We start from the raw sequence: 230,686 nt of genomic DNA on the forward strand, positions 1-230,686 counted from the left end.
TTTCAACGGCCAAATCGATGATCGAGGATTCGCGAGAGATACCTTCACCGTACATAATGTCGAATTCAGCAATCTTGAACGGAGGCGAGACCTTGTTCTTAACCACCTTCAGGCGCGTCCGGTTACCGATAGCATCTTGGCCGTCTTTCAAAGTTTGGATGCGACGGACATCGCAGCGCACCGAGGCATAGAACTTCAACGCTTTACCACCGGTGGTGGTTTCTGGCGAACCGAACATCACGCCAATCTTTTCACGCAGCTGGTTGATAAAGATCGCTGTCGTACCGGAGTTGTAGAGAGCACCGGTCATCTTGCGAAGCGCTTGGGACATGAGGCGAGCTTGGAGGCCGACGTGGGAATCGCCCATTTCGCCTTCGATTTCGGCCTTCGGAGTCAGCGCAGCCACAGAGTCGATAACGATAATATCGATAGCGCCAGAACGAACGAGCATGTCGGCAATTTCTAGGGCTTGTTCACCGGTGTCGGGCTGCGACACGAGCAGCTGATCAGTATCAACACCCAACTTGCGCGCATAATCAGGGTCGAGAGCGTGCTCGGCGTCGATAAATGCAGCGATACCCCCGGCACGCTGCGCTTGTGCAATTGCATGCAGGGCGACCGTGGTCTTACCGGAAGATTCAGGGCCGTAAACCTCGACAATACGTCCCCTTGGGAAACCGCCAATGCCGAGAGCAATGTCGATCGCGGTGTTTCCCGAAGAAATAGCCTGGATTGGCGGGCGATTTTCATCGCCAAGACGCATCACTGCGCCTTTGCCAAAGTCCTTTTCGATTAATGCCATCGCGGCGTCGAGTGCTTTTTGCTTGTCGCCGCCGGTCGCTGCTGTCGTCTTGGTCTTCTTCGTTGCCATGTCTTCGTCCTTTAATGGTTGCAGAAATTTTTCAGTCACACTTAGTTAGACTGTTTGAGCCCAGCGAAACGATCCATCCTTGCCGGAAATTCTTCGCGAGCGCACTGAGGACTAACCTAGCGCGCAGGGTCGACACCTCGAAAGTATACACGCACAGTTGTTCGAAAGCACTTCGAAGCGCTGGGCGTGTCCGCCTGGCAGATGTGGCTAGATATCTTCGCCTAACCAGCGCTCTTTAGGCACTTCAAAGTCACGACATAGCGCCCACCAAATCTCGCGTAGGTCGACGCCATTTTCGATCATTTCCAACGGAGTTTGATCGCCCCCGCTCACGATGTGCGAGCTGAGATAAAACTTGCCCGTATCCGCACCAAACTCATCCGCCACCAAACGATGAAACTCCGCCAAACGCATACCTGCACAATAGCCCAGCACTTTCTCCCACACCGTCAACGTCGCCGTATCCCCGCCACATTATCGCCCGCGAATGAACCACAACCGTTGACACAGCCCAGGAGCGGAGCAGCCGCTATATCCAAAGCTTCGGCAGCAGGATGCTAAAGTTACCATCGTAAAACGACTTATTGAACAGTGTTTAGACCAGGTAAGCAAGGTCTGGCCCGCTGCAACCTCCTCCGAAAGGCTCCCATGGCTGCTTCCAGCGCAAACCAAGTACGCGACATCGCATATGTCGCTGTATTTGCCGCCCTGATTATCGTTTTCGCATTCGTTTCTTTGCCGACGGCATCGGGCGTACCCATCGTGCTGCAAAACGCCGTCATCATCCTGGCTGGATTGGTGCTGGGCGGTCGACGGGGTTTCCTCGCCGTGTTGCTCTTCCTGATCTTGGGGTTGATTGGCCTTCCCGTGCTCGCCGGTGGCCGAAATGTTTTGACGGCCCTTGCAGGTCCAGCGGCCGGCTACCTCATCGGCTATCCAATTTCCGCTGCAGTGGCCGGCTCGTTCGCTGCAAAGGCACCCCGCGCCAAAGTGGGCCAGATCGTCACCCTGAGTGTGGGTGCAATCCTGGCTCTCTTCGTCCAATACGGCTGTGGCGTGTGTGGTCTGATCCTGCGCGCACATATGGATGCTAAGGCTGCAATCGTGGCCCAGTCGCCATTCATCATTCCCGACCTCATCAAGGTTATCGTTATGGTCATTATCGCTGTTGCTCTCATCAACGCCCTGCCGGGGCTGCGCACCTCCCGATCCACGAGCGCACACTAGCTAACCATGCCCACGATCACATTTGATCATGTTTCCGTACAGTTCGGCGATCGCACCGTACTGCGCGACATTAACCTCACACTCTCGGAGCGACGCATCGGCATCATCGGTGCCAACGGAGGAGGCAAATCGAGCCTCGTTCGGCTCATCAACGGACTCGCCGAGCCTACCTCCGGGTCCGTGCTTGTCGACGATCTCTCCGTAGCCTCTCACGGCAAAGAAGTACGAAAGCGGGTTGGGTTCGTGTTTTCCGACGCAGATAATCAAATCATCATGCCCACCGTGATCGAAGACATCGAGTTTTCACTGCGCAGAAAGGGTTTGAGCAAGTCGGAGCGTCGAGAAGCAGCGCTGGCAATGCTCGAACGGTTTGGACTAGCCGACCATGCGTCAGACTCGCCGCACACGCTATCCGGCGGACAAAAACAGCTCCTGGCCTTGGCTGCAGTGCTTATTTTGTCACCGGAGCTAGTTATTGCCGACGAACCGACCACGCTTCTTGATCTGCGCAACCGCAACGGGCTTCAAGAGACATTTCACGCGTTGACGCAGCAGCTCATCGTGGTGAGCCACGACCTCGACTTCCTCGGAGATTTCGACCGCGTCGTCTGCATCGACGACCAGCAGGTTGCCGCCGATGGGCATCCAAACGAGGTTATCGCCTTCTACCGGCGTTTGATGGGACAAGGCTGATGCTGAATGTCCCGTTGGGCGTGTATGTGCCAGGTGACACATTCTTCCACCGCATGCGTGCCGGGTGGAAGTTCCTTGGACTTGTTACGTTTATCATCGCCACATCAATCTGGGCGCAGTCCGCGCTCCCCGGACTAGCTTGCTTCCTAGTGACACTGACTTGCTACGGAATCGCACACATCCCAATGCGTATCGCTCGAGGTCAACTATTGCCACCCCTACCAATCTTGGTTGTCATCGTGGTCTTTCAGTGGTGGCAACTTGGATGGGATGCAGCCCTGGGGCTTTTCTTCACCCTGTACGCAGCAATTACCGCCGCAACCTTGCTGACGCTCACCACACACATGTCCGAACTCATGGATGCATTCGAGCACCTACTGGCACCCCTAGCGCGCTTCGGCGTGCCGGTACCGGCAATCAGCCTGGCGATGAGCCTCACAATCCGACTCATCCCTCTGCAAGCCCAGGCACTTGCCGACGCCATATCGGCCCGCAAAGCCCGCGGAGCCGACCATTCTATTCGCGCCGTAATTCTGCCTGTGTTGGTGCGCTCAATTCGCCGAGCTGAAGCCATCGGCGATGCACTCCTTGCGCGTGGCGCCGCTGACTAGTTAGCCGACCTTTCGGGTGCCGCTTGGCTCCGGGCGGACTCGGGCGCCGAGTGCCGATCGCTTTTCAAATGGCACAAAACTCGAAAAGTGTGCAAATATCAACGGCACTCAACGATCTCCTCGTAAACGAGCCTCAAGGAACACCCCTACCCACGTAACCCTGTGGAAACGATCGTCACCAACTGAGCCGCCTAAACGGTGTCAAACAAACCAAGCCTCACAAACAAATCCCCCGCTGGCAACCCTCAAGACTTGGGTGCTGCCAGCGGGGTGTTCTTAAAGGAGTTTCGTGTCCTAAGCTTGATTACTCGCCACGGAGTTCGCGCAGTTTCTGCTCCACGGCTGGGTCTGCTACGGCACCAGTGCCACCTTCAATGGCACTTTGTGGTTTCGAGGACTCAATTCCTTGCATTTCTGCGCGAATCTGCTCGAGACGAGAATGCCCAGCCATCTGGATACCTGCCTGCTCGACCTCAGCCATCCGGCCTTCGACGGAGTTCTGCGCCAATTCTGCCTGGCCTAGCGCGTTCGCGTAGCGACGCTCAATCTTTTCGCGAACCTGATCCAGGTTAGGTGTATTGCCGGATGCGGTCAGTGAGTTCATCGACTTGATAGACTCGGAAACCTTCTCCTGCATCTTCGCCTGCTCCAACTGGGACAGCAGTTTGGTGCGCTCGGACACCTTCTGCTGTAGTTGCATCGCGTTGCGTTCAACGGCTTGCTTCGCTTGTGCCGCCTGCTGAAGCGCCTGGTCGTGCAGTTGTTTGGTGTCTTCGATGGACTGTTCCGCGGTAACGAGCTGAGCTGCGAACGCCTCGGCAGCGTTTTCGTATTCGACAGCTTTGGTGGCATTACCAGCCGCGCGTTCCTTTTCCGCGAGCTGCAACGCCTGGCGGGTGTTTGCCTGAAGCTTTTCAATCTCCGCGAGGCGACGGTTTAGCTGCATTTCCAGCTGGCGCTGATTGCCAATAACAGCCGCTGCCTGCTGCGAAAGCTCCTGGTGTTGCCGTTGTGCGTCTTCGATCGCCTGTTGGATCTGTACCTTAGGATCAGCGTTTTCCTCGATTTTGTTGTCGAACAACGCCATCAAGTACTTCCAAGCCTTTACAAATGGATTCGCCATAGTGTGAGAGTTTACCTTCCTAAGAAAACAGTCCGTGTGCTGCCATCGACGCCAAAGCTGCGATGACCTGATATCGCTAAGTGTACTGAGGCTCGTTGTTCAGTGTTGGGTGAGAGCTAAATTGTTGCCAAATCTGGATTAGCGTCACGCATGGCCATAGAGCCGGCGGCCTCGATCAAAACATCCGAAACGCTAGCGCCCAATGCGTGGCACACCGAAGCTAACAGCTCAGAAGATACTTCTTTACGGCCCCGCTCCAGTTCAGAGAGATACCCCGGCGATACCGAGGAAGCTTCTGCAAGTTCACGCAGTGTAACTCCCCTATCCGCTCGAAATGCTCGCAAGGCAGCACCAAGAGCCTCTCGGAGCAGAGGCTCCGGTTGGCGCACGACACCATGCGCCGGAACACGAAGGTAACCAGGTTTTTCCAAAAGTGCAGTTTGAGTAGCCATCACACCTCTTAACGTCTCGCGATTAGGTTTTGTTCCCAAGCTCGACGACTCGTCCCAGCGCATACTCAACACAACAGCAGCGAATCTCATTTCGTGAGCCGTCGACGACTTGTTCGGGCTCTGCAGCACCTGGACGAATAGCCCACCGCAGGTGTTGGGTCGGCAACACACGCTCACTAGAAACTCCACCAGGTCCTGCAATTCCCAGGAACACCACTCCCGGCGGATGCCCTTCTTGATCATCAGGACCAGCGACGCCGGTCAGCCCAACTGCCCAATCGACGCCCAGTCGCTGTTGAGCACCAGCCGCCATCGCTGCCGCGACAGGCGCAGAGACCACCCCATACTCGTCGATAAGCTCGGCGGGGACATCCGCCAAGCTGGACTTCAAATCAGTGGCATAAGTGACGATGCCACCGCGGAGGACCTCGCTAGCTCCGGGCACCTGCGCGATTGTCGCGGCGAGTAGACCCGCAGTTAATGACTCGCAGGTGCCAATGGTTTCCCCACGTTCGCGCAAAAAATTAACCAGTAGCTCCGCCGAATTTTCAGACATTGTTGGCCTTTCTAGAATCCCACACGTATTGAACGCCGGTGACAACAGTTACCAAAACCGCTGCGTACATCACTGCATAGATCGGCCAATGAGCCCAGCTGGGAGCCGGAATCAGGAACAACGCAATCGCCAAGGACTGCAAAGCTGTCTTTAGTTTGCCGCCCTTCGATGCCGGAACCACCCGGCCACTTCGCAATTGGACCATGCGCCATAAAGTGATGCCCAATTCGCGCACGACCACAACGACTGTAATCCATACCGGCAGGTCAACCACAATATTCAACGATACGAAGGCCGAAATCATCAGCGCTTTGTCCGCGATCGGATCTGCGATCTTGCCGAAGTTGGTCACCAAGTTGTGCTTGCGGGCGATGTCACCGTCAAGTTTGTCCGTGATCATGAGCCCGACGAAACAAACGAATGACCACCACATCCAGCGGTGATCGACATGATTGCCTTTAAGAACCAGCCATACGAAAAGTGGCACGGCAATAATGCGCATGCTCGTCAAGGCATTCGGCACATTCCAAGCCGAAGGGACAGAAGCTCCGCTTTGTTGGTCACCAGTCACAATCAACTACCCTACCCGCTACAGGTTCAACGGTGGACGAGACCCGACCTGTAAGAGAATTTTGGGAAGTCGCCAATTGGGGGCCGATCGATCCTGTTCACAATTCAAGACTTCATATGATCCTGAGCCGCCGAATGGGCAATCTACAGGCCAGATTCGACTAGACTTTGCGCCATGAGTTTCTTCGCTATTTTCTACGACTACCCTGCTGATTCGCACCTGATTGCCGAGAACCGACCCGTGCACCGTGAGTTTTTGGCAAAGCTTAAAGAGGAAGGAATCCTCGTCGGCTCGGGCCCATTTCTAGACGAAAACGGTGGCGCTCTCATCATTATTCGTCTGAATGAGAACGCCACCGTAGCCGATGCCGAGCAGCTGATGAACGCGGATCCATTCCACCGGCTCGGCATTCTTGCAGGCCGGGTTATCCGCAAATGGAACCCCGTGCTGAATATCTTTAGTTAGCGGTTTCGTTTTCCTGCTCGGTGATGTCCTTGGCGGGATTCCACTTTGGTGCGATCGCGCCTTGGGCCTCATCACGCTTTGTCTTAATCACCGAAGCCAGAGTGGTGATCGCCAAAACACCGACGATGACGAGCAGGGACACAACTGTCGGGATCTCAAGCACGTGCACGTTTTCCCCGCCGTTAATGAACGGCAGGTTGTTCTCATGCAACGCATGCAGCACCAGTTTGACGCCGATGAAGCCAAGGATGACTGCCAATCCGTATGGCAGGTAGACCAAGCGGTCAATGAGACCATCGAGAAGGAAGTACATTTGGCGAAGGCCCAGCAGGGCAAAGGCGTTCGCGGTGAACACGATGTATGGTTCCTGCGTGATGCCGTAAATAGCAGGGATGGAATCGAGGGCAAACATCACGTCGATCATGCCGATCGCAACCAAGCACACGAACAGCGGCGTCAACGCCTTCTTGCCTGCTTTGCGGACCCAGAGCTTATCGCCCTCATACGTCGGCGTCACGTGAATGACCTTGCGTAACGTCTTGATGATCCACATATCCGAAGGATCTTGCTCGGGCTGGTCCGACATCTCGTCGATAATCAGCTTGACCGCCGTGTAGAGGATGAACAGGCCGAAGAGGTAGAACACGTCCGACCAGGCGTTGATAACCGCCGCACCCAGCAAAATGAAGACCAATCGGAAGATCAGCGCGAGCACAATGCCGATCAACAAAACCTTTTGCTGATACTTGCGTGGGACCTTAAACGAGCCCATGATCAGGGCAAACATGAACAGGTTGTCCACGCTCAAGGCCAACTCGGTGACATAGCCCGTAAAGAACTCCATGCCGTGCTGATGTGGGCTGCCCGGTTCACTCCACGTCATCCAGAGAAATCCGCCAAAAACAACGGATAAACCCATGTAGAACAGCATCCAATACGCGGATTCTTTCATGGAGGGCTCGTGTGGCTTACGAACGTGGGAGTAGAAGTCGAAAATGAACAACGCCAATACGACGGCACCCGTCACGAGCCACGTCATAAGATTTACTTCCATAGCAAAAGACCTCCGGTCTGATCGGTTCACGAAATGACCGGAGGTCTCCCCCGCCCGTTGCGCGAAGAAACGGGCTGGCATGACCGGGGGTCACTCACAACGCAACCACCGTGTTGACGATCAATGCCAAAAGACTGGGGTACTCCCCTCCAAGACAACTGCCTACTGTAGCCGATGAATAGGCTCCGCGTCACATTCCTGCGACCATCGGCGCGTCGATAAGCTGGCTAGAACGCGCCGGCACTGGGGTTTGCCTGGGCCTTGACGACGTGCACGTCCTCACCCGTCTCGTCGACAGAGGCAGCGTCTTCTTTGGGGGCCTCGGCAGGGTCAGCGCCCTTGATCATCCATAGGATAGTTTCGAGTTCCTCCGGCTTGACCAGGACCTCGCGAGCCTTCGAGCCCTCCGACGGCCCAACCACGCCACGGGTTTCCATCAAGTCCATCAATCGACCAGCTTTGGCGAAGCCAATGCGCAGCTTGCGCTGCAACATAGATGTCGAACCCAGCTGCGAAGTCACCACCAGCTCGACCGCCTGCAGCAGATCTTCCAGATCATTTCCGATGTCGGCGTCGATGTTCTTCTTCGCTTCGGCGGCCTTGTCCTCGGTCACACCCTCGGTGTAGTTTGGTTCGGCTTGATCCTTCGCGGCATCCACGACAGCTTGGACCTCTTCGTCGGTAACGAATGCGCCCTGCATACGTACCGGACGCCCACCCTGTGGAATGAACAAGCCATCGCCCATGCCGATCAACTTTTCCGCGCCACCCTGGTCCAAAATGACGCGGGAGTCGGTGAGCGAGGACGTCGCGAAAGCGAGGCGAGAAGGCACGTTTGTCTTGATCAGACCCGTAACAACGTCGACAGACGGGCGCTGAGTGGCCAGCACCAAGTGAATACCTGCGGCGCGCGCCTTTTGGGTGATGCGCACGATGGAATCTTCGATTTCCTTCGGAGCGGTCATCATCAGGTCGGCGAGCTCGTCGACGATACAAACGATGTAAGGGTAGGCGCGATACTCACGCTGCGATCCCGGCGGAGCTGTCAACTCTCCAGACTGGATCTTGCGGTTGTAATCCTTGATGTGACGCACCCGAGCGGACTTCATGTCCATGTAGCGCTGCTCCATCTCCTCAACCAGCCAGTTCAACGCAGCTGCTGCCTTCTTCGGCTGTGTGATGATAGGCGTGATCAGGTGCGGAATGCCCTCGTAAGGCGTAAGTTCCACCATCTTCGGGTCGACCAGGATCAACCGAACTTCCTCCGGGGTGGCGCGCGTCAGCAAAGACACCAGCATGGAGTTAACAAACGCGGATTTACCCGAGCCGGTTGAACCAGCCACCAGCAGGTGTGGCATCGTTTGAATCGAATGCGAAATAAAGTCACCTTCGATATCTTTACCGAGGCCAATCAGCATCGGGTCATGATTGCTCACCGTCTGTGGCGCATTCAAAACATCCGCTAGACGCACCATCTCTCGGTCCGCATTAGGCACCTCGATGCCCACCGCAGACTTCCCTGGGATTGGCGCCAGAATACGCACGTTGTCGGTTGCCACAGCGTAGGCAATGTTGGACTGCAAGTTCGTAATCTTAGAGACTTTCACGCCAGGGCCCAGCTCTACCTCGTAACGGGTCACTGTCGGTCCACGAGAAAAGCCGGTAACCATCGCATCCACGTTGAATTCGCGGAAGACTTCCGTGATCGCGTCGATCATCCGATCATTTGCGGCGCTGCGCTGCTTGGGTGGCTCGCCCGGGATCAGCAGGTCCGCACTTGGCAACACATAATCAGCGCTTCCCACTTTCGGCGCTTCGGATGTCTTCTCTTCCACTGCGCCAGCAGAGCTAACCGCGGTGGGGTCGATTCCGGATCGCGCAATGATTGCCTCACGCATCGCTGCCCGGCTGGCGGCAACTGCATCGTTGCTGCTGCTTGGCGACGGCCGTTCCACCACCACCGTCGGTTCTGCGGTATCAGCGGCTTGAGGCGACGCCGGAAATTCATCGGTATCAGGTCCCGATCCGGATTCAAAAAGCCTACCGGCGGCAGACGCAGCGGTTCGAGCTGTCTCGCTAGCCAGCTGCGCCTTTGCCTCAGTGGTAGCCGCGGTAGCTCTTGAGGCAGCCCAGGCTGCTGAAGCGGCGGCTCCTGCCAAAGAAGATGCTGTTCCTGCAGCAGAGGCAGGCTTTCGCCCTTCAGCCTGGGTCACCGCTTCGTCGCTATCTGCACCTCGAGGATCGGTTTTGGCAGCCTTTTGTACTCGATTCTTCAGGCCAGAAAACAGCGAGGGTTGCTCATCGTCGACCTCGTCCAGTGGATAGGCTTCCATCGGGGTTGGACGAGCAATGGCTCGGGTTCGCTCAGGAGTTGCCGGGGCTGGTCGTCGCTCACGCGAACGAGGCCGATCGGCCGCAATGTCTTCGATTTCCTGATCGACATCATGATACAAATCGTCTTCAGCGGAAGAGTCTGTCTCGTCCAGCCGACGAGCATCGTGGAAACCCAGGACTTCCACGAGGTAGGAAACCAAGTCGCGGGTCGCAACACCGGTGACCTTGAGCGCGCCATAGACGATGACCAGAATCAAAATCGGTACCGCGAGATAAGCGCTAAAGCCGGCTGCCAACGGCCCGCCGACGAGGTAGCCAAGCACGCCACCGGCTTGCTTACGCCCGCCCCAATCAACTGGATTACCTGCGAAAATGTGGACCATACCCAACATGGCCAACACAATGAGCGCGGTGCCCAACGTAACCGGACCGCTGCGCTCTGGTCGGGGCGCGTATCCCAACATCAGGGCCAACGCAAGGGCAAACAGAGCCAACGGCAGCACCAAAGCGCCCGCCCCGACTACCCAATGGGCACCGTCTGCGATCGCAGCACCAATTGGACCGGCAATGTCAAACCACACGGTGGCGCCAAGAACTACGCTCAGGCCGATGAGCAGCAAGCCAATCCCGTCCGCATGCTCCTGCATGCCAAAAGACGTCGACCTGGCAGGCTTCGTCGGCTCGGCTGAGTCATCCCAATCCTGGTCGAAGTCGTTGATGACGCCATCGGTGTCTTCCGGGTCCGCTTTGCTACGCGAAAGCCCCCGGGTGGCACCGCCGACGGCTCGCGCTGTACCTCTAAACATCGCGCCCAGGCCGCCACCGACAGCACGGAAAGCGCTGCCAGTCCGTTCACTCGAAGTCTCCGCAGCGCGCGTCGACGGCCGGCTTACTACTGAAGAGCTGGTCGAGGCACGTCTGGTGGTGCGAGCTGAGGGCCGCGTTTTACTGCGGTTCGTTCTCGACTGGGGCGACCGGGTGCTATTGGAGGCAGACATGCACCCAACCCTAATCGCCCACACCCCTCTAGTCACATCTGCCACACCGGAAACAGCGAACTTTTTTCGCAACTGTGCTAGGTCGGGTTTCCGCACAGCTTTCTGGTCGTGCGACCCAATCGGAAATTGAACCTTAGGGTGAGAGCCGCAGCGGCCAGATCAGCCTGATTACAACTGGATTAGTCGCAACGCAGCGGGATCCCCGGTGAACTCCACATCTTTAGCCGGGCGGCCAAATACCCACAATAGAAGCTCGGCAACGGGACCGCTGACCTCGACTGTTTCAGCAGCACGGCGATTGCCGGCAAACAGTTGTGGAAAGGCAACCTCCCCGGACGGGTTCAAGACAACCCGCTGGGTCGAACCTTTGAGCATCGACTTCGCCATCTTCAACGCACTGTATAGCTCACGCTGGGTCGCGACATCGAATTGCCGTGGGGTGTAGTTAGTGGCACGGCGGACATCCTCGTGATGAACGAAATTCTCCGCTCGATTCATCAGTTGGTCTACTGGCTTAATCCCCCGTGGTGGCCCACTCCCCCATCGATTAACGAAGTCCGAGAACTCCCATTGGGCCACTTCGTTAGAAACTGCTTCGAGGCGGCTCGCCAATGGCGGGAAGAACATTCCAGCCGCTGCCAGCGGCCTGTGTTCGCGTACGAACAAATGGACGGCCAAGTCCCTGGTGTTCCATCCTTCGCAGCAGGTGGGAGCATCGGGACCGACGTCGAGAAGCAGACGGGTTAGCTGGATACGTTCTTGCTTGGAAAATGACATGAGCCCCAGTGTAGTTACTGGGGCTCATCGTCGAATCAGACGAAGTTTTCCTACAGGCTCGGGCGAGCGTTATGCAGGTCGGCATCGTCGACGACCGCGGTGTCCGATGCCATAGGCACGACGGTTGGCATGACGAACGGCTTACGACGCCACTTCTGCTCAACGAAGCGGGCGACCTTGCGTCGTACCTGCTGGGCGATGCGGTAAGGATCGTTTTCGCCTTCGCCCGCTTGCTCGATCATGATGGTCTCGACCAAGTCGGCGATCTCCGGCATCATTGCCACTGCGTCTTCGGAGAAGCCGAGGGCGCGGGCGGTTGGACGTTCCAGCAATCGGCCGGTGCGGTTGTCGATAACGGCAGTGATGTCGATAACACCACCTTCGCCCATCGACGTGCGGTCTTCGAGCACCTTCGCGTCAATATCGCCCATGGTGACGCCGTCGACGTAAAGGTTACCGACTGGAATCTGGCCCACTACCTGGGCACGTCCACCAACCAGGTCAACAACAACGCCGTTTTGCGCCAAGACGACGCGATCACGCTGCACACCAGTGGAAATTGCCAATTCCTTGTTGGCACGCAGGTGGCGCCATTCGCCATGCACCGGCATGGCATTGCGCGGACGAACCGCATTGTAGAGGAACAGCAGCTCACCAGAGTAGCCATGGCCGGAGGTGTGCACCTTAGCATCGCGACCCGTGATCACAGTGGCGCCGATTTGGGCGAGCATGTTGATCACACCGAAAACGGCTTCCTCATTGCCTGGCACCAGCGAGGAAGACAGGATGATGAGGTCGCCATCACGAACCGTGATTTGGCGGTGCTCACGACGAGCCATGCGCGAAAGAGCAGCCATCGGCTCACCTTGGGTACCAGTGGTGACCAGCAGCACCTTATGTGGAGCGAGCTTGGCAGCTTCGTCCATTTGAATGATGGTGCCACGTGGGGCTTTTAGCAGGCCCATCTTCTCAGCGATCTCCATGTTGCGAATCATGGAACGACCGTTGAAGGCAACCTTGCGACCAGAAGCGACAGCGGCGTCGATGGCGGCTTGCACCCGGTACACGTTGGATGCGAAGCAGGCGATGATCACGCGTTGCTTGGCGTCAACGACCAGGCGCTTGAGGGTAGGTCCGATTTCGGACTCCGAACCTGATACGCCAGGAGTGGTGGCGTTGGTGGAGTCACAGAGGAAGAGGTCCACGCCCTCGTCACCAAGGCGAGACATTGCTGGGAGGTCGGTTGGCCGGCCATCAGTTGGGGTCTGGTCGAGCTTGATATCACCGGTGTGAACCACCAGGCCAGCACCCGTCTTGATGGCAATGCCGAGGCACTCTGGGATTGAGTGGTTGACCGCGAAAAAGCGCAGGTTGAATGGGCCACGGTTCACGTTAGACTGCTCGTTGACCTCGATGAGCTTTGGTCGCTGGCGGTGTTCCTTAGTTTTCGCAGCAATCAACGCGAGGGTGAAACGCGAAGCCAGGATCGGGATGTCATGGCGTTGCTTGAGCAGCCATGGGATGGCGCCGATGTGATCTTCATGCCCGTGGGTAACCACAAGAGCTTCCACCTTGTCCCACTTGCCCTCCATGTAGGAGAAGTCGGGAAGGATCAAGTCCACACCAGGTTCACCAGAAGATGGGAACAAGACGCCACAGTCGACGATCAGCAGTCGGCCTTTGTACTCAAAGACCGTCATGTTGCGGCCAATCTCCGAGATACCACCCAGAGCGACAATCCGAAGGCCATCCTTCGGAGCCTGCGGCGGCTCGGGGAGGCGCTCGGTCAGGTCAGCGCCCTGCATCGACTTCACCACGTTACGACGCCCACGGTTGTTCCCACCACCGTTGTTTCCTGCGTTGCCGTTGCCGCCGTTGCCGTTGCCGTTTCGGCCGCGTCCTCGGCCACCGCGACGGTTGCCGGAGTTGTTGCCAGCAGAATTGCCTGCTCCTCGGCCACGACCGTTGCCGGCGCTTTCCGACGCCTGTTCCCCATCTTGAGTTGCAGGCTCAGCACTTTGTACTGCTGCCTCAGGGGCTTGGAAAACTACAGCCTCTACCTCAGGTGGTCCGGCTTTCCGGGTTACCTTCCGGGCGCGATTACGAGATTCAGTCATGTTTAAAGGGCTCCAGCCATTATTAAGTCTTCACGGAGCTGCGCCAGTTCCGCCTCGGTAGCTGGTACCTGTGGCAGTCGTGGGTCTCCTACTTCAATGCCCTGCAGTCGCAGAGCAGCCTTACTCATGCTGACCCCACCGAGTCGCGCTTGCGCTTGAAACAGCGGGAACAGCTTGGCGTTGACTTCCCGCGCACGGGCGAGGTCGCCTTCCTCGAAACTTGTGTAGAGCTCACGCAATGCCTGCGGAGCTGCATGGCCTACCACTGAGATGAAGCCCGTTGCGCCAAGGCTGAGCCAAGGCAGGTTCAGCGGGTCATCTCCCGAATACCAGGCCAGACCAGTCGACTGAATGAGCTCGGTGGCGGCGCACAAATTGCCTTTGGCGTCCTTCATGCCCTGAATATTCTGGTGTTCGGCTAGACGTCGAATCGTATCCGTAGCGATTTCGATTGACGACCTACCAGGAATATCGTACAGGCATATAGGTAGATCTGTCGCATTAGCAATAGAAATGAAGTGCTGAAAAACACCTTCTTGGCTAGGTTTCGAGTAATAAGGAGTCACGGCAAGCAGCGCATCTGCGCCGGCTTCAGCGTTGAGTTTGGCCAGCTCAACCGAATTTCGGGTGCAATTGGTGCTCGTCCCGGCGATAATTTTCGCTCGATCTCCCACCGCTGAGCGCACAATCTTAATTAGTTCCGTTTTTTCTGCCACCGTGGTAGTTGGGGACTCGCCAGTCGTCCCGGATAGGACTAGGGAATCTACCCCCCTGTCTACGAGATGAACCGCCAAAGCCTCGGTTGCACCTCGGTCGAGATCGCCATTGGTATCAAAAGGAGTTACCATCGCCACTGAGACGGTACCGAAAGTTTCTTTGCCAGTGATGTTGACTTGGTTGCTAGACATATCCGCGAAATTACCTTTGCTAATGTGGGTTCAATTCTTCTTAATTAAGCGTTACTGCCGACTCTAGTTCAAAATCTAGAAATCTGTCACATAGGGGCTCGTCGCCATTTCGCTCCCGTCGCTTAACGTGGCAATCTCGAAGTCCCCGAATACGACTGGCGCCAAGGGCTGCAAAACCTTCAAGCACTTCACAGCCACTGTTCGGATCTCTGCGTCGGCATGCTCCGTTGCGCGCATCGCTAGGAAGTGCCGCCATGTGCGGAAATTGCCGGTGACCACTATGCGCGTCTCGGTGGAATTGGGCAGTACTGAACGCGCCGCTTGCCGAGCCTGCTTGTTGCGCAAAATCCCATTGGCTTGCGCGCCCAGCTTTTCTTCCAGCGCAGCCAGAAGCTCGTCAAACGCGAACCGCGATTCATCCATTGCGCGATGGTATAGCCGAAGTAACGCCTCGTCATCGGCGATGAGCCGCGGAATCACCACGTTGAGTTCCTCGGGATCAACGTAGCGTTGGGAAAGCTCCGAGAAGGAAAAGTGACGATGGCGAACAAACTCGTGGCTGGCCGCCCGGGAAAGGCCCCGCAGGTACAAGGTTGCCGTGGCATGTTCTAGCAGCGCGGTATGGCCCACTTCCATTACATGCCGCAGATACGAAGCGTTATCCGCAGTGTGGGGGTTTGGCTTATCAAAGCTCTCATAGCAGGCCCGGCCTGCGAATTCGATTAATGCTTGACCGCCGGTAGCATCCGTCGTCCACGCGACATCGCTGGGCTGCGTGAAGTGCGTGCACGCGATGAGATCAACGGATAACTCTACATTTCTTGCCACTGCGGGTTCCTGCCAACTTTCCTAAAGCTCGAGGTAATTCTCTAGACCAATAGTAAGCCCCGAATGCTGTGAAATTTCGCGGACGCCGAGCAACACGCCGGGAACAAACGACGTCCGGTCGTAAGAATCCTGGCGGATGGTCAAGGTCTGGCCCAAAGTGCCGAAGATGACGGTTTCGTGCGCGACGGTCCCCTGCATGCGGACCGCGTGGACCGGGATGTCGTCGACAAGCGCGCCCCGCGAACCGTCGAGGGCAGTCTCGGTGGCGTCGGGCTGGGCACCCAACTGTGCTTGTCGACGCCCCTCGGCAATAGCTTTCGCCGTGTGGATCGCGGTTCCCGAAGGAGCATCTAGTTTATTTGGATGGTGCATCTCGATCACTTCGGCGGATTCGAAGAAACGCGCCGCGAGCTGAGAGAAATGCATGGTGAGTACTGCGGAGATCGCGAAGTTTGGTGCAATGAGAACACCCACTCCAGGGTTCGCTTCGAGCCACTGTTTGACCTGCGCGATTCGATCTTCAGTAAAACCGGTGGTGCCCACCACACAGTGAATACCGTGGTTGATGCAGAACTCCAGGTTGTCCATCACCACGTTGGGGTTGGTGAAGTCCACGATGACCTCGGCGCCTTGGTCTACGAGATTCTGCAGCGGATCAGTGCGGTCGATCGTGGCTACCAAGTCCATATCTGCTGCTTCGGATACTCCGGCGCAGACTGCTTGGCCAACTCGTCCGCGGGCACCAATCACGCCCACCTTGAATGTTGTCATGGTTTTCTCCTTGTTATCGGTTCTGGCTACCAGGCTACTCGCCAAGAAAAAGGGCCCCACAAGTTATGGAGCCCTTCTTAGTCTTGCTCATGCACGCGGCATGTTCTTTAGGCGTCTGCTTCCGAATCGTCCGCACCGTCGACTGGGACGAGGGAAATCTTGCCGCGGTTATCGATGTCGGCAATTTCTACCTGGATCTTGTCGCCAACGTTGACCACGTCTTCGACCTTTTCTACGCGGGTGGAACCGCCCAGCTTGGAGATGTGCACCAAACCGTCACGGCCTGGGAGCAAGGAGACGAAAGCACCGAACGCCGTGGTCTTGACCACGGTGCCCAGGTAGCGCTCGCCGACCTTGGGCAGCTGTGGGTTGGCGATAGAGTTGATCTTCTCAATCGCAGCTTCAGCAGCTTCACCCGAGGTTGCGGACACGTACACCGTGCCGTCATCCTCGATGGAGATATCTGCGCCGGTCTCCTCGGTAATGGCGTTGATGTTCTTGCCCTTCGGTCCGATCAGTTCACCGATCTTGGAGGCCGGAATGGACACCGACGTGATGCGTGGCGCGTAGTTGCTCATCTCGTCTGGGGCGTCGATGACCTCGGCCATCGTGTCTAGAATCGCGATGCGCGCCTCCCGGGCCTGCGCTAGAGCGTCTGCCAGCACCTGTGACGGGATGCCGTCGAGCTTGGTGTCTAGCTGCAGTGCGGTGATGAACTGTCGGGTGCCGGCCACCTTGAAGTCCATATCGCCGAACGCATCCTCGGCGCCCAGGATGTCCGTCAGGGCAACGTAGCGGGTTTCGCCATCAACCTCGTCGGAGACCAAACCCATGGCGATGCCTGCAACCGGGGACTTCAGTGGAACACCAGCGTTGTACAGCGACAGCGTCGACGCACATACCGAACCCATCGAGGTCGAACCGTTGGAGCCCAGCGCCTCGGAAACCTGGCGGATCGCGTATGGGAATTCCTCACGAGTTGGGATCACCGGCAGAAGCGCACGCTCTGCGAGTGCTCCGTGGCCGATTTCACGTCGCTTTGGCGAGCCAACCCGACCGGTCTCGCCGGTGGAGTATGGCGGGAAGTTGTAGTGGTGGATGTAGCGCTTGGACTTCTCCGGCGCGAGGGAGTCAATCTGCTGTTCCATCTTGAGCATGTCCAGTGTGGTCACACCCATGATTTGGGTTTCACCACGCTCGAACAGAGAGGAACCATGCGCACGCGGGATGAGGTCAACTTCGACGCCGAGGTCGCGGATATCGGTGATGCCACGGCCGTCGATGCGGAAGTGGTCGGTCAGGATCCGACGACGCACCACAGACTTCATCACGGAGTTGTACGCTGCTCGAATTTCCTTGGCTGCCTTCTCCTCATCCTCAAAGTCGCCCTTCAGCTTCTCGACGACCTGCTCCATATGAGAGTTAGTGGCATCTTCACGCTCATGCTTGCCCGCAATCTGCATGAACTTCTCGATGTTCTTGCCAGCAACGCGCTCGACCTTTTCCAAAACCTCGTCGGTGTATGGCGGGAAGAGTGGGAACTGTTGCGTTTCTTTCGCCGCTTCGTCGGCAAGCTTTTGCTGCGCACGGCAGAGGATCTCAATGAATGGCTTCGCAGCTTCAAGCCCCTCGGCAACGACTTCTTCCGTTGGTGCTGGCGCGCCGGCCTTGATGCGTGGCACGACGGTCTCAGTGGCGCCCGCTTCAACCATCATGATCGCGACGTCTTCCTTCTTGCCCTTGCGCACGATGCGGCCGGCGACGACGATCTCAAAGAGCGCCTGCTCGTGCTGCTCGTGGGTCGGGAACGCGATCCATTGACCCTTCGGGTGCTTCTCGTCCGCGATCAACGCCATGCGCACGCCACCGACGGCACCGGAAACCGGCAGCCCCGACAGCTGAGTGGCAGCAGACGCGCCGTTAATGGCGAGGACATCGTACATATCCTGCGGGTTCATCGACAGCACAGTGATGACAACCTGGACCTCGTTGCGTAGCCCCTTCACGAAGGTCGGGCGCAGCGGGCGGTCAATCAGGCGACACGCCAAAATTGCTTCAGTGGAAGGACGGCCTTCACGACGGAAGAATGACCCCGGAATGCGTCCAGCAGCATACATCCGCTCCTCCACGTCCACGGTCAGTGGGAAGAAGTCAAAACCTTCGCGTGGCTGATTGGACGCGGTGGTCGTGGCCAGCAGCATCGTGTCTTCGTCCAGGTAGGCGGTAACGGCGCCGTCGGCCTGGCGGGCGAGTTGGCCGGTTTCCAGGCGGATCGTGCGCTTGCCGAAATCCCCATTATCGATTGTTGCGGTGACACCATAGGTGCCGAATTCTTCATCGTGATAGTACGCGACATCGCTCATTAGGCGAGTTCTCCTCTTTACAACTTCTTCATTACTGCTGCGGGCGGTCATCGGTGCCGACCCTGTTGTCTTGTCGATGCAAATGCAATCCTCACTAGCCTAGCAGGGTTTTCCTGCCTGTCGTGGCGCAGCGGCAGCGTGCTGGCTGGCTACGGGTGAATGTTTTGCCTGACGAGTACAGGTGCTGCTGGAACTGAGGCGAAGACTTTTCCCGCCCGCTGCGCGTAAGTAAACGCAAACGTGACCACACCGAAACGGACTAAAACGCCAGTTTTCGAGCGCTACCGTGTGGTGAAGTTTGCCAACCCGATGCGGCAGCTAGTCGGTAGCCGCAAAAAGTGAGCAATCTCGAAGGCAAAGAACAACCGCCCCAAGGCAACAAAAGCCCGGGTTAAGTAAAGAAAAGTGTGTCTCTGATGCGTGTTTTCCGCAGCGTTGTGGGCCTGAAGCCAGTATTTGTTGTTTGGGTGCTTTAGCTCGCTCGATGTCGTCCCTTCGGTGTAGTCGGACTACCGCTGTGGGATTTTATTCATTAAAAAACGCTGCTCTACGTAGTCGGACTACGCCGAAGCGACGACATAGCACTTATGCAGCACACCCGCACCGCCGACGACACACCGACCGGACACACTTTTCTCTACTTAACCCAAAAGCCCCTTCCCAGGTCACAAGACCATGGGAAGGGGCCAAAGTTGTAAGTCTCAGCGACTTGCAGTCGGCTACCGATTATCGGCGCAGACCCAAACGAGCGATCAGGTCACGGTAACGCTCAATGTTGTTGTCAGCCAGGTACTGCAGCAGGCCCTTACGACGACCAACGAGTAGCAACAGGCCACGACGGGAGTGGTGATCGTGCTTGTGGAACTTCAGGTGCTCCGTCAGGGTACGAATACGGGAGGTCAGAAGGGCAACCTGTGCCTCTGGCGAACCGGTGTCCGTCTCGTGCAGACCGTACTCGGCCAGGATTTCTTTCTTCTGCTCAGTGGTAAGAGCCATGGGATTTCTCCTCAAATTATTATTTCAGTCCGCATGAAAAAGCCCGCTGGTTTATTAGCGGGTGGCCCACTGCTGCGAACCGCAGTAAGACCTCGAAGAAGATTACCACACCAGCTGGTTAGGCCAAAATTTCCCGTATCTTTTTCACGTCTCGTTCCATGGCCACCAGGAGTTCGTCAACCGAGTGGAATTTTTCCATTCCTCTCACAAAATCAACGAATTCCACCTCGCACGCATGCCCATACAGGTCAGCATGACGATCGAGGACGAATGTCTCCACGCTTCGGCGCGTATCTCCAAAGGTCGGGTTCGTTCCAACGGAAATTGCTGCTGGATAACGTACATCGCGCTCCATGTCGCCAACGATCGGAGATGCCGAGCGAACGATGAACCACCCGGCATAAACACCGTCGGCCGGCAGCGCGTACTTTTCCGAAATATACATATTCGCGGTCGGGTATCCCAGTTCAGCCCCACCCCGCCCGGCACCACGGGTGACGATCTCAAACACCGAAAACGGACGCCCAAGGATCGTGGCGGCCTCGGCAACCTTGCCTTCGCTGAGCAGGGCGCGCACCCGAGTTGAGGAGCAGCGGTCGTCGCCAAGCTCAAATAGGTCATGGACGATGACTTCGACCCTATACTTCTCGCCGAGTTCGCGCATCAAGTCCGTGGTTCCGGCCGCGCGGTGCCCAAAGCGGAAGTTCTTGCCGACGACTATCGTGCGCGCGTGCAACGTGTCCAAGAGCACCTCGCGGAAGAACTGCTCCGGTTCGAGCGCCGCCAGGTCACGGGTGAATTTGAGCGCCAACAAATGATCGATGCCAAGCTTAGACACCAGTGAGGCACGGCCAACCATGCTGCTAAGTAGCGGCGGCATGGCTTCCGGGCGAATCACCGCGGCTGGGTGGGGATCGAAGGTCAATAAGATTGCTGGCAGGGTCTGGGAGTGCGCGCGATCGACTGCGGTTTTGATGAGTTGTTGGTGTCCGCGGTGAACGCCGTCAAAAACACCGATTGTCACTACGCTGCCGGTGAGGTCCTGTGGGACCTCGGAAAGTCCATGCCAAATATCCACCGGTTCATGGTACGTCATAGACTTGGTAAGCATGACTGATGTGCTCGCTAATTCTGGCCTCGTGATCGTTGATAAGCCTGCGGGCATGTCCTCTCATGATGTCGTCGCCAAGCTGCGACGTGCTTTTCATACCCGGAAGGTTGGGCACGCGGGCACCTTGGACCCCATGGCCACTGGTGTGTTGGTGGTGGGCATCGAACGCGGGACGAAATTTCTCGCGCACCTGATCGCTGAGACCAAAACCTATCAGGCCACGATTCGGCTCGGCGCAAGTACCACCACCGACGACGCAGAGGGCGAAACCCTGCAGGTCACCGCAGCAGGTCACCTCGCCGACGAAGACATCGACGCTGAGATCACAAAGCTAACCGGTGAAATCATGCAAAAGCCTTCCTCGGTGTCTGCGATCAAGATCAATGGCAAGCGCGCGCATGAGTTAGTGCGAGCTGGCGAGACCGTCGACATCCCAGCCCGGCCTGTCACCGTCCATCGATTCGATGTGCTCGCCCGACGAAGAACCCCAGAATTCATCGACCTCGACGTCGAGGTCTTCTGCTCCTCAGGCACCTATATCCGCTCGCTCGCGCGCGACCTTGGGGCCAGCTTGGGTGTGGGTGGTCATCTCACCGCATTACGACGCACCACCGTCGGCCCCTTCACCCTTGAGCATGCCCGCACCCTCGAGGAACTAAACACGAACCCGACTTTTTCGCTCACCCTCGACCAAGCGCTGGCTGCGAGTTTCCCAACCCTTAACGTCAACGACGAAGACGCAGCCGCCTTGGCGATGGGCAAATGGCTCGAACCCCGCGGCCTCAAAGGGGTGCACGCGGCCGTCACGGCTGATGGCACAGCCGTGGCTCTGGTCAAAGAGAAAGGCAAGCGCTTAGCGACGGTCTTCGTGGCCCGCCCCTCAACTCTCTAACTACTCCGAGCGCTACGTAATAGCCGTGGCTGCGAAAATATAACCGTCGCTCAACTGCCATTTACCGCTGATGAACGGCACCGGGGTCGGGCGCACCAACAGGTAGGAAACGAAGGTGCCGTCGTCCCGCAAATCGATTTCTGCCTGGTCAAAACCAAGGAAACGATGCGTCAACGGGAACCACGCCTTGTATGTAGCTTCCTTGGCGCAAAAGAGCAGGCGATCCGCGCAATCCACGCTGTTGCCTTTCAGGCGATCGAGCTGCGCCAATTCGCCTTCACGCGCTACCGAGCTCAACACATCTCCCGGCAACGGAAGCGCAGGCTCCGCGTCAAGGCCCATGGACCGCACTAAAAGACGTGGCGCGACTACCGCGGCGCGCAGGCCGTCGGTATGCGTCAAGGAGCCAGACACGGAGGCCGGCCACAACGGCATACCCCGCTCGCCGCGAAGAATGGGCTGGCCGGCGTCTCGGCCCAGTTGTTTCAGCGCTTGATGCGCGCACCAGCGGGCATCGCCAAACTCGGCTTTACGTACGGGCACCGAGTGCGCAACCAAAGCCTGCTCCAACGGGTGCAGCGCGTGAAAATTGGTCAGGTCATCGTTGGAGGACGTAGTGAAAAAACTGAACTTTGCGCTGGGTGGAAATAGCTCACTATTCAGCATGTTCCACCTCCAGCACTGCATATGGCCAGGGCCGATCACTCGGGTACGACTGCCATTCCCGGGGATACCCCAGCGAAACCTCGATGTGAGGCACTCCCCCAACCTTCACGATGCCGGGGGTATGCAGATGCCCATAAATGACCGCTTGGGCATCATAACGCTGTGCCCACGTGCGAGTATGCCGAGTGCCACACCACAACCCCAACTCGGGCCAGCGCAGCTTTTCGACGGGCTCGTACACCAACGGCCAATGGTTAATCAAAACTGTTGGCCCCTCCACCTTGCCTAGGCGTTTAATGGAATACGCCAAGCGATCCCAGCACCAGGCACGGATATCCACAAACGGAGCGATGGCGAACTCATCAGTCATGACCACCTGGGCGTCGTGAGCGGCCTGCACTGCCTGTTCGACCGTAGTGCCCGGGCGTCGGAAACTGTAGTCATAGAGGGTAAAAAGCGGGATGATGGTTACGTCGCCGAACTTGGGGAAAGGATCTTCTGGGGTCAACACGTCGATACGGCGACAGCTTTCCACCAGGTCCTCGTACTTCGCGCGTCCTTTGTAGAAATCCGCGGACCGAGAGAAGAGTTCGTGGTTGCCTGGGACCCAGATCACGCAGGCGAAACGTCGTCGTAAAGCAGCCAAGACTTCGATGACGAGCTCGCTACGCTCGGCCACATCGCCGGCCACGATTAGCCAGTCGGACGGGTGGCGCGGACGAATCGTGTCGATCACCGCGCCGTTAGCCTTCACAGCCGCATGTAGGTCAGACACGGCCCACAAGGTTTGCGTGTAGCTACCCATTGCACCGCTCCTTAATCCTCATCGCTCAGCATTTCCCGGCTGGACGACACAGTCATCCCAATACCGTTAAAGATTATGCCTTATGTGCCTGCCGAGGTTCCAAGCCACGCCATGGATTTGAATCGCCACACCACCGCGATCATGCGCAAAAAGATGAACAGCGCTAGTCCGCACCACACTCCCGTTAACGACCAATCACATAACAGCGACAACCAAATAGCAGGCAAAAAGCCCACCAGAGCTGACAATGCGGTGGCGTTGCGCAGGAATTTCATATCGGACGCTCCCATGAGTACGCCGTCGAAAGCAAACACCACGCCGCCCATAGCCACCATGCCTACGAGCAGCCACCAAAGCGGTGCCATGGTGGCGAGCACGGTCGCGTCCTGGGTGAAGATACGCGGGATCGCTTGGTAGCCGCACGCCAGGATCACGCACAGCCCGACAGCGAGCAGAACTGAAATCCGAACAATTTTCGATCCGGCACGCCGCGCTTGGTCACCGGTCGCAGTACCAGCCCGCGTGCCACCAACGATCGCGCCGATAAGTGCCTGTGCGGCAATAGCCAACGAATCCAACACTAAGGTGAGGAAGCTCCATAGCTGCAGCATGACCTGGTGGGCCGCCAGCGAGGATGCCCCGAACCTGCCAGCCACCGCGGCAGCGGACACGAAAGACACCTGGAAAAGCAATGAGCGCGCGATGAGGTTCTTGCCCAGCTGCAGCTGCGCGACCATCACTTTTCGTTGTGGCATCCAGGATCCTCGATGCATAGCCACCAACGCCCCAATAAAGCACAAAGAAGTAATGGTTTCCCCGATCAGGTTCGCCCAGGCTGAGCCGACGATACCGTAACGGCCGACGAGCACGGGAACCAATGCAGCGCTCGGGCCGACACCAAGTAGCGTAAAAATTAACGGTAGTCGGGTATTTTGGATTCCTCGAAGCCAGCCATTTCCGGCCATTGTGAGCAAAATGAGTGGGATGCCACAGGCAGCTACACGCAGCCATTGGGTGGCTTCGCCTGCGACGGTTGCGTCGCCGGCGAGCCACCGCGTGAGGGTCGGCGCGGCGGTTATGATCAGAGTCATCAGGAGCAGACCGACGCCTAGCGCGAGCCAGGAGGCTTGTACCCCTTCACCGACGGCGTCGTCGTGGCGCCCTGCTCCGTGGTGCTGGGCTGAGCGCGCTGTCGTGCCATACGACAAGAAAGTGAGCTGCGTGGTGACTTGGGCTTGGATTGTGGTCGCCGCCCCCAAGGCTGCGAGATCGGTGGCACCCAGCCGTCCCACCACCGCCGTATCAAGCAGCAAATACAGTGGCGCGGCGGCCAGAACGCCCAGTGCGGGCAGTGCCAACCTCAACACCTTGGCAGTACTTACTTCTACGGGGTGGCTTGGGCTGGAAAAACTTGTGCTCATGGAGTGCGCGGGTTCCTGCTACAGCTTCTCAATCTCAGCTTCCAGTGCTGCCAAGTTGTCCGCGAAGCTGCCCGCAGTGGTGTAACCAGCGGCGCGAAGGTGTCCGCCACCACCCATCTTGGTGGCCAGTGCGGAAACGTTTACATCGGTGATCGCCCGCAATGAAACCGCGTACCAATTCGGGTGGTAGCCCTTGAACACCGCGCCAACATCAGCGCCGTGTACACCGCGGACGAAATCCACCAGTGACTCGACTTCAGAAGTCTCCAGGCCCTGGACTGCTTCGTTCTTCGCATGCAGCACCGCGAGCTTGAGTCTCCCGACCTGGCGCACCTCGATAGCTGCCAGCGCTTGGCCCACCATGCGCAGGCCTTCAATCGAGGTGTTGTCGATCAGGTCAGCTGCGATCTCGCGAGTATTGATCCCGAAGGTGAGCAATTGAGCAGCCATGTCATGCATCAACGGTCGGCCCCAGCGGAAGCTACCAGTGTCGGTAACGAGCCCGGAGTATAAGGATTGGGCTAGCGGTTGATCCAGGTCAACATCGAGATATTCTAACCACTGCCACACAATCGTGGTGGTGGATTCCGCCGCGAAGTCAAGCAAATTCACGGTGCCGAACCCTGGGTTGGAATCGTGATGGTCGATGAGCAGCACCGGAGCGTCGGTCACTGCTAGATCCTCGGCAAAGGCACCAGTGCGGTCGATAGATCCGCAGTCGCACACGATGTACGCATCTGCCAGGGGGAATTCAGTACTCACCAGGACTTTTTCGCCTCCCGGAATCGTGGTGAGATTAGGTGCGAATGTCTCTGGCTGCCCGATCCAACCTTGCGCCGTCTTGCCGAGCTTCTCCAGAATCTGCACCACGGCAGTCACTGAGCCAATGGCGTCGGCATCAGGGCGGATATGTCCGATTACTGCGAAGGCGCTGGGCTTTTCCAGGAGTGTGGCCGCAGCGCGATACTCGGAAACACTGGGCATTCTAGTCCTCCTTGTATGGGTTCGCGTCACCGGCGGGCTGGGCATTTTCTGCCAGCGCGCGCAATTCCTCATCTCGTTTCCTGGCCCGAGCGAGTAGCTCCTCCATGTGTGCCGACGTCTCCGGCACCGTATCTAGCTGGAACGACAGGGTTGGGGTGAATCGGACGCCAAGCTGGTCGCCTACGATCTTGCGTAGCTGACCACGAGCGCGGTGGAGTGCCTCAGCGGCGGCGTCGGTGTCCGGGTCCTTATCTATCGTTGCCCCACGGACGGTGTAGTAAACGACGGCGTCGTGCAGGTCTCCGCTGACCTTGCAGTCGGTGATGGTGACGAGTTCCAGGCGGCGATCTTTGACTTCGCGTTCAATCGCGGTGGCAACTATCGTAAGTATCCGTTTTGCTAACCGGGCGGCGCGTGCGTGATCAACCATTGTTTTCAATCCTCAACTTCGTCGTCGTTTTCTTCGTTTACAGCATATCCGACTCCCCTGCAGTGAAAGCAGGCAGGCTTATCGACGCCCACCTGGAATCCATTTCATGGGAGAAAAACACGCAGCCCTTCCACCCAGACGGGCTTCGGGGCTGCGTGTTGAGCTAACTCAGTGTGGTACTAGTCGCGTGGGACTTCTACCATCTCGTAGCATTCGATGATGTCGCCCACCTGGATGTCTGGGTAGGACAGCACCATACCGCATTCGTAACCTGCGGTGACTTCCACAACGTCGTCCTTTTCACGACGCAGCGAGTCGATGTTGGTCTTTTCCACCACGACGTTACCGTCACGGATAAGGCGAGCCTGAGCGTTGCGACGCACCTTACCGGATTCGACCATACAACCTGCGATGAGGCCGACAGCGGATGCCTTGAAGATCGCACGGATCTCGGCCTTGCCCACTTCGCGCTCTTCGTAGATCGGCTTGAGCATGCCCTTGAGAGCCTGCTCGATTTCCTCGATCACGCGGTAGATGATCGAGTAGTAGCGGATCTCGACGCCCTCGGCGTTAGCTTCTTCCGTCGCCTTGCCTTCAGCGCGAACGTTGAAGCCGATAATGACAGCGTCGGAGGCTGCAGCCAGCGAGACGTTGGTCTGCGTCACAGCACCGACACCACGGTCGATGATGTTGAGCTGAACTTCGTCGTCAACCTCGATCTTGAGCAACGCTTCTTCCAGCGCTTCGACCGAACCGGCATTGTCGCCCTTGATGATGAGGTTGAGGGTCGAGGTTTCCTTGAGCACTGCATCGAGATCTTCCAGGGACACGCGCTTGCGTGCCTTAGCCGCCATTGCGTTGCGCTTACGAGCATTGCGTTGGTTGGCGATCTGTCGTGCCACGCGGTCGTCTTCGACCACCAGGATGTTGTCGCCGGCGCCAGGCACCGAGTTGAGACCCTGAACCTGCACGGGGCGGGATGGTCCTGCTTCTTCAACGTCCTCGCCGTACTCGTCGACCATACGACGAACGCGACCATAAGCATCGCCAACGACGATCGAATCGCCGACGCGCAGGGTGCCGCGCTGAACCAGGATGGTGGCAACTGGACCGCGTCCACGGTCCAGGTGAGCTTCGATAGCTACACCCTGTGCGTCCATTTCTGGGTTTGCGCGCAGATCGAGAGAGGCATCCGCGGTCAACAGCACGGCTTCCAGCAGGGCGTCGATATTCGTGCCTTGCTTTGCCGAGATGTCAACGAACATGGTTTCGCCACCATATTCTTCCGGAACAAGTCCGTATTCGGTCAGCTGGCCACGGATCTTGTCCGGGGCGGCGCCTTCCTTATCGATCTTGTTCACGGCAACCACGATCGGCACGTCAGCGGCCTGCGCGTGGTTGATTGCTTCCACGGTCTGTGGCATGACGCCGTCGTCAGCTGCGACCACCAAGATGGCGATGTCCGTAGACTTCGCGCCACGGGCACGCATAGCGGTGAAGGCTTCGTGGCCTGGGGTATCCAGGAAGGTGATCGTGCGATCCTGGTCTTCGAGGTGCACCTCGACCTGGTATGCACCAATGCCCTGGGTGATGCCACCGGCTTCGCCCTTGCCGACGTTTGCCTTACGGATCGTGTCGAGCAAGCGGGTCTTACCGTGGTCAACGTGACCCATGACGGTGACAACTGGTGGGCGCTGGGCGAGGTCTTCTTCGCCACCCTCGTCTTCGCCGAAGGTGAGGTCGAAGCTTTCCAGAAGTTCACGGTCTTCGTCCTCTGGGGAGACGACCTGAACCTTGTAGTTCATTTCTTCACCGAGCAGCATCAAGGTTTCTTCGGAAACCGATGCCGTAGCAGTGACCATTTCACCCAGGTTGAACAGTGCCTGCACGAGTGCAGCTGCGTCTGCGCCGATCTTCTCGGCGAAATCGGAAAGGGATGCGCCACGGGCGAGACGCAGCGTTGCGCCACCGCCGTCAGGCAGCCGCACGCCACCAATGACGTTTGGCGCCTGCATTGCTTCGTATTCACTGCGCTTCTGACGCTTCGACTTACGTCCCTTGCGTGGCGCGCCACCAGGACGCCCGAATGCACCTGCCGTGCCACCGCGACGTCCGCCGCGACCAGCACCGCCGCCTCCGCCACCAGGACGGTTGAATCCACCTGGTGCGCCACCTGGGCCACCTGAACCCCCACGACCACGTCCACCACCGGCAGCGCGCGATGGCATCTGACCTGGTGTCGGAGCGTTATTTGGCATCATGGCTGGAGACGGACGACGTCCACCGCCTTGACGCTCTGGAGATCCGCCCTGCGCTGGACGTGGGGCACCTTGCCCCGGGCGTCCACCCGGACGAGGCGCACCTTGACCTGGGCGTCCACCTGGACGAGGGCCACCTTGGCCTGGACGAGGGGCGCCGCCACCCGGGCGTGGTCCACCCTGACCTGGTCGAGGTGCTCCCCCACCTGGGCGCGGAGCTGGGCGCTCCGAAGATCCAGTGGAAAACGGGTTGTTCGCTACGCGTGGAGCGCGTGCGCCTGGCTTAGGACCTGGCTTTGCCATGGGCCGTGGGATGCGGTTCTCGCCCTCAGCTGGCTTGTCTGCAGCTGGTGTGGCAGCGCTAGCTTGACCTGGCTTTGGAGCTCCTGGCTTTGCTGCCCCAGGTTTTGCACCAGGGGTCGGTGCACGAAACTCTGGCTGTGCCGAGGTCGCAGGCTGTGCCGGGGTTGGCTTCGCAGCAGCTGGCTTCGCGGCAGGTTGTGCTGGCTTCGCAGCAGCGGCAGCTGGCTTAGGAGCAGCTGGAGCGGCTGGCTTGGCACCTGGCTTCGGCGCTCCTGGTTTTGCACCGGACGTCGAGGCAGGCTTAGCGGCTGGCTTGGAGGCGGCAGGCTGTGCAGCGGCGTCACTACCACCGTTTTGTGATGCGTAAAATTCGGTCATCTTCTTCACCACTGGTGGTTCGATGGTGGAAGATGCAGTTTTGACGAACTCGCCCTGATCTTTCAGGGTGCCGAGCAGTTCCTTGCTGGTAATACCGAGCTGCTTTGCGAGCTCATGTACACGTAGCTTTCCGGGCACTTTTCTCCTTGTGTTGTTGCTAGAAGCCCACAAGGAGTGCGCCGGCGGGCGTGCTCGTTGTTTCAGCTTCTAGCGATGTTCGTTGACGTTCATCGCTGATGCTTCATCGTGTGCTCATCAGTGTTTAATGTCTTTCTTCTTCGGTGGCGGGCCCAGCATGTAATGCGGACACATATGCCCGCACTGGACCGGTATCTAGGTTTCCAGACACCCGCAACGCTCGGCCAAAGGCTTTGCGTTGCTCAGCAATGTCCAACGCGTCGAGCGTCGGTGTGATCCATGCGCCCCGGCCGCCAAGCTTGCGCTTCGGGTCCGGCACCACGATTACGGGGTTTTCTCCTTGAGCTACTACCCGCAACAAGGTGGACTCTGGTTGGGGACGCTTTGTTGCTATGCAGGTGCGAATTCGGTGGTGCCCGCCGGAGCGAGGTGCCGAAGTCAACTGCATGTACGTCCTAACAAATATCGAGACCACTAGTGGCAAAAGGCAATAAAAAATCGCCAGCTCGCGCAGGAGCCGTATTTGAGTGTACGCCTATTTGGGCAAAAAGTTAACCTGGGGTTTACCGCGTGGCGTACCCCAGGTTGTATTCCGCTTCGTCGTTTGGTTTTGCGACAGCCTATTCGGCAGGTTCAGCGTCCGAGCGGATGTCGATCTTCCAGCCGGTCAAACGTGCTGCCAGACGCGCGTTTTGACCTTCCTTACCGATGGCCAGGGACAGCTGGTAATCAGGTACTACGACTTGAGCGTGCTGCGTTTCATGATCAATTACCTCAACGCTCACAACCTTGGAAGGAGCGAGTGCATTACCGACGAATTTTGCTGGATCTTCGTCGTAGTCGATGATGTCGATCTTTTCTCCGCCGAGATCGTTCATGATGTTGGTTACGCGCTGTCCTCGCGGACCAATACAGGCGCCCTTGGCGTTGAGGCCCTTAATTTTCGCTCGCACTGCCACCTTAGAGCGGTGTCCGGCTTCACGGGCGATACCCATGATTTCCACTGAGCCGTCAGCAACCTCAGGGATTTCCAGTTCAAAGAGTCGTCGGACCAACTCGGGGTGGGTGCGGGAAACGTTGATGACAACGTTTCGTGGCTGCCGGTTTACCTCAACGACGTAGACCTTAACGCGGTCACCATGCGCGAGCTTTTCGCCTGGGATTTGCTCAGCCGGCAGCAACAGACCGTCCTGGCCTGCTACTTCGGTGCCCAGGTTTACAACGACAATGCCGCGTTCGTTCAGCCGGGAATCGGCTTCGACGATACCCGACACGACGCGTCCTTCAACGCCTTGGTACTGGTCATAGGTCTGCGCAGCTTCGGCTTCGCGCATGCGCTGGATGATTGCGTCGCGTACCGCCAAAGCGCCCACGCGTCCGAAATCTTTGGGGGTGTCGTCGTACTCGGAAATGACATTGCCATCTTCGTCGCGTTCAGTCACGACGACAGAAACGGCACCGGTCAGGGTGTCAATATCAACCCGAGCTGTGGAGCTTTCCAGCTTGTTTGCGGAAAGGTAGGTCTCGCGCAGCGCTCCAGCAATGGTGAGGAGTAGTTCCCGAACCTCAATACCCTTGTCTTTTTCGATCGCTTCCAGCGCTTTTAGGTCAATATTCACTTGTTTTCCTCTCGCCATGTAATGGCTTCGTCATAGGTCAATTCCGCCAAGGCTTGCTCATCGGCTGGCACATTGGCGAATTCAATTTCTACCACTGCCTTGGCCTCGGAAGCCAATTCGTGCTCGACGACCTGCAGTTTCTTTCCCTCTCGGGTGATAAGAATGGCGGAAGTCTCTGCGTCGTTAAGCGCGCCGATGCGGTAGAAGCTGGTGCGGTCAGCTACGGTCACGGCGACCTTGCGGCCACGGTTGCGTCGCCAGTGGCGCGTGGCGGTCAGCGGGGTGTCCACGCCTGGAGTGCTGAGTTCGAGGGTATAACCTGCGCCAAAGTTGACTTCGCCGTTTGCTTCGGCGGCGTCGAGGGCGTCGGAGATGTCGCCGGAAACTACCTCGAGTTTGTCCAAGTCTGGCCGATCATCGGCGTCAACAGCGATGATGACCGCGGATTTCGCCCCAGCGCGGTTGACTTTGATGGACTCTTCGTCGAGGTGGTGGGAGTCCAGGATGTGCGCGATGAGCTCGGAAATTTTCTCAGAACTTGGAAATGCCATGCCGATCAGCATAGCGCCAGTGCGTACACTATTTCGTTGTGAACCGCTGCAGCCTCATTCTTCTCCCCGTTTTCTTCCTCGGTGCTTGCTCGCTGACCCCAGCGCCCACCCCCAACCCGACGCTGAATAATTTAGGGCACAGCGCGCTTAACGACGCCGCGAACCGAACCTCCACCTCTTCAAACATCGCGGACCTGCGCGCGCAACAAGCCGAACAGTTGTTCGCCGAGGTCCGGCGTCTGTGCGGCACCACGAAAGAGGGGCAGACCCCGGAGTCATGCCTCGTGCCTACGGCGGATGCTCAACCGAGCACTGACCCCGCGAACACACCACAGCGTGCCGCGGAGCAAATACTGGCCACTGTGGGTGATATTCCCGCGGAGTCGATGCCCCTGATAGCGCGAATCCATACCCAGTTGGCGGTTCTTGGGGCACACCCATCGATCACTGATTCCGCTCCAGGCAATGGTGGTGAACCCGCTCGGAAGCTCTTAGAATGGGAAAACTCTGTAGTCTACGGTCTACACGTGGCATTGGCCTACGCTGGTTCCGCTACCCCGGACATCGAATCTGCAATCGAACGTCACGAAGCTCGAGTTGAGGCGCTGCGCGCCAGCATCCCGAATGCCCCCGCAGCCGCACCCGCTTATTCTCTCCGGGATTACCCGCAGCCGAAAGATGCGGCCTCGGTGAAAGTGTTACTCACAGCTTTGGAATCCGACACCGTCTCGCAGTGGAATATTGCGGCCTCCCAGTCTGCCGATGCCGCGTGGCGGGCGTACGGGTTGTCGGTCTCGGCGGAGTCAGCGCGGATTGCTGCCGAGATGCTTACCGCGCAGGGCAAAGATCCGCTTCAAGCTGAGTTTGCGCAGTAGAAGCAGCAAAAAGGGTGAGCCTGGAAACTACAGCGAGGCTCACCCTTTCTTCACATCTTCGGTTTTAACCGAGGAGTTCTTGGACCTTGGCGACCACGGACTCAAATGGCAGCTCAAGGGTTTCGCCGCCGCGAATGCGCAGCTCGACGTTTCCGTCGGCGAAGGAACGGCCCAGGATTACCGCTAGTGGCATACCCAGCAGTTCGGCGTCCTTGAACTTCACGCCTGGGGAGACCTTAGGGCGGTCGTCGAAAAGCACTTCGATGCCGGCCGCGGAAAGCTCCTGGACGAGGGATTCGGCAGCATCGGTAACGGCGGCGTCCTTGTTAGCGACCGCGACATGTACCTGGAACGGCGCGACCTCGATGGGCCAGTTCAGACCCTTGTCGTCGTGGCGCTGCTCCGCGAGCACGGCGATGAGGCGGGATACGCCGATGCCGTAGGACCCCATGGTAGGGACGGCAGTTTTGCCATTTTGGTCGAGGATTTGCACGTCGAAGGCCTTGGTGTACTTGCGTCCCAGCTGGAAGATGTGGCCGATCTCGATGCCACGTTCCAAGGTCAGCGTACCCATGCCCTCGGGAGCTGGGTCGCCCTCGCGGATTTCAGCGACCTCGATGAAGCCGTCAGGGGTGAAGTCGCGGCCGCAGACCATACCGACGACATGCTGGTTCTTGTGGTCAGCGCCCGTGATCCACGAAGTGCCCGAGACGACGCGTGGATCCGCGAGTACGCGCACGCCATTTTCAGCCAGCCCGCGCGGGCCGATGTAGCCCTTGACCAGGAATGGGTACTTCTTGAAGTCCTCGTCAGAAATGAGTTCGACTTCCGCTGGCTCGAACGAGGCCTCGAGGCGCTTCATATCCGCTTCGCGGTCACCTGGAAGCAAGATTCCTGTGAGCTCCCACTCCCCGCCCGGCTGGCGAACCTTCACCGCCAGGCACTTCAGAGTGTCTGCGGCTTGGACTTCGCGACCGTCAACGGTGATACCGATACTGCGAGCCCACTCCACGAGCGCGTCGATGGTGACGGCATCCGGGGTGTCATGGACTTCGGCGGCTGGCTGGCCCTCGATTGGCTTTTCGACGCCCGGCTGCGTCACCACAGCTTCCACATTGGCGGCGTAGTCACCATCGGTCGCCCGCACGAAGGCGTCTTCGCCATTTGGCGAGATAGCCAGGAATTCCTCGGAAGCAGACCCGCCCATCGCGCCTGAGGTAGCGGCACAGATGGCGTATTCAACTCCGAGGCGATCAAAAACGGCCTGGTAGGCGCGACGGTGCGCCTGGTAGGACTCTTCCAGGCCTGCGTCGTCCATGTCGAAGGAGTAGGAGTCCTTCATCACGAACTCGCGGCCGCGCAGAATGCCTGCTCGTGGTCGCTCTTCGTCGCGGTACTTGGTCTGGATTTGGTACAGGGTGACCGGGAAGTCCTTGTAGGAGCTGTAGAGGTCCTTGACGGCCCCCGTGAACATTTCTTCGTGGGTTGGGCCGAGCAGCATGTCCGCGTCTTTGCGGTCTTTGAGGCGGAAGAGGGAGTCACCGTACTCGGTCCAACGGTTCGTCGTCTCGTAAGGTTCGCGTGGCAGCAGCGCTGGGAACGCCAGCTCCTGCGCGCCGATCGCGTTCATTTCTTCACGCACGACGCGCTCAATGTTGCGCAGCACCTTCAAACCCAGTGGCAGCCAGGAGTACACACCTGGGGCGACGCGTCGGATGTAACCTGCCCGGACCAGCAATTTATGACTTGGGACTTCGGCGTCAGCCGGGTCTTCGCGCAAGGTGCGAAGAAACAGTGAGGACATGCGAGTGATCATGGTTGATTAGTATATCTACCGCACCCGCACGCTTCTCGACGACCATAGCTTCCCACACGCGACTCAAAGCCGAGCACTTCTGAACTAGCAGTATCCTAAACAGCATGCTGATCGTGCTGCCACCGTCCGAAACCAAAGCCTGGGGAGGCACCGGAGCCCCGCTTGACCTCTCATCTTTAAGCTTCCCAGCCCTGGGTCAGGTCCGGCTGAAGAACGCCCGCGACCTCGCACGTTTGTCTGAGAAGCGCGCGATGGAAGTGCTCGGCTTGTCTGACAAACAGCGCGAGGAAGCCGTCGCCAATCGCGCGCTTTTTGAAGCTCCCACCATGCCCGCGCTCGAGCGCTACACTGGCGTGCTGTACGATGCCCTATCCGCAGGATCCCTTCCTGTTCTTGCTTTGGAACGCTTGGTGGTGTGCTCGGCTTTGTTTGGTCTGGTCAGTGCGTCGGACTGGATCCCGCATTACCGGCTCTCCGGGGGCACGAAGCTGCCCCGATCGCGTGGCGAGGTGCCAACCATGAAAGCCCGCTGGGGATCGTTGATTTCTTCTGAGTTGGCTTCTGTTGATTTTGTCGTTGACCTCCGCTCCGGCACGTACCAGCAGCTCGGTCGTGTTCCGGGCGCTGTCACCGTGCGGGTGGAAAAAGACGGCAAAGTGGTTAGCCACTTCAACAAGCACTACCGCGGGCTGGTGGCTCGGGAATTGGCTCTTTCGGAGGTTTCTTGTGCCTCTGTGTCCGAGGTCTTGGACGTGCTCCGTGAAGCGGGAATGACAGTGGAACAACGGAGCGAGACGGAGATTTGCTTAGTGGTTTAGGGGGTCCCAGCCTGCCATGGCGTACGGGGGTGGTGCCAAACTTCACCACACCGAAATGCCAAAAACATCCCCACAAACTCCCACACGGTGTGGCCAACCCGCGCCCACAAGACCCCCAACTCCATGCTTACGGCCACACGAACGCGGTGTCTCCTCGTCGCCTCAGCTCGATCAGGGCTGCCCGCACTCCAGCTGCCGTCCCGGACGACGGCTGGTTCATGTGTCCGATGCAAATTGCCCCATTGGGCGCGTTCAACAGTTCGCGGGTGACGGTTCCGGCAGGCGCTGTTGCCCCGGCATCGACATTGGTGGTGAAGCCAATTACTTGGTATCCACCCTGCGTCAGCATGTCGACGCAGACGTCGTCGTAATGTGCGGTGCCGGAGCGAAACTTCGTCATTTCTGTTCCGAATTTGTCCCGCACATGCTGCATGTTGGTCTCAACTTCGGCGGCGGCCTCAGCAAGCGAAGCAGTACCTCCGATCTCGTAGGCCGACCTGCCGGTGCTGCTGAGTGGCACATGGGCGGTTCCGTGGTTGTGGACGCGGAAGAGGGAGTCTTCGATGAGTTCCCTGGTGAGGTCGGGGTGGGTGTCGATCCAGCGCCGATTCAAAAATAAGGTAGCGGGGGCGCCGAACTCACGCAACATGTCCAGCAAGGCCCGATCCACCCCGGATCCCTTTTGGTCCGCCACAGGCATCGAAAGTCAACGCGAGGGTGCGCTTGCCTGGAAGTGGTGGCACCGTTGACACGATGCCGGGAAAGCTCAGCCCCCAGTTTTGAGGTTGCCGACCAGCGAAATCTTGTGGCCGCAACGGTCGCAACAAAGACTCCACAGGGGCGGCCACCTGAACGGCCTGGGCCTCCTCGAACAACGGGCCAGTAGGTGCGGGGACGGATCTTCCTCGCGTGGAAACCTCGTAGGCTCCCACCCCCATGGCAGCAACCGCAAGCGAGAGAACGCCACGCCTACTGAGGCTGCCTTTGGTTGGAGTGGGGGCGCAACGATGGCACATTGGGGGCACTCCAATTTCAGCGAAGTTTTCAACGGTTGAATAACAGTTGAAAACTTAGCTTGTTGAATCCAGGCCCGCCACTTCACCGATAACAATCACAGCAGGTGGCTTTACCTCGTGCCGAATCAGCTCATCCCCCAATGTGCCCAAAGTTGCTCGAAAACCTGCTTGAGCTGCGGTGGTTCCTTCCTGGATCACGGCGACGGGCGTGGTGGCAGGGCGGCCGGCGTCGATAAGCGCGGCGGCGATTGCGGGGCCGTTCTTAACTCCCATGATGACTACCAGGGTGCCACCCGTGTGGGCAAGCGCAGACCAATCGTTGAGCGAACCTGGGTGCTCGGGTGGGAGGTGCCCCGAGATGACTGAAAACGAGTGCACCATCCCCCGCTGGGTGACCGGAACCCCGAAGACGGCGGGCACCGAAATAGCAGAGGTTACTCCCGGCACAACATCCACAGGGATACCAGCGGCAGTGCAGGCTTGCAGCTCCTCGAAACCACGTCCAAACACATAAGGATCCCCACCCTTAAGACGCACCACCATGCGCCCGGCCTGCGCATACTCGACCAACATCTCGTTGATCCGCTCTTGCGCCACCTGCTTACCATAGGGCAACTTAGAGCAATCGACGACTTCCTTCGCCGAAAGGTCGCACAGCTTCTCAAGCTCTGCCGTCGGGCCCAGGTGATCGGCCAAAATGACATCGGATGCCTGCAACGCGTGCATGCCACGGACAGTTATGAGATCCCATGCGCCTGGTCCGCCACCTACTAATACAACTTTGCCCAATGTCATGGTCACTTAGTTTAGTCGCCTACTCCGCAGGTCATTGCCGTGGGCTGAGTGCATAAAACCAGCCACAAGCTACACCTCAATGCGCCCGGGCGCATGCTTCCACAAATCTCGCTACCGCACCCGGAACCGCGGCCGGGTGAACATGCAGGTAAGAGGCATGTACCGAGCCTCCAACGAAACCTTCGGTCACGGCCGAGCCATCCCAAGCTCGCCACGCCCACGCCTCGTCCCATCCGGAAACTTCTTCTAAAGCCAAAGCCGTGTGATGGAACTCGTGCCCCATCACCCGCTCCCCCGCGCGGTACAGCACGCTATCTGTAAGCGAGACTGCCTCGCGATACCCCAGCGTCAACCGCCGACGCATCGCCGCATGAGTCGGGATGAGACCAAGCATCGGGTGGGCATCCAGCGTCTCGACCAACCACAGTAAACCAGCACATTCCGCGTGCACGGGCTTCCCGGCCGCCACGTGAGCGCGTACCGCGTCCCGGAGGTCGACGCGTCCGCTGAGCTTTTCGACGTGTTCCTCTGGGAACCCACCCGGGATGATCAGGCCATCGCATTCCGGGAAGTCGTCGACAAGCGGATCGAAGTAAATTACCTCGGCTCCACAGGCCTCCAGAAGCTCGCGATGCTCAGCGTAAGCGAAAGTAAACGCCGGGCCCCCAGCGAATGCGACGCGCACATGAGGCCCGTGGCTCACGAGAGGCTGCCAGGCCGGGCCGTCATACCCACAGCTCGCAAGCTCCGCGATCAACGACAGGTCACAGTATTCGGTGACCAGATCTGCCATCCGTTCAACAGCATCCCGGGCTGCGCCACCATGCTCCTCCGCAGTCACCAACCCGAGGTGCCGCGATGGGACCGAGACTTTTTCCACCCGAGGGATCGCGCCGACAACAGGCACCCCAATCGCTTCGACCGCTTCCCGGCATACGGCGCTATGCCGCTCAGACCCAACCTGGTTCAAGATCACGCCACGAATCGCAATGTCAGGGCGCTCTAAGACAAACCCTCGGACGAGTGCACCAACAGACTGGCTCATGCCCCGAACATCTACGATCAGCAACACCGGCAATCTAAGCTCGGCAGCGATATCCGCTGATGATCCGGTGGGCTGTCCACCGATCCGGCCGTCGAAAAGCCCCATGACACCTTCGACGATGGCGATGTCCGCACCAGCAGAGCCATGGGCATACAGCGGCCCAATGAGCCCCGGACACATCACCGCATCCAAATTCCGGCCGGGCATTCCAGTAGCCAGCGCGTGATAACTCGGATCAATGTAATCCGGGCCCACTTTGAATGGTGCCACCGTACGACTGCGCGCAAATGCAGCCATTAGGCCCGTGGCAATCGTGGTTTTCCCCGTCCCCGACCCGGTAGCGGCGATGAGGATGCCCGGAGTTACCACTCGATACCCTTCTGCCCCTTGCGGCCGACATCCATCGGATGCTTGACTTTCGTCATCTCGGTGACCAGGTCCGCCACTTCGATGAGTCGTGGATCGGCGTCCCTACCAGTAATCACGACATGTTGTGTTCCAGGGCGCTCGACCAAAGTCTCCACCACGTCCTCGACATCAACCCAACCCCACTTGATTGGGTAGGTGAATTCATCAAGCACGTAGAAATCGTGTTCCTCGGCCAACAGTCGACGCTTGACTTCTTCCCAGCCATCGCGGGCGTCCTGGGCGTGATCTTCTTCCGATCCTTGCTTTTTGGCCCACGACCAGCCTTCGCCCATCTTGTGCCATTCGACGGATCCTGGCTCGAGCTCACCCAAGCGCTTGAACACAGCCTCCTCCCCGACCTTCCACTTTGCCGACTTCACAAACTGAAACACGCCGACGCGCATCCCCTGATTCCAGGCGCGCAATGCCATCCCGAATGCCGCCGTGGACTTCCCCTTCCCCGGACCGGTATGCACCGCGGTGATCGGCAGAAGACGGCGCTGTTTCGTGGTCAAACCATCATCGGGGATGTTCTTGGGGTCTACCTGGCCTTGAGGCATGGTCGGCTTCCTTTCGAAATCAAACTCAATTGCTTCTAGACTAGCTGCCCCGCGTTTTCTGCTGCCCACAGCTAGACTCATCTGCATGGAAAACCGGATTCGCGCTACCGATACTGAACGCTCCCAAGCCCTCGAAATTGTCAGCCAAGCATTGTCTCGAGGTCAGCTCAACTTCGTCGAGTTCGATGAACGATCCCAGGCGGTCACCGCCGCCGTCTATCGTGACGAGCTCGTGGCACCACTCGCCGATCTCGTAGTGAATCCGCACCAGGCAGTGGTCCCAGTGGACGCCCCTTCGAACTCAGCGATCAGTCAAGTAGTCCCTGGTGCTGATGGGGAATCAATGAGCATCGGCATTCTTTCCGAGCACAAGCGCGAAGGCATCTGGACGATCGCCAAGTCCCACACCTCCATTGCAGTCCTTGGCGACAACGTGCTTGACCTCACCGCCGCACGGTTCGCGGACCGCGACCTAACAATCAACGTCTGCGCAGTGCTTGGCGAAGTAAAAATAATCGTGCCGGATGATGTTCACCTCACTGCCCCAGGCTTCGCCCTGCTGGGAGAATTCACCGCCAAGAATGCCGGAGTCGCCCCGGCCGGAGCTCCTACCATCCGAGTGCAAGGACTCGCATTGCTGGGAGCCGTCACCGTCGAACGTCGCGCGGTGCGCCGCGCCTAAAACTTATCAATCTCGATCTTGGTCATGGTCAGCATCGTTTCATAAGAGCCAGGGCGACTCATCAGCTCACCGAAGTTATCGGGGATGATCTGCCACACCGCACCGAATTGATCCAAGCACCAGCCACACGGTTGCTCCGTGTCCGCGAGTTTTTCCCAAAGGTAATCAACTTCGTCCTGCTCGTGCGCCGAAATGACGAAGGAAACCCCTCCATCGAAAGTGAAATCTTGGGGCACTGCCGAGTCCATAGCGGTAAACCACTGGCCGCCTAATTGGAACTCGGAAAACATCACGCTGCCTGGCTTGTTCGGATATTCCACCCGCCGGCCAACCTGTGAATTGTCAATAACATCACACCAGTAGTCCACAGCTTCGGCGCACCGGTCTTGGGCTTTGCCGCAAAACATGAAGCTCGGGATGACGTGCGGGCGCGGATCGTTTTCCGGACGAGTGACAATGAGTTGCCAGTTCACGCCGAAGCGGTCTTCAACCCAGCCATACCTTTGCGAAAATGGATACTCACCGAGTTCCATGCGGATCTGACCGCCGTCGATAAGCCGCGCCCACACACTGTCCAGATAATCAACTGCATCGGGGTGAGCAGCTGGATCGAAATTCACCATGAAGTTCACCGCGCCATTGGGGTGATAATGACCATCGGCGTTAATAAGTGAAATGCGCAGGCCTGCGATCTCGAGATCAATCATCAGCTCTTTCCCGGCCATGTCCTGCTGCCAATCAGGAAGCCCTGACTCAGGATAGGTCTGGTTCCCGACAATCTGCGCGTCGCGAAAAGTTGATACATAGAAGTCAGCTACTTCACGAGCGTTCTGATTGCACCAAATGCTTGGGGTTATTTTTTGCACACCTTACAAACTACCCCAGCCAGACCGCGACAACTACATATTATTCGCTCATTTGCATAGCTTGTCGACGGGGAGTTGACGAAAGTAACTAATCAAAACACCTGTATCGAGCTCACCACAGACTCGGCGTTGAGCTCGGTCAACTGCAAGCAGGTGCCACCAAGCTGCTGCGCTAAGCTGACCGCTAGACCCAAGCGCGTCCGGCCGGACTCGCAATCTATGACCACGGAAGTCATCACACCTCGAAGCGCAATCGCGTTCGCTGCCTGTTGTACCCCGGCCAATCCGCTCGATGAGGTCGCTCGGCCGTCGGAAAGTACGACGAGCAACGGGCGTCGACCGGGCTCGCGCCGGAGTTCGCGATCCACCAGTTCTTGGGCCATGAGCAACCCCTCTCCCAATGGCGTGCGACCGCCGGTGCGCACATCAGCGAGCCGTTTCATGGCGATGTCGATCGAACCAGTCGGAGGCAAGATGAGTTCCGGCTGCGTGCCCCGAACGGAGATGACTGTCACTTTGTCGCGGCGCTGGTAGGCGTCGACAAGCAGGGATTGCACGGCGCCGGTCACGGCAGAAAGCCGATCGCGCGCGGACATGGATCCGGATGCGTCGACGACAAAGACGATGAGATTTGCTTCTTTACCGCGACGCAACTGCCCTCGCAGGTCGCTGGGTTCAAAGGCAAGAATGTTGTTTTCGATACGGGCGCCACGGTCTGCAGCCGCCAGAATCGACCCCATGAGGTGCAGCCCGTGGCCATCACGAATCCCACGCACGCTCGCGCCATGCCTAGCAAAGGTAGCCGAACGACGCCCAGGCACACCATCGTTACCAGTTTTGAGAAGCTGAAGCTTCCTAGCTGCGAAACTGCGCGCCGTTGTCGGCGCTACCTACTTTCTCAGATCCTGCGTTCCCAGCTCCAGGCTCCGGAGCCACTGGGGATTCCGCTTCTTCAGTGGCAGCGTCACCGGAGTCCTGCGATGGGTTGTCATCAGGAATATCGTCCCGAGCGTTCTCCATCGCATCATCAAGTTCGCCTTCGTCCAGGCCTGTGTCATCGAAGGGATTGCGTCGCTTACGGTGTGGCAGCGCGAGCGCGGCAGCCGCGCGAATATCCTCATCAGTAACTTTAGTAACTCCGCGCCATGCTGCGTGTGCGGTGGCGGCGCGGGCAATGACCAGGTCAGCTCGCATGCCATCAACGTCGAACGCCGCACATAAATGCGCAATGCGCTGCAGCGCGATGTCATCGAGTGTGACTTCGGCAAGCAGGCTACGAGCGTCGCGAATCTGCTGAGCTACCGACGCCGTTTGTTCAGCCCACGCCTCAACAAAGGCCCTGGGATCAGCCTCAAAAGCTAATCGACGCCGCATGATTTCCGCACGGACCTCAACATCGCGCGACGCCACTACTTCCACCGCCAGACCGAAACGATCCAGCAGCTGTGGACGAAGCTCTCCCTCTTCGGGATTCATCGTTCCTACCAGCACGAACGACGCAGGTGACGAGTGGGAGATACCATCGCGTTCTACCGTGACCGAACCGGTGGCAGCAGCATCTAACAGCGCATCAATGAGGTGGTCCGCCAAGAGGTTGACTTCATCGACATACAGCACGCCACCATCAGCTTGGGAAAGCAGCCCAGGGCGGAACTCTGCCCGTCCGGTGGTCAGCACCGTCTCCACGTCCAGCGAGCCCACGACTCGGTCTTCCGTGGCGCCAATTGGTAAATTAACCAACGGTGCGCCGTCGATAAGCTGCGCAAATGCCCGCACCGTGGTGGTCTTGGCCGTGCCCTTTTCCCCACGAATAACAACACCCCCGATCCTAGGGTTGATGGCGTTGAGGATGAGCGCCAACTGCAACTGCTCATGGCCGACAATGGCCGCGAACGGAAAACTAGGAGCGGGGGCTGTCAAGGGTTCTTACTTCTCCAGCTTGAGGGTCTTTTGGGTGTGGTTCCAGACTTCGTCAAACAGGCCAGGGTTAACGGCGAGCTTTTGTCCGTACGAAGGGACCATTTCCTTCAGCTTTGGTCCCCACTCGATCATTCGGTGGCCGAAGCAGCGCTCAAGCACCTCAATCATGGCGGCCGGAGCAATCGAAGCGCCAGGGGATGCGCCAAGCAGACCAGCGATGGTGCCCTCTGGGTTGTTAATCAGTGCGGTGCCGAACTCCAAGGAACCGAAGCGTGGAGCTGCGGTCGGCTTGATCACCTGGACGCGCTGGCCAGCGATGACCAGCTCCCAGTCTTCGGCCTTCGCGGTAGGCATGTAGGAACGCAGCGCTTCGAGGCGTGCGCCTTCATCCTTGAGCACCTCAGTGACCAGGTACTTGGTCAAGCCCATTTCCTGGGCAGCGACGCCGAGGTAAGAAGGAATGTTACCTACGCGGATGGACTTGAACAGGTCCAGCATCGAACCCTGCTTGAGGAACTTAGGGGTCCAACCGGCATAAGGGCCGAACAGCAGGCCCTTCTTGCCATCAATAACACGAGTGTCCAGGTGAGGCACGGACATCGGTGGGGTGCCCACAGATGCTTGGCCATAGACCTTTGCCGCGTGCTGCCCGATGAGTTCATCATTGGTGCAGCGCAGCCAAGCGCCGGAGACCGGGAAACCGCCGAAGCCCTTCACCTCAGCGATGCCGGACTTTTGCAGCAGTGGCAAGGCCATGCCACCTGCGCCAACGAAGACGAACTTGGCACGGTAGGTCTGCAGGTCACCAGTGTGAACGTTCTTGACTACCACCTTCCACTTAGCGCCATCCTTTTTGATGTCCTTAACTTCGTGGCCGTACTTGACCTCAGTGCCACCCTTTTCGGCAGCGTTAAGGAACTGGCGGGCCTGAGCGCCATAGTTAATGTCGGTGCCAGATTCGAACCAAGAGATTGCTACCTTCTCTGCATCGAAGTCACGGCCCTTGGCCATGAGTGGCAGGAATTCTGCAAACTTGGCTTCATCATCGGAGAACTGCATCCCCGGGAAAAGCGGGTGCTTCGAGAGCTTTTCGTAGCGCATCTGGATGTAGTTGACCTGCTCATCGCCACGGCCGAATGATACGTGAGGCACTGGCTGAATGAACTCTTCCGGATTCGTCAGAACGCCGTGCTCTACCTGGTGTGCCCAGAATTGACGAGATACCTGGAACTTTTCATTGATGCTGATGGCCTTGGAAATATCGACCTGGCCGTCGCGCAGTGGCGTGTAGTTCAACTCGCACAGAGCGGAGTGCCCGGTGCCCGCATTGTTCCACGGGGAAGACGATTCGGCGGCGGGAACGTCGAGACGCTCAAAAACTACTTGCGACCACTGTGGCTCCAATTGCCGAAGCATCGCACCAAGGGTTGCGCTCATGATGCCGGCGCCGACGAGTACTACATCGGCTTCCTCAGTCACGGATTGTGCTTTTACCTTTGCGTCGGACACAGCTAACTCAACTTCTTTCGTATTTTATGTCTCTGCTCTTAGCCGGATGCACTAACACTCTGGCTCATTTCTGACTGTGGACAGGTAATGTCCGTTGCCCATCCACCTTACGCCCAACTTTTGTGACATGGCCAATACTCCCCCCACAATTGCGCTAAAGTTTCTGCCGAAAATGCACTCTGCACGTGCTGACTACCTGGGCTTTCCACCACCCGCCCCGGTTGCGATCGTCGCAGCACACGACGTCCTTGCTGCGGTGATCTTAGCCATGTCGCGACCCGCTTCTGCATCTGAATGTCAGCACGCCTGTTTGTTGCTACACAATTTTACTAAAGCAACTTAAGAAATTATTCGGTAAACCTTGCAATGAATTAAGTTTAGTGAAAATCGCCGGGGACTTTTCCACGAACTCTTAAAGCCCCGCTTCAAACAATGACGCTTTCTTAAGACTTTCTAACACCTAGCCACATCGGAAGGAAAGGCATGGAAGACCTTCCATTTTCCGAGGACTGGGATGAGGATGTCCTCGGCGACGGATTTCAGCGTCGCACCTTCGAGCTTGGACCAGACCCTGACGTGGAGCCACCTATCGTGGCTACCGTCGTGCGCTACTTCCCTTCCTCCGCACTCAACTTCAATAGTGGGAATCCGAGTACCCTACAACAATTAAAAGAACAACACGCCGGGAAATCTGAGTTTCATAGTCGCCCGGCAATCATGTATGTACCCGGAACCAGGGATTACTTCTTCCACCGCCATGTCGCCGAGTACCTCCACCAGCAAGGCTTTGCCGTGTATGTAGTGGACCTCAGAAAATGTGGCAGATCCCACCGCAAAGGCCAGCTGCGGCATTACGTCTCCGATGCTGTCTTATACTTCAAAGACCTAAAAATCGTCTCGGAATTCATCTTGGCGCAAGGTCATCCCCAACTCATCGCGATGGGTTATTCTTTCAGTGGCCAGGTGCTGGCTCACTGGCTTGATCACCTGCGACGCACCGATGACCAACACATCCGTCCCGCAATCTCTGGCTCCAGTTTCAACAACCCGTGGATCGAACTCACCTACCCCGATTGGTGCGTACGTATAGCTCGAGTGGTGGCCCCGATTCTGGCAACCTGGTCTCCTGAGATGCGACTGTATCAAAAGAAGCTCGCCACATATGTCGAGTCCTTACACAAGGACTATCACGGCGAATGGGACTTCGACCTTACTTACAAGCCCCGCGGAGGGCACACAAAGTATTGGGGATGGGTCAATGAAGCTATCAAACTCATCGATCGCGTCCAGAGTGGCGCGGTCAACTGTGGTGTTCCCGTCCTCGTGATGTGCTCGCTACGGTCCAGCAGCGCCCGAGTCTTCGGCGATGACACCCACACCACCGACTTGGTTCTCAATGTTGACAGAATCATCAACTACGCCAGCCTGCTTGGTAGCGACGTCACCTATATCCCCATCAAGGATGCCACGCACGATGTCTTTCTCTCCCAGCAGCGGCCTCGCGCTCAAGCGTTGCACACGTGCATCGACTGGCTCCGCGACACTGCCAAACTGCCGTCCGGCACAACCCCTAAACCTAAGTTCGGTAATCTCTATAGGATAGTGGCTTTTAACCAACTTTAAGGCGAAGGAGACGCACGGCCGTGACCAAGCATTACGATCTCATCATCATTGGAACCGGCTCAGGAAACTCCATTCCGGGTCCTGAATTTGATGATAAGTCCATCGCCATCATCGAAGAAGGCACATTCGGCGGCACCTGCTTGAATGTCGGCTGCATCCCCACGAAGATGTACGTTTACGCCGCCGACATCGCACGCGCGATCGACCATGCCCACACCTATGGCATTGCTGCGCAGCGCACCGGCATTGATTGGCCGTCCATCGTCGATCGAGTCTTTGCCCAGCGCATTGACCTCATCGCCCAAGGCGGCGAGGCTTATCGACGTGGCCCCGAGACCCCAAACATCGACGTCTACGACCATCACGCGGTGTTTACCGGACCCAAAACCATTAAAACAGGTAAAGGTGGCGTTGAGTGCGAAATCACTGGTGATCAAATCGTCATCGCCGCCGGTTCGCGTCCGATGATCCCGCAGGTCATCGCCGATTCCGGCGTGCGCTACTACACCAATAACGACATCATGCGAATGCCAGAACTTCCGGCTTCGATGATCATTGTGGGCGGTGGCTACATCGCGAGCGAGTTTGCCCACGTTTTCTCTGGGTTAGGCGTTGAGGTCACCCAACTCAACCGCAGCCAGCGTCTCCTGCGAGGCCAAGACAATGACATCGCAGCACGCTTCACCGAGATCGCCGCCCGCAATTGGAATCTGGTGCTCGACGCGGACGTCGAAAAGCTCAGCCAGGATGGCCGCGAGATCACCGTAACAACCACAGCCGGCGAGGAGTATTCTGCCGAGATCCTTCTGGTTGCCACCGGACGAACCCCGAACGGTGATCTGCTCCAGCTGGACCGAGCGGGAATCGAAATGGATGGCGAATCAATCAAGGTCGACGAATTCGGGCGTACCAACGTTGACGGCGTGTGGGCTTTGGGCGATGTTTCCTCTCCATACCTGCTCAAGCACGTGGCCAACGCCGAGATGCGCGCGGTGCGACACAACCTTTTGCACCCGAACGACCTGCAAAAGATGCCTCATGACCATGTTCCGGCAGCGGTGTTCACCCACCCCCAGATTGCAGCAGTGGGTCTCACAGAACAGCAGGCCCGCGAGGCCGGCTATGACCTCACGATCAAGATCCAAAACTACGGTGATGTCGCCTACGGCTGGGCAATGGAAGACAAAGACCACTTCGTTAAGCTCATCGCCGACCGCCAAACCGGCAAGCTGCTGGGCGCCCACTTGATCGGGCCAGAGGCTGCCACCCTGATCCAGCAGCTCATCACGGTGATGGCTTTTGATCTGGACTGCCGCGAGGTAGCTACCAAGCAGTACTGGATTCACCCGGCGCTGCCTGAGGTGATCGAAAATGCACTCCTAGGCCTAGATTTTTCCTAGTAAAGTCTTGCTTTCACGAATTACCTCCGCCACCGCCAGCTTGGCGGTGTCCACCACGTTACTGCTGGTACTGCTCGGTTCTCGGTTTGTGCGAGCTACTTCATACACTGCGACTCTGGCGGCACTAATGATTGCAGCGGCCAGCGGGATTACTCTCCTGGCCCTCATGGGTAACAGGACAGGCCAAGGCAATTGGCGGATTCGGTCTGCTCCGATACTTTCGGCAGTCGGCGGAACAATGTGCCTCATCACCGGACTAGCACATGCCACGGCGTACGCCGTGGCACTCGATCGAGGCTTCAAGATCGTCCTGACGGGTTCGCGTTACGCCGTCGGATTGGCGTTGATCAGCTGTCTCATCGGTGGAATCATGCAGTTGCCCGCGCGCTGGACCGCTGCGACCAGTACGCTCATCCTCGGGCCGAGTGCCGTGGGTTGGCTCAGCGTACAGACCAACGATCTGCCCACTCGTATCGCGGCGGGCCTCGTAGCCCTGTGTACAGCTATCGTCGCTGCAGTTGTGTGCCGACGCACCGCCACGCAGCCACTTTCCATCAGCGTGGTCTGCGCGCTGATTGCCCTCACATCTATCGGATCCATCATGGTCTACGGCACGTTTGTGGCCTTCACACCCACCGATTGGTGGCGAGACTTCGCCTCCCCGCACATCCTCGCCTACGGCTATGCCATCGCTGCGGCAAGTGGCATCCTCGCCGGTTTTACTTTTGCACCCTCAGCTGCCCCAGCAACTGTGAAAGATCCCAATGAGCCTCAATAACATCAGCGATCACATCGAGCTGCCCAAGCCGTACTTGGTGAAAATCCGTATCCGGTGAAGTAATGAATCCGGTCTTGCCAACGGTGCCAGCCGCCCAGTCAAGGAAGCTGCGTCGGAACGCATTATCTTCCAGTTGACCGTGCCGGTGCGTGCCCCGGAACACACCACGAGCTGCGCCTTCCTCACCGATCCACGGCACCTCGGCACTGCGAGTAATCACGCCATGATGGATTTCATAGGCGCCGTTGTCGTGGCGGAGCAACGTCTTGGTCGGGGCAAATTCCACATCGGCATCAAATAGGCCGAGCCCCGCCACCGTTTCCCCAGACTCGACTGGATCATTGATGTGCGAGCACAGCATCTGAAAGCCACCACAGATCCCGAGGGTCGGGGCGGTGCGCTGCTTGATGGCGTCGGCAAGCCCTGTACGGCGCAGCCAATTCAAGTCGTGGACGGTCGCCTTGGACCCTGGCAGCACCACGAGATCGGCTTCAGCTACGAAATCCGGGTCTACTGTCCAGGTCACGCTTACTCCCGGTTCGCAGGCCAGCGCCTCGACATCTGTTGCATTCGAAATTCGCGGCAGCCGCACCGCAGCCACCCGAAGGCGTTGGGTACCTAGAGCTGCCGTGGCCGGGCCCACCGCCGAGCCTATCGACGACTGCAGCGAATCCTCCGCGTCCACCCAAAGCCCCTCAATGAAGGGCAGCACGGCTACCGTCGGGACTCCAGTAAGTCGTTCCAATTCCGTGAGTCCTGGACCCAAAATGCTCTGATCACCTCGGAACTTGTTAATGATAAAGCCCTTGATGCGAGCCCGGTCCGCATCGGAGACAATCTGGTGAGTGCCAAAGAGATGCGCCAGCACACCGCCACGGTCGATGTCTCCGACCACATAAACCGGCAAGTCGGCTGCCTCGGCCAGTCCAAAATTGGCCACATCGGTTTCGCGTAAATTAATTTCCGCTGGTGAACCCGCCCCCTCACATACGACAATGTCATAGTCGGCGCGCAGACGAGCCAAAGACTCAGCCGCTACCTGGCGCAGGTGCTGGCGATGCGCCACGTAGTTTTTTGCTGACACCGTGCCGGTGACCTGGCCGTTGACGACCAACTGGGAGCTACGGTCCGAACCCGGTTTGAGCAGGATGGGATTGAACTCTACCCGGGGCTCTAATCCGCAAGCTACTGCCTGCAGCGCTTGCGCCCGGCCGATTTCGCCACCATCGGCACACACCGCCGAATTGTTCGACATATTTTGCGCCTTGAAAGGCGCCACCGACCAGCCCCTACGCGCTAGGGCGCGACAAAGACCAGCGACAATGATCGACTTTCCGGCATCGGACGTCGTCCCGGCAAGGAGGACTGCATTCATGGCGGGTCAGTTATTGTTCGGTTGGGATGGTGAGGATTTCGTTGCCGTCGTCGGTGATGACGATGGTGTGCTCGAACTGGGCGGTGAACTTGCCGTCGCGGTTCTGCACGGTCCAGCCATCGTCCCAGATGTCATAATCCAAAGAGCCAAGGTTGATCATCGGCTCGATCGTTAGCGTCATGCCGGGCTCCAGTATGTCCCGGTAGACGTCGGAATCATAATGCAGGACTATCAGCCCATTATGGAATGTAGGCCCCACGCCATGGCCGGTAAAGTCGCGGACCACGTTGTACCCAAAACGCTTGGCGTAGGACTCGATGACCCGGCCGATCACATTGATCTCGCGACCAGGCTTTGCAGCCTTGATGCCACGCATGGTCGCTTCCTTCGTCCGCTCGACCAGGAGGCGGTGTTCTTCGGAAACATTGCCAGCGAGGAAAGTGGCGTTGGTATCCCCGTGGACACCGTTCTTAAAGGCCGTGACGTCGATGTTGACGATATCGCCATCTTCGATCACGGTGGTATCCGGAATGCCGTGGCACACGATCTCGTTCAAAGAAACACAGCAAGACTTAGCAAAGCCACGGTAGCCCAACGTCGATGGGTAGGCGCCGTGATCACACATGTACTCGTGCGCAATGCGGTCGATCTCGTCAGTGGTCACACCTGGCTGAACCGCCCGTCCGGCGACAACTAGGGCGTTCGCCGCAATCTGCGATGCCTCGCGCATCGCTTCAATGACTTCCGGGGTTTGCACTAGCGGCTCCCCCATGCCCTCTTGTACGTCTTCTTTCCATGCATACTCTGGGCGGGCGATGTGTGCTGGGACGGTTCGGATAGGAGTTGGAGTGCCTGGGGTTAGCTTTGCGCGTGAACTCATAACAACATGCTAGCGCCCTAGCCAGCCTCGCTTGCTTCGGGGTGGCGCGCGGCATCAAGCTGCACAAAGAAGTAATCCGTAATCGCCACGGCGGATTCCGAGCCGCCGCCACCGACGATCAAGGTCGCGAAAGCGATGTCATCTTCCCGGAAGCCCGCAAACCACGCGTGGGAACCACCCGAAAATTCAGCTTCACCGGTCTTACCGGACACCGCACCCCCTTTCTGGCGCATTCCCCTAGCGGTACCACTGGTGACCACTGAACGCATCATGGTGCGCAATTGATTAACGACTTCGGCAGGTGGCGGGGAGACGTGCTGGTCAGCAGTCCCAGGGTGCCCGGAGACCAACACGGGAGTGGGTGTTTTCCCCGCTGCTGCGGTGGCAGCTACGAGCGCAAGCCCGAAAGGGCTGGCAAGGTCCCGTCCCTGTCCATAGCCTTCGTCGACGCGTTCCATGAACTCGTCACCATGCGGCACTTGGCCGGTCATCGTGTCGAGTCCTGGGATGGCATAGTCAACACCTAAGCCGAAGCTTTTGGCCATGTCCTGGAGTTGTCCTGGGGCTAACCGTGCGGAAATATCCGCGAAGGTGGTGTTGCACGATTGCGCGAAGGCATCGTCAAGTGAGGTGTTGCCGCGTGAAAAGGAGTTGTAGTTGGTGACGATACGGGGTCCAACTTCCATCGTTCCTGGGCACGGCACCGTGGATCCCGTGTTGAGCCCTTGATGCGCTAACCCAGCTGCGGCTGTGATCATCTTGAACGTCGATCCCGGCGGGTACTGTCCCATCAAGGCAGGATCACCGTCTTCATCGGCACGCTTGGTCTGCGCCACGGCTAGGATTTCGCCTGTGGACGGTCGGATAGCCACCATCATGGCCTTCATTTCTTTCCTGAGGTCTACCGCTTGCTGAGCGGCGTTTTGCATCTGGTGATCGAGACTGACCTGCACTGCAGGGCGTAGTTCGGGCTCCTTACGGTACAGGGAGGCCATTTCTGCACCGTTGTTGTTGACCTTGGCTATTTGCCAGCCATTCGCACCATCAAGGTCGTCGCGCACAATCTTTTCCACCCGCGACATGATCTCCGGCGCAAAGGTGGGATCGGTGCGCACCATGGCAGCTTCTTCGTTGACAATCACCCCCGGAACACCCCGGAGTTCGTCAGCAACGATCTTTCCGTTCGGGCCGGAGACCACTGTGACGGAATAATTCCCAGTGCGACCGGCGAGTTCTTTCGCCAACGCTTGCTGATCGATCACGGGAACAGCTGCATCTCGCTCATGTGCCTGGCCAAGCGCCATCGCCACCCGTGCCGCAACTCCACTCGTGTTGCCAGCCTCAGCTGGGTTAATGAGAATGCGGTACACACTGCCCGGCGCGAGCACGTCCGCACCGTCTGCACTGATCACTCTTGATTTTTGGGCAGGAATCGCTCGGAGTTCTAGATGCTGATGGGCACCCAGTTGCGGGTGGACCATCGCGGGCGCGTACCGGACTTTCCATTGATCTTTAATTTTCGTTGCAGCGACTTGTGCTTCGTAATCAAAGTTTCGCTCTCGGGGTAGCCGCCAATCGAGCCGGTAGGTTGCCGTTGCCAACGTGTCTTGATTATCGACCCTTAATAGCTCAGCGCGCAGGCCCTCGGCTTGCATGCCGTCGATGCTTTCCTGCACGGCCGTGCGTGTCGCGTCCGGGTTGTCGGTGAGCTGCGCTGCCTTTTCGACGTCCCCTTGTTCCAAAGCCTGCAGAAATTCACGAATCACTGGGTCGGCTACATCAGGTTTCGGGGTGCAAGCGGTGACGGTCGCAGCCACGAATCCGACGGTGGCTAGAAAACCAGTGATGCGTCTCATGATTGCCAACACTAGCAACCAAGCTGCTGGTTTTAGAGGATTGCTCGCTTGCGTGCCTCAACTACCGCTGCCGTGCGGGAGGCTACCCCGAGTTTGCTAAAAACGTGGCCGAGGTGACTTTTTACGGTGGCTTCGGTGAGCACCAACTTCCGGGCGATCTCACGGTTGGACATGCCTTCCGCGACGAGAGTGAGCACTTCGTGTTCCCGGGCGGTGAGGTTGGTTTCCGGTTGCCGCATGCGTCCCATGAGCCGTGTGGCGACCTGGTTGGATAATACTGATTCTCCGCGGGAGGCGGCCCGCACGCCGTCGATAAGCACGTCGGGGTCGGAGTCTTTGAGGAGGTAACCCACGGCTCCGGCGCTTACGGCGCCGATGACTTCGGCATCGGAGGAATAGTTGGTGATGACGAGTACTTCGGGCGCCGGTTTCAGGGCGCGGATCTCGGCGGTCGCGCGGACACCTTCGGCTTGGGTGTTTGCGCCGGGGGTTTCATTGAAGCGAAGGTCCATCAGAACCAGGTCAATGGGGGTGCCTAAAATTGCGTGTTTCTTCACGAGGGCAACGGCGTCGTCGGCCGTGGCAGCTTCTGCAACTACCTCGAAGTCCGGCTCCGCTTCGAGCACAGCGGTGAGTCCCGCGCGAATAACGGGATGGTCGTCGGCGAGGAGGAGGCGAATCATTGCTGCTCTTTCGTGGGTAGTTCGATGCGGATTCCGGTGCCGGTGGTGCCTTCGGTCGTCGACTCGATGATGAGCTTTCCGCCAAGTTCAGCAACGCGTTGCGACGCGGCATGTAGCCCAAAGCTGTTTCCGATAGTAGCTGGGTCGAACCCTACGCCATTATCGACGACATCAAGAGCAACCTCATTGTCTCCGTAGGTGAGCGTCACAGCTGCTTGGGTAGCGTGCGCATGCCTGACGACGTTGGACAGCATTGATTGCGCTAGGCGCACGATGGAGGCTTCGGTGGCATCGTCGAGAGGTCGCGGGGTCCCATCGATATGAAAGTCCACCGCTGACCCCATTGGGGTGGTTGACGCTACCCGTGCGAGCGCCACAGGCAAGCTGGCGCCGGTGAGCGGTGCGGGTTGAAGAGCGGCGATGATCCGTCGGGTTTCTTGCAGATTGTCCTTGGCGGTTTGTCTCGCTAGATGCAGTGTGGCCTTAAGGTCAGGGTCCTGGGTGCGTTGCTCCGCAGAGTGCAATAAGAGCTGGATCGAGGATAGGCCTTGGGCGACGGTGTCATGAATGTCAGCGGCCAGCCTTGACCTCTCGCTAGCTTCTCCGGCTTGACGCGCCAGGCGGGTGGCTTCCGCCCGGGCTGCAATGAGGTCTGCCATCGCTTGTTCTCGGGCGCGAGTTTCTTCGATGAGCAATTGGAAACCCGAACCCAGCAGCCATACCACCACGCCAGCTATCACCGGTCCGATGACCGCGCCCAGTTGCAAGCCACCATGCCAGGCCTGCCCCATGACTGCGATAGCAATAAAGCAAGCGATCCAAGCTCCCGCTCGCCAGCCGCCGCAGACATGTAATACGACGAAGAACAATGGGAAGGCCAGGTAGGCCGCAGCTGGGTTTGCCAGCACGAAGATCAGGAAACTGGTGGCGAGAAAACCTAGCCAAATCAACGCCCACCGCCGTCCCCTTGTGCCAGCCAAGGCCCATTCACCAATCGCAAACACTGCGCAGAATGCAATCCCAGCGGCAAGTGCTATCAGCGTGTGCTTTTCGACGATCGCCAATACCCACAACGCGAAGACAAGCACGCCCAACACCAGGTGGAGCCACTGCCACATATTAGCAATGACCTGCGGATTCGGCGCGCGAGGCGTTTCGCGCTTGGGGTCTTCCCACGGCAAAAGTTCAGTCACAGCTCTCAAGCTTATGCCCAAAGCAGGAGGACCACCCTAGACAAAAGTATGAATCAAAGACTCAACTGGTGGCCGATGTTGCGGCGCATGAAGTCAACGACACTTGAATTATGTTTCAAGCATTCAAAGAACTTCGTACCGCACTTGGCCGCACATTGTTGATTACGGGCACGGTAGCGATGATCGCCGTGCTGGTGAGCTTTCTGACTGCCCTGACCGGTGGCCTGGCTCACCAATCAATTTCTGAGCTCGACCGGTTAGCCGAGCGCACCGGTGGTTTGAGCCATACTCAACTGGTTCTCTCGGACAATGGCACCACCAACTTGGCTGCATCCACGCTCACCGAACAGCAAGTACGCGATTTGGGGGGCGATGCGCTCTACACCGCCCGCACCAAAGTGGGCTCCACTCCGGCGATGGTCGTGTCCAACCCTGAGGTGCCACGCGGTTCTGCCCTGGTCAGCGACAAACTCGCCGGTGAAAACACGGTAACTTTAGGATCCGCCCAGCTCAACGTGACCGCCACCATGGGCGACGTATGGCTTGACCATCAACCCATCGTCGAAGCCAACCCAGCAGATATCAGCCCAGTAACCGGTGGTCCTTCCGCCGTGCTGCTCCCGTCGGAAACCAACTTCACAGCCAAGGACACCCAGGTGTTGACGGGCAAGGACATCTACAAAGTCTCCGCTTCCTACACCGGTGAAAACATGTCGCTTTCGACAATGACTTACCTGTTGTTCGTCATTTCGGCTCTGGTTGTGGGTGCCTTCTTCGCGGTGTGGACGATGCAACGCCTCCGCGGTGTGGCCATCACAGCCGCCCTCGGCGGCGCCCGGAAGGTGATCGTGGCCGATGCCCTCACCCAAGCCATCTTCCTTCTCCTACTCGGAGTGACCGTTGGTGTGGCTGTCACCGTGGGATTCAGTCAAGTTCTCGGCGACGCAATGCCGATCATCATCTCGCCGAGTACCACCATCTTCCCTGGACTTCTGATTATCGCCTTCGGTCTAGTTGGCGCAGCATTTTCCTTGCGACCAGTACTCACCATCGATCCACGCTCCGCGCTCAGCGTTGCCTAAACACTCCGAAAGGTTCCCCATGTCCCAGCAAGGCCTTAGCGTTAACAATCTCTCCATCACAATCCAAGACGGCACGGAGCAACGCAATCTTCTAGACAACGTCTCTCTCCACGTAGCGCCAGGCAGTGTCCTTGGAGTATCCGGCCCCTCCGGCTCCGGAAAATCCACCCTGTTGTCCGCAATCGGATGCCTCCAACCCCCCACCTCGGGCACCATCACCCTGCAGACAGCAAGCGGCGAACTCGACCTTGCCTCTGCCAAAGGTCCCGAAGCTGCCCGCATTCGACGCAACCACATCGGAATTGTCTTCCAGCAGCCCAACCTATTGCCGTCGCTCAGCGTGCGCGAACAACTGCTCCTCATGCCGCGCCTGGGCCGGGTGCTACCGCTGCCCCGCCAACAAAAAATCGCCGCCGAGCAGCGCGCGGCTTCTCTCCTCGAGGCCGTCGAGCTCTCCGGCATGGACAATCGTCGCATCTCAGAGCTCTCCGGCGGTCAGCAAGCCCGAGTCAACATTGCGCGCGCGCTCATGAACTCCCCCGAGCTGCTGCTTGTCGACGAACCGACGGCTGCCCTCGACCAAGCGACAGCGGCAACTGTGACCCGTCTGATCGTCGATATGGCACAAGAATTTGGCGCCGCGACCTTATATGTCAGTCACGACGCCAATCAACTAGCCGAGCTACCGGACACCATTGAGTTGGTAGACGGCGTGCTCGTTACTTCGTAATCGAGACCGTAGGCGCGCCGGTGACGGTGGTGTCTTCCATCGTCTCGGCGATCTTCATTGCTTCCTCGATGAGGGTTTCCACGATCTGGGATTCCGGCACCGTCTTGATGACTTCACCCTTGACGAAGATCTGGCCCTTGCCATTGCCGGACGCCACACCCAGGTCAGCATCTCGTGCTTCGCCTGGGCCGTTCACGACGCAGCCCATGACGGCCACGCGCAGTGGCACATCCATGCCTTCCAGGCCAGCGGTGACTTCTTCCGCCAGCTTGTAGACATCCACCTGAGCGCGTCCGCACGAAGGGCAAGAGACAATTTCCAGCTTGCGCGGACGAAGGTTCAGCGACTGCAGGATCTGATCGCCGACCTTGATTTCCTCCACCGGGTCTGCCGAAAGGGACACGCGGATGGTGTCGCCGATTCCTTCCGCCAGCAGAGCGCCGAAAGCCACCGCGGACTTAATCGTGCCTTGGAATGCCGGGCCCGCCTCGGTCACGCCAAGGTGCAGCGGGTAGTCCGATTGCGCTGCCAGCTGACGGTATGCCTCCACCATGATGACTGGGTCGTTGTGCTTCACCGAGATGGCAATATCACCGAAACCGTGCTCTTCAAACAGACCGGCCTCCCACAGCGCGGACTCAACCAAGGCCTCCGGCGTGGCCTTGCCGTACTTATCCATGATGCGCTTATCCAAGGAGCCGGCGTTAACGCCAATGCGGATCGGAATTCCAGCATCTCCAGCAGCTTTGGCTACTTCCTTCACACGGCCATCGAATTCCTTGATGTTTCCCGGGTTGACGCGCACTGCAGCGCAACCGGCGTCGATAGCTGCGAAAATGTACTTAGGCTGGAAATGGATGTCGGCGATCACCGGGATCGGAGACTTCTTCGCGATAATTGGCAGTGCTTCGGCATCTACCGTCTTCGGGCAGGCCACACGAATGATGTCGCAGCCTGACGCGGTCAGCTGGGCAATCTGCTGCAACGTGGCGTTGATGTCGTGGGTTTTGGTCGTCGTCATCGACTGAACTGAGATCGGGTGATCCGAGCCCACCCCGACCTTGCCCACCATCAACTGGCGTGTCTTACGACGCGGCGCCAGAGTTGGAACGGGAGCTTCTGGCATGCCAAGGCCGATTGAGGTTGTCACAGTAGGTTGCTCCTTTACAAAGCACAATCAAGACAGGATTCTTTGCTTTATTTACCCTACCACCGCCGGTTTCGCTGACCGTTGCCCTATAACACTCCGCGGTGCAGGGATTACCCTGCATGGCCCGCCGAAGTCGGCGGATCCAGGTACGCAACTGACAGAGCTTGACCTGACCGATTAGAACAATCGGATCGGGTTAACCACGTCCGCGATAATTACCAACACGCCTACGCTTAACAGCAATGCAGACATCGCATAGGTCAGCGGCATGAGCTTTTCGTAATCGGCAGGACCAGCCGGCGGCAATCCGCGACGCTTGCGGAAGAAGTCGCGAATCTTTTCCCACACAACGACTGCGATGTGGCCGCCGTCTAGGGGCGGCAGCGGAATCAGGTTGAACAGGGCTAGAAATAGGTTCAGGCTTGCCAGCATCATCATGAACATGGCCCACTGGCTGCGCTCGGCCATTTCACCACCGATCCGCGAGGCACCGACGACGCTCATTGGGCTTTCCTCATCGCGGGTATGTCCGAAAATCGAAGCGACTACCCCCGGAATTTTAGCGGGGAAAGATGCCAGTCCTTGCCAGGTAGCTTGGACCATGTTGCCGAAGAATTCGCCAGTTGCCGGAATCGCGGACACCGGATCGTACTTCTTGATCGCATCCTTAATCGGTGCAGCACCGACCCCGATCATGCCGACGGTGACTTCTTTGCCTTCGGCGGTGGTGCGCGTAACGGAAGTGACGTCGACACGCACATCCGAGCGCTCACTGCCCCGCTCCACCTGCAAGGTCACGGTTTGTCCGGGGCGCTTGGCAAGTTCCTCGCGCAGCTGCATAAACGATGCCACCGGCTGCCCATCTACGGCCAAAATCCGGTCTCCAGGCTTGATTCCGGCTGCCGCTGCTGGACCGTCCCCGGAGCATTGTTGGTTCGGATCAACCTTGACGCAGCCAGTTTGGCCGATTTCTGGGGTGTAATCGGCGTGGAGGTTGGGCAGTCCTGAGCTCACCGCAACGCCATACAAAACGATGAGGGTGACCAGAATGTTCATCGTCACCCCGCCGAGCAGCACCGCGATCCGCTGCCACCACGGCCGGTCGACCATCGCGTAAGGACGTTCCTCGGGAGTCACCTCATCCAAGGCAGTCATCCCGGCGATGTCGCAAAACCCGCCGAGGGGCACGGCCTTTAGTCCGTATACCGTGTGTCCTTTGGTGACTTGAAAAACGGTGGGTCCGAATCCGATGAAGAAACGGCGCACTCGCATGCCACACCAGCGAGCTACCTGCATGTGGCCGAGTTCGTGCAGTCCGATGGTCAGCGCAATGCCCACGGCGAACAGCACTACACCCAATAGATAGCTCACAGGCTTCTTCCCTCTTTTAGTTGGCAACCAGCCATTGCCGGTTTCAATTGCTAGCGGGCGATCTTATCAACAAACTCGTTGGCCCGAGCACGCGCAACTCGCTCCGTCTCGTATACGTCCTGAACATCGCGTGGAACTCCCGCGAAACTGTGCGCGAGCTCCAATGTTTCTGCCACCGTATCCACGATTTCAGGGAACCTAATCCGCCCCGCTAAGAAGGCCGCAGCAGCTTCCTCGTTTGCGGCATTGAAGACAGCAGGGAACGTGCCCCGCTTAGCGACGGCCTCCCGCGCCAACTCCACCGCTGGGAAAGCCACATTATCCACCGGCTCAAAGGTCCAGCTCATCTGCTGGCGGAAATCGAGCGCTGGCTGGGCTTCTGGTACCCGATTCGGCCAATCCAACGCCAAGGAGATGGGCAGCTTCATCGAAGGCGGCGATGCTTGCGCGATTGTTGCACCGTCGTGGAACGTAATCATGGAGTGCACGATCGACTGTGGGTGCACGCTCACATCGATGAGCTGCGGATCGACGTCGAAAAGCAGGCTGGCTTCAATGAGCTCGAGCCCCTTGTTCACAAGGGTCGCCGAATTCAAGGTATTCATCTGCCCCATCGACCAGGTCGGATGGTTGGCGGCCTGTTCTGGGGTCACCTCCAGCATCTGCTCGCGCGTCCACCCACGGAACGGCCCACCAGAGGCGGTCAGCACGAACCTAGCCACCTCTCCACGTCGACCGGACATCAAGCACTGCGCCATCGCCGAGTGCTCCGAATCGACCGGTACTAATTGCCCTGGCTTGGCAGCTCTCAGCACGATTTCACCACCGGCGACCAGGGACTCCTTGTTTGCCAGCGCCAAAGTCGCGCCGGACTCCAGCGAAGCCAAGGTCGCGCCAAGCCCCATAGACCCCACCAGGGCATTGAGCACCGTGTCCGCAGGCTGCATTTCCACGAGGCGCTCCGCAGCGTCCGCACCGGTGAGCACGGTGCCACCCAATGCCTGACCGACCTGCTCGGCAGCAACCGGATTTGCGACCGCTACCTGCTCCGCACTCAGACCAAACTGCTGCGCCTGCTTCACGACGAGCGCCGGATCACTACCGGCCGCTGCAATACCAACGAGCTTAAATCGCGCTGGTTGCGCAGCGATCACCTCCAACGCCTGCGTACCGATAGAACCAGTCGAGCCCAAAATGAGAATTCGTTGAGTCACGACGACCATTGTCGCACCTTTTCCCCGCCACCCCCGCACGTGACACCAGCCGGAGCTACCTCAAACGGGGTTAACTGCTCCGGCTTAACGACGAGTTCTTTCTGGTCAATGTCGTGTTTTGACTCTCCACGTAATAGAATGTGCGAAGATAATGACAACATCTGGGCGCAGTGAGCAATTCGTCTCACAGACGAGACAATCCTGCGAACAGCGTTTGCGACCACACTTTAAGGAGCTATAAACGTGGCTGGTTCTCACAAGATCGTGCCTGAAGTTCACAACGGTGTCTCCACACTTGATGAGCCATCAGCAGCTTGGGGTTGGCACGACATCGGACGCGGTCCTATCCAGATCGCCGGTTGGATCTCCGTTCTGTTCCTCCTCGGCTTCAACTTCGGTAACCACCACGGCCACGTTGAAACCATTTGGTTGCTCACTCTGGCAGCGCTGATCGCGATCGGCCTGCTGCTCCAGCTCTTCCAGCCAAAGCTTTCCCAGGTACGCACCGTGACCGCTCACAACAAGCCAGAAGGCCACGTAGAGCCACACTGGAACTACAACCAGCACACCCTGCAGGGAACCCACGCAAACCTCAGCGATTCCCAGCTGCGTGCGCTAAATGTTGACCCAGCTTCGGTCAAGGGCGAGCTGAACTAGCCTCCCCCCTTTTTTACGCAAGACCACCCGCTGCATTGAGCGGGTGGTCTTTTTGTGTCAAGCGCTGCTGAGTGCTGAGGGTTTAAGTAAGGAAAAGTGTGTCTCTGCTGTGCGTTTTCCGCAGTGTTGTGGTCCTAAAATCGGTTTTTATTGTTCGCTGGGAGCCGAAACCCGCTCGATGTCGTCACTTCGGTGTAGTCGGACTACCGCTGCGGGATTTTATTCATGAAAAAACGCTGCTCTACGTAGTCGGACTACGCCGAAGCGACGACATAGCACTTATGCAGCAAACCCGCACCGCCGGCGACACGCCCACGAGACACACTTATCTTTACTTAACCCGTGCTGAGTGCTGAGTGCTGAGTACGTTGGGGCTGCAAACATGCTAGGTCGTACTTCCGCGGAGGTACGACCTAGCACTTCTGAAGCACTTCCGCCCCACCAGCCAAGCGCAGTATCGGCCGTTTTCGTTTGAGCGTGCCGGCTTCTGACAGTTTCATCAGAGAAGGCCCGCACATTGCCACCTTGCGCCTGGTCGGACTAGACGTGTGATTTAACTTTCGCGAAGATTTGCAGCAGGTGGGCGTCGATATGCCTGGCAGCTATGTGGCGCGCAAGAACCCAACAGGCGGCGGGCAGGATGAACATCAAAGCCCAACCGGAAACGCTTGCCCACACGGCCCCGGAGTGGTGCGCCCAAGCGAGCAGTCCGACGCCGGGAACGAGCGGAATCCAACAGCAGAACATCGCGGCGAATACTGTGAGGAAAGCGCCAGCGGAATAGCCGGATTTGTCCTGCCATGGGTTCGTTCCAGGTTTCGCCGTAGGGTAAGCGTTAAAAACACTGGCGACTTGCGATAAAGCGGAAGCTACGACCAACATCAATACGCCAGCTGGGATAACGAAGACAGCGATTGACTTGTCGCGTGCGAGGAAGAAAGCCATGACTGCGTACAACAGTGTCATAACGGTCGGAATTGTCATGGATGCCCAATGCCTGGCCAGCGCAATCGTCCTGGGGCGCAGTCCGCTGGCGATATACATCCAGCAGGCGGGGCCGTCGAAGCCGAAGTCGTTTGAGGCGATTGTGCAGCTCAAGAAACTCAGCATCCACAGCGCCAGGTAAAGCTGGAAATCAGAATCTGTGGTGAAGGACTGATAGGTAAAGAACGTTACTATGAGAGGGGCACCAATCATGGAGTTCAGCAGTCTGGGATCACGTCGAAAGTATCGGAAGGCTCGGCTGTAGATGGCGCCGGCCGGGGTTTTCGGAACGAACCGAAGGAAGATTGATGCGCCGTCGGCCTGGATTTCGTCCTTTTCGTTGGTGCCGGAGCGTTCCAGTGGTGCCCGCAACCGCCTTGCCAAGCTCCGCTGCCAGGCCCAACACACCAGCCCCAGCGCGAGCACACTGATCACTATTTGTGCCACGACCTCGAGCCAAAGCCCACCTACTGCACCAGCAATCACCCCGCCAGCTGACGCCAGCGGTGTCCATTGCAGCACTCCGCCCATTGGCCACAACTCGGTCTGGTTGGTGCCCTGCGAGATCACCCGGTTGTAGATAATTAGCATCGCAAACACTGCCAACGAAGAGATAATCACATTTCGTTCTTTGCTCGTGCGCGACTTCTGGGTGGCGAACACACTGCCGAGCAGCTCACCCGACGCAAGCACCAACGCGAGCTGCAGCGCCATCATGACGAGCACCAAGGGTATCCACATCGGTGGGATCGCCAGCGAGATAAACACCGTCGTAATCACTGTTACCAGTAACGCTGTGAGACCTCGACTGGTCATGAGCGCAGTCAACGCGTGCGCGCGAAACAGCGTTCGTGGTGATATTGAATGGCCGATGAAGTCTTCGGGCTGTAGGTGGTTTTCGCCTGCCGGCACCATCACAACCATCATCAAATAGGCCACCAACCCGACGGTGAGCGCGCTGGCAATCGCTTCTGGATGGCCTGAACGAATTTCGCTCCACATCATCATGTCGAGAGCGACGGCTCCTCCCGCACCATAAATCAGGAACATCACCATCATGAACACGACAGAGACGTTTTCTTTGAGTCCTCGCAACCACAAGGTGCGTTGCACTCGGAGCATGGATTTAAGCATTCCCAGGCTCCCCCTGCAGCCAGCCGAGCGAACCTTCCGCCAGCTGTCCACCGCCGGCAATCTCCACGAAAATCTCGGTCAGGCTGCGTCCTGCACGAACGTCGTCGACATGCCCTGCGATGTGGATTCGCCCCTCGTTCATAATGGCCACATGGGTACACAACCCCTCAACCAATCCCATGACGTGGGAAGACAGCACCACTGTCCCGCCTCCGGCAGCGTATCGACGCAAGATTTGCTGAATCACCTGTCCTGAAGCGGGATCAACTGCTTCGAGAGGCTCATCGAGGACCACGAGTCGAGGGCTATGCAACAGCGCGTTAGCGAGGTAGATTTTCTTGGTCATACCTGCGGAATAGTCGACGATCCGCTTGTTCCCCGCGGAAGTCAAACCGAGGGCTTCGAGCAGTTCACGTGCGCGTTGATCAATTTCAGCGGCCGGCATGGAACGCAGAGCACCTGAAAACTGCAACAATTCCAGCCCGCTGAGCCGGTTGAAAGCAGCGTAGCCGTCGACGAGGAGCCCCATCGCATTCTTGGCCGCCGAATCATCGTGCCAGACGTCGTGCCCGCACACTTCCGACGTTCCATTATCAGGCTGGATTAGCCCAGTTGCCATAGAAAGCATCGTTGTTTTTCCAGCGCCGTTGGGGCCGACGATGCCATAGATGCTGCCAGGCTCAACATCCAGAGAGACGTTGTCAACGACGACCCGCGGGCCAAACCGTTTTGAAAGGTTTTTGATACTTAACGCGGGTACTGTCATTGAACGACTGGCTCCTTCTGTTTAGCGTTCCTCCGCGGCTAGCTGGCCACAAGCAGCTGCGATCTCCTGACCGCGAGTATCCCGCACGGTACACGGAACACCCTGCGCAATGACCCGGCGGACGAACTCATCTTGACGATCCTTAGGCGACGCATCCCACTTCGAACCCGGCGTCGGGTTAAGCGGAATGAGATTCACATGTACTTTCGAGCCTAGCGCCTTATGAAGCTTCTTGCCGAGCATGTCTGCCCGCCAGCCGTGATCGTTAATGTCCCGAATCAACGCATACTCGATCGACACGCGACGGCCAGTTTTATCCGCATAGTAGCGAGCAGCGTCCAGCACCTCTTCCACTTTCCAACGATTATTGACGGGCACGAGGGTATCGCGTAGCTCATCGTCGGGAGTGTGCAGGGAGACTGCCAGAGTGACCGAGAGGTCTTCGTCGGCAAGCTTGCGGATAGCTGGCGCCAAGCCGACGGTGGACACGGTGACATTGCGCATCGAAATGCCGAAACCCTGCGGAGCTGGAAGCGTGATCTGCTTCACTGCGCTTAAGACGCGCTTGTAGTTCGCGAGCGGCTCCCCCATCCCCATAAACACGATGTTCGACAGACGGCTGCCATCTGACTGCATGAGAGCAGCAGCCGCGCGCACCTGATCGACGATTTCGCCGATGGACAAATTACGGTCCAGGCCGCCCTGCCCGGTCGCACAGAACGGACAGGCCATGCCACAACCCGCCTGCGAAGAAATGCAGAGAGTCGCGCGGTCTGAATAACGCATCAGCACAGACTCGAGCAGCTTGCCGTCGTGAAGCCGCCAAAGCGTCTTGGTGGTTTCGCCATCGTCGGTAGCGTATTGCTTTATCGGGGTCAGCAGCGTAGGAAAGAGCGCGTCCTTAACTTTGATGCGCGCAGCCTCGGGCAGATCAGTCATTGTGAGCGGATCAGCCTCGAGGCGACCATAGTAATGACGCGCGATCTGGTCTACGCGGAACTTCGGCAGCCCGAGCTCACCGACTGCCTCGATGCGTTCTTCCTGGGTGAGATCCGCGAAGTGCAAGGGAGGCATGCCGTGCTTAGGCGCCTTGAAAACAAGAGGAAGTGCAGTCATAATACCCACCATCATTGCACGAATTGCGCACTCGTCACTAACTGACGTCGAGGCTCACAAGTTGGCAATACCTTAAATTTTCCCGTTGAATAGTAACTATGACTAATCCATACGAATCCACCGGCCCGATCGAGACGAACTCCCCCTCCCCTGCGCCTTCCTCCCCAGAAACCCGTGATTTAGCTGTTCCAGGCGAAACCACTGAGCCGGCCGCACCAAGTGACGACGTCCGCGAGGAACCAAAGCCAAAGGTCAAGGGCTCGCTGGCCGGAGGAACGTGGGTAGCTTTGATCTTCGGCACGTTGCTACTTATCCTGCTGTTGATCTTTATCATGCAAAATCAAACGAATGTCGAGCTCGATCTTTTTGCCTGGTCGTTCACCGTTCCGGTGGGTGTCGGTTTCTTGCTAGCAGCCATCACTGGCGCGCTGATCATGGCGATTGTCGGTGGTGTACGCATGTTGGAGCTGCGCCGCCAGGTTCGACGCGCTCGCAAGGCTCTACGATAAAGCTTTAGGCTGAAGCACAGAGCTGGCGCCCCGAGATCCCCGCTTTCGGATCGGGGCGCCGCTTTTTTGGGGTGGCTGGCATTGCGAAAGCTGCTTGGCGCCTGAAGCACTGCTTGGCAGCCTTGAATGCGCCCGCAAATCTGTACCACTGCAAAGGCAATCGGCGACCGCAAGACGAACCCCCAGTGAAGTAACTGTTAAGAACCAACCAAGCTCAAAATCAGCCAGGTGACCATCGCTGACGGCAGCATCCCGTCGAGGCGATCCATCAGGCCGCCATGTCCCGGCAGCATTCGCGACATGTCTTTGATGCCGATTTCGCGTTTGAACTGCGATTCGACGAGGTCTCCAAGAGTGGCGCAGACTACGAGCCCGACTCCCAGCAAGATCCCAACCCAGAACCGGTCACCAAGCAGGAAGTGCACGGCAAGAGCTCCAACGATGGATCCCAGAATTACTGATCCCGCGAATCCTTCCCAGGATTTCTTTGGGCTCACTGCGGGTGCCATGGGGTGCGAGCCGAACATCACCCCGAATATGTAGCCACCTACATCTGAAGCAATCACGCACACCATGAAGGTGACGATGAACATTCCATACGCCACCCCTTCCCGTTCGATGAGAGAAAGCATGGCGGCGAAACTACCGAACAGCGGGATCCACGTCAGCACGAAAATGCCAATGGACATGTCGCGCAGGTAGTTCTGGGGCGCGGTATGCCGTCCATGGTGGAAAAGCCGACCAAACATGAGCGCAAGCACACTGGTCACGAACGCGGCGACCAGTCCTTTCGTCCCGTATGGCCATGACAACCACACCATCGCCTGTCCGCCGATCAACAAGATCCAACGTGGTAGCACATAACCGTGCTCAATCAGTCGTCGGTGGACTTCCCAGGTAGCCAGGCCAATAGCGATGGCTACGAGCGGATACCAACCATGCGGTATTAAGAAAATGGCGACGAGCACCAGGGCTCCCAGACCAACGCCAACTCCAACTGCAGATTTGAGGTCTCGTCCGGCGGAGTTCTTCGGTCGGGGCAAATGGTGCTCGATGCGGGATTTCGGCTCAGGTTGATTCACTGTGGCCTAAACTTCCATCAGTTCCTTTTCTTTAGCGGCAACCAGTTCATCCATCTGCGCCACGTACTTCTGGGTAACCTTGTCCAGGTCCTTTTCTGCTGCTTGGACTTCGTCCTCACCGGCGTCGCCGTCTTTTTGCAGCTTCTTCAGCTGGTCCATGCCTTTACGACGCACGTTGCGGATCGCGATCTTGCCGTCCTCGCCCTTGGATTTGGCCATCTTCACCATGTCTTTACGACGCTCCTCAGTCAGCTGTGGGACGGTGACACGCAAGACCTGGCCGTCATTGGTTGGGTTCACACCCAAGTCGGAGTTGCGGATGGCGTTCTCGATGTCGTTCATGACCGACATCTCGTAAGGCTTGATGATGAGCATGCGAGGCTCGGGGACCGAGATGGTCGCCATCTGGGTGATTGGGGTGAGGGTGCCGTAGTACTCAGCCATAACGCCGTTGAACATCGCTGGGTTAGCCCGACCGGTACGGATTGTAGTCAGGTCTTCGCGGGTGTGTTCTACGGAGGCAGCCATGCGTTCTTCGGCTTCAAACAGGATCTCGTCAATCATGCGGATTCGTTTTCCCTTGTTGTTCGGTGGTGAATAGAAGTATCGGTACTCAATTTATCAGGACTTGACCAGCGTACCGATTGGCTCACCGGCTACGGCGCGCGCAATGTTTCCTTCGGTGAGCAGGTTGAAGACCAAAATTGGCATGTCGTTGTCTTTGCAGAGGGAAAACGCCGTGGAATCGGCCACTTTCAATCCCTTTTCAATGACCTCTTGCGGGGTGATCTCGTCGAAAAGCTTGGCATTGGGGTTGGTGCGGGGGTCGTCGTCGTAAACGCCGTCGACGGCCTTGGCCATGAGTAGCACTTCGCAGTCGATTTCGAGTGCGCGTTGGGCTGCGGTGGTGTCAGTGGAGAAGTAAGGCATGCCCATGCCTGCGCCGAAGATAACGACGCGTCCCTTCTCCAGGTGACGCTTTGCGCGCAGGGGCAGGTATGGTTCGGCGACCTGGGCCATGTTGATGGCGGTTTGGACGCGGGTCTCAACGCCTTGCTTTTCCAGGAAGTCCTGCAGCGCGAGGCAATTCATGACGGTGCCCAGCATGCCCATGTAGTCCGAGCGGTCACGGTCCATGCCGCGCTGCTGCAGCTGTGCGCCACGGAAGAAGTTGCCACCACCGATTACAACACACACCTCTGTCCCGTTTTGTGCGATCTCAGCGATCTGTCGGGCAACGTTTTGCACCACGTCCGGGTCGATCCCGACGTTGCCACCGCCGAACATTTCCCCGCCGAGCTTGAGCATGACTCGCTTGAAACCCTTGCGCTTGGTATTTGCCTGTTCCGTCTGTGGCGACATTCGGGTGACGCACCTTCCTCTGGTTTTCCACTGCTATTTCCGCACAACTCGGGCCTCGAGCGTGCCGACACATAAAAGTCCCTTACAGCTTACCCTTAATCCACCAATCAAAAATGCCCCCAGGGACCGTATGGTCCGTGGAGGCAGTTTTAGGCTTATCGACGCCCGATGGTAAACCATCAAGGGGCGTCGATAAGCAGGATGGCGGGCACTGAATTAGTGCTGGCCAACCTCGAAACGAGCGAAGGAAGTCAGCTTGACGCCAGCTTCGTCCATCATTTCCTTGACAGACTTCTTGTTGTCGGAAACGGAAGCCTGCTCAAGCAGCACAACATCCTTGTAGAAGCCATTCATGCGACCTTCGACGATCTTAGTGATAGCAGCCTCTGGCTTGCCCTCTTCGCGGGTGATCTTCTCCTGGGTTGCGCGCTCCTTTTCGACAGCCTCAGCAGGAACATCTTCGCGGGAGAGGTACTGAGCCTTCATAGCGGCAACCTGCATAGCAGCAGCCTTGGCAGCAGCTTCGTCGTCGCCTTCGTAAGCAACGAGAACGCCCACTGCTGGTGGCAGGTCAGCTGCACGGTGGTGCAGGTACACAGCAACCTTGTCACCGTCGAGGGTGACGGCGCGACGCAGCTCGAGCTTCTCGCCGATCTTTGCGGACAGCTCCTGGATAGCCTCAGCAGCAGTCTTGCCATCAACCTCAGCAGCTGCGAGCTCTTCTGGGGTGTTTGCCTTGACAGCAGCTGCAGCGTCAGCGATCTTGGCTGCGAAATCCTTGAACTCAGCGTTCTTAGCAACGAAGTCGGTCTCAGAGTTGATCTCAACCATCGTGTTGCCAGACACTGCGATCAGGCCTTCAGCAGCGGTGCGCTCAGCGCGCTTTCCGACGTCCTTAGCACCCTTAATACGCAAGATTTCGACGGCCTTCTCGAAGTCACCATTGGACTCTTCGAGAGCCTTCTTGCTGGCCATCATTCCGGCGCCGGTCATTTCACGCAGCTTTTTGACGTCTGCAGCAGTGTAGTTCGCCATAACGGGGCGATCCTCCTTGTATATAGAAAGAGTTTTCCTAGTGAAGCTTAGCTTAGAGTTTCGCAACGCGCGCGCAGCGGGTAGCGTTACCCAACTCGCGGCAAGAGTCCATCCTACATTCCCGACTTTCCGCATCGAAAAACAGTCTTTAAGACAGATCCACAAAGCAATCGTTGTCGTTTCCACAAAACGCTAGCCAAAGTATCGATCACATAGTTCTGCAAATTCATTATCGAAAAACCATGACTTTTAAATGTAATGCGTATCAAAGTCGTTTAGAATGGTTAACGTAGCACTGAAGGCTACGACTTCACCTCTTTCAACGAAGGGTATCTGATCCATGAGGAAACTCTGCACCATTGTTCTCACAATGGCATTGTCAGTTGCAATATCCCCCGTTGCCTCCGCTAGCCCTTTTGCCAAGGATTCAGCTAACAATCAGAACCAATCTGCTAAAGCGAATACCGATGCTCAAACCGAACACCTAAAGCTCCTTGACCCCTACGTCCATCCTGACGAAAAGGTATTCAATCTGAAAGATGCTATTGCAAAAGATCGCAGCCTTGAACATGACGCCATAGAACTCGCATCTGTGTATCACGGCTTTGGATGGAGCATCACTACCGCGAACGAAGAACAACTCAGCCGCGTCTCAACGCGAGCCGCAACACGCACAAGCACTATTCAGCCATTCTCAAATTGCAATGGTCGAAATGGTTTCCAACCTATGCCACCCGCGGCTCTATTAGACAGTTGCGCCTCCAGCGCATTGCAGAATTCGATCGCAGCGGGAGCCACGGTAGTCGAACTTGCCGGCTTGCTTTCGTCCTACACGGGAATCTCTCTTGCTGTTGCGACACCGATAGCTATCGGACTTGCCGCACAGGCGTCACTCATGGGGGTTTGCGGTTCTTGGGGAAATGGCATTCGGCTGTTCTCCAACGGAATGTGTTGGTCACAGTAAAAACCGAGAGGAAAAATGAGAATTAAGATCCTGGTACTACTTGGAATTGTTTCGCTTGGTCTATGCCTTTTTGCCATTGTCAATCCAAGCTCTCAAATTAGCCGAGTTGCAAGCGCCTTCGCAGTTGTTTATGTCATCGCAACAACAGCCTTTTTGCTCCCGACGTTAAAAGAAAAGCGGCGAAGATAGGACTGTGTAAAAGGTTGAGTCTCACCTTGAAACAGTTGGAGCCCCACAGTCAATCCTGTGGGGCTCCAGAGTTGCGAGAATTTACTCAGCAGCTGGAGCTTCGGTAGCCTCAGCAGCAACCTCTTCGGTTGCTTCAACCTTGGCCGCAACCTCGACCTTGTCAGCGTCAGCTGCAGGCTTCTCAGCATCGCCAGCAGCTTCCTTAGCTGCGGCGAGCTGACGCTCTTCGCGAGCCTTCTTGCCTTCTTCCACAGCGGTGGAGATGACGCGAGACAGCAGAGCGGTCGCGCGAATAGCGTCGTCGTTGCCTGGGATTGGGAAGTTCACGACGTCTGGGTCACAGTTGGTGTCCAGGATAGCCACGACCGGGATGTTCAGCTTGTGAGCTTCGGAGATCGCGATGTGCTCCTTGTTCGTGTCAATCACGAACATTGCAGAAGGAACCTTGTGCATGTCAGCGATACCACCCAAGACGCGCTCCAGCTTGGTTCGCTCACGGGTGAGCATGAGGATTTCCTTCTTGGTGCGACCTGCGTAGCCGTCCTCAGCTGCATCCATTGCCTGGAGTTCCTTCATGCGGGACAGACGCTTGGAAACGGTCTGGAAGTTGGTCAGCATACCGCCGAGCCAGCGGTGGTTAACGTATGGCATGCCAACGCGCTCTGCCTCAGTTGCCACTGCTTCCTGAGCCTGTTTCTTGGTGCCGACGAACAGGATGGAGCCACCGTGTGCAACGGTCTCCTTCACGAACTCGAAAGCTTCGTCAATGTAGGTCAGGGTCTGCTGCAGGTCAATGATGTAGATGCCGTTGCGATCGGTGAAGATGAAGCGACGCATCTTTGGGTTCCAACGACGGGTCTGGTGTCCGAAGTGGACGCCCGCGTCGAGAAGCTCGCGCATGGTTACGACTGCCATGGGTGCTCCCTTTCAAGTAGAAGTTTCGGTTTTTACAAGTTATGCAGGTTTTTCTCCTGCTCCTAGCAACCATTCCCGCACCAACACCCTGTACCTTTGTAGTGGAACTGGGACCGCGTTGGGCGCGAAAATTCTGGTCGCGCGTAGTCAGCCAACTCAGATCGAGACAGACTGCTAACCAAAATTCTAGTCCACAGCGGACCTCACTATCAAATCCACCTCCTTAGCTATACACAGGGTGCATTTGGGGGTGCGGTTATCCACAAGGTGGTTGACACAATTCCCTCGGCGAAGATTAACTTCGCCGACATGAGTTTCCGCATTTTTATTGCACTTCTCGTGGCATTCATGAGCTTTTCATTGAACCCGTCAGCCTGGGCATATGTCGACCCGGTTCGCGCGACCCCCTATGCTTCGCGGGTTACTGATGCTTTTGATAAACCAGCGAAGAATTGGCATCGGGGCCACCGTGGCGTGAACCTAGCGGCCGAGCCTGGGTCAGCAATACATGCCGCAGAGACAGGGAAAGTCGCATTTGTCGGGGTCATTGCAGGCGTTCCCGTGATCTCTATCGACCATCCCGATGGCATCCGGACAACGTACCAGCCGGTTCACGCTTACGTCTCGCAAGGTGACGATGTGCGCGAAGGTCAAATAATCGGCACGTTAGGCCATCCCACAGCCACCGATGTTGGGTTGCACTGGGGAGCGCTTGTCAGCAAGGACGACTACATCAATCCGTTGTCGTTACTCGACAGCCCTGTCATTCGGCTCAAGCCCGTGGATGAGCCTGATTGAAAGCTTGCTTCAGCCGTTCCGCCGACACGTGGGTATAAATCTGCGTGGTCTGCAAAGACGAATGCCCGAGAAGCTCTTGAACTATGCGCAGGTCAGCCCCACCTTCCAACATGTGGGTGGCAGCCGAATGACGCAAGTCGTGTGGCTTTGTATGAGGTAGACCGTTTTCTTGAGCTGCGCGGTCCACCACTCGTCGAACTTGTCGGGGGTCGATTCGCGCACCCCGCTTACCAACAAACAACGCCTTTTCCTGAGAATCAGCGAGGTGTCCTCTCCCCTCTGACAGCCAGGCACGCAACGCATCGGACGCCTTCGAGCCATAAGGCACAACCCGCTGCTTATTACCTTTACCAGTCACCACGAGCTGGCCGCGACCAGCATCCGAACCAACATCTGCAACATCGATCTTACAAAGCTCCGACACCCGAATCCCGGTGGCATACAACAACTCAAGCATCGCGACATCACGCAGAAACTCGGGCTCAGTGGCGGAAGCTGGTTGAGTGACCAATTGGGTGGCATCATCTTTGTTCAATACCCCAGGCAGTGGCCGATCAGTCTTGGGCGTGACCAATCTAGCCGCATAGTCCCGGGCCAGAAGTCCTCGCTTTTGTGCCCACCTTGAAAACGCTCTTACCGACGCCGTTCGCCGCGATAATGTGGCGCGACTCTTACCCTGCTGAACCCCTTCCGCTAACCAAAGACGCAGTTCAGCAAGAGTGAATTTGTCAAAGCTGGAGATCCTAGCGCTCAGCGTGCGCAAATCCGAAACATAGCCACGGACCGTCGCTTCCGATTTCCCTTCGACGAGCAGCAGGTGCTCCGCGAAGTCGTCGATAGCCTCGGCCAGTTGACTCACGTTTGGTCACTCACTTTCTTGCTGGTGGCACCGCCAAATAGAAGCAGTAACTAGGAAAACGTAAAGCAGGGGGCGGCACAATGTGCCGTCACCCTGCTTTACTCTACTCACCCATTAAAGCGAAACCCTATCGTGCAACGAATGCATTGAGTGCGGATCCAGCCCGAAACACACTCACGACTTAGGCTTGCCTAACTCACAGTAGCGAAACAAAGCAATTTACGCAATAGTTTTGTTTCAATATTTTCCGACTAGTCCTCCGCTTCCGACTCAATCCGCTTCCACCCATCGCCCTCTCGGCAAATCAGCTGCCGTTTTTGCAGTTCAACCAGCAAGTGCACGGTTAGCGCAACACTGAGACCAGCGTCGGCCGCAATGTCCGCGGTGAGCCGAGCTTGGGCTGAGGTCGCATCGTAGACCCGCATCTCGTTGCGCGATAGAGACTGTACTGGGGAAGGCGCGAAATCGAATTCATACTGCCCCGCGACATCTAGTTCGCCTATTGCACTGAGCAATTCGCGAATTTCATCAGCACTCACCACAAGTTGGGCGCGACCGGTGCGAATTCTTTCATGGCAACCCAATGACCCCACCCCAGTGATAGGACCGGGGACCGCCATCGCAACACGACCGAGTCCCTCCGCCCAGGTAAGCGTATTGAGCGCCCCCGAGCGCCACGCCGCCTCAACCACAACGGTGCCGGATGTGAGGGCTGCAACCAGCCGGTTTCGCGTGAGAAATCGATGTCTCGCCGGAGAAATTCCCGGCGGATACTCGGACACTAAAGCGCCGTGCTGGCTGATCTGTCGGAAAAGCCCTCGATGCGCAGCTGGGTACGTCTTATCCAATCCGCAAGCTGCCACTGCAATTGACCGCCCACCGGTTTCCAGCGCTACCGAATGAGCGACGGCATCAACGCCTAGCGCCCCACCGGAAACAATGGTCCATTGATGCGCCACCAGCTCCTGCACCAACTGGCGCGTCGCTTCCCGGCCGTAATTGCTGACCGCTCGAGTGCCCACGATCGCTACGGCCTGCGCCAACAACTCCGACAACGGTATACCCTTCACCCACAGCGCATGTGGCGCAACTGCGTCATCTTGCATCGAACGGATACAGTCCGATTGCCCCGATGCTGCGAAACCAAATGCGGCGTCGAATTGCTCCGTAGGCCATTCTGGCGAGTCCGGGGTGAGCAGTCGTCCGCCAATGGCTTTGATCGCTTCCAGATCTTCCCGGGCGTAATCAACGCTGGCCCGAGTCTGCGTGGTCTTCAGCAGCGGACCTAGCCAGGACTCACGGTTTTTGATCCCGTGCACGATCTTCTCAACGTCCTCCCCCGCACTCAACAGCCGCTGCAGCTCCCGGTCTGGGCCCTCTATGCAGCGGGACAAGTACGCCCACGCTAGCTGTCTGCTGTCACTCATACCGCCACCCCAAGCTGCTCGGAAGTCGCATGCAGGTCAATTGCCTGCGCGACGTGGTCAAGGGTTGGGATCTGGCTTCCCTGCAGGTCAGCAATAGTCCAGGCCACCTTCAGCGATCGATCGACGCCGCGCTGCGACAGGGCGCCGTCGGCAAGCAATGCGGCAAGATAGGCCATTGCTGCTTCGTCGGCAGGAAACTCGCGACGCAAGCGATGTGGATTCATCCGGGCGTTATTTGTCCCCTCAAGTCCGGCTCGTGCCCACCTCTGAGCAGCCCGCTCGCGAGCGACCGCCACCCGCTCGGCGATCTGCGGCGAACTCTCCGAGGATCCAACACCAAGTACTGCACCATGTGCATGGGTACGGACAAACAGGTCAACGCGATCGCGCAACGGACCTGAGACATTACCCAGAAAGCGCTGCCTCAAAGCTGCACTGCACGTACATTTCGAAGGTGTGTCCGCCCCACATCGGCAGGTGTTGGCCGCCATCACCAGCTGAAACTGCGCGGGGAAGGTGATTTCCTGCTGGCGGCGTACCATCCGGACCAAGCCATTTTCCAACGGGAGCCGCAAACTATCTAAGACCGCTGCTGGAATTTCGGATACTTCGTCAAGGAATAACACCCCATGATGCGCGAGACTTACCGCACCAGGAAGAGGGTGCCCCGAACCGCCGCCCAAGAGACCCGCTCGGGACACACTGTGGTGCGGAGCAACAAAAGGAGCGCTGACCACCGGCGAAGTAAAGCTCGTACCGACGACCGAATGAATAGAAGTAACAGCAACACATTCCTCGGCCTGCAAAGGTGGCAAGAGACCAGGAATCCGCGCTGCGATCATGGATTTGCCGGAACCTGGTGGTCCAACCATCATCATGTGATGTCCGCCGGCCGCGGCGATTTCGGCTGCATAACGAGCCTCGTCTTGTCCTGCAACATCAGCCATATCCAGCATCGGCGTTGTTGCATTCGGCAGTTGATGGCCCGCGTTGGGCAGGGGGTTTTCTCCCCTAGCCCAAGAGACAATGTCCAGAACGTGCCCGGCGGTCATCACATCCAGACCGTCCAAAAGAGCTGCTTCAGCAGCGTTTTGATTCGGAATGATGCATTGGGTCACCCCGAAGGCCTTGGCTGCCCGGAGCGCCGGCAACACGCCACGCACCGGTTTGATGCTGCCGTCCAGCCCGACTTCGCCAAGAAACATCGTGTCTTGCAAATGGGCGCGCACCATGTCCTCGCGAAGGGAACCGATGAGAATCGCACAAATGATACTCAAGTCGAAATGACTACCAGATTTCCGTAAGCCGGCCGGCGACAAGTTCACCACCACCTTAGTTTTCGGCCAAGGTAGCTGCGAGTTCAACATGGCTGTTTTCATCCGGTCGCGGGACTCACTAATCGACGCGTCCGCAAGCCCGACGATGTATACCCCAGGCAGTCCAGCTCCGATGTGCGCTTCGACCTCTACTAGCGTGGCGTCGACTCCGACGAGCGCCGCCGAGTATGTTTTAGCGAGCACCGGCCACAATCCCTTCATAGTGGAAGAATGGGTCATCGGCGCTGAAGTCCAACACCAGGGCGTCGAAACGCACTTCCCGGTAGGGTTGACCCTCAAGCCACAACGCAGCTGCCCGACGCATCCGGGCAAACTTAGCCCTGGTGATCGATTCCGCACCCCCGAAATCCAGAGTGCTCCGGGTCTTTACCTCGACGAATACGATTATTCCCCCAAGCTGGACGATCAGGTCCAACTCGCCACATGTGTAGCGAACATTGCGCCCCAGGATCACTCCGCCGCGGGACACAAAGTACTGCGCTGCCAATGCTTCCCCGCGTGCCCCCAATTCACGTTTCATTGCAAAACTCCCCAATCGTTGTCGTGTAGTTCTTGGCCGACTACACCACAGCACGAAAACGGAACCCCACGGGTAGCGAAAAGGCCTGTGGATAACCCAGTTATCCACAGGCCTCGAAAGCTTAACGCTTGACTTACTCCGGAATAATCATCTCTGGCTTGTCAAGCTCTTCAATATTGACGTCCTTAAAGGTGATCACACGCACGAAGCGCACGAAACGCGCCGAGCGGTACATGTCCCACACCCAGCAGTCAGACATACGGACTTCGTAGTACACATCTGCACCCGAGGTGTGTGGGATCAATTCGACCGCGTTGGCCAGATAAAATCGACGCTCCGTCTCCACCACATAGGAGAACTGGCTCACGACATCGCGATATTCCCGATACAGGGAAAGCTCGACCTCGGACTCGTAATTCTCCAGTTCTTCAGCGCTCACCGTTGCCCCTTATCTACTAACCATTGACCATGCGCAGCTGCCACATTGGCATAACTATATCGATGAATCGCACTGCCTCCATGACGACGCACCGCGTCCATATGCACCTTTGTGCCATAGCCCTTGTGCGCCGCAAAGCCATAATCCGGCCAGCGCGCATCCATAAACGCCATGACCTCATCTCGGTGGTGTTTTGCAAGAACGCTGGCAGCCGCGATGCATCGGGCGGCATCATCACCGCCAACAATAGGTAGTGACGGCACGGTCAGACCAGGCACCGCGAACCCGTCGATAAGTACGTAGCTCGGTTGCTGATCCAGTCCGGCAATCGCCCGGCGCATGCCCGCGATATTCGAATACTGAATACCAAGCGTGTCGATCTCCGCGGCGGAAAATTCCACAATTGACCAGCTCACTGCATACTTCTTTATAAGCGGAAAGAGCTGGGCTCGACGCGCGGGTGAAAGCTTTTTGGAGTCCTGAAGCTGATCAAGGGCTGGAATAGTGCGGTCCGGGAGGATGCACGCAGCGATAACGATGGGTCCGGCGCACGCGCCTCGGCCTGCCTCATCGACGCCCGCAACCGGACCCAAACCCGCTTTGCTCAAGCCAACCTCATATGTGCGAAGTTGCTTTAGCTTGCGCATGCCTTATTGAGCAGACTGAATGTCATAGTCCTCAACACCACCGATGCGGTTAAAAGGCAAAACGATGGCCTGCACCTTGCCGACGATATTTTCGCCAGGCACGGTGCCCTGGTTTTCATCACCCAGGTGGTATCGCGAGTCTGCAGAATTGGTGCGGTTGTCGCCCATCACGAAGTAATTTCCTTCCGGGACCTTAATCGGCCCGAAATAGGCGCCATCGCAGGCATCGGACCCGCGACTCTGATCAGCTACCGGATACGTTGGAGGCTGGAGCTTGTAGGAAGAATCAATCGGCTTGCCGTCCACCATGATGCCTGGGTCGCCAGCCTGACACTGAATCGTCTGCCCACCCGTAGCGACGATACGCTTGACCATGTCATTTTCGTCCGGAGAGGACAAACCGATGTAGGAGCCCAAGTTCTGTAGACCGGACAGCGGTCCCTTGGCTTCCTGCTGGGTGAACCGGTTATTCCACGACTCGGGAGCTTTGAACACCACAACGTCGCCAGGCTCCGGCTCGCCCATGCGGTAGGCAATCTTATCGACGTAAATCCGGTCCCCAGTACACCCAGGGCAACCGTGCAGCGTTGGCTCCATCGACGCACTTGGGATCACATAAAGTCGGCCAACAAACGTCTGCAGCACGAACATGATCGCAAAGGTCACGATGATGACCACCGGGATCTCGATGTACCACGGGGTTTCGCGCTTGTTTTCTTCAGCCTTCTTAGCGTTCTTACTCACGCCGGACTACATTACCAGGCTCTGAGTTAAAACCTCGCTGCGCTCGGAGCGGTTGGCCGGGAAACTGTTGGTGGACCCCACACCGACAGCCTGGTCGGGCTTCTTTTGCCTTCTCGAAACTTCACCACACCGAAACGCCTCCAAAGGGCCCCTTTTGTGCCATACGGTGTGGTGAATTTTGCACCACCCCGCACCAACAGCACCGGCCCAGCAACCACGCTGCACCCACAGCTCAGCCCCGCCCCGCACCCAGTCCCCGCCAACAGCCCACTTCGGCCCCAAAAAGGAAACCCCCGACAACCATTTTTGAAATGATTGCCGGGGTAGGACCGGAAAGCCGTTGCGACTAGCGCTTTTCCTTGATCTTGGCAGCCTTGCCACGCAGGTTGCGCAGGTAGTACAGCTTTGCACGACGGACGTCACCGCGGGTAACGACCTCGATCTTCTCCAGGTTTGGAGAGTGTACTGGGAAGGTACGCTCGACGCCGATACCGAAGGAAACCTTACGCACGGTAAAGGTCTCGCGGATGCCTGCACCCTGGCGACGGATAACAACACCCTTGAACAGCTGGGTACGGGTCTTGTTACCTTCGATAACCTTTACGTGAACGTTAAGGGTATCGCCTGGGCGGAATGCAGGGACGTCGTCACGCAGGGATGCTGCGTCAAACTTGTCGATGAGGTTCATTGAGAATCCTTCTTTTTTTAAGGAACAGAGGAACCGAGCGGCATTTTCCACCAGGTGGACGCTCGTGCTGGTTCATGCCCGAAACATAGAACTGAAACAGTATGCCACACGCCCGGTTTAGCGACCAAATCCCGCTTTCTTCAACGCATCCGCCATCGAACCACCCGCTGGGGCTTGTCGACGCCCACTTGGCTTCCCTCCCCTAACCTGCGGTTTCTTCGTGGCCTTTCGTGGCTGGCCAGGTTCATCATTGAGCCGCAAAGTGAGCGAAATCCGCTTCCGGTCGACGTCAACCTCCAGCACTTTCACCTTCACCACTTGACCTGATCGCACGACCTCATGCGGGTCGGATACGAACGTGTCAGAGAGGGCGGAGACGTGGACCAGACCGTCTTGGTGGACTCCGACGTCGACAAATGCCCCGAAAGCGGCGACGTTAGTGACCGTGCCCTCCAGAATCATGCCTGGTTTTAGGTCGGAAACCTTCTCCACCCCGTCTTTGAAGGTGGCGGTTTTGAATTCTGGGCGCGGGTCACGGCCCGGCTTGTCGAGCTCGGCAATGATGTCGGTAATGGTGGGGACGCCGAATTTTTCATCGGCGAAGTCGGAAGGCCGCAGCTTTGTGAGCACCGCGGTGTTGCCAATGAGTTCCTGCACCCCCAGCCCAGTTTGCTCTGAAATCCGCTTGACCACCGGGTATGCCTCTGGGTGTACGGCGGAGGCATCGAGTGGATCCTTGCCACCTTGGATACGCAGGAATCCAGCGCACTGTTCGAATGCCTTCGGACCGAGCCGGGGCACCTTCTTCAGCGCTGCGCGTGAGGCAAAGGCTCCGTTTTCGTCACGGAAGGCCACAATATTGTTCGCGATCGTTTCGTTGACGCCTGCCACGCGGGTCAGCAGTGGCACGGACGCCGAGTTGAGATCCACACCCACGGCGTTCACGGCATCTTCTACGACGTTATCCAGGGCCTTTGCCAGGGCCGTCTGGTTCACGTCGTGCTGGTACTGTCCCACGCCGATAGATTTCGGATCAACTTTAACCAGCTCCGCCAGCGGATCCTGCAAGCGCCGTGCGATGGACACGGCACCACGCAACGACACATCCATGTCGGGGAATTCCTCAGCGGCGAGCTTGGATGCCGAATAGACCGAGGCACCAGCTTCGGAGACAACCACCGGGGTTGGTTTCTTTCCACCCGCCTGTTTGATGAGGTCAGCGATCTCTCCCGCAAGTTTTTCGGTCTCACGCGAGGCAGTGCCGTTGCCAATAGCGAGCAGGTCGACGCCGTGTTGGGCCACCAGACCAGCAAGCGTCTGCACTGCCTGCGACCATTGGTTTTGTGGTTGGTGCGGGTACACGATCGCGGTGTCTAACACCTTGCCAGTCGGGTCCACCACGGCACATTTCACGCCGTTGCGGTATCCGGGGTCGAGCCCCAGGGTCGCGCGTTGTCCGGCCGGTGCTGCGAGAAGCACGTCACGAAGGTTCTTCTTAAAAACCTCGAGTGCGCCTTCTTCGGCCTTTTCCTTCAGACGCATGCGGGTATCGAGACCAGCGGAGATATAAAGCTTCGTTTTCCAGCCCCAGTGCACGGCGTCGTCGATCCATGGCGATTCCTTCAGCTCCATGCGGTGCTTGATCAGACCCTCAAAGAATTCATCGTCGGCGTCAAGATTGAGATGCAGCACACCCTCGTTCTCGCCGCGCAGCAGCGCGAGAATCCGGTGCGATGGCAGCGAGTGGAACCCTTCCGAGAATTCAAAGTAATCCTTGAATTTCGCGCCCACCTGCTCTTTGCCTTCCACGACAGCCGCAGTCATGGTGCCACGCTTGTACATCTCCTCGCGGACTTCGCCGACGAGGTCAGCGTCCGTTGCCATTCGGTCGACGAAGATTGCGCGGGCGCCTTCCAAGACGGCCTTGTCATCAGCGAAACCTTCAGTGTAAAAGGCGCTCAAATCTGGTTCTTCGGCCTCAAGCAGCAGATCTACCAGCGGCTCAAGCCCAGCTTCGCGGGCAATATCGGCCTTCGTCTTGCGTCGCTTCTTGAATGGCAAATAGAGATCCTCAAGACGCGCTTTCGTAGTCGTCTCCAGGATAAGGGCGCGAAGGTCGTCGCTAAGCTTGCCCTGCTCGTCAATTGCCTTGATGATGGCGGCTTTGCGATCTTCGAGTTCGCGCAGGTAGGTCAGGCGTTCTTCAATGGTACGCAGTTGGGTGTCGTCGAGGCCACCGGTGACTTCCTTGCGGTAGCGCGCGATGAAGGGGACGGTGTTGCCTTCATCGAGAAGTTTTTGGACGGCTAAGACTTGGTTTTCGGAGATTCCGAGTTCGCTTGCAATGACCTTGATCATTTGGGTTAGTTTAGCCGAGCTGCTTAGACGCACTTGAAAGAGTTCCCCGACATGACTGTTCTCTCAACTGCTTTCATAACGCCAATAAGCGGACTACACATGGAGGTAGTTTCCATTTATAGAGAGGACTTTTATGTCTACCCGCGGTTTTTCGCGTCGCAACTTCCTCGTCGGAGGCGCTGCCCTTGCGGCCAGTAGTGCTTTGGTTGCGTGTAATTCTGGATCTTCAAGCACCGCAGCGACCCCAGCAGCTACCACCGAAGCAAAGAAGGTCGATTACAAAGCGATCAGCGGCAAGTTAGTCATGCTGGCTACCGGCGGCACCATCGCTAGCCAAAAAGACGCTACCGGCGCGCTGGTACCAACTGTCACAGGCGAAGAGCTGCTGAAGAAAGTGTACGAGAAGTTCGACAAGACGAAGCTGTCCATTGAGGTACGCCAAGTCAGCCAGCTCGATTCCTCGGCCATGACGCTCAAGGACACCGACGGAATTCTGCAAAAGGTCCACGAAACGCTCAAAGAACCTGGTGTTACCGGCATCATCGTCTCCCACGGCACCGACTCGATGGAGGAAACTGCCATCGCTATTGATACTTTCCTCGATGCCGAGCAGCCTGTCGTTCTCACCGGCTCGATGTTCCCATTCGACGATCCTGACACCGACGGTCCAGATAACCTCACCCTCGCGGTCACCGCTGCCACCGACCCAGCCAACAAGGGCAAGGGCGCATTCATCGCCTTCGGTGGCAAGATCCTGCGTGCACGTGGCGCCTACAAGAAGGATGCTTCCAGCAAGGACGGCTTTGACACCAACGCCACGGAGGACATGAAGCGTCCAAAGCCATTGCCGCTGTCGAAACTCGACGGTACCCGCGTCGACATCATCGCCGCCTACCCTGGCGCGCCTGGCGAACTCGTCAAGGCCGCCGTCGATTCCGGGGCGAAGGGGCTCGTCATCGAGGGGATGGGCTCCGGCAATGTCGGTGGCGCTATTGCGGATGCCATCGTCGAGGTTGCCGGCAAGGGCATCCCGGTGGTCATGTCGACGCGCGTCGATAAGGGCCTGGTTGAAGGTACGTACGGCGGTGCTGGCGGCGGTGCCACGCTGGCCGAAAAAGGCGTGATTGGTTCAGGCATCCTCCGCCCTGGACAATCCCGAATTCTCGTTGTTGCTGCGCTCGCAACCGGCACCGACGTGAAGGAGCTTTTTCCTGAGGCATCGTGATTTAGTGATGTCTCCGGGACATTTGGAGCCCGCTACTCCTGCCTAAGAAGATCCGGCCGACGCTCACGCGTCCTCTGCAAAGACTGTTCTCGGCGCCACTCTTCCACCAACTTGTGGTTTCCGGACAGCAGCACGTCCGGGACCTCCAACCCGCGCCACTCGCGGGGCTTAGTGTAGGACGGGCCTTCCAGCAACCCATCGGAGAACGAGTCCTCCTCATGGGAGGACGCGTTGCCCAGCACACCAGGGATCAACCGAGTGATCGCTTCGGCCATGACGAGCACCGCAACTTCTCCCCCGATCAGCACGTAATCGCCAATGGAGACTTCCTCCACGCGGTAGCGATTCGCCGCGTCCTCCACGACGCGTTGGTCGATGCCCTCATAACGGCCACACGCGAAGACAATGTGATCTTCGTTGGACCAGCGCCGCGCCATCTCCTGGGTAAAGGGGCGCCCCGCCGGAGTAGGCACGATGAGCAGGGGCTTGTCACCAGCTTCGCCTTCATACCCCTCGAAGGAACGACCGGTCAGGTCGTCGCGCCGGGGCTTATCGACGTGCGGTTGCGCAGAATCTAGTTGCCAACCGACAGACTTGCCCTCGGCGACGTCGTCAAGCGCTGGCCCCCACACGGTGGGCTTCATGACCATGCCCGGACCGCCGCCGTACGGGGTGTCATCGACGGATTTGTGTACGTCGGTGGCCCAATCGCGCAGGTTATGCACGCCTACTTCGAGAATGCCCTTTTCGATAGCTTTACCGAGCAGCGCGTGGCGCAATGGTTCGAGATACTCGGGGAAGATGGTGATGACATCGAGGCGCATTAGAGTTCCAAGAGTCCTTCCGGCGGGGTGATGGTGCAGGTTCCCTCGTCCAGGTCGATGTCGGGGACAATTTCCTCTACGAATGGGATGAGGACTTCGCGGTCGTCGATACGCACTTCGAGTAGCGACTGCGCTGGACCGTGCGAAATGCCGGTGACAGTGCCGATCGGCGTGCCGTCGAGAAGCACGGTCAGGCCTTCAAGCTCGTGGTCGTAGTAGCCCTCGTCTTCGTCGTAGATGGGGGCGGCGAAGAACTTGGTGCCACGAAGTGAGTCAGCGGCGTTGCGATCCGGAACTTCCTCAAACTTGATCAACAATCGGCCTTGGTGGGCGCGCACCGCCGTGATAGTCAGCGAGTGTTCCTTCTTGCCCTGCGTGCCACGTAGCGTCTCGCCGACGGCATAACGCAACTCGGGATCATCAGTAGTGGGTTCGACCACGACTTCGCCTCGGATACCGTGGGATTTCACCACTCGCCCAATCATCACATCCATGCCGGTAAGTCTAGCGTAGGGAGCTAAACCGACAGTTTCAGCCCGGAACGGGAAGTTAGAATGCGTTCACACTCGCCTGTAAAACTGAGTAAACTGAGTAGAAATTCGCAAACTGAGTAAACTGAGTGACACGGAGAGTAATGAACTTTAATCCTTTTACACCAACGTTTGGCACCTCGCCATCTCATCCCGTTGGTCGTGAGGAAATCATCGCCGACTTCCGAACCTCCCTCCACCAAGGCCCCGGAGCACCCAGCCGCGCCATGCTGCTGGTGGGCACTCGCGGAGTCGGCAAAACCGTGCTACTCAATGAGCTAGAAGACACCGCCCGCGAAGAAGGCTGGCTCGTGGTCTCCGAAACCGCATTGCCCGGCTTAACCACCAGGCTTAACGACGAACACCTCCCCGCCCTCCTCGCGTCCCTGGACCCACACCCCACTACCCGGAGAATCACTGGCATCACCGCACCCGCGGGCCTTGGCGGGATTCGCTCCGAGGTGAGCCCCAAACACGAACCCAAGCGCGGCATACGCGGCCAATTGACTACAGCAGCCGGGCTCGTCAACCACGGCATCCTAATCACCGTGGATGAAATCGGACGTGCCACAGTCGAAGAACTTGCCGAACTCATGGCGGTGATCCAACACCTTTTCCGAGAACGCGCCAACGTCGCAATTGCCGCCGCTGGCCTGCCCGAGGAAGTCGCAGCGCTACTCGACCACCCCGGGATCACCTTCCTTCGACGCGCAAACCGACGCATCCTCGGTGCCGTACGCAGGGAAGATGCCGAACGTGGCCTCGCCGACCCCGTCACTACTGCCGGCGCACACTGGGAAGACAGCGCGCTGCGGGCCGCGGTCGAAGCCACCCACGGGTACCCTTTCCTCATCCAGCTCATTGGCTATCATGCTTGGAATGCTGCTGGTGGCGTTAGTGATGGTGACGCGGTTGCAATTGATGGAGCTGCCGCGGGCAACGCCATCGAAAGGGCCGCGGTCGAGCTCGGCAACCTTGTCATCGAACCTACCCTAGCTCGGTGCACCGCCCTCGAACGAGCATTCCTCGAGGCCATGGCGCTAGACGACGGCGATTCCCGCCTCGCAGACCTCATTACCCGGCTCGAAAAGAGCCCTGACACCGTCAGCCAATACCGAAGGCGGCTGCTTGACCGCTATATCATCGTCGCCACTGGCCACGGGCTAGTCCGCTTCGCGATCCCCGGTATGCGAGAATATCTGCGCAGGTCAAGCGAACACGGACCCCTCCCATTTTGGTGATCTTGACTCGGGTCTCCGCCCCCTAAACTTCACCACACCGCAACGCACATTCATACCCCAAAAACGACGCTACCGCGTGGTCAAGTGTGCATACACCCCCAAACCCCAAGCCACCGGGCACCGATTTATCCCCACCCCACACCCACCCCACAACCCCCACGCTAAACCCCACACCCCCTATTCACCTGCGCAAACAGCAAACTGGCGAAAATTTCTCTTCGCTGCCTAGAATTTTTTTCAAAATGACAGTATGTACCCTCACAATGTGATTAAGTTGTGTGTCAACACACACTCTTTGTTTGATTTTGGAAAGTAGACCATGATCAAGTTCCTGATCAAAAAGACTGCTGGCTGGGTAGTCATGATATTTGTCGCGGTGAACATCACTTACTTGCTGGCAAATGCTTTTCTCGATCCTCGATCTAATTACGAAGGTCGTCGGCCTCCGATCCCTGAGGAACGCGTCGATCAGATCCTGCAACCACTCAACCTCAACGACAAGGAACCCTTACTCGATCGTTGGTGGACCTGGCTCACTGACATTCTTCTCCACTGGAATTGGGGCACCTCCCCGATTGGTGACTCCGTCAACGAGCAAATTTCCTACCGCATCTGGGTCTCTGCACAGTTGCTGCTTCTGGCCACCATCTTGTCCGTTGTCATCGGCGTCGGGATCGGCGTGTACACCGCATCCCGTCAGTACAAGACGGGCGACCGCGTTTTCCAGACTCTCTCCATCTTTACGATGAACATCCACGTCGTCGTCGCAAGCATTGCCGTCGTGTGGGCTGCCATCGAAATCAACAAGGCCGCAGGAACCAACGTCTTCTACGTCACGGGCGCCTCAAGTTCGGGTGTGACGGGCTTCTTCCCACAGCTTGTCGACGCAGCCCAGCACCTCGTGTTGCCGACAGTTTCCCTGGTCATCATCTCCTATGCGGGTTACCACTTCATGCAGCGGTCGATTTTGCTCGACAACATCGACGCAGACTATGTTCGTACCGCCCGGGCCAAGGGGTTGACTCGCCAACAGGCAATTCGTCGACACGCGCTGCGCACGTCAATCATCCCGGTTGCTACCTCGGTTGCGTTCTCCATCCCCGGTATCTTTACGGGCGCGGTGATGACGGAAACCATCTTCGGCTGGCAGGGCATGGGTCAATACTTCATTCAGACCATCGCGAAAAATGACATCCATGGCGTCGTCGCAGTGGCTGCCTTCGGCGCCCTCATGACGGCCATCGGCGCGCTGCTCAGTGACATTTTCGTAGTGTTCCTCGACCCACGCGTCCGCGTGAACTAGGAGAATCACCATGCAAAAGGAATACCGCAACAGCGGCGATGACCGCGTTGAGAACCTCGCGGAAGGAATTTCCGCAACTGGTGACTACTCCGCCAGCGGCGCACCACTCGCTACCACGGGCTTGATCAATGCGCGCGAAGACGAGATCGTCCAAGCGCAAGAATTCGAAGAGCACAACCGGCTCAAGACCAAACGCCCCATGAAGAAGTACCAGCTGTACTTCAAGCGCTTCATGCGCAACAAGATGGCCGTCATCGGCGCGGTGATCTTCATTGTGTTGGTGTTCTTCGCGATTTTCGGCGGGTTCTTAGCCAAGTGGGACTACACTGACCCGGACTTCATGGCGTTGTCAGAACCACCGAGCAGCGAACACTGGTTCGGAACCAGCTCCTCTGGCACGGATCTCTTTGCCATGGTCGTCCACGGCTTGGGGCGATCCCTAGTTATCGCAATTTTGGTGTCTGCAGCAACCACAATAATCGCTGCGGTGGTCGGCTCGGCAGCTGCCTTGCTCGGTGGCCGCCCCGAACGAGTGATCCTCGGCATCATCCACTTCTTACTCGTGATCCCATCCTTCCTGTTGATCGCCCTGATGGTCTCGGGTTCGGGCGGTGACTGGAAGATGCTCACCGGCGTGCTCATCCTCTTCGGCTGGGTGTACTACGCCCGCGTGATTTGGTCGATGTCGATTTCCCTGCGCGAACGTGAGTACATCCGCGCGGCACGCTACATGGGTGTGTCCTCGTTTACCACCATCGTCCGCCACATGATCCCGAACATCGGTTCGTTGCTGATCATCAACCTCACCCTAGGCGTGGTTTCCACGGTGATGAGCGAGACTGGCCTGTCCTTCCTGGGGCTCGGCGTGAAAATCCCCGATGTCTCCCTCGGCACCCTTCTTTCCTCCGGAGCCAATTCCTTGCAGTCATCGCCGTGGGAGTTCTACTTCCCAGCCGGTGTGCTGACCTTGCTCACCGTCTCCATGGCATTCATCGCCGACGGTCTGCGCGATGCCCTTGATCCAAACTCCAACGCAGGAGGACGAGCCTAAATGCTGAGCATAACTGACCTTCGCGTCTCATTCCCTTCCGAGGCGGGCGTCGTTAATGCCGTGCGCGGAGTTAACTTCGAACTGCAGCCAGGCCGCACCCTCGCGATCGTGGGCGAGTCCGGATCGGGCAAGTCCGTAACCTCGATGGCAATCATGGGTTTGTTGCCCGGCTACGCCGACGTGACTGGCTCCGTCCAACTCAACGGTCGCGAGCTCATTGGGCTTTCCGACGCCGAGATGTCCAAAGTTCGTGGCCGCGAAATCGGCATGATCTTCCAGGACCCGCTGTCCGCACTGACCCCGGTATTTACGGTCGGTGACCAAATCGTGGAGGCGATCTTGGCTCACCAAAAGGTCTCGCGACAGCAGGCGTGGAAACAGGCAATAGAGCTGCTGGATCTGGTGGGAATTCCCGAGCCACAGCGCCGGGTCAAGTCTTTCCCCCACGAGTTCTCTGGCGGTATGCGCCAGCGTGTGGTGATCGCTATCGCAATTGCCAACAACCCGTCTGTCTTGATCGCCGACGAGCCGACCACGGCACTCGATGTGACGATCCAGGCTCAGATCCTCGACCTGATCAAAGTGGCGCAGAAAGAGACCAATGCTGCCACGATCATGATTACGCACGACATGGGGGTCGTGGCCGGCGTGGCCGACGACGTCATGGTGATGTATGCCGGCCGTCCCGTGGAGTACGCGCAGGTAGACAAACTTTTCGCCTCGCCTATGATGCCGTACACGATTGGTCTGCTGGAGTCGATCCCGAAGCTCGATCGACCATCTGAGGTGTTGACCACTATCAAGGGCAACCCACCGATTGTCGTTAATTTGCCCGATGAGTGCGCTTTCGCTCCGCGCTGCCCGATCGCCGGGCCAGAATGCCTCGCGAAAGAACCTGTGCTGCGCCCAGTACCAGGTACGAACGACCACCACATCGCCTGCGTCCACGATCTCACCGACCGCAATATCTACCCAGTCCCAGAGGTCGCCAGCTCCACCTTGGAAAAGCTCCCCCGAGACCAGCGCGAGACTGTGCTGGAAGTTCGGGACCTGAGCAAGCAATTCCCAGTGTTCAAGGGATCGCTGCTCAAGCGCCAAGTGGGCAACGTGCAGGCCGTAAACAAGGTGAGCTTTGACATCAAAGCCGGTGAGTGCTTCGCGATCGTCGGCGAATCCGGGTCCGGCAAGACCACCACGTTGTTGGAGATCATGGAGCTTGCCCCTTCCGACGGGTCAACGGTGATCCTCGGCGGGAAGAACACTGCGGAGTTTTCTCGTGCTGCCCGCAAAGCCGCCCGCAAGGACATCCAGATCGTCTTCCAGGATCCGATGGGCGCCCTCGACCCGCGCATGACGATCTCGGAAATCCTCAAGGAACCGCTAGTCGCGCTTGGCTATAAAGGCAACCACGACGACCGCGTCTCGGAACTTATGGAACTCGTAGGCCTCAACCCCGCGCACATCGACCGCTTCCCCGGCCACTTCTCCGGCGGTCAGCGGCAACGCATCAACGTCGCTCGCGCGCTTGCTGCCAAACCAAAACTCATTGTGCTCGACGAGCCGGTATCCGCCCTGGACGTCTCCATTCAGGCTGGCCTGCTTAACCTGCTGGCCGACCTGAAAGCAAAGCTCGGTGTCAGCTACCTTTTCGTGGCCCACGATCTTTCCGTCATCCGCCATATCTCTGACCGGGTCGCGGTCATGTACCGCGGAAGCTTCGTCGAACAGGGCACTACCCAAGCGCTTTTCGACGACCCCCGTCACCCATACACCCAGGCGCTGCTCTCCGCCATCCCGTTGGCTGACCCAGCACTGGAGCGGTCCCGGGAACGCATCATCTTGACCGAAACCACAGTTAAGGCAACCGGTGCGGCTACCGACACCGAGGCAGGTTGCCCGTTCATCTCCAGGTGCCCGCTGCATCAAACGCTGGCGCCTGATGAACAGGCAGTCTGCCAGCGCCCGGTGCCGATGCACCAAGTGCAAGATCAAGACCAGTTCGTGGCGTGCCACCACCGGTAATTTTTCAACCCTTAAGAAAGGAAGACGCACATGCGACGCTTATACACCCGCCCATTGGCGGCCCTCATCGCCGTAGGCGCCCTCACTCTCTCCGCCTGTGGCGGAGGAGGTGGTACCCAGAATGAGCCAAAGGTGGACATCTCCAAGTCCAACATCTCCGCAGTGGCCTACGAGGACCTAAAGGACGGTGGCACCGTCACCACCGCAATTGAAGAAATCTCGCCACAGCAAAACACTTTCCACGCCGACGGCACCCGCTACACCCGTGACCTCTGGGCTTGGTACAACCCACAGCTCGCGCTTTTCGACGAAAAGGGCAACTACTCCTTCAACAAGGAGTACCTGAAGGACGTCAAAGAAGAAAAGTCCGGTGAGAACACCAAGGTGACGTTTTCATTCAACGACAAGGCGACCTTCAATGATGGCACCCCGATTGACTGGCGCACCATCGAAGCCACCTGGAAGATCTCCAACGGCAAAGATCCTGCTTACTCTCCGGACTCCACCGACGGTTACGAGCAGATCAAGTCGGTGACCAAGGGCGCAACTGACCGCGACGCCGTCGTCGAGTTCGAAGGCACCTACCCATGGTGGCAAGGCCTGTTCAACCTCGTCGTCCACCCTGCAGTCACCGATCCGGCAAACTACAACGACTACCTGAAGAAGGTGCACCCAGAATGGGGCGCTGGTCCGTACAAGGTGGAAAATGTAGACTTCAACAAGGGTGAAGCGACCTTCGTCAAGAATGAAAAGTGGTGGGGCCGCCCAGGTAAGCTGGACAAGCGCGTCTTCCGCCAGATGGAATCCAGCGCATCTTTGAACGCCTTCAAGAACGGCGAAATCGATGTCACCCTCAATGGCAACAAGGAACGCTACTCCGCGACGAAGGACATGCCGAACACCCAGCAGATCACTGGCCCGATCCCATCGACCTCGCTGTTCACCCTCAACGGTAAGTCCCCAGTGCTCAGCGACATCAAGGTCCGCGAAGCTGTTGCCACCGCCATCGACCGCGAGCAGATCGGCAAGATCCGCTTCAATGGCATCCCATACGAGGAGAAGACCCCTGGTTCCCTGCAGATCTTCCAGTTCCAAACTGATGTGTACAAGGACAACTACGCCCAGGTAATCCCTAAGGCCGACCCGGAGAAGGCGAAGAAGCTGCTCGAAGAGGCTGGCTACACCAAGGGCGCCGATGGTGTCTACGAGAAGAATGGCCAGAAGCTGACCATCCGCTACGTTTTGCTGGGCGACGCCGAAGTCTCCCGCGCTATGGCGCAAGCCACCCAGAAGATGCTCAAGGACGTCGGAATTGACTGCCAGATCCAGCAGCGCCCATCTTCCGAGTTCTCCCAGGTGGCCAAGCAGCGCGACTTTGATCTCTTCCCAATGGGCTTCGCTGCTAGCGATCCCTACGGCATGGCGTACTTCGGTCAGACCTACCTTTCTGACTCTCAGCTGAACAAGTCGGACACCGGCACCCCAGAACTCGATGCCAAGATCCAGGAAATGCGCAAGCTGCCTACCCAAAAGGAGCAGATTGACCGCGGCAACGAGCTCGAAGTAGAAGCATTCAAGCGCTTCGGTGTTATCCCGATGTACAACGGCCCAACGATGGCTATCACTAAGAATGGCCTGGCCAATGCTGTATCCACCGGCTTCCAGGTTAACGCTGTTGAGACCGTAGGCTGGAAGAAGTAGCTTAAGAGCTGTGTCCCATCCGTCGCCCCACGATGAGAATGCTTTTGAAGAGTACTCTCATCGTGGGGTTTTGGTTTGCGATCGCTTTTTCGAACGGTGCTTTGAAACTTCACCACACGATAGCGCCCCAATCGTGGCAGTAATGAGCCATATGGTGTGGTGAAGTTTGGCCCTCACCTATCTGATGACACGCATGCTGGCGGAAGCGGACTCTTCGCCGAGCATCTTCCATAAATCAGGCGTCGATCCTGGCCGTGGTCTATCCGTGGCAAAACGATGCTGCGGATGTGGTGCTTCAATCAGTCCCGCGGAGCCCGGCCAGCAGAGACTTGACGCTCCCCCGGCAACGAACACGAGGCTATGGGATGTAACCGCAGTTGCGAACTGTAGCGTTGCCAAGGCAGGTGTGCAGCTCCATACGAACGAAACAAAATCCACCCAGCCAATTACACAACCATAAAGCGAGCTCTCAAAGAACCGCGGCCACGACCAAACCGGCCAAACACATCGCTGACATCAAAAGTCACCCATGCAAAAGGCCACCGGAGCGCATTCACATGCGCGTCCCGGTGGCCTAATGAGTAAGAAGAATTACTCTGCGGACTCTTCGGCAGCAGCTTCCTCGGCAGGAGCTTCTTCTGCAGCAGCCTTCTCAGCTTCCTCGGCAGCAGCCTTCTCAGCAGCGGCCTTCTCTGCAGCAGCCTTAGCTTCAGCTTCTTCCTTAGCCTTGCGCTTCTTCTCGGTGATTGCCTCAGCGGTCGGGGCGTCGGCAGCCTCAGCAAGAGCCTGGTTGAACAGGTCGAGCTTGGATGGCTTCTCTTCAGCGACCTTCAAGGTGCCTTCTGCACCTGGGAGGCCCTTGAACTTCTGCCAGTCACCGGTGACCTTCAGCAGAGCGAGAACTGCCTCGGTTGGCTGTGCACCAACGGACAGCCAGTACTGAGCGCGCTCGGAGTCGATCTTGATGACAGATGGCTCAGCCTTTGGCTCGTAGATACCGATGTTCTCGATAACCTTGCCGTCGCGCTTGGTGCGGGAGTCAGCGATAACTACGCGGTAGTGAGGCGTACGGATCTTGCCCATACGCTGCAGCTTGAACTTAACAGCCATGTGTTTTTCCTTCTAGTCACTGGGCAGTACAGTCACCTGCTCAGGGCGAGCAAGCCGGTTCAACCCTTGTTTTGGTCTGCGTGTGACGTCTTCGTTCGGCCGGAGCCGGAGGCGAAAATTACGCAGGACTCGACTAGTTTAGATCAGTCACTACGCTGAATCCAAATAGCCCCCTAGCTATCTCCCATCTAAAGTACTACGCACGACCGTCTTAGGTTGCAGCCTACGCTCGATCGAGAGCACCGCCCAGGTTGCAAGCGTGCAGAATAGGACGTCGATCAGGGCCTCCGGCACAGACACATCCACCGCATTAAGATCCATCAAGCCAATGGCACCGAACCAGAAGTAGCCGAGATTATTGGCAACGTGGAAGGCCATAGGTGCTGCCAACCCGCCGGTTCGATGGGCTAGATATCCGGCGCACAAGGCAAACCAGGCGATGGACATCAGCCCGGCCCACGAATAGTCATGGCCAAGGACAAAGAGTGGCATGGGAGCTATCAGCGCCACAATCCACGACCTTGTCCATTTCCCCACTGCCTGCGCCAGTACCCCGCGGAACACCAACTCTTCGGCTATTGACTGCAGCGGCACAAACAAAGAGCAGACCAGTAGCAGTGGCCAATTTACTGCCACGGAGCGCGGTGGACCTATCAGGTACATGGTACTCACGAAGCACAACGCCATTGGCAGCACTACGGCAATACCGAGTCCAAAGTGACGCCAACTAAATCCATGCACACCTAGGACGCTTCGCCAGTTCCGGCCCCTAACGATCCGCGCAGCCAGCAACACGGCGGGTACTCCTGCCGCCAACATCAGCAGCAGCGCCATGCTGCTTTCGACCTGGTTCATGTCCATCGGCTCCACTAAGCCACGGTCCACAAAACCGCCCTGCCCCACTGTCCACGCGACTAGCTCCACTCCACCGAGACTGAGCCCAACAAAGATCGGCCAGAATAAAAGCACGAGAAGGATTTCCAACAACGGTTGCCACCAACGCCGGTGGGCTTGAATGAAATATGACATGGGTTCAAGGCTCGCACCACGGGGAAGCAGCCACATCGGGCGAGCGGCCGGACCTTTTCATACTTTCGGCCGACACCGCACGAACACCACGACCGGCTAGAGTTAGGCCCTATGACCGCCCCTGCACTCCGCCCGTCGTGGGTGACGGCGACCCTAACGTGCGCTTTCTTCGGGTTCATCACCTACATCATGTTTTGGCCTCTGACCTTCGACTTTCAAGACATCGAAATGCTGCCTGATTCATATGTCCTCCCCCGCACGGCGTATCTGCTCATGCAGCTCCCCGCCGGGATTGTTAGCATCGCCGGCCTACCGTTTGTACTACGAGGCACTCGCAACGAACGCCCATCTCAATACGTCGTGGCAACAGTAACCATCTCCCTGGGCACCTTCGGCTGCCTGGGCGTCTACGCCGGTTTGCTTGCCATCATCGAGCTAGCTTCTCGACGTTCCATCCGGTGGGCCGCCCTCGCCTCGGCAGCAGGAATCTGCGGGACCGCTCTTAGCCTGTCCGCCGACCCGGATAAATCCAGCATCATTCCGGCTTTCGGGTTATCGTGCGTGGTGATCGTGATATGCCTATTAATTGGGATCAACAAGGGAAAGCGTCGAGAAGCAGCGGCCGCTGCTTGGCAAGAAGCACAACTGAGCGCACGTCACGACGAACGCCTGCGGGTGGCGCGGGACATGCATGACTCCCTCACCCACCGACTCAGCTTGATCTCGGTGCACGCGGGAGTCCTCGAGCTGAGGCAGGACCTGGATGCTGAAGCGCGGGCGAGAGAGGCAGCCACCATCAGGCAACAAGCCGCAGAAGCAGTGGCGGATTTGCAGGACGTGCTGTCTGTGCTGCGGACCGAGCCGGAGTCTGTGGATCCACGGCAAAGCGTGACTGAAATGGTGGCTCAGGCACGCAACGCGGGCATGGACCTCACGCTCGACATCGATCCCAAGGGCGCGGGAAAGTTGGCCAAGCTCAGCACCACTGCTCAACACACTGTGCATCGTATGCTGCAGGAAAGTCTCACCAACGCCCGCAAACACGCTCATGGTGCTCCGGTACACATTCGTGTTTCCGGGGCAGAAGGTCTCCGAGTCTCGGTGAGTAATCCCGGTCCAGCAGCGCCGGGCCCCAGCGGAGTCGGTCTCATCGGGCTCCGCGAGCGCGCCGAACTCAGCGGTGGCAGCCTCACCGTCACCACCGATCCCTTTACCGTGTCTTTGGATCTTCCATGATTCGAGTTGCCATCGCCGACGACGAAGCGCTCATGCGTCACGGCCTGCGCATGCTGGTGGATTCAGCGCCGGACCTGAAATGCATCGGGGAAGCTAGCAACGGAAAAGAAGCCCTCGCCTTGGCTCCTCAGTGCGACGTGCTACTACTCGACTTGCGCATGCCACTGATGGATGGCCTCGAAGCCCTCGAACGTATCAAGGCATTGGGTAGTGGGCCTGAAGTGTTGGTGCTCACGGCGTTCGACACCCAATCAAACGTCCTAGCAGCGCTGAATAACGGCGCAATCGGCTTCTTGCTCAAAACGACACCGCCCCTCCAACTCATCGCAGCGATCCGGGCCGCAGCTGCCAGCCAAACCCTTCTCTCACCTTCCGTGTTGCAAGAACTGCTTGACCGTGCTAGGCCGCGCGCCAGGGATCCACGCATGTCCGCGTTGAGCGAACGGGAACTGGAGGTTGGCCAACTGATCGCCTCTGGTAAGACCAACCAAGAGATTTCCGCGGAACTGTACCTATCGTTGTCAACCGTAAAGACACACATCGCACGAATAATGGAAAAGCTCGACTGCACTAATCGAGTGCAGGTAGCGATAAAGATCCTGGAGCACAACGCCGCCTAGCTTGTCGACGGCGCGTTCCTTCCAGCGCTAGCTATTTGTCAAACTTCAACTTGCTGAGGTCGATGTTCTCCATACCCTTTGGCATCTTGGGCATGCCTGGCATTCCTGGCATACCGCCACCTGCGCCGCCCATTTGTTCCTGGAGCTTCTGCAGCTCGGCCATGTCTGGCATACCACCAGGCATACCACTCATGCCCGGCATTCCGCCCGGCATCTTTGGGCCGCGGTTCTTGATCGGCTTCTTCTTACCGTTCTTGCCCTTGCGGGTCTTGCGCTGCTTCTTCGTGGCCGAGCCACCCATGCCACCCATACCCATCTGACCAGCCATCTTGCCCATCATCTTCTTCGCTTCGAAGAAGCGCTCGACAAGATTGTTTACGTCAGCCACGGCGACACCAGAACCGTTGGCGATGCGCTTGCGCCGGGACGCATTCAGAATGGATGGATCCTGTCGTTCTGCAGGGGTCATGCCCCGAATGATGGCCTGGATGCGGTCCAGATGCTTTTCATCGACCATGTCGGCCATTTGGGACATCTGTTTGCCACCAGGCAGCATTTTCAAGATGTTGCCGATGGGCCCCATGCGGCGGATCATCAGCATTTGATCGAGGAAGTCTTCCAGCGTCAGTTCGCCAGTGCCCATCTTCTGGGCCGCTTGCATGGCCTTTTCTTGATCCAGGTGGGCCTCTGCCTGTTCGATCAGGGTGAGCATATCGCCCATACCGAGGATCCGGCTGGCCATGCGTTCTGGGTGGAAGACGTCGAAGTCTTCAAGTTTTTCGCCCGTGGAGGCAAACATGATTGGCTTGCCAGTCACCTCACGGATCGATAGCGCGGCACCACCGCGGGCGTCGCCATCAAGCTTGGTCAAAACCACACCGGTGAAGTCCACGCCATCGCGGAACGCCTGAGCGGTCTGCACGGCGTCCTGACCGATCATCGCGTCGATGACGAACAGAACTTCATCAGGGTTCACGGCGTCGCGAATGTTGCGGGCCTGCTGCATTAGGGTTTCGTCGATACCCAAGCGACCGGCGGTGTCCACGATCACGACGTCGCGCTGCTGTCGCTTAGCTTCCTCAATGCCTTCGCGAGCCACCGCAACCGGGTCGCCGTGCGAAGTGCCCATCTCGTGTTCGAGGGTGTCAATGGCAGTGCCGGGATCAGGTGCGAACGTCGGTACGCCTGCGCGCTCACCGACGATCTGCAGCTGTTGGACTGCGCCGGGACGCTGCAAGTCACAAGCTACCAGCATAGGGGTGTGCCCCTGCTTGACCAGGTGCTTCGCGAGCTTACCAGCCAAAGTGGTCTTACCTGCACCCTGCAGACCCGCGAGCATGATGACCGTGGGTGGGTTCTTCGCATAAGAAAGCCGCCGGGTTTCACCGCCGAGGATTTCCACCAGTTCCTCGTTGACAATCTTGATGACCTGCTGCGCAGGGTTCAGCGCCTCGGAAACCTCCGCACCAGCGGCGCGCTCCTTGATGCGCTTGATGAAGCCACGGACGACGGTCAGCGAGACGTCGGCTTCCAAGAGAGCTAGGCGAATCTCACGCGCGGTGGCGTTGATGTCGGCCTCCGAAAGCTTGCCCTTGCCACGCAGACCGGTCAGGGCTGATTGGAGGCGGTCGGACAAAGATTCAAACACGTCTATTGCTCCCTAGTCTTGGATGGATTCGTACCTATGTTAGTAGACCGACCAAGCGAACCACTATTTCCTACGGATTGTTCGCTAACGGCCGTCGAAAAGCGGGAGCATGAGTTAAATGCATCACATTTTGAATTGCTGTCAAGCGCATCTACACGTTAAGGGTATTGTCATTGCATGGAAAACAGCTTACGAATACCTGGAAGCAACTTACGGTGCACAGCTCACATCTTCGCAAGTTCGCCCGCAAAAATACGCTGACTTTTCTGCTGGCTTTCGGAATTTTTCTTGGGACGGGACTTCTAGTTCTGCACCCAAGTTTTGGCGTCCTTTCGGCAGCTGGGCCATCGACTAGCGAATACGTGAGCGATTCAGGGTACCCAGACATCCAGACGAAGCATATAATCGACAAAACTGCCCAGATCGAAACCCAATACCCGGTCACCTCGAATGCCACACTAAACGCGGAGCTAGAAGCCTACATCGACGCCACTCCCGGGAATAAAAAAGGCTACGAACTGTCCTACCTCAATGACCAGTTACTTTCGGTGGTCGTGGTAGCAAAGCTAGACGACGGCAGCCCGCAGCGCACTCCCCCCAACGACCTTCTCGCGAGTGGACGGCAAAGCCCTAACAGTGGCAGGCCTCATGCATGACAGTGAATCGATCCAAGCCTTCCATGCGTACGCGCGGGGGCAGCTGCTGAATTGGGCACAATCTCAAAGGCCACTGTCAGAACAACAACGCCAGCTAATCCAGCACCATGAGTTCGACAACTTCGGGATCACAGATGGCAATAAGCTAGTTTTCCAAATTCCCGAGCCAATCGCAGGCACAACAACCGACTTCACCTTACCTGCGGAAAACCTGCGCCCCTACCTAACTGCAGAGAGCGCATTTGGGCTTTTGGGCTTGCCGGAACAGGCCCCTGCCCGCGACCTGAGTCAGTGCCCACACAACTGCGTGGCAATCACCTACGATGATGGTCCGGAAGACGCGACTCCCCGGGTCCTTGATGCCCTGCAGAAGCGAGGCGCCCACGCAACCTTCTTCACCATCGGTCAAAAGGTCGCGCTTCGCCCCGAAATGGTCCAACGCATCGTTGCCGAGGGCAACGAGGTTGGCAACCATTCCTGGAGCCACCCAAAACTAAACACGCTTACTGCCGGACAGATCTCTTATCAGCTCTCAGATACAAACAACGCCATCAACAAAGCAATCGGTACCACTCCCAAAGTAATGCGCCCACCTTATGGAGCAACCAATAGCACTGTCGCCGCCGTAGCCGAAAGCTTTGGCCAATCAGTAGTGATGTGGACCATCGACTCCAAGGACTGGTTGAACCGCGACCCACAAATAGTTTGTTCCCGCGCGGTCGACAGCGCTCAGCCCGGATCAATCATCCTGATGCACGACATGCACAACACCACTGCGGATGCCACTCCTTGCGTAATTGAGGGGCTCCAGCAGCGAGGCTTCACGCTGGTGACGGTGAGCGAACTCAAGCACAGTCAATCTTGGGACGGAAAGTAGCTCGGCTAGAGGGCTTGATCTCCTCGTTCACCAGTGCGGATTCGCACGGCATCTTCCACCCGGGTCACCCAGATTTTTCCATCGCCGACTTTGCCGGTCCGGGCTGATTTCACAATGGCATCGATGACCTGCTCGACGAACTGCTCGTGAATGAGCACCTCGATTTTGGATTTCGCCACATAGTCCGGCGTGTAGGTCGCCCCACGGTAGACCTCACTATGGCTCTTTTGCATTCCGAACCCCTGGACTTCGGAAACAGTCATGCCGTGGCACCCCAGGTCAGTGAGTGCCGCGCGGACGTCGTCAAGCATAAAGGGCTGGATTACAGCACTGATGAGGAGCATTACTTACCTTCCATTCCAAGGGCGTCGTAGGCGGTTTCGCCGTGCACGTGAGCATCAATACCGCCGTGTTCGATAGCCCGATCAACACGCCAGCCCATTACCTTTTCGAGGATCCAACCAATAATCGCGGTGAGTACACCCGTGTAGAGCATCGTCGCAGCTGCCACGACAATCTGCACGATTAACAGCTTGAGGCCGTACCAGCCGCCGCCCATAAACAGGCCGATGTGATCGGCGAGCAGCGCAAGGCCAATTGTGCCCCAGATACCGGCGACGAGGTGCACGCCGACAACATCGAGGGAGTCATCAAACTTAAACCGAAACTTCAAAGCAACGCCAAGTGCCGCGAGAATCCCACCGATGAATCCAAGCACCAGAGAGGTTACCGGGTTTAAGACGCCTGCCGCGGGTGTGATGGATACCAGTCCAGCAACAATGCCGGAGGCAGCGCCGAGTGATGTCGCGTGACCGTCTCGGAGCTTCTCAGCAAGCAACCAGCCGAGGATACCCGCTGCCGCCGCGCAGGTGGTGTTGAGTGTTGCTAGTCCTGCGAGCCAGCTCGCACTGTGCGCCGATCCGCCATTGAATCCGAACCAACCAAACCACAGCAACGCCGCACCCAACATCACGAAGGGAAGGTTGTGCGGTCGGTGCGCCGTCTTCAAGAAGGTGTGCCGGCGGCCTACACAAATAGCCAATAAAAGCGCTGCTGTACCGGCGGAAATGTGAATTGCAATACCACCTGCGAAATCAACCGGTGGCACCGCTGCTTCTTCACCATCACGCCCGAACATCCACCCCGAGAGAGATTCGGCCTTCTCCGATAGAAATCCACCTCCCCACACCATGTGTACAAGCGGGAAATACACAAAAGTGGACCACAAACCAGTGAAGACAAGCCAGGTACCGAACTTCACGCGGTCAGCCAACGCTCCAGAAATCAAGGCGCAGGCGATCACCGCGAAGGTGAGCTGGTAGCCCACCTCGATCACCTTTGGATAACCGAACGAGGACATGATCGGCGCATCGGCCGTACCAATAGTGTTGCGCAACCCAAAATATTCGAAGGGATTGCCAAAAATGCCCAATACTGATTGATCACCGTAGGACATTGACCAGCCCCACAACACGTACACCACAGTGACAACACCCAGCGAACCGAAAGACATCATCATCATGTTGAGCACCGATTTTTGGCGGGACATGCCACCATAAAACAGCGCGAGCGCCGGTGTCATGAAGAGCACCAACGCTGTCGAAATTAACATCCACGGGATGTTTGCTAGATTCTCCGCATTCACGACGGGCTCCCTTTTCTCTCTTAACCCACAAAGGGCCCATCGACTCTGAAACTAATACATCTAATTTAGGACTCCTGTTCCTGCATAAGAATTTCTAATCCGGGTTTTATTCACGGTCTTTCAATAGCAGCTGCTTACGCAAAGAACCTGCCTAGGGTTAAGTAAAGAAAAGTGTGTCTCTGATGTGCGTTTTCCGCAGTGTTGTTGGCCTGAAGCCAGTATTTACTGTGGTCTGGGAGCCGTAGCCCGCTCGATGTCGTCCCTTCGGTGTAGTCGGACTACCGCTGCGGGATTATATTCATGAAAAAACGCTGCTCTACGTAGTCGGACTACGCCGAAGCGACGACATAGCACTTATGCAGCACACCCGCACCGCCGGCGACACGCCGACCGGACACACGTTTCTTTACTTACCCCCCTGCCTACGGATTTCCGCAGGCAGGTTCTTCAGCTTTTCAATGCCTCATGGCTATGCCAACAGGGCGTCGACAAAGCTTTCTACCTCGAATGGAGCCAGGTGGTCTGCACCTTCACCGAGACCCACGAGCTTCACCGGCACACCCAGCTCTTCTTGGACCTGGAAGACAATGCCGCCCTTCGCGGTGCCGTCCAGCTTGGTCAACACCACGCCGGTAATGTCCACGACGTCGCGGAACGTGCGGGCCTGGATGAGGCCGTTCTGCCCGACGGTTGCGTCGAGGACCAGCAGAACCTCATCGACCTTGGCCTTTTTCTCCACCACGCGCTTGACCTTGCCCAGCTGATCCATCAGGCCAACCGAGGTGTGCAGGCGGCCGGCGGTATCAATCAGCACCACGTCGGCTTGGGTTTCCACGCCCTTCGCCACGGCATCGAACGCCACGGAAGCCGGATCTGCGCCCTCGGCGCCGCGGACAGTCTCCGCACCTACGCGACGCCCCCACGTCTCAAGCTGGTCAGCGGCAGCCGCACGGAAGGTATCAGCCGCGCCAAGAAGAACCTTATGCCCCATCGACACGAGCACACGGGCAAGCTTGCCGGTAGTAGTGGTCTTACCGGTGCCGTTCACACCGACCACCAAGACCACCGCAGGCTTGCCTTCATAAGGCATCGCCTTGATCGAACGATCCAGCTCTGGGCGCCCAATCTCAATCAGCGTCTCGCGCAGCATGGCCTTCGCCTCTGCCTCGGAAGACACGCCTCGCTCGGCGATCTTTTCGCGCAGCATCTCAACTGCTTTCACCGAGGTGTTAGCACCAAGGTCAGCCATGATGAGCTGATCTTCGATTTCTTCCCACGCATCCTCGTCAAGGTCACCTGCGGAAAGCATGCCCAGCACTGACTGCCCCAGGAAGTTGTTCGACTTAGCGAGCTTGCCACGCAGCTTACCCAGGCGCCCCGCTGCGGGTTCAATCTCGTCCAACGGCTGCGGTGCCGGCACAGGCTCGGTATCAGGGGCCGGGGTCTGTGCTAGCGCAGCCTCGGCACCCTCAGCGGTAGCGCTCGCAGCTACGGCGGCTTCCTCAGCCTCCGCTGCGATGTCCGCTTCCGCGGGCTTATCGACGGCCTCTTCCACATCTTCCTCAGGCATCAGAGACGCTGCAGCCGGTTCAGTATGCACCGGTTCGACCTCCGCCACAGCCTCGACCTCATCGGATTTATCTTCGCGTTCGACTTTGCGCAAGGTCATCGGCTCTGGTTCCACTGGTTGTGGCTGATGTGCAGGTTCGGCAGGCGCTGCTGGCCCGGAAGGAGCTACTGGTTGCACCGGATCCTTAACCTGCGGTGCCTGTTGAGCTTGAATTGGCGTCGTTTCTGCCAACTGCTGATTAGGAAGCAGTTCTTGTTTCTGCTTCGCGGGCGCAAAGTTGAACCCACTCTGAGCCGTGTAATTACCGCTCTTTTCTTGCTGGGTAAGTTCTTTTGTCTTCTCGTTGTCCTTGGAGAACGAAATTGTCTTTGCCTTTTTGCGTTGGTTTCCGAGCACCACGAGGAGCACAACCAAAAGCAGCAGGACAACAACCGCACCAATAATGAGATAAGTGGTATTCATGCTGTCCATACTGTCAGGTTGAGGCACCGTCCTGCCACTTGAACCGAGCCAACAGAGCTTGCGGTGCCCAATCGTGCATCACTTTCCCCAAAAATGGGGAGAATCGCGAGCGGAGCTAGATACCGGGGTACTTGACCGCCAACACCATCGCGTCGGCAGCAATCAGGTCGCCAGTCACCAGGTCCGGGACGATCTCGGCCAACTCCGCCCAATAAGACGAGGCCTTCATCAGCAGTTTCGGCTTACCCATCAAGCCGTGCGCATGCATGCGCGCAGCCAACGCGAAAACCAACGAGGCAACGGGAGCCAAAGCCCAGTGGTTTTCCCGAGCATTCGTGTCTACCCCATCGAGCTTGTCGAAACGCACGCGCGCCGAGGCATAGATCGAACGATTATTGCCTTTGAGCGCTCTCAAGGTGCTGACCATCGTCTGGATCACGGTCTCGTCGGAAAGCAGCCGGGTGAGTTCGGCCCGCTTGTGGAAGGCTTCCATCACCGCGAGCAGACGGGCCGAGTCATCCATGATCGCGCCTGGTACGATATCGCCCTGCGCAAAAAGAACTTCCAACAGTGCCTTTTGCTGGGCCTCGTCCATGAGTGCAAGTTGGACGGTGCCGCGGTCAATGCACGCAGTATCCAGGGTGTTGTCTCGACCTGTTGCCAGTGCCTCCACCAATCTTTTACCTGCGATAGCCTCAAGCGCTTTGACTACATCTCGGGTGCTTTCCTCGGCTTCGATCAAGGCAGGCAGCTGCCCCATGAGCTCTAAGGCTCCCATCCACGGGCTTCGGTGTGTCTCCGAAGTACCCACGGATGCGAACTGGCCTAGAATCAATCCGGAGGCGATAATACGACCAGGCTGCTTTTCTGCAGGAACGAGCGAGGCTGACAAGCCATCAAGCGCTGCAGCCGGGTTCGAAGACAGCGCCGCCAACACTGCTTCCCGGTTGTGGTGTTCGCCCTTCCAGCTGGCCAAATAGTCCCACAGCACCGGCATGACGGCGGCGTCATCCGGGGCCACTTCGCTCTCCCCAGCTAGGAAAGCCGACAACTGGGAAAAAACTTCCTCTTGATCTGCGAAGAATCCCGGCTGTACCACTCGCTGAGCGGCCGCAGTTGGCGCGTACGGAGCTCGCAACACATTAAACGGGTCCGAGGAATGCACATCAATGATGAGGTCGCCTGCCGCAACCAAATTCGCTGGCAGCGGTGTGCGCACACCCGCAATGTCAAGGGAAACCGCAGGCATCCACGGCGCTGTTGCCGACCACAGCCAAGCGGCCAGCGGCCGATCCGTGGCGAGACCAGTCAGGACGAGGTCACCGTCCTCGATGCTCATCGCCTCAAAATGCTGCAGCGTGTCAATATCAGCGAGGTTTACCGACGCCCGCTTTTTGCTACGCGGATCCGTCCATTCCAACTCGAGGCGCCCAGTCATCATCGTCGTGGCCAACTGAGCCATCGGTGCTGTGTACGTCACCCCATCCTGCGTGGTGAGCTTCACCGTACGCACCGGCGCACCATGCTGGTTACGCAGGCTCACCATTGGCCGGCCCAAATTCGCACCCGCCCGGAGCCGCAGCGTCCCCTCGGCGTCCAGGTCCGCCGCCCGGCAGCTAATCCGGGTCGTACGCCACAATGCAGGCTTTCCGACGAGCGGAAGCTCAAACTGCAGACGTGGCGGAATAAACCTGATCGGCAACTGGTCGCCAGGATCGTTGGTCACCGCGAATGTCGCGTCCGCTGCATCCGGGGCGACTTCAATAGTGCGTGGCTGCACCTCAAATGGCTTCGTCGTGGGCTTGACCAGCAACACTGCTTCCGAAAGCCCACCTGCAGCTGGAATTCGAACGGATCGGACCAGGCCAGCGAAATCAGTGGCGGCAGCCATCCCTTCGACGATGGCGAACTCGTGGCGGAAAGACTCATTGCGCGGGCCACGTAAGCGCACTAGATACTCGCCAATCCACGGATCGTCGTAGGCCTCGGGGTCAAAAATGTCGAAGCTGCCACCCTCCGCAGGGACTTCAACAGGCTCCTCCGAGGAGACCTCAACACCAGCTGCACCTACCCCGGCGAAGCTAGAGATAGACAGATACCAGGTTTCATCAGCGCCAGAAAGAGTCGGAGGGAAGTCCACAATGAGGCTAGCCGTATGCACGGGCAGCCCCGCGAGAGTGCGGAGATTCTCCACGGCCGGGCCTGGATCCCGGAAAGTGACGCGTTGACGCGGGCTGATTGCCCGCACCGGGCGGACCGGAGAAATCTGCTGCCCGGGGCGAACCGCCTGGAGCGAATCAGCGCGAGAGGTGTCGAGCACTCGACACACCCAGGAGTCCCAGCCCTCGACTGGGAATTCTTTCACGATTGGCAGTGGCTTGGACGTTACGACGTCGACAAGCTCGGTGTCCGCCGGGCACAACACCTGCAGCGATGAGTAGTGCACCGAAGCCTTAGCGGAAATGTCACGGCCCTTCGGATTGAACACCACAATCGGGTCATCGGAATTGATCACGGGGACGTTCCAGGTGATCCCGTTCGTGGAGTCGACGACGGTCAGCTCGCGAATGGCATGGTCAAGGGTGATGTCCAGTAGCTCGGAATACTCCGAGGTGTCACCCCACGGACGGCCCGTTCGGAAGATGCGCGTGGTGCCTTCCTGGCTGACGCGCCACAGAATCTCGGCGCCGGCAGCAATGCGCTGTTCGGGCAGCCGCAGGCACACCTTCTGGCGCTCTGCGTCCAAAATGATCCGCGGACGCATTTCGCGAGTAGCTACGCCCACCGCGTTGCGCCGATCCACGGTGCCGGCAGGACGTTCCTTGAGCTCTTCGATCACCGAGTCTGCGATCAGCGGGGCCAGTTGCAAGTGAGAGCGGTCGCGGTCCAACCACGAGGTGGGGTGCTGCAACGAGAAGTCACGCAGCTGCTCGATGCCTGCAAACACTTTGTCGTGGTGGCTCCCCTGTGGAAGGTCGAGGGTGCGGTGGTCGAAATCAGGGGCATCCATCGCCTCCAGCACCGCTGGGATTTTCGCCGAGGTGACGCCGGTGTGCAGCTCCAAGCTCTCTACGGGATCATCGGAAAACACCTCCAACCCGAGTTGGCTGAGCAAAGGGAGGATGCGGGAGGTGACGGCGTCGATTAGCGCTGGCGAGGGGGTAATTTCCAGCCCGCCGAGGTATTCCACCGGAAAGTTTTCCGGAGCGACCATCCGGGAGGCGCGTTTGATGAGTGTGGTCGCGGTGAGGGCCGGCATGACGTCGATGAGGGCACCGAAGTCCGCACCTGCAGAGAGCTGACGGCGCACGAAAGTGCCAAAGAAGCGCTCGATGCGTTGGAGCTCGTCGCGGGAGAGGCCAGAGTTTGGGAAAAAGTCGATGTCGCTTAGTGTTTGGGAAAGTTGAAGTTCTGTTTGTGAGGCCCAGCCCAGCAGCGAGTCCATGGGATCGGCGATGGGATGTGCTCCAGAGGCGCTCATCGGGTTTTTTCCTACCTTTTCAATTCATAAAATGGCCAGATTACTTCGGTGGCAGAGTTGCCTTTCCAGCATAGCGGGCAACCTAGGTAGCAGGACTCATACGTTGGCTGATGACGCGGGTCACCCCGTCGCCACGCATGGTCACGCCGTAGAGCACATTTGCCACATCCATGGTTGGCTTTTGGTGGGTAATCACGATGAGCTGACTAGACTCCCGCAGCTTTTCAAACAGGGCAATCAACCGTCGCAAGTTCGTGTCATCGAGGGCAGCTTCGACCTCGTCCATGACATAGAACGGGCTGGGGCGAGCCTTGAAAATAGCAACCAACATGGCAAGTGCTGTCAGTGATTTCTCGCCACCCGAAAGCAAGGTCAGTCGCTTGACTTTTTTGCCTGGCGGTCGGGCCTCGACTTCGATGCCGGTAGCGAGCATGTCCTCCGGGTCTGTGAGTACCAGTCGCCCTTGGCCGCCCGGAAACAGCGTCTCAAAGACTGCGGGGAATTCACGCTCGACGTCATGCCACGCATCGGTGAACAGCTGCAGGATCTTTGCGTCGACATCGGTGATCACGTCTGTCAGGTCCTTGCGCGCCCGCTGCACGTCCGCGAGCTGGCCGGCTAGGAACTCATAGCGCTCCTCCAGCGCTTTGAATTCTTCCAAGGCCAGTGGATTGACCTTACCCAGCGAGTTCAGCGCCTTTTCCGCCTTCTTAAGACGCTCCTGCTCCGCCGCCTTGTCGAAGTCTTCGCCCGGCGCGTATTCCGCCAGCAGCACTTCGATCGGTACCCCCAACTGCCCTTCGGCTTGCGCTTGGGCTTCCTCAATCCTGACTTGTGCCTGCGAACGGGCGATGTCGGAGGCATGTTTGTTGTCCGAGAGCCGGTTCAGCTGTACCTGGATGGCGTGGGCGCTGTCTTTGACCTGGGCCAGTTTGGCATTGAGTTGTGACTTGACGAGAGCGGTTTCTTCCCGTCGCGTCGCGGCCCGCGCAGTGGCATCGGATACGCGGTCATGAATGAGCTCAGCGTTGCGAGCCACCGCACGGGCGAGCTCGACCTTGGCCTTACGTGTGGCCATGGCAGCTTCGTGCCGAATTTTGGCTTGGCGCTCGTGCGTTGCTTGTCGACGCAGCTGATCTCCCCGACCGCGTTGTTGCCCGGCGCGCTCCTCGGCGGTCCGCAGTGACAGTCGTGCTTCCATCTCCATCGCTTTGACCTGGGCGAGCGCAGTTGCAGCTTCGTCGCGTGCTTGTGTCGATGGCTCTGTTGGTTCGTCGGTGTCCTCGACGCGGGAAAGTCGGTCGAGGGTTTCCGCTAGTTGTTGTTCGAGCTCTGCGACACGCACTTCCGCTGCGGTAACACGCGCGGCCATGCGTTCGTGTTCGTTTTTGGATGCCTCCGTCTGTTTCGCGAGGCGATCGGCGTCGCGCTGCAGGCTCTGGGTTGCGGTGTCGTGGTCTCGAAGCGCCGCCTTGGCTGCGGCTGAGGCGATTTGGGCTTCATCATAGGCAGACTGAGCACCGGCGAAGGTTCCGGAGATCTCTTTGAGCTGCTCTTTGGTTTGGGCAAGCTCGCTGCTTGCCTCGGCGATGTGGGTAGCGACTTCAACTGTTGAACCGGACCCCGAACCTACCGCGACCCAGCCCTCTCCCACGACCGTGCCTTCGGGCGTGATCGCACGCAGTCGGGGGTCGCTGGCGACGAGTTCGCGGGCGGCATCGAGGTCAGGGACCAGGACGGCGTCGGCAAGCAAGCGGGTCACGGTCCCGGAAACCTGCGGTTGCAAGCTAACTACGTCAAGGAGCCAGCGAGCGTCGGCGGGTAGATCGGCGTCGAGCCGCCAGGTGCCCGTCACAGCGGTCTCAATAACCACTGTGCGGTGGGCGCCAGCGAGCTTGTCGACGGCCGACTGTCCCAATTTCTCGCCGACCAGCGCTTCGGTAGCACTTCCCAACGCTGCGGCAAGGGCGGGTGCATTTTCCTTTGGCACCTGAATCTGGCTGGCTAGCTGCTCGTATTCGGGCAGTAATTCGGCCGCGGCTGATTTCGGTGCGGTTTGCTGCAAGGTGGCGATGCGCGCTTCTAACCCGGAAACGCTGCGTTCCAGGTTGCGTTGTGTGGCTCGGACCTGTTCGAGTCGGGAGTGCGCGGCCGCGGATTCCGCTCCAGTTCTATCGACAGCTTCTTGCAGAGGCTGCCGGTCGCGGGCGCGCTGCTGGTTGTCTTCGCGCAGCGTTGCTTGTTCGCTGGCTGCTGCTTGAACTCGAGATAGTGTTTCCTCAAGCTGTTCAGTTAAGCGTTCGGCATCTTCCTGAGCGCGCTCTAAGGCGCTGCGCTGGGATTCTTCCGCGGCCAACAAGCGCACGACGCCTTCGCGACGGTCCGCGATCGCTCGCACCTGAGCTAGGTGTTCGCGATCCGCCTCGCGCATGATTGCTTCTTGTTCCTCGACCTGTTCGCGGATCGTCTCCAGCCGTTCCCGGCTGATCTCCACAGTTTCATCGAGTTCTTGTTGCTGCTCGTCAGCTTGCTTCGCGCGTGCTTCCAGTTCATCAGGATCTGGACCGGAGTAGGCGATGTCGCCGACTTGGGCATTGGAACGATCTTTGGCGATACGCACGGTTGCCGCGACGCGCTCTGCGAGAGCGGAAAGTTGGAACCACAACTGTTGGGCTTCTTCGGCAGCAGCGGTAGCTGCTTGAAATTCCGTATCGAGCTGAAGCTGCTGCTCGGAGTGTTCTTCTAGCTGTTCCGTGAGGCTTTCTACCTGCTCGGCAAGGATTTTCGCCTGTGACTCAGAGGCATCGAGTTTTTCTTTCAGCTCCGTGAGGTTGGCCGCGGCGAGTCTCAAGCGCGCGTCCCTGAGGTCGGCCTGTACGGTCGCTGCCCGTTGCGCGGCTTCCGCCTGGCGAGCAAGAGGCTTGAGCTGTCGCTTCAGTTCGGCAGTGAGGTCCTGCAGGCGATCAAGATTGGCCTGCATGTTGATGAGCTTGCGCTGGGCCTTTTCTTTGCGCCGCCGGTGTTTAAGCACACCAGCCGCTTCCTCGATGAACGCCCTGCGGTCCTCGGGCTTTGATTCCAAGATTTGCGCGAGGCGTCCCTGCCCTACAATCACATGCATCTCACGGCCAATACCGGAGTCCGACAACAACTCTTGGATGTCCATGAGTCGGGCTTTCGCCCCATTAATTTCGTACTCGCTGGCACCGTCGCGAAACATCCGGCGGGTGACGGAAACCTCGGAATACTCGATAGGCAACGCACCTTCCGAGTTGTCGATGGTAAGCGTCACCTCTGCGCGTCCGAGCGCCTGACGCTGCCCGGCACCTGCGAAAATGACGTCTTCCATTTTGCCACCGCGCAGTGTCTTCGCACTGTGTTCGCCCATCACCCACGCCAAGGCATCCACAACGTTTGACTTACCCGAGCCGTTGGGGCCAACGACCGCACAGATTCCGGGTTCAAATTTTAGGGTCGTCGATGACGCGAAAGACTTAAATCCTTTGAGCGTCAGCGATTTCAAGTGCACCGCTTGATAATAACAAGTGGGCCTATTGTCTTTGACTCGCGGCGCAGGAGCACCCGCTAGCGTTCGCGAAAGCCCTGCTCCCCCTGTGGTTGTCCCCACTGCTCAACGACAAGGGTGACTTCTCCGGGGCGTCGATGGTTCGTTGGTATTTCTTTTAGCCGCGTGAGGAGATCCTCGCAGCGGGCGGCTGGTCCCTCGGCCACCACGTACACGCGACCGTCAGCAAGGTTCGTTGCGCTGCCGGCGAGTCCGAGCTCTAGCGCTTGGGACTTTGTCCACCAGCGAAAGCCAACACCTTGCACGGTTCCATGCACGAATGCGATCAGTCTCTTGTTTTCCATCGCCTCCTCCTCTTCCTCGAAGGTACCGGGTTGAAGAACGAAAACACCGCACCACGCCTTCGTCGACGTGCTGCGGTGCCTTCATGCTGGCTGAAAACTAGCGGTGGGTCAGCGGGTCTGAACCATCCCAGCATTCCATGCCGTCCCAACCGCGGATGCCGGGGACGTCATCACGGTGGAACACGGGATTTAATCCCTGTTTGCGCTGCTCTGCGAAGTTCTTCAACAGTGCTACCGCGATGCCACCCATCGGAAGGATAGCGATGAGGTTCACGGTGGCCATCAGACCGGAAAAGACGTCAGCAAGAGCCCAGACGAGCGGGACGGACCCAAGCGCACCACCAAACACGCACAGCACCACGAGCACCCGGTAGCCGTTCAGCAGGCCCTTTGAGTTGGAGGCAAACTCAATGTTGCTTTCCCCGTAGTAGTAGTTACCAATCACGGAGGAAAACGCCAGGAAGATGATGACGACCGTGAGGAAGTGGATTCCCCAGCTGCCCACGTTAGAGGCCAGGGCGTTCTGGGTCATTTCCATGCCTGTGAGGTTGCTATCGACGTCGCCACGCGCCAGCAAAATGATAAAGGCGGTGATGGAACAGACGACGATCGTGTCGAAGTAAACACCCAAGGTTTGAATCAAACCCTGCTTGACGGGGTGGGACACCGAAGCGGTCGCAGCGGCGTTCGGCACTGAGCCCATACCGGCTTCGTTGGAGAACAGGCCACGCTGCACGCCCTTCATGATGACCGTGCCCAACGTGGCTCCCGCGAACTCACGGATCCCGAACGCGTGTGTCCAAATCGACCACACCATGCCCGGCACCTTATCGATGTTGATCGCGATCACAATAACGCCGATCACGATATACATCACTGCCATGACCGGCACGATGACCTGCGTAAAGTTGGCGATGCGCTGGACGCCACCGAACACGATCATCGCGGTCAGCGCCGCCAAGATCAGGCCGACGATGATGTTGGTGATCAGCGGGTCGGAATCGAACGAGGTCACGACAGCTGCCGAAATCGAGTTCGACTGCACCGCATTGAACACGAAACCATAGGTGACAGTGATGAGCAGGACAAACAACATCGCCGCCCACTTGAGCTTCCACACCTTGGTGATGTAGTACGCCGGGCCACCTCGGTACGAGGCGTGATCTTTGACCTTGAATGCCTGGGCCAGCGTGGACTCGACGAACGACGTCGCGCCACCCATCAACGCCAACATCCACATCCAGAACACAGCGCCGGGGCCACCCGTCGAAATGGCAATCGCCACTCCTGCAACATTGCCCGTGCCGACGCGCGAAGCTGCCGAAATCGTGAATGCCTTAAACGCCGAAATGCCCTTTTGGCCTTCAGCAATGTCCGACGGCTTCTCGACGATCACCTTGAACATATCCGGGATGTAGCGGATCTGCACGAGCAACGTCGTAATGCCGAACCACACACCCGCGATAACCAGCAACGCGATGACCAGCAACCAATACTTTTCGTTGAATACACCTATGTATTCCACAAGTTTGTCCATGCGTGAAACTATATCGAGACTGTGACAGGCTGAACAATTCAAAATCGCCTGGTTGCCTTTTAGTTCTTTGAGGTGCCTCGTGATTAGGGTCGAGTGGCGAGGTGCCAGGCTAAGGCTCATAGACCTGCGTGCTGGGTGATTTACGGACGCGGTAGGGCGACGATTCGAGTTTTGGGCTCCACTACCGCCCGCCAAAACATGGAGGCTGCAAAGGCTCTATGTCGTCCCTTCGGCGAAGTCAGACTACCTAAACGTGGTTTTATTCACGATTTTTGGCCCTTCTGTGTAGTCCGACTGCACCGAAGGGACGACATAGAGGGTTTGACGCCCCGCCCCCGGAAGCAACTGGCCGTGAATCTGCCCATCGCCAGAGCTCCTAGCCGGACACTCCGACCTTTGTTTTCTCCGCTTAAGTAATGCCATGCTCGATAATCTTTGCCGGGAAGCGATCCAAGCTGAACTAGCTACGCTTTCTTATGAAGTTCGATCTCAGCCCGATCGGTTGGACCGCTATCTAGCCGAAGACTTCCATGAGTTGGGCGCATCAGGGGCAGAAATTTTCAAAAGCACACGGCGGAGCGCGTGGCAAAATACACCAAATCCTCCGACCCCGAATTGATTCCGCAAGACATACGGGCCACACGCATCAGCGACGACACCGTTCTACTTACCTACAACCTGGACGAAGTCCACCGCAGCACTAACAGGTCTTCTCTTTGGCGCAAGCGTGACGACGGACAATGGGAAATGTTGCACCACCAAGGAACGATTCGCACGTGAACACCTAGGCATCGAACAAAACGCATACACGCACATAACCTGGTATGTCCTCAGTGCGCTAGGTCGTACCTCCGGAGTAGTACTCCTACCTAGATCGTGGAAAATCGGGCGAACATTGGGCTGCTGCGTAGGAGTACTACTGCGGAAGTACTACCTAGCAAGGGCCAGCCCGATGCGTGGCCAAGTGCACAATCCGAGCCAGAAAAACGCGTTTTCCTGTCTCAAATCCAGCTGGGCATCGTAATCAGAATAGATCGGTTCATCCCAAAACTTGACACTTCGGACAATAATACGAGCTCCGGTTCATGAATTTCTCTCGAATGATCAACGTCCCACACGCAAAGCACGGCTGACCCACCTGCCCATACGCATGTAATGACCTCGAAAAATAGCCTGATTCGCCATTCACATTCACGTACAAGGCGTCAAAAGACGTCCCTCCCAATTCCAAAGCCGCGCCCATGACTTCCCGGCCGGCGTCGATAAGCATGCGCACCTGCGACAACGACAGCTCACACGCTGGGGTGCGCGGGTGGATCTGCGCAGCCCAGAGCATTTCGTCGGCGTAGATGTTGCCCACCCCGGATAGGACGGTTTGGTCGAGCAGGACGCGCTTGATGTCGCTGCGCTTCGCAACGGTCTGGGCCGCAACCGCCTCGTCATCGAAGATCGGGTCGAAGACATCCCGGGCGATGTGCGCAATGGATGGCGGGATATTGTCGCTGTTCAGGGTGCCGAATTCCCAGGCGCCGAAGGTGCGTTGGTCGACGAACCAGGCCTCGGAACCTGTGTCCAAAAACAGCCGAGCGCGCAAGTGCTTGTGCATGCGCACACCCGGGTCCTTAATCAGCATTTGACCGCTCATACCGAGGTGTATGAGCAGGAACTGGTCGTCGGAAAGTTCGAGCCACAGGTACTTGCCGCGGCGACGGACGGCGTCGATAAGCTGCCCGGAGAGACGACTTACTTGCTCGGTCGCCCCGCCGGCTTGCCGACGCGCCACGCGCGGGTGGATGACCTCGGCACGGACAATTCGGCGACCGATGAGATGGGATTCGAGACCCCGACGGACAACCTCGACTTCGGGAAGTTCAGGCATTGCTCCAGCTTAGATCCGCGAACGTCGCCGTGGCACCCCTTGGGCCAGCACCAACGCGGCAAGTATTGCGAGCCCGCCCAACGCTTGCACAACGCTGAGGGATTCGCCCACGTAGAACACCCCGATAAGAGTGGCCACCAGGGGCGCGATCGGAGCGAGCAGCGAGATGCGTACCGCATCCAAAGCCGCCAGGGCCTTAAACCAGATCATGTAGGCGATGAGCGCCCCGAAAATACACAGGTACGCATATCCGGCGATCTGGCTGCCGGTGAGGCGTTCGGGAAGGCCTTCCCACGCGAGAAATGGCGTGAGCATCAAGCCACCAAGCGTAAGTTGCCAGGAGGTCACCGCAAGCTGCGAAACACCCTCGGGCCGACCCCACTTCTTGGCCAAGACCGTGCCGGTGCCCATGCACACGCTCGCCGCCAGCCCCGCAACGACACCCGGCAGCGTGAGGTGCGCCCCTGGTGTCAAGGTCAACGCTGCAACGCCGCACACAGCTAACAGGCCCGCCACGACTTGTGATAGCTGCAGCCGGGTGCCAAGCAGGGCTGGAGCTAGCGCCATGACCACCAGTGGCGAGGTATTGGTCAGCACGGATGCGACCCCATTGGGCAGCATGTAGGCCGCGAGGAAAAGGAAGCCGAAGAAGCCGGTGAAATTGAACAGGGCCAACGTGGTTGCTTTTGCCCACCAGCGACCTTGGGGCAGGCGTCGTTGCCAGAGCAACAGCAGCAGCCCTGCAGGAAGCGCACGCAAAACTGCGGCAAGAATCGGTCGACCCGGGGGCAATACTTCTGAGGTGACCACATAGGTGGTTCCCCAGATCACCGGCACAATAGCAGCTTTCAAAAATTCCATGACATTCCCAATAGTTTGACGTCAAAGTGTTTTGGCCAAGTTAGAATAACCCCTATGTCACTACCCGTCAACAGCGCGATCACACAATGGCACGATGCCTTAGATGGAATCGACCCGACGCCGATGCAAACGACCATGCGACTGAGCCGACTATTTCACGAGGTGGATGGGAAGATCACCGGAAACATCAAGCGTTTTGATCTACAACCTTGGCAATTCGACGTCCTAGCCACCCTGAGGCGAAGTGGCCCCCTCTGCGCCTCTGACCTAGCAGAATCCGCGCTAATCTCCGCCTCGGCACTCACCAACCGTATCGACCGACTGATCGCGCAAGGGCTCGTTACCCGCGACACTGACCCCCACAGCAGACGTCGCACCCTCATCAACCTCACCCCCGCCGGCCGGGAACTTATCGATGCCACCCTGCCCAGCCACCTCGAGACCTGCGCCTCAGCCTTCCCGCGCCTTAGCGCTGCGGAAAAGGCGCAGCTCGATGCGTTGCTCGCCAAAGCGCTCGGCGAGAACTAGCCGAGTTCAGCCGCCTGGGCTGCTTGTGCCCGCTTCGATTCAAACTCCGCCACCGTGAGATCCAGAAGCGCAAGGTATGCAACGTGGGCCGCATGCTGTTCGGCCAGCTTCTTGTTCTGCCCGCTGCCCTGCCCCAGCTCAACACCTTCGATGGTTACGGTTGCCACGAAGGTGGTGTCGTGGTCCGGGCCGGAAACTTCAGCGCTATATTCTGGCATTGCCAATTTGCGCTCGGCGACCCGCTCTTGCAGCATCGTCTTCCAGTCCTGGTTCATCGCCTTGGACGATGCCGTATCAATCTTGCGCTGGAATAGCCTCAGCACTACCTCGCGCGCTATCTCAAAGCCATGCTCCAGGTAAATGGCTCCGAGCAGAGCTTCCGTTGTGTCGGCAAGAATGGAGTCCTTGGTGCGACCGTCGCTGAGTGCCTCACCTTTCCCGAGCAAGATGTGCTCACCAAGTCCGATTTCTCGAGCGATGTCCGCCAAGCCGTAGCGGCTCACGATCCCTGCGCGCATCTTGGAAATATCCGACTCTGGGCGAGTCGGATACTGCACGTAGAGCTGATTTGCGACAGAAAGTCCAAGCACCGCGTCGCCCAGGAACTCAAGTCGCTCATTGTTCGGCAAGTTCCCGTTTTCGTTTGCGAAAGACCGGTGCGTGAGTGCTAGTCGCAAGCTGTCGTCGCTAAGCTGCACGCCGAGAGCGGTCAGCAAGGGGGCGTGATCGACCGCAGCGAAGGCCTTCTCTAAAGCGGGAAGTCCTGTTTCGCGGTGTTTTTTGCGGCTCACTTGAACTTCTCCAGACCTGCCCAGCGCGGATCGATGAGGTCGTTTTCTTCGCCCGAAACGCCATCCGGAGCGGGCACCTCGTCATCAGAACATTCGAGCCCGAAGTCCTGGCAAGTAGGATTGAATGGCAGCTCCAGACCAACCACGTCGATCACAGATTGCAGCAGGTCAATGCGGTTATCGACGACCATCGGTAGCTCATCTTCTTCCGAATCAGGATCGTCACCCTGGATGAAATCCGCCGAGGCTGCAAACACTTCATTGATGTGAAAAGTACGTTCGGGGTGCAGTGCATCTAGGCAGCGAGCGCATTGCCCAGTCAGTTTGGCGGTAACATCGGCGTCCACCATAATGCCTTCGCCAAGCGGGGTCAGCGTGGCAGCCACACTGACTTCTTCGCCTTCGTCGATGGCCATCATCGCGATACCAATGCGAGCCGGGCTCGGACCGGTCTGAGTACGGGTTTCCGGCATTAAGCCACCGCGCAGCAGGGCTGCACAGTCAAAAATAAAAGGAGATGTCATAGCGCTAGTTAGCCTACTCTTGCCGGGGGCCGAAACTGTTATTCGCCGTAATCGTGGGAGTCAGCGGGAGTGTGCGTGCGACCGCCGCTCGACGCCCCGGTCGCACCTGCCCCACGACGAATGGCAGAACGGTCTCGCGACACTGCCCGCAACGTTGCCGACAGCGACTCCTCAAATTCAGCCAATTTGCCGTCTACATAAGCGTCACATTCGCTGCGCAAGCGGTTGGAATCAGTATGAGCTGCGTCAACGACCCGATGTGCTTCTTCGTTCGCGCGGCGCACCACTTCGGATTCAGAGACCAAGCGGTGCTGCTCAGCAAGACCTTCATCCACAGCACGCTGGTAAGACTCGTTGCCCTTTGCTTCCAGACGGGCAGCTTCTGCGGAAGCTCGATCAACCATAGCGGTGGCATCGCGGTGAGCGGTGTCCACCAGGTGAGCTGCCTCGTCCTCAGCCTTTGCGACTAACGTGTGCGCGCGGTTTTCGGCATCAGCGACCATGGCATCGGCATCTTCACGAGCACGTGTCACGGTTTCATGTGCCTCGGCATTTGCATCCTCGACGATGAGTCGGGCACGATCCTCAGCTCCGCGAATAATCTCGTCGCGCTGGTCGAGGACATCCTGCGCGTCATCGACCTCTACCGGCAATGCATTTCGCAGATCATCCAGCAAAGCAAGCATTTCGTTGCGAGGAACCATACAGTTAGCAGTCATTGGAACGCCGTAAGCTTGCTCGACGGTTTGAACCATTTCATCCAGGGCTTCAAAAACGCGGTACATGGTTCCCAAGCGTACCTGTGGATTCGCCTCAGCACCGGCTACCACGCGCCTACATGAAGCACTTTTTACCCAGGGCCCCTACCAAGTATCGCAAGAGGCCAGGCACCACCCCGCGCAAACAAAAGCACCCCAGCAGGCCACTGGTCATCTGAACCAGCGTGCTGAGGTGCTCAAGGTCCGAGAGCGACTTAGATTACGCCCTGGGCAAGCATTGCATCGGCAACCTTCTTGAAACCGGCGATGTTTGCGCCGATCACGTAGTCACCTTCGTGACCATATTCCTTAGCGGTCTTAGCCACGTTCTTGAAGATGCCCGACATGATCTTCTGCAGACGATCATCGGTGTACTCGAAGCTCCACGAGTCGCGAGAGGCATTCTGCTGCATTTCCAGCGCGGACGTCGCAACGCCACCAGCGTTGGCTGCCTTACCCGGACCAAAGTGGATACCCCGTTCGCGGTAAACCTCGATAGCCTCGGCCGTCGACGGCATGTTGGCGCCTTCTGCGACGAACTTGCAGCCGTTATCTGCCAGGGTGGCGGCATGCTCACCGTTGAGCTCGTTCTGCGTAGCACATGGCAACGCAACGTCACATGGCAGATCCCAGATGGAACCGTCGGTGTGATAACTCGCCCCCTCGACTTCATCCGCGTACGCAGAGACACGTTCGCGACGCACTTCCTTGATGTCTTTGAGCTTTTCGACGTCCACGCCGTTCGGGGTGTGTACCCAGCCGGAGGAATCCGAGAACGCGATGACGGTAGCGCCCATTTGCTGAGCCTTTTCGATCGCGTAGATTGCGACATTGCCGGAACCGGAGACGATGACCTTGGCACCTTCCAAAGAAGCTCCGCGGGCGGCCATCATTTCCTTGGTGAAGTACACCGCGCCGTAGCCGGTAGCTTCGGTACGCACGAGGGAACCGCCCCAGGTAAGGCCCTTACCGGTTAATACGCCGGATTCGTGCTGGTTGGCGAGGCGACGGTACTGACCGAACAGGAAACCGATCTCACGGCCTCCCACGCCAATATCACCTGCTGGAACATCGCGGTACTCACCGATGTGGCGGTACAACTCGGTCATAAATGATTGGCAGAACCGCATGATTTCCGCGTCAGACTTGCCCTTTGGATCGAAATCGGAGCCACCCTTGCCGCCACCGATTGGCAGGCCGGTCAGCGAGTTCTTGAAGATCTGCTCAAAGCCGAGGAACTTAACGATGCCCAGGTTGACCGATGGGTGGAAGCGCAAACCACCCTTGTATGGGCCGAGCGCGGAGTTGAACTGGACACGGAAACCGCGATTGACCTGGACTTGACCTTCATCATCAACCCAAGGTACGCGGAAGATCAGCTGGCGTTCTGGTTCGCACAGCCGCTGGATCAGGCTGTAGTCGGCGTAGTGAGGATCCTTTTCCAGGACAATTTTGAGTGAGTCGAGAACTTCGGCAACTGCTTGGTGAAACTCTGGCTCACCCGCATTGCGCTGGAGCAACTTGTCATAGTATTCGGAAACTTGGGTCTCAATAGACATGTTTCACCCTTCCTGGAACAGCGAGATAACAGCTTCGCGGTTCGGATATGAAGTGTAGCGCTACCCGAAAGTTAGTCGAGAGACTGCTCGACCGCGGGCCTTAAGACCCGCTACACTATGTTCGCAACTGTGGCGTCACAAACTCCCATACCCGTTCTGCGACACTGCAAAGTGGTTATTTGACCACTGGTCACTTTTGCAGATTCAACAGTTTGCCAGACTCTAGGTTTGCTCCCTGTCGGCCCTGCAAGAACTAACCGGCGATATTTGCACTCTACCAAATAATTTGCATGAAATTCTCTACCAACCTGCGCTTTCAGCCAATTTTGCCAAGTTTTGTAAGGTACATCACAAGCAGAAACACTACCCGCGGTACGCTGCATAAACAAAGCTCTCGGTACGGAAATTATCGCTAACCTTTGAAAATTTAACATTGTTCAACAAAGATTTCCCGTCCGGGAATTTCATTCACACATTGAAAGTTATGCACTAACATGAATATTATCATCGCGCCGGATTCCTTCAAGTCAACCGCCTCCGCCCCTGAGGTCGCGCGACACCTCGCCACAGGTATTCAACGTGTTTGGCCGGAAGCTCAGATAACAGTCGTGCCTCTTGCGGACGGCGGGGAAGGCACCGCTGCTTGCTTCGACGGTGTCACAATTACTTTGCCCACCACTGACGCTGCCGGAAGACTCACCGAAGCAAGCTACGTCTTCGACGACGGAACCACCTCCGGGCTGACCCAAGCCTTTATCGATGTCGCAGCCGCTTCCGGACTTCCCGCCGTAGCCGACAACCCGGTTCCCCTCACCGGAGACACCTACGGCACCGGGGTCCTCATCGCAGATGCTATCGCCAATGGAGCCCAGCGCATTACCCTGGGCTTGGGTGGCACCGCCACCATCGACGGCGGCACCGGCATCCTCGTCGCACTCGGAGCTCCCGCGATGAACGCTGCGGGACATCCCCTCCGCCAGGGCGGCGCTGCTCTCGTTGACTTCGATCACTTTGACACCGCCCAACTCAATATCCCGGCTGCTGCAGCCGAGTGGGTGCTGCTGACCGATGTCAGCGCCCCTGCCACGGGCCCTCAGGGAGCAGCCGCCGTTTTTGGGCCACAAAAGGGCGCTTCCGAAACAGACGTCGAGCTCCTCGATCGCGCACTGGCCACCTTATGCGAAAAAACCGGCGTTGACCCCCATCAACCTGGCTTCGGTGCCGCCGGAGGTCTGCCCATCGCCATCACCGCTCTCTCCACGATTGTTCACGGGACCGCTGACCACGTGCACATCTTGCCCGGCGCGGACATCGTCGCTGAATCGGTGGGCCTCGATGCCTTGATTGCCGACGCCGACGTGGTGATCACAGGCGAAGGCAGCTTTGACCACCAATCCCTGCTTGGCAAGGTCACCGGTATGGTCCTCAGTCGCGCTCAACGCGCAGGGAAACGGGCCATCGTGGTGGCCGGAGCGTTGCAGGACAAGCCACCAGCAGAGGTGTTAGGGATCGAGCTCATCAACGACCCGGACGTCGAAAAGCAGCTAGTTGAGGCTGGCGAGCGGATTGGCGCTGCGCTTAAGGCTCAATAGCTACTGTCCACGGAAACACTGCGTCGACTTCAAAGGCCTCCTCGTTGTGCAGCGCAACGGGCTCCGCGGGGAGGTCAGCCTGAGGCGTGAGGAATCGCGAAAAGAGCATCGCCGTTTGATTGAGTGACCGCACGGAACCGTCGATATCCACATAGAATCGGCTCGGTACTCCGTCGCCTTGGGCGCGCAGCTGCTTTTCGACGTCCGCATCCATCGCCACTGGCTGTTGTCCTCTGACGGTAACTTCAGCCCCCTCGACTTCACTCATGCGGTTCGCGAGGCGACTAAACCGCGCGAGCAGTCCGTCGAATTCCGCTTCTGGAACTAGTACGTCGAAAACAATTGCAGGCATGAAAACAGGTTAGCTAATACCCTTGGGTTTCATGACATTACCGATGCATTCTCGTCCAATCCCCATGCATACCATGGCGGATGGCACGCTCAAGCAAGTCAACCCCATGACCGGCACCGAAGTGTGGACCGTGCCAGGTCGCGGGAATCGGCCGCTGGGGATCGCCAGCCCCAATCCAGTAGAGCTCAGCCCAGAGCAGCACCGAAATGCCTGCGCTTTCTGCAGCGACCGACTGCTGCACACCCCACCAGAAAAGGCCAGAATAGTGCGCAAAGATGGCCAGTGGGACATGCTGCGGGGAGTTCTTCCGGGCGAGTTGAACGCAACGACCGCGGAGTTTCGTCGAGTACCCAACCTCTTTGAGATCGTCTCTTACGACTATTGGTACCGCAACTACGGATTCACCATGGATAGCGAGACTGAAAGTCGCATGCAGAATTACCTTGACGACGAGGCCGGAAAGGCACACGTGTGCGCAATTATTCGCACCCGGCTCAAGGCGTCCGGACAGGCAGCGGCCGACGTCGATGCGCTGTCCGAAGATGAACTTCTCACCCACGCCCCTGGGTATTTTGCGGGCGGACATGACCTCATCATTGGTCGTCGCCACTTCGTCGACGGGGCCACCCATGACAACCAGTTAGCCTCCTCCGGCACCCTGACCCCAGATGAACACCGCGCGCTCATCAGTTTTACTATCCGCTCGGTCGAAGATCTCTATGCCCATAACCGCTACACGCCTTACGTTGCTGTGTTTCAAAACTGGCTCAAGCCCGCCGGAGCGTCCTTCGATCACCTGCATAAACAACTCGTTGCTATCGACGAACGCGGCGTGCATGCCGAAGAGGAAATCGCCCGACTGCGCACCAATCCGAACATGTACAACGAATGGGCGGTTGACTACGCGCATGCCCGCAACCTCGTGATTGCTGAAAATGATCACGCAGTATGTTTCGCGGGTTTCGGCCACCGCTACCCCACCCTGGAAATTTACTCCAAATCTGCTACCGCGCAGCCTTGGCTACAGACCAGCGAAGAGACGAACGCGATGAGCGATCTTATCCACGCTTGCCACGCCGCCGCCGGCCCCGAAGTGCCGTGCAACGAAGAATGGCATTACAAGCCAGTTGACCTCGATATCCCCATGCCTTGGCGAGTGATGATCAAATGGCGAGTATCCACTCTCGCGGGTTTTGAAGGTGGCACCAAGATCTACCTCAACACACTTTCCCCATACGACATCCGTGACCGCGTGGTTACTGCGCTCTACCGGTTGCGTGAGGACAACCTGCTCGCCCCTGGCATCCGAATCGCCTCCGAAGCCCGGGTAGAGCGCAACAGTTTGAAATACAATCCGCTCCTGCAGTAATTGCTCGTTACGGTGCCTGGTTTCTACTGTGCCCTTCCACACACTAAGGTAGGGCTAAACCACATAACTCAAGGAGGGCCTCACCATGCATAACGTCGCGAACATTATCCGGGATCTCAATGTCGATGTGAGCTGGCAGCGGGCCTTCTACGAGGACTTGCACACCCACCCTGAGCTGTCTTTCCAAGAAGAACGCACCGCTGCCCGTATCGCAGAGAAGCTCACCGAGTTCGATTGTGAGGTCACCACCGGCATTGGTGGCAACGGAATCGTCGCGATCTTCCGCAACGGCGAGGGGCCTACCGCGCTGATGCGCGCGGATTTCGATGCCCTCCCTGTCGAAGAAACCACCGGAGTGCCCTTTGCCTCCACGGCCACCGGCACGACAGAGGAAGGGCTAGTCACCAAACTCATGCACGCCTGTGGCCATGACATGCACACCACCGCACTCCTTGGGGCTTGCGCGTTTATCGACGCCGCTCGGAGCTCCTGGTCCGGCACCTTCATCGCGCTTTTCCAGCCCTCTGAGGAAAACGGTATGGGTGCGATGGCAATGGTCAACGACGGACTCGCCAACCACATTCCCCGCCCCGATGTTGCTTTTGCCCAGCACGTCGGTCCAGGTCGCGCGGGAGAAATCATGTCGATGCCCGGACCAGCACTTGCCGCAGCAGACTCAATTGACATCGTGATTCATGGCAAGTCCTCCCACGGATCAATGCCGCACCTTTCCGTTGACCCCACCTTTGTTGCCGCGATGATCGTGGTTCGACTCCAAGGCATAGTGGGACGCGAAATACCACCATCCGAGTTTGCCGTGGTCACGGTGGGCACGCTTGCATCCGGCAACACCAATAACACCATTCCAGCTAAAGCTCGACTGGTGCTGAACTGCCGAACCTACAATGACGAGATCAAAAAGAACCTCTACGAAGCCATCGAACGCGTCGTACAGGCCGAATGCCAGGCCTCCGGATGCCCGGCACCGGCAGACATCACCTATTTCTCCCACGCCCCGCTCACCGACAATTCGCCAGAGGTCTACGAACGTGTGCGCCCAGTGTTTGACGATGTTTTTGGGGCATATTCTGTCGACGGAACTCCCTGGACCGCATCGGAAGACTTTTCCCAAATTCCACGTCACTTCGACACGCCGTACTTATTCTGGATGGTTGGTGCCACCCCAGCGGCCCAATGGGAAAAGGCAGTTGCAGAGGACCGCGTGTTGGAAGACATCCCAAGCAATCACATGGGCAACTTCCTGCCGGATTATAAGCCAACAGTAAAGGCCAGCACCGAAGCAGCAGTTGCTGCGGTGCTGACCTATCTCGCAAACTAACTTACAGGTACTTGATCAAGCCCAGCTCGGCTGGGCTTGCCAGCAGTTGGTGACGTGGGATAACCCGGATGGTGTACCCCAATGCGCCTGGGCGCGCGAGGTCAACCTCGACGACATAGCGGCCTTCACCATTGTCGGTCATCGGCAGGATCGTCTTGTTAGCCAAGTCTCCGTGTCCGTCCACGTCGCCGACCACAGCCTGGACTAGAACATCGCCGTCGGTAAGCACGCCAAGGTCTACATCAACCGAAATTCGAGCTCGTTCTCCGGAGGTGATCACGCGGTGGGCGTCGAGCGCGTTTTCCACGCGCACATCGCTCAAGCCTATGTTTTGCCAGCCTTGCTGAACTCGGTTGCACCAGTTCACAAACTGCTGAGCAGCGTCGTTGTCGCGCATCATTAGGCGGGCGGCGTGGTTAGCTGGCCGGTAGTACTGCTCGGTGTAGTCGCGGACCATGCGGGTGCAGGTGACCATTGGTGAAAGGGTCACCATGGAACGTCGCACCATGTCAAGCCACTTGGTTGGCAGGCCGTCCTGATCACGGTCGTAGAACATCGGAGCAATTTGTTGCTCGAGGAGATCGTATAAAGCTTCGGCCTCGAGGTAGTCGCGGAATGCCTGATCCTCGGTCTCCACGGTAGGGATGGTCCATCCATAGTCTTCCTGTGGCATTTCATCCCACCAGCCATCCGAGATGGAAAGCGTTAGGCAGCCATTCATTACCGCCTTCATGCCGGAGGTGCCAGAGGCTTCCTGCGGGCGAACCGGGTTGTTGAGCCAGATATCCGAGCCCGAGATGAGGTAACTTGCAAGTCCGATGTCGTAATCCGGCAGGAAAATGAATCGGTCTCGAACGCCGGCTTCATCGGCGAAACGCACGATTTCCTGCATGAGCTTCTTGCCACCCATGTCATGTGGGTGAGCCTTACCTGCGATGACGAACTGTACTGGTCGCTCTGGATTAAGCAGAATGCTACGCAGGCGCTCAGGGTTCTTCAGCATCAGCGTCAATCGCTTGTAGGTGGACACCCGGCGGGCGAAACCGACGGTGAGCACGTTTGGATCAAGCACGCGCTTCGTCCAAGCCAGTTGGGCTTCGTGCTGGCCACGGTTCAGACCGGATTTCTTTACCGATTCGCGTGCAACCTGGACCAGGTCCGCGCGGAGCTTATTTCGGATCTGCCAGAGTTCTTCGTTGCTCACAGCATCCGCATGTGTCCACTCATCGAGTTCGGCGAGGTCTCCGTGTCCGGCGAAACGCTCAATGACATCACGCATTTCCGGCTTCGTCCAAGTGGGAAGGTGGACGCCGTTGGTGACAGAGCCAATAGGGACTTCATCAGGCTCATAGCCCGGGTAGAGGCCCTGGAACATCTCCCGAGACACCACACCGTGCAGCTTCGCCACACCGTTAGCATTCTGCGAAAGGCGCAAGCCCATGTGCGCCATGTTGAATCGCTGCGGATCAGCCTCCGCGCCAAGGGCCAACGCGCGATCCAGCGGCACTCCGCGGAACAGCTGCTTGTCCTCTGGCTGTCCTTCGCCCAGGTAGCGACGCACCAGGCTCATATCAAAGCGGTCGATACCAGCAGGAACTGGCGTGTGGGTGGTGAAGATATTCGCAGCGCGAACCTGGGCGAGCGCAGCATCGAAGCTCAAGCCTTCGGCCATGCGCTCTCGGATGCGCTCGAGCCCCAAGAAACCGGCATGGCCTTCGTTCAGGTGAGCGACCCGTGGACGTGCGAGTCCCCGTGCATCACAGAACGCATTCACGGCACGCACGCCACCGACGCCCAGAACGAGTTCTTGCTTCACGCGGTGTTCCGAATCGCCACCGTACAGGCGGTCGGTTACTTCCCGCATGTCTGCGGAGTTTTCTTCAATGTTGGTATCCAGCAGCAGGAGTGGAATGCGGCCCACGGCCGCTTCCCATAGGGCGATCACAATGTCACGACCCTCAGGGAAGGCCACGGTGACCTTAATTTGCTGCCCCTTCTCATCGAGTACCGGTTCCACCGGCAACAGTGCCGGATCGTGGTATTCGTAGTGCTCTTCCTGCCAGCCATCACCCGACAGCGACTGGGTGAAGTAGCCGTAGGAGTACAACAGGCCCACACCGATCAGTGGCACACCGAGATCTGAGGCGGATTTCATGTGGTCGCCGGACAAAACACCCAGGCCACCTGAGTAGATAGGAAGCGAAGGGTGGATACCGAATTCCATGGAGAAATAGGCCGCGATTGGATCGTTGGAGCCCAGGTCTGATTCGCCGACCGTAGCTTGGTCTTCGATTTGGTGCTCAGCATGGGTGTGCTGGTACCAGCAAGAACCTTGCAGGTACTCGTTGAGGTTTGCCTCCTCTGCACGCACCCGGGCGACGTATTCGTTATCTGCTGCCAGTTCCTGGAGGCGAGCAGCGGGAGCATTCATCAAGATGCGACGCGGGTTTTCATCGAAAGCGCTCCACTGCTCCGGTGCGATTTCGCTGAACAGCTCGCGGGCTTCCCGACGCCACGACCAGCGCAAATTCATTGCAATCCGCCACAGCGGAGTCAACTCAGTAGGGATGGACTGGACAACGTTCACAGTATTAGTTGGTTTCACCCTATCCACTTTGCCACAGCCTGATGATTCCGCTACTTGAACCCCACTTTCCAGGTGATATCACCTATCGACAATCCTGATTCCTTCAATCGATCAGCCTTGGGCCAAAATGGACAATCCCGGTGAGAACTGCTTTCTAAAAGCACGCCTCACCGGGACAAAGGGCGACTATCAGTTACATTTGGTTAACGTCTTCACCCAGCATATGAACGTGAATCATGTTGGTGTTTCCAGACACACCCGGAGGGGTACCCGCAACAACCACCATCATGTCATTTTCTTGGTATTCGTCCAGCACCAGCAAGGCGCGGTCTAGTTCGACCATCATGTCATCGGTCGAACGCACCGTTGGGCACAGGAACGTCTCAACGCCCCACGTCAGTGCCAACTGCGAACGCACCGCCACGTTTGGGGTGAAAACTAATAGTGGCAGGCGGCTGTGCAAACGAGCCAGTCGCTTGGCGGTATCACCCGAAGTTGTGAACGCCACCAGCGCCTTCGCATTCAAACGCTCGGCGATGTCTCGGGCAGAATATGAGATCACGCCACGCTTGGTGCGCGGAATGTGCGACAACGGTGGAGTCTGCGCATCAGCCTCAGCAGCAGTGACGATGCGCGACATCGTCCGCACCACATTTTGCGGATCCTTACCAACGGACGTCTCGCCAGAGAGCATGACGGCATCAGCACCGTCTAGCACAGCATTTGCGACGTCCGAAGCTTCCGCACGCGTCGGCCGGGAATTTTCAATCATCGAATCCAGCATCTGGGTAGCCACAATGACTGGCTTCGCATTTTCGCGGGCGATCTGGATTGCGCGCTTTTGCACTAGTGGGACTTCCTCAAGCGGAACTTCGACACCGAGGTCGCCACGGGCGACCATGACAGCGTCGAACGCCAGGATAATAGATTCCAGGGCGTCAACCGCCTCGGGCTTCTCCAGCTTTGCAATAACCGGCACGCGACGCCCTTCCTCATCCATCACCTGATGAACGAGTTCCACATCGGCGGGCGAACGCACGAAGGACAGCGCTACGAAGTCAACGCCTAGCTTGAGGGCAAATCGTAGGTCACGGATGTCTTTTTCGGAGAGTGCAGGGACCGAAATATCCATCCCGGGCAAGGACACGCCCTTGTTGTTGGAAACCGGACCACCTTCGACGACCTCACACACCACGTCGTTGCCTTCTACTGCGATGCAGACGAGGCCAACCTTGCCGTCGTCGACAAGCAGGCGATCGCCGGGCTTAGCGTCCTTCGCGAGGTTCTTATAGGTGGTGGAAACTCGGTCGTGGGTGCCCTGGATGTCGTCGACAGTGATGCGGACGGTTTCTCCGGTTTCCCACACGGTAGCGCCTTCGATAAACCGACCCAGGCGAATTTTCGGCCCTTGCAGGTCGGCGAGCACGCCAATTGCATGCCCGGTTTCATCGGTGGCTTCACGGACCCAGCGGTAGTTTTGCTCGTGGTCGGCATGATCTCCGTGGGAGAAGTTCATGCGGGCCACGTCCATTCCAGCCTGGGCTAGACCGAGGATGCCCTCTTTGCTTGCCACAGCTGGACCAAGCGTACATACAATCTTTGTTCGTCTCTTCACGCCCACCACCCTAGTACGCAAAGGCGTTGGCAGCCACAGCAACGCTAATTTTGAATACTTTTGTTTACTTCCGATTGGGTGGGATTTACCTCACTTGGGGTCTCCCTAGGCCCGCGAAGTAGATAAACCATCACTAAAGCAATGACGAACAGCACAGAAGATGTAATGGTGTTAATTCGCAGACCAAAGACCAGGGTGGCATGATCCGAGCGCATCAACTCAATCCAAAATCGGCCCAAGGTGTAACCAGCTACATAGAGCCAGAACACTCGGCCACGGCCCAACTTGCGCCACCTATCTACGAGTACCAAGAAAACGAAAACAGCAACGTTCCACAGCAACTCGTAAAGGAAGGTTGGATGCACCACATCAATGACCTCGCCGGTGGAATGGCCGGTCAACGGCGCCAAAGAGCCATTGGGATCAACACGATAGTAGATCTCTAGTCCCCACGGCAGTGAGGTAGGCCCGCCATACAACTCCTGGTTGAACCAGTTGCCGAGTCGCCCAATCGCCTGTGCCAAGATGACTCCTGGCGCGGCGGCGTCGGCAAGCGGCGCGAGCGGAAGCCCACGCATACGCATCATCACCCACACGGCCAACACACCGAGGAGTACTGCACCCCAAATTCCTAGACCACCGTTTGTGATCTTGAGCGCGTCCACCGGATTGCAATCCGAGCAAAAGTACTGATTGTAGTCAGTGGCAACGTGATAAAGGCGTCCGCCAACGATCCCGGCAGGGACGGCAACCAAAGCTGCATCAAGCACTACCTCCGGGTTTCCCCCTCTCGCTCGGTATCGCCGTTGCGCCACGACAACCGCAACAATAATCCCTGCAACGATGCACAACGCATAAGCACGAATCGGCACCGGCCCCACCTGCCACACCCCTTGAGGCGGTGACGGAATGAACGCCTGAGTATGAGAAATCACGGAAGAACTGCCTCTACTTTTCGGTTAAATATCAAAAACCATAGACCAAACTTGCGCACGTACCCAACCAGTTTGCCTGAACAAAGCCAGAAATGGGTAGCAATACTTAAGAGTGTGCCCTAGCGCGTGGTCGGGGTCGCCGGGTGCTGCCCCACGGCCACCAAAGTCCGCACCAACTGGGCAGGCTCGCTTGCCGTGACCAAAGTTTCGCCGACGACGACGGCATCCGCCCCACTGCTGGCATAACGCATCAAGTCCGTGGGCGTACGCACCCCGGACATAGCGACGCGGATGGTTTCCCGAGGCAGACCCGGCGCGATCTCGCCGAACACCCCAACGTCCACCGTCATCGAACGGAAATCTCGCGCATTGACCCCAACCACCGTCGCGCCCGCCTCGATCGCCCGCGAGGCTTCTTCCGGGGTGTGCACCTCTACGAGCGCAGTCATGCCTAAGGACTCTACCCGATCCAACAGCGAGGACAACCGCGCTTGGTCTAGGGCGGACACCACGAGCGGGACCATGTCGGCCCCATAGAATCGGGCCTCATGGATTTGGTACGGATCCACGATGAAATCTTTACTCATCACTGGCACACTGACTGCACTCTTCACCGCGCGCAAATCGTCCAGCGATCCCTGGAACCGGCGTCGTTCCGTCTGACAACCAATAATTCTCGCCCCGCCGGCCTCAAATTGCAGGGCAAGGTCGGCTGGCGCTGCAATTTCAGCGATTTGGCCTTTGAGCGGGGTAGCACGCTTGATTTCCGCTATCACGCCACACCCGTTTTGCAGCAGGGCCGCAACGGCATCGCGGGGCGGTTCGGCGGCTCGAGACATCGCTTTGATCTCTTTGAATGGCAACCTGGCTTCCCGCGCAGCAACGTCTTCGATGACGCCCTGCACGATTTGATCGAAGACCGTCGCCATATCAGCGTCACCCCCATCACCGTGTCAAAAATCTTCAGCCAGGATTGCTTAACCACTTCCAGGCTAATCGCCTACCCCCCTGCGTAAGAAATCACAGTGCATCGAAGGCGGTTGACTTGGCCATAACAGCACGTCACCCACCCCCGGACCGCGGTGCGAAACCACGCTGCTATTTTTCGGTGGGATCAATATCTGCGTCGATGGCGTCCCACAGCACACGTTGCGAATTGGGCTCAGCAGCAAGATCAGCAGAGATCTTTTCCTCCCGCGTTCGTTTCGTTTCATATCGATTCTTCCGTGGCGAATCAGCTCCGGGTCGCACGAGCAAAACGATCGCGGCAAATAACGCACCGGCGCAGGCGACCAGCGCGAGAGTCGGTCCGAGGACGGAAACTTTCATGTTGGTAATCTCTGCCCACTGGGCCACGGTCACCGGGGCGGAAGAACGCTGCGAGGCAGCTCCCGAGGTCAAGATAGTTTTGGCTCGGGCTGGATCTCCCCCTTGCGCCAGAAGTTGCATCGGTGCCCAGCTAGCAATGACTGCGCCGATGGTCGAGACCAATCCGATGAGGCGACGACCGACACGTCTTAAAGCTAGGGCAGCCACTACGCTTGCCACCAGCAGCAACGCAATCGCCGACTGCTCGGTAGACCACGTCGCTCCCACCAAGGAATGGGTGGCGGCACCGGATTTGTCGTCAAAGATCTCTACGGTCAGCCACGTCAGTCGCGAGGCTCCCCACAGCAGTACCGCTGCCAGCGCCAACAACGCAGTGGCGAAGCGGGCGCGACGGTTGCGATTTTTTGGTTCAGCCATCATCACTGGTCCTTTCACACCGCTAGCTTAGCCCCGGGGTTTGCACATCCAACAGCACCCGGTCGTCAAAACAGGTGCGGGATCCGGTGTGGCAAGCCGCCCCGGTCTGGCGAACGATCATCAGCAAGCTGTCGCCATCACAATCGTGTTGGACCGAGACTACCTCCTGGACGTGTCCAGACGTCAGGCCTTTGATCCAATATTCGTTGCGTGACCTGGAAAAGTACGTTCCGCGCCTGCTCGCCAAGGTGTAGGCCAAGGCATGGCTGTCCATCCAGGCCATCATCAAAACTTCATGCGAAGCTTCGGCCTGCACAATCACCGGGATCAGGCCGGCATCAGTGAAGGTCAGCTTATCGGCGATAGCAGGGTCAAGCACGTAGTCGGCTGGGTTTTCGGAAGTCATCAGCGTACCTCAAATCCCGCGTCGGACAAGGCGTTTTTGACTTCAGCGACCGCCACCGTGCCGAAGTGGAACACGCTGGCAGCCAAAACTGCGTCCGCTCCGGCAGCTACCGCTGGTGGAAAATGCGCTGCGCTTCCGGCGCCTCCTGAAGCGATAACTGGCACATCAACCACAGCGCGGACTTTCTCGATGAGTTCCGTGTCAAAGCCTGCCTTAGTACCGTCGCCATCCATGGAGTTCAGCAGAATTTCTCCCGCGCCCAATTCGGCTCCCAAGCGTGCCCATTCCATTGCATCCAATTCAGCGGACCTGGTACCACCGTGGGTGGTGACCTCGAAGCCGGACGGCTGTTGCGCCGCACGCCGTGCATCCACGCTCAGCACGATGCATTGGGCACCGAAGCGCTCGGAAAGCTCCCGGATCAACTCAGGTCGAGCGATCGCTGAGGTATTGATGCTGACCTTGTCCGCCCCGGCCCGAAGGAGCTCATCGACGTCGTCTTCGCTGCGTACCCCGCCGCCTACTGTGAGCGGGATAAACACCTGATCAGCGGTACGACGCACGACATCAAGCATCGTGCCACGTCCCTCTTTCGAGGCGCTGACATCGAGAAAGGTCAATTCGTCGATACCTTCAGCGTCATATCGAGCTGCCAATTCCACCGGATCGCCAGCATCGGCGAGGTTAGCAAAGTTCACCCCTTTGACGACTCGGCCATTGTCGACGTCGAGACAAGCGATAACGCGAACTGCAAGTGCCATTTTCTACATCTATTCCTTGGTTTGAGGCGGCGTGCATGAACTTCCTGAAGTTGCTACCACTGTGGTGCCCTGCACACCGCAATCGTTTGCTGCTTAGTGGTTCGGGCTGACGCGGGGTTCAAGCACGAATGTCATTGATGGTGCCGAGAATGTGTGCGTGCTGGACTGGTGTTCCGGCAATCACCCCCGTGGATTGCGGCGTCCAGGGGTTGCCATGCAAGTCCGTGACCGTTAGCCCCGCGGTTTCGGTTAGCATCACCCCGACGGCGTTGTCCCAGGCAAAGGGGCTGAAAGTCACGACGGATGAAAACACCCCTAGGGCGGCAAAGGCCAAATCGACACCCACGGATCCCGTCACTCGCAGTCGGGCGTGATCGTCGCTGAGCTCTGCCAAAAGAGCGCGACGCAGGCGGGTATGAAACTCGTGCCCATGGTTCGCAACAATGGAGCCGAACCCGATGTGGGAATAGCTCAAGTCTGGCTCCGGTAACGGTGATTGAGGCTGTCCATTCAGCAAGATGGGACCACCTTCACATACTGAAAGCCGCTTGCCCAGCGCCGGCATCGAGCACACCGCCAGTACTGGTTTCGATTCCACCAGCAAGCTGACCAGAATCGCGCACATGGGGTTGCCTACCGCGAAATTCGAGGTCCCATCAATTGGGTCTACCACCCAGATCGCTTCGTCGCTGAGTACCCCGCCGCCTTCTTCGCCATAGACCGGCAAGCCGGTCATCGTGGTGAGTGTCCGACGAAGCATTCGCTCGATGTCAAGGTCAGCCGTGGTGGCGAAGTCGTTTCCGCCTTTCGCTATCCGCTCAGCGACCCCGATATTTGCCAGAAAAACCTTCTCCGCATCATCAATGGTCGCCTCAGCGATGGCGAGCAGCATTCGGGCATCAAGCATTCGGAGCACTCACCGCTGTTAACGCTTCCGCCAAAGTGAACTTGCCCTCGTACAACGCCGTGCCGACGATCGCCGCATCGATTCCTTCCTCCGCGAACTGAGCCAGGTTTATCAGATCCTGCACAGTGGAGATGCCACCTGATGCGACGATTTTGCCGTCTGTCGCGGCTGCTACATCGCGCAACAGCCCGATATTGGGGCCGGTCAGGGTGCCATCCTTGGACACGTCCGTGACCACGAAACGGCTACAACCCGCCTCAGTGAAACGCTCGAGGATTTCCCACAGGTCTCCCCCGTCCGTGACCCAGCCGTTGCCTTTTGCCCGCCATTCGCCGTCGATAAGCTGCACGTCAAGGCCGATTGCGATGCGAGATCCGTACTCTGCAATCGCATGTTCCGCCCATTCTGGGTTTTCCAATGCCGCGGTACCGATGTTGACCCGCTGCGCACCAGTATCGAGCGCTCGCTTGAGGGAAGCGTCATCGCGGATGCCTCCAGTGAGCTCGACCGCGATATCGAGTGAGCGCACTACCTCAGCCATCAGTTCGTGGTTCGATCCACGTCCGAATGCGGCGTCCAGGTCCACAAAGTGCAGCCACTGCGCACCCTGGTCCTGCCAACGTAGGGCCTGCTCGACAGCAGTGCCATAAACCTTTTCACTACCAGCGACGCCTTGATGAAGGCGCACGGCATTGCCATTGATTACGTCAACTGCGGGAAGGAGTGTGAAAGTCATAATTGTAAAGTTTAGCTACTTAGCCCTAAACAAACGTGTCAATCAGGAATCGAAGCTTTGCAACCAATTCTTCAGTAGTGCCAAACCCACTTCGCCAGACTTCTCCGGGTGGAATTGGGTCGCCCACAGCGGACCATTTTCGACGGCCGCCACGAAGCGATCACCACCATGTTCACCCCACGTCACCTGGGGTGCAGTGGTCAGCCCATCGCCCTCAAACTCCCATTTCCGTACGCCGTAGCTGTGCACAAAATAGAACCGATCTTGTGGCGCGATCCCCGCAAACATTTGCGACCCCTCTGGAGCAGCGACAGTGTTCCACCCCATGTGGGGCAGCACCTTCGCCTGCAGCTTTTCGACGGTCCCCGGCCACTGCTCGCATCCGGCAGCTTGCACTCCGTGTTCGACCCCACGTTCAAACAGGATCTGCATCCCCACGCAGATGCCAAGTACTGGGCGACCGCCAGCCAGACGTTGGCCGATGATGCGGTGACCATTGATCGCGGTCAATCCGGCCATACACGCCGCGAACGCCCCCACTCCTGGCACGAGCAATCCATCTGCTGCCAATGCGATCTCGGGTTCTGAAGTTACGATCACATCCGCGCCGACTTGCTCCAAGGCGCGCTGGGCAGAGCGAATATTGCCGGAACCATAGTCAAGCAGGGCTACCTGTGGGCTCATGTGGTGTTGTTCTACTTTCTCGCGAGTGGAATTCCGCAGCCGGCTCCGCTGGAGGGCACATCTGCTGATGGTGCCCACAGCAGGGCCGGTGAAACTCTCATAACTTTATCTTTATGTGCTCAAGTCTGGAAGCATTAGTCCAGGATTGGGTGGTGCAGCTACCCACGTTCGGAAGCGTTCGGTTCGCGCGCCTCCCCCGCCGATTCTGGGACACTCCCAGCAGAGGATCGACCGCCCCGAACCGCCGTGCGTACGGAACCGATTGCTCCCGGTTTCGGCCCCCGGAACCGTCGTGGTAGCCGCGCCCGCCGAGTAACTCGGGTGACCTGTTGGATTCGAGCGCGGGTGTTGTGGTGCTCAGCAATCCGGTGCTTGCCTGCGAAACTATCGAGCACCGTGGCAATTAAGCCCACCAGTACGAGAATCGCGGCAGTCCGGAATGCACCAGCGAACCCGAGGGAAGCAGCCACCATCCCCAGGGCAAAAGAACCGATTCCGGTTCCGGAATCGAAGGAGATGTTCCACAACGCCGAAGCCTCCGAGACGCGAGACCGAGGCATCCGCATGAACATGGTGAGCAGTGCCTCGTTTTGGACCGCGCCAAAGCCACCGCCGTACAGACAAGCGGCGATAAACAGCCACCACACTGGAAGGTGGTGGGTGATCGAGAAACTCATGAGTGCAAGTCCGCTGGCCGCGCACAGCAGCGCCGGAGCCATGGTGCTTCCGGGGGCACCGCGTCGATCAGCGATCATGCCAGAGACATAACGCAGAATCATTTGAGCCCCGCCAACAATTGACAGCACTACCCCGGCCGCGAGTGCTCCATGCAACGGATCAGCCTGCCGAACCGCGGCTGGAAGAAAAGATGAGACCGCACCGAATCCCATCGAGGTCACCGAAATCCCCACGGCGGGCACCGCTACGAGTTTCCAGGTGGCCACCTGTGTCGCTGGGTCTTGGGACGTGGACTCTGTTTGCGGGGAATCGGGCTTGAGTCGTGGGATGAGCAGACACATCGCCACAGCGATGAGCGCAACGATTGCCCCGCTCACGTACACAGAAGTGAAGCTGACCTGGTCGGCGAGGTAGAGGCCCAGTGGCAAAAACACGAGCTGAGAAGATCCAACCGCCAAGCCGAGGGTGCCGGATGCCTTACCGAGGAATCGCATGGGCACCAGCTCGGCGATGAGTGCTGACTCGGCCACCGTCAGCGCCCCGAAGCCGACTCCGCGGATCGCGGACACCGTCAATACCGTTGCCGGGTCCATGCCGAGCAGGTAACCCAGCGCGGGAAGGCCTAGCAATGTCGCGGAGACAACCATGACCGGGAAATAGCCAAAGCGTCGCAACAGCCGTGGTGTGATCACCTGAGTGATTACGGTCGTTGCCATGAAGACACCGGTGGTGGCGCCAGCCAGTGTTTCGGAACCGCCATTGTTGATGACCGCAAGCGGCACAACAGGCAACAGGAGCGACCAGCCACCAAACGCTGCTGCTACTGCGACGATCGTGGCAAGATAGCCTGGCGCCTTCCACATGCTCTCCAGCTGTTCTAGTTCAGCACGAGTGAGCGCCTGGCGTACCAATTTAGGTCATCTCTCCAATCATCCACGCCAACCCAGCAGCCAGAGCCACTGCAGCTAGCACTGCCAACAGGTAGGTCAACTTCTTCGATCGAGCTTGATAAGCCGAATACGCGCCGCCGACGAGCAAACCTGCCACGATAAATAACAGGTAAACCAGCCAATAGCGGTCGGTCGATTGTTGAGCTTGAGCGAGTACTGTGGCAGCGGGCGTCGAAAAGCCCCCTGCCGACGCACTGAAGTGTGTCATCCTGGCCACTTTAGCAATTGTGGTTGCTTTTTACAGCGACCCCTTGGTGGAAGGAATTCCCGTGAGGCGGGGGTCTGCTTCGCACGCCATGCGTAGGGCGCGCGCGACCGCCTTGAATTCCGCCTCGGTGATGTGGTGCGGATCGCGGCCGTAGTGGCAGCGAATGTGCAGGGTGATGCGGGAGTTGAGGGCAAGGGTTTCAAAGAAGTGCTCGTTGATCACGGTGGCGTAGTGGCCGCCGATGACCTGGTGCAGCATATGTTCTGGTTCGCCTGTAATCACGAAGTATGGGCGCCCGGAAATATCCACGATCGCTTCGCACAGCGTCTCATCCATGGGAAGTTGGGCGGAGCCAAATCGGCGGATGCCCTGTTTGTCTCCCACTGCCTGCAATAGTGCCTGGCCCAGCACGATGGCGGTGTCTTCAACGGTGTGGTGCGCATCGATGTGCGTGTCCCCGTTGGCCCGCACCGTGAGATCAAAAGCTCCATGCACTCCGAATGCCGTGAGCATGTGGTCGAAGAATGGTACCCCGGTATCCACACTGACCTGACCGGTGCCATCGAGATTGATATCGACCTCGATGTCCGATTCACTGGTCGTGCGACGTGCCGATCCTATGCGCATGACTGTTTCACTTTCTTCGCTGCTGCCAGCAGCGCATCGTTTTCCTCAGGTAGTCCGATGGTAGCGCGCAAATGCTTATCGACGCCCACATCTCGGATCAACACCCCTTGGTCTAGGAATTCCCGCCACGCGCGAGCCTGATCTGCGAAACTACCAAAGAAGACGAAGTTGGCCTCGCTGGGCACCACCTCGTAGCCCATCTCAAGCAACTCGGTGATAACGCGGTCGCGTTCCGCAGCCAGCTGTGCGACCGTTGCCAGTGTGTCGTCTTGGTGGCGCAGCGCCACGATCGCAGCTGCCTGCGACAAAGTGGAAAGGTGGTAGGGCAAACGCACCAACATCACCGCTTCGATGAACGCTGGGTCGGCTACGAAGTAGCCCAACCTGCCGCCAGCAAAGTCAAAGGCTTTGCTCATTGTCCGAGAGACGACCAGCTTGTTCGGGTATTTCTGTAGCAGCTCGATTGCCGATGGCGAGGCAGAAAACTCGGCATAAGCTTCGTCAACGATGACAATCCCCGTGGCTGCGTGCAGCAACTTTTCGATATCCGCCAAGGAAGTGACATCTCCGGTGGGGTTGTTTGGAGTCGTCACAAACACGACATCGGGCGAAAATTCCGTGATCTTGGCCAGCGCCCGATCCATATCGATCCGGAAGTCGGCACCTCGAGGCACGGCCAGAAATTCGGTGTAAGTGCCCTGAGCAAGGATTGGGTGCATCGAATAGCTTGGGCTGAACCCCATCGCGGTGCGACCTGGCCCACCGAAGGCTTGGAGGAGCTGTTGCAGCACTTCATTGGAGCCATTGGCAGCCCACACGTTCTCTGTGCTGACCTGCACCCCGGTCTGCTTCGTGAGGTATGCCGCCAGCGCTTCCCGTAGTTGGACGGCATCGCGATCCGGATAGCGGTTGAGTGACGTGGCCTGGCGGGCCACCTCTGCGACAAGGTCATCGATGAGCGCTGCTGACGGCGCATACGGATTTTCGTTGGTGTTCAGGCGCACCGCTACGTCGAGCTGTGGCGCCCCATAAGCCGACTTTCCGCGTAGTTCTTCGCGCAAGGGCAAATCTTGTAGAGCCATGACTATCGATTCTCCAGTCGTGCTTTGATCGCTTCTCCGTGGGCCGGCAGGCGTTCTTCATCCGCCAAGGTGATGACAGCCTCAGCGATGTCCGCGAGTGCCTGCGCATCGTACTCAATAAAGTGCACGGGCTTGAGGAAGGTGTGCGTCGATAAGCCAGCAGCATACGCCGCTGAGCCTGAGGTGGGCAGGACATGGTTGGAACCCGCGGCGTAGTCGCCCAGGGGCACCGGGGCATGTTCGCCGACGAACACTGCGCCTGCGTTATGGATTTGAGCGGCTACCGCGTTGGCGTTCGCCGTGTGGATCTCGAGGTGCTCCGCGGCATAAGCATTAGCGACGTCAATGGCTTGCGAAAGCGAATCGACCAGCACAATCCCTGACTGCTGCCCGGTGAGCGCCTCAGCGACACGATCTGCGTTGAGGGTCACGGAAAACCTGGCGGCAATCTCTCGATTGACCGCCTCGGCGAGGTCAGGGGAATCGGTGATCAGTACGGAGGCCGCCATAACATCGTGTTCTGCTTGCGAGATCAAGTCATAGGCCACAAACACCGGATTAGCGGTGTCATCAGCGATGATAGCGATTTCAGTCGGGCCCGCTTCCGCGTCGATTCCCACGACTCCGCGGACCAAGCGTTTGGCTGCGGTGACAAAAACATTGCCCGGACCAGTGATCATGTCTACCGGCTCGCAATCGGCTTCGTCATCGCCGTAGGCCAACAGCGCGACGGCTTGGGCTCCGCCGACAGCCCACACTTCGTCGACACCGAGGAGAGCACACGCAGCCAAAATAGTCGGATGCGGCCAGCCACCGCAATCAGCCTGCGGAGGCGAAGCGACGACCAGCTTCTCCACTCCCGCTTCCTGCGCGGGCACCACATTCATGATGACACTGGACGGATAGACCGCATTGCCGCCAGGCACATAGAGTCCCACCCGCTTGACCGGGAGGAACTCCTCACGCACCACTGCGCCATCAGCTAGTTTCACGGAGGTCGCCTGTGGCTTCTGGGCGGCGTGTACGGTGCGCACGCGACTAATGGCAGCTTTGAGCGCAGCTTCCACCTCGGGCTTGAGGTCCGCAAGTGCCTTATCGACGACCTCTTGCGGGACCTTCAGTGCGGAAGGCCGTACGTGGTCGAACTTTTCGCCGTACTCCAAGGCGGCCGCTGCCCCACGCTGGCGAATATCCGCCACGATCGGAGCAACAAGCTCTTGCGTCGAGGTGATATCAACCTGGCCACGGGGCAATGTCCGGCGCAGATGGGCGTACGTCGCCTCCTGTCCACGCATGTCGATGATATTTAGCATGAGCGTCACTCCTTTCCGAGAGTCGTTTTTCAACCATTGTCAGGCCCCAATGTGGGTAGCGGTACCGTCGTCCCACGTCGGCGGGCTACTTATTTTTCCGGCCTGGCACGCACAAGTGAACAATGATGTTCACCGAGCCGTGCATAATACGCACTCTAAAGCATAGTATGTCACCATCGTAGCGTCGCACCCGCCCCTTGCTTGGCTGCAGCGAGTATCTCACCGAATCCTTAGCCTCGAACTGGGGTAGTTGAATATCGTGTCGACCAGCGCGTAAATTTGGGTTTTGTTCACCATTAGCTTTTCGGATGAGGCAAGGACCTGCACTGAACTTGAGGTTCTGTATCCCACACCCTCAACCACGATCAAAGAAGAAAAAAAGGGGGTAGTTGCAATCATGTCCACGCCTGATGACGACTCCCCGCAGCGCAATGCCCCCGACAACTCCAACGGCCATGATGCCGGTGACAATATTGCCCGCGCTGACGACCCCACAGTAGTCACACCGACACTTGACATGCTGGTCGATGTCGCCCGCATCCACGGAATGCACTTTTCAGAAGGCGCCGACCGGCTCTTGCTGCCGTGGGAACTCCACCGCCATCTCCTAGCTTTTACGACCGCCCCGCGGGCCTACCTTCTTTCGGTGGCGCAGCTGCGCTGTCGGCTTTCTTTAGCCGAGGTCAATTCACTGGTTGATTTTCTTTCTACCTGGAATGCCGAGCGCATTAATCCCACTGGGATGTTCCATCTCACCGACGAGGGCGACTTGAGCGTGCAGTTCCGCAGCCACCTGGCGGTCGGGGCCGGAATTTCTATGCAGCAGCTTTCGGAATTCTTCCTGAAAGCCACAGACACTTCGCATATGGCCATCGATGAACTACGCGACAACTTCGGCGAAGCGGTCTACGAAATCAATGACATAGCCATGGCCTTTGAGGACGACCGGGCACTGCGCACCGAACTCGTACATCGCTACGCCATCGACTCAGACGACAAGCTCCGTAGCCTTCCGCTTCATCCCGATTTCTATGCACACGTCCTTGATGGCCTAGCCCTGCCCGCAGAAACTGATGACGTTGTGCCGCAACCCGTGACGATTTCCCGGGTACAGGAAATCTTCGCAGAAGTGGGCATCGAAAACTCGGATGCCGAAGGCGACTTCCTAGTCACCGCCATCAATGAAATCTTCCTTGCCGCCTTCATTGACAACGGCCCGTCGCTGCTCATCCGTGGACACTGGGACGCGAACTTGGATCCTGAAGTGGACCGGCTGCGCGCATTCCTGGCCACCAATGACTGGAATTACGCCGCCGCCACGACGCGGGCGCTGTGGCAGGAAGACGACAACGGCCTACAGCTGCGCGTAGAGTACGCGGTAAGCGTTGAAACGGGGCTCACCGATGCCCAATTAGAGGAAAACCTGGTCATCGCTATGCACGATATCTTGAAAGCTATCGACGGCCTCAGCCTCGAGCTCAGCGGCACCTCAGCGGTGCGCTGGCCCGAATAGTTGTTTGGCGCGATGATCGACGTTCAGGGCTTGCACACCCGGCTAGAAATCCAACCCCAGGTCCAGGGCCCGAACTGAATGTGTCAGTGAACCCACCGCTAGGTATTCCACACCACATGCAGCCACTTCACGGGCGCGATCCAGGGTGAGGCCGCCGGAGGCTTCCAACTTGGTTTGTGGTGACAGCGCGTTACGTCGCTGCACTGCGACCTGAGTTTCCCACGTCTCGAAATTATCAATCAAGATTTCCTCTGGTGCAGCGAGCAAGACTTCGTCTAGTTGCTTGAGGGTATCAACTTCCACTTCGCAGGGGATCTCTGGGTATTGCTCGCGCACAAGGCGCAGCGCGTTGAGAACAGACCCGGCGGCGACTACATGATTATCCTTTACCATCGCTTGATCGCCGAGCCCCATCCGATGGTTTACTCCCCCGCCGGCCCGGACCGCATACTTCTGCAGTGCCCGCAGGCCAGGCATGGTTTTGCGGGAATCCCGGATTTTCGCCCCAGTGCCGTCGACAGCCGCAACCCAGCGGGCAGTTTCGCTAGCGACCCCACTGAGATGACACACCAAATTGAGTAGAGTCCGCTCAGCCGTGAGCAACAAGGAAGTGTTGCTCTCAATTACTGCCACACAATCCCCAGGCCGTACCGGCTCACCGTCGGCTATCAGCACATCGACCGAGAAGGAATCATCATGGTTGACAGCTTCGGCGACGAGACGCAGCGTGAAGTCAATTAGTGGCGTGCCTGCGACGATGCCCGCTTCGCGACTAATCACCCGCGCAGTACACCGATGGGTGGCTGCCACCGTCGCAAGGGTCGTGATGTCCGGACCGTATGCTAAGTCTTCCGCGATGGCCATCGTGATGATTGGCCTAGCTGCCTCCAGGTCGATTTGTAGCGCAGTCATTATTCGCCACCTCCTGGGGTGCCAATAGCGATCATTCGGCGCACGCTTTCGTGCGCTTTGGTGCGGACTTCTTCTTCGATATTGACCTCGTCCGTGCCGTCGACAAGGCATTTCAGTAGCGCTGCTGGGGTAATCCGCTTCATGTATCCACACTCGGCGCGGCTGTTAACAGGGGTGAAGTCAACCTCTGGTGCGGACTTCTTCAGCTGGTGCAACATCCCTAGTTCAGTGGCGACTAGGACTGTTGTGCCAGCTTTGGTGGCGCGGGCACTGGTGATCATTTCGCCGGTGGAAAGCATGTGCACGCGCTGCGGGTCGATCTCGCCTTCGCCGGCCAAGTAGATGGCGGAGTTCGCACAACCACATTCCGGGTGGATAAAGAGTTCGGCCGAGGAATGACGCCGCGCGGCAGCTTCTAGTTGCTTGGCGCTGATACCGGCGTGGACATGGCATTCCCCGGCCCAAGTGCGGATGTTGCTCCGCCCCGTCTCACGAATCACATGGGCACCTAGGAACTGGTCGGGGCAAAACAAAATGTCTCTGTCGGGGTCAATAGACGCCACGACGTCGACGGCATTGGAAGAAGTACAGCAGACGTCGGTAAGCGCTTTGACTGCTGCAGTGGTGTTGACATACGACACCACAACGGCATCGGGGTAATCGGCTTTCCACTCCGCCAACTGTTCAGCTGTGATGGAATCGGCCAGCGAACAACCGGCCTCTGCATCAGGGATCAACACAGTTTTCTCGGGTGACAGGATTTTTGCGGTCTCGGCCATAAAATGCACCCCGCAAAACACGATAACTTTCGCCGAGGTTTGTGCGGCGATCCTGGACAATGCGAGGGAGTCGCCGGTAAAGTCTGCGATGTCCTGAATTTCCGGCAACTGATAGTTGTGCGCCAGGATCACGGCCTCGCGTTGCTGTTTGAGCCGAAGAATCTCGGAACGCCAGTGTTCGTTTGCCTCAACCCCAGCACATCCTTCCGGACGCTCGATCACAGCAGCCCGCAACGGCGAATCCAGCTTTGCTAGCCGCGAACTTGCCGAAGTCTCCACGCTCATCTCCACACCTTTCGTTATGTCCTTCATGCTTGACCCACGCATCTACCTGCACTGAACGGGGATTAAAAAGTGGCTTCGCTTAGGTGCGACTAAGCCTCCCGACTCAGCAACACGATGACCCAATAACTCACGATGGCTACCGCGGGGGCGACCAACATCGCCATCCCTGGGCTTATCGACGGCACGAAGGTCACCGCGGTGCCGACCGCCAAAGATTCTGTGTCCGGCAATGTGACTAACTGATTGGCCAGAAATGTCCCCGCGCTGTAGCTCAATAGGCTACCAATCCAACACATCGCTGCGGTGACCAGCATCGTTAGTGGTCCGACAAATCGTTGTCCTCGAACCACAGCGTAGCTAGCTACGGCGATCCCCAGGAACAAACACAGCCCAGCCAACCCTGCAAAGCTCACAAACTCGACACTGGCGTTGACCTGTTCCGGATCAGTGAATTCGATTCCATCCTGATCACTGATCACCCCAGTGACAGTCGGCCGCCACCACCCCCAAGCCACTCCACCCAGACCAAACACCAGCATCGTCACGAGGAACAAGCGAGAGTAGAAACCAAGGATCGGCGGGACAAGGCTGCGTTGGATGGGCGGGGTGGCAATCATAATGGTGAATTAGTCTAGCGGTGCAGGTATTTCGAGTCGACGCTGCCATGCCGGGAACACCTTGCGTCCCAACCATCCGGGCGGATCTGCACGACAATACGACGACCACAAATCTGGCAATACCGTGGCGCCTCCAACCCAGCACGGGCGCTTGGCGACAACTCAATAATCAGGTCGCCATTCTCCGGGATCTTTTCCCCGGTGTTCGGGTGGTAGACCGGCTTGGCGTCGGTAAGCAGGGCTTCGAGCAGCTCGGTGTTCTCGGTAGTTTTCATGCCGTACTTAGACCGTGGTGTTGAGAGCCTTGATGGGCAGCCGGAGCTTGCCCATCATGTCCATGTCTTGTTCCATTGGGCGCCCCAGCGTGGTGAGGTAGTTGCCGACGATAATCGCGTTGATACCGCCAAGTAGGCCCTGTTCAACACCGAGGTCACCCAAGGTGAGCTCGCGGCCACCCGCAAAACGCAGGATGGTCTTGGGGAGAGCGAGTCGGAAAGCACCAATAGCGCGAAGCGCGTCCTGAGCTGGCATGACTTCGCGGTCAGCGAATGGAGTACCCGGGCGAGGATCGAGGAAGTTCATGGGCACCTCCGTGGGGTTAAGCGCCGCGAGGTCTTGAGCGAACTCCGCGCGTTGCTCGAGGCTCTCGCCCATGCCGAGGATGCCACCGGAACAGACTTCCATGCCGGCCTTTGCCACCATTTCCAAGGTGGCCCGGCGGTCCTCCCACGAGTGAGTGGTCACTACTTGAGGGAAGAAGGAACGGGCGGTTTCTAGGTTGTGGTTGTAGCGGTGTACCCCGGCAGCAGCGAGGCGATCGACTTGCTCCTGAGTCAGAATGCCGATGGAGGCGGCGACTTCGATGTCAACTTCGCTCTTAATGGCAGCGACGGCTTCCTCAAGTTGCTGGATAAGCTTCTCATCCGGTCCCTTGACGGCAGCTACGATGCAAAACTCGGTTGCGCCAGACTTTGCGGTTTGCTTCGCAGCGTCCACCAGCGCGGGAATGTCTAGCCACGCGGAACGAACTGGGGAGTCAAACAGCCCTGACTGCGAACAGAAATGGCAGTCTTCCGGGCAACCTCCGGTCTTGAGCGAAATGATGCCCTCCATCTCGACCTCTTCACCGCACCACTTCAATCGGACCTGGTGGGCTAGGTCGAGTAGCTCAGGGATTCGCTCGTCGCTGAGCTCCAGTACCGCAAGGGTTTCTTCTTTGTTGAGGCCTTCGCCGCGCTCAAGAACCTTTTCGCGGGCAATTTCCAAAATATCGGTGGCAGTCATTGGAGCAGTCACGTCCTCGGTAGGCAGTGGAACGCGACCATACGCCAACTAACCAGACAAGTCCGATTAGTCAGGTGTCCCGGATCGCGCCCAAGCATGAACAATTGCACAGATCACACTACACTGCGCCGTGAACACTGTTCAATCCTGTGTCACCCCATCCCCTCATTCGGGCGAAAATGACTGCACCAACCCCACAAGCAACCGGTTAGCCACACATCTTCCACGCGCCGCCTTCGTTGCGGAAACGCATGGTAACCGTGGATGCCTCACCGTTCGTCTTGGCGGTAGTCACCTGGGCAGACGCATCCGCGCCGTCTACCTTGACCCCATCGACGCCAGTCACTGTCGTCCTGGTTGCTTCATATTCCGGCATATCCTGCAGACGGAAATCCGGGAAATCATTGAAATTGAACGCCTCCCGGCCACCATTACTATCGATCAGCTCCTGGCACATGCTATCCACCACAGTGTTCATGTACCCCCGCATCGTTGTTTGCTGCTCGGGCTTACGCAGCATCGCAGTAATTCCGGCGATTTCCTCCGGGCTACCAGGACGCCCCTTTTCGAGTGGCTGAACTTCCGGCTGCTGAGGCATAACAGGCTGCAACCCTTGCTCACCAGCTGGACCCGCCGGCGAGCCCTGATTATCCGGCGTAGCCCCAGCTACCGACTTCTCTTGGGTAGAAGGGCTCGGAGTCTCTGAAGCTACCGCGGAGCTTGGCGACGACGTAGGACTAGCACTCGGAGTCGAAGAAGTGGTCGCGTTGCTCGTGCTGGTTGGCGCCGGTGACGGAGCCGCAGAATTCTTGGCTTCATCCTTTCCGCATGCAGAAAGTGACAAGGTAGTTGCAATCGCGACCACTGCCACAGTCGAGGCGCGCATACTCCGAGACAAAGACACTGAAATTCTCCTCATAATTGGGTTTTCCCGCACAAGCGGCGTTCTGCCGGTCGGGTTCACTTCCTACTAAATCTGAATCCAACTTAGCGTGAACGCGAATAGGGTCCAGTCTAAACAGTCGCCCACTAGTTCGCATCAGGAATGTCAACTGGGCGTCGAAAAGCGCAGTAAATCAGAATATTCGCCTCCCTCAGCGCCGGTCGCCAGCGTTGGTGACTATCCTGAGGAGTTGTGCAATTGACCAGAGAAGTAATTGTGGATGAGGCGATGTCCATCCTCGGGGAGTTTGGCCTCGGCGACCTCACCATGCGTAGGCTCGCCCGCCAACTTGAGGTGGTGCCAGGCGCGTTATATTGGCATGTTCCAAACAAACAATCGCTGCTGGAAGCCATTGCCGAACGCATTGTCGCACCAGTGCTCCCAAATTCAGAAGTCCGCGATTTTGAGGCCAAAACGGCAGCGCCACACTGGCGCACAGCGCTAACCAGCAGGGCGATGCAGTTGCGTCAAACAATCCTTTCCAACCGCGACGGTGCCGAAGTTTTAGTGGCGGCACTTCCGGTTGGCGACCTCCGCGACCGCCTCATTTCCGCGCTTTCCTCCGGACTTGCAGAAAGTGGTTTATCTGAGCAGCAGCAAGAACTCCTCGCGCACACCCTGCTTGATTTCATCTTGGGGCACACACTTTCTGAGCAGGCGACGGTGCAACTTGCCCAAGCCACCGAGGAAGCATTCACCCCAGAATCCGCAATGGAACTGCGAGCTCAGGAACGGTTTTCCGCTGGCCTCGATTTGCTCCTGGCGGGTGTTTCTCAACAATCCCCACTACAGTAAAACCCATGACTTCTTCACTCAACGTTGATCGCCAGGTGTGGCCAGGCGAGGCATACCCGCTCGGATCCACCTATGACGGCGCGGGAACCAATTTCGCACTCTTTTCTGACATCGCCGAAAAGGTGGAACTCTGCCTCATTGACCGCGAGCAAAATGAAGAGCGCATCGTCCTGGAAGAAGTAGACGCACACATTTGGCACTGCTACCTGCCAGGAGTCCAGCCCGGCCAGCGCTATGGCTACCGAGTGTACGGCCCCTACGACCCGGCAAACGGGCATCGTTGTGACCCCAACAAGCTTTTGGTCGATCCATACGCCAAGGCCTTCGACGGCGAATTCGACGGGCACCCGTCGCTATTTAGCTACGACATCAACAACCCCGAAGATCCCAACGCACGCAACGAAGAAGACTCTTTGCTGCACACGATGCGTTCGGTTGTGATCAACCCCTTCTTCGATTGGGCCAATGACCGCGCTCCAAAAACTCCATATCACGAGACGGTCATCTACGAAGCACACGTCAAGGGCATGACGATGACGCACCCAGATGTGCCGGAAAACCTCCGCGGCACCTATGCCGGCCTGGCGCACCCTGCGATCATCAGCTATCTCAAGGACCTCGGCATCACCGCTATCGAGTTGATGCCGGTCCACCAGTTCCTGCAAGATGATCGCCTTCGCGAACTCGGACTGCGCAACTACTGGGGATACAATACCTTTGGCTTCTTCGCCCCGCATCATGATTACGCGGCCGCTACCAAGCCTGGTGGGGTGGTGTCGGAATTCAAGGGGATGGTGCGCGCATTCCACGAGGCAGGCATCGAAGTGATCCTCGACGTGGTGTATAACCACACTGCCGAGGGTAACCACATGGGCCCAACGATTGCGTTCCGTGGCATCGACAACGCTGCTTATTACCGCTTAGTGGATTCCGACAAGCGCCACTACATGGACTACACCGGCACTGGTAACTCGCTCAATGTCCGCCACCCGCATTCCTTGCAGCTCATCATGGATTCCCTGCGCTACTGGGTATCCGAGATGCACGTCGACGGCTTCCGCTTCGACCTCGCCTCAACGCTAGCTCGCGAGCTGCATGACGTAGACCGGCTCTCGGCATTCTTTGACCTGGTGCAACAGGACCCGATCGTCTCTCAAGTGAAGCTGATCGCCGAGCCGTGGGATATTGGCGAAGGTGGCTACCAGGTGGGCAACTTCCCACCGCTGTGGACGGAGTGGAACGGAAAGTACCGTGACACGGTGCGAGATTTCTGGCGCGGCGAGCCAGCCACCCTCGGCGAATTTGCCTCCCGGATCACCGGTTCCTCCGACCTTTACGCAAACAACGGCCGTCGCCCCACCGCTTCGATCAACTTCGTGACTGCTCACGACGGGTTCACCCTGAATGACCTGGTGAGCTACAACGAAAAGCACAACGAGGCCAACGGTGAAGACGGTCGGGACGGCGAATCACACAACCGCTCCTGGAACTGTGGCGTCGAAGGTCCTACCGACGATCCAGCAATCAATGAATTGCGCGCCCAGCAACGACGCAACTTCCTCACGACCCTGCTGCTCTCCCAAGGCACCCCCATGATCGCCCACGGTGACGAGATGGGTCGCACTCAAGACGGCAACAACAACGTCTACTGCCAAGACTCGGAATTGTCGTGGATGGACTGGACACAGGCGGAAGCCAATGCGGACCTGCTCAATTTCACCTCCCGGCTACTAGAGATCCGCCGGAAGCATCCCGTTTTCCGTCGCCGCCGCTTCCTTGCAGGTGGCCCGTTGGGCGCCACAGATCTGCCGAAGCGCGACATCGCTTGGCTGAACCCAAGCGGCGAAGTCATGACCCAGGATGACTGGGGCTTCACCTCCGGCAAGTCCATCCAGGTCTACCTGAACGGTGACGCTATTTTGGAGCCTGACCAGCGCGGACAACGCGTTGAAGACGAGTCTTTCCTCTTGTGCTTCAACGCCTACCACGAGGACATCGACTTCACGTTGCCGTCCGAAGAGTTCGGACTCGAGTGGCAAGTCCTGGTAGACACTACTGAACCGACCGGCAAGCCACACTCTGACGAGCACATCGCCGCCGACGGCCACCTCACAGTCCCCGGCCGATCGACCATTCTGCTCATCCAAACGAAGGCCCGAGGCGACGACGTCGACACTAGCAGCGTCGAGCCAAGCGTTGCCCCAGCTTAACCTCCACTGCTCGTCCCGCTCGTCGATGCCCGTCGGCTAAGCTGGGGCGAGCATATTTGTCCCACCTTCAACACCCCAAGGATCGAATTCCCGTGATCGCTGCGCATGGAGCACGCCTAACCGTCACCGCCGAAAGCATCGAGGTGACCTACACCCCGCTGCTCGCTGCTTTGCGACGCCACGCTCCCGCGAAACGCGACCAGGACACGATTCGCATCGCGGACATCACTGATTTCGACCTTGACTTCCCCACGGAATTTTTGCGTGGAAAGGCTCGAATCGCTACGTCTTCTGGTACTACGGAAATCGCCTTCTCCCCTAATCAACAGGACCAGGCGAAAGCTTTTTCCGATGCGGTCGCTGCGGCGCGCTCGGGCGAAATTCCACAGGATACCGCGGCGGTGACTGGCCTGAACTTCGTGGCGTTTGATGTGGAGACTGCAAATGCCGATTGGGGTTCGATCTGCCAAATGGGAGTGGCTCGCTTTCGCGACGGCCGGTTGGTGGAAACCAAATCCTGGAATGTCCGCCCTCCGGCAGGAATTGAAGAGTTTCATCCCGACAATATTGCGATTCACCACATCACCGCAGCCGACGTCGCTGATTGCCCACGGGTCGGCGAAACATTCACCGAACTGGTCGAATTCGTTGGCGACGATGTCATGGTGGCGCACAATGCCCAGTTTGATTTCACTGCGTTGCACCGCGCCGCGCTCTTAAGCGATGTTGCCTCACCAGAGTTCCGGTTTACCTGCACTCTGCTGCTTGCCCGCAAACTGCGCCTTGGGTTTGCCAACAATCGGCTAAACACGCTTGCGGAGGGCTTCAAAGTGGAGCTCACTAAGCATCACGATGCTACCGCTGATGCGGTAGCATGCGGCGAGATCATGGCCGCCCTGGCCCGACGCACTAACCACCGGGGTTCACTGATCGACTTCTACCACGGCGAATCCTTTACTCTGGGCACTTTAGAGTCTGATCGGGTCTATCCCGTCCTTCGCGACCGCAGCGGAGCCAATGTTGCCCTGCAGCGCCGAAAGTGGGGGCTAGATACCTCGGTCGCTTCCCCTTCGAGCGCAGGCCAAGAACCAGACTTGTTCACTAGCGCCGCCAGCAATGAACCGGAGCTTGCGAGCCCTAAGAAAACCCAACGCGCCCCGTGGTCGAGGGTCGCTACCCCGGAAGAGGTTCCAGAACCGAACCCTAATGCAGATCAGAAAAGCCCCTTCTATCAGCAAAATGTGACACTCAGCGGTGATTTTGAACCCTTCGACAAAGGTCAGCTGTGGCAGGCCATCGCCGACCTTGGTGGCACGATCGGGAAGAATGTCACCAAAAAGACCACGATTGTGGTGTGCGGAGACTGGGCTACCAAAACTTCAAAGCAAAAACGCGCTGAGGAACTCATAGCCAAGGGCCAAAAAATTGCGCTGTGGCAGGCGGCCGAACTTTATACGGCACTTGGCCTGGACCCAACCCAGCCCCTCGAAGATGAAGAACCCCCATTCTGAGTTTTCTGTGCAGTTTTTCGCCCCGGGTGGGAACGATTCCATGGCTTGGCGCAGTCTAACTAAGTAGAAGCTTTTTTAGTTCCAGACTCAACCACTGCATGTTTTGGGGGAAACATGACAATTGTTACGCCGACTTCTACTGTCCACCTGCCATCGCCTACTAGTACGCCTAACACCTGGGTAGCGCCCGAGGGCAAGCTTGAGCTTGGCGCAATCCGGCCAGTGCTTCGCACTACCGCCGCGCTCGATGCTCAAACCTTAAGCAGCGAGCACTTCCCCGCCCAGCCTGCAAACATCGCGCTCTCCGCAGACTTTCGGGTCTGTTTTACCTCGCCCCACGCTGCCATGGATTCGGGGTTGCTTTCCTTCCAAGAGGTTCGGGTCCACCAGCTGACCTGTCGGCAGTTGTGGCAACACAGCCAAAATAATGTCGTAGAAGCCGCTTGCACATCCCCGGCCACAGCATCGGCCACGCCATCATTTCTTGGTCGCGGCCAAGGTGCACACTTTCGCCTCCGCCCGGCGCGCGTGCTTCTGGACATAACAAGTCAAGGATTTCAGCTACATTCTTTGGTCTCGCCTACGTCGGCCTGGCTCACTCATCCTCGGCTGTTTTCCGCCATTCATAGCGATCTTTCTGCTCGGCTTGGCACTAATCAACTCAGCTATTTTTGTCCGGAGCCCGAACTGCTGTTTGCCGTTCCAGCGCGCGACACCCTGCCTGCTGCGCAGTCCGTAGCTGCTCACTGGGCAAATTCTCCGGCGCTCATTACGGTCGCTCCAATACGATGCCACTCGGGCTATCCACACGTCCTGACCGATTGGTAGTTGACCTTCGCATTCCAGCACGATTGAGTGATTCTACCTATGCTGGATTTCGGACAAACCACCTAAAATCCAGTTACCTACCTAAGGATGATTGCACCATGCGCCACCCCATTTCTGCCACCTACCGCCTACAGCTACGCGGACCGCAGGCTGATCCGCAGGGTCGCGCTTTTGGTTTCAAAGAGGCTGCCGATCAGGTGGAGTACCTAGCCCAGCTTGGCATTTCACATCTTTATTTGTCGCCGATTCTTACCTCGGTGCCGTCCTCAAATCACTCCTACGACGTCATCAACCCCACCGAAATCAATCCCGAGCTAGGCGGGATGGACGGATTCAAGCAACTCGCAGACAAAGCACATGCAGCTGGGCTGGGGATAATCATCGACATTGTGCCAAACCATGTGGGCGTCGAAACGCCCCAGCTCAACGAGTGGTGGTGGGATGTCCTCAAGCGGGGAAAGGAGTCCCAGTACGAATCTTTCTTTGATATCGACTGGCACGAAGACAACGGTGCCGATGGCAAGTTGGGACTTCCAGTGCTTGGCGCAGAGGGCGACGAGGATAAGCTCGTGTTCGACGAGTTTCAGGGCGAGCCAGTTCTGAAGTATTACGACCACATTTTCCCTGTGGCGCCAGGAAGCATCGTTGATGACGACCCGCTCGGGACCTACCAAAAGCAGAGCTATCGCTTAATGTATTGGCGCGACGGAGTAATCGGCTACCGCCGGTTCTTCTCGGTCAACGGTTTGGCAGGGCTTCGTCAGGAAGATCCGCTGGTTTTCGAGCATACCCACACTGTGTTGCGCGAACTGGTTGCGCTCGATTTGATCGACGGGGTCCGCGTAGATCACCCTGATGGGCTGTCGGATCCGTTCGGCTACCTCACTCGGTTGCGGGATGTGTTGGGGCCGGACCGGTGGTTGATCATCGAGAAGATTTTGGGTGTGGACGAACCGCTGGATCCGCGCCTGAGCGTCGACGGCACCTCGGGCTACGATGCCCTGCGGGAATTCGACGGAGTGTTTGTCCATCGGGAAAGTGAAGATGCACTCAGTATGCTTTCCCTAGAGCAGACGGGATCTCCTTGGGATGCCAATAGCCTCGAAGCCACCGAACATGCCCTGAAACGCGAAGTTGCAACGAACGAGCTGGCAGCTGAGGTCCGTCGCCTCGCCCGGGCCATGCGCCGAGACAACTTCTCTACCGCCGGGCCACATGTTTCGGAAGAACAACTGATCGACACCATTGTTGAGCTCGTAGCATTCATGCCGGTCTACCGCGCCGATTACATATCGTTGTCTCGGGTTACCGCCCGGGTCATTGCCGACATGGCGCACCGCTTCCCTTCGCATCGCGATGCCCTCGACATTGTCGCCGCAGCCCTGCTTGCCGACGGCGAAGCCAAGACTCGATTCGCGCAAGTGTGTGGCGCCGTAATGGCGAAAGGCGTCGAAGACACGACGTTTTACCAGGCATCTCGTCTGGTGGCCCTCCAGGAAGTCGGTGGCGCTCCCGGTAGGTTTGGTGTCTCCGCTGCCGAGTTCCACTTACTCCAGCATGAACGCGCAATCCTGTGGCCAAGCAGCATGACCACGCTATCTACGCACGACACCAAGCGTGGCGAGGACGTGCGAGCCCGCATCATTGAGATCTCGGAGGTACCCAGCGAGTTTACCGAGTTCGTGCGCCGGGTCACCGCCATCACGCCACCACCAGACGGTGCGACCGGGCACTTTCTGCTGCAGAACCTCATCGGTATTTGGCCTTCGGTGGGCAGCCCAAGCGCAAGTGTCCTGGCCCGATTCCAGGCCTATGCGAAAAAAGCAATCCGCGAAGCCGGAGTTCACACAACCTGGACCGAACCAAACGAACAATTCGAATCCTCGATCGAGCACTGGGTGGCGGCACTGTTCAATGGGCCAGCAACCAATCTCATCGCTGAGTTTGTGGCGACCATAGCGCATGCCGGAATCACCCTGACACTGGGACGAAAGCTTTTGCAGCTGATCGCCCCCGGGGTCCCGGATATTTACCAGGGCAATGAATTCTTTACTGATTACCTGGTAGACCCCGATAACCGTGCCTTTGTTGACTACACCTCTCGCTCCCAGGCGCTGGCGCTGTTACAGGAGGTTGCGTTTCCCGCTGAGGCGCTGGCCCAGGCGCCCATCGCCCCGGACAACGCCGAGACCGACTACCCGCAAGTCTTTAGCAATCCCGACCTGGCCAAGCTCGCTATTACCAAGCAAAGCTTGGCGGTGCGCCAACAACACCCAGAATGTTTTGTCGGAGGCTCCTATCAGGCAGTGTTTGCGGTAGGCCCGGCTGAATCCCACGTTGTGGGCATAGCGCGTGGCTCATCCATCCGCGATATTCGCGTGGTGGCCCTAGCAATGCGACGCCCGATCACTTTGGCCCGGCGCGGTGGCTGGGATGATACCTCGGTAACGCTTCCGGAGGGCCAGTGGGAAGATCAGCTGACGGGTCGTCGGTACGCGGGGGTGGTAGCTGCCAGCGAGATTTTTGCCACCCTTCCGACGGCCTTGCTAGTCGCTGTCTAGCGCCTGCGTGCAATAGGCTAAGTAGGCGTTATGGGACACAAACATATCGCGCAGCTTGGCGCTACCTACCACGAGTTCAACCGCAATCACCCAACCATCGCATCAGATGTGCGCGGTGTGATCGAGGAACAGCTTGCCGACGCCGGTGTGTCCTACGATCGGGTGGTTGCACGAGTGAAAACGTGGCGGTCATTACGTGCCAAGGCGCTCAAGCGCGATGAAACCGGCGCGTTCGTATACGCCGATCCCTGGCACGACATCAAGGACATCCTCGGCGTTAGGATCACTACCTTCTATTCCGCCGATATTCCGGTGGTACTGGATCTACTGAGCAAGTCTTTCGCAGTGAAGAAGTCGGTGGATAAGGCCGCTGAGACCCGAATTTCCGGCGGGTTCGGCTATGGCTCGCACCACTTGATTTTACAGGTGCGCCCCAATGATGACGACCTCAAGGACTACGTCGGCCTAGTTTTCGAGGTGCAAGTCCGCACCGTGCTGCAGCACGCGTGGGCTGAGTTTGAGCATGACATTCGCTACAAGGGAGCCGACCAGCAAGACCCGCGGGTAGATCGCGCGTTTACCCTGGCAGCTGGCCTGATCGAGCTTGCTGACCAGCAATTTGACCAGATCGCCCAAATCCTCGGCGAAACCCCATCCAAGTCCGACGAAGTGGAACTCTCAGCGGAAACGCTGCCAGGCGTGTTGGCCATGCTCATCGGTAATCGCTTCCCCATGTCGCGCTCGGAATACTACGCCTGGCTGGAGGAAATCCTCGCTGTCAACGGCATCACCACCGTCGCCGAATTGCGCAAACTACTCGACGACCACACTATCGCAGACGTCGAAAAGGCACTCAACTATCAGTTTGTTCCTGGCCAAGTGCGCCTTATCGACGACCTTTTGCTCTGCCAATTCCGCGAGGACCACATCGCACGCACCAAAGACTCTGGCCACCGGGCGAAGTTTCGTGCACAGCGATTGAAAAAACGTCTCGAAACGATGCGAAGTGCGGGCATCGTTGCGGAAAACAGGTAAGTTAATAGGCGTAGCTCAACAATTTTTTTCAGGTTTAGGAGACAGAGCAATTATGGGTTCTTCCCTCGCAGACTTCCCACAGGTGGCAGACTTCATTCACGTCTGGGCCCTGGCAATCGCCGATTTCTTCCGCCCGATGGGCATCAATTTCCCACCGGCCGACTGGGGTTTGAACTTGTAACCTAGCGTCGGCCCATCAGCCGATCGATTTCGCGTCGTTCCCGCTTTGTGGGGCGACCTGCGCCTCGGTCTCGTCGTGGTATCGAGGCCAGAATTTCTTTTGGCGGGGGCGGTGGCGAATGGTCCACGTAGCAGGTTCGCGCGATCGTCGCCCCCACTCGCTTGCGGATGGTTGATACCACTTCCACGTCATGCTCCCGGTGATCCACCCACACACGGACCCGGTCGCCAGGCACGACTGTTTGAGAAGGCTTCACGGCCACCCCGTTGAGTTTCACATGCCCGGCTTTGCATGCCTCGCCGGCCGCGGAGCGGGTTTTCATTAGTCGGACCGCCCACACCCAGGCGTCGATACGCACTGCCTCGCTGGTAACCTCCATAGTTTGATTTAGTACTGGTCCTTGTGATTGATGATCTTTTGGACGCGGGCGTAGTTCACTGCTCCGCCAACGACCGCGATCACGAGGCCCAGGACGAGGAAGAACCACGAATGTGCCAGCAGCGCGAGTGCTACACCGCCGGCCACGCCACCAGCAACTGCGATCACACCGTTGCGAGAGTACTTTCGAACTGCCATTTTGCGCTGTTCAATTGGGTTACGAGGGAAGTTCTGCAAGGTCATAAGCTGAAATTCTAGCAGTCAGAACGCGCAGTCACTCTCCTATCCACTGCGTCCCAGCTTCCTTTGGGGCGATTCCCCCCGAGCTCAGCTCAGCCAAAACGGCAGCCAACCTCTCACCGCCGCCAGGCGCCGTGCCGACGACAAAACGCGCGCGAGAATCATAAGCAAGATCAACGATCGCGACGTCTCGTGCCCGCAACTCGGCTTCGAGGCGGCCTGCCTGGGCAAAATCCACATCAAAACGGTAAAGCTCGCGGAGGCTGCGACGCGTGCGATTGACCTGGAGCAGTGTTTCCGTCACCGAATCCGAATAGGCACGCACCAGGCCACCGGTGCCCAGCTTGACCCCACCGAAGTAGCGCACGCTCACCGCCACAATGTCGAGTAATGCTGAACCCTTAAGTACTTCCAACATGGGTTTTCCTGCGGTACCGGAGGGCTCGCCATCGTCACTGGACCGCTCAATCGGCACCGCCTGATCCACCTGGCAAATAAACGCACTGCAGTGGTGGCGCGCGTCCGGGTAGGTGGATTTGATCTGGTGAATAAAGTCCCTGGCTTCTTCTTCAGTTTCTGCGCGGGTAATGAATCCGAGGAAGCGAGACCGCTTGATTTCTAACTCACTGGAGGCAATCTCACCGGCTGCCGGACGAAGATAGAAGTCAGTCAGCAATGCTTTCCACCGGGCAGTAGAGATCAGTGCGCATAGTCGCGGGATCGAGGTCTGGGGCAGGCTCGGTGACATAGCATTCCAGGCACGGGCCTGCTGGTTGGAGACCATTAGCAGCCATCGTGGATACGAATGCGGACCATGCTTGGTTGAGCCCGTCGTAGAAGCCGAAATAAGTTTGCATGGCGTATTCGGCGGCTGGAGTGCAACTGGGCACGAATTCTTGTCCGTCCAGCTGCACAGGTTGGCTAAGTGCGCTAGCAACCGGAAACCCAATTTCCAAGTCGCAGTTGTCCGTTTCCGCATCAATCCGCAGGTAGCGGCATATGGCTGGTCCATCCGGCACCAAAATACCGGTAGCAAATGCCCGGGCGCAAGCTGGGAACGCAGAATCGAATAGCTGGCCGATGTCGCCCAACGACACGTCAAAAGCGCGCACCACGGCAAAGTGTGTTTCCGGCAATTGCACGCGACGCATGCTGGTAGCCGGGGCAGAAGTTACAAAACTCATGCTTCCATGCTAGTGATCGCGTCCAAGTCGGTGGGATAACGCACCTGGGCAAAATCACCCCGAGCCAGTGGATGATCAGGATGCACAATTCCTACACGGGTCGGGGTGTGATCTGCAGGGTCCACGCTGATAGCGCTCCGAAGATCCGGATCATTGCGTAACTGTGGCGCCAGGATTTCCCGTAGCTTGGCTGCCAACCACATCCGAGTATCACGATTTTCGCAGCTGACTATAGTCACTGCTGGTTCCGGCGCTAGCCCGGCAACAAGCAGTGCTACTCGACGACGATCGCGCTGATACGTCGTCGAATCGGCAACGAGTGCCGCCTGCAACATGGACTTGAGCTGTTGAGAGCGCCTTCCCCTCGCATCTTCACCTTGGGTCAGGGCGGTGCATTCGGCAGCAAATGCGGCCCCAGAGGAATACCAGGCCGTCCGCAGCGATGACTTTTCCCGAGGGGTGAGTTCAGCCTGATCGATGTCGTCAGGCAATTCCGGCGCAAAATTCATAATGTGCCATCTTGCCACCACCTCTATCGCCATGCAGGGCAATGCGCGGCTCGGCTCATCCGGCACGAGCTGGGGCAAAAAGCTAGCCTGGGGTCCATGACTACTTATGAAGTGTGGGCCCCGAAAGCTGATGCGGTGCGGGTCACCGTCGACGGCACCGAACACGACCTCTACGCAGGAGACAATGGTTGGTGGCATTCGGACCTCGCTGCAACCCCCGGCCAACGCTACGGATTTAGTCTTCGCACCGGCGACACCTGGAGTTCGCTGCTTCCCGATCCACGGTCAACTTCCCAACCCGATGGCGTGCACGGACTATCCGAGGTCACCGACCACAGCTTTGCATGGACGGACCAAGACTGGACCGGCAGGATCTTGCCGGGTCAGCTGATCTACGAGCTTCACGTCGGAACGTTTAGCGAGCGCGGAGATTTCGCTGGGGTCGTCGATAAGCTTGGCTACCTGCGTGAACTTGGAGTAACCTCCATTGAATTGATGCCGGTCCAGCCGTTCGCAGGTGACCGCAACTGGGGCTATGACGGAGTGTTTTGGCACGCGGTCCACGCTGGTTATGGCGGAGAGGTGGGGCTGAAAGAACTTGTCGACGCTGCGCATCGCCACCGTATTGCGGTGATTCTGGACGTGGTGTACAACCACTTCGGCCCGGAAGGAAACGACACCGGGATGTTTGGTCCCTACACCGCGGGCGGCAATACCGGCTGGGGTGAAGTAATCAACTTTTCCGGACCGGGGTCGGACGAAGTCCGCGCCTACGTGCTCGATGCTGCGCGACGATGGTTTGAGGAATTCCACATCGATGGCTTGCGTCTCGACGCTGTCCACGCGATGTATGATCCCGGCGCGATCCACGTTCTCGAACAATTGACATACCTCACTAAGGAAATTGAGGCGACCACTGGCATTCCACGCACATTGATCGCGGAGTCCGACCAGAATGATCCCCGCATTGTGTCGTCCCAGCAGGCAGGAGGCTACGGGCTGGATGGCCAATGGATCGACGACTATCACCACGCCTTGCACACGTTAGTTTCCGGCGAGAACCACGGCTACTTCGCTGATTTTGGTGGCGTAGACACCCTGGCACATGTGCTCAAGGAAGTGTTCTTCCATGCGGAGACTTTTTCCACCTTCCGGGGGCGCATGCATGGGCGTCGGCTGGACACCACCCTGGTGCCGGCATCAAGCTTCGTGGCCTACACGACGACGCACGACCAAGTCGGCAACCGGGCATCAGGCGATCGTCCCTCGATGAATCTGAGCCCCGAGCAGCAGGTTCTTAAGGCTGCGATGGTACTGTTGGCGCCGTTTACACCCATGCTTTTTATGGGTGAAGAGTTCGGGGCGAAAACCCCATTTGCATTTTTTGTCTCGCATAGTGACCCCGAATTGCTCCGGCTTACGGCCGAGGGGCGGCAACGCGAATTTGCTCGGGCGGGCTGGAACAACGCCGAGATCACTGACCCGACGTCGGTTGAGGCGTTTGAAAATTCTCGGTTACAGTGGGCATTTGATGACGAGCAACAGCGGATCTTCGAGGCGTATCAGACCTTGATTAGGCTGCGTAAGCAACTGCAGCTGGCCCGCCCGTACCTCGAGCACTTGCAGGTGGAATACGGCGAGAACTGGTTGGCCTTCGGATACGACGATGTCACGGTAGTCGCGAACTTCTCCGATGAGTCCATTGAAGTGCCATTCACCGGGGAACTACGCTACTGCTTCGATGCCAGCAAGGTGAGCGAGCATGCCACGCAGCTCGCCCCTTGGGACTTCGCAGTACTGGTGTAGGTTCGGCGCCGATTACGTAAGGAACTCGTATTCGGGAGTTCCTGGCTGCAGTTGCTGGCAAGAAATTTGGGACTCTTCCATTCTGGCCAGCAGCGCCGGGAGGTCGCCTGCCTGCCCTAATTGGATGCCGACCAGCGCAGCACCAGTTTCCCGGTTGTTGCGCTTGAGGTATTCAAACAAGGTGATGTCATCGTCCGGCCCCAACACGTCCGAGAGGAACGAGCGCAGCTGCCCTGGTTCCTGCGGAAAGTTCACCAGGAAATAGTGCTTGAGTCCTTGGTGCACGAGCGAGCGCTCCACGATTTCGTTGTAGCGCAAAACGTCGTTGTTACCACCGGAGATGATGCAAACCACCACTTCATCTGGTTGGGGAGGACTGTCTACTAGGGCGGCGACGGACAAGGCACCTGCCGGTTCGGCCACGATCCCTTCGTTTTGGTACAACTCGAGCATTTCGGTGCACACTGCGCCTTCGTCGATGCTCACGGTAGTCAACCGGTCTCGGTTAGCGTCGGCAATCTGGTAGGTGAACTCACCAACCTTCCCCACCGCTGCACCATCCACAAATGGATCCAGGTGTGGCACAGCAACGGGGTGCCCAGCGGCTAGCGCCGCTTGCATGGACGAGGCCCCCGCGGGTTCTGCTGCCACCACCTGGGTTTGCGGAGAAATATCCCGAAGATAGCTCAGGATCCCGCCCAGCAACCCACCGCCGCCAACCGGTACATACACGCGAGCTGGGTGTTTACCCATGCTGGCCAGCTGTGCCAGAATTTCGGCGGCGACGGTTCCCTGACCTGCGACGGTGTCCCAGGCATCAAAAGGTTGGATGAAGGTGGCACCGTGTTCTGTGGCATAGGCGCGGGCGGCCGCAGCAGCCTCATCAAAATTATTGCCGACCAACTCGACGTCGACATGCTCGCCACCGTGAACGGTAATGCGGGAAAGCTTTTGCTTTGGGGTCTTCTTGGGCACAAAGATTCGGCCTTGGATTCCCAGCGTGCGGCATGCGTAGGCAACTCCTTGGGCGTGGTTACCCGCCGAGGCGGTTACGATGCCAGCGTCGACACGGGCAGGGTCAAGCTGGATCATGGCGTTGTATGCGCCCCGGATCTTGTAGGAACGCACATCTTGCAGGTCTTCTCGTTTCAGATAGACCTGCGCTCCGGTGGCCTGAGACAGGCGCGGGCAGTACTGCAGCGGAGTCGGAGCAATAATCGCGGAAATTCGTGCCTGCGCTGCCTGAATGTCACTGGCTTTGACCATGGGCAAGTCAGTGTGGGGGCTGGTTGCGGGACGAGTGCGATCAGTCATGACCTAAAACTTACCGAATCGCCCGATCGGCACCACAATGGCATGCGGTTGTTCCGCCCCCGAATGGTTTGCCACATGGTGTTTCACGCTCCACCAGCAGGCAAGCCACCATGGTTAATAAAGGATTCATCTAATCGTTACACTTCTGCAACTTCGCCCCGGCATACTTCGAGAGATTCACTGTGCCGAGCCCTGCGCGGGCAGCGCACATCCTGTCCCCCGGCCTCATCAAATGCCATGAACACAGTTTGAACGGCCCTTCATAACCCAAAAGGAGAATTTTCGTCGTGACGATTCGAAATCGCGTATTGGCTACCTGCGTGGCACTGTGCACCTCGGTAGCGGTTCTCGCACCTGCGCACGCAAACATCGTGGCAAAACCAGTATCGGTAAGCGCGCCGGGGGCACTGCTCAATCTGGAAGCTATTGGCACCCATGAGACCGGTGAATTTGAGAAGTCTGCTGCCGAAATCGTCGCCTACCATGCCGCCTCGAAGCGTCTGTTGGTTGTGAATGCGTTGTCCGGGAAGATCACCGTGCTGGACGTATCTAAGCCGGAACAGCCAACCGAACTGCACACGGTCTCCGCTGGGGCCGGCACCACCGTGAATTCGGTTGCGGTGCGCCCGGATGGACTCGCTGTTGCCACGGTTGAGCCTGCCGATAAAACCGCTGCGGGCTCGGTAATTTTCTTCGATGCCGCTGGTAACGGCGACGTGTTTGGTTCTGTGCCGGTAGGCAGCCTCCCCGACATGGTCACTATTACCGAAGATGGAGCATTTGCGCTGGTTGCAAACGAAGGGGAACCTGCAGAAGATTACTCGGTTGACCCGGAGGGGTCCGTGTCCGTGATCTCGCTGCCGAAGAAGGTAGCGGCCGGCACCGAAGTACGCACCGCCACTTTCACGGCCTTCGAGGGCAAGCTGCCGCAAGGAGTCCGAGTATTTGGTCCGGAAGGCACCGACGCGCAAAACTTGGAACCGGAGTACATCTCTACCTTGGATGGTAAGGCGTATGTGGCGCTCCAGGAAAACAATGCGGTTGCTGTGGTCGACATTGCCACCGCGACGGTTACGGACATTTACCCACTTGGAACTATCGACCATTCCGTGGTCCCATTTGATCCTTCCGACAAGGATGGCGCTACCAAGCTTCGTACTGCACCGGTAAAGAGTTTCCGGCTCCCAGACGCGCTCGCTGCTTACACCGCAGCTGGCAAGGGATACTTTGTCACTGCCAACGAAGGCGACACGCGAGACTGGAAGGGGTTCTCCGAAGAAGAACGCGTGAAAAAGCTCAAGCTCAGCCCGGATTTCGCTGGCCTGAACGCCGACCAGATCAAGCAGCTGCAGTCCGACGAGCAGCTGGGCCGACTCAAAGTCACCACCACGGCCGGTCAAAATAGCGACGGCACCTACGATGAGCTCTACGGCTTCGGTGGGCGTGGATTCAGCATCTTCGACACCAACGGTAACCTGGTCTTTGATTCGGGCTCCGAATTTGAAAAGATTCTCTCCGAGTTGCCCGAGCAGCCGTTCAACCCAGACCACACGAGCAACGACGCCGACGATCGCTCCGACGACAAGGGCGCGGAACCTGAAGGCCTCACCTTGGGCACCATCGGCTCCCACACGTTTGCTTTCATCGGCCTGGAACGCACCTCGGGAATCATGGTCTATGACATCACCGATCCCCAAGCTCCGGCCTTTGTTACCTACCTCAACAACCGCGACTTCGCCGCAGCTCCCGACAGCGGAACTGCGGGTGACCTTGGTCCGGAAGGTCTCACATTTATCCCGGCCGAGCAGTCGCCAAACGGCAAGCCTCTCCTGGCCGTGGGCAATGAAGTTTCCGGCACCACGACCATCTACCAGGTCAACGCCGACCCATCGCTGACCACCCCAGTCAAGGAGCCTGGTGGCACCAGCAGCTCGATGACATCCTCGGGTTCCTCTACCCTAGGCTCCTCGATTGGAGTCATCGGTGGGATCGCAGCAATCCTCGCTGCAATCGCGGGCATCGCACCGCACATTCCTGGGCTGCAGGCTCAGATTCACCAGCTGCTAGCGATGCTCAACATCCGTCGATAAGTAGCAGGCGTCGATAAGGCCAGCCTGGCTCATCGACGCCCGACGCGCCCTACCCCAAGATGCCCGGCCCCATGGTGGCCTTGAGGTCACCCATGAGGCTGCCGGTGCGATTGACCCGCAAGTGATCGCCGAGAACCATCATCGTGGAGTGCTCGCCGTCAACAAGTTTGAGGTAGACATCGGATTCTCCGGCGTTGGATAGCAACACTTGCTTCAGCTTGGCGATGTTTTCCATGGTGCATTGGTCGGTACGCATCACGAGCTTGAGCGGCAGGCCCTGGCCATTTCCGGCGCCCAATTCAGGTGCTTTGAGGTCATCGCAGAACAGTGACATGCGGTCGTCGCGGATCGAGACGTGTGCCTTGGCCAAGATGATGTTGTCTTCCACCAGCTGGGTTGCCACCAAGGCGTAAACCTTGTTGAACACCAACAACTCAACGGAAGCACCGTTGTGGTCTTCCACCGTGACAATAGCCCACGGCGAGCCGTCCCGCTTGGAAAAGCGCCGGTCGACGGACGCAATAATCCCGCCGATAGTCACTTCCGTGCCATGTTTGAGCTCGCCGCCCAAGATCGTGGTGAGGGCGGTGTCGGTTTGCGCGGCCAATGCTTCTTCAAAGCCATCGAGCGGGTGTCCGGACACGTACAAGCCCAGCATTTCCCGTTCCAACGCCAGTTCGTGCTTGCGGTCCCATTCCTCGTCAGGGACTTGTACAGCGAAGAAGTTTGTGGTGTCCCCGCCGTCGTCAGCTCCGAAACCAGCAAACAAATCGAACTGGCCCTTGTCCGCTGCCTTTTTGGTGGCAATTACCGAATCGACGGCATCTTCATGGACCAACACAAGCCCTTTACGCGGATGCCCCAGGGAATCGAAAGCCCCCGCCTTGATGAGCGACTCAGTCACGCGCTTGCTACACGGCACGGTGTCAATCTTGTCGAGGTAGTCCGAAAAGTCCTTGAAGTGGCCTTTTTCGGCGCGAGTGGCAACGATCGATTCGACCACGTCTTCACCGACGTTACGCACTGCACCCAAACCGAAGCGGATGTCATCGCCCACGGCCACGAAGTCGAGAACTGACTCGTTGATGTCAGGCGGCATGACTTTCAGACCAAGGTGGCGACAATCCGCGAGGTAGATAGCAGATTTATCCTTTTTATCTGCCACTGACGTCAACAATGCAGCCATGTATTCCGCAGTGTAGTTGGCCTTCAGGTACCCGGTCCAGAAGGACACCAAACCATAGCCGGCGGCGTGCGATTTGTTAAACGCGTAGGCCGCAAATGGTTCGATGGTGTCCCACAGCGCCTTGATTGCCCCATCGGAGAAGCCATTGGACTTCATCCCAGCTTCAAAGTTGACGAACTCTTTCGCCAACACCTCGGGTTTCTTCTTACCCATGGCCTTGCGGAAGCCGTCTGCTTGGCCAGCCGTGTAATTTGCGACCTTTTGCGAAATACGCATGATCTGCTCCTGATACACGATCAGACCATAGGTATCGCCCAGGATTTCCTTGAGTGGCTCTTCCAGTTCAGGGTGAATCGGCTTGATTTCCTGGCGTCCATTCTTGCGGTCGGCGTAGTCCAGGTGGGCGTTCACGCCCATCGGACCTGGGCGGTAAAGCGCCAGGGCGGCGACGATGTCGTCGAAGCCGGTTGGCTCCATTCGCTTCAGCAGCTCTCGCATGCCACCACCGTCGAGCTGGAACACGCCCAGGGTGTCGCCGCGGGCAAGGAGTTTGTAGGTTTCCGGATCTTCCGTGGACAGATTCTCCAGGTCAAGGTCAATGCCACGGTTGCGCTTGATGTTTTCCAGCGCGTCACCGATCACCGTGAGGTTACGCAACCCCAGAAAGTCCATCTTCAGCAAGCCGATAGCTTCGCACGCCGGATAAGGCCATCCGGTAATCAGTGCGCCGTCCTGTTGCCGTTTCCACATTGGGATGCAGTCCAGCAGCGGTACCGACGCCATAATCACCGCACACGCGTGGACGCCAGCTTGCCGCACAACGCCCTCAAGTCCGCGCGCAGTGTCATAAATCTTGCGCACATCGGGGTCAGTTTCAATTAACTGTCGAACCTCGCCAGCTTCCCCGTACCGGGGGTGCTCGGGATCGGTGATACCGGACAGCGGAATATCTTTGGCCATGATCGCAGGTGGCAGCGCCTTGGTGATGCGGTCAGCGATCTGATAGCCCGGCTGACCGAATTGCACGCGGGCGGAGTCCTTGATGGCCTGTTTCGTTTTCACAGTGCCGAAGGTGATCACCTGGGCGATTTTGTCCTCGCCCCAACGCTCGGTGGCGTAGTGAATCATTTCTTCACGGCGCCGATCCTCAAAGTCAATATCGATATCGGGCGCCGAAGGTCGTTCCGGATTAAGGAATCGCTCGAACAGTAGGTCATGCTCGATCGGGTCAATATTTGTAATCGTCAATGCATAGGCGACGAGTGCGCCGGCTGCCGAACCACGCCCGGGCCCCACGCGGATGCCTACAGAACGGGCGTGTTTGATGAGCTCAGCGACGATGAGGAAGTAAGAAGGATAGCCCTTCATATCGATGACTTCGATCTCATAGTTCGCGCGATCGATGTACTCCTGCGGTACCTCTTTGCCGGGGAATCGGTCTTGCAGGCCACGCATTACTTCTTTGTGCAGCCAAGATGTTGGAGTTTCGCCTTCCGGCACATCCGCAATCGGCATGCGGTCGTGCGTGTGTGGTTCCCAGATCTCTCCGTAGTCTTGAACTCGCTCGGCGATGAGCAGCGTGTTATCGCACGCGCCTGGCACGGTATGGTCCCACGAGGCACGCATCTCGGCAGCTGACTTGATGTAATAACCGGTGCCGTCGAATTTGAACCTATCTTCGTCGTGTAGCGTCTTACCGGTTTGCACGCACAGCATCGCTTCGTGGGCCTGAGCTTGGGATTCGAGCACATAGTGGCAGTCATTGGTGACTAGTGGTGGCAAGTCGAGTTTCCGACCAATTTCGAGCAGCTCCGAACGCACGCGGTTTTCAATATCAAGCCCGTGATCCATCAACTCCAGGAAGTAGTTTTCCTTACCGTAGATGTCCTGCCACATCGCAGCGGCTTCGAGCGCTTCATTGAACTGTCCCAGGCGCAGGCGAGTCTGGACGTCTCCGGAGGGGCAGCCGGTGGTGGCGATGATGCCTGAGGCCCGCTCGGCAATGATTTCCGCATCCATGCGTGGCCATTTGCCAAGCTGCCCCTCGTAGGAGGCCATCGAGGACAGGTAAAAGAGATTTTGCAGCCCCTCGGCATTTTCAGCGACCATCGTCTGGTGGAGATATGCGCCGGATGCAGACACGTCGTCCGACTTCTGGTGAGGCTCGCCCCACTTGATGCGCTGCTTGTTGAAGCGTGATTCCGGCGCGAGGTAGGCCTCAATACCGATGATGGGCTTGACCCCCACCTCGGTCATCTTGCGGTAAAAGGCATCTGAGCCAAACATGTTGCCGTGGTCGGTGATTCCTACCGCCGGCATACCTTGGCGCAAAACCTCGTCGGCAAGCATGTCAATTTTTGCCATTCCGTCGAGCATCGAATATTCAGTGTGGTTATGCAGATGCACGAAGGAAGAATTGCTCATAGTTGGAAGATTCTAGCGTCATCAGCAGGGCAACGCGACCATGCAGGTTAATGGGGACAATGTGCGATAAATCGCCAAGGATAGCTTGTCAAGAATTGCTTGTCGACGAGTGCTGCGCCCAGCCCTGCCGCGACCCACAACACAGTTCGGGAGGAACGTGACCTAAGAATCACCCCCGGGCGACCCGGCTCACAAATTGTTCAACACCCTAACCAAAACACCCTGTTACCTGTAAGAACAAGGTGGACAAATCATCTGACAAGCGCTACACTAAATACAGCGATTACCCCCGCTAGTAGCATTAGACAACTCGATAGGACGCACCCATGTTCTCCTTTGGTCAATCCGCCACCCAGTTCAGTGTTTTCTCCTTCTTTGGCGCTGCAGCTCCAGAACTACCGCAGGATCGTTTCGAAGCCGCCGACCATGAACTCTTGGACGCAATGGCTGAGCAAGATCTTCGTTTGGTCGCTTAACTCATACTGGGATCGTTTTTCACCACCCGGTGTCTTGTTCGCGCAAGCACTCACCGGGTGATCCACCAGAGGTTCGCCCCACCAGCTATAACACGCTAAAGTGTGCGACGTGTTCTATGCCATCGTCGCTTATTTGCTGTGGGGCGCTTTTGCTGCGTTCTTCCCGTTACTGCAACCAGCACAGCCACTAGAAATTATTGCGCACCGCATCGTATGGACGTCCATCTTGATGGCACTGCTGCTCAGTGGCACAAAAGGTTGGAAGGAACTACGCCAAGCAGACAAGCGCACCTGGCGCACCCTCGTATTTGCCGCATTAGCCATCGCGCTGAACTGGCTCACCTACGTAACCATCGTCAACTCCGGACATGTGGCCGAAGCAGCCTTGGGGTACTTCATCAATCCACTGGTGAACGTCCTGTTGGGCTTGGTGTTCCTCGGTGAAAAACTACGCCTCCTGCAAAAGTTGAGCGTAGGTATCGCAATTTTTGCCGTGAGTGTGCTCGTATTCCTCAGCGGACAGCCTCCTCTTGGGGGTTTGGTCCTAGCCGCTTCTTTTGGCGTCTACGGGCTCCTCAAGAAGCAAGTTCAACTCTCCGCCGAAACATCCTTAGCAGCAGAGACGTTTCTGCTCGCACCGGCATCATTGGGATACCTGATATACCTCTTCAGCACCGGCGAGCTAACCTTCTTTCAGCACGGCCTCGGCCATGCATTGCTGCTGATCTGCACTGGTTTCATCACCGCGATCCCGATGCTGTTGTTCAACAAGGCCACCCGCTTGATCCCGCTGGGCACCATCGGAATGCTGCAGTACCTCACCCCGACCATGCAAATGCTGTGGGCGGTGCTCATCATGCACGAACAAATGCCGACCATTCGGTGGTTCGGATTTATTGTTATCTGGATTTCGGTTGCCATTTTTGTCTGGGATATTTGGCTGCAACGCAAACCCGGCGGCTCCGGCCCCCGCCGACCGTTACCCAAGGCCTAGCCAGCCACAGGGCCTAGTCAGCCAACGACAACGGGGCGCACCCCAAACCGACCAAAAGCAGCATCCCTCGGCAGCACCTCTATTGCCACGACTGTTGGCTCCTGCGCCAGAGTGCGCAATTGCGCCAACCTAGCAAACACCAAGGCCCCGGAGATTCCTCCGGCTACTTCCGGGGAGCTATCCGCCGTGCGGCGCACCACATCTGCGCGGGTTTCCGGAGCGATGGGCTCAGGAATTGCCACCGGCTTCGCCTGAGTGAGCGTTAACGAACTCACTCGCTGAATGTTCCAGGTTGCCGTGACCCGGCCCGCTTCTTCCACAGTCAGCGGGTGGTCAAATGTGACCAGCGCCCAACCGTCGCCATCTCGATCCAGCGATCCCACCACCCGCTGTTGATACTGCGAAAACGACTCGTTCGGCTCCATCCCCAATTGATCGCCATTGCGCAACATTGGCTTGGAGGTGTTGTCGTCAAACCCGGCCCCCACAATCGCCACCACGATGATAAGTGCTGCTAGCCCCGCAACCGTTTTCCGCATGTTGCTCACGCCCGCAGGACATCCAATGCATGCTGTAGGTCCGGCGGATAGGGCGATTCCACTTCCATGTAGTGCCCATCGGCGGGGTGTTCAAAGCCCAGACGCACCGCGTGCAGCCACTGACGGGTAAGGCCCAGTCGCTGGTTAAGGTTTGGGTCGGAGCCATACATCGGGTCGCCGCAGCAGGGGTGATGGAGGGAGGAAAAGTGCACTCTAATTTGGTGCGTTCGGCCGGTTTCGAGGTGGACGTCGAGAAGCGTCGCTTCCCGGAATGCCTCAATGGTTTCATAATGGGTGATGGATGGTTTGCCGTCGGTTGTGACCGCGAATCGCCAGCCTGCGGAGGGATGCCGGCCGATTGGAGCGTCGATAGTGCCGGTTAACGGGTCCGGATGGCCCTGGACCAGCGCGTGATAAGTCTTAGTGACGGTTCGGTCCCGAAAGGCGCGCTTGAGCACGCTATACCCGCGTTCCGACGCCGCAACCACCATCACTCCCGAAGTGCCAACGTCCAGGCGCTGCACGATACCCTTGCGCTCTGGCGGGCCGGAGGTGGAAATGCGGAAGCCAGCCGCAGCGAGGCCACCCAACACGGTTGGGCCTTCCCACCCCACCGTCGGGTGCGCTGCCACCCCGACGGGCTTATTTAGCGCAATAACATCTTCGTCCGCATAGAGGATGTCCATGCCTTCGATAAGTTCTTCTTTGGGTTCGAGCGACTTTGGTGGCTCAGGAAGCGTGACATCCAGCCAGGTATCGGCGATCAACCGGTCGGACTTCCCCACGGTGCGACCGTCTACGCGAATATCGCCAGCTTCTGCGAGCTCGGCGACCATGGTTCGGGACAACCCCAGTAATTTGGCCAGGGCGGCGTCGACACGCATGCCCGCGAGCCCTTCTGGAACAGGAAGCTGCCGGGACTCACGCATGACGCATCGCCCGCTTTTCCTCTAAAAACACTCCCACAATGAAACACACTACGCCCACCGTAATGCAGGAATCCGCGATATTAAAAACAGCAAAGTTCCCTACGGAGATAAAGTCCACCACATGTCCAACAAAAAACGCTGGCGCCCGAAATAACCGATCGATCAAATTGCCCAATGCCCCGCCGGCTATCAACGCCAGCCCTACGGCGTTCCACCCCCCAACTACTTTGCGCGAATACACCGCGATTCCCACCACGAATGCTAACTGAATGCAGGTAAACACCCAGGTTGCGCCTTCACCAAACGAAAATGCTGCCCCGGAATTGAACAACAAGTACCAGCGGAACCAATCCCCAATGACAGGGTGCGGCACCCCAGGAGTCAGTGTCCGCAACACAAGAAACTTCGTGAGCTGATCGATGCTGGCCGCAGCCACGGCAATGGCAAACATCGTAGGCATCCAGTTTCGAGATGGAATCGGCGAAGGGACCTGGTGGGTTTCCGTTTCGTTCACGGCAACTATTGTGCCTTGCCCGTGGACTTTTGCAGGCGATTTGTCCCCCGTCGGTGTGTCTTCGCAGGAGGGCGTTCGGTTACGCTAAGACACTATGAAGTCTTCTGCTCGACGTATTCTCGTTCCAGTTTGTTCGCTGTTATTGCTCGTCAGCCCTATGTTGGTCTCTTGTAGCAAAGAAACCGATTCTGAGCAGCCCAGCCACGCGCCCGCCGTTTCCCTTCCGGTTGACCCGCCGCGGGTGCAGCTTATCGACGCCGGGACGGCACCACAACAGGTAATGGCATTCCACGACTCTGGTTCTTCCCAAGACATCGATCTCGCATTCAGCGATGCTTTCACCCAAGGAACCGGGACGCTGGCAGAAGTCTCGGAAACGCCGGAGGTACCTCAGCAACCTCAAGTTCTGCGAGCACACGCTCATGCAACAACCACCGGGCAACGCGACATTGCAGTGGTACTCACCCAACCGACTTACTCCCAGCCAGATCGCGCGGAGGACGCTCGAGGCATCGATGGATTTCGATTGGGATGGACAGCAGATTCCACCGGCCGCGCATCAAGCGTAACTGTTGCCGCCCCGACGCAGGCCTCAGATTCTGCCCGTAAACTCGCGGAAGTGCACGCGATGAAGCTGGTCGCGCAACCAATCATTTTCCCCACTGAGCCAATCGGCATCGGTGCCCGATGGAGCGTGGACAACCGGGTGGCGGGTGATTCCACCTTGCTTCGGTCAACGACCTACACCCTGCAGCACATCGACGGCGACAATGTGGAACTTCAGGCTGACATCATCCAGCGCCCTGCAGTGACTTCACTTCCGTTGAACACAGCAGCTGGAAGCGAGTTAAAAGTGCACTCTACCCAGTCACTTTCCACCGGAACACTGAGAATCAACCTAGGCCAACCTTTGCCAACTTCCGGGCACTTCGCGGTAAGTACGCGCGTACGCTATGCCTCTGATGGCTCTGATACCACGGTGTATCAAGACTTCACTTCTGGGGTGGACTTCGGAAAGTAGCGGCTGGCCAGACATTCGGACCACCTGCGTGTTGCCATGCCGTGAAGGCACACAGGCTCCGAGTTGGCTACACAAGTGGCGAGCCATGCCTGATACTCGACCGAAAAAAGTGGTCGCTTTCCCTGCGAATTTAGGAAAGCGACCACTTTGTCCGTGTTGGGTGCGCTACTGCGACTTAACTTCGCCCGCAGGTGCTTCAGATTGGCACATGGCAGGGACCTTTTCTGGAGAAACCGTATTGGTGATGAGGGTGCAGGCCCATCCCTTGGAAAGCTTCCAGTTACCACCCTCATTGACGAACTCCACGCTGTCTGCAACCTGGGAAGGGCGCTCTGGCAAGGTGAAATTCACAGTGGCCAGGACAGAATTCGGGGTGTAGCCAGGTAGAACTGGGTCTACAACCTGGAATTCGGCGCCCGAATCGATCTTGGATTTAGTCATGGTTTCAAACAGTTCCGGCGCGGTTTCTGCGCCTTGGACCGTCTTGATCTTTTGATCCACCGTCGCAGCAGGATCGGTAGCTACGGCGAGAATTTTGTTGAGGTCTGCAGCCGTGGGAGTAGCAGCATCAGCCTTGGCAGCGCTGGATGCTGCAGGCTTGGCAGCAGAGCTAGTCGTGGTGTCTGAAGAGCCCTTGTCGCCACAGGCGGTCAAAGACAATGCAGCTGCAAAAATACAGGCGGCTGCTGCAGGCTTGGAAAACTTCAACGAAATCTCCTTGGGAGTTCAGGTGTCGGCACCAGCGCAGAATATCTCGGTGTATTTTTCCGAAAACTTGAGATGTTTCAAGTTGTGCGTAGGTTACCGCTGACGTGAGGCCGATCTTAACACGAGTTACAGAAGTGAATAGTTTTGACTCTCCCCGATTCACCGCTGCAATGGTGAATATTGATCCTTTTTGCGCTACAAAGTGCAATCGACACAGCAAGAGCTTTTGTTGCCTGCTGCCCCCACAATTTCTTCCTATGTGGCAACCTTAACAACTATGACTGAAGCAGTGAAGAAAATCATCGTTATCACCACAGGTGGCACAATCGCGTGCACTACAGACCACAACGGCGTACTCCTGCCAACCGTTTCTGGTGAAGATCTGATTGCCCCTATCCGAAGCCGTTTCCCAAACGGCAGTGTTGTCATTGAAGTGCGAGAGCTAACACGGCTCGATTCCGCCTCCATGACTTTAGGAGACATCGACGAAATCGTCTCTGCAGTCCACGAAGCCCTCGATGATGCCGAGACCACCGGAGTCGTGGTTACCCACGGCACCGACTCGATGGAAGAAACTGCGATTGCCGTTGATACGTTCCACACAGATCCGCGGCCTGTCGTATTCACCGGAGCTCAAAAACCTGCCGACCACCCGTCTGCGGACGGCCCCGCCAATCTCTTTGAAGCAATCCTCGTTGCTGCTGATGCCTCAGCGCGCGGCATTGGCGCACTGATCGTATTTGGCCACGCCGTACTCCCGGCACGGGGCGCGATGAAATGGCATACCACCGACGAACTCGCATTTGCCACAAACGGCCCGGAAGAACCCACGAGGCCTGACCCTGTCGCCCCCGCATTGCTTGCCGACGTCCGCATCGACGTCATCTACGCTTATCCCGGCGCGCCGCGCACCACTGTCGATGCATTGCTCGAAGCCGGGAGCCAAGGAATTGTCGTGGAAGCTATGGGTGCGGGCAACGTCGGGCGCGATCTGGCTCAAGGACTCAGCCACGCCTTGGAGCAAGGTATTCCGGTCGTCATCAGCACGCGGACCCCGCGCGGTGACGTACATGGCAGCTATGGCGGTGCTGGGGGCGGAGCTACCCTGGCTGCCCTTGGTGCGCTGGGATCTACCTATTTCCGTGCTGGGCAAGCTCGCATTCTCTTGGCAATCGCAATAGCAACCGGCAGGCACCCGGCAACACTGTTCTAGCGTTCATAGTTTTCCGACAGCCAGTCATCCCAATCGAGACTGGCCAGTGGGTCAGCCTCGGTGAGGAGTGGATCGTCGTCCGCAAAACTCTTGGTTCTACCGTGAGCCGTGGAACGCGTTTCAAATCTCACCGTTACTACGCCGTGCCCACACCCTTGCACCCAACCGTGCCCGTACTCCGGGTGGAAAACATCTTGGGTGCTGTACCACGTTCCCGAACGCGATTCTTCAAGTTGAGGCGAATTCACCAAGCTAATTACTTCTGAATGGCTCGAGGAGCGAACTCCGGTTTCAAAGTCACCAGCGACATCTTCGGTCACGGTTACTTGCTGGTCAAGCTCAGGAAACATTACATCTTGCCGTTCAAGTTCCAGCCCGCTCAAAGACACCCCAACCAATCGAATTGGCCCGATCTGCTCTGGATAGCGTGTTAAGCGCCGGGTGGCCGCGGTCAAAGTTTCTAGATCATCACTTGCGTAAGACAGTGTCAGCGAGCGAGTCTCGGTAGTAAAGTCCGCGAGTTTCAATTTGACGCTGATCGTTCTTGCTGCGCGGCCGTCTTTCTTCAGGCGTCGATAAGCGTCGGTCATGCTGCGGCTCACAGCCTCGTCGACCTCCGCTTTGGTGGTTAGATCCTTGGGATAGGTATGTTCAGCTGATACTTGTTTAGCTTCGGCTCGGGGTGCCACGGATCGATCGTCGTTACCTTGGGCGATCTGCCACAGCGCTGGACCTACAGTTTTCCCGAGGGCTGCTTCGACCTCCTTTTGCTCCAGCGCTGCAAAGTCTCCGATGGTATCGATACCCAATCGCTTCAACTTTTGTTCGGAAATTGGGCCAATCCCCCACAACTGCCGGACCGGCAGCGGATGAAGGAGTCGCACTTGATCGGTGACGGGAATGACAAATACTCCGTCCGGCTTAGCAAGGCCCGAACCGATTTTTGCGGCTTGCTTACCCGGCCCCGCGCCGAGCGAGGCTGGGAGGCCAGTCTCCCGTCTTATGCTTTCCCGAAGCTGTTGGCACCACTGCCCCACCTTTTCGGGATCCGCCCCTTGCAACACGGATGGTTCAAGGAAAGCCTCATCGATCGACAGCTGTTCGACCAAACCAGCCTGAGCTCGCACAATTTCAAATACGCGCTTGGAAGCGGCGCTGTACACCGGAAAACGAGGACGAACGGTTGTCGCCCTTGGCCCAATCAAAGCTCGAGCTTGAAACATGGGCATAGCACTGCGCGCCCCGAATTTACGTGCTTCGTAAGATGCGCCGGCTACCACGCCTCGTCCCGCCAGACCTCCGACCAACACTGGTCGCCCTCTCAACGTTGGTCGGGTTAACTGTTCCACGGATGCGAAGAACGCGTCCATATCAATATGAAGTACCCAACGTTGCATAATGATCAGCCTAGGACAAGAGTTCCCCCGAACGACATTTGGTACATAATCAGTACACAAATCATCCGTTGAACGAAATCACACTCGTACGATTTGTTGTCGGGTATGCACCTGACGAACTCGAGAAAGACACCATGCCCCCACGATCAAGGCTAATTTATTCACCCCGGAACGTCTTACCGCGGTGATGAATTGTGCTATCGGTCTTTCGATTTACATTTGCTTGGAATGCGTGAGTTTGTTCTTCGATGCCTCCACGGTCATCGGCTCGGTGTTTTTGGTCGCCAGCGGCCTGGCATATGCTTTCTACTCCTGGTTGATGTATCAGGTAATCAAAGTAGATTCTCCGCTGGCAAGCAGCGTCTTTATCATATGTAATTTTCTTGGCGTCATCCTCCACCTGTTTAGCACCTCCTATCTATTACAGATCCGACCCGATGAAAGCCGCTATCAGACCATTTACAACTTCGCCGAGTACCTTTTCGTCCTGGCGCTGTTTCCTTTGGTGTGTGGACTTGCGCGTAGCCCCGTCTTTCCGCGATTCATTGCAATCATGCAAGCCATTTATGCGGTGACCTGGACGTTAAATATCTTCTTCCCCGAATACACTTTCCCGCTACCGGTCAATATGGCATTGAGCTTAGCCACAAAATGTGCCATCGTTGCCTGCTGTTTCCGCACTGTTTTCCATCGTCGTAGGCTTTGACGGAATGTGCGATCGCCGACAGCAACTTTTCGCAACTCGCGCAGCACACTCGGGTAAGCCGGGTTAAGCACAACAGTTTACAATCGACTGAAGTGTCTAGATCAACCCCATAGCTCCCAGCTATGTCGCGCCGCCTGAATGAAGAAAGCCCACAAACATATGCCCTATTCGTTAACTGAAGATCCCGCGCGGGATGTTCCAGGGCACGCCATTTCTACGGCTTTGGCAATTTTTGTTTACTTGGCGTTGGAATGCGCAGTCTTGGTTTTCCCACCCGAGGCAATCCAGTCGGTTTTGTTCAACTTGGGCGCCATGTTTGCGTTCTTCACGATGTCATTGGGCTATCTCAATTTGTTCAAACTACAAACTCCAGTGGCTGCCCGTACGCACTTTCTCCTCAACACGATAGGAATCCTCTGGCATCTAGCAAAGATTCCGAAACTATTGCTTGTGGATGCTGACGTGCACGCATATTGGCAGGGGCTCTACACTGCCGAATCGTGCATGGCCGTTGCGCTCATTCCACTAGCCTGGTGTATTTGGCATTCCCCAATTGTCCCTAGGATACTCGCGCTAGGTTTCATGGCGTTTTCCGCCAGCTGGTTGCTTCTGGTGCTTGTTTGGCAATTTAGCCCACAAACAACGTATCTCGATTGGCCAATCAATCTCTTTGGTGGCCTGGTACAGGGAGCTCTCGCCGTTTATCTCGTGCGATGGTCTATGCGACAACAGCCGAGACCAACCGGACTAACTTAGCGTTCCCAGTCGCCGGTGCATATGGAAAATCGCCCCGACTCCCCTCCCAATGATGGTGGGGGCCGGGGCGACTCCTGGTTAGGACGGCACTCCGTCGCTAAGCATTAGGCACGAGCGATCTCAGCATGCACACCCTTGATCACTTCCACGCCATCCGTGGACTCTGCCACGCTGAACGACGTCGCCAGTACCTCACCAGCGATGAAGTCAGCATGACGCTGCGCCCACTCGACCTTGTCAGCGCCAACGCCCAGCTTCACGACGATCCGATCCGACACATCGAGTCCTGCAGCCTTGCGGGCGTCCTGGAGTCCGCGAACCACGTCGGCTGCCCAACCCTCCGCCTCGAGTTCCTCGGTGACCGTCATGTCCAGCGACACTAGCCCACCAAAGCCATCGACCTGAGCCGTTGACTCTGGATTAGCCGCCACCAATCGTTCGGTGTACTCGCCCGGCTGCAATTCGATTCCATCAGCGACAACGACGTCTCCAGAACGGGTGTAGTTTCCGGCTTTCACTGCCTTGATTACGCGCTGGACGTCCTTGCCAAGGCGTGGCCCGGCAACCTTCGCGTTGACCACCACTTCGAACTTGCCGACAGCGTCAACATCATCGGACAGCTCGACGGACTTGACGTTGACTTCGTCTCGGATGATTGCAGCGAAATCTGCCAATCGAGCCGATTCGGGCAATGCCACCGTCAACGATGGCAAAGGTAGACGGTTGCGCAGCTTGTTGGCCTTGCGCACCGAAGAAGCCGCCGAGCACACCCCGCGGATTCCGTCCATGGCTTCCACCAAGTCATCATCTGCTGGGAAATCGGCGGGGTTCGGGAAATCGGTCAGGTGGACCGAACGTTTTCCCGTGAGCCCCTTGTAGATCACTTCCGTAGCCATCGGCAGCAACGGCGCAGCAACTCGGGTCAGCGTCTCCAACACGGTAAATAGCGTGTTGAAGGCCTCTGGGTGTGCGTCGTCGCCCGCCCAGAATCGATCGCGAGAGCGACGTACGTACCAGTTGGTCAGCACGTCGCAGAACGTCCGAACTTGGTCGCAGGCGCTGGCGATGTCGGTGTTGTCAAGGCTAGACTGCACATCCGCCACGAGATCATGCGTCTTAGCCAAGATGTAGCGATCCAGCACGTCCTCGGAAGCAACCGAGAACTCCGCTGGCTTGGAAGCATAGAGCTGGAGGAAGCTGTACGCGTTCCACATTGGCAGCAGCGCGTGGCGAACGCCCTCGCGGATGCCCTGCTCGGTGACGATCAAGTTGCCGCCGCGCAAGATCGGCGAAGACATCAAGAACCAACGCATGGCATCGGAGCCGTCGCGGTCGAACACCTCGTTGACATTCGGGTAATTGCCCTTCGACTTGGACATCTTCAGCCCGTCGTCGCCAAGCACGATGCCGTGGGCAACGACCTTCTTGAACGCAGGGCGATCAAACAGGGCGGTTGCCAGCACGTGGAGGGTGTAGAACCAACCGCGGGTCTGCCCGGAGTACTCCACGATGAAGTCCGCCGGAGAGTGGGTGTCGAACCAGTCTTTATTCTCGAATGGGTAATGCTTCTGCGCGAATGGCATCGAGCCGGATTCGAACCAGCAGTCGAGAACTTCAGGTACGCGGCGCATCATGGACTTGCCGGTTGGATCGTCGGGGTTCGGTCGGGTCAGTTCGTCGATGTATGGGCGGTGCAGAGAGGTCGGACGCACGCCGAAGTCGCGCTCCAATTCATCCAACGAGCCGTAAACGTCCACGCGTGGGTAGTTGTCATCGTCGGAGACCCAGACCGGGATTGGGGAACCCCAGTAGCGGTTGCGAGAGATGTTCCAGTCGCGTGCGCCTTCGAGCCACTTGCCGAACTGACCGTCACGGATGTGCGCCGGCATCCATTCGATCTCAGTCTTGTTCAGCTCCACCATGCGGTCGCGGAACTTGGTGACGGCCACGAACCATGACGGCAATGCCATGTAGATCAGCGGTTCGCCGGAGCGCCACGAGTGCGGGTAGGAGTGCTCGATGGTTTGCTGGCGCACGACGCGCCCGGCTGCCTTCAGATCCTTGATGATCTGCTTGTTCGCATCAAAGATCAACTGACCTTCGTAGTCAGGTACGAGGGAGGTGAACTTGCCATCCATGCCCACGGGGATGACGGGGTCGATGCCGTACTCGGCGCAGGCGAACATGTCGTCTTCACCAAACGCTGGCGCCTGGTGGACAATACCCGTGCCGTCCTCGGTGGTGACGTAGTCGGCGGCGATGATTTGGAAGGCATTTGGCTGGTCGCGGAAGTAATTGAAGATCGGCTCGTAGGTCAGGCCTACCAATTCAGTGCCGAGGTGAGTGGAGAGGATCTCGTGGTCGTCGCCAAGTTCCTTTGCCAAAGTACCCACGAGGGCCTCTGCCAGCAGGAATTTCTGCCCTTGGAACTCTGCCAACCCATTGCTGCCGACGGCAACCAGTGCGTAGGTCACCTCTGGGTGAACAGCGAGCGCCAGGTTCGACGGCAGCGTCCATGGAGTGGTGGTCCAGGCCAAGGCTCGCGCGCCCACCAGAGCTTCATTTGCGGTGGTGCCTGGCAACACGCCGGTGATTGGGAAGGTAACGGTCAGCGTCGGATCTTGACGCATCTTGTACGAGTCATCCAGGCGCGTCTCCTGGTTGGACAGCGGTGTCTGCTCCGCCCAGGAGTATGGCAGCACGCGGAAGCCCTGGTAGATCAGGCCCTTGTCGTAGAGCTGCTTAAACGCCCACATAACGGACTCCATGAAGTCCAGGTCCATTGTCTTGTAGCCGTTGCCAAAATCTACCCACCGGGCTTGGCGAGTCACATACTCTTTCCACTCCTCCGTGTACTTCAACACCGAGGTCGCACAGTATTCATTGAATTTGGCCAGTCCCATGCCTTCGATTTCGCCGGTCTTGATACCCAGCTGCTTTTCAGCTTCCAGTTCTGCCGGAAGTCCGTGGCAATCCCAGCCGAAAACGCGAGCAACCTTCTTGCCACGCATCGTCTGGTAGCGAGGGATGATGTCCTTGACGTAACCCGTCAGCAGGTGGCCATAGTGTGGCAGGCCGTTTGCAAACGGGGGCCCGTCATAAAAAACGTATTCCGGGCTGCCATCGCGCCCGTCGAGCGAGGCCTGAAACGTATTATCCTGTGCCCAAAAATCAAGCACGTTACGTTCCATATTGGGGAATTGATTACTACCGCCACTAAGGTCGGTGCGAGGGTAAACTCGTTGCGAATTCTCGCTCATGATCTCACCGGTTTTCCGTTCTACTTTGGCATTGTCACAACTAAACAGTTGAATTTCTTCGAAACCGCCGGGACGCCGAAAGCTCAACGCGGTACCACCCTGCTTGCGCACAGCTGCCTTATCGACGAGCCGATGCGCCACTTTATTGGTGTTGAAGGTCTATCACGGTCCTACCCGTCCGGTTCTAATGAGTGCGACCCGTTAGCGCCCGCACTGTTCTTCCGGAAAGACTCCCCGGTGATGGCCGGATCATAGCCTAACTGTCTCCAGTTATGTGTGTCAGTATAGCCGACCCTGTCAAGAGTCGGCAGCAAGCATACTTACTTGGAATTTCGGTGCTTGCGCCACCAATCCCACAACCAGACCACCAGACCGATCCCCGCGCAAACAATTGTGCCTATATACCACTGTCCGGTGCCTGTGGCAACGCCTAACACAAAGCATGCAAAAGCACCGAGAGCGGCAACAAGAGCTGCGATCATCATGGCTATCAGTCAACCCTTTTCACAATTATGTCGTGTGCCTCTTACTGAACAAGTGGGTAAGAGATTTAGAAAGAAGTAATCCCCCGCACACCGCGAGTTTCTAGGGTATGCGAGGGGAACTACTACAGCTATCTTGCTACGAAAACACTGTTAGGAGTTGTTTCCGGACTGTGGGTTGCCAGCAGGTGCTGCTGGGCCACGGGAAACGAGCTCTTCCAGCTGGGTTTCCAGCAAGGTCTTCAAGCGGGTACGGTACTCACGCTCGAAAGTGCGCAGCTCGGAAATCCGGCCTTCAAGTACGGACTGCTGCTGCTTCACAGTTGCCATGATCTCGGTGTGCTTGCGCTCTGCGTCTTGCTGCAAAGCATTTGCCTTGTCTTCGGCCTGCTTGATCTGAGTCTCAGACTTCGTGGTCGCTTCAGAGAGCATTGCCTCTGAGCGCTGGGTAGCATCGGCGATCATTGCCTTTGCCTTCTCGTCGGCCTCAGCGGTCAACTTGTCAGCCTTGGCACGAGCCTCGGACAGCGTCGCAGCCGAAGCAGAGTTTGCGTCGTTGATCGTCTTTTCGGCGGCAGCACGAGCTTCGTCCAACATGGACTTGGACTCGGCGCGCGCATCGTTGGTCAGACGGTCCGACATTTCCTGTGCAAGACCCAGGACACGAGCAGCCTGCATGTGGGTGTCGGCCGTCGCCAAGCCATCTGCTGCCTGGTTCGTGGCAGCGGGAGCAACAGCAGCCTTAGGCTCCGCGGAGCCAGCCTTCGCGGCCTGCTCCTTAGCAGCCTTAGCTTCCTGCTCCGCCTTCTTCGCGGCCTGCTTGGCGGAATTCGCCTCGTTGCGCGCAGCGACGGTCTCGTCCTGAGCCTTCTTGGTAGCAGCCTGGGCATCCGCCAACTTCTTCTCGAATTCGGCGCGCACCTTCGCCTCGACTTCCGCAGCGGCCTGCTTACGGATCGCGGCCTCGTCTACAGCAGGAGCGTTGTTAGATACTGCAGCAGGAGCCACAGCGCCGCCCTTTTCCGCCTTAGCTACCTGGGCACGGAGATCTTCGTTTTCTTCCTGAAGCTGCGCCAAAGTGTCCTCAACGAGGTCGAGGAACTGATCAACCTCGTCCTCATTGTATCCACGCTTGCCGATTGGAGGCTTGCTAAAAGCGACATTGTGCACGTCAGCTGGAGTCAGCGGCATTGACGGTTCCCTTCGCGATAATATGCAGCCCCCAAAATTTCAAGGAGCCGTGCCACAGGAAAGGTTCCTGAGGCGGTCTTTACAAAAGATTTTTTGATTATTTCCTAACTAGGATACCGAATGTAGCGACCTAGGCGGAAACAACCCTGCAAATAATTCTGGCTTGCCGTGTCACTAAACACAACCAGACAACAAAAATCACATGTTTATGCCGGGCTAACATTACCCCCACCCGCATCAGCGCAGGCGGACATTAACGGAAATAGATCAATAAATAAAGGCTCGAGCTACGAATTGCAGCACCGAAATAGCGACAAACAACACCAGGATCGACACATCTAGAGCAACCCCACCCATCTGGAGTGGCGGAATAAGGCGTCGCAAAGCTTTGACCGGAGGGTCAGTGACCACAAAGATCGGCTCAGCGATCAAGGCAAACCACTTCGGAGGTCGAAATTGACGCGAAAAGGACTGGATCATTTCGATGATGATTCGTGCGATGACCAAATACAGGTAAAGCTCTAAGACCCAATACACACTCATTGCTACTGTTGACACAGCCACCGAGCTTATCATTCGCGAATACTAGTTTGCTTCGCCGGACACACGCGGAGAGTCCAGCCGAGCCGTGGTATGCCTATGGGGTTACTCAGCTTTCGCGATTTCGAGGTTAAGTAAAGAAGAGTGCGTACCGGTATCGTGATTCCCCCATCTCAAACACACCGAATCGGGGTTGTGGTGCTCCGCTAGTGCCTTAACCGACCCTGACACGTTTACCCACCGCGTTTTGCACTCAGGCTCCGGTAGTTGCTCGTGGCGGGGTGAATAGGGGCAGAAAACCGCCCCTCCTGCCCAGCGTGTGCTGGGCAAGAGCAGAAAAGAGTGCGGTGCAGCAATGAGACTCGCGGCGCTAGAAGCAAAAGCAGCCAGCACCCGCCAAACCTGTGGCTGGCATCGAAAACGCAAACAGCCTGACGATCCAGGAGAAACCGGCAGAAGGTAACGCCAGGTGCGCGACGCAATTGCTATTCTCGACGTTTTGGCCCAACCGCAGGAAACAGGTTGACCAGGATACTGACCCACCAGCTCGGTTGTTGCCGCGCTTTTCCGACCGGGCGCGGGTTTCTTTAGGAATCCCAGGTCTCGGATTGTTCTTCCTGTTTTTGTTGGTTCTTCTTGGAGCTGCACAAGTGCTAGTCAGTACCTCCGAAGTAGGAGTACTACCCCGATGGGGTTTTTCGCCAAAAATCGCTGATCTAGGTAGGAGTACTACCACGGAAGTACGACCAAGCACCTGTGCAGCAAACCCACACCGCACAGCCGCAGGCAACACACCAGCCGGCAACACGCAAACTAGACACTCATTCCGTCACTTAGTCCGCAGTCCCGTACCATCTCAAAGACAATCGGCGACCTCAATAGGACTGGCACCAGATAAACCAAAACTCCCAGCAGTCGCTTAAGACTACTGGGAGCAAACACTGGTGAGTGTCGACGCACTGCCTCATGACACTAAAGCCAATGAACAGGATTAACGGATACGAGCTGCGGTCTTGAGGTCGTAGACGTCGACGTCTGCGTTTTCTGGGATGACGGCGAAAACGCGCGCATCGATCTTCTTCATATCACCACGAAGCGCGAAGCAAAGCCCTGCGGCGAAGTCGATAACTCGGCGGGCATCTTCGGTGTGCAGGTCAGACATGTCAAACACCACGGCGTCACCATCGCGGAATGGCTCTGCAAGACGACGGGAATCCTTGTAGTCAGTCAGACGAACGGGCACGACAGTCACTTTGTACGGGCGTGGCTCTGTGCGGTAGCCGTGAGATGCAGGCACCGAAGCGTACGCCGGTTCTGCGCTGTAGCGAGCATCATCTGCGTAGTAAGCATCGTCCATTTCGGCTTCGTAAGGTGCGAGACCGAAGAATTCCTTAACCTTGCGAACACTTGACATGTGTTTCCCCTAGTGTGTGTCGGTGAATGTCTTTAGGTGGTTAAGCTGAGGCAGCTTTCGTGGTTTTTAACCTACTGGTCTCGGCCCCATGATTGCCGTTCCGACACGCACCAAAGTTGATCCGTTCGCAATTGCTTGATCCATGTCACCGCTCATTCCTGCCGAAAAGTTAAGGCGCCGGCCCAGCTGATTCTGCCACCGACGCACATAGTCAGCTGCCGCAGCAAAAGCGAGGTCAGGATCACTAGCTAACGGGGGCACGCACATCACACCAGCAAAGGCCAGATGAGGCGCTTGCTCAATTGCGTAGATAACAGCGTCAGCGTCGTGTGACGTGCACCCACCCCGGGAGGTGTCGCCATCCAGGCTCAGTTGAACAAAACATTCCAGCGACGGATCCTCGCGGTCCCCTCGCTCCAAGGCCAGCTCCATGCCGCGGGACAGGGCGTCGACAAGCTTGATGCTGTCTACAGAATGCACGCTGTGGGCCCAGCGGGCCACCGAGTTCGCCTTCTTTGTTTGTACCTGCCCGATCATGTGAAAACGGACTTGAGGCAGTTGCTCTGCTTTCGCGCGGGCTTCCTGCTCGCGGTTTTCGGCCACATCTCGGATCCCAAGTTCTGCCAGCAACGCAATATCACTTGCAGGATGAAACTTGGTCACAGGCAGGAGCTGGACACTGTCGGCCGGTCGATGAGCGGCGGCCGTGGCAGCTGCAATTCGATTCCGCACGGCACGCACATTCTCGGCAAGTTCTTGTTTGCGAGCTAGAGTTTCGGCAGCCATACCACTCCTGCTTGACGGCCGGTGGTGCCTTCACGACGGTAGGAGAAGAATTCCTCGTCGGTGATTGTGCAGCGTGGGTCGGCATCGATCGCTTCGACCCCAAGGCTGAGCAGTTGTCGTATGATCCCCGCACGAATGTCTAGGCCGCAGGTTCCCTTGGTGGTCGTGGTACGTGAGCCAGGCAGCTTATCTTCGACGTCTTGTGCCATGTTCACGGGGACCTCGTAGTTCTTCCCCGAGGCAGCAGCCCCCATCAACGCGTGAATGTGGTTAGGGCGGGCACCGAGTTGCACCATTCGTTCCACTGTCTTTGCCACGATGCCATTGCGTGCGCCCATCCGCCCAGCATGTACTGCGGCCACGACACCGGCTTCATGATCGGACAGCAGCATCGGCACACAGTCCGCAGTAAGGACCACAAGCGCAAGGTCACGCTGGTCCGTGACCAAGGCGTCGGTGGCGGGGACGGGATTGATCGTGGCGTCCTTGACATAGGTGACCGTGTTGGAATGGAGTTGCTCCATGAAAACGAGCCGCTCTAGTGGCAGGCCGATACTTTCGGCGAGGCGGGCACGATTGGCGTGCACGGCCGCTGCGTCATCGCCCACATGGAGCGCTAGGTTGAAAGATGAATATGGCGCAGCAGAAACCCCGCCCGCACGGGTGGTAAACACCTTGCGGACGGGGCGGGATTCTTGAGTCATGGACATACGCCCATTTTTACCCTACTTTTTGCTGCCAAGAACAATCGTTTAGAAGAATGGTGGGACGTCCAAGTCATCGTGGGTCGATGGACGCTCGGGACGGCGCACATCCCGGTCATCGCGACGGTTTTCGCGGTAGCGTTCCCCATCGGTGTAAAGGCCACGATCCGCTTCCCGGCGGTGGCGTCCCAGATCCTCACGATCAGCGTAGACACGCTCCCGCGACTCTTGAGCAGGCTGTGGCACCTCGGCACGTTCGAACAAGCCAGCACCGGCAGCTGGAGCCGGAGTTGCTGCCGGTTCAGTCGGGGCGGCGGCGCGCTGTGCTTCTTCCTGAGCCTTGGCAGTGTTGTTGGCGTTGCCATCGAAGCCAGCGGCGACCACGGTGACGCGAACTTCATCGCCCAAGTTGTCGTCGATAATTGTGCCGAAGATCAGGTTAACGTTGGGGTCCGCCTGCTGCTGCACCATCTCAGCTGCCTCGTTGACTTCGAGCAGGCCAAGGTCGGAGCCACCGGCAAACGACAACAGCACGCCCTTGGCGCCTTCCATGGTGGATTCCAGCAGTGGCGAGTTGATCGCTTGCTGAGCGGCGTTGACGGCACGGTTTTCTCCACGGGCAGAACCGATGCCCATCAAAGCGGAACCAGCGTCGGCCATGACGGAACGGACATCCGCGAAGTCCACGTTAATCATGCCTGGGGTAGTGATCAGCGAGGTAATGCCCTGGACACCGTTGTAGAGGACCTCGTCGGCAGAGCGGAAGGCGTCCATCATCGATAGCGACGTGTCGCCGAGCTGCAGGAGGCGGTCGTTCGGAATAACGATCAAGGTGTCACACACCTCACGCATCGCCTCGATGCCTTCCATCGCCTGCTTCGTACGACGCTGGCCTTCGAACTTGAACGGGCGCGTCACCACGCCCACAGTCAAAGCACCCTGCTTCTTTGCGATATTTGCCACAACTGGAGCAGCGCCGGTACCTGTGCCGCCACCCTCGCCAGCAGTGACGAAGACCATGTCTGCGCCTTTCAGCGTCTCTTCGATCTCCGACTTGTGGTCTTCGGCCGAGGCACGACCAACCTCAGGGTTAGCGCCCGCACCGAGACCGCGGGTGGCCTCCCGACCGATGTCCAGTTTGACATCAGCGTCCGAGAACATCAGCGCCTGAGAGTCGGTATTGATGGCGATGAACTCGACCCCCTGCAAGCCCTCTTCAATCATGCGGTTAACGGCATTAACGCCACCGCCGCCGACACCGACGACCTTGATGACGGCCAAGTAATTGTTTGGAGAGGTCATTTCAGTGGTCTCGCCTTTCAAATGTTAAGTGTGTTCCAGCCTGCAGCTAAAAAAATTCGCCTACGCTTATCGACGCCCTCATGCCCGCCACCATACTTAAAAAACATTGCGTTTTTCTTTGAAGCACCGAGCATTTTTAGACTGCTTCCATCATGTGCGAAAGTCATTGGATTTTGCGGGACATTTTTGCGGCGTGTCGGTACCCTAAACTTGAGGTTTAGGGTTTTGACGTGCACGGACGACCCCCACCCCAGCCAGATGTGATCCCCTGGCAAAGCATTCCTTCACGCTAGGGACGAAGGGTAATTAGCCCCGGAGAAGACACATTCCATCGCGCGCCTTCGCGCTTCATTACCGCCCGGGTAGCCAGTGCCTTATCGTGTGCCTGTTCCGCGGAACCCCAATACACTTCCTTTCCACCGGCGAGGAAAAGGGTGAACTCATATTCCGATTTGGCATCGATACGTTCCAGTGCCCCACGAGTATCGGGGTCAAGCGACTGCACAATCGAGATTGCCGTTGCATAGAGGCGGGTATTGTCTTCCCGTGTTCCGGAAATCTCCACCACCCCCGGAGGTGGGACATCAATCACGAATGGCTTTCCGCCGGCATCAATGAGGTGCTCGCCGTCGTTACGCTTGGCGTAGAGCACCGCCTGGCGTTCGTCGATGTTGATGGTGACGGTGGTGGGGAAACTGCGATGCACGCTGACCTTGCCTACCCACGGAAGGGCGGCCACGTTGGCTGCCACGTCTGATTCTTTGAGTCGCAAAATATTCGCGCCCCGAACGATACCGGAGGTAGCCTCCACGTCAGAGGGTGCAGCATGGACGCTGCCATTGACCTCGACATTGTTGATCTTGAAAACTGGGACGAAGTAGCACAACGCCCCCGAAGCCACGATCAACGCTACGACTAACGCGACAAGCTTCTTCCAATGAGCTGCGATAAACATTAGGACAGCTCAGCAAGGATTTCGTCGGCCGCCATCGTCACGCTACCGGCGCCCATGGTCAGGATTAGATCATCCGGCTGGGCGACTTGCGCTACCACGGAGGCAACCTGGGAAAAGTCCGGAACAAAGCGCACCGGTTTGGTTACCTTGTCTGCGATGATGCGGCCATCTACGCCCTCAACTGGTTGTTCTCGGGCGCCGTAAATGTCCAGTACGAGGACTTCATCGGCAAGGGACAGGGCCTCGGCGAATTCTTGGGCGAACTCGATCGTTCGTGAGTACAAGTGCGGCTGGAAAGCCACCACTACCCGACCCCGACCTTCAGCCGTCACCTTCTCTCGGGCAGCAGTGATGACCGCAGCAACCTCGGTGGGATGGTGGGCGTAATCATCAAAGACTCGCGCGCCAGCATACTTTCCGCCGGAGATCGTGCCACGATGTTCAAAGCGACGACGCACGCCACTGAAATCCGTCAAACCACTCGCCAGAAGGTCGATGTCGCCACCGAGCAAATGCCCGGCCAGCAACGCCGCCGCGGCATTGAGGACCATGTGCGTCCCCGGAATGTGCAGATCGACCGCTACCTCACGGCCGTCGATTAGGAACGTGACTTCGCTGCCGAAGTCTTGCGCGCGCAAGGACGTAACGGTGACCCCTGCGGTCAGTTCAGGATGGGCATCAACAGCAGCCTGGGTGCCATAGCCCAAGACACGAATTCCGCGCTCAGCGGTGCGTTTTCCGAGTGCCGCAGCGTTGTCATCGTCAAGGCATACCACCAGAGTGCCGTCATCGCCAATCCGATCGGCAAAGTCGTCAAAGACCTGGAAGTAGGCTTCACGAGTCTTGAAGAAGTCCAAATGATCGGGCTCGATATTGGTCACCACAGCGACGGTGGGCTCGTAGCGCAGCAGGGAGGCATCAGATTCATCAGCTTCTGCAACAAAAGCAGACCCAGTTCCGTTGTGCGCATTCGTACCAGCCTTGCTTAGCTGTCCCCCAATGGCAAAGCTTGGGTCCATGCCCGCAGCTTGCATGGCAACAACTGTCATGGAGGTAGTTGAAGTCTTTCCGTGCGTACCAGCTAAGAGCACCTGGTCCTGCCCCGCCATGAGCTCTGCTAGCAAATCGCTACGCCGGATCACTGGGATCCCGTGCTCCCGGGCAGCAACGAGCTCGGGATTGTCCTGTGGGATAGCAGCGAAAGAAGTCACGACGACCGTCGGCAATTGCCCCGCAAGCTCCAAATTCTCTTTGCGGTGACCGATAGCAACCACGGCACCAGCTGCCCGCAAAGCCAGTACAATTCGTGTGTCTTTCGCATCCGACCCCGTGACAACATGGCCCCGATCAGCGAGAATTCGGGCTAGCCCTGACATTCCGGCACCGCCGATGCCGATCATGTGGACTCGTGCCAGGTCGACCACGGAGGTTTGGATATCGGAGGAAGCAGTCACGAGTACACCTTCTTTTTCAATCTTTTTCGTTGTGTTTATGATGTCTTGATTATTGAGCAACGCGCCAGTTAGCAGGGCAGAAAATCACTACGCCCGTCGGGACAGACCAGCGACGATTGTAGCCACTTCCTCAGCTGCATGGCCCAGACCAGTTTCCGATGCCACACGGGACATGTGTTGGCGCAAGTCGGCGTCGCCAAGCAAAGCGATGACAGCTTCCGCAAGCTTGGTGCCATCCAATTCCGAATCAGGTATCAACTGCGCGCCACCAGCGTTAACGATCGGCATGGCATTGAGAGCTTGTTCCCCGTTGCCATGTGGCAGCGGCACATAAAGGGCGGGCACAGCGGCCGCAGTGACCTCAGCTACCGTCATCGCACCAGCTCGACTCACAATGAGGTCTGCTACCGCCAACGCCAAATCCATTCGCTCGATGTACGGTACTGCCACGTAACCAGGCACAGCATCCGGCGCCTCGTTCTTCTTTCCATAAGCGTGTAGGATCTGGAAACCGGCTGCGACAATCGCTGGAGCCGCGACTGCGAGAGCATTATTGATGCTGCGTGCCCCTTGCGAACCGCCGGTGACCAGCAGCGTCGGCAGCTCTGGCCGCAGCCCCCACAACTCGCAGGCCGCGGCACGGTCCGCAGCGGTTGGCTGCTGGCTTAGCGACGCCCGAATAGGCACCCCCACCACTTGTCCGGGCATTCCCGAGTCAGCAACCGCGTTGAGCCCCACGCCGCCCAGGCGCACGCCTAGTTTATTGGCCATGCCCGCGCGCGCATTGGCTTCGTGCACCACAAAGGGCGTGCGGGTAAGTCTTGCCGCAATATACGCGGGTGCGGAAACATAGCCACCAAAACCGGCCACAACGTCGATGTTGTGTTTCCGAATAATCGCCTGGGTTTGCCGCACCGCACGTACCACTCGGTAAGGAAGTTTCAGCAGAGCTACGCTCGGTTTCCGGGGCACTGGCACTGGATCAATCAGTTTGAGGTCGAATCCCCGGGCTGGAACAAGGTCGGTTTCCAAACCTTTGGGCGTGCCCAGTGCGAGGACTTCCGCCCCATGATCTCGGACCAAAGCTTCCGCCACCGCAAGCGCAGGTTCAATGTGTCCCGCAGTGCCGCCACCGGCGACCAGAACCCGAAGCTGCGTGGTTGGTGTTGCCATTAGTAATCCTTCCGTGGTCGTCGAGGTTGGGTGGGCTGTTGCCGGCGAAGTCGTGGGTCCGCCTCAGTGCCCCGAACTGGTCGGCGCCCACCGTCCGCCACCGAGCGCTGTGCCGGAGGACGCTGCACCCGCTGTCCCGGCGCCTCACCAGACCGCGGTGAGGCTGCAGTGTGTGGCCGTTGCCGAGTCACTGGCACCGGTTCCGGAGCCTTGTGAGCTCGGCGAGGCATCGGACGACGGGAGTCAATGTCGGAGGCATCAGGTTCGCGCAAGCCCAACAAGTGGTCGAGCGCAGGCTTTCCATATGACTGCATCGCCGAAATCGCCTCTGGCTCATAGCGCGCACAGCTTAGGAGCAACCCCATCGAAGCCAGCGTAATCACCGCAGACGTACCACCAGCGGAGATCATCGGAAGCTGGATGCCAGTGACCGGGAACAGCCCAACCACATAGCCGATGTTAATGAATGCCTGCACGACCACACCCGTGGTAAGCGACGCCGCCAGCAAGGACATAAACGTGTTTTGGGACTTCAGCGCGCAGCGCAGACCATAGAAAGCCAAACCACCGAAGGCACAAATCACAAAAATGCCACCGATGAAGCCCAGCTCCTCACCAACGATGGCGAAGATAAAGTCGTTCTTTGCCTCCGGGAGGTAGAACCACTTCGCGCGGGATTGACCCAAGCCGACTCCGCTCACTGCGCCGTCGGCAAGCGAAAGAAAACCTTGGTAGGACTGGAAGGCGGTGCCGCGTGTGTCCTCAAAGTGGCCGAACAGAGCATCAAAATACACCGTGAAGCGATTCCCACGGAAGCCACCGCTCATGGCGAGCCAAACCAGACCCGCGCCACAGAAGGCCAACGCCCCCAACACGTAATTCAGGTGAATGCCGGCGAAGAACGCGACTGCAGCCACCATCAGCATGAAGGTCACGGCCATGCCCGCATCGCCTTGCAACGCGATCAGCAGCACCATAAGCCCGGAAACACCACCGAACACATAGAACTTGCCCATCCCAGGTTCTTCAGCGCGTTGTCCCAGGTAGTTAGCTCCCCAAATTGCGATCGCCACCTTTGCGATCTCGGAGGGCTGGAATGAAAAAACACCCAAACTAATCCAGGATTGCGAGCCGACTTCTTCCTTTCCTGTGCCAATGCCTGGAATGAGCACGGCGACCAGCAGGAGGATAGCAACAACGAGGATCCACGGGGCAAAGACTCGCAAAGTAACAGGTCTAATGCGCATCGCGACCCACATCAGGAAAAGTCCAATTCCGACCATAATGGCCTGACGAACTGCCGTAGACCACACCGAGGAAGTGTCAACAACTGACCACGTCATCGAGGAACTAAACACCATGACTACACCGAGCGCTGCAAGGAACACGATGAAAATCATGATGAAGTAGTAGTCGATCAATGGCCGCAAATGGAGGTCATCCCACAGCGTGACAGCTCGTTGCCAGAGGTGAGCTGGAGCCTTCGCCGGTGCCGGCCTCGTGGCCTGAGCAGCACCGCTCGCGGGCGCATTGCGGTTCGGACGCGAAGGCTCCGACATGTATTGGCTCCCTATTCTTCGACAAACTGTGCTCGAGCTGCTTCGGCGAACATGTCGCCTCGCTGCCCCATGCCACTAAACATATCGAGCGAAGCCGCAGCTGGGGCGAGCAACACGACATCGCCCGCAGTTAAGTGCTGACCCGCCTGCGAAACAGCCGCTGCCATCGCTTCCGCTGGATCCGTGGCATCGATGAGATAGACAGGCAGACTTGGTCGAACCTCGCGCAACGCATCCGCGAACTGTTGTCGATCGACCCCCAACAGCACCGCTGCTTTCATATTCCCCGCGTGCTTGCACACCAATTCGTGCACTTCCGCGCCTTTGAGTTGGCCACCGGCCACCCAGATCACCGACTCCAGCCCGCTTAATGCAGCCTCTGCAGCATGCGGATTAGTCGCCTTAGAGTTATCCACAAACTGCGCGCCACGGAACGTGTGGACCACTTGACCGCGATGCCCAGACACCTCGAACTTACTGAGCCCCGCAGCGATTTCTTCGGCGTCGACCCCACACGCGCGCGCCATCGCTGTTGCTGCCAGCGCATCGAGCTGCCCAGCCGGGCCAGCTGGGGAAATCCCCGTAGCAGGCGCAATAATAAGACCTTCAGCGAAGGCCCTATCCACGATCTGTCCCTCGGAAATCCCGATCTGACCAGCTTGTGGCTCATTGAGGGTGAAGCCGACGACCTTGGTTTCTGCTAGGTGGCCTTCAGCCACCAACCTATCGAGTTGGTCTACGACATAAGCATCATCGACTCCGACCACAGCCACGTGGCCGAGCAGCGCCTTGGCTTTCGCCGCGGCGTATTCCAGCATCGACCCGTGCCAGTCAATGTGATCCTCGGCGATGTTGAGCAACGCCCCTACCGCTGGACGCAGGGAATCCGACCAATGCAGCTGGAAGCTCGACAGTTCAGCTACCAAAATGTCAATGCGTTCAGTTGCAGCCAATGCATCACCTACCGCCACCCCGATGTTGCCTACTGAGGCAGCGCGTAGTCCACCTGCCTGCAGCATTGCCGTGGTCATCGCGGTTGTTGTGGTTTTGCCGTTCGTGCCAGTTACCACTACCCAAGTATGTGGCTCGCCAAATACGCCGGCCCGGTCGAGCCTCCAAGCTAATTCGACGTCGCCGATGACGGGTAGACCAGCCGTGGAGGCGTCGACAAGCAGCGGGGAGTCCGGGCGCCAACCGGGAGAGGTGACAACAGCACTAAAGTCTTGGAGTTGCTGCCGCGCGCGGGAAACGCTCAGGTGTGCTGTGCCGAAGGCTTCGGCGATGCGTAGCCGCGCGGTGTCATTATCATCGGCGACGACGACAGCTACTCCAAGGTCGGACAGCATTCGCACGCAGCCCAGACCGGACACTCCGGCCCCTGCGACCAGCACTGTGCCTCGAAGCTCGACGGGAAGTTCGGGGGAAGAATTGTAAGTCATTGTGTGTTACACCCCTGCTGAGCCGAGCCAGTCATTGTAAAACAACGCCAGACCTGCGATGCACGCCATAGCGGATAGCAACCAGAAACGGATCACTACCGTCGTCTCGGCCCAGCCGCCGTTTTCGAAATGGTGATGGAATGGGGCCATCCGGAAGAAGCGAGTGCCACGAGTTCGGAACACAACCACTTGGATAACCACCGAAGCAGCCTCAATGACGAACAGCGCACCGATGACAATCATGAGTAGCTCGGTACGCGATACGACCGAAAGTCCCGCGACCATTCCGCCCAACGCAAGCGAACCAGTGTCTCCCATGAAGATTTTCGCAGGAGCAGCATTCCACCACAAAAAGCCAAGGCAAGCACCTAAACCGGTGGCGGCCAAAACAGCCAGCTCCAATGGATCCCGGACGGAGAAGCAGCCTGGCTCCACGGTGACATCGCAGGAGTTACGAAACTGCCAGAAAGTGATCATGGTGTACGCACCCATCACCATTGCGGTAGATCCCGCTGCGAGGCCGTCTAGTCCATCGGTGAGGTTGACGGCGTTCGACCATGCGGAAAGCAGAATGTAGATAAAAATCAGGAAAAGGATCGTGCCAAACACTCCTCCCCCCACGGCGATGTCGAATGTGTCAAAGTCTCGCACGAAAGATAGTTGAGTCGAGCCTGGCTTCAATCCGTTTTCATCTTCGAAGCTCAGCAATGCCCAGCCGAACAACAACGCGACAGCTAACTGGCCGATGAGCTTTGCTTTCTTGTTCAGCCCCAGGTTTCTTCCCATCGCGAGCTTGATGTAGTCATCGGCAAAACCGAGCCCGCCTAGCGCGACCGTCAAGCCGAGGACAATGAGCCCCGAAGCGGTGAAAGCTTCCTTCCCGGAGGAGATCGCGTAAAGCCCGGAGACTAGATACCCCAGCACAATGCCAGCAATGATCGCGATGCCACCCATAGTTGGGGTACCTCGCTTGCGCAGGTGTGACCGCGGTCCGTCTTCGCGGATTTCTTGGCCGAGCCCCTCCGCACTGAAGAAACGGATGAGCAAGGGCGTCAGAAATATGGCGACAATAAAGCTCACCACTCCGCCGATGATTATCTGAGTCACGAAAGCCTACTTCTCCTTAGCCAACCGCTTGGCCATCTGAAAAATTTTAATAAGTATCTAAGTATGCGTGCCGATCAGGCACCAGTTCAAATCTATGCGCAGCTTGGGCTTGCGCTGGGTTCGACATCAGCCTTTTGGCGCAAGCAATCCCTCTGCGACTCGCCAGAGCCCCGCTGAATTGGAAGCTTTCACCAGCACCACATCGCCTCTACCCAGACCTTGGTCCACGATGTTGATTGCGGCGTCGGCCGAATCAGCCACCATGGTGTCGATCCCGCAGCGCTCGGCAGCCGTGGCCAGCGCATGGCTGTTCACATCCGAGCCGACCACCACGAGATTGTCGATACGCATCGTGACCAGTACATCTGCCAGCGCTTCATGCTCGGCGATCGCCTCATCGCCAAGCTCAGCCATTGCCCCGAGCACTGCCCAGCTTTTCACTTCGGGCCGACCGTGCGCAGTGAAGCTCAGTGCCGCAATTCCCGCTCGCATGGAATCCGGATTAGCGTTGTAGGAGTCGTTAATGACCGTTACTCCATCGGCCCTGGTCTGCACGTCCATGCGGTTGGCTGAAGCATTACGATGCGACGAGATTGCCGCAGCCACTTGCGCTGGGGTTAGGCCAGCTTCGACGCCGACCGCAGCAGCAGCCAGCGCATTAGACACCTGGTGTTCACCGAACACTTGCAGGCTGACCGGGTGCCCGACTTCTTCCCCAGGCGTGTGAAGCACAAAACTTGCCCTTGCCACCTCATCCAAGCGAATGTTGGTGGCATAGTAGTCCGCGCGACGGCGAGTGGAAAACGTCACCACCCGAGCTGCCGTGCGATCCGCCATCGCGGACACCAAGTCGTCGTCAGCATTTAATACCGCTAAACCTTCGGCTGGTAGGGCAGCCACCAACTCGCCCTTGGCTTGCGCGATATTGGCCCGCGAGCCGAACTCACCCAAGTGTGCCGATCCCACGTTGAGCACCACACCGATATGCGGCGGAGCGATCTCGGCGAGATGAGCGATATGGCCAATGCCGCGTGCCGACATCTCCGCAACCAAAAACTCAGTGTCCTCGGTGCATCGAAGCGCCGTGTACGGGTGTCCGATCTCATTGTTGAACGATCCCGGAGGCGCAACCGTCTCCCCGGCCACACGCAGGGTTGTAGCCAGCAGGTCCTTCGTTGAGGTTTTACCCGCCGAACCGGTCACCCCCACCACTTTCAGGCCAGCAGCCGTGCACTTATCGACGACATACCGCGCCAACTTACTCATTGCCTGCAATACGGCTGCCGTCGCCCCGGTCGCATCATGGGCGAAAGCATAGGTCTGCGCTTGGGCCTCGGTAGGAGTTGCAGGCGGAACCAGAACCGCAGGTTGTCCTACCGAGCGAGCGACGAGCGCGGCAACCGCGCCTTGTTCAATTGCCCCGGCGACGAAGTCATGTCCGTCCACGCGTTGTCCTGGCAACGCCACGAAAAGCGCCCCGGGCGTAATTTTCCGTGAGTCAAACTCGACAGTTGAGTCAACGGTGGCCTCGGGAACTGCACCGTCGATGAGCTGACCGTCGACAGCCTGAGCAATTTCGGTGAGTGTTAGCCGGATCATGACGTGTTAAGGATCTTTCTGGATTAACGAGCACCCCGGAGGATGCGTCTGGAGCTAGGATTGCCGATTCTTTAAAGCGGCCCGGACATGTTCACGGTCATCAAAAGGATGATTGACGCCCGCAATCAATTGCCCGTTCTCGTGACCTTTTCCTGCCACAATTATGGCATCACCTGGTTGTGCCCACTCGACAGCGGCGATAATTGCTTGACCACGATCGCCAATTTCATGAAGCTCGGGGGCATGTGCCATATCTGCGCTAGCTTTAGTGGCACCTTCCATGACGGCGGCGCGAATGGTGGCAGGGTCTTCCGAGCGTGGGTTGTCATCGGTAATCACCACAAAATCGGCCCGCTCCACGGCAGCGGCTCCCATGAGGGGCCGCTTGAGTGGGTCGCGATCTCCACCTGCACCAAGGACAACGCCCAGTCGCCCGTTAATTTGGCTGCGCACAGAATCAAGGACGGCGGCGACCGCAGCCGGCTTGTGGGCATAGTCCACTACTGCGAGAAAGCCCTGCCCTTCGTCGATACGCTCCATGCGCCCCGGGACCCCAACGTTGGCGATCCCACTGATGAATCGGCTGAGATCGCTGCCGGTTTCAGCCGCCAGGGCGATAGCCAGCGTCGCATTAGCTACATTGAATTGGCCAGGAAGGGTGAGGGTGACCGGGAAGCTCTCGCCACGAACGGTCACGGTAAAGTTCTGCACCCCAGCTGCATCAACGCTGACTTCCCCTGCGGTGATAGCTGCCGGTTGACCGGTGGTGGAAACGGTGATGGCATCGGTACCGGCGATCGCAGCCATTTTTTGACCCCAGTCGTCGTCGATCATGATGACCGCCGTTTCGGCGCGTGTCTGCGAACCAGTGGCGAAGAAACCAGCTTTTGCTTGGAAGTACTCTTCCATGGTCGCGTGAAAATCTAGGTGGTCTTGGGAAAGGTTGGTGAAACCTCCGGCGGCAAACCGGGTGCCAGTGATTCGGCCGAGCGAAATTGCATGGCTAGAGACTTCCATAACAACGTGGCTGACCCCTTTTTCCACCATAAGTTGGAACAGCTCTTGAAGCTTCGGCGCTTCCGGGGTGGTGAGGCTCGTTGGTACTGGGACGCCGTCGATGCGAGTGCCGGTGGTTCCAATCAAACCGACTGTGTGCCCTTCAGCAATCAATCCTGCCTCAAGCAAGTAGGTGGTGGTCGTTTTGCCCGATGTACCGGTCACCCCGATTATGGTGAGTTGCTTCGAGGGATTGCCGAAGACTTCCGCAGAAACTTTGCCGAGGATCGCCCGAATATCCTCCACCACGACTACAGGCCGGACTTCATGGCCTTCCGCCAACAGCTGAGCTCCCGCCTCATCGGTGAGAATAGCCGCAGCTTGCGAACCAGCGGCAAAGCGTGCACCGTGAGCATGCAACCCGGGAAGAGCTGCGAACAGTGACCCTGGGCGTAATTCTTTGGAATTGAGCGTGATGTGGTCGAAGGTGAGCTCTTGGGGTTGCCCAACCAAGGTGCCACCTGAAATGTCGATAAGTTCGTTGAGGGTAAGAGTCATGGTGTCTTCCTTAGTGTGAAAGCTGGGGTGGTGAATCCTGCAGTTATAGCAACCATTTTTGGCCTTGTTGCGATGGCGTATGAAATTTTCTTGTTGGCTAGCCACTAGTTAGCTTGGAGTACGAGTTGTCCCTCTTGTGGCGGTGAGAGCGGAACATTGTCACGGTTCAACAGCCAAGCACCAATGTCGTGGAACAGCGGCGCGGCAGACTGTCCGCCCTCGCCGTGTACGCCACGTTGCGGTTCGTCGAGGACGATGCCAATGACGAATCGTGGGTTGTCGGCAGGTGCGATGCCCGCGAAGGTAATCCAATACTTGTCATTGGAGTACGCCTGAGTAACCGGATCCACTTTTTGCGCGGTACCGGTCTTTCCAGAAACTTGGTAGCCTTCGATGCCCGCTCCGGCACCAGTACCACTTTGCACGCCGGTTGGGTCCTTTTGGGTCACACTGCGGAACATATCGACGACAGTCCGCGCAGTCTCGGGGCTCACTACCTGCGTCTTCTGCGGTTCAGGCTGGCGTAGTTCGCCACCATCTGGACCGGTTACCTTCTTGATGATGCGTGGTTCGATCCGGGTACCTCCGTTGGCCAGCGTTTGGTAAATGCTCGTCATTTGCAGCAAGGACATCGACATACCTTGACCGATCGGAAGGTTGGCAAATGTGCCTCCGGACCATTGGGATCGAGCCGGCAAGAGCCCCTGGGTCTCACTTGGCAGCTCAATGCCAGTGGCTTTGCCAATGCCAAACTTTTCCAGATAGCTTGCGAAGGTATCCTCTCCCACGCGCTGGGCAAGCATCAACGTGCCCACGTTGGAGGATTTTCCGAATACACCGGTGGTGGTGTATCCGACGGTCCCGTGGCTCCAGGCGTCCCGAACATTAACGCCCGACATGTTGATAGACCCAGGCACTTGTAGCACTTCGTCCGGGGTGGTCAGCTTCCCTTCAATCGCGGCAGCTGCGGTGATAATCTTTGCTACCGAACCGGGTTCGAAGGGGTGTGTGACAGCCGGGTTATCAAAGCTCTTGCCTCGTTCTACTTGCTTTGAAACATCCCCGGTCGGGTCGACAGTATCAGTATTAGCCATCGCTAAGACTTCTCCTGTCTTAGCATCGAGCACCACTGCAGCAGCACTCTTAGCTTTGGAATTTGCCTTTGCCTGCTCCAGTTGTTGCTGGACATAAGTCTGCAGATTGAGGTCGAGGGTGAGTTCAATGCCAGCACCGTTGGTGACCGGGATGTCGTCGCGAAGCGTGCCCGGGATAGCCTGACCATTGGCGGAGACGTCTTGGGTGACTCGACCGTCGACACCTGCGAGCAGGGCGTCTTGGGCAGCTTCGAGGCCAAACTGGCCTTCGCCGTCCATGGAGATCTTGCCAACCACATTTTCGCCGACCGCACCGTTGGGGTACTGCCTTATATCTTGATGATCGGCTGCTACCCCGGGGAATCGCTTGGCTACGTCCGCTGCCACATCCGGGTCGACATTGCGCACGAGTACCTCGTAGTGCGTGTCTGCTCGCAGTTTTGTTTTCAGGTCGTCTGAATTGACTTTGCTTCGGGACGCACCGGCAGCTTCGATGGCCTTGGGGATCTCCTGCGCCATCTCCTCGAGTTTGTCCTGCAGCATTTGTTCAAGCACGGCGTCGCGTTGCTCCTGTGGGATGGCCGCGAGCTTGCCGTCGATCGCGAGCTGTTGCCGAGCTCGTTCTTTGATTTCCATGCGCAGCCGCTGTGGTGACACGGTCAGCGATCGAGCCTGCATGGTGTATGCCAAAGGGCTACCGTTTCGATCCGTGATCTCTCCGCGACGTGCGGGGTCCACGTACACGCGGGCGCGTTGTTCTTGAGCTTTCGCCGAGAACTCCGGCCCCCACACCACTTGCACCCAGCCTAAGCGGGCAACAAGGGCAATTGAGGCTGCAACAGCGAGACCACGGGCAAATTTGAAGCGCTTCTTTTCCCGGGAAGTCTTTGGCACTGCCGGGCCGTCAGGACGCATAGATGGTCCTGGTTGGCGAAGTGCCTGGCTGCGAGCTTGGGGTGCTGCCCCTGGCGCTTGTCGACGTTCATTTCTTGGCGTCGGGCTGCCAGGTGCATCGAGGAGATGCGCGGAAGACAAATCGCGAGAAGAGTAGCCTCTTCTCGCACCTGAGCGTGGTCCCCCTTGTGACCGGCCTTTACGGGGCGGGGTCATTGAGCTCCTTGCCCCATTCCACTAGCTTGGTTTGCGCGAACTCGAGGTTGATATGGCGCTACCTCGGGGCCGCTAGGCTGTGGGATGGAATTGACGTTGTTGGTTACTTCCCTGGTTTCCTTCGGATTGCTGGAGGCCACGTCGGGCCGAACTTGCGCACCGTTGACGTCAATAATAGGCCGGGTGGCTTCTGGTTTACTTGGACGCTGCTCCGTAATCTCGCCATTATTTTCCACCACGAGTACGCCCGGCTGATCTGGCACTACCATTTTCTTGTCAGCGGCGCGTCGGGTGATCTCGGCTGAGGCCTTGGCGGCCTCCACATCACGATTCAAGGTTTCCAGCTGGTTGTTCAACTGAGTTTCCTGCGCGGTCAGTTTCTGCAGCTCGAAGGCTTGTTCCGTGGTCCGGCCGGACAGGAGCATCGCGGCTGCGACGATAGCCGCCAGACAAATCGATACCGCTACAACGAGCTTGACGCGCTCCGGGTCCGCTTTGTGCTGCTCAACGCGACGTCCGCGGACGGAGACGACCTGCTTTGACCCGAGGGTTTTTTGCAGGCGGTTCTTGCGGGTCGGCTGACCAAGGCCTGTGCTGCGCTGTGGGCGGGCGAATGGTTCGCTGCGGACTGGCTCCGTCCGGCGCGGTGTGCGTTGCGGGCGATCGAGCAGCAGGGTGTGTGCGCGTCGCGATTCGTTTCGTGGCGGGGTGGTGATGCTCATGAGTTTTCCTCTCCGTCCGCTGTAGCGATTCGTTCGGCCGCGCGCACACGCACGGGTGCGGCCCGGGGGTTGTCGTCAATTTCTTGTTCGGAAGCGGTTTCGGCACCACGGGTCACCAGCCGGAATTCGGCTGCGGTGCCCGGGAGGTCCATCGGTAGTCCTTGCGGGGTCTTTGAGGTCGTCAACTGCGCCAATGCCTTCTTGACGATCTTGTCTTCCAAGGACTGGTAACTCATGAAGACCACACGACCACCAAGCGCCAAACGATCGCAGATAACTGGAATCACGTTGGCCAGTGCGTCGAGCTCACCGTTGACTTCCACACGCAGGGCCTGGAAGGTCCGCTTTGCTGGGTGCCCGCCGGTTCGACGGGTAGCGGCCGGAATAGTTGCATATAGCAGCTCCACCAGACGCGCCGAATTCTTAAACGGTTCCTTTTCCCGTTCCCGAAGCACTGCCGAGGCGATTTTCCCCGCGAAGCGCTCGTCGCCATAGGCTTTGAGCACATGTGCCAACTCGCCGTGGGAGTAAGTGTTCAGCACGTCCGCTGCGGTAATGCCCCGCGACGGGTCCATGCGCATATCCAATGGAGCGTCTACCTTGTAGGCGAATCCGCGCTCGGCCTGATCAAGTTGCATCGAGGAAACACCCAGGTCAAAGAGCGCGCCGGCCACTCCCGCTGCGCGTACCTTATCAAAAATCTCACCTTCACCAGCATCAATTGCCTCACCCAGTCCGTCGAACCGGGTATGAACTCCTACGAATCGACCCGGGAAAGCAGCCAACCGGCGGGTGGCATCGGCAAGCGCCTGCGCGTCGCGATCAATACCGATCACACTTGCCTTGGGGAACTGCTGCAGGAAATATTCGGTGTGCCCACCGGCACCCAACGTCCCGTCAACGATGACTGCTTGCTCGCCAAGCTTGTCGACGGCCGGTTGGAGCAATTGCGCCATCCGGTCACGCATCACTGGGATGTGTCCGTGTTCGTTCGTGGTCATGTGCGGGCACCTCCCCCTTTTTCCTGCATTGCGTTACCGACTAGTGCGTGCCTGCGACCTAGTGTGTATAGGGCTCCGCTCGAATGGGACGGCTCTGATGTCGGGGAAGTACACCAGAACAATCAACCACTCGAGCGGAGTCCTTATACACACAAACTCCGCAGCTGAGCGCTGTTGCGTTTGGACTAAAGCAATCCACCCAAGACGTCGTCTTCGCCGGCGGAGTAAGCAGCTTCAGTTTCCGCTTGGTAGTTGGCCCATGCCTCTGCGTCCCAGATCTCTAGAAAATCGACCGAACCAATCACGACACATTCTTTGGTCAACCCGGCGTATGTGCGATGAGGGGCAGACAAGGTAATTCGCCCTTGTCCATCGGGACGCTGTTCATCCGCACTTGCTGCCAAGTTACGAATAAATGCGCGCGCTTCCGGATTGGTTCGAGAGACCAATGCGGCTTTGCGAGCCCGTTCCTCAAACTCCGCCTTCGGGTACACGGCCAACGAGTGGTCTTGCCCCTTGGTGATCATCAACCCTCCAGCTAATTCCTCACGAAATTTCGCCGGCAGAGTCAATCGACCCTTGTCATCCAGTTTTGGCGTGTAGGTACCAAGAAACATTCCTGGACCCACCTTTCACTAGCCATCACTTGGAAAAAGTCGTTGAGTGTTTCTTTTTTGGTTTTGGTCGGTTTCTAGCGATAGACGCCCGACGCTTGTTTTAGCTCCTTTCGGCTGCCAATCCGCACATCGAGACACCAATACCTTCCACCGACACCCACAATACCCCACTTTCCCCCACCTACAACCCCCAGACATAAACTTTTTCCACATCCTGTCCAAGTATCTGCAGGTCAAGACGTAAAAATTAAGTGGGGAAACTTTAAAGACAAACCTGCATCTTTGGCCACTTTGAAGCACACCCACCCCAATAGTCAGCAGGGTGATACGTAGGCACAGCACAGCCCCAACGTTCCGAACGCTTCATTTCCGCAGGTAAAGTGCGCGAGTCAACTTAGATCATTTAAGTTGGTGGGGCAAAGTGGGGTGTGCTGGTGGTGGGAAGTGGGGCAAAGATTGCAAACGGCAGTACTTCTTCCATTCCGCACCACTGAACGCAGCGCCATACCCCTGGGACGCGCTAGTGAAGCCCAACCGTCCGGGCACCCTTGCAGCCCGGACGCGCAGTTCCGCTGCCGAGACTGGTTTAATCGAAACGACTTGGCGGGCTTGCCTGGCTATAACGAGCGAGATGACCGCATCAACGGTCACACTGTTCTTTGCTTAACCTTCTGTCATTCATGATTTCCGCAACGTTGTCGGCCTGAAGCCAGTATTTACTGTTGTCTGAGAGTCGTAGCCCGCTCGATGTCGTCCCTTCGGTGTAGTCGGACTACCGCTGTGGGATTTTATTCATTAAAAAACGCTGCTCTACGTAGTCGGACTACGCCGAAGCGACGACATAGCACTTGTGCAGCAAACCCGCACGGCCGGCGACACACCGGCCGGACACACTTTTCTCTACTTAACCCCTGTTTCAAGGCCCCCACACGATCCCGAAACAAAAGAAGGGGCACCTCGCAGTTGCGAAGTACCCCTTCTTTTCGGGAGTGAATGCTTAAGCGGTTGCCGAACGCTAATTAGGAACGATCATCAAACCTGCCACGAAAGCGCTCGTCCATCCGGTCGGTAAATCCACCGCCACTTGATGGAGCGGATGGCCCTGGCCTCGAGCCAAGGGTTGCAGGCCGAGGAATCGCCGGAGTTTTGGCATCATTAGCGCGAATCATCCACAGACCTGCGCCAAACATGAGCAAAAAGCCAACCACACTGAGCGCTACGAACCAGAGATTTGTTTGGCTCAGAGCAATTCCGCCGATCAACACCACTAGGCCAAGAACGAAAATCGCAATAGCCTGGAGGGAAAAAGTGAAGCCACCGCCACCGTGGTGCTCCACCCCTGACACAGCAGAGCCGAACTTAGGGTCGTCAGCCAAGAGAGATTGCTCGATCTCCCTGAGCGCACGCAGCTCCTGTTCAGAAAGCGCCACAACTTCCTCCATCCCCTACGGCGAAAGTCTCAGTCCAGCTGGGAATCTATCGCGGATTCAACTTTGTACTACTCATCTCAACGTCAAGACTAATCCTAAAGTTCCCGTTTTTCGAAAAATCTAACTCCGCCCCCAAAGACACCTATGCAGCCACCGTAGTTTCAAGCCCAACCGACTCCACGAAGTCCAGAAACTGCTCAGACAAATTCAGCAATCGGAGGGCATCGACGGGCTCAAAATCTACCTCAAGCCCAGTGAGCAGCCGAGAACGCAGTTGAGAAAAACGAGCAAACTGTCGAGCCCACCCTTTTCCTGCTCCATCAACGAGCGATAATTGATCCCATGCACTCCGGGGCAACCGTTTCCGCTTCGCTATGGGGGAGGCTGCAACATAAGCACCTGCTGTGCGCAGCGCTGCTTGATAACTAAATTCGACCGCATCTGAATAGTTTCCCGCCCGATAGGCCCAGGATGCATCTCGGAGCAGCACGCTAGCTCGAGAAATCATCTGGATGTGCTTAATTTGTGGTCGACGAGCAAAACGAGTTGTTGCGGATACCACGGTATTCATCAGGATCACGTCCTCTGTGCGATGTATGTGTTTTGTTGCCCTTAACCCTAGAAGGAGGGGTCGACACGAACACCCACTAGCTAGAACAGGTGTTCGAATGGCAAAATCAGAACCGCCTTTAATTGCAGCCAAAAGTAAAAAGCTCCCACACCACAACCTCAATCATGATTCGATATATTTGTGCAGATTGAATTTCGACGACTGAGCAAAATAGAGTTCATCACTCTCGCCCCACGGCTGGTCGAGATCTACCTTCGCGCCATGCACTACGACCCAGATTTGCTCGAAACCCGAGTAACCGCCTGGCGGCAACATACCCAGCTCCCCGGCTTCGCTGCCATCATTGCCATTACCGACAACCGGGAAATCGTTGGGATCGCCTACGGACACTCTGGAACTCCACTGAACTGGTGGCATACCCAAATCCAGCGTGGTCTTCATTCCGCAAATTCCTACACTCCGGAAAACCGACGCACGCTGAGCAACTATTTCGAACTCAGCGAGATCCACGTCGACCCAGAAGCTCAAGGTGTCGGCATTGGGCGACAGCTGCTTTTGCGACTAGCTGAAACCACCCGACACCCATCAATACTGCTGTCCACTCCAGAAGTCCCGGCAGAAAACAATGCCGCCTTCGGGCTTTATCGACGCCTGGGTTTCACGGACTTGCTACGCCACCATGTCTTTTCTGGGGACGCTCGCGAGTTCGCGATTCTACAGGCCACTCTCCCCTTCCCCCATGTCGAATCGGCAACTGAACACGTCGATAAGCGCTAGCGGATGGCGTCATGCCCCTTGTCCACACCCCAGGCCGGAGCCATTCCTAAGTTGTGGAGGACTTCCTGGGTCGCTCGTGCGTTGTTGAGGGTCATAAAGTGCATGCCGGGAACCCCTTCCGCGATGAGACGCTCCGCCAGCTCCGTGCTCAATTCAATACCGACCGAGCGCACATAGTCCGCGCCATGAGGTTCCGCCTCGTGGAGGCGTCGTCGCAAAGCTGCGGGCACCGATGCCCCAGAGAGATCTACTTGGCGCTGCATGCCGCGCACGCTGGTGATCGGCATGATTCCGGGAATGATCGGCTTGGCGCCATGTTCTGGATCTTCGGCGATCAGGCGGTCACGCAGGCGCAAAAAATGCTCCACGTCGAAAAACATCTGCGTAATAGAATACGCTGCCCCGGCTCGAAGTTTGCGGAGGGTGTTGTACGTATCAGTTTCGAGGCAGTCTGCACGGTGATGCCCTTCTGGGAATGAAGCGATCCCCACCTCAAAACGGCTACACGACGGGTGCTGCTGAATGAGCTCGATGAGCTCAGATGCATACTCCAAACCGTCGGCCGTTTTTGTCCAGGGGCCGAGCGGGTCGCCGGGTGGATCGCCACGCAACGCCAACACGTTGGTAAGACCAGCGTCGGCGTAAGTAGAGAGAATATCGTGCAGTTGCTGGCAAGGGTGATCCACGAGGGTCAAGTGCACAAGCGTGGTCAGCGGGTATTGGGCAAGCTGCTGCGCTACCCGGAAAGTGCGATCCCGAGTGGAGCCACCTGCGCCGTAGGTCACCGACACGAAAGAGACTCCAAGATCCTTAAACACCAGCGCTGCGTCGAACAGGCGCCTCTCTGCGGCTTCGTCACGCGGCGGCATGAACTCGACAGAAAACGGAATCCGACCGGGGGTAGGTTGGGAGAGGACATCAACGATATGACGCTGATAGTTCGGAATTACTCGGGAATCTGTCATGCCTGGGTATCTTATTCATAGAGGGTGCGCCTTCGTGGCAAAAACGCCGAAAAAATAGACAGCTTTGTTTGTTTTACTAATTTATTTTTAGACAGCTAGGTAGGAAACATCAGTTGACCAGCCCAAATAGCGAGACACTCAATCTCGACGCCTTCCCTACGGCCGTCGAAAAATGCCTCGAGGAATTCTTCGCTCAGCAACGAGCTGCGGTGGATGCCATCGACCCCATGGTCACGCAGGCCATCACCTTGTTAGAAGATATGGTCCTCAGCGGAGGCAAGCGCCTGCGCCCGATGTTTGCCTGGGTCGGCTACCACGGCGCTGGTATCGCAAATGAAGACCCAGCTGCGGTACTTCGTACGGTTTCTGCACTTGAGCTCATCCAAGCATGCGCGCTCATTCACGACGACATCATCGATGCCTCTGACACCCGACGCGGCTTCCCCACCATTCATCGCCGGGTCGAAGCTCAGCACCGCGAGCGACAATGGCACGGTTCCGCGGAGCATTTTGGCGAAGCAATCGCAATTTTGGTTGGCGATATCGCACTGGCCTGGGCGGAAGACATGCTCTACTCGTCCGGGCTCTCACTTGAGGCGTTGCAACGGGTGCGCGGACCATGGTCCGCAATGAAGACTGAGGTTATCGCAGGTCAGATACTCGACATCAGCGTGGAAAGCTCCGGCGACGAACGCGTTGACATCGCCGAGAAAATCAATCGCTTCAAGACCGCCGCCTACACGATTGAACGCCCATTACACATCGGGGCTGCCATCGGCCAGGCGCCACAGCCAATGATCGACGCCTTCCGTGCCTATGGCCACGACATCGGCATCGCCTACCAGCTTCGCGACGACCTCTTGGGCGTCTTCGGAGACCCAGAAGTTACCGGCAAACCAGCCGGCGACGACATCCGCGAAGGCAAACGAACCGTCTTGCTCGCTGCAGCACTTGCAGCCGCCGACGCGACCAACCCAGTAGCGGCCAAACAGCTCCGCGCTGGCGTTGGCGTTGCCCAGGATCCGCACGAACTCACGGAACTCGCCGCTATTATTCGCAGCACCGGCGCAGAAGATGTGGTGGAAAAGCGCATCACCGAGCTCACCACCACTGGCCTAGCCCGGCTTGATGATGTCGAACTCCCCCAGCCCATTGCCCAATGCCTGCGCGACCTCGCAATCAGGTCAACCAAGCGACGGGCTTGATTTAACAACCATGCCCACAATCATAAACTCTGCTCCGTCGCAGATTCCCGCGTCTGCCGCCAACCAAAACGGGGTAACAATCGCGACAATCACCTGGCTGGGGACGTCAGCTGCGGTGGTGTTGGCGCTCTCATCATTTGGCGCCGGTGCCGTCCGCAATCGTGGCGGCGTGCTCAAGACCTTAGACTTGGAGTTCCTCTCCTACGGCCACGGGGCGGGGCTGTCGAACGCTCTGTTTTGGCTGGGTTTGGCACTGATAGTGGCTTGCTGGGTGTTACTGGGCCGTAAAGTCGTAGATAAGCAGGCCGACCTAACCGCAGTCAACGGCGCCCTGCTGAGCTGGGTGATGCCGCTGCTATTCGCTGCGCCCATGCTTTCTCGCGACGTCTACTCGTACCTGATGCAGGGGGCTATGCTCCGCGATGGATTCGATCCTTACTCGCAAGGAGCTGCGGTAAACCCCGGGCCGATGCTGCTAGAGGTAAGTCACGACTGGCGGAATACCACCACGCCTTACGGCCCGCTGCACTTGTGGATCGGCGATGTCATCACCAGCATCGTCGGCGACAACATCACTCTCGGAATTGTTCTTTACAAGCTGGTCTCGTTTGCTGGTTTCGCGATGATCGCTTGGTCTGTGCCGAAAATCGCCCGCGAAATGGGCAGCGATCAAGCCTTTGCCCAGTGGCTGTGCGTGGCCAACCCGGTAATGATTTTCCACCTGATCGGCGGGATGCACAACGAATCGATCATGGTAGGACTCGTGAGCCTGGGCGTACTCGCCGCTTTGAAAGGGCGCTTCGTACTAGCAGTGTGTGCCGTCGCGGTGTCGATCTCGTTGAAGGCGACGGCGGTTTTTGCCCTCCCGTTCATCGTTTGGATGGGGCTACGGGCCTGGCATGGTCGCACGGCCACGGAGCGTAATGTGCGTGCTTTCGGACGTTTCGTGCTCACCGGTGCCTGGATGAGCGCACTCTCACTGACTGTGGTCAGCGCGATCACCTGGCTTTCCGGGGCGTCCTGGGGTTGGGTTTCGCAAATCTCGGGCAATTCCAAGGTGATTAACCCGCTGGCACTCCCCTCGCTGATCGCAAGCCTCATCACCCCCATCGGCAAGCTTTTCGACGACGACTTTGCCTACAACGAGGTGCTCGCCATCACCAGGCCGTTGTCCCAACTACTCATGTTGCTTGGCCTGGTGACCGTGTGGTGGCTTTTCCGGCGGACAAAGCAACAAGCAGTCACCGGCATTGTGGCAGCTTACCTCGTAGCGGTAATTTTCAACGCCGTGACCTTGCCTTGGTACTACACCAGCCTGATCAATTTCATAGGCACACTGCGACTGCCACCCGCTGTGTTGAAGCTGAGCGTGATCTTGTCCATTATCGTGGCTGGCTCTTTTACCGGAAGTGGTAATCACCAGCTGTACAACATCGGATGGATGCTGATACTAGCCGCCGTTGCTTGGGTCTTAACAAGATTTATTTTTGCCAACAACCCACAGTTCACGACAACAGCCCAGCACGATTCGGCGGGCTAAATAACGCTAGAATCCCATGGATTGGGCGCGACGCATGACCTCGCGAGCGAGGTGACCGTGCAGCGCGTCTACCGGGCGACCAGGCAGGGTGTCATCTTCGGTGAACAGGTAGTCGAAGATCTCGGCGTCGGTAAAGCCACCGTCGGAGAGCAATGCGATGACCCCGGGGACGAACTTGATGACATGCCCATCGTCGGCTAGGAAACGGGCTGGGATAGCCTTTTTACCTTCGTGCTCAACCGCGATGAGTTGATGGTTGCCCAACATGTCGAACACGCGGGTGACCACCACCCCCATCGCTTCAGCGAACTCGGGCACAGTCAGCAGCGGCTCATCTGGCTGCAATACATCAGTTGACTTCGGAAGAGATCTCACAAACGGTCAGTTTACCCTGTCTACTCGCCGACACTGACGGCACAAGTCGGGTAGTTGGAAATCGCCACATATTTTCAGCCATACTTGATTGCATGAGTAGTGTGCAGGTAGGCGACATTCTGGACAACCGCTATCGGATCGACACCCCGATCGCCCGCGGTGGCATGTCCACGGTCTATCGCTGTGTAGACCTGCGGCTCGGCCGCCAAGTGGCAGCCAAAGTCATGGATGATCGCTACCTCGACGACCCAATTTTCCGCACTCGATTCGAACGCGAAGCCCGTTCGATGGCGCAGCTCAACCATCCCAACCTCGTCAACGTCTACGACTTTTCCTCCTCATCCAGCCATGCTTTTTTGATCATGGAGCTCATCACCGGAGGGACTCTCCGCGAACTGCTAGCTGAACGTGGCCCGATGCCACCGCACGCAGCAACACAGGTTTTGCGAGAGATCCTGACTGGGCTCGCCGCCGCCCACAGACTGGGGATCGTACACCGCGACATCAAGCCCGACAACGTCTTAATTAGCTCTAGCCACCAGGTAAAACTCGCGGATTTTGGGCTGGTTCGTGCAATTACTGAATCGGAACGCACCAGCGACCACATCATCGGCACGGTGTCTTACCTTTCCCCCGAGCAAGTCGACGGCGGACACATCAGCGCTGCTACCGATGTCTACTCGGCCGGCATCGTCCTTTTCGAACTCCTCACCGGTATGCTCCCCTTCTCTGGTGACACGCAACTCGGCCACGCGATGGCACGACTGAGTCGCGATGTCCCTCCCCCGAGCAGCAGGATCGACGGCGTGCCCCCGCTTTTCGACGAACTAGTGGCCGCCGCCACCCACCGAGATCCAGCAGATCGTTTCGCTACCGCTATGGACTTCCTTGCGGCACTAGAAGACGTCGCTGCAGCGGAACATCTTCCCGCATTCACGGTGCCCGTACCGCGCAACTCCGCCGCTGCCCGCGCCACCGCAATTGTGTCGCTGCCACCCCTCAATGACGCCGCGCGCACTGATCTCATCGACACCACTGATTCGACCAAAGTTATCCCTAGTCATCCTGTTCAGCCATCAGGTCCGCCCGCACGCGGCGTTGCTGATCAGACCGCCCAGTTTCCTGCCGCGCCGTCGCCTTCGACAGCTGAAGAATCATTTCAACAGCTCCACACGCGGGTGGAGTCGGCGATTTCGCCGGAACCAGGCACTCCAGCGGTTTCGCGTTCTTTCGCCCCAGAACCTCCGCCGAAGCCCATTAGTAATCGGTCTTCCATCAAGATCATTGTCTGGCTGATCGTCGTCGGCATGCTGTTGGCCTCCGTCGCTGTAGGGGGCTGGTGGTTTGGCTCTGGGCGATATGGGGAAATACCCCAGGTGCTCGGACTTGATGAACACGCAGCAACGGCCACCGTGGAACAGGCGGGATTTGTTAGTAGTATCCGCCCCACGTACTCAGATGACATGCCTGCTGGGAGTGTGATCGGCACCGATCCCCCTTTTGGGCAACGAGCACCACGTAGCCAACAGGTCGTGGTGCTCCTATCTCAAGGCCGTCCCACGGTCCCCGTCCTTCCCACAAACGGAGATGTGCAGCGATTTCGAGAGCTCCTCCAGGAACGCGGACTCCACCTCAGCTTTGGCGAAGCCACCTTTTCCGACGATGTTCCGGTTGGCGGCGTGGTATCAACCTCACCTCCTGTTGGCTCGTTCGTCACGGTAGGCGCCACAGTGACAGCGTCGCTGAGCAAAGGCCCTGCCCCAGTCGAAGTCCCAGTCGTGGCAGGCCTCACCGAACAGCAAGCACGACAGTTGCTAGAAAAGGCTGGTTTGCGAGTATCCGGCGTTGACCGAGTATTCCAAGAGCGCTCCGCAGCAGGCACCGTCATCGATTCCACCCCGGCGAACCACACCAAGGTGGCACGAGGCACAGACGTAGAGCTGAAGGTGTCCAACGCTCTCACCGTGCCGGACGTGAGCGGACTCGACCGAACTGCGGCCAAGCGCGTCTTGGAAGAAGCCGGGTTCGTCGTTGCAATTCAGGAATCATCAGAAGCTAGGGAGAAGAAGAACCTCGTGGTCAAACAAGCCCCGGAGCCGGGAGCGCTCGTCAACCCAGACCATGCTCAGGCGACAATTCACCTCAATAGTAAGGTTAAGGTGGCAAATGTACTCGGCAAGTCAATTCCTGATGCCACGAGAATCCTAGAGGAACAAGGCCTAGCGGTTTCTGTGCTACGAGACGGTGACCGAGTTATTCGCCAAACTCCACGTAGCAAATCGGAAGTATCGGCGGATCAGGTCATTGAGCTCAGCGCACTCTAGCAACAAAACAACCCTCGGATGGATCTGCGGCACGGTAGCTGCAGCTGTCGTTTGTTTCCTCGCCACTTTTCGCATTGAGCTGCCTGCAGCAACTTTGCACGCCAGAAACTTTATCGACGCCACCGTGTACGCCGGTGGCGGGGCGAAATTTTGGTCGAATACCGGGGTGTACTCCAGTGCAGTTCTCACGGCCAATGGTCCGCTGGAATTTACCTACCCACCTTTTGCAGCACTGCTCTTTGGGCCGATGGCACTGCTACCCCCGTGGCTACTTGGCCCAGTCATGGCAGTCGTTTCTTTGTTGATTACCGCTGGCGTGAGCTATTGGTGGTCCAGAGCGATTTCACGCCCGCACGCAGCCGGTTGGATTTTTGGGCTCTTGGCGCTCAGCCAACCCATGACCGCTACCCTGTTCTACGGCCAGATCAACGCGGTGCTCGTTGGGCTCGTTGTCGCTGATGCTGCGCTCGCTCAACGTGGCAGTAAATACCGCGGGGTCTTTTCTGGTCTAGCTGCTGCAATTAAGCTCACCCCAGCGGTGTTCGTGCTCTGGTTTATCGCCCGCAGGGACTGGCGCGGGGCAGTCAACATGTTGTTAAGCGCCATTGTCGCAACCTTAAGCACCGCGCTGATTCGACCACATGATTCGTGGCAGTTCTTCACGAAGCTTCTCATTGAAACTAACCGTGTCGGCGATCTCAGCTACTACCAAAACCTGGCTCTACGGGGAGTTTTAGCTCGAATGTCACAGCTACCTGAAGGCGCCGCCAGCAAAGCTTGGCTTTTAGCAGTGGCAGCGACGATCGTCCTTGCCTATCTCGGGTCTCGGGCGGTACTCCGCACCGCGCCCAGTGTCGCCTTCCCGCTTTCGCTGGCAGCAGTCGGTTTCGTCGGCCTGTTGATCAGCCCCATCAGTTGGTCTCACCACTGGCTGTGGCTGCCGCTGGTCGCAGTAGCTCTCTACCAGATTCCCCGGCTTCGTTTCCTGGGATTGGTGGGTTTCATCTTGAGCACGGTAGGAGCACTGCATTCCGTCGCACCTCATTTAGGTGCTTGGACCAGTGCTCTCTACGCAACCTATGGCGTCGCTGTGCTGGTGGCAATCTGCGTGCCGGCCCGCCAGTTAACTACCGCAGGCCGGCCCCCAATGTAATTGGGCTTATCGACGCTGGTTGCGGAGCATTTCAGCAACCAGGAAGGAAAGCTCCAAGGACTGCTGGGTGTTGAGGCGTGGGTCACACGCCGACTCGTAGCGTCCCGGAAGATCGACATCCGTGATGTCTTCCGCACCACCGAGGCATTCGGTGACGTTTTCGCCGGTGAACTCAATGTGCACGCCACCTGGGTGTGTACCAAGGGCTCGGTGAACTTCGAAGAAGCCCTGGACCTCGTCGATCACCTTGTCGAAGTGGCGCGTCTTGTAACCATTGGACGAGGTGTACGTGTTGCCGTGCATCGGATCAGACTGCCAGATCACCTTGTGACCGGAAGCCTCTACTGCCTGGACAATGCCCGGGAGAATCGTGCGCACTTTGTCATGCCCCATGCGCACAACCATCGTCAACCGGCCGGCCTCAAAATTCGGGTCGAGCTTGTCTGCGTAGGCGACCGCTTCTTCCGGAGTAACGCCAGGTCCGAGCTTAATCCCGATCGGGTTGGAAATCAGCGCCGCGAAGTTAACGTGGAAGTCCTCTAGACCTCGGGTGCGCTCGCCGATCCACAGCTGATGAGCGGAAAGGTCAAACAGCTCCTGGCCGCTTCCGTCTGCACTATCGGCTAGGCGAAGCATGGCACGTTCATAGTCGACCAAAAGCGCTTCGTGGGATGCGTAGATGTTTGCGGTGCGCAGGCCTGGGTCGTTAACACCGCATGCATCCATGAACCGCAACCCTGACTCGATTTCCCGGGCGAGTGCTTCGTAGCGCGCCCCGGCCGGAGAATTCTGTACGAACTCCCGGTTCCACTCGTGCAGGCGTCGCAAATCAGCTGTTCCGGAGCTTGTGAGCGCACGTACCAAGTTCATGGCTGCGGAAGAGTTAGCGTAGGCACGAATCATGCGTGCCGGGTCGTGACGTCGAGCCTCCGGTGTCGCCTCCACGCCATTGACAATGTCGCCTCGGTAGTTTGGCAGCCCGTTCGCGTCGAGATCGGATGACCGTGGCTTTGCGTATTGCCCGGCAATGCGTGCCATCTTGACCACTGGTGTGGACGCACCGTAAGTCAAGACGACCGCCATCTGCAGCAGAGTGCGAATGTTAGCTCGAATGTGCTGTTCGGTGTTTGACTCGAAGGTCTCGGCGCAGTCGCCACCCTGCAATAGGAAGGCCTTGCCGTGGGCGACATCAGCAAGCAGCTTCTTGAGTTCGCGCACCTCTTGAGGTACCACGATTGGTGGCACCGTTTCCAGGATCCGGCGAACGGCCATGGACTGACCGGCGTCCCAGGTAGGCTGCTGTTTCGCGTCACGACGAACGACGTCGTCAAAAGTGCTCGCCAACTCAGGAGGTAGTGGTGGCAAGCTCGGTAGCTCGTTAACTGGGATATCTACTGTCCAACTCACATCCCTCAAACTACCACTTCCGTGAGGGGAGCCCGCTCACATAGTGCCCCTGGGGTTAAAACAAGTCAGCTTAGACCACGCTATTGTCCGAATGCAGTGGTAGCGCAGCCATGCAGGCACGGAACTTTTGCACATTATGGCGGGCATCAACCAATGCGTCATGGCTACCCGGGGGCGAAGACGGCAATGGGGGCTTGCCGGCAAACTCCCAATACTGCTTCAATTCGCGGGTAAATCGCGGGAAGTTCTTGGGCAACCCAGTCATATCCCCCCACAGCTGCGCAAAGACTACGTGGTCATAGCACCCCACCCAAGCCCAAAGCTCGGGGGAAGAACCTCCAGCTGCAAAGAATTCGACTAGGTCGGCACGGATGCGCGCGAGCGATTTCCATTCCGGACTAGAGGGGTTTGGTAGGAGAGCAAGCACGTTGCGCGAGACCCAGGGCGATGCTTTCGACCCATCGAATTCGCTGGACACTGCATAGTATTCGCGACCGTCCTCGCTTACGATTCCGATCGACACCAATTCGATCGTGGCACCATCTTCGATGAATTCGGTGTCATAGAAATAACGCACTTGTCCAACTATTCTTTCGGTTCGGTTCCCGCCGGGTAGCCTGCGCCAGCGGCCAGGGACTTCTTCACATCCGCGGCGTAAACATCAACGTATTCTTCGTTTGTCAGGCGGGCAAGCTCATAAATCACAAAATCAGTGAAGGCGCGTTGGGTCTGATATTCCTGCGGATCCAGTCCGCGCTGCTCAGCCCAAGCTACCGGATCAATCGCCTCACCAATAATGACGCGGACCTTTACCGGACGCGGAATCCATGTCCCAATAGGATTTGCCTGACGAGTACCCAACATAGCAACAGGTACAACCGGGACACCAGTAGCCATAGCAATTCGAGCCATACCGGTCTTACCTCGGTAGATGCGGCCATCTGGAGAACGGGTCCCCTCTGGATAGATGCCCAAGACTCCCCCATTGGTTACCACAGCAGTACCAGCATCAAGAGCTGCTTGCGCTGCATCACCAGAGGAACGATCGATCGGAATTTGTCCCACGGACTTAAAGAACCAACGCTGTATCGCACCCCAGGCGCCAGTCCCCTCGAAGTATTCCTTCTTCGCCGGAAACTGGATTTGGCGGTTACACAGCAGCGGGAGATAAAAAGAATCCATCACGGATTGATGGTTGGAAGCTAGGATCACTCCGCCGGTGCTAGGAATATTGTCTTTGCCCGATATGGTCGGGCGGTTATACAGCCGCAGAAAAGGGCCGAATAGTACGTTTTTGAACAGCCAGTACCACTTGTTTTGCAACGTCTTTGATGGCTTTCTCTTCGCAGCTGATGAATTGTAGATACGAACTATAAGTTTAGACGGCCACGTCCCCATGCGAGGGAATTCACACGCCACTACCCACTATTAGGCACGATTACCACAGTCCGGCTGCAGACGCTGCCAACGTAGCCACGCCAATCATGCCCGCATCGCCACCTAATTCAGCTACTTTGACAAGCGGTTGTGGGCGGTGGCCGGCACCAACTACCAGCTTTTGTGCCTTTTGCGTAGCAGCAGAAAGGAAGAGATCCGCATTCGCCGAAACCCCACCACCAACAACTATCAGCTCTGGGTCGAAAATATCGCCCACCATCGACAACGCGATACTGAGCCAATCGCTGAAATCACCCATCGCTCGCAAAGCTAGCTCGTCGCCCGCACGAGCGGCTCGCATGACATCTTCGCCGGTAAATTCCGGTTTGTCCCTCAGCGGTGAGGAAGTTCCCGGATCAGACTCCAACAATTCTCGCGCCCCAAACGCCAAGGCAGTTCCGGAACAATACCTTTCTAAGCACCCGCGCTTACCACACGCACACGGCCGCCCATTGGGCACCACCGGCAAGTGCCCGAGCTCTGGCGCAATACCGTAGGCACCACGGAAAATCTCGCCATTATGCATGAGGGTGGCACCAATTCCGGTTCCGATAGCGCACAACGCCCAAGTTTTGGCACCCACCGCGGCACCGTAACGAAACTCACCATATGCAGCCGAATTAGCGTCGTGTTCGAGCACCACGGGGACGTCGAGATGCTCCTGCAGCCGAGATTTCAACGGAGCATCACGCCACGGCAAGTGCGGTGCGAACTGCACAATAGAACAGGTCGGGTCGAGGAACCCGGCCACGGCTACCCCCACTGCCCCAACTTGGTGTCTATTCTGCAAGGACCGTGTCATTTCGACAATTAGGTGCTCCATGCATTCGGCATCTCTACGAGACTTCTCTTGCAGGGTGTCTACGACTCGGCCTGCACGGTCCACCACAGATGCCCGCAAGTTAGTACCACCAATATCAAAGCCTATGGACACTGGGCTGGCGTGTTGTGCCGAATCGCTCATCCTGCTGTCGTTCCCGTCTATTGAGGCATAAAACTTCGGTAAGTATAGCCGTCCGAGCGGGCTTAGTTGAAAAGCGCGAGCCGCAGGCGCTGCCCCAATAGTTCCCAATTCCACTGCTTTTCGACGTGCTCGCGTCCCGCCTTCCCCATGGTGGCCCGGAGGTTGTCGTCACCAAGCAACGTTAGGATTTCCCGTCGCAACTGATCTCGATCTCGGCCAGCTACCACCCGACCCGTGGCAGCCGTGACGGTTTCGGGCGCACCACCAGAGTCGCCGGCAATGACTGGTCGTCCGGCTGCTTGGGCCTCCAGATAAACAATTCCCAGGCCTTCGACGTCCAAGCCACGTCCTCGCGTCCGAGCAGGCATCGCGAATAGTGCGCAGTGGTGCAGCAATGCGACCGCGTCAGACTGCGATACCCGACCAGTAATTCGAATATTACGAGTCCGGGAAGCTAGCCTGCGCAATACGGATTCGTAGCGACCTTGGCCAACTATTACGAGGAATGCCTCTGGATGCTTCTTGAGGATCTCGGGCCACACCCGAATGAGGCTATCCTGACCTTTTCGAGCGACCAGCCGAGACATACAGAGCACAATCGGAGCATCCGCTGGAATCCCGCTGAGCTGTGGTGGAAGTGGAAGTGGATCGGGGCGTCGAAAAGCTGCTGCCGAGACCCCAGAGGGCAAGTGAATGAACCGTGGCGATGCGCCAAACGCGGGCTGTAGCCGACGCAAGGTATATGCAGAGATATAAGTGACGACATCGGCGTGATCTCCGATCCGGCGTAACAGCTGGCGAGCAATAGGAAGCATCGACCAGCCCACCTCGTGCCCATGGGTGCTGGCAACGATTCGCCGTACCCCTGCACGTCTTGCTACCGGGCCAAGCAATCCGAGCGGAGCGGCAGCGCCGAACCAGACTACGTCGATGTGTTCTTCAGCGATGATGTCAGCCATTTTGGCTGCCACCGAGGGCGTAGGGAGGAGTACTCGCTGAGGCATCCGCACCACGCGGTAAGGCAGCTGAGCATCGAAGGCTGCGGCGGCAGAGCCGTCTTGGGTAGAACACAACACGACTACCTCGCTGGGATCGAGGGTCGCCACGAAGTCCCGAAGGTAGGACTGAATGCCCCCTAGGGTAGGCGGGAAATCGTTGGTGACCAGCAGCACGCGACTCATGGGATCAGGTTAGCCTTCCGTCGCCTAGTGGTACCTCATAGCCCCAGATTGCCCCTCAGACAGCCGATAGCGGTGAGAGGTCGCTGTTAATAGCGACGTGCCCCATAGAAAGGCATTGAATCAACGTCGACAACCTGCACGGGAATGCCGTAGTCGGAAGCGTGCACAAGCTTGCCGTTTCCGGCATAAATGCCGACGTGGGTTGCGCCTGGGTAGTAGCCAACAACGTCGCCGGGTTGCAGATCCGCGCGACTCACTGGGATTCCACCGGCCATCTGGGCCTGCGACGTCCTAGGAAGCGTCTTGCCTTGTTGCGCATAGGACCACACGACCAGGCCGGAGCAGTCAAAGACGTTCGGACCGGTGGCTCCCCAACCGTATGGCGAACCAAGCTTGGTCATGGCCGCCTCAAGCGCCTTCATGCCTTCCGGATTGCTTCCGTTCACCCCGGCAAGCGAATAGCCTGCGACCGGGTTATTTTTAGCTTCCCAAGCCGCGCGCTCTTCCTTATTCAACCCGTCAACGCGCTTTTGGATCTTCTCGATCCGATCCTTGAGTTCGCTTTCTTGCTTTTCCTGCACGCTTCGCTTGTACTGCAAGTCCGCCATTTGATAATTGAGCTTCGCTTCCAGACGAGCGGCCTTGCTGTGCGCTTCCCCAGCGTCCCGAGTCGCCTCCTCCTGACGAGCAAGGGCTTCCTTTGCCTTGCGCGCGTAAGCGGTCATGTAGGCAGAACGATCAATCGCATTCTGAGGGCCATCCGCATTAATCACCGCAGTCAACGGATCTACGTTCACCCCGCGGTAGCGGGACTGCGCAAGTTTTTCGACGTCCGCCCGCGCCAGCGACTCCGCCGCTCGAGCGGAATCAATCTCGCTCTTGGCCTTGGCAACGCTCTCCTTAGCCGAAGCCACCTCTTTTTCCTTGGCTTGGATATCCTGTTGCGTTTGCTTGAACTCTTCGTTCTTGGCGCTTGCCTTCTTAGAAGCCTGCTCCAATGCTGTCATGAGTTCAGGCACAGAAGTGATCGAATCGAGGTTAGGCGCTGGTGTAGCGGAAACTGCGGGCGCGGAAACAGGGTCCGCGACGGCACAGGGGCTACTGAGGACAGCGCAGGCCAATGCGAGGCCTAGCGCACGCGTAGTGAGGTTACGAGAGTTCACGAAGGTCTTTCTAGGAAGCAAAAGGCGAATGTAGGTGGCGACGGTTGTACCACCCTGATGCTGAACTTCAGCCACAAATGATATCTAAGACTACCCTTAACGCAAGCTTAAAACAAGCGCAAGGCCTCGGATTTTTCGACTGGGTCCCTCCATTAGGAACAGCAAACGAGCACGGTCCGACCGGCAAGGCAGCTAGATAGCTTTCTCGGAAGCACTATACCCCCTTTTACTACCGAATGATCTGTGACTAGAAGCTCGAAACTGACGAATAGGCCCGGAGTATCCACTAGCCCCTCCCTAGTGTGAAAGTCTGCCCAGCAAATGCAAAAGCAGGCGTCACACCCACTGGGTGGAGGCCTGCTAATGGCAGCACTAGGGACGGCGCTTAGAAACGCACTGCAGAGTGGTACGGCATGTAGTCGAGCGGGTGCTCAGACAGTGGAGTACCTTCGGTCAGAGCGTGGATAACAGTCCCATGGCCGGTGTAGATACCCACGTGGGATGCGCCACCATAGAATGCAACGATATCGCCAGCCTGCAACTGATCACGAGAGACAGGAGTGCCCTGCGCCGCCTGAGCATAAGAGGTACGCGGAATCTGCTTGCCCACCTGAGCGTAAGCCCAAGATGTCAAACCAGAGCAATCGAAGGCGTTTGGGCCGGCAGCGCCATAAACATATGGAGATCCAATCTTGGAACGTGCAGCGTCGACGATAGCCTGACCAGCGGTCTGCTGTGGTGCAGCCTCGGCCGGAACAGCAGCTTGCTGAACGTTAGCGTTGTAGCTGACTACTTCACCTTGAGCTGCCAGCGACGGTACCCATTGCTGAATTCCAGGAACGGAAGCAATGTTTGGAACATTTTCCAAACCAGCGAGTTCCATCCGCAGGTTGGTGTTAGGAACAACTACCTCAGCCGCGTTTGCCGGCGTGGCAAGAGCTACAGCAGAGCCTACGGCGACAGCAGTTGCAGAAGCCTTTGCACCAAATGAAACAGTAGAACGGGTGTGTTTACCCACGAATAATCTCCAAATCTTCCTTTTAGCCGGCCGGGTTAGCTGTCGGATTCGGAAACGGAAGGCTCCCTACCACTGACCACTTCGCCATACAACGAAGCTCTCCAGTGGATTCACCCCAGAAAACTGTGGTTCCCCGGCTCAGAGCGCAACTCAAGAGGGAACTCTTGAACTTCACTCCGATTAGGCATATTTGATTTATATTCCAGGTTTTGGCCAATTCGACCATCCCGCAATGTCTCGACAAGATTACGAAATGGTCACGGCCGTTGTCCAATAAGACACGCGTTATTTTTTTGTTATCGCGCCGTTATCAAAAAGTCGGACAAGACTGCCAGGTTCCCCCAATAAACCGCCAGCCCTAGCAGCCCGCAATGCCAACCCATCGTTTACCCAGTTCAGTCCAGACAAATTGTCTCAAGTGCCGGCTCGTGTCACGAGAAGGCACTCCTTCTACAAATCCATTCTTGGCAATTTTCTGAAACTTTGAGATTTAACTCACGTTTACAGCGGGCGAACCTCACGGTTCGCATGAGCCACATCAATAACGCCCTCACCATCAGTGGTCGATACAAGATGTGTTCAGGTTGAAGGCAAGCTCGAGCGAGAAGACATCAAAAGCTGATTGTCGCCTGGCCAACGAATGTAATAGCGATAGACATTTTGATGGCCACTGTGCTCCACGCAAAGTAAAGGGCCCAGGAGGTATCTCCTGGGCCCTTAAAACGAGCTAGACAGTCAGGTTTTCCTTACTTAGGGGAACGACCGTTCTCGATATCTTCCGCACGATTAGCTTCATTGAGCGCGCGGTACATCTCAAGCTCTTCTTCGTGATTCTCGTGAGCGATCTCGGCTGCCTTGGCAGCGATTGCCTCATCATCAGCCTTGAACGCAGAACCGCGGCTGAGCGAATCGGCAAAGCCGAGTTCGTTCATCTGCTTTGGCACCTTAGCGCCAGCGTATTCCAGCGGGATTGGGTGACCATGCTCGTCGACCGGGCCAAGCGGCTGGTGTACTTCGATGAAGGCACCATTCGAGAGCTGGTGGATGACACCGGTCTCGATACCATGCTCGAGAACTTCACGGTCAGAGCGCTGCAGGCCCACACAAATTCGGTAGGTCAAGAAGTAGGTCAGTGCCGGCAGCACGATCAAACCGATACGACCAACCCAGGTCATTGCGTTCAACGAAATCTGGAAGTGGTAGGCGAAGAGGTCGTTACCACCCGACAGAGTCAGCAAGAAGTAGAACATCAGGGCCATTGCACCAAGAGCGGTACGAACTGGCACGTCGCGCGGGCGCTGCAACAGGTTGTGGTGAGCGTCGTCGCCAGTGATCTTCTTCTCGATGAATGGATAAGCAAACAGCAGAACCACGAGGATACCGAGCATGACGGCTACCCAGAACACTGCTGGGATCGTGTAGTTGCCCAGGTAGAGTTCCCAGGCTGGCATCACACGAGCTGCACCGTCCGTCCACAGCATGTAGATATCCGGCTGGGAACCAGCGGAAACCTGGGCTGGGTTGTATGGACCAAGGTTCCAAATTGCGTTGATGGTGGTTACACCAGCCATCAGCGCCAGCACACCGAAGGTGAACAGACCGAAGGCGACACCCTTTACAGCGAACACTGGCAGGATTCGGACACCAACAACATTGTTCTCTGCACGACCAGGTCCAGGGAACTGGGTGTGCTTCTGGAACCACACGATTGCCACGTGAGCTGCGATCAGGGCGAGAATGATGCCCGGGATCAACAGAACGTGCAGAATGTAGAAGCGGTCCAGCATGATTTCGGATGGGAAGTCACCACCGAAAACAGCCCAGTGCATCCAGGTACCGATGATCGGCAGGGACACCACGATCGCAGACATGATTCGCAGACCAACGCCGGAGAGCAGGTCGTCCGGCAGAGAGTATCCCATGAAGCCTTCAGCGACGGACAGGATCAGCAGGACACAGCCGATGATCCAGTTGGCCTCACGTGGACGACGGAATGCACCGGTGAAGAACACGCGCATCATGTGAACCATGATGGAGACGGCGAACATGAGAGCTGCCCAGTGGTGCAGCTGACGGATAAACAGACCACCGCGAACTTCGAAAGAAAGGTTCAACGCCGTCTCGTACGCGCGAGACATTTCGACGCCGTTAAGCGGTGCATATGCACCGTCGTAGATCACCTTGGTGATCGATGGGTCAAAGAACAGGGTGAGGTAGATACCGGACAGCAACAAGATGATGAAGCTGTAGAGAGCAACCTCACCAAGCATGAAGGACCAGTGCGTTGGGAAGACCTTGTTGATGTTCGTGCGTACTACGCCAGCAAATGGGTAACGCGAATCTAGGTTATTTCCGAGTTGATCTAGTTTGTTGCTCATGACTTACGCTCCCAGAATGCCGGGCCAACCGGCTCAATGAAGTTACCCTTGGCGATGAGGTAGCCCTCTTCGTCGACGGTGATTGGCAGCTGTGGCAGCGCGCGGGCGGCAGGACCGAACAACGGCTTGCCGTAGCGCAGTGCATCGAACTGTGACTGGTGACATGGGCACAGAATTCGGTTGGTCTGTGCTTCGTACAGCGAGGTTGGACAGCCGATGTGGGTGCAGATCTTCGAGTACGCGTAGTAGTCGCCGTAGTGGAAGTCTTCCTGGTTTTCGCGCTCGATAACCTTCTTAGCATCTTCGGAGCGCAGGCGGATGAGCATCACTGCGTTACGAGGGCCATGGATGGAGTGCATGTGCATGGTGTACACATCGCGCTTCGGATCGTAGGAGTCGCCGTCGTTTACGTCTTCTTCACACAGTGGGAAGACGGTCTCCATAGCTGCGGCGGAAAGATCCTCTGGACGCATACGAACCAGGCGGGTAACACCAGTGGTGCTGTAGTGCTCGCCGTGCTTTTCAGCGATAGCAGACGTATCGCGACCGAGGTAGATCTTCTTACCATCTTCAATCTGGGTCCAACCGGAAGTCCAGAGAGTACCGTCACCGTTGTAGTCGAGGGCACCCTCCTTCTTCTTCCAAGGGTTCTTGATCATGCCGCCAAGTGGGAAGATGATCGCGAGGCCAGCGAGAACTGCTGAGGTACCCATGAGGCCCATAAGCACTTTACGACGACCGAGGGTCGAAGTCTCCCAGGAGTCATTGAGCAACGCAACCAAGGTAGCGCGATCAACTTCGTCAGACCCGCCGTCGTGACGGCGCTGCACCGAGATTTCCTCTGGGATGAACTTCTTCTGGTACTGAACGACGCCGATGGCCATCGAAAGGATCGACAGACCCATCGTGACACCCAGCAGCGGGGTGTAGAAAGTGTAGACCCACTTGCCGTCTTCACCGAGGCCCTTGTACTCCCAAGGCCAGAACAGGTAGACCGCCATGAAGGCAAGCGCCATCACAATAGCAAGGGCAAACCAGAAGCCAACGTTGGTGACTGCACGCTTTTCAGCGGGGTCATTCGCAATTGGGAAACGTTCCTTGCGGTAAGCGACCGTAACTTCATCAAGTTCGGTGCCCAGACGAGCAAGTTCGTCATTGCTCATGGCTTTGAGCTCTTGGCTCGTGTAGTTCTTGTTGACGTTGTTGCTCATGAGCGAGATCCAATCCACAGAGCAGCGGCGATCAGAGCCGCGATACCGATTAGCCACATAAACATGCCTTCAGAGACTGGGCCGAGGCCACCCAGTGCGTACCCGCCTGGGCTTGGGGTTTCCTTGGCAGCCTTAATGTAGGCAATGATGTCCTTCTTCTCGTCCTCAGTGAGCTGACGATCAGAGAACTTAGGCATGTTCTGCGGGCCAGTGAGCATGGCCTGGTAGATCTCTTGCTCGTTAGCTGGATCGAGGTATGGAGCGTACTTGCCGGAAGAAAGTGCGCCACCACGACCAGTGAAGTTGTGGCAAGATGCACAGTTCAAACGGAAGAGCTCAGAACCACGAGCAATGTCGGCTGGGTCGATCTGCCCGTCGAAGTTCTTACCCCGCAACGACTCCATGGCCACAGAGCCGTCTTCATTCTTGACGATGCCAGGGCCGCCACCGTTTGCGTTCACATAAGCTGCGATCGCCAGGGTCTGTTGCTCGGAGAAGCGCTGTGGCTTACGAGCAGCCTGAGCCTCATTGCGCAGCATAGGCATACGCCCAGAGTGAACCTGGAAGTACACTGCGCCTTCGCCAACGCCGATGAGCGATGGGCCACGGCCCTCTTCGCCTTGCAGGTTGGTTCCGTGACAGGTGATGCAGGCAGTGTCGTACAGCGCCTTGCCCTCTGCTACCAAAGCTTGTTGATCAGTCGATGCCGTAACAACTTGCGCATCAGGCGTGAAAGCGGAGGCCAAAAGCCCCGCGCTGGTGAGGCCGAGAGTCAGTGCAGCAGCGCCAGCCAAAGTGCGGCGTGCCTTCCGTCGGCTCTTGGCCTTCTTCGCAGTAGTCGATGCGTTCACAACGTCCTCCTGCTTTGTTGGGTTGGTTTCCATCATTTCCCTTAAATCTCGGTTGCGGAAAGTGAAGGGCTGTAGGCCTTAACGAAGCTACCGGCCGGAAGCTTCATGCCCCTACGGCCTACTGAATGAAGTAAATGGTGATGAACAGGCCGATCCACACGACGTCGACAAAGTGCCAGTAGTAGGACACTGCCATCGCCGCGGTTGCCTGCGCTGGGGTGAACTTCGACTTCGCAATACGGAGCAGCACCACAACGAATCCGAGCACGCCTGCGAGGACGTGAGCGGCGTGGAAGCCGGTCGTAATGAAGAAGGCCGAACCGTAAACGGAGCTCTGGATGGTCAGACCCTCATGTACGAGGTTGTAGTACTCGTAAGCCTGGCCAACCAGGAATATCGCACCCAGCAAGATTGTGATTGCATACCACAACCGAAGCTTGAACACATCCCCTCGTTCAGCGGCAAAAACACCAGCCTGGGCCGTCACAGAAGACGACACCAGAATTACGGTGATCAACAATGCGTAAGGAACCTTGAGGTGTCCAGTACCCCAATCCCACGCTTCTCCCTGCCCATTTGCGCGAGATACAAAGTAAATCGCGAAGAGGCCAGCGAAGAACATCAATTCCTGAGACAGGAACACAATCGTGCCGACACTGACCATGTTTGGCCGGTTCAGTGCCACAACACGCTGTGGTGCTGCCATTCCTTTATTTCCAACTGCGCTCGTCACGCAATCTAGTATGCCGGTTGGTCACGATTAAGTCACTTCGTATCCCCCCGAAGTGAACTTAAGTAGCGTCTGTTTTCCCAGGTGGGTTGGCCGGAAAAATTTAAAGTATTTTCTGACACCCCCACGGGAACTATTCCCCCACAGTGTCCGACGCCAAGGTTTCTGCTGGTCACAACGCGGTTTAGCCGACTACAGCCCTTCCCCATCGGCACCGAGGCTCGTCCGGAAGCAATTTTAGCGCAACGGTTGGACAAAATTGCCCACTTGTTTGCCTTGACCCTGAGATACATCTCACACCGGATTACGGCCGAATAACCCACTACTACAACTAAAGGTTTACCCCCTTCGCTAGGCGCCGCTACATAAGCACCCCACCAAAAAGACGTGCTTAGACACGCTTTTAGCCCATCAACACACCCAGACTACGGAAAGTTCCCACCAAAGATCGGCCGGAATGAAGGACAATGTCCACCACACGACGCGATGCGACTAACAGTGACGGCCACTACATAAATGACGAACTACGGATAGCAGCGTAAAGAACCCTGCTGGACTGCAACTAGCCCGCCAAGGCAATTCCGATTACCCGTTAAACCAAACAAAAAATCCTGCTCCCTCCCATGGAAGGCTGCAGGATTTATGTTTAACAGCTAATGACTAGTGCTTTTCCTTCGGAATGCCATACTGCAGGTTCAGCATAGTGCCGGACCAGATAAGAATCATGGCACCAAAAGCAATCAACCAGTAGTGCATGTAGACGATACCAAAGCCAAGGACGGCAATAGCACCGGCCATAACCGCTGGCCAGATGGAGCTTGGGCTAAAGAAACCGAGCATACCGGTCTTGTCTTCGACCTCTGCTTCTTCCCAGTCCTCAGGAAGAATATCCATGCGGCGTTCGGTGAAGTGGAAGTATCCACCAAGCATCAGGCAGAGACCAGTGGCCAGAGTAAGACCCGTACCACCCGCCCACTCGATACCTTGAATACTGCCGGCATCGGCGACCTTTGCGGTAGCGACGAAGTAGATCACTGTCATGATCAACAAGAAGGTCGCAAGACCATACATGATTTTTGCGCTGGACTTCATTGTGCTGTACCCCTTTGATTACTTCGCTGCGTTTTCGACAGTGTTCGCGCCGTCACGGGTATCCAGACGTCCGGAGACGAAAGGCTTAGTCGAGGTAGCGTATGGCTCTTCCCCAATGGAGTTCAGCGCCTCAGCATTGGTGGCTTCTGGATTCTCATTGCGGAACTTAATGTATTGCTTAAACTTCTCTGGCGTCACTGCGCGAACTTCAAAGTTCATCATAGCGTGGTAGGTGCCACACATTTCTGCACAGCGACCGACGAAGGCGCCTTCCTTCTCGATCTTTTCAATCTGGAAGCGACGCTGAGAGTTGTTCGCCTCAGGCTGAGGGTAGGCATCGCGCTTGAAAAGGAACTCAGGAACCCAGAACGCGTGTCCAACATCGGAAGATGCGAGGTCGAACTCGATCGGAGTATTGGTCGGGAGAACCAGCACCGGGATCTCGTCGGTGGTGCCCACGGTCTCAATCTTGTTGTAGCGCAAGTACGACATGTCAGACTTGGACTTGCCGTGGATTGGGCCACCGAGGCCACCATGGTGTGGATCGGCTGCGTAGTTGGCATCGATCTTGGAAGCCTCTGCCTGGTCCTGGCGAGCTTGGTGCACACCCTCGTAGGTACCACCCGTTGGAGAAAGCTCAGAACCAACCTGCGCGTAACCAAACTTCCAGTTCCACTGGAATGCCGTGACGTCGACCTTAACCTGAGGGTCCTTGTCCAGAGCAGTAACCTTGTCTTGGGTTTGCACGGTGAAGAAGAACAGTGCCATCACGATGAAAATTGGGACGATAGTCAGTACGAGTTCCAGCGGCACATTGTACTGAAGCTGCTTCGGGAACTCACCCTTGCCAGCCTTGGCAGCCTTCTTTGCAGAGAAGCCGACCATGGAGTAGATCATCAGGCCCCACATAACGATGCCGATAATCCAGGCGGTCACCCAGACCCACACCCAGAAATTTCCAATTGCGGTTGCTTCTGGGGTAACGCCGTACGGCACGCCCATGCGAAGCGCCTCGAAGAATCCATTCTCCGGCGGTGCTACGTCGCAGCCGGCGAGCGCAAAGCTACCTACGCTCAAAACGCCAGCAAGCAGCGCCTTGCGCTGGAAACCACGCTTGTTTCGCTGTTCCACGTGTGTCTGCCTTCCTGTTCCACACAAACCATAAGAATCCTAAAGATCCCATTCCTAACTGTGCAGACTATCGCATTCTTTCCGTAATTCCACGCCAAATGGTTCCCCACCGTTATCAAATGTACAGATATCGCTTCTTCAGATTTTCCATTTTGTTCCCCCTATCTGCACCTTTAGCCGAGCCGCGCAGCCTACAAGCGAAGGTGATGTTATCCAATTCACAATTATGTTGCCCCTATCGGGGGAACAACTATCGGTTGATGGACGTTTCACTAGCCACGGTCGTCGACAAGCGGGCTGGTTTCAGTCGCGCGCCTGCGGGGACTACCCTGAAACACACCGTATTCTTGAGTGCAGGTATTCGAGTCCTTAAATTTAAGGGGAATTAAGACGTATGTGTGGCCTTCTTGGCATGCTCACCGCCCACGGCGATGCAGAAAAGTTCGACTCGGCGATCAGCCACGCGCTGCCATGTATGCGGCACCGCGGGCCTGACGACGCCGGAACCTGGCACGATGCCGACGCGGTCTTTGGTTTCAATCGGTTGTCGATCATCGATATCGCCCACTCCCACCAGCCTTTGCAGTGGGGCCCGGAGCATCAACCGAACCGGTATGCCATGACGTTTAACGGCGAGATCTACAACTACGTGGAGCTTCGCCAAGAACTGCAAGAGCTGGGCTACAGCTTCAATACATCTGGCGATGGTGAGACAATTGTGGTGGGTTATCACCACTGGGGGACGGATGTCGTCAACCACCTGCGTGGCATGTTTGGTATCGCAATCTGGGACTCGGTCGAACGCAAACTCTTCCTCGCACGCGACCAATTCGGCATCAAGCCACTGTATTACGCCACTACCCCAGTCGGCACCGCATTTTCGTCCGAAAAGAAGACGCTGCTCGACATGGCCGAGGCGCTCGGACTTAGCGATGCCCTGGATCGCCGCGCGATAGAGCACTACGTAGATCTCCAGTACGTCCCGGAACCGGAAAGCCTTCACCAGGACATCCGTCGCCTCGAATCGGGGTGCTTCGCAGTCGTAACCCCTGGCGGAGAGGTTCAGGCTCAGCGCTACTTCGAGCCGAAATTCCACACCTCGCCAGTAACCAAAGACAAGGAACAGGACTTGTTTGACCGCATCGCGCGGGCGCTGGAAGACAGCGTCGAAAAGCATATGCGTGCGGATGTGACCGTGGGTTCTTTCTTGTCCGGCGGCATCGATTCGACCGCGATTGCTACGCTGGCTAAGCGTCATAATCCTAACCTGCTCACCTTCACCACAGGCTTTGAGCGCGAAGGCTACTCAGAGGTTGATGTAGCCGCTGAATCCGCCGCGGCTATCGGTGTGGAGCATATCGTTAAGATTGTTTCGCCAGAGGAATACGTAGCGGCGGTGCCAAAGATCATGTGGTACTTGGACGATCCGGTGGCTGATCCTTCCCTGGTCCCGCTGTACTTCGTGGCCCAGGAAGCCCGCAAGCACGTCAAGGTGGTGCTTTCCGGTGAGGGGTCCGACGAGCTCTTCGGCGGCTACACGATTTACAAAGAGCCACTATCGCTTGCGCCGTTTGAAAAGATCCCTATCCCGTTGCGACGTGGCCTCGGCGTGCTCGGCGACCGGTTGCCCGATGGCATGAAGGGCAAGTCCCTGCTGCAGCGCGGGTCCATGACCATGGAAGAGCGTTATTACGGTAATGCTCGCTCCTTCAATTTCGAACAGATGCAGCGTGTGATTCCTTGGGCTCGCAAAGAATGGGACCACCGCGAAGTGACCGCGCCGATCTACGCCAAGTCCCGCCACATGGATCCCGTAGCCCGCATGCAGCACCTCGACCTGTTTACTTGGATGCGTGGCGACATCTTGGTCAAGGCCGACAAAATCACCATGGCTAACTCCCTCGAGCTGCGCGTGCCGTTCCTTGACAAGGTCGTCTTTGATGTCGCGGAATCAATCCCCCACGACATGAAAATCTCCCACGGCACCACCAAGTACGCTTTACGACGCGCTATGGAAGGCATCGTGCCGGAACACGTACTCAACCGCAAGAAGTTGGGTTTCCCAGTGCCGATGCGCCACTGGCTGGCCGGAGATGAGCTCTTTGGATGGGCCCAGGACACCATCAAAGAATCTGGCACGGACGACATCTTCAACAAGCCGGCCGTGCTCGAAATGTTGAACGAACACCGCGAGGGCGTCTCCGACCACTCGCGCCGACTCTGGACTGTTTTGGCATTCATGATTTGGCACGGCATTTTCGTGGAAAAGCGCATTGATCCGCAGATTGAGCAACGCGAGTACCCGGTCGAGCTCTAACTGCTCAAGGGGGCGCAGTGGCCGCTTCACTGTAGTTTGCCGTAACTTGACCACACCGTAGCGTCATTTTGGGGTCGAGTTTTGACGCTACCGTGTGGTCAAGTTTCGGTTTAAGTAGAGACAAAGTGTGTCCGGTCAGCCTGCCCCCGGCCGTGCGGGTTTGCTGCACACGTGCTATGTCGTCGCTTCGGCGTAGTCCGACTACGTAAAGCTGCGTTTTATGATCTAAAAAACCCGACGGCGGTAGTCCGACTACTTCGAAGTGACGACATAGAGCAATGTAAAGCTCCCCGACAAACAATAGATGCAGGTTTTGGGACCACTACGATGTGGAAACCACGAATCCAAGACGCTCTTGTCATTACTTGACGCCAGGTTGCCGGAGGCGCGAAATCAACCCGCCACGCTTAGCCGCAGACAGACGAAACCCCGTGCTTCAGCAACTCAGAAGCACGGGGTTTCGCGATAACTGTTCTTAGTTGAACGAGTCACCACAAGCGCAGGAGCCGGTGGCGTTAGGGTTATCGATGGTAAAGCCCTGAGACTCGATAGTGTCTGCGAAGTCGATGCGGGCACCGGAGAGGTATGGGGCGCTCATCTTGTCCACTACCAACTTCACGCCACCGATGACATCTTCCTTGTCGCCATCGAGCGAACGGTCATCGAAGTAAAGCTGGTAACGCAGGCCAGCGCAGCCACCTGGCTGAACTGCAATGCGCAATGCGAGGTCATCACGGCCTTCCTGGTCGAGGAGAGCCTTTGCCTTCACGGCGGCAGCCTCGGTGAGAACGACACCCGTGGCGGATGCTGGAGCAGTCATGTGCGTTTCCCTTCATAAGCTCATGGAACGAAAGTCAACTTTCCTCCAAGTTACTCCTACTGCTTGCTGACATGCACACAGAAAGTGTCTCGGTGGTAGTTAACCTGTTGCGTCTTAAGCTATAACTCATCGTCGACTAGTTTTGTTCCCACCCCATCTTACCTGGGCTAAATACCAAGCAGACAGTCTGCTGAAGTAGCCTTAAGTACGTGAGCGATACAACGAACAATTCTGGTAGTGACTTCAACGACGAACGCCCCCGGGCATACACGCCCAAAAAGGGCCGTCCGACGCCAAAACGTGACGAGGTGGAACGGGCTCGCGGCGTTCGCCGAGGCCCCGTAGCTGCACCCGAAACCGCGAAGGAAGCACGGGCGCGTCGAAAAGCCATGAAAGAGTCGATGTCCAAAGAGGAATACAAGGCTTACAAAAATAAACAACGCGAAGAGCGGCAGCGACGCGCGCGCGAAACCCAAGCAGCAATGGACCGCGGCGATGAAAAGTACCTGCTGCCTCGCGATAAGGGCGAGGAACGCAAGTTTGTACGCGATTGGGTGGACTCGAAGCGATTCCTGAACAACCTAGTGTTGCCGGTCGCCTTAGCGCTGCTTGTGATTATGTTCGTCGGCCAAATCTACCCCACGGTCGCCGGCACCCTATCGATGGTGACCATGGTCATCATCTTGGGTTTCCTTATCGAAGGTATCTTTATCGGCCGTGGCGCCAACAAACGGGTACGGGAGAAGTTCCCACACACCACCGACACTGGATTTGGCATGGGTTTCTACGCGTATTCTCGCGCAACCCAGCTGCGTAACCTACGCACGCCGAAGCCTCGCGTCAAGGTCGGCGACCAGGTGTAATAGGCATGATCACGCTGGTTCTCGGTGGCGCCCGCAGTGGCAAGTCCGCGTTCGCTGAAATGCTCACCACACGTATCAGCAGCCTCGAGTCCAGCGCAGTCACTTATGTGGCCACAGCTCGGCCGTGGCCCGGTGACACGGACTTTGCGCAGCGTATCGCCAAGCATCAAGCCTCGCGCCCCGCTCAGTGGCACACCGAGGATTGCCGGGACGCCATCGACGTCTTATGTTCGCCCCAAAGCCCGACCCTCATCATTGATGACCTTGGCACGTGGCTTTCCGAGCAATTTGATAGCCACGATGCCTGGCCAGACGCCACGGCTGGAAAAAAGGAAGACCAGCTGCGGGACGTCGAGAGACGCTGTGCAGAATTCGTTGCAGCATTGCAAGCCACAACAGCCCGCAATGTCGTGATGGTTACCCCTGAAGTTGGGATGGGGTTGATCCCTGAAACTCCTGTAGGCCGGGTTTTTAGAGACACCATCGGTGCTCTCAACGCAGCTGTGGCCGAATGCGCGGACCAAGTACACCTCGTCGTCGCGGGATGCGCGCTAACCTTAAAACCCGAATAGCTTGCCAAGGTAGCTGGCCGAGCGGCCGCGCCTAGTTCTATTGCCGAAGATCGCACAACACTCAAGGAGCTAATTGTGGTAGACCCTGCGGAAATTTTTTCTCGCGTCGAGATTCCCAGCCCACAGGTCCGGGAACAAGCGCAGGCGTACCAGGATCAGCTCACCAAACCAGCAGGTAGCCTGGGACGCCTGGAGGAAATTGGCATCTGGCTGAGCGCATGCCAAGGCGTGGTTCCACCTCGACCAATCAGCCGTGCACGGGTGGTGGTTTTCGCAGGTGACCACGGGATCGCCGCCAAGGGAGTCTCCGCTTACCCACCCGCGGTCTCCCTCCAGATGGCCGCCAATATCCGCGCGGGCGGAGCCGGCATTAACGCCTTAGCGGAATCTGCTGGTGCTACCGTGCGAGTCGCCGATATTTCACTTGACCATGACGCATGGGGCGACGAGCGAGTCTCGCGATCTTGTGGCTCCATCGATGTCGAGGACGCGATGACCGAGGAGCAGGCGGTTCGGGCGCTCAACGTCGGCAAGATGATCGCCGACCAGGAAGTAGATTCCGGCGCTGATCTGCTCATCGCTGGAGACCTCGGTATCGGAAATACCACGCCGGCCGCGGCACTCATCGGGGTAGCTACCCGCTCCGAACCGGTTGCCGTAGTCGGTCGAGGCACTGGTATCAACGACGAAGCCTGGAAACGAAAGGTCACCGCCATTCGGGATGCCATGTTCCGTGTCCGGAACGACTACAACGACCCTGTTCGCGTCCTCCAGGCGATTTCCTCCCCCGACCTCACCGCCATGGCCGGTTTCCTCGCCCAAGCCGCCGTGCGACGGACCCCAGTCATTTTGGACGGCGCCGTGGTCACTTCTGCGGCCCTATGGGCGACCCGCCTGGCTCCAGGCGCCCGCAACTGGTGGCTCGCTGGGCATCAATCAGTCGAACCAGCGCACAAAGCGGCCCTACAGCTTCTGGAGCTCGAACCACTCCTGGAATACAACCTCCGCCTGGGCGAAGGCTCGGGCGCAGCAGCCGCCCTGCCACTCGTGCACGCAGCCGCGAACATCATGAACAGCATGGCTACCTTTGAATCCGCAGGAGTCTCGGAGACGATCTAGATGTCCGGCAAAGCGGGTCAAACCCCGAGCGAGGAACCCACACACGGTCCAGCCCTCATCGATGGCCCGGCAACTGTCATCAGTTGGCTAACAGTGCTTCCCGTCCGCGGCGCCTCCACGTTCGATCGCACCACTGGCAGGCGCGCCATGGCGTCACTTCCAGTGGCCGGGGTCGTCATCGGCCTGATTGTGGGGCTCATCGGCGGGCTTGTCGACGCTGTGGCGACTCCCCTCCTCGCGGCCGCACTCACCGTAGCTGGGTTCCAGCTATTAACCCGAATGATGCACCTTGATGGTCTCGCCGACGTCGGGGACGCACTTGGTTCTTATGCACCCGCTCGACGCGCCCAAGAGATTCTGGCGGATTCCTCGACTGGCGCGCTCGGGATGGGTACCGCGCTGCTGGTGCTACTCACCCAGGTCGCAGCGTATGCCTCCCTCGCACAGTACCTTTCCCCCATTTTTTTCGGACTGGCGATTCTTGCCGTGGGCTTCATCAGCCGTACTGCCGGAATGATTGGCTGCACCCGCGGTTTCAGACCGTTCTCGTCGACAGGTTTCGGCAGTTTGATTGTGGGTACCCTGCGACCCGGTTGGATCGTAGGCTGGCTAGCGGTTGCGTCGGTGGGTCTCGTGGGCCTTGCCGTAGGCGTCGATAAGCACTTGGCTGTGAGCCTGGCTGCAGCATGCGCGACGGCGCTAGTAATTGCTTTCGTGCTCGCGCGACATTGCTCCCGACGCTTTGCCGGCCTCAATGGGGACTGCGTCGGCGCAAGTATTGAATGCGCAGCAACAGCCGCAGCCACCACCACGGCGTTGGCGCTAGGAATCGCATCCTAGCACCGGGGCACTAGGCAGATACCAGGATGTGCTTCCATCCGTGCTGATCCGCGACCTCGCCACGCTGGATGCCGGTGAGGGTTTCGCGGAGCTTCATGGTGATCTCGCCGGTTTTTCCGCCATTGATTTGGAATTCCCCATCCTTGGACTTCACAGTCCCGACCGGGGTAATCACGGCAGCGGTGCCACAGGCAAAAGCTTCAGTCATCGCGCCGCTGGTGGCAGCCTCTCGCCACTCCGAAGTGGTGATAGTACGTTCTTCCACACGTAGGCCCAGATCCTGGGCTACCTGTAGGAGCGAATCGCGGGTGATGCCGGGCAAGAGCGAACCGCTCAACTGTGGGGTAACTAGGGTTGGTTGATCGTCGCCACCGAAGATAAAGCCGAGGTTCATCCCGCCCATTTCTTCAATGTTTTCGTGCTTGATCGCGTCCAACCAGACCACCTGGTCACAACCCTTTTCGGCAGCCTGTGCCTGAGCAAGCAACGATGCCGCATAGTTACCAGCGAACTTTGCAGCACCCGTACCACCTGGGGCGGCGCGGACGTAGTCTTCACACAGCCATACCGAAACCGGGTTGATACCGCCGCTGAAGTAGGCGCCGGCTGGGGAGGCAATAATCGCGAAGGTGTAGGAATTTGCGGGGTGAACGCCAAGTCCGATTTCCGTCGAGATCATGAATGGGCGCAGGTAGAGGGATTCTTCTCCACCAGCGGCCGGGACCCATTCGCGATCGATATCCACGAGCTGGCGGACTGCTTCCACAAACACATCTTCCGGCAGCTCCGGCATTGCCATCCGGCGAGCAGAAGCGTTGAGTCGGGCTGCATTTGCTTCGGGGCGGAAAGCAGCAATAGACCCATCAGGCTGACGATATGCCTTCAAGCCTTCAAAGATTGCCTGCCCATAGTGCAAGACGCTGGATGCCGGGTCGAAGCTCAGCGGGGCGTAGGGGCGGACTCGGGCATCATGCCAGCCTTGGTCAGTGTTCCATTCAATGGTCACCATGTGGTCTGTAAAGTGCTTACCAAAACCAGGATGAGCAAGAATGTCGGCGATCTGCGTCGCAGGAGTAGCGCTTTGTGTGCGATCGATCACAAATTCAAGTTCGTTCATGCTCACTAAAGATACACGCAATTCCGGCCACTGCGCAGCACTTTCACTGTCTTACCTCCACAATTGGGCACCAGTGCTGTGACGGAGATCCATCAGCCTGGACTAAGGTTTAGTTGTTGCTATTCGTTACCACCACATCCAGGAGGTTGAGTACCACCGTGCCAACAGAGTTTTCTCTCCCTGCAGTAGGCGACATGCCGCAGCTCAGCATCGCCAAGAAGCTCCCTAAAAAGGCTGATGCGATTGTCATTCCGGTCTTCCAGGGCGAAGACGGCCCGGAAATCGCGACCACGGGCCTGTTTTCCAGCGAGGATGAAGTTGCTATCCTCCGCGCACTCGGCGCGTTGGGTGCTACCGGCAAGGCTCAGGAGATTACCAAGCTCACCGCCGTAGCTGACGCGGAGCTCATCGTGGCTGTAGGGCTCGGCGATTCTGCTGAGTTTGACGCCGAAACTTTGCGACGCAGTGCCGGCGTTGCAGCGCGTAGCCTCACCGGTATCAAGGTCGCAGCATTTGCCCTCGGTGTATTTGGCCTGAGCGACACGGTGGTGGGTGCCGCACTGGGCGCATACTCATTCCGTGGCCAAAAGACCACGAAGCAGCCGAAAGCTCAGCGTCCGGTGCAGGAGATCGTATTCATCTCCGAGAAGAATGATGAGTTTGAGCAGGCTCAGATCATCGCCGAATCCGTCGCATTCGCTCGCGATTTGGTGAACACCGCATCTTCGCATCTTTACCCGGAGTCCTATGCTGTCATCGCGGCCAATCTGGCAGAGAAGTATGGCGTAGCCACGGAAATCCTGGACGATAAGCAGCTGGCCAAGAAAGGCTTCGGTGGCTTGACGGCGGTGGGTCAAGGGTCTGCTCGCGGGCCACGTCTGTTGCGTCTGACCTACGAGGCCAAGAAGGCGGAAAAGCATGTCGCACTCGTCGGTAAGGGCATTACTTTCGACACTGGCGGTATCTCGATCAAGCCAAGCGCAAATATGGACCAAATGATCTCCGACATGGGCGGTTCCGCCTCGGTCATCGCAGCTACCATCGCAGCAGCTCGCCTCGGCTTGAAGGTTACTGTGACGGCGACGGTTCCTATGGCCGAGAACATGCCAGACGGCTTGTCGTACCGACCAGGAGATGTCATCACCCAATACGGCGGAAAGACGGTGGAAATCACCAACACCGACGCCGAGGGGCGCCTCGTGCTTGCCGACGCCATGGTGCGCGCCTGCGAGGATAAGCCGGACTACCTCATCGATACCGCTACCCTCACCGGCGCACAACTCGTCGCTTTGGGTGCCCGCACCACCGGTGTTATGGGCACTGAATTGTTCCGCGATCGCATCGCGGAAATCGGCCGGGAAGT

The 230,686-nt window shown here is 57.7% G+C and carries 208 protein-coding genes and 1 riboswitch (2 of these 209 running past the window's edge); of the genes, 58 read left to right on the top strand and 150 right to left on the bottom strand.

Translation table 11 applies throughout. From position 1 onward, the window contains the following. Positions 1-871: the 5' portion of a recombinase RecA gene (gene recA, locus CEPID_RS07230; protein WP_047241415.1), read on the bottom strand. The gene continues 236 nt to the left of window position 1, outside the view; only the first 871 of its 1,107 coding nucleotides appear in the window; it begins with the start codon at positions 869-871; the stop codon falls past the left edge of the window. A gap of 207 nt (positions 872-1,078) precedes the next feature. Further along, positions 1,079-1,285, bottom strand: coding sequence for a DUF3046 domain-containing protein (locus CEPID_RS07235; RefSeq protein WP_047240399.1), 207 nt, complete (start codon positions 1,283-1,285; stop codon positions 1,079-1,081). 234 nt (positions 1,286-1,519) lie between these two features. Between CEPID_RS07235 and CEPID_RS07240 the strand changes: the two genes are divergently transcribed. From CEPID_RS07240 to CEPID_RS07250, 3 genes are read left to right on the top strand one after another with little or no spacing between them, the layout of a single operon-like run. Further along, complete coding sequence (locus CEPID_RS07240) at positions 1,520-2,098, top strand: biotin transporter BioY (protein ID WP_047240400.1); 579 nt, start codon at positions 1,520-1,522, stop codon at positions 2,096-2,098. A gap of 6 nt (positions 2,099-2,104) precedes the next feature. Beyond that, positions 2,105-2,791 (top strand): energy-coupling factor ABC transporter ATP-binding protein, encoded by a 687-nt coding sequence (locus CEPID_RS07245; protein WP_047240401.1) that lies wholly within the window; start codon positions 2,105-2,107, stop codon positions 2,789-2,791. Further along, a complete protein-coding gene (locus CEPID_RS07250) occupies positions 2,791-3,402 on the top strand; it encodes an energy-coupling factor transporter transmembrane component T family protein (RefSeq protein WP_047240402.1) in 612 nt (203 codons plus the stop codon). The genes CEPID_RS07245 and CEPID_RS07250 overlap by 1 nt, the downstream gene beginning before the upstream one ends. A 304-nt stretch (positions 3,403-3,706) precedes the next feature. Here CEPID_RS07250 and CEPID_RS07255 read toward each other — a convergent pair whose 3' ends face one another. The 4 genes from CEPID_RS07255 to pgsA form a co-directional block, all read right to left on the bottom strand. Beyond that, positions 3,707-4,525 (bottom strand): PspA/IM30 family protein, encoded by an 819-nt coding sequence (locus CEPID_RS07255; protein WP_047240403.1) that lies wholly within the window; start codon positions 4,523-4,525, stop codon positions 3,707-3,709. Between the two features lie 116 nt (positions 4,526-4,641). Further along, positions 4,642-4,977 carry a helix-turn-helix domain-containing protein gene (locus CEPID_RS07260; protein WP_047240404.1) on the bottom strand — a complete coding sequence of 112 codons (336 nt, stop codon included), beginning with the start codon at positions 4,975-4,977 and terminating at the stop codon, positions 4,642-4,644. A gap of 22 nt (positions 4,978-4,999) precedes the next feature. Then, positions 5,000-5,533 carry a CinA family protein gene (locus tag CEPID_RS07265; protein ID WP_047240405.1) on the bottom strand — a complete coding sequence of 178 codons (534 nt, stop codon included), beginning with the start codon at positions 5,531-5,533 and terminating at the stop codon, positions 5,000-5,002. Further along, positions 5,526-6,104, bottom strand: coding sequence for a CDP-diacylglycerol--glycerol-3-phosphate 3-phosphatidyltransferase (gene pgsA, locus CEPID_RS07270; protein ID WP_047240406.1), 579 nt, complete (start codon positions 6,102-6,104; stop codon positions 5,526-5,528). The genes CEPID_RS07265 and pgsA overlap by 8 nt, the downstream gene beginning before the upstream one ends. A 174-nt stretch (positions 6,105-6,278) precedes the next feature. Between pgsA and CEPID_RS07275 the strand changes: the two genes are divergently transcribed. After that, positions 6,279-6,569, top strand: coding sequence for a YciI family protein (locus CEPID_RS07275; RefSeq protein ID WP_047240407.1), 291 nt, complete (start codon positions 6,279-6,281; stop codon positions 6,567-6,569). On the opposite strand, the gene CEPID_RS07280 is transcribed toward CEPID_RS07275, so the two are convergent. The 10 genes from CEPID_RS07280 to CEPID_RS07325 all read right to left on the bottom strand — a co-directional run bounded on the left by CEPID_RS07280 (position 6,562) and on the right by CEPID_RS07325 (position 20,826). Further along, complete coding sequence (locus tag CEPID_RS07280; protein WP_047240408.1) at positions 6,562-7,623, bottom strand: TerC family protein; 1,062 nt, start codon at positions 7,621-7,623, stop codon at positions 6,562-6,564. The two genes, CEPID_RS07275 and CEPID_RS07280, sit on opposite strands and share 8 nt — an antisense overlap. 227 nt (positions 7,624-7,850) lie before the next feature. Further along, a complete protein-coding gene (locus tag CEPID_RS12630) occupies positions 7,851-10,763 on the bottom strand; it encodes a DNA translocase FtsK (RefSeq protein WP_330217759.1) in 2,913 nt (970 codons plus the stop codon). Positions 10,764-11,123: 360 nt separating this feature from the next. Beyond that, positions 11,124-11,732 carry a TIGR03085 family metal-binding protein gene (locus CEPID_RS07290; RefSeq protein ID WP_047240410.1) on the bottom strand — a complete coding sequence of 203 codons (609 nt, stop codon included), beginning with the start codon at positions 11,730-11,732 and terminating at the stop codon, positions 11,124-11,126. A 50-nt stretch (positions 11,733-11,782) separates the two neighbouring features. Further along, complete coding sequence (locus CEPID_RS07295; RefSeq protein WP_047240411.1) at positions 11,783-13,849, bottom strand: ribonuclease J; 2,067 nt, start codon at positions 13,847-13,849, stop codon at positions 11,783-11,785. A gap of 2 nt (positions 13,850-13,851) precedes the next feature. Then, positions 13,852-14,757, bottom strand: a complete 906-nt coding sequence (dapA, locus tag CEPID_RS07300) for a 4-hydroxy-tetrahydrodipicolinate synthase (protein WP_047240412.1) — start codon at positions 14,755-14,757, stop codon at positions 13,852-13,854. Between the two features lie 75 nt (positions 14,758-14,832). Then, positions 14,833-15,585 (bottom strand): FAD-dependent thymidylate synthase, encoded by a 753-nt coding sequence (gene thyX / locus CEPID_RS07305; RefSeq protein WP_047240413.1) that lies wholly within the window; start codon positions 15,583-15,585, stop codon positions 14,833-14,835. 21 nt (positions 15,586-15,606) lie between these two features. Beyond that, positions 15,607-16,356 carry a 4-hydroxy-tetrahydrodipicolinate reductase gene (dapB, locus tag CEPID_RS07310; protein ID WP_047240414.1) on the bottom strand — a complete coding sequence of 250 codons (750 nt, stop codon included), beginning with the start codon at positions 16,354-16,356 and terminating at the stop codon, positions 15,607-15,609. Positions 16,357-16,463: 107 nt separating this feature from the next. Continuing rightward, the gene (locus CEPID_RS07315) at positions 16,464-18,719 is read right to left on the bottom strand and encodes a polyribonucleotide nucleotidyltransferase (protein ID WP_047240415.1); all 2,256 of its coding nucleotides are present in this window, start codon (positions 18,717-18,719) and stop codon (positions 16,464-16,466) included. Between the two features lie 726 nt (positions 18,720-19,445). After that, positions 19,446-19,715: a 30S ribosomal protein S15 gene (rpsO, locus tag CEPID_RS07320; protein WP_047240416.1), complete on the bottom strand. Its 270-nt coding sequence runs from the start codon at positions 19,713-19,715 to the stop codon at positions 19,446-19,448. Positions 19,716-19,833: 118 nt separating this feature from the next. Continuing rightward, the gene (locus tag CEPID_RS07325; RefSeq protein ID WP_236684222.1) at positions 19,834-20,826 is read right to left on the bottom strand and encodes a bifunctional riboflavin kinase/FAD synthetase; all 993 of its coding nucleotides are present in this window, start codon (positions 20,824-20,826) and stop codon (positions 19,834-19,836) included. Here CEPID_RS07325 and truB point away from each other — a divergent pair. Further along, a complete protein-coding gene (gene truB / locus CEPID_RS07330; RefSeq protein ID WP_047240417.1) occupies positions 20,825-21,718 on the top strand; it encodes a tRNA pseudouridine(55) synthase TruB in 894 nt (297 codons plus the stop codon). The genes CEPID_RS07325 and truB overlap by 2 nt on opposite strands. 12 nt (positions 21,719-21,730) lie before the next feature. Here the strand turns inward: truB and CEPID_RS07335 are convergent, their stop codons facing one another. The 9 genes from CEPID_RS07335 to rimP all read right to left on the bottom strand — a co-directional run bounded on the left by CEPID_RS07335 (position 21,731) and on the right by rimP (position 31,271). After that, positions 21,731-22,384 (bottom strand): 4'-phosphopantetheinyl transferase family protein, encoded by a 654-nt coding sequence (locus CEPID_RS07335; RefSeq protein WP_047240418.1) that lies wholly within the window; start codon positions 22,382-22,384, stop codon positions 21,731-21,733. After that, positions 22,374-23,189 carry a metallophosphoesterase family protein gene (locus CEPID_RS07340; protein ID WP_047240419.1) on the bottom strand — a complete coding sequence of 272 codons (816 nt, stop codon included), beginning with the start codon at positions 23,187-23,189 and terminating at the stop codon, positions 22,374-22,376. The genes CEPID_RS07335 and CEPID_RS07340 overlap by 11 nt, the downstream gene beginning before the upstream one ends. 80 nt (positions 23,190-23,269) lie before the next feature. Continuing rightward, the gene (locus CEPID_RS07345; RefSeq protein ID WP_047240420.1) at positions 23,270-24,610 is read right to left on the bottom strand and encodes an MATE family efflux transporter; all 1,341 of its coding nucleotides are present in this window, start codon (positions 24,608-24,610) and stop codon (positions 23,270-23,272) included. A gap of 18 nt (positions 24,611-24,628) precedes the next feature. Next, positions 24,629-25,594 carry a DHH family phosphoesterase gene (locus CEPID_RS07350; protein WP_047240421.1) on the bottom strand — a complete coding sequence of 322 codons (966 nt, stop codon included), beginning with the start codon at positions 25,592-25,594 and terminating at the stop codon, positions 24,629-24,631. 1 nt (position 25,595) lies between these two features. Next, positions 25,596-26,024 (bottom strand): 30S ribosome-binding factor RbfA, encoded by a 429-nt coding sequence (gene rbfA, locus CEPID_RS07355; protein ID WP_047240422.1) that lies wholly within the window; start codon positions 26,022-26,024, stop codon positions 25,596-25,598. 179 nt (positions 26,025-26,203) lie between these two features. Beyond that, positions 26,204-29,101: a translation initiation factor IF-2 gene (gene infB, locus CEPID_RS07360; RefSeq protein WP_047240423.1), complete on the bottom strand. Its 2,898-nt coding sequence runs from the start codon at positions 29,099-29,101 to the stop codon at positions 26,204-26,206. 124 nt (positions 29,102-29,225) lie between these two features. Next, on the bottom strand, positions 29,226-29,549 hold the full coding sequence (locus CEPID_RS07365) for a YlxR family protein (RefSeq protein ID WP_047240424.1): 324 nt from the start codon (positions 29,547-29,549) through the stop codon (positions 29,226-29,228). Between the two features lie 172 nt (positions 29,550-29,721). After that, a complete protein-coding gene (gene nusA / locus CEPID_RS07370; protein WP_047240425.1) occupies positions 29,722-30,720 on the bottom strand; it encodes a transcription termination factor NusA in 999 nt (332 codons plus the stop codon). Next, complete coding sequence (rimP, locus tag CEPID_RS07375) at positions 30,717-31,271, bottom strand: ribosome maturation factor RimP (RefSeq protein ID WP_047241417.1); 555 nt, start codon at positions 31,269-31,271, stop codon at positions 30,717-30,719. The genes nusA and rimP overlap by 4 nt, the downstream gene beginning before the upstream one ends. A gap of 38 nt (positions 31,272-31,309) precedes the next feature. Here rimP and CEPID_RS07380 point away from each other — a divergent pair, with 38 nt between their 5' ends. Beyond that, positions 31,310-32,146: a hypothetical protein gene (locus CEPID_RS07380; protein ID WP_047240426.1), complete on the top strand. Its 837-nt coding sequence runs from the start codon at positions 31,310-31,312 to the stop codon at positions 32,144-32,146. Between the two features lie 64 nt (positions 32,147-32,210). Here the strand turns inward: CEPID_RS07380 and CEPID_RS07385 are convergent, their stop codons facing one another. After that, positions 32,211-33,962, bottom strand: a complete 1,752-nt coding sequence (locus CEPID_RS07385) for a proline--tRNA ligase (protein WP_047240427.1) — start codon at positions 33,960-33,962, stop codon at positions 32,211-32,213. A 104-nt stretch (positions 33,963-34,066) separates the two neighbouring features. On the opposite strand from CEPID_RS07385, the gene yaaA reads away from it, so the two are divergent. After that, positions 34,067-34,780 carry a peroxide stress protein YaaA gene (gene yaaA, locus CEPID_RS07390; protein ID WP_047240428.1) on the top strand — a complete coding sequence of 238 codons (714 nt, stop codon included), beginning with the start codon at positions 34,067-34,069 and terminating at the stop codon, positions 34,778-34,780. Positions 34,781-34,907: 127 nt separating this feature from the next. Here the strand turns inward: yaaA and CEPID_RS07395 are convergent, their stop codons facing one another. The 5 genes from CEPID_RS07395 to cobO all read right to left on the bottom strand — a co-directional run bounded on the left by CEPID_RS07395 (position 34,908) and on the right by cobO (position 38,604). Further along, positions 34,908-35,474 (bottom strand): polysaccharide deacetylase family protein, encoded by a 567-nt coding sequence (locus tag CEPID_RS07395; RefSeq protein WP_236684223.1) that lies wholly within the window; start codon positions 35,472-35,474, stop codon positions 34,908-34,910. Then, positions 35,419-35,796, bottom strand: a complete 378-nt coding sequence (locus tag CEPID_RS13580; protein ID WP_236684224.1) for a hypothetical protein — start codon at positions 35,794-35,796, stop codon at positions 35,419-35,421. Before CEPID_RS13580 ends, CEPID_RS07395 begins: the two co-directional genes overlap by 56 nt. Before the next feature lie 54 nt (positions 35,797-35,850). Further along, the gene (cobA, locus tag CEPID_RS07400) at positions 35,851-36,591 is read right to left on the bottom strand and encodes a uroporphyrinogen-III C-methyltransferase (RefSeq protein ID WP_083984513.1); all 741 of its coding nucleotides are present in this window, start codon (positions 36,589-36,591) and stop codon (positions 35,851-35,853) included. Between the two features lie 76 nt (positions 36,592-36,667). Next, positions 36,668-38,005 carry a cobyrinate a,c-diamide synthase gene (locus tag CEPID_RS07405; RefSeq protein WP_047240429.1) on the bottom strand — a complete coding sequence of 446 codons (1,338 nt, stop codon included), beginning with the start codon at positions 38,003-38,005 and terminating at the stop codon, positions 36,668-36,670. Then, positions 37,999-38,604 carry a cob(I)yrinic acid a,c-diamide adenosyltransferase gene (gene cobO / locus CEPID_RS07410; protein WP_047240430.1) on the bottom strand — a complete coding sequence of 202 codons (606 nt, stop codon included), beginning with the start codon at positions 38,602-38,604 and terminating at the stop codon, positions 37,999-38,001. The genes CEPID_RS07405 and cobO overlap by 7 nt, the downstream gene beginning before the upstream one ends. An 85-nt stretch (positions 38,605-38,689) precedes the next feature. Here cobO and CEPID_RS07415 point away from each other — a divergent pair, with 85 nt between their 5' ends. After that, on the top strand, positions 38,690-39,286 hold the full coding sequence (locus tag CEPID_RS07415; protein ID WP_047240431.1) for a DUF1707 SHOCT-like domain-containing protein: 597 nt from the start codon (positions 38,690-38,692) through the stop codon (positions 39,284-39,286). Here CEPID_RS07415 and CEPID_RS07420 read toward each other — a convergent pair. From CEPID_RS07420 to mqo, 4 genes are all read right to left on the bottom strand, one after another. Then, a complete protein-coding gene (locus tag CEPID_RS07420; protein WP_047240432.1) occupies positions 39,283-40,152 on the bottom strand; it encodes a VOC family protein in 870 nt (289 codons plus the stop codon). The two genes, CEPID_RS07415 and CEPID_RS07420, sit on opposite strands and share 4 nt — an antisense overlap. Positions 40,153-40,244: 92 nt before the next feature. Continuing rightward, positions 40,245-40,928 (bottom strand): vWA domain-containing protein, encoded by a 684-nt coding sequence (locus CEPID_RS07425; protein WP_201775198.1) that lies wholly within the window; start codon positions 40,926-40,928, stop codon positions 40,245-40,247. Positions 40,929-41,007: 79 nt separating this feature from the next. Then, positions 41,008-42,072 carry an ATP-binding protein gene (locus CEPID_RS07430; RefSeq protein WP_047240434.1) on the bottom strand — a complete coding sequence of 355 codons (1,065 nt, stop codon included), beginning with the start codon at positions 42,070-42,072 and terminating at the stop codon, positions 41,008-41,010. 6 nt (positions 42,073-42,078) lie between these two features. Beyond that, entirely contained in the window at positions 42,079-43,509 is a 1,431-nt protein-coding gene (gene mqo, locus CEPID_RS07435) for a malate dehydrogenase (quinone) (protein WP_407921618.1), read from the bottom strand. A 555-nt stretch (positions 43,510-44,064) separates the two neighbouring features. Between mqo and CEPID_RS07440 the strand changes: the two genes are divergently transcribed. From CEPID_RS07440 to CEPID_RS07450, 3 genes are read left to right on the top strand one after another with little or no spacing between them, the layout of a single operon-like run. Then, on the top strand, positions 44,065-45,204 hold the full coding sequence (locus tag CEPID_RS07440) for an alpha/beta hydrolase (protein ID WP_047240436.1): 1,140 nt from the start codon (positions 44,065-44,067) through the stop codon (positions 45,202-45,204). Positions 45,205-45,224: 20 nt separating this feature from the next. Next, positions 45,225-46,604 (top strand): mycothione reductase, encoded by a 1,380-nt coding sequence (mtr, locus tag CEPID_RS07445; RefSeq protein ID WP_047240437.1) that lies wholly within the window; start codon positions 45,225-45,227, stop codon positions 46,602-46,604. 7 nt (positions 46,605-46,611) lie between these two features. Continuing rightward, positions 46,612-47,382: a hypothetical protein gene (locus tag CEPID_RS07450; protein WP_144413478.1), complete on the top strand. Its 771-nt coding sequence runs from the start codon at positions 46,612-46,614 to the stop codon at positions 47,380-47,382. On the opposite strand, the gene CEPID_RS07455 is transcribed toward CEPID_RS07450, so the two are convergent. From CEPID_RS07455 to CEPID_RS07475, 5 genes are read right to left on the bottom strand one after another with little or no spacing between them, the layout of a single operon-like run. Beyond that, positions 47,324-48,757 carry a cobyric acid synthase gene (locus CEPID_RS07455; RefSeq protein WP_047240439.1) on the bottom strand — a complete coding sequence of 478 codons (1,434 nt, stop codon included), beginning with the start codon at positions 48,755-48,757 and terminating at the stop codon, positions 47,324-47,326. The two genes, CEPID_RS07450 and CEPID_RS07455, sit on opposite strands and share 59 nt — an antisense overlap. Positions 48,758-48,767: 10 nt before the next feature. Further along, positions 48,768-49,637: a type I methionyl aminopeptidase gene (gene map, locus CEPID_RS07460; RefSeq protein WP_047240440.1), complete on the bottom strand. Its 870-nt coding sequence runs from the start codon at positions 49,635-49,637 to the stop codon at positions 48,768-48,770. A gap of 17 nt (positions 49,638-49,654) precedes the next feature. Then, positions 49,655-51,493 (bottom strand): penicillin-binding transpeptidase domain-containing protein, encoded by a 1,839-nt coding sequence (locus CEPID_RS07465; protein ID WP_047241419.1) that lies wholly within the window; start codon positions 51,491-51,493, stop codon positions 49,655-49,657. Between the two features lie 32 nt (positions 51,494-51,525). Further along, positions 51,526-52,176 carry a response regulator gene (locus CEPID_RS07470; RefSeq protein ID WP_047240441.1) on the bottom strand — a complete coding sequence of 217 codons (651 nt, stop codon included), beginning with the start codon at positions 52,174-52,176 and terminating at the stop codon, positions 51,526-51,528. After that, complete coding sequence (locus CEPID_RS07475; protein WP_052843437.1) at positions 52,173-53,369, bottom strand: sensor histidine kinase; 1,197 nt, start codon at positions 53,367-53,369, stop codon at positions 52,173-52,175. Before CEPID_RS07475 ends, CEPID_RS07470 begins: the two co-directional genes overlap by 4 nt. 110 nt (positions 53,370-53,479) lie before the next feature. On the opposite strand from CEPID_RS07475, the gene CEPID_RS07480 reads away from it, so the two are divergent. Together CEPID_RS07480 and CEPID_RS07485 are read left to right on the top strand one after the other, a co-directional pair. After that, positions 53,480-54,451, top strand: a complete 972-nt coding sequence (locus tag CEPID_RS07480) for an FtsX-like permease family protein (RefSeq protein ID WP_047240442.1) — start codon at positions 53,480-53,482, stop codon at positions 54,449-54,451. 19 nt (positions 54,452-54,470) lie between these two features. Further along, the gene (locus CEPID_RS07485; RefSeq protein WP_047240443.1) at positions 54,471-55,181 is read left to right on the top strand and encodes an ABC transporter ATP-binding protein; all 711 of its coding nucleotides are present in this window, start codon (positions 54,471-54,473) and stop codon (positions 55,179-55,181) included. Here CEPID_RS07485 and ispG read toward each other — a convergent pair. The 3 genes from ispG to dxr all read right to left on the bottom strand — a co-directional run bounded on the left by ispG (position 55,171) and on the right by dxr (position 58,925). Beyond that, the gene (gene ispG, locus CEPID_RS07490; protein WP_047241421.1) at positions 55,171-56,307 is read right to left on the bottom strand and encodes a flavodoxin-dependent (E)-4-hydroxy-3-methylbut-2-enyl-diphosphate synthase; all 1,137 of its coding nucleotides are present in this window, start codon (positions 56,305-56,307) and stop codon (positions 55,171-55,173) included. The genes CEPID_RS07485 and ispG overlap by 11 nt on opposite strands. Positions 56,308-56,508: 201 nt before the next feature. Continuing rightward, on the bottom strand, positions 56,509-57,702 hold the full coding sequence (locus tag CEPID_RS07495; protein ID WP_047240444.1) for a M50 family metallopeptidase: 1,194 nt from the start codon (positions 57,700-57,702) through the stop codon (positions 56,509-56,511). 50 nt (positions 57,703-57,752) lie between these two features. Further along, complete coding sequence (gene dxr, locus CEPID_RS07500) at positions 57,753-58,925, bottom strand: 1-deoxy-D-xylulose-5-phosphate reductoisomerase (RefSeq protein ID WP_047240445.1); 1,173 nt, start codon at positions 58,923-58,925, stop codon at positions 57,753-57,755. 234 nt (positions 58,926-59,159) lie between these two features. Here dxr and CEPID_RS07505 point away from each other — a divergent pair, with 234 nt between their 5' ends. Beyond that, on the top strand, positions 59,160-59,573 hold the full coding sequence (locus CEPID_RS07505; RefSeq protein WP_047240446.1) for a DUF2631 domain-containing protein: 414 nt from the start codon (positions 59,160-59,162) through the stop codon (positions 59,571-59,573). Positions 59,574-60,113: 540 nt separating this feature from the next. On the opposite strand, the gene CEPID_RS07510 is transcribed toward CEPID_RS07505, so the two are convergent. From CEPID_RS07510 to rlmN, 3 genes are read right to left on the bottom strand one after another with little or no spacing between them, the layout of a single operon-like run. Next, the gene (locus tag CEPID_RS07510) at positions 60,114-61,679 is read right to left on the bottom strand and encodes a hypothetical protein (RefSeq protein ID WP_158408033.1); all 1,566 of its coding nucleotides are present in this window, start codon (positions 61,677-61,679) and stop codon (positions 60,114-60,116) included. Positions 61,680-61,683: 4 nt separating this feature from the next. Continuing rightward, positions 61,684-62,457: an ABC transporter ATP-binding protein gene (locus CEPID_RS07515; protein ID WP_047240448.1), complete on the bottom strand. Its 774-nt coding sequence runs from the start codon at positions 62,455-62,457 to the stop codon at positions 61,684-61,686. Positions 62,458-62,478: 21 nt separating this feature from the next. Further along, positions 62,479-63,576 carry a 23S rRNA (adenine(2503)-C(2))-methyltransferase RlmN gene (gene rlmN / locus CEPID_RS07520; RefSeq protein WP_144413558.1) on the bottom strand — a complete coding sequence of 366 codons (1,098 nt, stop codon included), beginning with the start codon at positions 63,574-63,576 and terminating at the stop codon, positions 62,479-62,481. 95 nt (positions 63,577-63,671) lie between these two features. On the opposite strand from rlmN, the gene CEPID_RS12925 reads away from it, so the two are divergent. Beyond that, entirely contained in the window at positions 63,672-64,082 is a 411-nt protein-coding gene (locus CEPID_RS12925; protein ID WP_083984415.1) for a LapA family protein, read from the top strand. A gap of 197 nt (positions 64,083-64,279) precedes the next feature. On the opposite strand, the gene CEPID_RS07530 is transcribed toward CEPID_RS12925, so the two are convergent. From CEPID_RS07530 to tsf, 4 genes are all read right to left on the bottom strand, one after another. Further along, positions 64,280-65,164: a phosphatidate cytidylyltransferase gene (locus tag CEPID_RS07530; RefSeq protein WP_047240449.1), complete on the bottom strand. Its 885-nt coding sequence runs from the start codon at positions 65,162-65,164 to the stop codon at positions 64,280-64,282. A gap of 6 nt (positions 65,165-65,170) precedes the next feature. Beyond that, the gene (gene frr, locus CEPID_RS07535) at positions 65,171-65,728 is read right to left on the bottom strand and encodes a ribosome recycling factor (protein WP_047240450.1); all 558 of its coding nucleotides are present in this window, start codon (positions 65,726-65,728) and stop codon (positions 65,171-65,173) included. A 57-nt stretch (positions 65,729-65,785) separates the two neighbouring features. Further along, positions 65,786-66,526 (bottom strand): UMP kinase, encoded by a 741-nt coding sequence (pyrH, locus tag CEPID_RS07540; protein WP_047240451.1) that lies wholly within the window; start codon positions 66,524-66,526, stop codon positions 65,786-65,788. 216 nt (positions 66,527-66,742) lie between these two features. Continuing rightward, positions 66,743-67,561, bottom strand: a complete 819-nt coding sequence (gene tsf, locus CEPID_RS07545; protein WP_047240452.1) for a translation elongation factor Ts — start codon at positions 67,559-67,561, stop codon at positions 66,743-66,745. Positions 67,562-67,931: 370 nt separating this feature from the next. Here tsf and CEPID_RS13135 point away from each other — a divergent pair, with 370 nt between their 5' ends. After that, positions 67,932-68,525, top strand: coding sequence for a hypothetical protein (locus CEPID_RS13135; protein ID WP_144413480.1), 594 nt, complete (start codon positions 67,932-67,934; stop codon positions 68,523-68,525). Positions 68,526-68,795: 270 nt separating this feature from the next. On the opposite strand, the gene rpsB is transcribed toward CEPID_RS13135, so the two are convergent. Further along, positions 68,796-69,629 carry a 30S ribosomal protein S2 gene (gene rpsB, locus CEPID_RS07555; RefSeq protein ID WP_047240454.1) on the bottom strand — a complete coding sequence of 278 codons (834 nt, stop codon included), beginning with the start codon at positions 69,627-69,629 and terminating at the stop codon, positions 68,796-68,798. A 309-nt stretch (positions 69,630-69,938) separates the two neighbouring features. On the opposite strand from rpsB, the gene CEPID_RS07560 reads away from it, so the two are divergent. Beyond that, positions 69,939-70,427 carry a M23 family metallopeptidase gene (locus CEPID_RS07560; RefSeq protein ID WP_047241424.1) on the top strand — a complete coding sequence of 163 codons (489 nt, stop codon included), beginning with the start codon at positions 69,939-69,941 and terminating at the stop codon, positions 70,425-70,427. On the opposite strand, the gene CEPID_RS07565 is transcribed toward CEPID_RS07560, so the two are convergent. The 9 genes from CEPID_RS07565 to CEPID_RS07605 form a co-directional block, all read right to left on the bottom strand. Next, positions 70,402-71,286, bottom strand: a complete 885-nt coding sequence (locus CEPID_RS07565) for a tyrosine recombinase XerC (RefSeq protein ID WP_052843438.1) — start codon at positions 71,284-71,286, stop codon at positions 70,402-70,404. The two genes, CEPID_RS07560 and CEPID_RS07565, sit on opposite strands and share 26 nt — an antisense overlap. Before the next feature lie 251 nt (positions 71,287-71,537). Continuing rightward, the gene (gene dprA / locus CEPID_RS07570; protein ID WP_047240455.1) at positions 71,538-72,713 is read right to left on the bottom strand and encodes a DNA-processing protein DprA; all 1,176 of its coding nucleotides are present in this window, start codon (positions 72,711-72,713) and stop codon (positions 71,538-71,540) included. After that, complete coding sequence (locus tag CEPID_RS07575; RefSeq protein WP_047240456.1) at positions 72,710-74,251, bottom strand: YifB family Mg chelatase-like AAA ATPase; 1,542 nt, start codon at positions 74,249-74,251, stop codon at positions 72,710-72,712. The genes dprA and CEPID_RS07575 overlap by 4 nt, the downstream gene beginning before the upstream one ends. Further along, positions 74,223-74,570, bottom strand: coding sequence for a YraN family protein (locus tag CEPID_RS07580; protein WP_047240457.1), 348 nt, complete (start codon positions 74,568-74,570; stop codon positions 74,223-74,225). The genes CEPID_RS07575 and CEPID_RS07580 overlap by 29 nt, the downstream gene beginning before the upstream one ends. Positions 74,571-74,703: 133 nt before the next feature. Further along, positions 74,704-75,009 carry a DUF2469 domain-containing protein gene (locus CEPID_RS07585; RefSeq protein ID WP_047240458.1) on the bottom strand — a complete coding sequence of 102 codons (306 nt, stop codon included), beginning with the start codon at positions 75,007-75,009 and terminating at the stop codon, positions 74,704-74,706. After that, positions 75,006-75,656: a ribonuclease HII gene (locus CEPID_RS07590; RefSeq protein ID WP_047240459.1), complete on the bottom strand. Its 651-nt coding sequence runs from the start codon at positions 75,654-75,656 to the stop codon at positions 75,006-75,008. Before CEPID_RS07590 ends, CEPID_RS07585 begins: the two co-directional genes overlap by 4 nt. Before the next feature lie 3 nt (positions 75,657-75,659). Continuing rightward, positions 75,660-76,400 (bottom strand): signal peptidase I, encoded by a 741-nt coding sequence (gene lepB, locus CEPID_RS07595; protein ID WP_047240460.1) that lies wholly within the window; start codon positions 76,398-76,400, stop codon positions 75,660-75,662. Between the two features lie 346 nt (positions 76,401-76,746). After that, entirely contained in the window at positions 76,747-77,088 is a 342-nt protein-coding gene (gene rplS, locus CEPID_RS07600) for a 50S ribosomal protein L19 (RefSeq protein ID WP_047240461.1), read from the bottom strand. Between the two features lie 117 nt (positions 77,089-77,205). Next, positions 77,206-79,446 (bottom strand): Tex family protein, encoded by a 2,241-nt coding sequence (locus CEPID_RS07605; protein WP_047240462.1) that lies wholly within the window; start codon positions 79,444-79,446, stop codon positions 77,206-77,208. A gap of 133 nt (positions 79,447-79,579) precedes the next feature. Between CEPID_RS07605 and CEPID_RS07610 the strand changes: the two genes are divergently transcribed. Further along, positions 79,580-80,671 carry an asparaginase gene (locus tag CEPID_RS07610; RefSeq protein WP_047240463.1) on the top strand — a complete coding sequence of 364 codons (1,092 nt, stop codon included), beginning with the start codon at positions 79,580-79,582 and terminating at the stop codon, positions 80,669-80,671. A 32-nt stretch (positions 80,672-80,703) separates the two neighbouring features. Here CEPID_RS07610 and trmD read toward each other — a convergent pair whose 3' ends face one another. Beyond that, the gene (gene trmD / locus CEPID_RS07615; protein ID WP_047240464.1) at positions 80,704-81,495 is read right to left on the bottom strand and encodes a tRNA (guanosine(37)-N1)-methyltransferase TrmD; all 792 of its coding nucleotides are present in this window, start codon (positions 81,493-81,495) and stop codon (positions 80,704-80,706) included. Beyond that, complete coding sequence (rimM, locus tag CEPID_RS07620) at positions 81,495-81,989, bottom strand: ribosome maturation factor RimM (protein WP_047240465.1); 495 nt, start codon at positions 81,987-81,989, stop codon at positions 81,495-81,497. The genes trmD and rimM overlap by 1 nt, the downstream gene beginning before the upstream one ends. A gap of 140 nt (positions 81,990-82,129) precedes the next feature. Here rimM and CEPID_RS07625 point away from each other — a divergent pair, with 140 nt between their 5' ends. The 5 genes from CEPID_RS07625 to CEPID_RS07645 all read left to right on the top strand — a co-directional run bounded on the left by CEPID_RS07625 (position 82,130) and on the right by CEPID_RS07645 (position 89,343). Continuing rightward, positions 82,130-83,266 (top strand): ATP-binding protein, encoded by a 1,137-nt coding sequence (locus tag CEPID_RS07625; RefSeq protein WP_047240466.1) that lies wholly within the window; start codon positions 82,130-82,132, stop codon positions 83,264-83,266. A 319-nt stretch (positions 83,267-83,585) separates the two neighbouring features. Next, positions 83,586-84,569 (top strand): ABC transporter permease, encoded by a 984-nt coding sequence (locus CEPID_RS07630; RefSeq protein WP_047240467.1) that lies wholly within the window; start codon positions 83,586-83,588, stop codon positions 84,567-84,569. Positions 84,570-84,579: 10 nt separating this feature from the next. Next, positions 84,580-85,620, top strand: a complete 1,041-nt coding sequence (locus CEPID_RS07635) for an ABC transporter permease (protein ID WP_047240468.1) — start codon at positions 84,580-84,582, stop codon at positions 85,618-85,620. Continuing rightward, complete coding sequence (locus CEPID_RS07640) at positions 85,621-87,642, top strand: dipeptide ABC transporter ATP-binding protein (RefSeq protein ID WP_047240469.1); 2,022 nt, start codon at positions 85,621-85,623, stop codon at positions 87,640-87,642. 30 nt (positions 87,643-87,672) lie between these two features. Beyond that, positions 87,673-89,343, top strand: a complete 1,671-nt coding sequence (locus tag CEPID_RS07645; protein ID WP_047240470.1) for an ABC transporter family substrate-binding protein — start codon at positions 87,673-87,675, stop codon at positions 89,341-89,343. A 591-nt stretch (positions 89,344-89,934) separates the two neighbouring features. Here CEPID_RS07645 and rpsP read toward each other — a convergent pair. Next, on the bottom strand, positions 89,935-90,453 hold the full coding sequence (gene rpsP, locus CEPID_RS07650; RefSeq protein ID WP_047240471.1) for a 30S ribosomal protein S16: 519 nt from the start codon (positions 90,451-90,453) through the stop codon (positions 89,935-89,937). Positions 90,454-90,630: 177 nt separating this feature from the next. Continuing rightward, positions 90,631-91,482, bottom strand: a complete 852-nt coding sequence (locus tag CEPID_RS07655; protein ID WP_158408034.1) for a CPBP family intramembrane glutamic endopeptidase — start codon at positions 91,480-91,482, stop codon at positions 90,631-90,633. 111 nt (positions 91,483-91,593) lie between these two features. Between CEPID_RS07655 and CEPID_RS12490 the strand changes: the two genes are divergently transcribed. After that, a complete protein-coding gene (locus tag CEPID_RS12490) occupies positions 91,594-92,718 on the top strand; it encodes a sensor histidine kinase (protein ID WP_052843440.1) in 1,125 nt (374 codons plus the stop codon). Further along, positions 92,715-93,338 carry a response regulator transcription factor gene (locus tag CEPID_RS07665; protein WP_047240473.1) on the top strand — a complete coding sequence of 208 codons (624 nt, stop codon included), beginning with the start codon at positions 92,715-92,717 and terminating at the stop codon, positions 93,336-93,338. The genes CEPID_RS12490 and CEPID_RS07665 overlap by 4 nt, the downstream gene beginning before the upstream one ends. A gap of 31 nt (positions 93,339-93,369) precedes the next feature. Here the strand turns inward: CEPID_RS07665 and ffh are convergent, their stop codons facing one another. Beyond that, the gene (gene ffh / locus CEPID_RS07670) at positions 93,370-94,986 is read right to left on the bottom strand and encodes a signal recognition particle protein (RefSeq protein ID WP_047240474.1); all 1,617 of its coding nucleotides are present in this window, start codon (positions 94,984-94,986) and stop codon (positions 93,370-93,372) included. 362 nt (positions 94,987-95,348) lie between these two features. On the opposite strand from ffh, the gene CEPID_RS13140 reads away from it, so the two are divergent. After that, on the top strand, positions 95,349-95,642 hold the full coding sequence (locus tag CEPID_RS13140) for a hypothetical protein (RefSeq protein ID WP_144413481.1): 294 nt from the start codon (positions 95,349-95,351) through the stop codon (positions 95,640-95,642). Further along, positions 95,635-96,519, top strand: a complete 885-nt coding sequence (locus CEPID_RS12495; protein ID WP_052843442.1) for a polysaccharide deacetylase family protein — start codon at positions 95,635-95,637, stop codon at positions 96,517-96,519. The genes CEPID_RS13140 and CEPID_RS12495 overlap by 8 nt, the downstream gene beginning before the upstream one ends. Before the next feature lie 5 nt (positions 96,520-96,524). Here the strand turns inward: CEPID_RS12495 and CEPID_RS07685 are convergent, their stop codons facing one another. From CEPID_RS07685 to CEPID_RS07725, 9 genes are all read right to left on the bottom strand, one after another. Continuing rightward, the gene (locus CEPID_RS07685) at positions 96,525-96,863 is read right to left on the bottom strand and encodes a P-II family nitrogen regulator (protein WP_047240476.1); all 339 of its coding nucleotides are present in this window, start codon (positions 96,861-96,863) and stop codon (positions 96,525-96,527) included. After that, the gene (locus CEPID_RS07690; protein ID WP_144413561.1) at positions 96,863-98,131 is read right to left on the bottom strand and encodes an ammonium transporter; all 1,269 of its coding nucleotides are present in this window, start codon (positions 98,129-98,131) and stop codon (positions 96,863-96,865) included. Before CEPID_RS07690 ends, CEPID_RS07685 begins: the two co-directional genes overlap by 1 nt. A 502-nt stretch (positions 98,132-98,633) precedes the next feature. Further along, a complete protein-coding gene (gene ftsY, locus CEPID_RS07695) occupies positions 98,634-100,196 on the bottom strand; it encodes a signal recognition particle-docking protein FtsY (protein ID WP_047241428.1) in 1,563 nt (520 codons plus the stop codon). A gap of 115 nt (positions 100,197-100,311) precedes the next feature. After that, positions 100,312-103,677, bottom strand: a complete 3,366-nt coding sequence (locus tag CEPID_RS07700) for a hypothetical protein (RefSeq protein ID WP_047240478.1) — start codon at positions 103,675-103,677, stop codon at positions 100,312-100,314. Between the two features lie 82 nt (positions 103,678-103,759). Further along, on the bottom strand, positions 103,760-107,206 hold the full coding sequence (gene smc / locus CEPID_RS07705; protein ID WP_047240479.1) for a chromosome segregation protein SMC: 3,447 nt from the start codon (positions 107,204-107,206) through the stop codon (positions 103,760-103,762). Between the two features lie 56 nt (positions 107,207-107,262). After that, entirely contained in the window at positions 107,263-107,547 is a 285-nt protein-coding gene (locus tag CEPID_RS07710; protein WP_047240480.1) for an acylphosphatase, read from the bottom strand. 97 nt (positions 107,548-107,644) lie between these two features. Further along, positions 107,645-109,084, bottom strand: a complete 1,440-nt coding sequence (locus tag CEPID_RS07715; RefSeq protein ID WP_047240481.1) for an alanine/glycine:cation symporter family protein — start codon at positions 109,082-109,084, stop codon at positions 107,645-107,647. 1,039 nt (positions 109,085-110,123) lie between these two features. Then, on the bottom strand, positions 110,124-110,963 hold the full coding sequence (gene mutM, locus CEPID_RS07720) for a bifunctional DNA-formamidopyrimidine glycosylase/DNA-(apurinic or apyrimidinic site) lyase (RefSeq protein ID WP_047240482.1): 840 nt from the start codon (positions 110,961-110,963) through the stop codon (positions 110,124-110,126). Between the two features lie 9 nt (positions 110,964-110,972). Then, entirely contained in the window at positions 110,973-111,824 is an 852-nt protein-coding gene (locus CEPID_RS07725) for an EamA family transporter (RefSeq protein ID WP_047240483.1), read from the bottom strand. 54 nt (positions 111,825-111,878) lie between these two features. On the opposite strand from CEPID_RS07725, the gene CEPID_RS07730 reads away from it, so the two are divergent. Next, positions 111,879-112,352, top strand: coding sequence for a MarR family winged helix-turn-helix transcriptional regulator (locus tag CEPID_RS07730; protein WP_047240484.1), 474 nt, complete (start codon positions 111,879-111,881; stop codon positions 112,350-112,352). On the opposite strand, the gene rnc is transcribed toward CEPID_RS07730, so the two are convergent. The 4 genes from rnc to gdhA all read right to left on the bottom strand — a co-directional run bounded on the left by rnc (position 112,349) and on the right by gdhA (position 115,984). Continuing rightward, the gene (rnc, locus tag CEPID_RS07735; RefSeq protein WP_047240485.1) at positions 112,349-113,143 is read right to left on the bottom strand and encodes a ribonuclease III; all 795 of its coding nucleotides are present in this window, start codon (positions 113,141-113,143) and stop codon (positions 112,349-112,351) included. The two genes, CEPID_RS07730 and rnc, sit on opposite strands and share 4 nt — an antisense overlap. Next, a complete protein-coding gene (locus CEPID_RS07740) occupies positions 113,140-113,667 on the bottom strand; it encodes a YceD family protein (protein WP_047240486.1) in 528 nt (175 codons plus the stop codon). The genes rnc and CEPID_RS07740 overlap by 4 nt, the downstream gene beginning before the upstream one ends. A gap of 38 nt (positions 113,668-113,705) precedes the next feature. Then, positions 113,706-114,452 (bottom strand): SPFH domain-containing protein, encoded by a 747-nt coding sequence (locus CEPID_RS07745; RefSeq protein WP_047241429.1) that lies wholly within the window; start codon positions 114,450-114,452, stop codon positions 113,706-113,708. A 188-nt stretch (positions 114,453-114,640) separates the two neighbouring features. After that, positions 114,641-115,984 (bottom strand): NADP-specific glutamate dehydrogenase, encoded by a 1,344-nt coding sequence (gene gdhA, locus CEPID_RS07750; protein ID WP_047240487.1) that lies wholly within the window; start codon positions 115,982-115,984, stop codon positions 114,641-114,643. 494 nt (positions 115,985-116,478) lie between these two features. Between gdhA and CEPID_RS07755 the strand changes: the two genes are divergently transcribed. Next, positions 116,479-117,576 (top strand): glycerate kinase, encoded by a 1,098-nt coding sequence (locus tag CEPID_RS07755; RefSeq protein WP_047240488.1) that lies wholly within the window; start codon positions 116,479-116,481, stop codon positions 117,574-117,576. Here CEPID_RS07755 and CEPID_RS07760 read toward each other — a convergent pair. After that, positions 117,563-117,928, bottom strand: a complete 366-nt coding sequence (locus tag CEPID_RS07760; RefSeq protein ID WP_052843444.1) for a hypothetical protein — start codon at positions 117,926-117,928, stop codon at positions 117,563-117,565. The genes CEPID_RS07755 and CEPID_RS07760 overlap by 14 nt on opposite strands. 31 nt (positions 117,929-117,959) lie before the next feature. On the opposite strand from CEPID_RS07760, the gene CEPID_RS07765 reads away from it, so the two are divergent. Then, positions 117,960-119,297 carry a DUF4921 family protein gene (locus CEPID_RS07765; RefSeq protein WP_047240489.1) on the top strand — a complete coding sequence of 446 codons (1,338 nt, stop codon included), beginning with the start codon at positions 117,960-117,962 and terminating at the stop codon, positions 119,295-119,297. An 85-nt stretch (positions 119,298-119,382) separates the two neighbouring features. Then, positions 119,383-120,636 carry an amidohydrolase gene (locus CEPID_RS07770; RefSeq protein WP_047240490.1) on the top strand — a complete coding sequence of 418 codons (1,254 nt, stop codon included), beginning with the start codon at positions 119,383-119,385 and terminating at the stop codon, positions 120,634-120,636. 1 nt (position 120,637) lies between these two features. Here the strand turns inward: CEPID_RS07770 and glgP are convergent, their stop codons facing one another. The 15 genes from glgP to hisD all read right to left on the bottom strand — a co-directional run bounded on the left by glgP (position 120,638) and on the right by hisD (position 135,871). Next, positions 120,638-123,241, bottom strand: coding sequence for an alpha-glucan family phosphorylase (gene glgP / locus CEPID_RS07775; protein ID WP_047240491.1), 2,604 nt, complete (start codon positions 123,239-123,241; stop codon positions 120,638-120,640). Positions 123,242-123,416: 175 nt separating this feature from the next. Then, positions 123,417-124,838 (bottom strand): pyruvate kinase, encoded by a 1,422-nt coding sequence (pyk, locus tag CEPID_RS07780; RefSeq protein WP_047240492.1) that lies wholly within the window; start codon positions 124,836-124,838, stop codon positions 123,417-123,419. A 44-nt stretch (positions 124,839-124,882) separates the two neighbouring features. Further along, entirely contained in the window at positions 124,883-125,773 is an 891-nt protein-coding gene (lgt, locus tag CEPID_RS07785; protein WP_083984416.1) for a prolipoprotein diacylglyceryl transferase, read from the bottom strand. 119 nt (positions 125,774-125,892) lie between these two features. Beyond that, positions 125,893-126,702, bottom strand: a complete 810-nt coding sequence (trpC, locus tag CEPID_RS07790) for an indole-3-glycerol phosphate synthase TrpC (RefSeq protein WP_047240494.1) — start codon at positions 126,700-126,702, stop codon at positions 125,893-125,895. 169 nt (positions 126,703-126,871) lie between these two features. Then, positions 126,872-127,519, bottom strand: coding sequence for a TIGR02234 family membrane protein (locus CEPID_RS07795; RefSeq protein WP_047241431.1), 648 nt, complete (start codon positions 127,517-127,519; stop codon positions 126,872-126,874). Between the two features lie 22 nt (positions 127,520-127,541). Then, entirely contained in the window at positions 127,542-127,925 is a 384-nt protein-coding gene (hisI, locus tag CEPID_RS07800) for a phosphoribosyl-AMP cyclohydrolase (RefSeq protein WP_047240495.1), read from the bottom strand. Beyond that, on the bottom strand, positions 127,925-128,686 hold the full coding sequence (gene hisF / locus CEPID_RS07805) for an imidazole glycerol phosphate synthase subunit HisF (protein ID WP_047240496.1): 762 nt from the start codon (positions 128,684-128,686) through the stop codon (positions 127,925-127,927). The genes hisI and hisF overlap by 1 nt, the downstream gene beginning before the upstream one ends. A 118-nt stretch (positions 128,687-128,804) precedes the next feature. Further along, the gene (locus CEPID_RS07810) at positions 128,805-129,593 is read right to left on the bottom strand and encodes an inositol monophosphatase family protein (protein WP_047240497.1); all 789 of its coding nucleotides are present in this window, start codon (positions 129,591-129,593) and stop codon (positions 128,805-128,807) included. Beyond that, the gene (gene priA, locus CEPID_RS07815; RefSeq protein ID WP_047240498.1) at positions 129,586-130,329 is read right to left on the bottom strand and encodes a bifunctional 1-(5-phosphoribosyl)-5-((5-phosphoribosylamino)methylideneamino)imidazole-4-carboxamide isomerase/phosphoribosylanthranilate isomerase PriA; all 744 of its coding nucleotides are present in this window, start codon (positions 130,327-130,329) and stop codon (positions 129,586-129,588) included. Before priA ends, CEPID_RS07810 begins: the two co-directional genes overlap by 8 nt. 42 nt (positions 130,330-130,371) lie before the next feature. Further along, a complete protein-coding gene (gene hisH, locus CEPID_RS07820) occupies positions 130,372-131,013 on the bottom strand; it encodes an imidazole glycerol phosphate synthase subunit HisH (protein ID WP_047240499.1) in 642 nt (213 codons plus the stop codon). 158 nt (positions 131,014-131,171) lie between these two features. Then, positions 131,172-132,554 carry an MFS transporter gene (locus tag CEPID_RS07825; RefSeq protein ID WP_083984516.1) on the bottom strand — a complete coding sequence of 461 codons (1,383 nt, stop codon included), beginning with the start codon at positions 132,552-132,554 and terminating at the stop codon, positions 131,172-131,174. 49 nt (positions 132,555-132,603) lie between these two features. Continuing rightward, a complete protein-coding gene (locus CEPID_RS07830) occupies positions 132,604-132,849 on the bottom strand; it encodes a hypothetical protein (RefSeq protein WP_047240500.1) in 246 nt (81 codons plus the stop codon). A 30-nt stretch (positions 132,850-132,879) separates the two neighbouring features. Then, on the bottom strand, positions 132,880-133,476 hold the full coding sequence (gene hisB / locus CEPID_RS07835) for an imidazoleglycerol-phosphate dehydratase HisB (protein ID WP_047240501.1): 597 nt from the start codon (positions 133,474-133,476) through the stop codon (positions 132,880-132,882). Then, positions 133,467-134,558 (bottom strand): histidinol-phosphate transaminase, encoded by a 1,092-nt coding sequence (locus CEPID_RS07840; RefSeq protein ID WP_047240502.1) that lies wholly within the window; start codon positions 134,556-134,558, stop codon positions 133,467-133,469. The genes hisB and CEPID_RS07840 overlap by 10 nt, the downstream gene beginning before the upstream one ends. A gap of 2 nt (positions 134,559-134,560) precedes the next feature. Further along, entirely contained in the window at positions 134,561-135,871 is a 1,311-nt protein-coding gene (gene hisD / locus CEPID_RS07845; RefSeq protein ID WP_047240503.1) for a histidinol dehydrogenase, read from the bottom strand. A 397-nt stretch (positions 135,872-136,268) separates the two neighbouring features. Here hisD and CEPID_RS12500 point away from each other — a divergent pair, with 397 nt between their 5' ends. Then, entirely contained in the window at positions 136,269-137,384 is a 1,116-nt protein-coding gene (locus CEPID_RS12500) for a YbjN domain-containing protein (RefSeq protein ID WP_052843445.1), read from the top strand. A 42-nt stretch (positions 137,385-137,426) separates the two neighbouring features. Here CEPID_RS12500 and nadC read toward each other — a convergent pair whose 3' ends face one another. From nadC to CEPID_RS13145, 6 genes are all read right to left on the bottom strand, one after another. After that, complete coding sequence (gene nadC / locus CEPID_RS07855; RefSeq protein ID WP_047240504.1) at positions 137,427-138,296, bottom strand: carboxylating nicotinate-nucleotide diphosphorylase; 870 nt, start codon at positions 138,294-138,296, stop codon at positions 137,427-137,429. Then, positions 138,296-139,360 (bottom strand): quinolinate synthase NadA, encoded by a 1,065-nt coding sequence (gene nadA, locus CEPID_RS07860; RefSeq protein WP_047240505.1) that lies wholly within the window; start codon positions 139,358-139,360, stop codon positions 138,296-138,298. Before nadA ends, nadC begins: the two co-directional genes overlap by 1 nt. Before the next feature lie 89 nt (positions 139,361-139,449). Further along, positions 139,450-139,977 (bottom strand): hypothetical protein, encoded by a 528-nt coding sequence (locus tag CEPID_RS07865; protein ID WP_047240506.1) that lies wholly within the window; start codon positions 139,975-139,977, stop codon positions 139,450-139,452. A 14-nt stretch (positions 139,978-139,991) separates the two neighbouring features. Continuing rightward, the gene (bsaP, locus tag CEPID_RS07870; RefSeq protein WP_047240507.1) at positions 139,992-140,252 is read right to left on the bottom strand and encodes a biotin synthase auxiliary protein BsaP; all 261 of its coding nucleotides are present in this window, start codon (positions 140,250-140,252) and stop codon (positions 139,992-139,994) included. A 7-nt stretch (positions 140,253-140,259) separates the two neighbouring features. Then, complete coding sequence (gene bioB / locus CEPID_RS07875) at positions 140,260-141,261, bottom strand: biotin synthase BioB (protein WP_047240508.1); 1,002 nt, start codon at positions 141,259-141,261, stop codon at positions 140,260-140,262. Positions 141,262-141,469: 208 nt separating this feature from the next. Continuing rightward, entirely contained in the window at positions 141,470-142,165 is a 696-nt protein-coding gene (locus tag CEPID_RS13145; protein WP_144413482.1) for a hypothetical protein, read from the bottom strand. A 237-nt stretch (positions 142,166-142,402) separates the two neighbouring features. On the opposite strand from CEPID_RS13145, the gene CEPID_RS07890 reads away from it, so the two are divergent. The 7 genes from CEPID_RS07890 (at position 142,403) to CEPID_RS13655 (ending at position 151,325) form a co-directional block, all read left to right on the top strand. After that, positions 142,403-142,999, top strand: a complete 597-nt coding sequence (locus CEPID_RS07890; RefSeq protein WP_144413483.1) for a TetR family transcriptional regulator — start codon at positions 142,403-142,405, stop codon at positions 142,997-142,999. Positions 143,000-143,004: 5 nt separating this feature from the next. After that, complete coding sequence (glgX, locus tag CEPID_RS07895; protein ID WP_047240511.1) at positions 143,005-145,209, top strand: glycogen debranching protein GlgX; 2,205 nt, start codon at positions 143,005-143,007, stop codon at positions 145,207-145,209. 92 nt (positions 145,210-145,301) lie between these two features. After that, positions 145,302-146,720 (top strand): exonuclease domain-containing protein, encoded by a 1,419-nt coding sequence (locus CEPID_RS07900; RefSeq protein WP_047240512.1) that lies wholly within the window; start codon positions 145,302-145,304, stop codon positions 146,718-146,720. Positions 146,721-146,834: 114 nt separating this feature from the next. Next, positions 146,835-147,548, top strand: a complete 714-nt coding sequence (locus CEPID_RS13150; protein WP_144413484.1) for a hypothetical protein — start codon at positions 146,835-146,837, stop codon at positions 147,546-147,548. A 98-nt stretch (positions 147,549-147,646) separates the two neighbouring features. Then, positions 147,647-150,109: a malto-oligosyltrehalose synthase gene (gene treY, locus CEPID_RS07905; protein WP_047240513.1), complete on the top strand. Its 2,463-nt coding sequence runs from the start codon at positions 147,647-147,649 to the stop codon at positions 150,107-150,109. Positions 150,110-150,139: 30 nt separating this feature from the next. Then, the gene (locus CEPID_RS07910) at positions 150,140-151,144 is read left to right on the top strand and encodes a GTP pyrophosphokinase (protein WP_047240514.1); all 1,005 of its coding nucleotides are present in this window, start codon (positions 150,140-150,142) and stop codon (positions 151,142-151,144) included. 52 nt (positions 151,145-151,196) lie between these two features. Then, on the top strand, positions 151,197-151,325 hold the full coding sequence (locus CEPID_RS13655) for a hypothetical protein (RefSeq protein WP_269079455.1): 129 nt from the start codon (positions 151,197-151,199) through the stop codon (positions 151,323-151,325). A 1-nt stretch (position 151,326) separates the two neighbouring features. On the opposite strand, the gene CEPID_RS07915 is transcribed toward CEPID_RS13655, so the two are convergent. The 5 genes from CEPID_RS07915 to CEPID_RS07935 are packed head-to-tail and all read right to left on the bottom strand — an operon-like array spanning position 151,327 to position 153,636. Then, entirely contained in the window at positions 151,327-151,704 is a 378-nt protein-coding gene (locus CEPID_RS07915) for an RNA-binding S4 domain-containing protein (RefSeq protein WP_047240515.1), read from the bottom strand. A gap of 8 nt (positions 151,705-151,712) precedes the next feature. Further along, positions 151,713-151,946, bottom strand: a complete 234-nt coding sequence (locus CEPID_RS07920; protein ID WP_047240516.1) for a hypothetical protein — start codon at positions 151,944-151,946, stop codon at positions 151,713-151,715. A 31-nt stretch (positions 151,947-151,977) separates the two neighbouring features. Then, entirely contained in the window at positions 151,978-152,616 is a 639-nt protein-coding gene (locus tag CEPID_RS07925; protein ID WP_047241435.1) for a YigZ family protein, read from the bottom strand. Next, positions 152,609-153,127 (bottom strand): GyrI-like domain-containing protein, encoded by a 519-nt coding sequence (locus tag CEPID_RS07930; protein ID WP_052843448.1) that lies wholly within the window; start codon positions 153,125-153,127, stop codon positions 152,609-152,611. Before CEPID_RS07930 ends, CEPID_RS07925 begins: the two co-directional genes overlap by 8 nt. Further along, positions 153,124-153,636, bottom strand: a complete 513-nt coding sequence (locus tag CEPID_RS07935; RefSeq protein WP_047240517.1) for a hypothetical protein — start codon at positions 153,634-153,636, stop codon at positions 153,124-153,126. The genes CEPID_RS07930 and CEPID_RS07935 overlap by 4 nt, the downstream gene beginning before the upstream one ends. 96 nt (positions 153,637-153,732) lie before the next feature. Between CEPID_RS07935 and treZ the strand changes: the two genes are divergently transcribed. Further along, positions 153,733-155,442 carry a malto-oligosyltrehalose trehalohydrolase gene (treZ, locus tag CEPID_RS07940; protein ID WP_144413486.1) on the top strand — a complete coding sequence of 570 codons (1,710 nt, stop codon included), beginning with the start codon at positions 153,733-153,735 and terminating at the stop codon, positions 155,440-155,442. A gap of 12 nt (positions 155,443-155,454) precedes the next feature. On the opposite strand, the gene ilvA is transcribed toward treZ, so the two are convergent. Further along, entirely contained in the window at positions 155,455-156,756 is a 1,302-nt protein-coding gene (gene ilvA, locus CEPID_RS07945; protein ID WP_047240518.1) for a threonine ammonia-lyase IlvA, read from the bottom strand. Between the two features lie 287 nt (positions 156,757-157,043). On the opposite strand from ilvA, the gene CEPID_RS07950 reads away from it, so the two are divergent. Beyond that, positions 157,044-158,846, top strand: coding sequence for a choice-of-anchor I family protein (locus tag CEPID_RS07950; protein WP_144413487.1), 1,803 nt, complete (start codon positions 157,044-157,046; stop codon positions 158,844-158,846). A 49-nt stretch (positions 158,847-158,895) separates the two neighbouring features. Here CEPID_RS07950 and dnaE read toward each other — a convergent pair whose 3' ends face one another. Further along, complete coding sequence (gene dnaE, locus CEPID_RS07955) at positions 158,896-162,456, bottom strand: DNA polymerase III subunit alpha (RefSeq protein WP_047240519.1); 3,561 nt, start codon at positions 162,454-162,456, stop codon at positions 158,896-158,898. 326 nt (positions 162,457-162,782) lie between these two features. On the opposite strand from dnaE, the gene CEPID_RS13310 reads away from it, so the two are divergent. Further along, positions 162,783-162,932 (top strand): hypothetical protein, encoded by a 150-nt coding sequence (locus CEPID_RS13310; protein ID WP_158408035.1) that lies wholly within the window; start codon positions 162,783-162,785, stop codon positions 162,930-162,932. A gap of 109 nt (positions 162,933-163,041) precedes the next feature. Continuing rightward, the gene (gene rarD / locus CEPID_RS07960; protein WP_047240520.1) at positions 163,042-163,926 is read left to right on the top strand and encodes an EamA family transporter RarD; all 885 of its coding nucleotides are present in this window, start codon (positions 163,042-163,044) and stop codon (positions 163,924-163,926) included. Positions 163,927-163,943: 17 nt separating this feature from the next. Here rarD and CEPID_RS07965 read toward each other — a convergent pair whose 3' ends face one another. Genes CEPID_RS07965 through lspA form a run of 3 tightly spaced genes read right to left on the bottom strand, consistent with a single transcriptional unit; the run spans position 163,944 to position 165,845 of the window. Next, positions 163,944-164,474 carry a hypothetical protein gene (locus CEPID_RS07965; RefSeq protein WP_052843449.1) on the bottom strand — a complete coding sequence of 177 codons (531 nt, stop codon included), beginning with the start codon at positions 164,472-164,474 and terminating at the stop codon, positions 163,944-163,946. After that, a complete protein-coding gene (locus CEPID_RS07970; protein WP_047240521.1) occupies positions 164,471-165,394 on the bottom strand; it encodes an RluA family pseudouridine synthase in 924 nt (307 codons plus the stop codon). The genes CEPID_RS07965 and CEPID_RS07970 overlap by 4 nt, the downstream gene beginning before the upstream one ends. Continuing rightward, positions 165,387-165,845 carry a signal peptidase II gene (gene lspA / locus CEPID_RS07975; RefSeq protein WP_047241440.1) on the bottom strand — a complete coding sequence of 153 codons (459 nt, stop codon included), beginning with the start codon at positions 165,843-165,845 and terminating at the stop codon, positions 165,387-165,389. The genes CEPID_RS07970 and lspA overlap by 8 nt, the downstream gene beginning before the upstream one ends. Positions 165,846-166,002: 157 nt before the next feature. Between lspA and CEPID_RS12505 the strand changes: the two genes are divergently transcribed. Then, positions 166,003-166,929 carry a hypothetical protein gene (locus tag CEPID_RS12505; protein ID WP_052843451.1) on the top strand — a complete coding sequence of 309 codons (927 nt, stop codon included), beginning with the start codon at positions 166,003-166,005 and terminating at the stop codon, positions 166,927-166,929. A gap of 165 nt (positions 166,930-167,094) precedes the next feature. Here CEPID_RS12505 and CEPID_RS07985 read toward each other — a convergent pair whose 3' ends face one another. Further along, complete coding sequence (locus CEPID_RS07985; protein ID WP_047240522.1) at positions 167,095-167,637, bottom strand: hypothetical protein; 543 nt, start codon at positions 167,635-167,637, stop codon at positions 167,095-167,097. 277 nt (positions 167,638-167,914) lie between these two features. On the opposite strand from CEPID_RS07985, the gene CEPID_RS07990 reads away from it, so the two are divergent. Next, complete coding sequence (locus tag CEPID_RS07990; RefSeq protein WP_047240523.1) at positions 167,915-168,850, top strand: asparaginase; 936 nt, start codon at positions 167,915-167,917, stop codon at positions 168,848-168,850. Here the strand turns inward: CEPID_RS07990 and CEPID_RS07995 are convergent. Then, complete coding sequence (locus tag CEPID_RS07995; protein WP_047240524.1) at positions 168,847-170,247, bottom strand: DNA polymerase IV; 1,401 nt, start codon at positions 170,245-170,247, stop codon at positions 168,847-168,849. The genes CEPID_RS07990 and CEPID_RS07995 overlap by 4 nt on opposite strands. A 232-nt stretch (positions 170,248-170,479) precedes the next feature. Between CEPID_RS07995 and CEPID_RS08000 the strand changes: the two genes are divergently transcribed. Together CEPID_RS08000 and CEPID_RS08005 are read left to right on the top strand one after the other, a co-directional pair. After that, positions 170,480-170,953: a hypothetical protein gene (locus CEPID_RS08000; RefSeq protein ID WP_144413488.1), complete on the top strand. Its 474-nt coding sequence runs from the start codon at positions 170,480-170,482 to the stop codon at positions 170,951-170,953. 159 nt (positions 170,954-171,112) lie between these two features. Further along, positions 171,113-171,709: a hypothetical protein gene (locus CEPID_RS08005; protein WP_047240526.1), complete on the top strand. Its 597-nt coding sequence runs from the start codon at positions 171,113-171,115 to the stop codon at positions 171,707-171,709. A 104-nt stretch (positions 171,710-171,813) separates the two neighbouring features. Here CEPID_RS08005 and ileS read toward each other — a convergent pair whose 3' ends face one another. From ileS to CEPID_RS08110, 21 genes are all read right to left on the bottom strand, one after another. Continuing rightward, on the bottom strand, positions 171,814-174,969 hold the full coding sequence (gene ileS, locus CEPID_RS08010; protein ID WP_047241442.1) for an isoleucine--tRNA ligase: 3,156 nt from the start codon (positions 174,967-174,969) through the stop codon (positions 171,814-171,816). 635 nt (positions 174,970-175,604) lie between these two features. Beyond that, positions 175,605-176,642 carry a DivIVA domain-containing protein gene (locus CEPID_RS08015; RefSeq protein WP_047240527.1) on the bottom strand — a complete coding sequence of 346 codons (1,038 nt, stop codon included), beginning with the start codon at positions 176,640-176,642 and terminating at the stop codon, positions 175,605-175,607. A gap of 267 nt (positions 176,643-176,909) precedes the next feature. Then, a complete protein-coding gene (locus tag CEPID_RS08020) occupies positions 176,910-177,185 on the bottom strand; it encodes a YggT family protein (RefSeq protein WP_407921619.1) in 276 nt (91 codons plus the stop codon). Positions 177,186-178,173: 988 nt separating this feature from the next. Beyond that, positions 178,174-178,596, bottom strand: a complete 423-nt coding sequence (locus CEPID_RS08025) for a cell division protein SepF (protein WP_047240528.1) — start codon at positions 178,594-178,596, stop codon at positions 178,174-178,176. Between the two features lie 66 nt (positions 178,597-178,662). Continuing rightward, positions 178,663-179,382 (bottom strand): YggS family pyridoxal phosphate-dependent enzyme, encoded by a 720-nt coding sequence (locus CEPID_RS08030; protein ID WP_047240529.1) that lies wholly within the window; start codon positions 179,380-179,382, stop codon positions 178,663-178,665. Then, positions 179,364-180,086, bottom strand: coding sequence for a peptidoglycan editing factor PgeF (pgeF, locus tag CEPID_RS08035; RefSeq protein ID WP_407921595.1), 723 nt, complete (start codon positions 180,084-180,086; stop codon positions 179,364-179,366). The genes CEPID_RS08030 and pgeF overlap by 19 nt, the downstream gene beginning before the upstream one ends. A gap of 48 nt (positions 180,087-180,134) precedes the next feature. Then, entirely contained in the window at positions 180,135-181,388 is a 1,254-nt protein-coding gene (gene ftsZ, locus CEPID_RS08040) for a cell division protein FtsZ (RefSeq protein ID WP_047240531.1), read from the bottom strand. A 289-nt stretch (positions 181,389-181,677) separates the two neighbouring features. Next, positions 181,678-182,343, bottom strand: coding sequence for a cell division protein FtsQ/DivIB (locus tag CEPID_RS08045; RefSeq protein ID WP_047240532.1), 666 nt, complete (start codon positions 182,341-182,343; stop codon positions 181,678-181,680). Then, positions 182,343-183,743, bottom strand: a complete 1,401-nt coding sequence (gene murC / locus CEPID_RS08050; RefSeq protein WP_047241444.1) for a UDP-N-acetylmuramate--L-alanine ligase — start codon at positions 183,741-183,743, stop codon at positions 182,343-182,345. The genes CEPID_RS08045 and murC overlap by 1 nt, the downstream gene beginning before the upstream one ends. 141 nt (positions 183,744-183,884) lie before the next feature. Continuing rightward, the gene (gene murG / locus CEPID_RS08055; protein ID WP_047240533.1) at positions 183,885-184,970 is read right to left on the bottom strand and encodes an undecaprenyldiphospho-muramoylpentapeptide beta-N-acetylglucosaminyltransferase; all 1,086 of its coding nucleotides are present in this window, start codon (positions 184,968-184,970) and stop codon (positions 183,885-183,887) included. Beyond that, positions 184,970-186,529 (bottom strand): FtsW/RodA/SpoVE family cell cycle protein, encoded by a 1,560-nt coding sequence (locus CEPID_RS08060; protein ID WP_047240534.1) that lies wholly within the window; start codon positions 186,527-186,529, stop codon positions 184,970-184,972. Before CEPID_RS08060 ends, murG begins: the two co-directional genes overlap by 1 nt. 11 nt (positions 186,530-186,540) lie before the next feature. Beyond that, complete coding sequence (murD, locus tag CEPID_RS08065; RefSeq protein ID WP_047240535.1) at positions 186,541-187,968, bottom strand: UDP-N-acetylmuramoyl-L-alanine--D-glutamate ligase; 1,428 nt, start codon at positions 187,966-187,968, stop codon at positions 186,541-186,543. 6 nt (positions 187,969-187,974) lie between these two features. After that, the gene (gene mraY, locus CEPID_RS08070) at positions 187,975-189,075 is read right to left on the bottom strand and encodes a phospho-N-acetylmuramoyl-pentapeptide-transferase (RefSeq protein ID WP_047240536.1); all 1,101 of its coding nucleotides are present in this window, start codon (positions 189,073-189,075) and stop codon (positions 187,975-187,977) included. 126 nt (positions 189,076-189,201) lie between these two features. Beyond that, on the bottom strand, positions 189,202-190,674 hold the full coding sequence (locus CEPID_RS08075; RefSeq protein ID WP_047240537.1) for a UDP-N-acetylmuramoyl-tripeptide--D-alanyl-D-alanine ligase: 1,473 nt from the start codon (positions 190,672-190,674) through the stop codon (positions 189,202-189,204). A gap of 54 nt (positions 190,675-190,728) precedes the next feature. Continuing rightward, positions 190,729-192,228, bottom strand: a complete 1,500-nt coding sequence (locus CEPID_RS08080) for a UDP-N-acetylmuramoyl-L-alanyl-D-glutamate--2,6-diaminopimelate ligase (protein WP_047240538.1) — start codon at positions 192,226-192,228, stop codon at positions 190,729-190,731. A 104-nt stretch (positions 192,229-192,332) separates the two neighbouring features. Next, positions 192,333-194,237: a peptidoglycan D,D-transpeptidase FtsI family protein gene (locus tag CEPID_RS08085; RefSeq protein WP_047240539.1), complete on the bottom strand. Its 1,905-nt coding sequence runs from the start codon at positions 194,235-194,237 to the stop codon at positions 192,333-192,335. 191 nt (positions 194,238-194,428) lie between these two features. Then, on the bottom strand, positions 194,429-195,154 hold the full coding sequence (locus CEPID_RS08090) for a hypothetical protein (RefSeq protein ID WP_052843453.1): 726 nt from the start codon (positions 195,152-195,154) through the stop codon (positions 194,429-194,431). Next, positions 195,151-196,155 (bottom strand): 16S rRNA (cytosine(1402)-N(4))-methyltransferase RsmH, encoded by a 1,005-nt coding sequence (gene rsmH, locus CEPID_RS08095; RefSeq protein WP_047240540.1) that lies wholly within the window; start codon positions 196,153-196,155, stop codon positions 195,151-195,153. The genes CEPID_RS08090 and rsmH overlap by 4 nt, the downstream gene beginning before the upstream one ends. 185 nt (positions 196,156-196,340) lie before the next feature. After that, on the bottom strand, positions 196,341-196,772 hold the full coding sequence (gene mraZ / locus CEPID_RS08100) for a division/cell wall cluster transcriptional repressor MraZ (protein ID WP_047240541.1): 432 nt from the start codon (positions 196,770-196,772) through the stop codon (positions 196,341-196,343). A gap of 1,019 nt (positions 196,773-197,791) precedes the next feature. Beyond that, entirely contained in the window at positions 197,792-198,202 is a 411-nt protein-coding gene (locus tag CEPID_RS08105; protein WP_047240542.1) for a DUF3040 domain-containing protein, read from the bottom strand. Between the two features lie 142 nt (positions 198,203-198,344). Beyond that, positions 198,345-198,773: an SAV_6107 family HEPN domain-containing protein gene (locus CEPID_RS08110; protein WP_047240543.1), complete on the bottom strand. Its 429-nt coding sequence runs from the start codon at positions 198,771-198,773 to the stop codon at positions 198,345-198,347. A gap of 180 nt (positions 198,774-198,953) precedes the next feature. Between CEPID_RS08110 and CEPID_RS08115 the strand changes: the two genes are divergently transcribed. Continuing rightward, positions 198,954-199,550 carry a GNAT family N-acetyltransferase gene (locus CEPID_RS08115; RefSeq protein WP_047240544.1) on the top strand — a complete coding sequence of 199 codons (597 nt, stop codon included), beginning with the start codon at positions 198,954-198,956 and terminating at the stop codon, positions 199,548-199,550. Here the strand turns inward: CEPID_RS08115 and CEPID_RS08120 are convergent. After that, positions 199,547-200,515 carry a methylenetetrahydrofolate reductase gene (locus CEPID_RS08120; RefSeq protein WP_047240545.1) on the bottom strand — a complete coding sequence of 323 codons (969 nt, stop codon included), beginning with the start codon at positions 200,513-200,515 and terminating at the stop codon, positions 199,547-199,549. The genes CEPID_RS08115 and CEPID_RS08120 overlap by 4 nt on opposite strands. Positions 200,516-200,628: 113 nt before the next feature. On the opposite strand from CEPID_RS08120, the gene CEPID_RS08125 reads away from it, so the two are divergent. Together CEPID_RS08125 and CEPID_RS08130 are read left to right on the top strand one after the other, a co-directional pair. Then, positions 200,629-201,720 carry a polyprenyl synthetase family protein gene (locus tag CEPID_RS08125; RefSeq protein WP_047240546.1) on the top strand — a complete coding sequence of 364 codons (1,092 nt, stop codon included), beginning with the start codon at positions 200,629-200,631 and terminating at the stop codon, positions 201,718-201,720. A gap of 10 nt (positions 201,721-201,730) precedes the next feature. Continuing rightward, on the top strand, positions 201,731-203,260 hold the full coding sequence (locus CEPID_RS08130; RefSeq protein WP_083984417.1) for an alpha-(1->6)-mannopyranosyltransferase A: 1,530 nt from the start codon (positions 201,731-201,733) through the stop codon (positions 203,258-203,260). Positions 203,261-203,266: 6 nt separating this feature from the next. Here CEPID_RS08130 and CEPID_RS08135 read toward each other — a convergent pair whose 3' ends face one another. Further along, the gene (locus tag CEPID_RS08135) at positions 203,267-203,635 is read right to left on the bottom strand and encodes an Rv2175c family DNA-binding protein (RefSeq protein ID WP_047240547.1); all 369 of its coding nucleotides are present in this window, start codon (positions 203,633-203,635) and stop codon (positions 203,267-203,269) included. Between the two features lie 92 nt (positions 203,636-203,727). Here CEPID_RS08135 and pknB point away from each other — a divergent pair, with 92 nt between their 5' ends. After that, the gene (pknB, locus tag CEPID_RS08140) at positions 203,728-205,959 is read left to right on the top strand and encodes a Stk1 family PASTA domain-containing Ser/Thr kinase (RefSeq protein ID WP_047240548.1); all 2,232 of its coding nucleotides are present in this window, start codon (positions 203,728-203,730) and stop codon (positions 205,957-205,959) included. Beyond that, a complete protein-coding gene (locus CEPID_RS08145) occupies positions 205,940-207,112 on the top strand; it encodes a glycosyltransferase 87 family protein (protein WP_052843454.1) in 1,173 nt (390 codons plus the stop codon). The genes pknB and CEPID_RS08145 overlap by 20 nt, the downstream gene beginning before the upstream one ends. A 6-nt stretch (positions 207,113-207,118) precedes the next feature. On the opposite strand, the gene CEPID_RS08150 is transcribed toward CEPID_RS08145, so the two are convergent. From CEPID_RS08150 to ctaC, 13 genes are all read right to left on the bottom strand, one after another. Further along, entirely contained in the window at positions 207,119-208,519 is a 1,401-nt protein-coding gene (locus CEPID_RS08150; protein ID WP_047240549.1) for a class II 3-deoxy-7-phosphoheptulonate synthase, read from the bottom strand. A gap of 70 nt (positions 208,520-208,589) precedes the next feature. Continuing rightward, on the bottom strand, positions 208,590-209,096 hold the full coding sequence (locus tag CEPID_RS08155; RefSeq protein ID WP_047240550.1) for a polyadenylate-specific 3'-exoribonuclease AS: 507 nt from the start codon (positions 209,094-209,096) through the stop codon (positions 208,590-208,592). Positions 209,097-209,104: 8 nt separating this feature from the next. Continuing rightward, positions 209,105-209,842: a lysophospholipid acyltransferase family protein gene (locus CEPID_RS08160; protein ID WP_047240551.1), complete on the bottom strand. Its 738-nt coding sequence runs from the start codon at positions 209,840-209,842 to the stop codon at positions 209,105-209,107. Between the two features lie 115 nt (positions 209,843-209,957). Continuing rightward, positions 209,958-210,920, bottom strand: a complete 963-nt coding sequence (locus CEPID_RS08165; RefSeq protein ID WP_047240552.1) for an ROK family protein — start codon at positions 210,918-210,920, stop codon at positions 209,958-209,960. Between the two features lie 62 nt (positions 210,921-210,982). Further along, entirely contained in the window at positions 210,983-212,101 is a 1,119-nt protein-coding gene (locus CEPID_RS08170) for a glycosyltransferase family 4 protein (RefSeq protein ID WP_047240553.1), read from the bottom strand. 86 nt (positions 212,102-212,187) lie between these two features. Further along, a complete protein-coding gene (locus CEPID_RS08175) occupies positions 212,188-213,264 on the bottom strand; it encodes a C40 family peptidase (protein WP_236684225.1) in 1,077 nt (358 codons plus the stop codon). A gap of 385 nt (positions 213,265-213,649) precedes the next feature. Then, positions 213,650-214,282, bottom strand: coding sequence for a C40 family peptidase (locus CEPID_RS08180; RefSeq protein WP_047240554.1), 633 nt, complete (start codon positions 214,280-214,282; stop codon positions 213,650-213,652). 10 nt (positions 214,283-214,292) lie between these two features. Then, positions 214,293-214,479, bottom strand: a riboswitch (cyclic di-AMP (ydaO/yuaA leader). 549 nt (positions 214,480-215,028) lie between these two features. Beyond that, positions 215,029-216,660 (bottom strand): cytochrome bc1 complex cytochrome b subunit, encoded by a 1,632-nt coding sequence (gene qcrB, locus CEPID_RS08185; RefSeq protein WP_047240555.1) that lies wholly within the window; start codon positions 216,658-216,660, stop codon positions 215,029-215,031. Then, positions 216,657-217,871 (bottom strand): cytochrome bc1 complex Rieske iron-sulfur subunit, encoded by a 1,215-nt coding sequence (gene qcrA / locus CEPID_RS08190; RefSeq protein WP_047240556.1) that lies wholly within the window; start codon positions 217,869-217,871, stop codon positions 216,657-216,659. Before qcrA ends, qcrB begins: the two co-directional genes overlap by 4 nt. After that, positions 217,868-218,758, bottom strand: a complete 891-nt coding sequence (gene qcrC / locus CEPID_RS08195) for a cytochrome bc1 complex diheme cytochrome c subunit (protein WP_162488679.1) — start codon at positions 218,756-218,758, stop codon at positions 217,868-217,870. The genes qcrA and qcrC overlap by 4 nt, the downstream gene beginning before the upstream one ends. 82 nt (positions 218,759-218,840) lie before the next feature. Continuing rightward, entirely contained in the window at positions 218,841-219,455 is a 615-nt protein-coding gene (gene ctaE, locus CEPID_RS08200) for an aa3-type cytochrome oxidase subunit III (protein WP_144413489.1), read from the bottom strand. 657 nt (positions 219,456-220,112) lie between these two features. Then, positions 220,113-220,544, bottom strand: coding sequence for an aa3-type cytochrome oxidase subunit IV (ctaF, locus tag CEPID_RS08205; RefSeq protein WP_047240559.1), 432 nt, complete (start codon positions 220,542-220,544; stop codon positions 220,113-220,115). 18 nt (positions 220,545-220,562) lie between these two features. After that, positions 220,563-221,675 (bottom strand): aa3-type cytochrome oxidase subunit II, encoded by a 1,113-nt coding sequence (gene ctaC, locus CEPID_RS08210; protein ID WP_047240560.1) that lies wholly within the window; start codon positions 221,673-221,675, stop codon positions 220,563-220,565. A gap of 394 nt (positions 221,676-222,069) precedes the next feature. Here ctaC and asnB point away from each other — a divergent pair, with 394 nt between their 5' ends. After that, on the top strand, positions 222,070-223,992 hold the full coding sequence (gene asnB / locus CEPID_RS08215) for an asparagine synthase (glutamine-hydrolyzing) (protein ID WP_047240561.1): 1,923 nt from the start codon (positions 222,070-222,072) through the stop codon (positions 223,990-223,992). Positions 223,993-224,467: 475 nt separating this feature from the next. On the opposite strand, the gene CEPID_RS08220 is transcribed toward asnB, so the two are convergent. Beyond that, a complete protein-coding gene (locus tag CEPID_RS08220) occupies positions 224,468-224,812 on the bottom strand; it encodes a HesB/IscA family protein (protein ID WP_047240562.1) in 345 nt (114 codons plus the stop codon). Positions 224,813-225,021: 209 nt separating this feature from the next. Between CEPID_RS08220 and CEPID_RS08225 the strand changes: the two genes are divergently transcribed. From CEPID_RS08225 to cobS, 4 genes are all read left to right on the top strand, one after another. Beyond that, positions 225,022-225,675, top strand: a complete 654-nt coding sequence (locus tag CEPID_RS08225; RefSeq protein ID WP_047240563.1) for a DUF3043 domain-containing protein — start codon at positions 225,022-225,024, stop codon at positions 225,673-225,675. Between the two features lie 5 nt (positions 225,676-225,680). Next, positions 225,681-226,247 carry a bifunctional adenosylcobinamide kinase/adenosylcobinamide-phosphate guanylyltransferase gene (locus CEPID_RS08230; protein ID WP_047240564.1) on the top strand — a complete coding sequence of 189 codons (567 nt, stop codon included), beginning with the start codon at positions 225,681-225,683 and terminating at the stop codon, positions 226,245-226,247. Between the two features lie 93 nt (positions 226,248-226,340). Next, positions 226,341-227,366, top strand: coding sequence for a nicotinate-nucleotide--dimethylbenzimidazole phosphoribosyltransferase (gene cobT / locus CEPID_RS08235; RefSeq protein WP_407921620.1), 1,026 nt, complete (start codon positions 226,341-226,343; stop codon positions 227,364-227,366). Further along, complete coding sequence (cobS, locus tag CEPID_RS08240) at positions 227,367-228,206, top strand: adenosylcobinamide-GDP ribazoletransferase (protein ID WP_047240566.1); 840 nt, start codon at positions 227,367-227,369, stop codon at positions 228,204-228,206. A 10-nt stretch (positions 228,207-228,216) separates the two neighbouring features. On the opposite strand, the gene CEPID_RS08245 is transcribed toward cobS, so the two are convergent. Beyond that, a complete protein-coding gene (locus CEPID_RS08245) occupies positions 228,217-229,323 on the bottom strand; it encodes a branched-chain amino acid aminotransferase (RefSeq protein WP_047240567.1) in 1,107 nt (368 codons plus the stop codon). Between the two features lie 158 nt (positions 229,324-229,481). Between CEPID_RS08245 and CEPID_RS08250 the strand changes: the two genes are divergently transcribed. Next, positions 229,482-230,686, top strand: the 5' portion of a protein-coding gene (locus CEPID_RS08250) for a leucyl aminopeptidase (RefSeq protein WP_047240568.1). It continues 286 nt past the right edge of the window; the window shows 1,205 of its 1,491 coding nt (coding positions 1-1,205); its start codon is at positions 229,482-229,484; the stop codon falls past the right edge of the window.

This window comes from Corynebacterium epidermidicanis, from assembly GCF_001021025.1.
Taxonomy (GTDB): Bacteria; Actinomycetota; Actinomycetes; order Mycobacteriales; family Mycobacteriaceae; genus Corynebacterium; species Corynebacterium epidermidicanis.

Excerpts from the sequence above, each read along its gene's own strand:
- rpsB (WP_047240454.1), bottom strand. The coding sequence starts at position 69,629 with ATGGCAGTCGTAACCATGCGCGAGCTTCTCGACGCGGGCGTCCACTTC.
- dxr (WP_047240445.1), bottom strand. The coding sequence starts at position 58,925 with ATGGTCGTCGTGACTCAACGAATTCTCATTTTGGGCTCGACTGGTTCT.
- truB (WP_047240417.1), top strand. The coding sequence starts at position 20,825 with ATGACTGATGTGCTCGCTAATTCTGGCCTCGTGATCGTTGATAAGCCT.
- CEPID_RS08165 (WP_047240552.1), bottom strand. The coding sequence starts at position 210,920 with ATGAGCGATTCGGCACAACACGCCAGCCCAGTGTCCATAGGCTTTGAT.
- CEPID_RS07290 (WP_047240410.1), bottom strand. The coding sequence starts at position 11,732 with ATGTCATTTTCCAAGCAAGAACGTATCCAGCTAACCCGTCTGCTTCTC.
- map (WP_047240440.1), bottom strand. The coding sequence starts at position 49,637 with ATGAGTTCACGCGCAAAGCTAACCCCAGGCACTCCAACTCCTATCCGA.
- CEPID_RS08020 (WP_407921619.1), bottom strand. The coding sequence starts at position 177,185 with ATGAGTGTGTATTGGGTCTTAGAGCTTTACCTGTATTTGGTCATCGCA.
- CEPID_RS08085 (WP_047240539.1), bottom strand. The coding sequence starts at position 194,237 with ATGCGTCCTGACGGCCCGGCAGTGCCAAAGACTTCCCGGGAAAAGAAG.
- trpC (WP_047240494.1), bottom strand. The coding sequence starts at position 126,702 with ATGGCGACGGTCTTCGATCAAATCGTGCAGGGCGTCATCGAAGACGTT.
- CEPID_RS08170 (WP_047240553.1), bottom strand. The coding sequence starts at position 212,101 with ATGAGTCGCGTGCTGCTGGTCACCAACGATTTCCCGCCTACCCTAGGG.
- CEPID_RS07315 (WP_047240415.1), bottom strand. The coding sequence starts at position 18,719 with ATGAGCGATGTCGCGTACTATCACGATGAAGAATTCGGCACCTATGGT.
- CEPID_RS08005 (WP_047240526.1), top strand. The coding sequence starts at position 171,113 with ATGCCCTATTCGTTAACTGAAGATCCCGCGCGGGATGTTCCAGGGCAC.
- murG (WP_047240533.1), bottom strand. The coding sequence starts at position 184,970 with ATGGCAACACCAACCACGCAGCTTCGGGTTCTGGTCGCCGGTGGCGGC.
- CEPID_RS07930 (WP_052843448.1), bottom strand. The coding sequence starts at position 153,127 with ATGAGTTTTGTAACTTCTGCCCCGGCTACCAGCATGCGTCGCGTGCAA.
- CEPID_RS08075 (WP_047240537.1), bottom strand. The coding sequence starts at position 190,674 with ATGATCCGGCTAACACTCACCGAAATTGCTCAGGCTGTCGACGGTCAG.
- CEPID_RS07280 (WP_047240408.1), bottom strand. The coding sequence starts at position 7,623 with ATGGAAGTAAATCTTATGACGTGGCTCGTGACGGGTGCCGTCGTATTG.
- CEPID_RS07990 (WP_047240523.1), top strand. The coding sequence starts at position 167,915 with ATGACTGAAGCAGTGAAGAAAATCATCGTTATCACCACAGGTGGCACA.
- mutM (WP_047240482.1), bottom strand. The coding sequence starts at position 110,963 with ATGCCTGAACTTCCCGAAGTCGAGGTTGTCCGTCGGGGTCTCGAATCC.
- CEPID_RS07915 (WP_047240515.1), bottom strand. The coding sequence starts at position 151,704 with ATGGAGGTTACCAGCGAGGCAGTGCGTATCGACGCCTGGGTGTGGGCG.
- CEPID_RS07470 (WP_047240441.1), bottom strand. The coding sequence starts at position 52,176 with ATGATTCGCCTCCTCCTCGCCGACGACCATCCCGTTATTCGCGCGGGA.
- cobS (WP_047240566.1), top strand. The coding sequence starts at position 227,367 with ATGTCCGGCAAAGCGGGTCAAACCCCGAGCGAGGAACCCACACACGGT.
- asnB (WP_047240561.1), top strand. The coding sequence starts at position 222,070 with ATGTGTGGCCTTCTTGGCATGCTCACCGCCCACGGCGATGCAGAAAAG.
- CEPID_RS07575 (WP_047240456.1), bottom strand. The coding sequence starts at position 74,251 with ATGAAGGGATTGTGGCCGGTGCTCGCTAAAACATACTCGGCGGCGCTC.
- CEPID_RS07335 (WP_047240418.1), bottom strand. The coding sequence starts at position 22,384 with ATGCTGAATAGTGAGCTATTTCCACCCAGCGCAAAGTTCAGTTTTTTC.
- CEPID_RS07810 (WP_047240497.1), bottom strand. The coding sequence starts at position 129,593 with ATGCTTGATGCCCGAATGCTGCTCGCCATCGCTGAGGCGACCATTGAT.
- CEPID_RS07740 (WP_047240486.1), bottom strand. The coding sequence starts at position 113,667 with ATGACATCTCCTTTTATTTTTGACTGTGCAGCCCTGCTGCGCGGTGGC.
- CEPID_RS13135 (WP_144413480.1), top strand. The coding sequence starts at position 67,932 with ATGGCATTGTCAGTTGCAATATCCCCCGTTGCCTCCGCTAGCCCTTTT.
- CEPID_RS07910 (WP_047240514.1), top strand. The coding sequence starts at position 150,140 with ATGGGACACAAACATATCGCGCAGCTTGGCGCTACCTACCACGAGTTC.
- CEPID_RS07970 (WP_047240521.1), bottom strand. The coding sequence starts at position 165,394 with ATGCGTGAGTCCCGGCAGCTTCCTGTTCCAGAAGGGCTCGCGGGCATG.
- CEPID_RS07655 (WP_158408034.1), bottom strand. The coding sequence starts at position 91,482 with ATGTCATATTTCATTCAAGCCCACCGGCGTTGGTGGCAACCGTTGTTG.
- ctaF (WP_047240559.1), bottom strand. The coding sequence starts at position 220,544 with ATGAAGTCCAGCGCAAAAATCATGTATGGTCTTGCGACCTTCTTGTTG.
- CEPID_RS07245 (WP_047240401.1), top strand. The coding sequence starts at position 2,105 with ATGCCCACGATCACATTTGATCATGTTTCCGTACAGTTCGGCGATCGC.
- CEPID_RS07560 (WP_047241424.1), top strand. The coding sequence starts at position 69,939 with ATGAGTTTCCGCATTTTTATTGCACTTCTCGTGGCATTCATGAGCTTT.
- rimM (WP_047240465.1), bottom strand. The coding sequence starts at position 81,989 with ATGGATGTGATGATTGGGCGAGTGGTGAAATCCCACGGTATCCGAGGC.
- treZ (WP_144413486.1), top strand. The coding sequence starts at position 153,733 with ATGACTACTTATGAAGTGTGGGCCCCGAAAGCTGATGCGGTGCGGGTC.
- hisF (WP_047240496.1), bottom strand. The coding sequence starts at position 128,686 with ATGGCACTTGCAGTTCGCGTTATCGCTTGTCTCGACGTCGACAATGGC.
- CEPID_RS07250 (WP_047240402.1), top strand. The coding sequence starts at position 2,791 with ATGCTGAATGTCCCGTTGGGCGTGTATGTGCCAGGTGACACATTCTTC.
- CEPID_RS07865 (WP_047240506.1), bottom strand. The coding sequence starts at position 139,977 with ATGATTGCCACCCCGCCCATCCAACGCAGCCTTGTCCCGCCGATCCTT.
- CEPID_RS13150 (WP_144413484.1), top strand. The coding sequence starts at position 146,835 with ATGACAATTGTTACGCCGACTTCTACTGTCCACCTGCCATCGCCTACT.
- ftsZ (WP_047240531.1), bottom strand. The coding sequence starts at position 181,388 with ATGACCTCTCCAAACAATTACTTGGCCGTCATCAAGGTCGTCGGTGTC.
- hisH (WP_047240499.1), bottom strand. The coding sequence starts at position 131,013 with ATGAGCCCACAGGTAGCCCTGCTTGACTATGGTTCCGGCAATATTCGC.
- CEPID_RS07340 (WP_047240419.1), bottom strand. The coding sequence starts at position 23,189 with ATGGGTAGCTACACGCAAACCTTGTGGGCCGTGTCTGACCTACATGCG.
- CEPID_RS07515 (WP_047240448.1), bottom strand. The coding sequence starts at position 62,457 with ATGACAGTACCCGCGTTAAGTATCAAAAACCTTTCAAAACGGTTTGGC.
- CEPID_RS07730 (WP_047240484.1), top strand. The coding sequence starts at position 111,879 with ATGTCACTACCCGTCAACAGCGCGATCACACAATGGCACGATGCCTTA.
- rbfA (WP_047240422.1), bottom strand. The coding sequence starts at position 26,024 with ATGGTTGATCACGCACGCGCCGCCCGGTTAGCAAAACGGATACTTACG.
- CEPID_RS07465 (WP_047241419.1), bottom strand. The coding sequence starts at position 51,493 with ATGAGACGCATCACTGGTTTTCTAGCCACCGTCGGATTCGTGGCTGCG.
- CEPID_RS07640 (WP_047240469.1), top strand. The coding sequence starts at position 85,621 with ATGCTGAGCATAACTGACCTTCGCGTCTCATTCCCTTCCGAGGCGGGC.
- pgeF (WP_407921595.1), bottom strand. The coding sequence starts at position 180,086 with ATGACTCAAGAATCCCGCCCCGTCCGCAAGGTGTTTACCACCCGTGCG.
- qcrC (WP_162488679.1), bottom strand. The coding sequence starts at position 218,758 with ATGATGGAAACCAACCCAACAAAGCAGGAGGACGTTGTGAACGCATCG.
- CEPID_RS07755 (WP_047240488.1), top strand. The coding sequence starts at position 116,479 with ATGAATATTATCATCGCGCCGGATTCCTTCAAGTCAACCGCCTCCGCC.
- CEPID_RS07725 (WP_047240483.1), bottom strand. The coding sequence starts at position 111,824 with ATGGAATTTTTGAAAGCTGCTATTGTGCCGGTGATCTGGGGAACCACC.
- CEPID_RS12505 (WP_052843451.1), top strand. The coding sequence starts at position 166,003 with ATGAAGTCTTCTGCTCGACGTATTCTCGTTCCAGTTTGTTCGCTGTTA.
- nadC (WP_047240504.1), bottom strand. The coding sequence starts at position 138,296 with ATGACTGCGCTACAAATCGACCTGGAGGCAGCTAGGCCAATCATCACG.
- trmD (WP_047240464.1), bottom strand. The coding sequence starts at position 81,495 with ATGCGCCTCGATGTCATCACCATCTTCCCCGAGTATCTCGAACCATTG.
- hisB (WP_047240501.1), bottom strand. The coding sequence starts at position 133,476 with ATGCGCATAGGATCGGCACGTCGCACGACCAGTGAATCGGACATCGAG.
- CEPID_RS12630 (WP_330217759.1), bottom strand. The coding sequence starts at position 10,763 with ATGTTTAGAGGTACAGCGCGAGCCGTCGGCGGTGCCACCCGGGGGCTT.
- dapA (WP_047240412.1), bottom strand. The coding sequence starts at position 14,757 with ATGTCTAGCAACCAAGTCAACATCACTGGCAAAGAAACTTTCGGTACC.
- CEPID_RS08025 (WP_047240528.1), bottom strand. The coding sequence starts at position 178,596 with ATGTCAAGTGTTCGCAAGGTTAAGGAATTCTTCGGTCTCGCACCTTAC.
- CEPID_RS07415 (WP_047240431.1), top strand. The coding sequence starts at position 38,690 with ATGGAAAACCGGATTCGCGCTACCGATACTGAACGCTCCCAAGCCCTC.
- CEPID_RS07920 (WP_047240516.1), bottom strand. The coding sequence starts at position 151,946 with ATGACCTTGCAGAACTTCCCTCGTAACCCAATTGAACAGCGCAAAATG.
- CEPID_RS07645 (WP_047240470.1), top strand. The coding sequence starts at position 87,673 with ATGCGACGCTTATACACCCGCCCATTGGCGGCCCTCATCGCCGTAGGC.
- CEPID_RS08120 (WP_047240545.1), bottom strand. The coding sequence starts at position 200,515 with ATGACAGATTCCCGAGTAATTCCGAACTATCAGCGTCATATCGTTGAT.
- CEPID_RS07455 (WP_047240439.1), bottom strand. The coding sequence starts at position 48,757 with ATGAATGCAGTCCTCCTTGCCGGGACGACGTCCGATGCCGGAAAGTCG.
- CEPID_RS07345 (WP_047240420.1), bottom strand. The coding sequence starts at position 24,610 with ATGAGCACAAGTTTTTCCAGCCCAAGCCACCCCGTAGAAGTAAGTACT.
- CEPID_RS07295 (WP_047240411.1), bottom strand. The coding sequence starts at position 13,849 with ATGACTGAATCTCGTAATCGCGCCCGGAAGGTAACCCGGAAAGCCGGA.
- ftsY (WP_047241428.1), bottom strand. The coding sequence starts at position 100,196 with ATGAATACCACTTATCTCATTATTGGTGCGGTTGTTGTCCTGCTGCTT.
- dprA (WP_047240455.1), bottom strand. The coding sequence starts at position 72,713 with ATGAGTGACAGCAGACAGCTAGCGTGGGCGTACTTGTCCCGCTGCATA.
- rplS (WP_047240461.1), bottom strand. The coding sequence starts at position 77,088 with ATGAACCTCATCGACAAGTTTGACGCAGCATCCCTGCGTGACGACGTC.
- hisD (WP_047240503.1), bottom strand. The coding sequence starts at position 135,871 with ATGCTAAATATCATCGACATGCGTGGACAGGAGGCGACGTACGCCCAT.
- CEPID_RS07440 (WP_047240436.1), top strand. The coding sequence starts at position 44,065 with ATGGAAGACCTTCCATTTTCCGAGGACTGGGATGAGGATGTCCTCGGC.
- treY (WP_047240513.1), top strand. The coding sequence starts at position 147,647 with ATGCGCCACCCCATTTCTGCCACCTACCGCCTACAGCTACGCGGACCG.
- CEPID_RS07510 (WP_158408033.1), bottom strand. The coding sequence starts at position 61,679 with ATGCTCCGAGTGCAACGCACCTTGTGGTTGCGAGGACTCAAAGAAAAC.
- ispG (WP_047241421.1), bottom strand. The coding sequence starts at position 56,307 with ATGCCAGAAGCTCCCGTTCCAACTCTGGCGCCGCGTCGTAAGACACGC.
- CEPID_RS07685 (WP_047240476.1), bottom strand. The coding sequence starts at position 96,863 with ATGCTCCTCATCAGTGCTGTAATCCAGCCCTTTATGCTTGACGACGTC.
- ilvA (WP_047240518.1), bottom strand. The coding sequence starts at position 156,756 with ATGACTGATCGCACTCGTCCCGCAACCAGCCCCCACACTGACTTGCCC.
- CEPID_RS13655 (WP_269079455.1), top strand. The coding sequence starts at position 151,197 with ATGGGTTCTTCCCTCGCAGACTTCCCACAGGTGGCAGACTTCATTCAC.
- CEPID_RS07325 (WP_236684222.1), bottom strand. The coding sequence starts at position 20,826 with ATGCTTACCAAGTCTATGACGTACCATGAACCGGTGGATATTTGGCAT.
- dnaE (WP_047240519.1), bottom strand. The coding sequence starts at position 162,456 with ATGAGCAATTCTTCCTTCGTGCATCTGCATAACCACACTGAATATTCG.
- pknB (WP_047240548.1), top strand. The coding sequence starts at position 203,728 with ATGAGTAGTGTGCAGGTAGGCGACATTCTGGACAACCGCTATCGGATC.
- CEPID_RS08045 (WP_047240532.1), bottom strand. The coding sequence starts at position 182,343 with ATGTTTATCGCAGCTCATTGGAAGAAGCTTGTCGCGTTAGTCGTAGCG.
- nadA (WP_047240505.1), bottom strand. The coding sequence starts at position 139,360 with ATGAGCGTGGAGACTTCGGCAAGTTCGCGGCTAGCAAAGCTGGATTCG.
- CEPID_RS07840 (WP_047240502.1), bottom strand. The coding sequence starts at position 134,558 with ATGGCTCTACAAGATTTGCCCTTGCGCGAAGAACTACGCGGAAAGTCG.
- CEPID_RS07710 (WP_047240480.1), bottom strand. The coding sequence starts at position 107,547 with ATGGAAAACAAGAGACTGATCGCATTCGTGCATGGAACCGTGCAAGGT.
- rsmH (WP_047240540.1), bottom strand. The coding sequence starts at position 196,155 with ATGACCACGAACGAACACGGACACATCCCAGTGATGCGTGACCGGATG.
- CEPID_RS07765 (WP_047240489.1), top strand. The coding sequence starts at position 117,960 with ATGACATTACCGATGCATTCTCGTCCAATCCCCATGCATACCATGGCG.
- CEPID_RS07485 (WP_047240443.1), top strand. The coding sequence starts at position 54,471 with ATGTCCCAGCAAGGCCTTAGCGTTAACAATCTCTCCATCACAATCCAA.
- CEPID_RS07625 (WP_047240466.1), top strand. The coding sequence starts at position 82,130 with ATGAACTTTAATCCTTTTACACCAACGTTTGGCACCTCGCCATCTCAT.
- CEPID_RS07255 (WP_047240403.1), bottom strand. The coding sequence starts at position 4,525 with ATGGCGAATCCATTTGTAAAGGCTTGGAAGTACTTGATGGCGTTGTTC.
- CEPID_RS07610 (WP_047240463.1), top strand. The coding sequence starts at position 79,580 with ATGTCTACCCGCGGTTTTTCGCGTCGCAACTTCCTCGTCGGAGGCGCT.
- cobA (WP_083984513.1), bottom strand. The coding sequence starts at position 36,591 with ATGACATTGGGCAAAGTTGTATTAGTAGGTGGCGGACCAGGCGCATGG.
- CEPID_RS07590 (WP_047240459.1), bottom strand. The coding sequence starts at position 75,656 with ATGCGCAAGCTAAAGCAACTTCGCACATATGAGGTTGGCTTGAGCAAA.
- CEPID_RS12490 (WP_052843440.1), top strand. The coding sequence starts at position 91,594 with ATGACCGCCCCTGCACTCCGCCCGTCGTGGGTGACGGCGACCCTAACG.
- CEPID_RS07275 (WP_047240407.1), top strand. The coding sequence starts at position 6,279 with ATGAGTTTCTTCGCTATTTTCTACGACTACCCTGCTGATTCGCACCTG.
- CEPID_RS12925 (WP_083984415.1), top strand. The coding sequence starts at position 63,672 with ATGACTAATCCATACGAATCCACCGGCCCGATCGAGACGAACTCCCCC.
- CEPID_RS07795 (WP_047241431.1), bottom strand. The coding sequence starts at position 127,519 with ATGGCTGAACCAAAAAATCGCAACCGTCGCGCCCGCTTCGCCACTGCG.
- glgX (WP_047240511.1), top strand. The coding sequence starts at position 143,005 with ATGACTTCTTCACTCAACGTTGATCGCCAGGTGTGGCCAGGCGAGGCA.
- CEPID_RS08080 (WP_047240538.1), bottom strand. The coding sequence starts at position 192,228 with ATGACTCTTACCCTCAACGAACTTATCGACATTTCAGGTGGCACCTTG.
- CEPID_RS08110 (WP_047240543.1), bottom strand. The coding sequence starts at position 198,773 with ATGAATACCGTGGTATCCGCAACAACTCGTTTTGCTCGTCGACCACAA.
- CEPID_RS08245 (WP_047240567.1), bottom strand. The coding sequence starts at position 229,323 with ATGAACGAACTTGAATTTGTGATCGATCGCACACAAAGCGCTACTCCT.
- CEPID_RS07350 (WP_047240421.1), bottom strand. The coding sequence starts at position 25,594 with ATGCCCAGTGTTTCCGAGTATCGCGCTGCGGCCACACTCCTGGAAAAG.
- CEPID_RS08220 (WP_047240562.1), bottom strand. The coding sequence starts at position 224,812 with ATGACTGCTCCAGCATCCGCCACGGGTGTCGTTCTCACCGAGGCTGCC.
- qcrB (WP_047240555.1), bottom strand. The coding sequence starts at position 216,660 with ATGAGCAACAAACTAGATCAACTCGGAAATAACCTAGATTCGCGTTAC.
- CEPID_RS08030 (WP_047240529.1), bottom strand. The coding sequence starts at position 179,382 with ATGGCTGCCGAAACTCTAGCTCGCAAACAAGAACTTGCCGAGAATGTG.
- cobO (WP_047240430.1), bottom strand. The coding sequence starts at position 38,604 with ATGCCTCAAGGCCAGGTAGACCCCAAGAACATCCCCGATGATGGTTTG.
- CEPID_RS13310 (WP_158408035.1), top strand. The coding sequence starts at position 162,783 with ATGTTCTCCTTTGGTCAATCCGCCACCCAGTTCAGTGTTTTCTCCTTC.
- murC (WP_047241444.1), bottom strand. The coding sequence starts at position 183,743 with ATGATCGGCATCGGCGGTGCCGGAATGTCAGGGCTAGCCCGAATTCTC.
- bioB (WP_047240508.1), bottom strand. The coding sequence starts at position 141,261 with ATGACTGCCACCGATATTTTGGAAATTGCCCGCGAAAAGGTTCTTGAG.
- CEPID_RS07700 (WP_047240478.1), bottom strand. The coding sequence starts at position 103,677 with ATGAGCGCCTCTGGAGCACATCCCATCGCCGATCCCATGGACTCGCTG.
- rpsP (WP_047240471.1), bottom strand. The coding sequence starts at position 90,453 with ATGGCTGTTAAGTTCAAGCTGCAGCGTATGGGCAAGATCCGTACGCCT.
- CEPID_RS07830 (WP_047240500.1), bottom strand. The coding sequence starts at position 132,849 with ATGACACACTTCAGTGCGTCGGCAGGGGGCTTTTCGACGCCCGCTGCC.
- CEPID_RS08090 (WP_052843453.1), bottom strand. The coding sequence starts at position 195,154 with ATGAGCATCACCACCCCGCCACGAAACGAATCGCGACGCGCACACACC.
- gdhA (WP_047240487.1), bottom strand. The coding sequence starts at position 115,984 with ATGTCTATTGAGACCCAAGTTTCCGAATACTATGACAAGTTGCTCCAG.
- CEPID_RS07690 (WP_144413561.1), bottom strand. The coding sequence starts at position 98,131 with ATGTTAATTTCGACAGCGTTGGTGCTCTTCATGACACCGGCGCTCGCG.
- mqo (WP_407921618.1), bottom strand. The coding sequence starts at position 43,509 with ATGAGCGCAACCCTTGGTGCGATGCTTCGGCAATTGGAGCCACAGTGG.
- CEPID_RS08130 (WP_083984417.1), top strand. The coding sequence starts at position 201,731 with ATGCCCACAATCATAAACTCTGCTCCGTCGCAGATTCCCGCGTCTGCC.
- CEPID_RS07260 (WP_047240404.1), bottom strand. The coding sequence starts at position 4,977 with ATGGCTACTCAAACTGCACTTTTGGAAAAACCTGGTTACCTTCGTGTT.
- CEPID_RS07580 (WP_047240457.1), bottom strand. The coding sequence starts at position 74,570 with ATGAAACGTGAATTGGGGGCACGCGGGGAAGCATTGGCAGCGCAGTAC.
- yaaA (WP_047240428.1), top strand. The coding sequence starts at position 34,067 with ATGCTGATCGTGCTGCCACCGTCCGAAACCAAAGCCTGGGGAGGCACC.
- tsf (WP_047240452.1), bottom strand. The coding sequence starts at position 67,561 with ATGGCGAACTACACTGCTGCAGACGTCAAAAAGCTGCGTGAAATGACC.
- CEPID_RS07265 (WP_047240405.1), bottom strand. The coding sequence starts at position 5,533 with ATGTCTGAAAATTCGGCGGAGCTACTGGTTAATTTTTTGCGCGAACGT.
- CEPID_RS07745 (WP_047241429.1), bottom strand. The coding sequence starts at position 114,452 with ATGTACCGCGTTTTTGAAGCCCTGGATGAAATGGTTCAAACCGTCGAG.
- CEPID_RS07825 (WP_083984516.1), bottom strand. The coding sequence starts at position 132,554 with ATGTGGAAGGCGCCAGGCTATCTTGCCACGATCGTCGCAGTAGCAGCA.
- CEPID_RS08060 (WP_047240534.1), bottom strand. The coding sequence starts at position 186,529 with ATGTCGGAGCCTTCGCGTCCGAACCGCAATGCGCCCGCGAGCGGTGCT.
- CEPID_RS07235 (WP_047240399.1), bottom strand. The coding sequence starts at position 1,285 with ATGCGTTTGGCGGAGTTTCATCGTTTGGTGGCGGATGAGTTTGGTGCG.
- CEPID_RS07385 (WP_047240427.1), bottom strand. The coding sequence starts at position 33,962 with ATGATCACTCGCATGTCCTCACTGTTTCTTCGCACCTTGCGCGAAGAC.
- dapB (WP_047240414.1), bottom strand. The coding sequence starts at position 16,356 with ATGACAACATTCAAGGTGGGCGTGATTGGTGCCCGCGGACGAGTTGGC.
- rpsO (WP_047240416.1), bottom strand. The coding sequence starts at position 19,715 with ATGGCTCTTACCACTGAGCAGAAGAAAGAAATCCTGGCCGAGTACGGT.
- hisI (WP_047240495.1), bottom strand. The coding sequence starts at position 127,925 with ATGACTTCCGAAAACCCAGCCGACTACGTGCTTGACCCTGCTATCGCC.
- CEPID_RS08230 (WP_047240564.1), top strand. The coding sequence starts at position 225,681 with ATGATCACGCTGGTTCTCGGTGGCGCCCGCAGTGGCAAGTCCGCGTTC.
- pyrH (WP_047240451.1), bottom strand. The coding sequence starts at position 66,526 with ATGTCGCCACAGACGGAACAGGCAAATACCAAGCGCAAGGGTTTCAAG.
- CEPID_RS13580 (WP_236684224.1), bottom strand. The coding sequence starts at position 35,796 with ATGTGCCATCGTTGCGCCCCCACTCCAACCAAAGGCAGCCTCAGTAGG.
- qcrA (WP_047240556.1), bottom strand. The coding sequence starts at position 217,871 with ATGAGCAACAACGTCAACAAGAACTACACGAGCCAAGAGCTCAAAGCC.
- CEPID_RS07480 (WP_047240442.1), top strand. The coding sequence starts at position 53,480 with ATGTTTCAAGCATTCAAAGAACTTCGTACCGCACTTGGCCGCACATTG.
- rimP (WP_047241417.1), bottom strand. The coding sequence starts at position 31,271 with ATGGCATTTCCAAGTTCTGAGAAAATTTCCGAGCTCATCGCGCACATC.
- CEPID_RS07770 (WP_047240490.1), top strand. The coding sequence starts at position 119,383 with ATGCATAACGTCGCGAACATTATCCGGGATCTCAATGTCGATGTGAGC.
- mraZ (WP_047240541.1), bottom strand. The coding sequence starts at position 196,772 with ATGTTTCTTGGTACCTACACGCCAAAACTGGATGACAAGGGTCGATTG.
- CEPID_RS07760 (WP_052843444.1), bottom strand. The coding sequence starts at position 117,928 with ATGCCTGCAATTGTTTTCGACGTACTAGTTCCAGAAGCGGAATTCGAC.
- CEPID_RS07995 (WP_047240524.1), bottom strand. The coding sequence starts at position 170,247 with ATGCAACGTTGGGTACTTCATATTGATATGGACGCGTTCTTCGCATCC.
- CEPID_RS07365 (WP_047240424.1), bottom strand. The coding sequence starts at position 29,549 with ATGCAGTTGACTTCGGCACCTCGCTCCGGCGGGCACCACCGAATTCGC.
- bsaP (WP_047240507.1), bottom strand. The coding sequence starts at position 140,252 with ATGAAAACTACCGAGAACACCGAGCTGCTCGAAGCCCTGCTTACCGAC.
- CEPID_RS07665 (WP_047240473.1), top strand. The coding sequence starts at position 92,715 with ATGATTCGAGTTGCCATCGCCGACGACGAAGCGCTCATGCGTCACGGC.
- CEPID_RS08015 (WP_047240527.1), bottom strand. The coding sequence starts at position 176,642 with ATGCCGCTGACTCCAGCTGACGTGCACAATGTCGCTTTTAGCAAGCCT.
- frr (WP_047240450.1), bottom strand. The coding sequence starts at position 65,728 with ATGATTGACGAGATCCTGTTTGAAGCCGAAGAACGCATGGCTGCCTCC.
- lspA (WP_047241440.1), bottom strand. The coding sequence starts at position 165,845 with ATGTTTGCCATTGCCGTGGCTGCGGCCAGCATCGATCAGCTCACGAAG.
- CEPID_RS07240 (WP_047240400.1), top strand. The coding sequence starts at position 1,520 with ATGGCTGCTTCCAGCGCAAACCAAGTACGCGACATCGCATATGTCGCT.
- CEPID_RS07635 (WP_047240468.1), top strand. The coding sequence starts at position 84,580 with ATGCAAAAGGAATACCGCAACAGCGGCGATGACCGCGTTGAGAACCTC.
- CEPID_RS07715 (WP_047240481.1), bottom strand. The coding sequence starts at position 109,084 with ATGGACAAACTTGTGGAATACATAGGTGTATTCAACGAAAAGTATTGG.
- CEPID_RS07605 (WP_047240462.1), bottom strand. The coding sequence starts at position 79,446 with ATGATCAAGGTCATTGCAAGCGAACTCGGAATCTCCGAAAACCAAGTC.
- CEPID_RS12500 (WP_052843445.1), top strand. The coding sequence starts at position 136,269 with ATGTCCACGCCTGATGACGACTCCCCGCAGCGCAATGCCCCCGACAAC.
- priA (WP_047240498.1), bottom strand. The coding sequence starts at position 130,329 with ATGACTTTCACACTCCTTCCCGCAGTTGACGTAATCAATGGCAATGCC.
- CEPID_RS12495 (WP_052843442.1), top strand. The coding sequence starts at position 95,635 with ATGCATGACAGTGAATCGATCCAAGCCTTCCATGCGTACGCGCGGGGG.
- CEPID_RS07630 (WP_047240467.1), top strand. The coding sequence starts at position 83,586 with ATGATCAAGTTCCTGATCAAAAAGACTGCTGGCTGGGTAGTCATGATA.
- murD (WP_047240535.1), bottom strand. The coding sequence starts at position 187,968 with ATGACTTACAATTCTTCCCCCGAACTTCCCGTCGAGCTTCGAGGCACA.
- CEPID_RS07935 (WP_047240517.1), bottom strand. The coding sequence starts at position 153,636 with ATGAATTTTGCGCCGGAATTGCCTGACGACATCGATCAGGCTGAACTC.
- ileS (WP_047241442.1), bottom strand. The coding sequence starts at position 174,969 with ATGAGCGAGAATTCGCAACGAGTTTACCCTCGCACCGACCTTAGTGGC.